Raw genomic sequence first — 224,544 nt, 5'->3', positions numbered from 1 at the left:
GACGGCACGCCGCTGCGCATCGCCAGCGAACGCAGAGTACAGCCCGGCCAGAGCGTGAAGATCGGTCTGCGGCCGGAGCATCTCAGCCTGACCGGCAACGGTTCGCCGCTGACCGGCCAGACGCTGCTGGTCGAGCCGACCGGCGCGCAGACACATGTGCTGTTCGATCTTGCCGGCGAGCAGGTAACCGCCGTTGTCGACGGCGAAGCACCGGTTCGCTATGGCGAGCAATTGAAGGTCACCGTCAATCCCGATCAGGTCTACGTCTTCGACGCGACGAGTGGGCTGACGCTTTAAGCCTCCACCCTGATCGCATCGACGCGATCAGAGTAGAAAGCCATGTAATCCTTGATTCGGGCTACGGACGGATAGGGGGTCTCATAGGTCCAGACTGCATTCACCGAACGCTCGCCGCCGGCCGGGATGCTGTAATAGGAGCAGTCGCCCTTGTAGGGGCAGTAGGTCGTATGATCGGTCCTCTTGAGGGCCGACATGTCGATATCCTTGCGGGGGATGTAAAGGACCGCCGGGTAGGAGGCTTCCTTCAGCGACAGCGCTTCCCGCGTATCGGCGACGATCTTGCCGACAACCGAAACGGTGACATGGGCATGCGCGTCCTCGATCGTGATGGGATGATCTGGGCCGGGGATTTTGACCGGTTTTTCGGGCATGATGGGTTCCTTGGTTGGGTGATAGTCAGGCAGTTCTGCTGATGCCGCATCCTTGTGTCTGGCCCTCACCTCAGCCCTCTCCTGGCAGCGGGAGGGGATGACGGAGCAAAACAATCCCGAATTGTGTGGCAAATACCACCAGCCTGTTTCGCGAATGCGAGATCCGCCATAAGCAGTCATTGTGGCAGCGACAAAATACATTAGTATACGGAGCTACACCTCCTATTTAAGACGCACATGACAATAGATAAAGCTCACGCTAAGCGCATCATTGATCTGGTGACCTCCATGGATCCCACAATTAACAAGCTTATCGATGAGATAGAGCTGATCGAAGATGCCAAACTTTCCTCGGAATTGAAGCGGTCTGTCGGCGAGATCATGGGACATGCTATGCTAGGCATTCTAGTTCCGCTTGAGCAGATTTTTCCCGATCTGAATCCTGATAAGTAGCGCAGGCGGCTGCCCGCTTCGGGCCGACTGCGGAACACAGGCTTGGCCTGAACGCACCAGCGTTGTAGTTAGGTTGTTAGCTCAGCCTTTACTGTTCTTTTGCGGAAACGGTGTTGGGAATTGTAGAGTTCCCTCTCCCTCTCCCTCGCATGAGGCGGGGTGAGGAGTCGGGTAACAAATTTCGGCCGCCTCGGGGATGCCTGACCATCGGCATTCATAAAAGATAGAAGAACAATTCCGTGGATTATCGGGCCCTCGGCCCGCGCCAGCGCAGGCCGTCCATCAAAAGGCCGACGAGGCGGCGGGAGCGGTGGTGCCATTCGGGGGAATTGGGCATGGAATAGGTGCCCGAGAGCGCATGCAGCACATCCGTGCTGTCGACGTCGGCGCGGATCGAGCCGTCGGCCACTGCCCGCGCGATCAAGCCAGCAAGCACGATCGGCACCTTGCCGTAGCTGTCGGCGAAGAGTTCGGAATTGCTGTTGAGCAGGATGCGCAGACTGTCGCCCATGCCGCGCTTGGTGGCGATGTAGCCGACGAAGCGGTGCATCCATTCCTCCAAAGTCCGATCGGGTGTAAGTTCGCGCGAAAGCTCTTCGGCCGCATCGCAGAGCGCTTCGACCTCATGGCGGTAGACTGCCTCGACCAGATGCTCGCGGGTCGGGAAATGGCGATAGAGCGTGCCGACGCCGACGCCGGCGCGCCGGGCGATGTCTTCGAGCGAGGCGGCGGTGCCGTGATCGGCGAAGGCTTGCGCCGCGGTTTCGATGAGCTTGTCACGATTGCGCCGTGCATCCGCGCGCAGGCTTCTGCCGGCTGGCGGCACTTGATCCTTGGGCTCTGTCGATGGCTTGGGCGCCAATTCTCGCTCCATGCGGATTGCGACTTGACGATATTGGACAAGTCTCTAGGATAATAAACGGAGGCGCCTCCGTTTAATCTGGAGTAGCTGAGGATTGTTATCGCATAAAGGGCCAAGACGCCATTGCCGTCCGATGAGAGGATCTGGGACGGTGAAAGTGCGGCTTGCCCCGACGCGTTTCACCGCAAGCCGCAGGCGCCGGCCAAAGCGCGTAGTCTGATGATCTGGGGCCGGCCCGGCTGACGTCAAGAGCGGATGCCATGACCGGTCAATGCCAACGACTGCCAATTGCAAGATGAAGACCCGAACAGGGAGTGACCTGATGACCACCGTCCATCTCGATATCAATGGGCGCGAGCACGAGCTTTCGCTCGATCCGCGCGTGACGCTTCTCGATGCTCTTCGCGAGCATCTCTGTCTGACCGGCACGAAGAAAGGCTGCGACCAGGGCCAGTGCGGCGCCTGTACCGTCCATGTCGACGGCGAGCGTGTGCTTTCCTGCCTGACGCTGGCCGCCCAGGCCGAAGGCCGCAAGGTGACGACGATCGAAGGATTGGCGGCCGAAAACGGCGATCTGCATCCGGTCCAGGCCGCCTTCCTCGAACATGACGCCTTCCAGTGCGGTTACTGCACGCCGGGGCAGATCATGTCGGCGGTAGCCTGCATCCGCGAGGGTCATGCCGGCTCCGATAATGAAATCCGCGAATATATGGCCGGTAATCTCTGTCGGTGCGGCGCCTATCCGCATATCGTCGCCGCCGTGCGCGAAGCCGCGGAGGCCGCCCGATGAAAGCGTTTTCCTATCTCCGCGCCGGCTCCATCGATGAAGCCCGGCAGGCTAGCACTTCTCCTGCCGCTGCATTGCTCGCCGGCGGCACCACGCTGCTCGACCTTGCCAAATGCGGCATCGCCGAGCCCGGGACGGTGGTGGATATCACCCATCTCTCCGGCCTCGATGCTATCGCCTTTACCGAACAGGGGGTCACGATCGGCGCGCTGGCGAAGATGAGCCGCGTTGCCGACGATGCCAATATCAAGGCGCAGTTCCCGGCTGTATCAGAGGCACTGTCGCTCGCCGCTTCGGCGCAGATCCGCAACATGGCGACGATCGGCGGCAATCTGATGCAGCGCACGCGCTGTCCCTATTTCCGCGATCCCGCGACCTTTGCTGCCTGCAACAAACGTGCGCCTGGCTCCGGCTGTTCCGCCATCGGGGGTGTCACCCGTAACCATGCGGTTCTCGGCACCAGCGAGGCCTGCATCGCCACCAATCCCGGCGATCTCGCAGTCGCCTTGGTGGCTTTCGACGCCGTCGTGCATCTGGGCAGCCGTCAGGTGGCGATCGATGACTTCTTCCTTCTGCCGGGTGCTATGCCCGAGCGGGAGCATGCGATTTCGCCCGGTGAGATGATCACCGCAGTGACGCTTCCGGCATCTGCCGCCGCGCGTCGCTCGACCTATCTCAAGGTCCGCGATCGCCAGTCCTATGAGTTCGCGGCGGCGAGCGCCGCTGTTGGCCTCGAGTTGGAGGCGGATGGCAGAACCATCCGCGATATCAGGGTGGCGCTTGGCGGCGTGGCGACCAAGCCGTGGCGCGCCCGCGCCGTCGAGGCTGCTTTGAGGGGCAAGGTGCTGGAGGCCGATGCGGTCAGGCGCGCGAGCCTGCTTGCCGTCGAAGGCGCCGTCGATCACGGCGCCAATCACTACAAGATCGAACTCGCGCCGCGTGTCGTCGAGCGCGCCATCCTGACGATGGGAGAGATAGTATGACCATCATGGAAACCAGAAAACACGGTGCGGCCGACGGTGCCCTCGGCGGACGTCTGTCGCGCCTTGACGGCACCGCAAAGATCAAGGGTGAAGCCGATTATGCCGTCGAGCGCGATCTCGAGGGGCTCGCGCATGCGGTGATGGTGCAGAGCACGATCGCCGCCGGCCGTATCATCGACATCGATATTTCAGCGGCGGAAAAGGCGTTGGGCGTGCTGCTCATTTTGACGCCGGACACCATGCCGGATCTGAACTCGCCAACCACCTGGCTCGATACGCCCGGTCCGGAAGGCCCGTACCGGGCGCTGACCAATGACATCACCTATAATGGCCAGCACGTTGCCATCGTCGTTGCCGAAACCTTCGAGCAGGCGACGGCGGCAGCGGCGCTGGTGAAGGTGACCTATGAGGAAGCACCGGCCGTCTTCAGCCTTGAGGATCCGAAGGGCGGCGAGGGCTTCCCGCTCGACCCGATGACCAAGGAATGGGGCGATGCCGCAGCCGCACTTGCCGCCGCGCCCGTCAGGATCGAGGCGGAATACAAGACGCCGCGTGAATACAACGTGCCGATCGAGCCGCACGGGCTGATTGCCAAGTGGGACGGCGACAGGTTGACCCTTTGGGAGGCCAGCCAATGGATCGACGGCATGGCGCGCACCTATGCCGAATGGTTCGGCGTGCCCTTCGAGAATGTGCGGATGATCTCGCCCTATATTGGCGGCGGCTTCGGCTCCAAGGCGCTGGCCTTGCCGCATGGCGCGGTCGGTGTCATGGCGGCGAAGCTGCTTGGCCGTCCGGTAAAGCTGGTCATCACTCGGCCGCAGACTTTCACCTCTTTCGGTGGACGCCCAGGCACGCGCCAGACGATTGCGCTTGGCGCCACGAAGGACGGCAAGCTCACCTCCATTGTCCAGAGCGGCGCCAACGAGACCTCGATGGGTGACGTGGCGGTCGAGCCGCTGGGTGTGGTCACAGCGATCATGTATGCGACGCCCAATCTTTCGTCGCGGCAGAACATCGTAAGGGTGAATACGGTCAAGCCCGGCGCCCTGCGTGCTCCCGGCGAAAATCCGAGCGCCTTTGGCATCGAAAGCGCCATGGATGAGCTTGCCCATGAACTCGGCATGGACCCGCTGGAAATCCGGTTGCTGAACTATGCCGAACGGGATCAGGAGGCGGACAAGCCCTGGTCGACGCGGCAATTACGCGAGGCTTTCGATGCCGGCGCAAAGGCGTTCGGCTGGGCAAAGCGCTCGCATGCGCCGCGCTCGATGCGCGACGGCAAGCAGTTGATCGGCTGGGGTGTCGGCGCCGGCACCTATCCGGTGCGCCGCACGCCGGGTGAAGCGCTGGTGCGGATCCTGGCCGACGGATCGGCGGAGGTGGCGAGCAGCGGCATCGACATGGGGCAGGGGACCTACACGATCCTGGCACAGACGGCGGCGGAAACGCTCGGCATTCCGATCGACCAGATCCGCGTCAAGCTCGGCGATTCCGCGCTGCCGCGTGCGCCCGTCGCCGGCGGCTCGCAGCTCGCCAACTTGATGACCGGTGCCGTCTATAAGGCGGCGATGGCCGCCCGCGACGAGCTGGTGGGCTTGGCAATCAACGATCCCAACTCGCCGCTGCGCGACCTTCAGGCCAATACGCTGACCGTTTCGGAAGGCCGCATCCTGCCGCCGCGGGATGGCGGCGACGGCATCGCCATTGTCGACCTGTTGCGGCAGATCGGTCGCGACAAGATCGAGGTGCTGCGCAACACCTTGCCGGACGACAAGCAAAGCAAGGCGGATATCTACCGCAATTTCTCGACCATCGCGACCATGCGGTCACCGACGGAGGGTGAGTATTCGCTGCATAGCTGGTGCGCGCATTTCATCGAAGTGCGTGTCGACGAGGATTTCGGCACGGTCCGCGTCTCGCGCGTCGTCTCGGCGCTCGATTCAGGCCGGCTTTACAATCCTAAGCTTGCCGAAAGCCAATGGAAGGGCGGCATCATCATGGGCATCGGCCAGGCGCTGCTCGAAGAAGGTATTGTTGACGAGCGTTACGCGCGCGTCATCAACAACAATCTCGGCGATTATCTCGTGCCGACCAATGCCGATATCCCGGATATCGAGGTGATCAATGTCGGCATTCCCGACCCCCATGCCTCCGTGCTCGGCGGCAAGGCGGTCGGCGAACTCGCGATCGTCGGCGTCGCGCCGGCCATTGCCAATGCGGTCTTCCATGCGACCGGCAAGCGCATCCGTGAATTGCCGATCACTTTGGAGAAGCTTCTGTAGCTTGGAGGAGCCAGGGGGGTGGTCGGGCGCGGGCGATATTCTGCGCCTGATCATCCCTTCGGGGGTGGATTACCACCGCCAAGGACATTCTCATCGCTATGGCGATAGGGTTGCCGGAAAAATCAGCTCAAGGGCTGCCGAAGTTGCCGCCGGGACCTGGTCCCGGGCCGCGCCCAAAGCCGAAGAAGGGTGGGGGTGGCGGCGGATCGCGTTCGGCGGGAACGTCGAGATAGCTCATGATGTTGTCGACGTGGCTGACCTGCGAACGCAGGTTGTCGAGCGATTTGCCGGTGAGATTGGTGCCTGCCGGGAGCTGGGCGGTCAGCGGGTTCTCATAGCGACCGTTGACGCGCAGTTCGTAGTAGAGATGCGGGCCTGTGGAATAACCGGTCGAGCCGACATAGGCGATGACCTGGCCCTGGGTGACGCGCTCACCGACGCGCAGGTCGGATGGCGTCGCGGAAATATGGGCATAGGTGGTCTCGTAGCCGCCGTCGTGGCGGATGCGGACATATTTGCCGTAGCCCGTTTCCCAGGAAATCTTTTCGACGACGCCGTCGCCGCCCGCCATGATCGGGCTGCCCATCGGCGCACGGAAGTCGACGCCGTTGTGGAATTTCTTGACGCCCAGAATGGGATGGATGCGCCAGGCGAAACCGTCGCCGAGCTTGCCATTGGGTACGGGGCGATGGTTCAGGACCTTGGCGACGGAATGGCCGCCCTCGTCGTAGAATTCCGAGGGGCCTTCGCCGCTTCCCTTGTGCAGATAGTAGCGGTGCGTGTCGCCATCGGTGTGGAACTCGATGAACATCAGCTCGCTTTTGCCGTTGTCCGCCTTGCGGGACAAAAGGTCGACGCTGTCGGGTGCGTTGTCGCCGCCGGTCAGCGAAATGCCGTTGGCCTTGGCGAGTTTCATCAACTGCGCGGCGCTTGTCTCGGAAAGGCCGGCCTTCTCCAGCTTGGCGTCGATTGTCGACTCATTGTCATCGTCGACACCCTTGAGATCGACGGCGGCAACTTCCGAAGAGGACGGCGCGTCGGCCTGGCTCTCGCTATAGAGCGTGGAAAACAGCCGGTCGTCGGTCATCGGCACGAAGCCGTCGGCATCGTCGCGGGCGACGATGCGCTCCGGCGTCTTGCCGCCGCTGAGACGGGCCATGATCAGCTTCGGCCGCGCATCGGCGGTCTTTTTCTCCAGAAGCAGTTCCACCCTGTCGCCGGGCGAAACCGCATCGGTCTCCAGGGCGCGCTGCAGCTCGTCACCGGCATCCGCGTCGAGGCCGGCGGAGGCGAGGATATCCTGCAGGTCCTGGCGGTCCTTGGGCATGGAAACCAGCCTCTTGAACTCGCGGCCGGATTCGCCGGCAGTCGCTCTCGAGACGCTGACATTCAGCGGCACGCCCCGGATCGGGAAGCGCGAGCGCCGGACTGAATCATAGTGGTTGGTCTGCGGATAGATGCCGTGGCGGATCTCGGTGAGCGCCGGCGGCGAGAACAAGGCGGTCTCGGCGCGCATATCGCCGCCATAGGTCACATTGATCGCCCGGACATCGCCGGCAGAGGGCTCGGTATTCTCGGCTTTAAAGACCAGCGTGGTGCGATGATAGGTGAAGATGCGGGTTTCGCCGCTTGAAAGCTTTTCCGCGACCTGCGCGAAGCGGGCGCCGTCGAAACGCTGTTTCGTGGCAAGCCGGTTGCTCTTGGGCGTCGCCGGCTGCGACTGGACGAGCTGGGCTGTCCGCATCGGCACGGCCTGCTCGATCGTATGGCGGGCCAGCAGCGGATAGAGGACGGTGGCGAGGAGGCCGAAGGACGCCGTGCCGGCAATGCCGATGGCGATCAGATGGCGAAGATGGGCAGAGCGCGGCAGAAAGGGAACGTGAAATTCATGATGAGGCCGCGCCTGAATCGCAGCCTCTGCAGGAAATTGGACGCGCAATGGACTTTCGGCCATGAAGTGAGGAACCCTGCAGACTGCGGTGGGCCCAAACTAGGGCAAATCATGGCGAAATCTAGGCAAATATTACGAGTCTGTTAATTGCCGTGATCGTCCACAGGGTTAGATTCGCGCTTTAACTGCGATTCGTCAACCGAAGATGGTGTCGTAAAGCAGCTTGAAGTTCAGTGCCAGGATGATGGCGGCGACCAGCCAGGAGAGGATGGCAACGCTCCTGGGCACGACAAATTTGCCCATTTTCTTGGGATCCGTGACGAATTGGACCAGCGGGATGACCGCGAAGGGCAGCTGCATGGAGAGCACGACCTGGCTCAGCACCAGCAAATCCGCAGTACCTTTTTCACCATAAAACGCGGTAACAAAAATAACTGGAATAATTGCGAGGCCGCGGGTCAAAAGCCGTCTTGCCCAGTGCGGAATACGCAGGCGCAGGAACCCCTCCATGACGATCTGGCCGGCAAGCGTCGCCGTCACGGTGGAATTGAGGCCGGAGGCAAGCAGCGCCACGGCAAACAGGGTCGAGGCAATGCCGAGGCCGAGGAGCGGCGACAGCAGTTCGTAAGCCTGGCCGATTTCGGCGACATCGGCATGTCCGCTGTCGTGGAAGGCGGCGGCGGCGACGATCAGGATCGCGGCATTGACGAAGAGCGCCAGCATCAGGGCAATGGTGCTGTCGGTGGTCGCCCACTTGATAGCGTCGCGGCGGCCTTCGTCATCGCGCTTGTAGGCGCGGGTCTGTACGATCGAGGAGTGCAGATAGAGATTATGCGGCATGACGGTGGCGCCGATGATGCCCATCGCGATGTAGAGCATCTCGTGATTGGTGACGATCTCAGTCGATGGGATGAAGCCGTGCAGGATGGCGGCGACCGGCGGTGCCGCCGCGGCGATCTGGACGGCGAAACAGACGGAGATGACGATCAGCAGCGCGATGACGAAGGCTTCGAGGAAGCGAAAGCCCTTGTTCATCAGGAGCAGCAGTAGGAAGGCGTCGAGCGCGGTGATCAGCGCGCCGCCGATCAGCGGAATGCCGAAGAGCAATTGCAGCGCGATCGCCGTACCGATGACCTCGGCGAGATCGCAGGCGATGATGGCGAGTTCGCAGGCGAACCACAGGGCCAGATTGACCGGCCTTGGGTAATGATCGCGACAGGCTTGCGCCAGATCACGGCCGGTCGCGATGCCGAGCCGGGCGGAGAGCGCCTGCAGCAGGATCGCCATCAGGTTCGACAGCATGATGACGGAGAGCAGGGTGTAGCCGAATTGCGCGCCGCCGGCGAGATCGGTCGCCCAGTTGCCCGGATCCATATAGCCGACAGAGACCATGTAGCCCGGCCCCATGAAGGCGAGCAGCCGCCGGATCCAGGTGCCCGTATGCGGAACATGAACGGTGGCGTTGACTTCGGGAAGGCTTGGACGGGCGTCTTCGTCCGGGCTGGCGAATTTCCATGCGCGCGGCGCGGCAGTGTCTTGAATCTGCGTCATACGGGAGTGCTCCGGGGGATTGAGCTATGATCTGTCTAAAGAAATATGCTGGATATCAACATTATGCAATAGGCTATATTTCATAGATTTGGCATTATATTGGGCGGTGTTGCCTTGCGGTTTGGGGCCGATACCGCCTGTGTTCGCGCCGCGGCGATTGTCATCTCGGCATGAGGAAGAGCGAGTTCTCCACCGCCGCATTCGGCAAAATCGGCTCGGCGGTTGCGGCGAACGCGGCGAGCGGGTAACTGGGCGCACGAAATTCTGGCGACGCGGATAAAGGCGTGGAGCCGCGAAGGCGGCAACGTTTATGCCGCCACTTTCAAGATTGAAGCCGGTGCTATAAAGATGAAAGCGAGTTTACCGGGACTCGCGAGGAGCTGACCTATTGCCGACGAGACGACCGCCAATCCAACGAGATGAGCCATTGCTGGATGCGGAGACGCATTCGGAGGGTTTCCGGCATACGAGGGAGGCCACGCGCGGCGCTCTCGTGGAGGATTATGTCGAGTTGATCGCCGATCTCATCGATGACGGCAACGAGGCGCGGCAGGTGGATATTGCGGCAAGGCTCGGCGTGTCGCAGCCGACCGTCGCCAAGATGCTGGCGCGCCTCTGCGAGGACGGGCTCGTGTCGCGGCGACCCTATCGCGGCGTTTTCCTGACCGATGCGGGCAACAGGATCGCCCAGGACATCCGCGCCCGCCACCAGACGGTCGAAGCCTTCCTGCGCTGGCTTGGCGTCAGCGCCGAAACGGCGCGGATCGACGCCGAAGGCATCGAGCATCATGTCAGCGCCGAGACGCTGGAAGCCTTCCGTCGCGCGATGCAGCACGGCGGCTGATCGCGGGTGACTGACCCCTATTCGGTGGCATAGGCAGCAGGAACTTGAAGCCCGGTGATTCCTGGCCGCGGCCATTACAGAGTTGCAGGCGGATTTGCTGATATTCCCTAGGTGACATGGTTTCGAGCAGGTCGAGTTGCGCCGTCATCATCCGCATCAGGCGATGGATATGGCGGCTCTGGTCCATCTGCTGCTTCAGGAGCTGAACCGGCTGCCCGGCGTGCGCCATACCGTGACGTCGATGTCGACGAGGGAGATCAAGTCGGACATTTCGCTGGTGGAGGCGGCGCGGCATGTGGGCGAGTGAGGGCCTTTCTTCAGCCCTCTCCCAATCGTTCGATAAAGCCTGGCCGGCAGACCTCGTTCGCCGTCATGCGGGCGGCAGGCCGGGATCGATCCCCGTCATGGCGATAGACGCATCCCAGAGCCGCCGCGCGATCTCCGGATTCCGCGCATCGGCGGTGCGGGAGGCTTCGCCGGAAACGCCTCTTATCTCGCGAAATCCCGTTGGCCCATAATAGTTACCGGGCGTCACCGGTGCGGTGGACGCCTGCAGCGTAGGCCAGGCTCCCATCGCAGCCGTATTGAGGAGCAACCTTGTCAGCGGCAGCAGGAGTTGAAGTGGCCCCAAATAGCGTCCCAGCTCGGTCGCGGCTGCACCTGGATGGCAACCGACAGCCTTAACGGGTGAGTCGGAGGCGCGAAGGCGGCGGTCCAGCTCGAAAAAGAACAGGGCGTTGGCAAGCTTGCTCGCCGAATAGCGTCGCAATCTGGAGTAGCTTTTCTCCGCGTTTAGATCGTTCCAGTCTATCTTCCCGCCCCTGTGCGCGAGGCTGGAGGTCACGACAACTCTGGCCCCCTGTGTTTGCGCCAGTTTGGGCAAGAGCAAAGAGGTCAGCGCGAAGGTGCCGAGGTGATTGACGCCGAACTGGAGCTCGAAGCCTTGTTTGGTTCGGGTGAGCGGCGGGGTCATTACCCCGGCATTGTTGATGAGTGCGTCAATGCGCGGCTCCCTGGCCGCCAGTTCGGCGGCGGTCCTGACGCTTGCAAGATCAGCCTGATCGAGCGGCAGGAAGGACAGGTCGGCGCCGGGTGCCTTCTGTCGGATCGCGGCCATCGCGGCTTCGGCCTTTGCCTGGTCACGGCAGGCGAGCAATATCCGCGCACCCCGCGCGGCCAGCACGCGTGAAACCTCGAAGCCGATGCCGGTATTGGCGCCTGTAACGATGAAGCATTTGCCTGACTGGTCGGGAACGTCGGTTTCGGTAAATCCGCTCGGTCTTGACATGATGATACCTTTCTATTGAGTGAGTACATGCTCATTTTTAAATGAAAAATTTAGGCGGCGGTGCCTTTCCAGAACAAATCGAAACCGGTCTGGCTGAAATGCTCGTGATTCCCGGGGTCTGCCTCGATGGCCTCGATTGCGATCTCGGCCAGCCCGAACAGGACCGTGTCGATGTAGAAAGCGATACGCTCGGGATCTGAATGCCCGGCAAGGCTCTGCTCGACCATCGCGCGCGCATCATGGAACATGGCATTGCAGCGATGCTGGCTTTCGATGGCGACGCGATCCGACACTTTGAGCTGGCGTATTGCCTTGCGCCATACCGGGTTTGCCAATCCCCAGCCGATCAGCCGGTTCCAGACATGCCGGATACGTTCGCGCGGCCCGGCATCCTCGGGATAGGGAGCCGTCATGACTCCGGCGAGATCGGTCTCGATCTCGACGTACAGCTGGTTCAGAAGCTCGTCTTTCGTCGCGAAATAGGTGAACAGCGTTCCTTCCGCGACATTCGCCGCCTGTGCAATCTTCGCGGTGGACGCGCCAGTGCCCAGCGTTGCGATCAAGTCGGCGGCTGATGCCAAAAGGGCTTGTCGTTTCTCTTCGCTGAGCGGGCGTGCCATGTTTTGCCATCATAAATGAGCGTGTAGTTACTCATTTATATGGATTGCAAACCGTTGCGCGTCAAGAGGTGTCTGTCGATCGCCGTGATTTTACGCTGCCTTTCGCCGTATCGACCCGATCACGCTGCGCACCAGCCTCTCGCCGACGTCGATCACCGGAAATGATTTTCCCGAGCGGAGCCATTCGGCAAAGAGGCCGTTCATGCAGCATTGGAAGGCGCGGGCGGCGGTGTCGACGGTCCAGCCGGGCGCGAGCTTGCCCTGCCGGTCGGCCATGTCGATCAGCTTTTGCAGTTTCTCGTACATTTCGGCATTGGCGGTGATGATGCGTTGGGCAGTCTCGGAAGGGTCTTCGGTGAATTCGCAGCCGAGAATCATGATGGCGAAGATGCGCTGCTGCTGCTCGTCATTCGCCAGGATATGCACCACCTCGATGGAGGCCTGTTCGATCAGGCTCAAGGGATCATCATGGCCATGCTCGATGGCGTGGTCGACGAGCTCCTCCTGCGGCAGGCGGATTTCGCTGTGCAGCGCCGTCAGCACCTCGGCTTTGTCCTTGAAATGCCAGTAGATCGCACCGCGCGTCACGCCGGCGCGTCTGGCGATCTTGTCGAGGCTGGAGCCGCTGACGCCGTTTTCGAAGAAAACCTCGGCGGCGGCCGCCAAAACCTCCTCCCTGGTCTTGGCTGCATCTTCCTTGGTCCTGCGCATTCGATCTTTCCACTTTTGCATGAGGCGAGAATTTATTTCATCTCGCCTCATGCGGTTGATTTCACATGATATTGTTCGGGAACTTGAGCGCCGTCCCGAACCTCATGCCATTGGTCACGTCGATTTGATATTTACAATCATTCATGTATGTTTGTATGTTGCGGCGCAATAAAAATGTCAAAACTCGTGGTGATTTTTTATGACGGCGCATTCCCGCTCCTTTTTGCGCGGCAGCTTTCTCGCAGCCGGTGTCCTCTTCCTCGGTGCGTACTCCTCCCTTGCCCAGCAGGCGGGCCAGATGCCGCCGCCGCAGGTGACCGTGGTCGACGTCAAGCCCGAGACCGTGCAGCTCACCTATGAATATGCTGCGCGCATCTCCGCCTATAGGCAAGTCGATGTGCGCGCCCGGGTCGGCGGTATCCTGTTGAAAAGGAACTTTGTCGAAGGCGCCGAGGTCAAGGCTGGCGACGTGCTGTTCCTGATCGATCCCGCCTCCTATGAGGCGACGCTCGCCCAGGCCCAGGCGCAGTTGCAGCAGGCCGACGCGCAGCTGACCCAGGCGCAGCGCGAGGAAAAACGCAACATCAACCTCTTCGACCAGAACGCCGTCACGCAGAAGGCGCGGGACGACGCGATTTCCACGCGCCAGTTGGCGGATGCCGCGGTCGCCTCAGCCCGGGCGCAGGTGCAGACCGCGCAGCTCAATCTGGACTATACCAAGGTCACGGCGCCGGTCGGCGGCATTACCACGCTGGAACAGGTCTCCGAAGGCAGCCTGATCGGCACGACCGGCGACACCGGCCTGCTCACCAGCATCACCCAGCTCGACCCGGTCTATGTCAATTTCTCCTTCTCGGATACGCAGGCCGCCGAAGTGCGCCGGCTGATCGACATGAAGAAGGCCAAGGGCGAAGCGCCGAACCTCGGCGTGAAGATCTCCTTCGGCGACGGCACGACCTATGACCATGACGGGGTCGTCGACTTCACCTCCTCCACCATCGACGCCTCGACCGGCACGCTGCAGGCCCGTGCCGTGGTGGATAACCCCGCTCGCCGGCTGCTGCCCGGCCAGTTCGTGCGCGCCACCGTCACCGGCGTCTCGCTCGACAACGCCATCACCATTCCGGAAGTGGCGCTGATGCAGAGCCCGCAGGGGCAGTTCGTCTACACGATCGACAAGGACGGCAAGGCGCATGTCAATCCGGTGACGCTCGGCCAGAAGATCGGCGGCAACTGGCTCGTCCTGTCGGGCCTTCACGCCGGCGATAGGCTGATCGTCGAAGGCATCATCAAGGTGCGCCCCGGCGCGCCCGTGCAGGCGGCGGCAGCCGCCGCGCCCAGCGACGCGAACAAGGTAGTGCAGAACTGATGTTGGGAAACAGATTCTTCATTGATCGCCCCGTTTTCGCGGCGGTGATCTCGATCGTCATCCTGCTTGCGGGCGCCGTCTGCATTCGCATCCTGCCGATCGCGCAATATCCGGAGCTGACGCCGCCGCAGGTGGTCGTCACCGCCACCTATCCCGGCGCCAGCGCCGAGACCGTCGCCCAGACCGTTGCCGCTCCGTTGGAGCAGCAGATCAACGGCGTCGAAAACATGCTCTACATGCAGTCGTCGAACTCCAATAGCGGCGCGATGCAGATCACGGTCACCTTCGCGCTCGGCACCGATCCGGACCAGGCGGCGATCAACGTCAACAACCGCGTGCAGCGCGCCGTCACCACCCTGCCGCAGGACGTGACCCGTCTCGGCGTCGTCGTCACCAAGCGTTCGACCTCGATCCTCGGCTTCGTGGCGATGTATTCGACCGACAGCCGCTACGACCGCGCCTTTGTCGGCAACTACGCGCTGCTCAACGTCATCGACGATCTCAAGCGCATTCCCGGCATCGGCGATGTCAACCTTCTCGGCGACATCGATTATTCCATGCGTATCTGGCTGCGGCCGGACAAGCTGGCGCAGTACAATCTGACGCCGAGCGATGTCTCGGCCGCCATCCAGGAGCAGAATTCGCAGTTTGCCGCCGGCCGGTTCGGCGACCAGCCGAGCAACACCGCCCAGCCCTTCACCTACACGGTGACGACGCAGGGACGCCTGGCCGATATCGACGCCTTCGGCGACATCATCCTGCGTTCGGATGCCAATGCCGCGACGCTGAGGCTGAAGGACGTGGCGCGCATCGAGCTCGGCACCAAGAGCTATTCGGTCCAGAGCAGCCTGAACGGTACGCCGGCGATCCCGATCGCCGTCTATCTCCAACCGGGCGCCAACGCGCTGAACACGATGGCGGCGCTCAAGGGGCGTCTGGACGAGCTGCAGAAATCCTTCCCGCAGGGCGTCGCATACCAGATCCCCTACGATACGACCAAGTTCATCCAGGTGTCGATCGAGGAGGTGGTCAAGACCTTCATCGAGGCGATCCTTCTCGTCATCATCGTCGTCTTTCTCTTCCTGCAGAACTGGCGCGCGACACTGATCCCGGTCATCGCCGTGCCGATCTCGATCATCGGCACCTTCGCCGGAATGTATGTGCTCGGCTTCTCGATCAACCTTCTGACGCTGTTCGGCCTGGTGCTGGCGATCGGTATTGTGGTGGACGACGCCATCGTCGTACTCGAAAACGTCGAGCGCCTGATGACGACGGAGAAACTGTCGCCGAAGCAGGCGGCGATCAAGGCGATGGGCGAGGTGACCGGCCCGGTCATCGCCATCGTGCTGGTGCTCTGCGCCGTGTTCATCCCGGTCTCGTTCATGGGCGGGCTCGCCGGCCAGATGTACAAGCAGTTCGCCGTCACCATTGCGATCTCCGTCACCATCTCGGGTATAGTGGCGCTGACGTTGACACCTGCGCTCTGCGCGCTGATCCTGAAGCCTGGCCATCACGAGCCGGTGCTGCCCTTCCGCATTTTCAACCGCGCCTTCGACCGGTTGACGCGGGGCTATACGGCCGGCGTCGCCTTCTTCCTGAAGCGCATGGTGCTCGGCTGCGTGCTGGTTGCCGGTATGCTCGGCGCGACCGGTTATCTCTTCTATACGTTGCCGGGATCGCTGGTGCCGGACGAAGACCAGGGCTCGCTGTTCCAGATCGCCATCCTGCCGCCGGCGGCCTCGCTGACACGCACGCAGGCTGTCATGGATCAGGCGCTGGTCAATACCGAGAAGCTCCCCGGCGTTGAGAACGTCTTCGCCGTTGCCGGCTTCGACCTGCTCTCGGGTGGTCTGAAGAGCAGCGCCGGCGTCGCCTTCGTGACGCTGAAGGACTGGAGCGAACGCAAGACGCCCGAACTCGACGCCCGCAACATGGCCGGTCCCCTGATCGGCGCCAACATGGGCATCAAGGACGCCATGGTGCTCGCCTTCAACCCGCCGCCGATCCAGGGCCTTTCGACGACGGGCGGCTTCGAGGTCTATGTGCAGGACCGCTCCGGCAAGGGTGTTGCCGGACTTTCGGAGGAAGCACAGAAGCTCGTGGCGGCTGCCTCCAAGCGGCCGGAGCTGGCGGGCGTGCGTACCACGCTCGATACCAACGTGCCGCAGTTTCGCGCCGATCTCGACCGCGAGAAGGCCAAGGCGCTCGGCGTGCCGATCAACTCGGTTTTCGATGCCATGCAGGCGACCTTCGGCAGCCTCTATGTCAACGACTTCACGCTCTACGGCCGCAACTATCAGGTCAACCTGCAATCGGAAGCGCCGTTCCGCGAATCGCCCGACGATCTGCGCCAGGTCTTCGTCCGCTCCGACAGCGGCAAGATGATTCCGATCGACACGCTGATCAAGGTGACGCGCACCATCGGGCCGGACCAGCTTGAACGCTACAACGCCTTCAACGCCGCCAAGGTCACCGGCAATCCGGCGCCCGGCTATACCTCGGGCGACGCGATCAAGGCCATGCAGCAGGTGGCGACTGAGACCCTGCCGGAAGGCTTCCAGATCGCCTGGACGGGCTCGGCCTATCAGGAGCTGGAAACCGGTGGTGCGGGCACGCAGGCGATGATCTTCGGCATCATCATGGTGTTCCTGATCCTTGCCGCGCAGTATGAGAAGTGGAGCCTGCCGCTCGCCGTCCTCACCGCGATCCCCTTCGCGCTGTTCGGCGCGCTGCTCGCCACCTATCTGCGCGGGCTCACCAACGACGTCTATTTCCAGATCGGTATGGTGACACTCATCGGCCTGGCGGCGAAGAACGCCATCCTGATCGTCGAGTTCGCGGTGATGAAACGCAAGGACGGCATGAGTGCGGCGGAAGCCGCGCTCGAGGCGGCGCGCCTGCGCTTCCGCCCGATCGTCATGACCTCGCTTGCCTTCATCCTCGGCGTCGTGCCGCTGGCGATCAGCACCGGCGCCGGTTCCGCCAGCCGCCATGCTATCGGCACCGGCGTCATCGGCGGCATGCTGGCTGCGACCTTCCTCGCCACCTTCTTCATTCCGATGTTCTATCGCCTGATCGCCTGGAAACAGCCGAAGCCGGACGAGGACGAGGACGAGGAGGATGGAGAGATCGGCCACCGGCCGCACGCGCAGGCGGCAGAGTAGGCGCGAAGTATCCCCATCGAGTACTGACTTTGAAAATGGCGCCTTCGGGCGCCATTTTGCTATGTAGATTCAGGGATCGACGGGCAGAGCTGCCCCTTGCTCAACGGAATTTTCCCGCCATGATGACGGAAACGCGGGGATCCTGTTTCATGGCTTTTTTCGAGAGCATGCTGACGCTGATGTTGGTGGCGCTGATCGCGTTACAGCCGTCGCGAAAGCTCGGTATTCCCTATCCAACCATGCTGGCGATCGCCGGCGTCTTGGTCGCCATGCTGCCCTGGGCGCCTGGCATCTCCATCGATCCGGCATTGGCGCTGGCGCTGTTCATCGCGCCTGCCCTGTTCGATGCCGCCTATGACCTGCCGCCCCGGACGCTGAAGCAGAACTGGATACCGCTGATCTCGCTTGCGGGCATCGCGGTCGTTCTGACGGCGGCTGCGGTCGCCTGGGTCGGTGTCGCCTATGCCGGCCTGCCGGTCGCAGCCGCCATCGCGCTCGGCGCCATCGTCGCGCCGCCGGATGCGGCCGCCGCCACCGCCATGCTTGGCCGCTTCAACCTGCCGCGTCGTGCGTTCACCGTGCTGAAGGGCGAAAGCCTGCTCAACGATGCCGTGGCGCTGTTGATCTTCGGCGCTGCCGTCGCTGCCGCCTCCGGCACGGTTTCGGCCATAGAACTTGTGCCTCAGCTGGCTCTCGCCGCGCCCGGCGGCATCGTTCTCGGTATCCTGCTGGGTTATGTCTACATGCGGATCGGGCCGCGCCTTGCAGGCACGCTCGGTGGCTCGCTGTTCGAATTCGTCGCCACCTTTGGGGTCTGGGTGATTGCCGAGCGGCTGCATCTCTCCGCGGTGCTGACCATGGTCGCCTTTGCCATGGTGATCGCGCGCGACATGCCGGACAGGATATCGGCGCGCAACCGGATACGATCCTATTCCATCTGGGAGGCGGCCATTTTCATGCTCAACGTGCTCGCCTTCCTGCTGATGGGCATGCAGGCGCGCACCACCGTCCTGCAACTCTATCAGCAGGATGTCGGCTTCGCGATCAGCTTCGCCGTTCTTGTCTTCCTCACGGTTGTCCTTGTCCGCGTCGTCTGGCTGCTGTTTTCCAACCGCGCGATCTACTATCTCCACGCCGCCGGCATTTACAAAACCCCCGCGCCGACGCTCTCGATGAGCCTGGTCGGCTCCTGGTGCGGCATGCGTGGTCTGGTGACGCTGGCAACCGCACTGGCCTTGCCTGAGGGCTTCCCCTCGCGCGATCTCATCGTGTTCAGCGCGCTGACCGTGGTGCTCGGCACGCTGATCGTGCAGGGCCTGACGCTCGGGCCATTGATCCGTCTCTTGAAGCTCGAGCGTGACGATTCGATGAAAGATGATATCGACAATGCCCGCCTGGCGCTGATCGATGCCGCGCTGGAGGAGCTGGAGCCGATGCAGGACAGCAAGGCTGCCACGACGCTGGGCGGCCTTTATCGCGGCGACCGGGAGTTGGCCACCCAGGGGTTGAACCCGCGCGAGGCCGGCGAGATCGACGCTCTTAAACGGCAGGTGATCCAGGCCAAACGCACCAAACTCGCCGCCATGCGCCGCCTCGGCGTCATCGACGACGACGTGTTTCATGTGCTTGAGGAAGAACTGGACTGGGCGGAACTCGGGGCTTCGCATCCAGGCCGGTTCGAGGTGGTCGAGGGGTGAGGGACACCCTGAGTCCCGCGAAGGGATTGCTGGCGGGGCATTCGCGCTCAAGCTGTCGTCGGACTGATGAGTTTTATCGACTTGAAGTAGCTGTGGAAGCGCTTGGTGTCGCGTGTTAGCACGGAAAGATCACTGACCGCCGCGTGAGCGCCAATGAAGAAATCTGGCAAGACACCCGTGCGTGTTCCGCCTGCCTTTCGATATTGTGCGAAAACTTTGCCGGCTAGGAAAAGTGCGGGACGCGGGATCGAAAGGATGCTGATACTTGTCTCAGCGAGCATGTCGTCGAGATGTTCGATCTTATTGTAACGAACTGATATTTCAGCATAAACGACGTCATTAATGTAAAGTGGGCCAAGGAGCGTTGCGCTGTCAAGCTGGCCCAACGACCAATCGTACCAAACGGGATCATCGGTGATGATATCCAGAAGTATGTTGGAATCGACCAGGATCACCTCAGTCGTCGCCACGCGTCAGCGCCATGATTTCGTCTGTACTCATGCCCTTTCCGGCATGTCCCCGAAACTTGGCGAACCGGCTATTGCGCTTACCCGCTTCAACCGGCACCACGACAACGTTGCCATCGGCGGCCTGACGAAAATCGATCTGGCTTCCCGGACCAATCCCGAGCATGTCGCGAACAGCCTTCGGGATCGTCACCTGTCCTTTTGCGGTTACGGTCGTGCTCATAATGGCCTCGGTAATGATCGGTGAAATGAAAGTATTACTTTCAATCCCGATTTTCAAGTCACATCGGCGGAACGGTGCCGTTGAGGCCGACGGCGATGCGGTCGGCGGTGACTTTGCCGTCGTCGGCTGCTTCGGCGGTGATGAAGACGGCGGCGCCGGCTTTCAGGTCGTCCTTGGTGGCTGACGTCAGCGTTACGACCGGCGTGCCGTCCGGAATGTTGATCTTCTTCTCGCCGCCCTTGTAGGTGAGGGTCAGCGTCGGGCCGTTGGCCGATGTGACGGCATTGGCGACCGTGGCGTTGGTCATGGAACTGTTCGGCTTCGAATCCCATGGGCGGTCGCCCTCGCCGGTGCCTTTCATCGCGGCTGGAAAGATGACGACTTCAATGGCGCCGTTGACGCCGCTGGCGGTCGGCTCATTGGCGATGCCGACGAAATCGCCGGGCTTGATGTCGGTGGCCGAAGCCTTGACGACGCCGGCGACGTTCCAGCCGGATTTCAGCGTGACGGCGATATCCTTGCCCTCGCGGGACTTGATCTTGAGGGTGTCTCCCTTAAGGCTTTCGATCGTGCCGCGCACGCGGACGCGCTCAGTGGCGTTGGCGTCCTGCAATGTTACGAGCGTCGCGACGACACCGGCGGCGAGCGTCAATACGCCCTTCGTCAGAAGCTTGCGGTCCATGGACAGTCTCCTTGAGACATTCGCTAATCGGTGAGTTTTCGATATGGCGGCAGAAATCGGCCGGCAAAGTTGCTGGCATGTGGCCATGCTCGACTGCAACGGGGCGATCCTATCGACCGCGCCGTAGCCCCGCCAATCAAACAAGTGTGAGAGAAGCGTGTGCTGCCGCCAGGTTATCCATAGAGCCTTATGCGGATGGCGGATCGCGCTCGCAGATAAGCCGCCGTATCGCCTCGATATCGCGGTTCAGCGGCCGATCATCGTGATAGTGAGCGACATGCGAGCGCACCAGCCCATGGATCGCCTCGGTGCCGGAGGCGCGGCTAGCGGTCGCTTCAAGGAAGTCATGGGCTTGCGTTGCCGCCATCAGCTCGATGGCGAGGATATGATCGGCATTGTCGAGAATGGCGAGCAGCTTGTTGGCGGCGGCCGTCGGATGCGCGAGGAAATCCTCCTGCAGGCCCGAAGTCATGCCGCCGTCGAGGCTGGCGGGCACCGCGAGCCGGCGGTTGTCGTTGGCGAGCGCCGCTGCGGTATATTGCGCGATCATGAAACCGGAATGACTGCCGGCGTCGCTGGCGAGAAATGGCGGCAGGCCGCTGACGAGCGGGTTGACCAGCCGGTCCATGCGGCGCTCGCTCATCGTGGCGATCTGCGCCAGGGCGATTGCGAGGCTGTCGGCCGCCTGACCGAGCGCGGGCGCAACGGCGTGTGCTTCCGAGGAGACGAGTGGCTCTTCCGGCGTGCCCGAGACGGCGGGATTATCGGTGACGGAGGCAAGCTCCCGGTCGGCGACGCCAGCCACGAAATCGAAGACGTCGCGCGCCGCGCCATGGGCATGCGGGATGGCGCGCAGGCTGAGAGCATCCTGGGTGCGCCGGCCGATGGCGGCGGCAATCAGCCCGCTGCCCTGAAGCCGCGCCCGCAGGGCTGCGCCGACGGTTGCGATGCCGGGTGACTGGCGCAGATCCAGCACGGTTTCGTCAAAGGCCGCCATCTGTCCGCCGGCTGCCTCCAGTGTCAGCGCCGCCGTGGCGTCGGCCCAGGCGAGCAGGCGCTGGGCGCGGACGAGCGCCACGCTGAAGAGGCCGGTGGCGCAGGCCGTGCCGTTGACGAGGCTCAGGCCCTCCTTAGCGCCGAGCACCAGCGGCTCAAGGCCGATCGCCGCCAGCGCCTCGCGGCCGGACATGGATTTCCCGCCGACCCGGGCCGATCCCTCGCCGATCAGCACCAGCGCCGTATGGGCATTGTGCGTCAGATAGCCGGCCGAGCCTTTCGATGGAACATCCGGCACGCAATCCCGTTCCAGAAAGGCAAGCAGATGCGCGACGATCTCCCGCCTTACGCCGGAATAGCCATGGGCGAAATTGGCGATCTGGGCGGCAATGACGGCGCGCACCTCGCGCGGCTCCAGCAGGCTGCCGACGCCGCAGGCATGGCTGAGGATGATGTTGCGCGACAGCCGGCTCTGGGATGGGCGATCGACCACCGTATCGGAGAGGGCGCCGACGCCGGTATTGATGCCGTAGGCGCGCACGCCGCGTTCGACGATGGCTTCGACGATGCGGCTGGCATGCTCGACCCGAGCCCAGGCGATATCGTCCAAAACGAGCATTTCGCCGGCTGCGACATCGGCGATATCTCGCCAGGTGAGGGTGGTTTTGATTGTCACGGTCATTGCCGCATTGCCCTTGAGAAATCCCGCAAATCCGGGGTTATGGTTTGAACTTTAAGGTTTCGTAGAGAGTTTAGGTCGCAAAACAGGCCAAATGCCTCAAAATGCCCTTCCTGCCGCGGTACTATTTCGGGCGTGGGAAATTGGAGGACCAAAATGACAGCGATTCGCCCATTTTTGATCGGCCTTACCCTCATTCTGGCGCTGGTGCTGATCGCGCTCAGCATCCTGCTGGTCAATCCTGCGCAGCCGGTTCGTCAATCAGACAGCCTCATTCCGATGCAGACCGAGCCCGGTGGTAACCGTGGTGCCGGAGGCAACGTTCAGCTCGATGGCGCAAAACGCGCCACCAGCGAGTGACGGTCGCCGGGATAGGTAAGGCGAACATGGGTGATCGGGCCGAGACCGCTCCAGGTACGTCGTTCGACGACGAGGCATGCGGTGCCCCTGACGATATCAAGGCTCGCGGCCGCCTCGCCGTCGGCAGCGATGGCGCGGATCTGATGTTCGGCCGTGCTCCACGGTACCTGATTGAGCAGCCATGGCCCCGGCGGCAACGCGTCGAAATCGACCTGTCCGGCTTCGGGAACCGCATCGAGATTGATGACGCGATCCTCCAGGCAGAAGGGCCGGCGGCCGGCATAGTGAATGCAGATAACCTCCAGCGCCGATACTGAGCCGGCAAACTCCAGCCGCCGCGCATCCTCGATGCGACCCTTGCGCTTGGCGTGCCTGACAATCTTATGGGAATAGGGCAGGTTCAGCGACTGGACTTCCGACTTGATGTCGTGGATTTCCAGCACCGCCGACTGTGCTTGCGGTTGGGTGACGAAACTTCCCGATCGCTTGCGCCGCTCGATCAGCCCGGCCCGGGCGAGCTGCGTCAGCGCCTTGTTCACGGTCATGCGCGAGCAGTCATACTGTTCCGCCAGTGCCAGCTCGAAGGGAATGCGATAGCCGGGCGGCCAGTCGCCGGAGACGATTCGACCCTCGATATCGCTCAGGATACGCTGATGCAGGGTCGCCTCTTTGCCTGTCGTCATGCCGCCGATCATTCCCTCGTGAGACCTGGGTATTCGCCGCCTGATCTATTTAGGCGTCAATCGCCGTCAGGAAAAGTTCTTTTCAACCGATTAGTTCGGACATGACGGCGCGGAACCGGTCCGAGATTGCCTTACGCTTGCCGTGACGGCCGCCTTCGACCTGCTTGCGGCCCTGCGTCCAGACGCAGTCGACGGTGACGCCGCCAGCAAACATCCATTGGTCGAGGATCTGGTCGCCCGAGAGATAGGGCACGGCGTTGACGTCGAGCGAAACCAGATCGGCATAATGGCCGAGAGCTAGCCCGGCCGGCGCTTTCAGTGCCACGCCGCCGCCGGCAAGCGCATGGTCGAACAGCGTGCGCGCCGTCGAGCCGCCCGATGTGGCGACGACGTTGCGGGCTCGGAGCGCCAGGCGCTGCGAATATTCGAGCTGGCGCAGTTCTTCCGGAACCGAGATCAGGATATTGGAATCCGAGCCGACGCCGTAGCGGCCGCCCTTTTCCAGGAACAACGGCGCGGGAAAGGCGCCGTCGCCGAGATTGGCTTCGGTGATCGGGCAGAGGCCGGCGATCGCGCCGCTTTTCGCCATCCGCCGTGTTTCGTCGTTGGTCATGTGGGTTGCATGGATCAGGCACCAGCGTTCGTCGACCGGGGCGTGATCGAGCAGCCATTGCACCGGCCGCGCGCCGGACCAGGCGATGCAATCCTCGACTTCCTTCACCTGTTCGGCGACATGGATATGGATCGGTCCGCCGCCCGCCAGTGGTACGAGCTTTTCCAGCTCTTCTGGCGTTGCTGCCCGCAGGCTATGCGGCGCAAGGCCGAGTTCGGCGCCGGGCAACTGGCCGACGATCGTCCGGCAGCCGGCCATCAATGCCTCGAACTGGTCGAGCGAATTGATGAAGCGGCGCTGGCCGTCGATGGGGGCGGCACCGCCGAAGCCGGAATGGGCGTAGAAGACGGGGAGCAGCGTCAGCCCGATGCCGGTCTCGGCGCTGGCAGCACCGATGCGTTCCGCCATCTCGGCGATATTGGCATAGGGGCTGCCGTCCTTGTCGTGATGTAGATAATGGAATTCGCCAACGCGGGAGAAGCCGGCTTCCAGCATTTCCATGTAGAGCTGGGCCGCCACTGCCTCGACATGATCGGGGGTCATCGACAGCGCGAATTTGTACATGACGGTGCGCCAGCTCCAGAAGCTGTCATTCGCCGGGCCACGGACCTCGGCAAGGCCAGCCATGGCGCGCTGGAAGGCGTGGCTGTGCAGGTTCGGCATGGCGGGCACCAGAACCTCATGCCGCTCGTCGCCGGCCTCTGCCGCAACGCCCACTTCGATGCCGCTAACGCGGCCGGCGTCCAGGGTTATCCGGACATTTTCTTGCCAGCCATCGCGAAGCAGTGCCGAGCGTGCATGGAGTTTCGTCATGGTCTAACCCTTTCCTTTTGGATGCCGAGTCCAAAATCCCTCTTGTCAGGCTTTTTATTATGTATATACATTATGAACCCATGAGGAAAGGCGTAAAGCTGATGCGTGGGAACAATTTTTCCGAAGATAGCGTGAAGTCCGGTGGCAAGAGCTGCCTTTGGCGCAATGCTCGTCTGGCGACTTTGAAGGAGGATGCGCCGGGGCTCGGCATTGTCGAGAAGGGTGCGATCTTGACCAAAGATGGCCGCATCGTTTTCGTTGGTCACGAAAGCGATCTGCCTGACACTGGCGATGCCGAAAGCGTCGATCTTGAGGGACGCTGGGTCACGCCCGGTCTGGTCGATTGCCACACGCATATCATCCACGGCGGCAACCGTGCCCGCGAGTTTGAAATGCGGCTACAAGGCGCAAGCTACGAAGAAATCGCGCGGGCCGGCGGCGGCATCGTCTCCTCCGTCAATGCGACCCGGGCTCTTTCCGTCGATGGGCTGATCGAAGCCGCCCTGCCGCGCCTCGATACGCTGCTGGCCGAAGGCGTCACCACGATTGAGGTGAAGTCCGGCTATGGCCTCAGCATCGAGTCCGAATTGAAGATGTTGCAGGCTGCCCGCGGACTGGAAAAGGTCCGCCCGGTGCGTGTCGTCACCTCCTATCTTGCCGCGCATGCGACGCCCGCCGACTATAAGGGCCGCAACGGCGACTATATTACCGATGTCGTGCTGCCGGGCCTGGAACAGGCGCATGCCGAGGGTCTGGCCGACGCTGTCGACGGTTTCTGCGAGGGCATCGCCTTTTCGCCCGCCGAGATTGCCCGCGTCTTCGATCTGGCCAAGTCGCTCGGCATTCCGGTGAAGCTGCATGCGGAGCAGCTCTCCAATCTCGGCGGCGCCAAGCTTGCCGCCTCCTATGGCGCACTGTCTGCCGATCATGTCGAATATCTCGACGAGGACGGCGTAAAGGCCATGGCGGCGGCCGGCACGGTGGCTGTCCTTCTGCCCGGCGCTTTCTATGCCATCCATGAAAAGCAGAAGCCGCCGGTCCAGGCGCTTCGCGAGGCCGGCGTTTCGATCGCCATCGCCACCGACTGCAATCCCGGCACCTCGCCTTTGACCTCGATGCTCCTGACCATGAACATGGCCGCGACCCTTTTCAGCCTGACGGTTGAGGAATGCATCGCGGGCGCCACCCGCGAAGGTGCTCGTGCGCTTGGCCTGCTGGCCGAAACCGGCACGCTGGAAGCCGGCAAGTCGGCCGATTTTGCCATCTGGGATATCGAAAGCCCCGCCGAGCTTGTCTATCGCATCGGCTTCAATCCGCTTCATGCCCATGTTTTCAAGGGCGACGTTTTCAAGGGCGAAAGGTTCGACCGATGACCATTACTCTTCATCCGGGCTCTGTTTCGCTGAAGCAGCTGGCCGCCATCTACTGGACCGGCGAGCCGGCCAAGCTCGATGCCTCCTTTGATGCGGGTATACTCAAGGCCGCCGCCCGCATTGCCGAAATCGCCGCCGGCAATGCGCCGGTCTATGGCATCAACACCGGCTTCGGCAAACTGGCCTCGATCAAGATCGACAGCGCCGATGTCGCCACGCTTCAGCGCAATCTGATCCTGTCGCATTGCTGCGGCGTCGGCCAACCGCTGCCGGAGAATGTCGTCCGCCTGATCATGTCGCTGAAGCTGGTCTCGCTCGGCCGTGGTGCCTCCGGCGTGCGCCTGGAGCTGGTGCGGCTGATCGAGGCGATGCTCGCCAAGGGCGTCGTGCCGGTTATCCCCGAGAAAGGATCGGTCGGCGCTTCCGGCGATCTCGCGCCGCTCGCCCATATGACGGCCGTGATGATGGGCCATGGCGAGGCCTTTTATGCCGGCGAACGGCTTGATGGTGCTGCTGCGCTCGAAAAGGCCGGGCTGACGCCGGTCGTGCTCGCCGCCAAGGAAGGCTTGGCGCTGATCAACGGCACGCAGGTCTCGACCGCGCTCGCGCTCGCCGGCCTCTTCCGCGCCCATCGCGCCGCGCAGGCGGCATTGATCACCGGCGCCATGTCGACGGATGCCGCCATGGGCTCCTCCGCGCCGTTCCATCCCGATATTCATACGCTGCGTGGCCATCAGGGCCAGATCGACACTGCCGCCGCCCTTCGAGGCCTGCTGGCCGGCTCGGTCATTCGTGAAAGCCATATCGAGGGCGACGAACGGGTGCAGGATCCCTATTGCATCCGCTGCCAGCCGCAAGTCGACGGCGCCTGCCTCGATCTCTTGCGCTCGGTCAGCCGTACGCTTGAAATCGAGGCCAATGCGGTCACTGACAATCCGCTCGTGCTTTCCGATAATTCCGTCGTCTCCGGCGGCAATTTCCACGCCGAGCCGGTGGCTTTCGCCGCCGATCAGATCGCCATTGCCGTCTGCGAAATCGGCGCGATCTCGCAGCGCCGCATCGCGCTTCTGGTCGATCCAGCGCTGAGCTACGGCCTGCCGGCCTTCCTTGCCAAGAAACCCGGTCTGAATTCCGGCCTGATGATCGCCGAAGTCACCTCGGCGGCGCTGATGTCGGAAAACAAGCAGATGTCGCATCCGGCCTCCGTCGATTCGACACCGACCTCCGCCAATCAGGAAGACCATGTGTCCATGGCCTGCCACGGCGCGCGTCGTCTCCTGCAGATGACCGACAATCTTTTCGGAATCATCGGCATCGAGGCGCTGACGGCGGCGCAGGGCGTCGAGTTTCGCGCGCCGTTGATCACCAGCCCCGAACTGACCCTTGCCATCGCCACCATCCGCAGTGTCGTGCCGACGCTCGATGTAGACCGCTACATGGCAAACGACCTCAAGGCCGCCAGCGACCTCGTCGCCTCCGGCGCGCTCAACGCATCCGTATCCGCCGATATTCTGCCTTCCCTGGAGATATGACATGACCAACCCACGCCATAACATCCGCGAAATCCGCTCCCCTCGCGGTCCGGAGCTCAACGCCAAGAGCTGGATGACCGAAGCGCCGCTGCGGATGCTGATGAACAATCTCGATCCCGACGTTGCGGAAAATCCGAACGAACTGGTCGTCTATGGCGGCATCGGCCGCGCCGCCCGCACCTGGGAGGATTTCGACCGTATCGCCGCGACGCTGAAGACCTTGACCGAGGAAGAGACGCTGCTGGTGCAGTCCGGCAAGCCGGTCGGCGTGTTCCGCACGCACAAGGACGCGCCGCGCGTGCTGATCGCCAACTCCAACCTCGTACCGCACTGGGCGACCTGGGATCACTTCAACGAGCTGGATAAGAAGGGTCTTGCCATGTACGGCCAGATGACCGCCGGCTCGTGGATCTATATCGGCACGCAGGGCATCGTGCAGGGCACCTATGAAACTTTCGTCGAAGCTGGCCGTCAGCATTATAACGGCAGTCTCAAGGGCAAGTGGATCCTGACCGGCGGCCTCGGCGGCATGGGCGGCGCGCAGCCGCTGGCGGCCGTCATGGCCGGCGCCTGCTGCCTTGCCGTCGAAAGCGACGAGACCCGCATCGATTTTCGCCTGCGCACCCGCTATGTCGACGAGAAGGCAACGAGCCTCGACGAAGCGCTTGCGCTGATCGACAAATGGACGAAGGCCGGCGAAGCCAAATCGGTGGGCTTGCTCGGAAATGCCGCCGAAATCTTCCCGGAACTGGTCAAGCGCATGAAGGCTGGTGGTCCGCGCCCTGATATCGTCACCGACCAGACCTCGGCGCATGATCCGCTGAACGGCTACCTGCCGCTCGGCTGGACAGTGGCCGAACACAAAGCCAAGCGCGAGAGCGATCCGAAGGCTGTGGAAGCCGCCGCCCGCGCCTCGATGAAGGTGCATGTCGAGGCCATGGTCGCCTTCTGGGACGCCGGTGTGCCGACGCTCGACTACGGCAACAATATCCGCCAGGTCGCCAAGGAGGAAGGCTTTGAAAACGCCTTCGCCTTCCCCGGCTTCGTGCCGGCCTATATCCGCCCGCTGTTCTGCCGCGGCATTGGCCCCTTCCGTTGGGCGGCGCTGTCCGGCGATCCGGAGGATATCTACAAGACCGACGCCAAGGTGAAGGAACTCACCCCCGGCAACACTCATCTGCACAACTGGCTGGACATGGCACGCGAGCGCATCGCCTTCCAGGGTCTGCCGGCGCGCATTTGCTGGGTCGGTCTCGGTGATCGTGAACGTCTCGGCCTTGCCTTCAACGAAATGGTCAAGAACGGCGAGCTGAAGGCTCCTGTCGTCATCGGCCGCGACCATCTCGATTCCGGCTCCGTCGCCTCGCCGAACCGCGAGACGGAAGCGATGAAGGACGGCTCGGATGCCGTCTCCGACTGGCCGCTCTTGAATGCCCTGCTCAACACCGCGTCCGGCGCCACCTGGGTGTCGCTGCATCACGGCGGCGGCGTCGGCATGGGCTTCTCCCAGCATTCCGGCATGGTCATCTGCGCCGATGGCACCGACGACGCGGCCCGCCGTATCGAACGCGTTCTCTGGAACGATCCAGCGACCGGCGTCATGCGCCACGCCGATGCGGGCTACGACATCGCGATCGATTGCGCCAAGGACAAGGGCCTGCGGCTGCCGGGCATCCTGGGGAACTGATCTCCATGCGGATATTGTGCGCCAGCGACTACAAGCGCATGCCTTGGAAAAACGGCGGCGGCGAGACGGTGGAAATCGCCGTCTCGCCCGACGGCGCGGGGCTTGCCGATTTCGACTGGCGCGTCAGCATGGCGACGGTTGCCACGGATGGGCCGTTCTCGGTCTTTCCCGGCATTGATCGTACACTATCTATCCTCGAAGGTGAGGGTATGACGCTCTTCATCGAGGGGCGCAAGCCTGTGCTTCTGACACAGGAGAGCGATCCGCTGCCATTTGCGGCGGACGCGCCGACATCGGCGACGCTGGTGGATGGTGCGATCACCGACCTCAATGTGATGACGCGGCGGGGGCGATTATCGCATTCGGTGCGGCGCGTCCGTGTTGATGGGAGTGCTGAACTCGCGCTCGGCAGCGAGACGGCGCTGGTTCTCTGCCATCGCGGGCATCTCGATATTGGTGATGGGACGCTTTCGGCGGGCGATTGTTTGCTTGTCGAGGCAGCCGCGGGAACGCAGCATTCGATTTCAGGAATGGCGCAGTTATTTGTGATCGAGCTTCACGGGGTCTAGTCCGCATCCAAGCTCTGCATCCCGCTTGACACCTGCCGGCCCCGGATATCCTATTGCTTCTCAGCAACAGGGATGCCTCGATGAGCGACGATCAGATCCCCACCGACAGCAAGCTCACCACTTCCAAGCGCCGCTGGGCGGCCGAGGGCAAGTTCTTGACCGGGCGGATCAGCCGGCCGGAAACGGAGCGTTTGCCGCCGGGGCAGCATCTGGTCAAGAACTGGCCGGTGCTCGATCTCGGAGAGCAGCCGCAAGTGTCGCTGTCGAGCTGGCGGCTCGATGTGTTCGGATTCGTGGAAAAGCGGCTCAGCCTCGATTGGACTGCTTTCCAGGCGATAGAGCAAAGCAGCAAGGTCAGCGACATCCACTGCGTCACCACATGGTCGCGCTACGACAATCGCTGGGAAGGGGTTTCGACGCGCGATCTGCTCGATCTCGCCATGCCGACGGCCGAGGCGCATCATGTGCTGCTGACCAGCTATGACGGCTACACCACCAACCTGCCGCTTGCCGATTTTGCCGCCGAGGACGCGATCCTCGCCACCGCCTGGGAGGGGCAGCCACTGACGCGCGAGCATGGCGGGCCAATGCGGCTCGTCGTACCACATCTCTATTTCTGGAAGAGTGCCAAGTGGCTGATGCGCATCGAGCTCATCGGTGCCGACAGGGCCGGCTTCTGGGAGAAGAACGGCTATCATATGTACGGCGATCCCTGGCGCGAGCAGCGTTATTCCGACGACTGAGGTCGCCGTCCCCGGCCGTCTTTCTTATGGGATCGGGCATATTTTTAATGGCTCCGGGGTTCGATTGCGGCTTTGCAACCAGCGGCGATGGGCGTATGCATTGATCATATGATTGCTGTCGGGCACGCCCGGCTATCCATAACACCATCTCCGAAATCCCATGCCATGACCGTCGTTCAGACCACAGAGCAGCCTTCCGAGGAAAGTTTCGGCCGGCAATCCCGCATCATCGCCTTCGTCGTCGCCGTCGCCTTCTTCATGCAGATATTGGACGGCACGATCGTCACGACGTCGCTGCCGCAGATGGCCAGGACATTCGGCATCGAGCCGGTGTCGATGAGCATCGGCATCACGGTCTACCTGCTCACCATGGCCGCCTTCGTGCCGCTGGCCGGCTGGGCGGGGGATCGTTATGGCGCCCGGCGGGTGTTCCTGGCGTCGATCACCCTCTTCACCGTCGCCTCGTTGTTCTGCGGTCTCTCCGGCAATCTTACGGAATTTGTCATCGCCCGCGCCGTGCAGGGCATCGGCAGCGCGCTGATGACGCCGGTCGGCCGCATCATCGTGCTGAAAAACGCCCGCAAATCCGATCTGGTGCATGCCATGTCGATGATCACCTGGCCGGCGCTGACGGCGCCTGTCATCGGTCCCATTCTTGGCAGCTTCATCACCACCTATCTGAGCTGGCACTGGAACTTCCTGATCAACATTCCGATCGGCATTATCGGGCTCGTCCTTGTCCTGCGCTTCGTGCCGGACCAGCGCGAGGAGAAGGTGGCAAGGCTCGATCTCGTCGGCTTCTTCCAGTCGGCAGCGGGGCTGACCTTCATGCTCGCCGGCCTCGAATTCGTCGTACAGGGGACGACGGGCCTGGCGGTCAGCGTCGGGCTGATTGCCGCCGGCGCGGTGTTTTCCGTCATTGCCACCCGGCATTTCATGCGGGTTGAGGCGCCGTTGCTCGATCTCTCCGCCTTCAAGGTGCAGACCTTCGCCATGTCGACGCTTTCGGCCGGCACGGCAAGCCGCTTGGCGATCAACGCCACGCCCTTTCTGTTGCCGCTGCTCTTTCAGGTGGGTTTCGGCCTGACCGCGATCGACGCCGGCACCTATCTGCTCTTCTATTTCGCCGGCAATCTCGGCATGAAGGCGATCACGACGCAGACGCTGAAAACCTTCGGCTTCCGCAACGTGCTTGTCATCAATGGTCTGATCTCGTCGGTCAGCATTGGCTGCTTCGCGTTGCTGTCGCCATCGACCTCCAACTGGTTGATCTATTGTCTGCTGCTCGCCGCCGGCCTGTCACGCTCGATGAATTTTACCGCGCTGAACACGCTGGGCTTCGCCGATATCCACGCGTCGCAGCGCAGTTCCGCCTCGACCCTGTCGAGCATGCTGCAGCAGGTTTCGTTGCTGCTCGGCGTTGCCGTTGCCGCCGCCGTGCTCAATCTCTCGCGCACCATTCATGGCGGCGAGACGCTTTCCCTCATCGATTTCCGCTGGGCTTTCCTGGTGATCGCCCTGATCGGCGCGGTCTCGTCGCTGCGCTTCCTCAGCCTGCGACACGATGCCGGCGCGGAGGTATCGCGGCACAAGATCAAGGCGTGATCTGGCCCCTCAAACTCTTGCGATATTTGCTCTGCCCACCGCTGTAAATCGGCGCGTCTGGCCCCATATAGATAGGGCTTCAACTCCCATAGGAGGCAGTCTCATGCTGCTCAAAACTCTCGCTATTTCGGCTCTCGTCATCGGCATGTCCAGCACGGCTTGGGCGGAGCCGGTGCACAAGCATCACCCCAAGCGGCTCAAGGTCGACGCCGCACAAGCCGATGTCGGCAATATCGACCACTCGAAGGACGCGATCCTGCCCGATGGCACGATCAACACCGACCCTTCGGTGACAGGCCCGATCCGCGCCGGCGATTCCATCTCCCGGCTGCAATGCGCTGCCGCCCCGAACTCCGTGGGTGCTCGCTCGAACTCGTATACCGCAGGTTCAGCCTCGCTTTGCCCCTGACGGGCACTAATGCGTCGGGTGGCCTAGGCCACCTCGATATCGGTCCGGCTGAATTGGTCGCCTTTCGACAATAGCGGCTGGCGATAATAGCGCGCGCAGGCATAGGTCGTGCAATCACCAAGGCTGAGCGCCGCTGGATGGCGGCCCTCGCCGAAGCGATCATATGCTTCGACCGCGAGAAAGGCGGCGCGCGGCGGAATGGCCAGGAGCTGGATGTTCATCAGTTGCAGAAAAGTCCGTACCGCGTCGCCGGCCTCGGTAGCCGTCAGGCCGAGGCGCGCGGCGATATCGATCGCTGCCTGAGCCGCTGCCATCGGCGTGGTCATGCGGGCGGTCGCGGGTTGCATGCGGACGGCGAAGCGGCGAGCTTCCCCTTCATCTGTCATCATTGCCGTTAATACCGAGGTGTCGATGAGCATCAGGCGTCTCCCGCCGTGCTGCCACCGGCGGCTTTGTCCGCGGCCTTCTGCTTGAGATTGCGGCAGAAGGCGACGGCGACATCGGCAAGCGCCGGCTTGGTCAGTTCCTCGTCCAGCGCCTTCTGCAATGCCAGCCGCACGGCTTCGGTTTTGGTCGAGCTTTTCGTCAACGCCTGATAACGCCGCGCCAGCCGGTCGATGGCATCGTCCTTGATATAGAGGGGCATGAGATATCCATTTTTTGAGATTGGGATATCCATAGGGCATGTCCGCGAGGAGAACAATCGGCATTGCTGTAGCGATGCCACCATCTTTCCGAAAGGATGTTTCCGAGATATTTATATGACGAACATCATCTAACGTGCTAGCTATAACGTCGATTCTGAAATTGCAGGCTGGGAGGAGCCATCATGTCCGCAATCGATCCCGTCGTCATCGTTTCCGCCACGCGCACGCCGCTTGGCCGCTTCCAGGGGGAGCTGTCATCCTTGCAGGCGCCGGAGCTTGGCGCCCATGTCATTCGCGCGGCCCTGGAACGGGCCGGATTGTCGGCGGAGAAGGTGGACGAGGTGCTGTTCGGCTGTGTGTTGCCGGCGGGACAGGGGCAGGCCCCGGCACGCCAGGCGGCGCGGGGCGCGGGATTGCCGGATGCGGTGGGCGCCACGACCATCAACAAAGTCTGCGGTTCCGGCATGAAGGCGACCATGCTGGCGCATGATCTGATCCTGGCCGGCTCCGCTTCCATCGCGGTCTCCGGCGGCATGGAATCGATGTCGAACGCCCCCTATCTGCTCGCCAAGGCGCGCGGCGGCTATCGCATGGGCCATGACCGCATCTTCGACCATATGATGCTCGATGGGCTGGAGGATGCCTATGAGAAGGGCCGCTCGATGGGCGATTTCGGCGAGCTGGCGGTCGAAGCCTATCAGTTCAGCCGCGACGATCAGGATGCCTATGCCGTGGAGACGCTGACGCGTGCCCGCAACGCGGTCGAGACCGGCGCTTTCGAGGCCGAGATCACCCCGATTTCCGTTGCCGCCAAGGGTGGCCCGGTGACGATCGGCAAGGATGAGCATCCGCAGAAGGTTTCGCCGGAAAAGATCCCGACGCTGAAGCCGGCCTTCCGCAAGGACGGCACGATTACGGCCGCCAGCGCATCGGCCAATGCCGATGGTGCGGCAGCCTTGATCCTCACCCGGCGCTCGACTGCCGAGCGCGAGGGACTGCCGATCCTCGCCGAGATCAAGGCGCATGCCACCCATTCCCAGGAGCCTGCCTGGTACACGACGGCGCCGATCCCGGCGATCCGCAAGGTGCTGGAAAAGACCGGCTGGAAGGTCGGCGATGTCGATCTCTTCGAGATCAACGAGGCCTTCGCCGTCGTCGCCATGGCCGCCGCCAAGGACCTCGGCATCGCCCGCGACCGCCTCAACATCAACGGCGGCGCCTGCGCGCTCGGTCACCCGATCGGCGCTACGGGCGCACGGCTGATCGTGACGCTGCTGCATGCCTTGGAGCGCCAGGGCGCAAAACGCGGCGTCGCGGCGCTGTGCATCGGTGGGGGAGAGGCGACGGCGATTGCGGTGGAGCGGGTGAACTGAAGGGTATGGGGCCGCCTCGTCCTTCGAGGCTCAGTCGTTTCCGCTATCGCTTCACCGTCTGAACACCTCAGGATGAGGTGGAGAGAACGCGTCACTTGCCAAAGGCTCAGTCTTCACTCTGAGGCGGGGCTGGCCCGACGTTCGTCGAAAAGATTAGCCCTCACCCTGAGGTGCGTAGGCCGAAGGCCGGAGCCTCGAAGGGCGAGGGCGGGTGGCTCGGCACTATTGCGTTCGCTCCGACAGCTCCTCCAAAATCGGACAATCCGGCCGCGCATTGCCATGACAGGCATGCACCAGATGCTCGAGGGTGCGGCGCAGTTCGGTCAACTCGCGGATCTTGCGGTCGATTTCGGTGAGCTTTGACGAGGCGATATCCTTGACGTCGGCGCTGGCGCGGCTCTTGTCTTCGTAGAGCGCCAGCAGTTGCCGGCACTCATCGACGGAGAAGCCGAGGCTGCGGGAGCGGTGGAGGAAGCGCAGCTTGTGCACGTCGTCGGCGCCGTAGTCGCGGTAGCCGTTGCCGCCGCGATCGGGGCGGATGAGGCCGATATCCTCGTAGTAGCGGATGGTCTTGGCCGGCAGGCCGGAGCGGCCGGATGCTTCGCCGATATTCATCTGAACTCTCCCTATTTTGCCAGCCGCAGTCTCAACGCATTGGCGATGACCGAGACCGAGGACAGGCTCATGGCCGCCGCCGCGATCATCGGCGACAAGAGCAGGCCGAAGACCGGGTAGAGCACGCCGGCGGCGAGCGGCACGCCGAGCGCATTGTAGCCGAAGGCGAAGGCGAGGTTCTGCTTGATGTTGCGGATCGTCGCTTCGGAGAGATGCCGCGCCCGGACGATGCCGTTGAGATCGCCCTTCACCAGCGTGATCCCGGCGCTTTCCATGGCAACATCGGCGCCGGTGCCCATGGCGATGCCGACATCGGCGGCGGCGAGAGCCGGCGCGTCGTTGATGCCGTCGCCGGCCATGGCGACGATGCGGCCCTTGGTCCGCAATTCGTCGATCAGTGCCTTCTTGCCTTCGGGCAACAGGTCGGCCCTGATATCGTCGATGCCGAGACTTGTGGCGACGGCCTTGGCGGTCTGGGCGTTGTCGCCCGTTGCCATGATGATCTTCAACCCGCTGTCGTGCAGCGCCTTGATTGCAGCTGATGTCGTCGGCTTGATGCGGTCGGCGACGGCGACGAGGCCGGCCAATTGACCATCGACGGCGACGAACATCACCGTCTTGCCTTCGCCGCGCAGGCGTACCGTTTCAGCCTGTAGCATATCGGTCGCAACGCCGAGATCGGCCATCATCGCGGCATTGCCGAGTGCGATCGCGGTATCGCCGGCGCGGCCTTCCGCGCCCTTGCCGGTTTTCGCGGTAAAGCCCGTTATGTCGACAAAGGTCGTGCCACGCTCTTCGGCCCCGGCAACGATGGCCTCGGCCAGCGGATGTTCGGAGCCGCGCTCGAGGCTGGCGGCGAGCGACAGCAGGCGGGCTTCGTCGATGTTGGAGGCGGTGATGACATCGGTGAGGTTGGGCCTGCCTTCCGTCAGCGTGCCGGTCTTGTCGACGATCAGCGTGTCGACTTTGGCGAAGCGCTCCAGCGCCACGGCGTCGCGCACCAGCACGCCCTCCTGTGCGCCACGGCCGGTGGCGATCATGATCGACATCGGCGTTGCGAGCCCGAGCGCGCAGGGGCAGGCGATGATCAGCACGGCGACGGCGGCGAGCAATGCATGCGCCAGCTGCGGCTCCGGTCCGATCATTGCCCATAGGATGAAGGTGACGATGGCGGTGGCGACGACAGCGGGCACGAAGATGGCCGAGACGCCGTCGACCATCGTCTGGATCGGCGCGCGTGAGCGCTGCGCCTTGGCGACGAGCTCGACGATACGCGACAGCGTCGTGTCCGCGCCGACCTTTTCGGCCAACATGATCAGCGTGCCGTTCCTGTTGATCGTGCCGCCCGTCAGCGCATCGCCCTTGGCCTTTTCGACCGGCAGTGGCTCGCCGGTGATCATCGATTCGTCAATGGTCGATTGTCCGTCGACGACGGAGCCGTCCACCGGCACGCGCTCGCCGGGGCGCACGCGCAGCCGGTCGCCGGCCTGGAGTTGATCGACTGGCACATCGGTCTCGCTGCCGTCGGCGCTGATGCGCCGCGCGGTCTTGGGGGCGAGATCGAGCAGTGCGCGGATCGCGGAGCCGGTGCGCTCGCGCGCCTTCAGCTCCAGCACCTGGCCGACAAAGACCAGCGCGACGATGACCGAGGCCGCCTCGAAATAGACGGGTATGGCCTGGCCGTGGCCGTGAAAGCCCGTCGGGAACAGGCCGGGCGCCAATGTGGCGACCAGGCTGTAGAGATAGGCCGTGCCGACGCCGAGGCCGATCAGCGTCCACATGTTGGGGCTGCGGTTGACCAGCGAATTCCAGGCGCGGCGGAAGAAGGGCAGGGCAGCCCAGAGCACGACCGGCGTCGCCAGGGCAAGCTCGATCCATGTGGCGGTGGGCTCGCCGATCCGGCCGCGCAGCGGCAGGCCGAGCATCGGACCCATGCTGAGGATCAGAAGCGGCAGCGATAGCGCGGCGCTGATCCAGAGCCGGCGGGTGAAGTCGACCAGCTCCGGGTTCGGGCCTTCATCGGCTGCGGGGACACCCATCGGCTCCAGCGCCATGCCGCATTTCGGGCAATCGCTCGGATGATCGCTGATGACCTCGGGATGCATCGGGCAGGTATAGAGCGTGCCCTTCGGCACCGGTATCTGTGCCGGCCTGTTGCCGTCGAGATAGGCGGTGGGATCGGCCTCGAACTTCGCCTTGCAGCCGGCGGAGCAGAAGTAGAATTTCTCGCCCTCATGTTTCAGGAAATGCCGCGCACTGGCGCGATCCACATCCATGCCGCAGATCGGATCCTTGGCGGTCAGATAGTTTTCCGGTGCCGCCTCGAATTTCTTCCGGCAGCCGTCGCAGCAGAAATGGAACATGCGGCCGTGATAGTCGAGCGACGGCTTGCCGGCCTTGGGATCGACGGTCATGCCGCAGACGGGATCGCGGATCACCGCGTCCTGCTGTTCGCCGTGATGGTGATCGTGGCCGTGATGGCTGTGATCATGTTCGTCATGCAATGCCATGGAAAACTCCAATGCCCGAAAGTGAGCGTCGGACAGGTTTATGAACCTTCCTGTCACTGGAAGGTCAAGCGGAAAAATAGGAAATCCTGTCCACAGTTGAAAGAGGGTGTTTTCTGGCCCGATGCCTCGCACAGTGATAAGTTCCGCAAGATCGAAGCAATCATGTGATTCCAATGCGATATGATCTTTCCTCCCTACCGTTGACGACGCTCCTGCCCGCGATGACCAAAGCGGAGGATATGCTGGCGCGGCTGGATGAGCGGGTCTTGCGGCATGTGGTCGCCGATGGTTTCCGCGAGCGCGGGCATTTTTTCGATGCGGTCGGCGCGCTCTGGGTCGGCGGCGAACTGGTGCATGTCGAGGATCTGGTGTTGCATGACGCGCGCATGGATGCCCGCACGCCGACGCATGAGCTGACCATTGCCCATGCCGTGCTGCGCACCCGGCGACGGCTATGGAACGCCGAGCCTTCCTGGGGGCTGGAGGCCGCAGGCCTTGCGACGCTGCGTGGCGATATCGGTGAGATCGAGGAAACCGCGACACCGCGTCCTGCGCCCGTCCCAGGCATGGAAGCGGACTTGGAAGAAAATAACGAGGACGAAGATGATTTCGGTGTGGACTTTGCCGAGATCGATGCGGTGATCGCCCGTTCCGATCAGGTGTTGAATGGAGAGCTTCCAGATGCCCGGCCTCAGAGCGTTGACGATCCGCTGGGGCTGGTTCATGACGAGGACTGGGACGAAGGCGAGCGGCTGGAGAGCTGGCGTGCCGTCATCCGCCAGGCCGATCTTCTGCCGCCTGCTCTCGGTGCTGCTGTGCTTTTCGATGCCTGGGAGCGGATCGAGCCGCTGCGGCGGCAGCATTGGCTAGGCAGCCTGCTGGTCAGCGCCTATCTGCGCAGCCGCGGCAAGGTCGCCTCGCATCTTCTCTGCCTGAATGTCGGCCTGAAATCCGTTCGCCACGAACGCCGTCGCGCGCCCGATCGCACCACGCGTCTACTGGCCTTTCTCGAGGCCATGGCGCTTTCGGCCGATGCGGGGCTGAAGGAGCTCGATCGCCTGTCGCTTGCCAAGTTGCAGATGGAGCGACGGCTGAAGGATCGAAGGTCGAACAGCAGCCTGCCCGGCGTCATCGAGATTGTGCTGTCGCGGCCGATCGTTTCCGCCAAGATGATCGCCCGCCATGCCGGCGTCACCTCTCGCGGCGCGCTTAACCTTGTGGCCGAACTCGGCGTGCGGGAAATGACCGGGCGCGGGCGTTATCGCGGCTGGGGTGTGCTTTAGGCCGGCAAGGACCGGATTTCCGAGAGAACAGCGGGGACGTGCGCTGTCGTCTGTCCTTTTGCAACCACAACCCTAGTTTTTGCTCAATGTGACAGTTTGTTAAGCTAAGCCACGCGAAAATGGACAAAATTTAATGGCCTAACCAAATTCCTATGTGGGGCGATGCAAGCTAAAGTCGCGCTCAATTGCGTCGGCGGAATGTTTGAAAGCCGGGCGCCCTGAAGGAAGGTGTATTGATGGCTCGGACATTTCGGGTCCTGATATCGGTAGTCGTGATTGGCGCCGTGGCTTATGGCGCCTACGCGACGCGGGATCGCTGGCTTGGCGGTGCGGAGCGCCTGCTTGGCATTCAAGGCACGGCGGCACCCGGCGAGCAGGCCCAGGGCGAACGCCGGAGTGGTCAACGCCAGGGCGGCGGCGGACGGCGCGGCGGCCTCTCGCAGTTCAGCGGGCCTGTTCCGGTGCTGGCGGCGGATGCGACAAGCACCGACGTACCGGTCTATATCGACGGCGTCGGCTCGGTGAAGGCGCTGAACACGGTCACGGTGCGCGCGCAGGTCAACGGCAAGATTGTCGAAATCGATTTCGACGAAGGCCAGGACATCAAGAAGGGTGACGTAATCGCCCGCATCGACGATGCGGTCTACAAGGCCCAGCTTGATCAGGCGATTGCCAAGAAGGCACAGGACGAAGCCTTGCTCGCCGGCGCACAGCGCGATCTTGCCCGCTATCAGCTCATGGTCAAGAGCGCCTCGGGCACGCAGCAGCAGGTGGATACGCAGCTGTCGCTGGTCGCTCAATATACGGCGCAGGTCCAGGTCGATCAGGCCACCATCGAAAGTGCGCAGGCGACGCTCGACTATACGACGATCAAGGCGCCGATCGACGGGCGCACCGGCATCCGCAATGTCGACATCGGCAATCTCGTCAGCTCCTCCGACACGACGGGCATCGTCACGCTATCGCAGATCCGGCCGATCTCCGTGCTCTTTTCCGTCCCGCAGCAGCAGCTTGCCCGCGTCAACGCCGCAAGTGCCGCCGGCGCGCTTTCCGTTCAGGCGATGGCGAGCGATGGTCAGACGGTGGTCGATAACGGCACGCTGGCGGTGGTCGACAATCAGGTGGATCCGACGACCGGTACGGTCAAGCTGAAGGCCAATTTCCCCAACGACAAGCTGGCGCTCTGGCCGGGCGCCTTCGTCAATGCCCGCCTGCTGGTCGAGACACTGAAGGGCGTCACGGTCATTCCGACCGCCGCCGTACAGCGCGGACCGAACGGCACCTTCGTCTATATCATCCGCGAGGATCAGTCGGTCGCCATGAAGCCGGTGACGGTGCGCCAGCAGGATGATGTGCAGGCCGTCATCACCAATGGTGTGGCCGCGGGCGACAAGGTGGTGACGACCGGTTTTGCCCGTCTGCAGGATGGGTCGAAAGTGCAGATTTCCGCCGGTACCGGAGCGGCAGCACCGGCTGTGGCCGCGCCGAACGCTGATGGGCAACCGGTTGCCGGCACTGCGGCCCAGACCGATGGAAATGCGGCCAATGACGGGCAGCGGCCGTATCGCCAGCACAATGGCCAGGGCAGCGGCAATGGCGGTCATCGCAAACAGAACGCCGATGGCGGCAATGCTGCCAATCCCGCTCCCAATGCGGATGGCGGTGCGGCGGCTTCCACCAATTCAACCGCCATGCCAGCGCCGCAGCAATGAACGTCTCGTCGCTCTTCATCTCCCGGCCGGTCGCCACCTCGCTTCTTGGGGTGGCCGTCCTGCTGGGCGGCATTCTCGGCTTTCTGTTCCTGCCGATCGCGCCGCTGCCGCAGGTGGATTTTCCGACGATCCAGGTGACGACGCAGCTTCCCGGAGCTGATCCCGATACCATGGCGGCTCTGGTGACCGCGCCGCTGGAGCGGCCGCTCGGCCAGATCCCATCGCTGGCGTCGATGACGTCGTCGAGCGCCTTCGGCATCAGCCAGATCACCCTGCAATTCGATCTCGGCCGCGATATCGATGGGGCGGCGCAGGACGTGCAGGCGGCGATCAATGCCGCCGGTTCGACGCTGCCGCGCACGCTGCCCTATCCACCGACCTATTCGAAAGTAAACCCGGCCGATACGCCGATCCTGACGCTCGCGCTGCGCTCCGACAGCTATTCGATCCGCGAGCTTAGCGATTTCGCCGATACGATGATGGCGCAGCGGCTGAGCGAAGTCACCGGCGTCGGCGACGTCAACATCCAGGGCGGCGTCAAGCCCGCCATCCGCATCCAGGCCGACCTGCCGCGCCTTGCCTCCTATGGGCTGGCGCTGGAGGACCTGCGCACGGCGATCACCAATGCCAGCGTTGCCGGCGCCAAGGGTGCTCTCGACGGCACGAACCAGAGCTTCACACTGGCTGCCAACGACCAGATCGTCGATCCCGCCATCTACCGATCCATCATCGTCGCCTATCGCAACAATGCGCCCGTGCAGCTGAAGGATGTCGCCACCGTCGTCGAGGGGCTGGAGAATACCCGCGTCGGCGCCTGGTATCAGGGCAAACCCGCCGTCATCCTCGACATCATGCGCCAGCCGGGTGCCAACGTCATCCAGACGGTCGAGGGCGTGCTGAAGCAGATTCCGCGACTGAAGCAGGCGCTGCCGGCCGGCATCTCGATCGACATCGTCAACGATCGCACCGAGACCATCCGCGCCTCGATCCATGACGTGCAATGGACGCTTGTCGTCAGCATCGGTCTCGTCATCCTCGTCGTGCTCCTGTTCCTGCGCACGGTAACGGCGACCTTCATCGCCGGCGTCGCCCTGCCGCTGTCGCTGATCGCGACCTTCGGTGTCATGTGGTTTGCCGGCTTCAGCCTCGACAATCTCTCGCTGATGGCGCTCACAATCGGCACCGGCTTCGTCGTCGACGACGCCATCGTGATGATCGAGAATATCGCCCGCCACATTGAGGAGGGCGAGAACCCGATGCAGGCGGCGCTGAAGGGCGCCGGCGAAATCGGCTTCACCATCATCTCGCTGACCGTCTCGCTGGTTGCCGTCTTCATCCCGCTGCTGTTCATGACCGGCATCGTCGGGCGCATGTTCCGCGAATTCGCCCTGACGCTGACCATCGCCGTCGTCGTCTCGGCGGTGATTTCGCTGACGTTGACGCCGATGATGTGCGCCCGCATCCTGCGCAAGCCCAAGGAGCATCGCAGCGGTTTCCTGGCGGGTGCCGATCGCTTCATGGAGTGGATGATCGAAGGCTATCGCCGTAGCCTCGTCTGGGCGGTCGATCGCAGTGCGCTGATGCTGATCGTCACGGCGGTAACGCTTGTCGCCACCATCGCGCTTTATGTCGTCATCCCCAAGGGCTTCTTGCCGCCGCAGGATACCGGCCTGATCACCGCCGTCATCGAGACGGAGCCGACCACCTCCTTCGAAGCCATGAAGCAGACGCAGGCAACGGTCGCCGATCGGCTGCGCAAGGACCCTGATGTCTCGGGCGTCGTCTCGGTCATCGGCACCAGCGCCAGCAATCTGACGCTCAACACCGGCAATCTCAGCCTCGTGCTGAAGCCGAGGAGCGAGCGCAGCGATTCAGCCGCTGAGATCATCGACCGGATGCGCGACGAAGTGGCGGATCTGCCGGGCATCCACGTCACCTTCCAGAGCGTGCGCGACATTTCGATCAGCACGCGCGCCAGCCGCGCGCCCTATCAATACACGCTGACCGCCACGGATACCGCGACCGTGGTCGACTGGGCCGGGAAACTGGCGAAGCGGCTGCAGGAGAGCCCGAAGCTGATCGACGTTTCCTCGGAAGTCGAGATGGGCGGCGGCCGTATCTTCGTCGATGTCGATCGCGAGACCGCCTCGCGCCTCGGCGTCTCGATGCAGGCGGTCAGCGATACGCTGAACGACGCCTTCGGCCAGCGGCAGATCGCCACGATCTATGGTCAGGCCAATCAGTATCGCGTCATCCTGGAGGCGGCGCCGCAATATCAGGCGGACCCGAAATCGCTCGACAAGCTCTATGTCGCCGGCGCCAGCGACACGCAGGTGCCGCTCAATGCCTTCACCACGGCGACGTTTGCGACGGCGCCACTGGTCATCAGTCACGATGAGCAGTTTCCGGCCGTGACCATCAGCTTCGATCTCGCCAAAGGCGCCTCGCTCAGCGATGCCGTGGCCGAGGTCCAGACCGCCGAGCAGGATATCGGCATGCCTGATACCATCCAGCGCAGCTATTCCGGCGATGCCGAGGAGTTCGCCTCGTCGTTGGCCGGCGAACCCTGGCTGATCCTCGCGGCTGTCGTGACCATCTACATCGTTCTCGGCCTGCTCTATGAAAGCGCCGTGCATCCGATAACGATCCTCTCGACCCTGCCGTCGGCGGGCGTCGGGGCGCTGCTGGCGCTGATGCTGTTCGGTCAGGACCTGTCGATCATCGCGCTGATCGGCATCGTGCTCCTGATGGGCATCGTCAAGAAGAACGCGATCATGATGATCGACTTTGCGCTGGAGGCCGAGCGCAAGGAGGGGCTGCCGCCGCGCGAGGCGATCCTGAAAGCCTCGATCCTCCGCTTCCGCCCGATCATGATGACGACGCTGGCGGCACTTTTCGGTGCGTTGCCCCTGGCGCTGGCGCAAGGCACGGGAGCGGAGCTGCGCATTCCCCTCGGCATCACCATCATCGGTGGCCTGGTGCTGTCGCAGCTTCTGACGCTCTATACGACGCCGGTGATCTATCTCGCCTTCGAGAACCTGCGTGCCCGCATCGTCGGTCGGCCGACCGGCACGCCCGCTCCGGAGCTGGACGATATTGTGGGTGGCGAGACATGAACCTCTCCGAGCCGTTCATCAAACGTCCTGTCGGCACGACGCTTCTGGCGATCGGGCTGGTGATCCTCGGCATCGTCGCCTATCGCTTCCTGCCGGTGGCAAGCCTGCCAACCGTCGACTTGCCGACCATCGTCGTTTCTGCCAGCCGCCCCGGCGCCGACCCCGCCAGCATGGCGGCGAGCGTTGCGGCACCGCTTGAACGGCATCTCGGCACCATTGCCGGCATCACGCAGCTGACCTCCGTCAGCTCACTCGGCTCCAGCAGCATCGTCGCCCAGTTCGATCTGTCGCGCAGCGTCGACGGCGCGGCGCAGGACGTGCAGGCGGCGCTGAATGCGGCGGCGACCGACCTGCCCGGCGATCTGCCGACCTTGCCCTCCTTCCGCAAGATCAATCCGGCCGCAGCTCCCGTCCTGATCCTGGCGCTGACCTCGGACACCGTGCCGGCAAGCGCTATCTATGACGCGGCGGATACCATCGCCGTGCAGCGCATATCGCAAGTCGATGGCGTCGGGCAGGTGTCGGTCAGCGGTGCCGATCAACCGGCCGTTCGCGTCAGGCTCGATCCTGATCGTCTCTCAGCCATGGGTCTGGCGCTGGACGATGTACGAACGGCGATCGTCAATGCCAGTACGCTCGGCCCGGCCGGTTCGATCGACGGCAGCAGCGCCGCTTTCTCGATTTCCCTGAACAGCCAGTTGCGGACGCCCGAGGCCTATGGCCGTCTCGTCGTGCGCAGCGGCGACGGCACGGCCGTGCGCCTCTCCGATATTGCCACGGTCGAGCCGGGTGTACGCAACAGCCGCTCCGACGCCTGGTTCGATGGCAAGCCTGCCGTGCTGCTCAACATCACCAAGGAAGCGGACGCCAACGTCATCGCCACGGTCGACGGCGTCAAGACGCTGATCCCGGAGCTGCAACGGCTGATCCCGGCCGGTATCCACATTGCCGTTCTCTCCGACCGCACAACGACGATCCATGCCAGCGTCACCGACATGCAGTGGACGCTGGTGGCGACCATCTGCCTGGTCATGGCCGTGGTCTTCACATTTCTTCGTCGTGCCACGCCGACGTTTGCAGCCGGCGTTACCGTGCCGTTGTCGCTGTGCGGCACCTTTGCCGCCATGTGGCTCTTCGGGCTGTCGATCGACAATCTGTCGCTGATGGCGCTCGCGGTCTCCGTTGGCTTTGTCGTCGACGATGCCATCGTGATGATCGAGAACATCTACGCCAATCTCGAAAGCGGCATGAAACCGATGCGGGCGGCGCTCGAGGGGGCAAAGCAGATCGGCTTCACCGTGGTTTCGATCAGCCTGTCGCTGCTGGCGGCCTTCATTCCGCTGTTCTTCATGGGCGGCATCGTCGGCCGGTTCTTCCAGACCTTTTCGCTGACGCTCGGTTTCACCATCGTCGTCTCCACCCTGGTGTCGCTGACGCTGACGCCGATGATCTGCGGCCATCGCCTGCGGGCGCACGACATGGAAGCCCAGCCGGGCCTGTTTGCCCGGATCGTCGAGGGAACGCTCGGCGCGGTTACGAATTTCTATGGCCGGACGCTGAAGGCGGTGTTGCATCATCGCGTGCTGTCCGTCCTCGTCATTTTCGCCTGCGTCGTCATGTCCGCCTATCTCTACGTCAAGGTGCCGAAGGGTTTCATCCCGCAGGACGATACCGGCTTCATTCAGGGCGGCACGCAGGCGGCGACGGATATTTCGTACCCGGCCATGGTCAAATTGCAGCTGCAGGCCGCCGAGCTCGTCGGCAAGGACCCGGCCGTCTCCGGGGTTGGTTCGTCCGTGGGTGGCGGCGGTTTTTCCAGCTCGGTCAATCGCGGGCAGCTGTTTATTTCGCTGAAGCCGGAATCGGAGCGCGCATCGACCGCGGAGGTGATCGACCGGCTGCGCAAGCAGCTAATGGCCATTCCGGGCCTTAGCACATTCCTGTTTTCGCCGGGCGACATCCGCGCCGGGGCGCGTCAGTCGCAGTCGCAATATCAGTTCACGATCTGGGGCGCGAATTACGACGAGCTGGTGGAATGGGCGCCGAAGGTGCTGGAGCGCCTGCAGGCGCTGCCGGAATTGACCGATGTGGCCACCGACCGGCAGCCGAACGGTCTGCAGGCGACGGTCAACATCGATCGCAGCGAGGCCTCGCGGCTGGGCGTTAGCATCCAGTCGATCGACGCGGCGCTTAACAATGCCTTCGCGCAGCGGCAGGTTTCGACGATCTACACCCAGCGCAACCAGTATCGCGTCGTGCTGGAGGCCAATCCCGACTACGCCCGCGATCCTCACGATATCTCCAAGCTCTATGTTCCGGCGTCCGGCGGCATCCAGGTTCCGCTCAGCGCCGTCGCCTCGATCCAGCGAACGCTGGCGCCGCTGGTGGTCAATCACCAGGGGCAATATCCCTCCGTGACGATCTCCTACAATCTGGCGCTCAACAGCGTGCTGCAAGTAGCGAATGATGCCATTCAGAAGGCGGTGCTGGAGATGCATCTGCCCGACGAGCTGCACGCGGATTTCGCCGGCGATGCCGCCAGCGTCACGCAATCCTCGGGCAGCCAGCCGCTGCTGCTGCTGGCGGCACTGCTGACGGTCTATATCGTCCTTGGCATTCTCTATGAGAGCCTGGCGCATCCGCTGACGATCATTTCGACACTGCCGTCTGCCGGTCTCGGCGCGCTGCTGGCACTGGTCATCAGCGGCACGGAGCTGACGATCATCGCCTTCATCGGCATCATCCTGTTGATCGGCCTCGTCAAGAAGAACGGCATCATGATGGTGGATTTCGCACTTCAGGGCGAGCGCAAGCTCGGCCTGTCGTCGGAAGAGGCGATCTACCAGGCCTGCCTGAAACGCTTCCGCCCGATCCTGATGACGACGCTCGCGGCACTCATGGGCGCCATCCCGCTGATCATCGCCACGGGTCCCGGGGCGGAACTGCGCCGTCCGCTCGGGATCACCATCGTAGGTGGCCTGGTCGTCTCGCAGATCCTGACACTTTATACGACGCCGATCATCTATCTGATGCTCGCCAAGCTCCACAGCCGGTGGTCGGCGAAGCAGGAGCCAGCCCCGCCGGTCATTTCCTCATCGATCTGAACCCGGCTATGGGCGGCAGCTTGATCTGCCAGCTTTGGTAATCCCCTGAGCGCATATGCTGCTGTCTGGCGATCGTCCTATCCCGACCAAAACACCACAGGCTACGGTGATATCGCCGTAGCCTGTGGTGTTTTTGCGATGGCTGGAACCGGGCGGGCATATCGTCCGTCGGCGCAGCGCGTCAGGCTTGCGTGGCCTCCGGTGTTGTCGTGCCTGTCGCTCCCACCTTGCCCTTGAAGACGCGTCGGACGGAGACGAAGAGTAGCGGGATGAAGAAGACGCCGAGGACGGTCGCCGAGATCATGCCGCCCATGACGCCGATGCCGATCGAGTTCTGGCTACCGGAGCCCGCACCATTGGCGATCGCCAGCGGCATGACGCCGAGAATGAAGGCAAGCGACGTCATCAGGATCGGTCGCAGGCGCTGCCTCGATGCCTCCAGCGTCGCGTCGATCAGGTTCTTGCCGTTGTTCTGCTGCTCGATGGCGAATTCGACGATCAGGATGGCGTTCTTGGCGGCCAATCCTATCGTCGTCAGCAGGCCGACCTTGAAATAGACGTCGTTCGACTGGCCGAAGAGGGTGGCGGCCAGCAGCGCGCCGAAGATGCCGATCGGCACCGACAGCATGACGGCAAGCGGGATCGACCAGCTTTCGTAGAGGGCAGCCAGCGCCAGGAAGACGACGAGGATGGAGATGGCATAGAGTTGGCTCGCCTGATTGCCGGAGAGCTTTTCCTGGGCCGACAGGCTGGTCCACTCATGGCTGAAGCCGGGCGGCAGGGTCGCCATGATCTGGTCGATCTCGTTCATGGCATCGCCGGAGGAGACGCCGGGAGCGGCAGCACCCTGGATTTCGACGGCCGACGAACCGTTATAGCGTTCCAGGCGCGGTGAACCATAGGTCCATTCGCCGCTGGAGAAGGCCGAGAACGGCACCATGTCGCCGCCGGAGTTGCGGATATACCAGCGACCGAAATCCTCCGGCTGCATGCGGAAATCCTGGTAGGCCTGGACGTAGACAGGCTTGACGCGACCGCGATCGATGAAGTCGTTGACGTAGGTGCCGCCCCATGCGGTCGACAGCGTCGAGTCGATATCCGCCAGGCTGATATTCAGCGCGCTCGCCTTTTCCTGATCGATATTGACCGAATATTGCGGCGTATCTTCCTGGCCGTTCGGGCGGGTGCCGAACAGTTTCTGGCTCTTTGCGGCGGCACCCAGCAACTGGTTGCGGGCGGCGATCAGGCTGGCATGCCCCGCGCCATTGATGTCCTTGATGAAGAAGTCGAAACCGCTCGAACTACCGAAACCGGGAATGGCCGGCGGCGCGAGCGCAAAGACGCTGCCGTCCTTGATCTTCGAGAAGGCGCCCATGGCGCGGCCGGCGATTGCCTGCGCCTTCGATTGCGGGGTCGAACGCTCGGCGAAGTCCTTCAGCCGGACGAAAACGATACCGACATTCTGACCCTGGCCGCTGAAACCGAAGCCGGCGACGGCGAATGCGCCTTCGACATAGTCCTTCTCGTTGTTGAGGTAATAGTCCTTCACCTGATTGAGCACAGCCCAGGTCCTGGAATCCGCGGCGCCTGGAGGGAGCTGGATCGCAGTCAACAGGATGCCCTGGTCCTCATCCGGCAGGAACGAGCTCGGCAGACGATTGAACAGGTAAGCGACGGCGCCGCCGATCAACACGAAGATCAGCAGGAAGACGGCACTCCAGCGTATCATGCCGTGAATGCTTCTCTGATAACGAAGCGTCGCGCGCTCGAAATTGCGGTTGAACCAGCCGAAGGCGCCGCGCTGCTTCGATCCATGCTCCGGCGCCTTCAAAATGGTGGCGCAGAGTGCCGGCGTCAGGATCAATGCGACGATGACCGACAGGATCATCGCCGAGACGATCGTCACCGAGAACTGCCGATAGATGACGCCGACCGAGCCCGAGAAAAAGGCCATCGGGATGAACACGGCGGAAAGAACCGTGGCGATGCCGATCAGCGCACCGGTGATTTCCTGCATCGACTTGATCGTCGCTTCGCGTGGCGACAGACCCTCTTCCTCCATGACGCGCTCGACGTTTTCGACGACGACGATGGCGTCGTCCACCAGCAGGCCGATCGCCAGCACCATGCCGAACATGGTGAGGGTATTGATCGAATAGCCGAATAGAGACAGCACGCCGAAGGTGCCGAGCAGCACGACAGGGACGGCAAGCGTCGGGATCAAGGTGGCGCGGATGTTCTGCAGGAAGACGAACATGACGATGAAGACGAGTACGATGGCCTCGAACAGCGTCTTGACCACGTCTTCGATCGACAACTTGACGAAAGGCGTCGTGTCATAGGGATAGACGATTTCGACGTTCGGCGGCAGCGTCTGCCTCACGCTGTCGATGGTCGACCGCACGGCCTCCGCGGTATTGATGGCGTTGGCACCGGAGGCGAGCATGACGGCGAGACCGGCCGAGGGGTGGCCGTTATAGGTGCTCGACGTGGTGTAGGACGAGGCGCCAAGCTCGACGGTCGCGACATCATTGAGGCGCACCAGCGAACCATCGGGCAGGCTCTTGAGAATAATATTGTTGAACTGCTCCGGCGTCTGCAGACGGCTCTTGGCCGTCACCGTCGCGTTCAGCTGCTGGCCCTTGCGCTGCGGCAGCGCACCTAGCTGGCCGGCCGAGACCTGCGAGTTCTGCGCCTGGATCGCGGTGGTGACGTCGCTGACCATCAGCTGGTATTTGGCGAGCTTGTCTGGATCGACCCAGACGCGCATGGCATAGCCGGCGCCGAAGATCTGGGTGTTGCCCACGCCTTCGATACGCTTCAGCGTGTCGTTCAGCGTACTGGCGACATAATCGGCAAGGTCGTTCGAATTGAGCTTGCCGTCGGTCGAGACGAAGCCGACGACCATCAGGAAGTTCGATGTCGACTTGGAAACGACGATACCCGTCGTCTGCACCGTTTGCGGCAATTGCGCGGTGACGAGCTGCAGCTTGTTCTGCACCTGCATCTGCGCGACGTCGGGATCGGCCTTGTTGGTGAAGGTCAGCGAGATCGATGCAGATCCCGTCGAGGTCGAGGTCGACGTCATATAGTCGAGGTTGTCGATGCCGGTCATGCCCTGCTCGATGACCTTGGTCACCGAGTTCTCGACGGTTGCGGCGTCAGCGCCGGAATAGGTGGCGTTGATGCTTACCGTCGTCGGGGCGATCTGCGGATATTGCGAGATCGACAGCGTCAGGATGGACAGCGCGCCCGCAAGCATGATGACAATGGCAATGACCCAGGCAAAGATCGGCCGGTCGATGAAAAAACGCGACATCGCTTACCTCACTTCTGGGCGCCGGATCCGGCTTTGGTATCGGTCTTTTCCAGCTCGGCCTGTTCGGCCGGCTTGCTATCGGCGGCAGCCTGCTTCACCTCGCCGGTGGCATCATCGATGGTCACGGCGGTGGCGTTGACGTCCTGGCCGTCGCGCACGCGCTGGCCGCCTTCGACGATGACACGATCGCCGTCGGTCATGCCCTCGTTCACCAGCCAGCTATTGCCGATGCTCCGCTGCACCTTCAGCACTCGTTGCTGCACCTTGTTCTCGGCGGTCACGAACATCGCTATCGGTTCGCCCTTGGTGTTGCGGGTGACGGCACGCTGCGGCACGAGGAAGCTGTTCTCGGCGACGCCCTCCTGGATGGTGGCGCGAACATACATGCCGGGCAGCAATATGCGGTCCGGATTGGGGAAGACGGCGCGCACGGTGATGGTGCCGACGGTTTCAGCGACCGCGGCCTCCGCAAATTCAAGCTTGCCGGTTTCCTTGTATTGGGAACCGTCTTCCAGTGTCAGATGGACGGAAACATTGTCGCCGCTGGTCTTCAACCGGCCGTCGGCAATGGCGCGCCGGAATTCGAGCAGGTTGGTGCTCGACTGCGTGACGTCGACGTTGATCGGATCGAGCTGGCGGATGGTGGTGAGTGCCGTCGTCTGGTCGGCGGTGACCAGCGCGCCGACGGTCACGGCCGAGGCATCGACACGGCCGCCGATCGGGGCGCGCATCTTGGTGTAATCGAGATTGATGCGCGCTGTTTCCAAAGCGGCCTTTGCCGATGCGACATCGGCGTTCGCTTGCGCCAGGGTGGACAGCGCATCGTCGAGATTCTGCTTGCTGACTGCGTCCTGTGCCGTCAGGCTCTTGTAGCGGTCGACCTTCGACTGCGCGCTCGGCACGGCGCCCTGCGCCTTCTGCAAGGCGGCAACGGCGCTGTCGTAGGAGGCCTGATAGGAGGCTGGGTCGATTTCGTAAAGCACGTCGCCGGCGGTAACCTCGCTGCCTTCCTTGAAGTTGCGGCTGCGAATGATGCCGCCGACCTGCGGCCTGACTTCGGCGATCAGATAGGCGCTGGTGCGGCCGGGCAGTTCGGCGGTGATCGCCACGGATTGAGGGTGCAGCGTCATGGCGCTGACCTCGGTCTTGACGGCGGGCGCGCTACCCTGCGCAGCCTTCTGCTCGTTGCAGCCGGCCAGCAGCATCGTGGCGGCGACCCCTGCGACGAGGAGCGAGATCCGGGCGGCCGGAAAAAGTCTGATTCGCGCCGGACGTGCGGATACAGGGGTAGAAGAGACGAGCTTTCCCACGTTGCTATTTCCCATTGCCTTATTTACAGTACCAAGTAGTACAGAAAATATTTGTACCACCGTAAATGTCAATCTCATTTAGCTTTTTTAGGTTAAGATGGAAGTGCGGATGAAAGCAAGAGCGAGCGATGCGGAGCAGTCCGCTGTTCCCCGCAAGCGCGGCCGTCCGAAAACGGTGAGCGATGAGGCAAGGCGGGCGGAGATCATCGCGGAGGCCCGCGCGACATTTCATGAGCTCGGTTACGGCGGCACGACCACGGATCTCGTGGCCGCACGATGCAAGATTTCGAAACAGACCCTCTATCGATTGTTTTCAAGCAAGATAGAGCTTTTCATGGCGCTCATGGCCGAGCACCGCGCCTCGATGCTGGCCCTGCCGCGCGACCCCAAGGAAAATCTGCCGCTGACCGAGGCGCTCGAGCAGATTTTCATGATCGATATCGATGAAGCGGCCGAGCGTGACCGCGAGGCCTTCATTCATTTCGTCATGAGCGAGGCGCAGCGATTTCCCGAGATCGCGGCGCTGCTGCGCACGCAGGGAGGCGAGCAGACCCGACAAATGCTGGCCGACTGGCTCGATCTGCAGCAGCAGCGCGGCCTGATTGAAATTGCCGATGCCGGAAGTGGTGCGCGCATGCTGATGAACATGATCTTCGGCGCGATGATCACGCTTCCCGGCAAGACGAACGATTGGCCGGACCGCGAAACCCGGTTGCGGCATCTGCGGCAATGTATTGCGATCTTTGTTGCGGGCGTCCAGCCGCGTCGGTGCGACTGACGGGTAAAACAGCAATGCCGGCAGGGTTCAGGACCATGCCGGCATTGTCTCCGTCTCCGCCCCCAGAGACAGAATATTCGAGCGATAGCGCTTAATGCGCAATGGCCATGTTCGCCTTGTCCGCGCCCTCTTCAAAAAGCGGAATTGGCAGGCCGTTTGCGTACATTTCCTGCAACACGGCTCCGAGCGCGAGATCGAGGCACCAGACCGGAAACTCGGCCTCCAGACTCTTGGCGCTTTGACGCGCATAGGTGATCAGCCGTGCGATGGATGCCAACTCTTTCAGCGAGTCGGAATCGTAAGCTGCCATTTCGATAGGAAGTATTGCTGTCATTTTACGCCCCTTTTGCCCCCTGTTTCCGGCGGACGCGATACCCGTCGCCAGAAACATGAGGAAACCCTAGCGTATGTCCGGAGGCTTGGCGCGTGACATACAGCGTGACACGAGGCGAGATTGCGAAGGGAATTTACAATGCAATTTCAAGGTGGTGAAAGGCGGAATGCCATAAACTGTTGGCCTGAAAGGCCCAGTCGCGCGGTGGTTGCCGGCGCTCGTCGGGGCAGTCGGCTAGCGCACTCAGCAATTGCAGTGCGTCGATGCGCTTCTGGTTGATCGCATTGGCGCGCAGGAGATCGGCAATTGCCGGCCGTCGTGCCGGGTCCGGCAGGTCTGCCGCCACGGTCATCGAATGGTAGGTGAGCGACTTGAAGAACATGGTCTCGGCGCAAGCCTGGAGTGCTGCCCGCTCCGGCTCGCTGATCGCGCCGACCTCGGCGAGCGCTTGCAGTGTCGCCTGCATATTGACCAGCGGCTCGCTGAGCGCGCGGTATCCGAGCTCGGCGGGCGCGTGGATCTGTGCCACGGCGGAATCATCGGCAAGCGCCCCGCAGGCATAGGCCTCGAAGATGCGGCCGATGCCGACCATGCCGAAGGCGGCGCATTCGGCGGCGCGCAGCGCTCCCATGCTGGCGGCGCCATAGACGCGGATACCTTTCGACAGGGCAAAAAGGATTTCCTTATGCCAGACGGGCGCGACATTTTCGAAAAACCCGTCGATCAGACCGATGGCGTTGGCGCCGTCTTCGACGGCTTTGGCGATATCGCCTTTTTGCGCCGGTGGGCGCAGCGTAATGCCGAGATCGATGATCTCGGCGGCATCGGGAAGTGTCGGGCCGACAAACAGGATTTTCATAGCAGTTGCAACGTCTTCGAGATGGCGCGGTAGCCGAAGCGGCGCTTGCGGTCCCCGGCCGGATTTTCCAGTTGCGGCACCACGAGCTTGGCGACGGCAAAGGGAAGCGAGGGGTCGCCAAGCGAAACCGCGATGGTGGAGTTTATGCCTGCTTGGCGCAAACGGTCGATCGTCAGCTGCAACAGCCCCTCGGCTCCTTCCGGCGAGGCTGCATTCGATGATGTTGCCGTCCTCGGGATGGCATCGAAGCAACGGCGAATGCTCTCCGGCAATTCGCGGGTAAAATTTTCGGGCCGGATATCGTCGCGGGCGCCGCTGATGAAGGTGAGCCGCGATTGCGCGGCTTCCGTCACGGCGCGGATCGCCGCCCGCACCGGCGACGGATGGGCGCCGCTGCCGATCGTGACATCGAGATAGCGGACGTGTCTTGCCTGGGTGATTTCCGAGGGGCCGAGAAGGGCGACGACGACGGGTATGCCGATATCGCTGGTGATATCGAAGAGCCGGAGAGTGAGGTCCGCGGAGGTGATCTGGGCGATCAGCCCGTTCAGCACCGGATCGGCGAACGAGGCCGGATCGATGCAGGCAGCCATCCGCAGCTTCGGCTCGGAAATCTCCCAGAGCACCTCGGCATCGCGCTCGATGCGTTCGAGCAGGCCGTGCAGGATGGCCTCGGTGAGATTGTTGCCGGAGGCGAGGCCGTCGGAGGATTGCCAGAAGCGCGGATCGCGGATGGTGCGATCGAGTGTTACGGCGTTGAAGGGGATCCAGGCGGGCCTGCCGGCAATGAGATCATAGCCCTCGGCCCAGGCAATCTCCTCATCATCATCGATATCGGCCTGCGCCCTGGCAACGAGCGGGAGCAGCGGATCGGCGTGGTGTCCTTCGGCCAGAAGTTGGCGGCGGCTGGTCGTGACGGTCGAAAGGGCAGGTGCGCCGGCGACGGTTCGCTCCAGCGCTTCCATGGCGGCCGAGACTTTGGCGTCGAGATCGGTGATGCCCTTGCCATTGTTGATGACGATCGAACGGGCGTTCGGGCTGACCGCCTGCCAGACGGGAATGCCGATCTTGTCAAGCCCCGTCAGGCGGCCGAGGCGGGTGACGCCATGGGCTGCAAGGCAGGGCTCGATCCGTCGAAAAGTCTCCTCGGCGGAACAGCTGCGGTCTGAGTAAAGAGATGAGGCGGCGACATGCTTCCTCTTGACCGAATTCCGGGCAAGGAATTCGGTCAGGGATGGATCCGTGATTAGCGCCACTGCCAATGCGGGCCGGTTTTAGTTGTCGAACCTGCCGCCTGCCGGGCCTTCATCGAACCGTCCGCTGGCGGCATCATCGAACCTGCCGCTGGCTGCATCATCGGCGCTGCCGACGGTGATGGCCAGATTAACGCCTCTGATGATAGTCGCGCCGGCATTGCGCAGCTTGTCAATGGTAGCAAGATCGCTACCTGCCGGTGGAGCGAGCGGAGTTATTGTGCCTGCGCGAAGGTCTGCGAGATAGAGTTGCGGATCGCCAGGAATGCCGATTACTACGAAATTCGCCATGTCCAATTCCTTCTTAGTTAAATATCTCAGTCAAAAACCTGCACGTCGTAGTCCTTCTCTATAATGATCCTTTTGCCATTGTTCGCGGACAGGAACAATGGAGAGCCAAGTATCAATATCAAAATCCGGATAGATTTCTTTAACTTTGCGCACTAGAGTCTTGGCCTTGCGCATGTCGCCCGACATGGCGGCACTTGCGGCGGCAAGTCGGGCAGCCTGGGAAGGGTCGGCCATGCGCGCAATATAGGCGTTGGCTTCCTCGTAGCGTTCCAGGGAATAGTTTGCCCCCGCAGCGGTCCACAAATAGAGATCCGGGCTTAGCGGGTTGAGCTTGATGGCGCGTTCGACCTTTTCCAGGGCCTCGCGGGGTTGCGAGGCATGCTGCAACGTATCGGCATAGTCGGCGATGACGTCGGCATAATGAGGACTGATGACCTCGGCGAGTTTGAAGGCCTCGATGCTTTCATCAAAGGCTCCCTGATAGAGCTTGGCGACGCCGAATTGATGGTAGCCGCCAACGATGTCCTGGCCGGTCGCGATCGCCTTTCCGGCCTCTTCCTCGGCACGCTTCAACAATCGTGCGTCGCCTTGCGCGGTCACCAGCCATTCGAGGTGATAGGTACGTGCGATGCCGCTCAGCGCTGGCGAGAAATAAGGGTTTTCCTTCAGGGCCGTCTGAAACTCTTTGCGGGCGCGCCGGATGTCCGGAAGGTCTAGGCCTTTCAGATGGCGCTGGCCGAGCAGATAGTGATGGTAGGCCTCGGGATTGCGCTCGAAATAGTCGCGAGTAAATTCGTTGCGGTCGATGGAGTTTGCCACGGCCGACACGATGCGTTGAGTGATTTCGCGATGTTGACGCGGCAGATCCCGCGCTTCCATGCTGAAGCGTTCCGCCCAGATGACTTCGTCGTTGCCGGCATAGATCAGTTGCGTGAAAAGCCAGTAGGCGTTGCCGTCGAAGCTGAGCCTGGTATCCAGCACGTAGTTGATGCCGTGCCTTTCCAATGTTGCGCTCCGGTCCAGATCGAGCGCGATCTTTTCCGCCGTGTAATGCGCCACCATCGTTACGGTCTTCAGCACGCAGAGGCTGACGGTAATGTCTTCCAGCAGCGCCGCGGAAAGAAAGATGGCCGTTTGGTGGTTCCTTGCAAGGTTCACCGGCGGCAGCAAGGTGAGCCTTGGCGGTCCGCGGAGTGCCGGCTGGGCGGCTTCCACCCGAGGTCTTGCCTCCTGTCGGGCTTGTGGCGCGACGCCGCGCTGGCGTTCGAACAGTCGCCGCGCGACGCCGAGCGTCTGCGGGTCGGGATCGACCAGCAGTTCGCCCCACCGATACTTCCGGCGGTTCTCGAAAACATTGCGGGCGTTTTCGAGCTGGGGCTCTCCGGCATAGGTCTGCCCGAGGATCTGATAGACCGCTTCATCATCGGGATAGGTTTCGAACAGCCGCAACGCCGCTTCCTTGACGATGGTGGCTTCGGTATCCTCGCTCATGGCCGCGATGGCGCCGCGAAGCGTCGTCAAGATCTGTGTCCTGACCTGGTCGCGTTGCGTGTGCAGCCACATGCGTGCCTGGCCGCCGATGACCTCGGTGCGGGCGAGAAAATCCCAGCGGCCCAGTTGCAGCAATTCGCTCAGTGCCGCGTGAGGAGTGGTTTGCGAGGCGGCCTCGAGCAGCGCCAGATCGCTGGTGAACGCGCCGATATTCACACTCACCGTCGCCTGCTCGATCAGCAGCAGCTCGATCCCGAGTTCGTCTTGACGGCTTTTGACGCGCGACAGCGTCTGCCGCAGATTGGCAAGCGCCTTGTCCAGGGGAATATCGCCCCAGAGGAATTCAGCAAGTTCCGTGCGGGATTTGTGCGGCGAGGAGCCCGTCAGCAGGAAGCAGGCCGACAGCAGGCCTTTTTCTGGAAAAGGTACTGTTGAACCTGTTCCGTCGACCAGACGCAGGTCTCCGAATGTCAGTAGCCTGAAGTTCATGCATCCCCAACTGCGTCCGGCAAATTTCCGGCATCGCAAGCGCCATGCCGGCATCGCCTGCAATCATCTTCATGGTCGGCGATCATGAGGTTTCACTCACGATCGAGAATCCTACATTACGATGAGTGCAACTCTATCGCAATCACCTGCGTATCCTGCTTTCAGGTTGAAAAACCCGCAAGCAGACAAGGTGATCTGGATAGAAAACTGGAGCTATCCTTCAGCGATCAAGCGGATATGGATGCTCCAGTGTCGTTTCGATTGCGTGTTTCGCAATCGCGATCCGTGCCTCACCGTTGGGGCAGGTGAGGCGCAGCGCTCAGTTGCGCAGGCCGAACTGAACCTCAGCTGCCGGCGGCGCACGCACAATTGCCGGCTCGGCGGTGTTGGCCAGCGACTTGATGAGCATCAGCACGGATTGGCGGACGCTCGGATCGTTGATTTTCATGAAGGCCTTGTTGAGGCTCAGGCCCTCCTTGGATGTCAGGAAGTCGGAGAGATCTTCCAGGCCGCTGATGGCGCCGAGGCCGTCCGTCGCCAGTGGTTGCGTGTTGTCTTGCTGGAAGAAGAAGGCGACTGGCACGGCCAGCACGCTCGCAATCGCCTGCAGCCGGCTGGCGCCGATGCGATTGGTGCCTTTCTCGTATTTTTGTACCTGCTGAAACGTGACGCCGATCTGATCGGCAAGCCGTTCCTGGCTCATGCCGAGCATAAGTCGGCGCATTCGCACGCGTGAACCGACATAGGCGTCAATCGGATTTGGTACTTTTGCACTCACTGTATAATCTCCTCATTTGAACGGGGACCCAGCGGACGCACCTTGCAGATGCCCGGGGAAGGCAAGGAACATGCCCCAGTCTGCCCGCTCAGTGTGTATTAAATGGTAGCGAAATTCAACTAAAAGTCCTTAGTGGCGAAGGATTGTCCGTTATCGACCGTTTGAGTAGCGGTAGGAAAGAAGCGTGGCATCAATGTGGATTGAAGACGGAAGACGATCTGCAATTGTAGACGGGGCATAGCGGGTTATCCTTGGTCGGCACGCTCGTGCGCGCCGCATAGTTGCCGGTACCGCACTGGCCGTTGTCCGCCACGTAGCGGTCGTAAAGGATGACATTGCCGCTTCTCGAGGGATAGCGCAGCAATACCGCCCGCTCTCTCGAAACGATCTGCTGCACGGATGAACAGCTCTGGCGAAGTGAATCATAGCGGGAAATAGCCTGAGCAGAGCCGACGGAGGCGACCGTCGACAGAATGAGCGCTGCGGCTATTGCTTTCATAGTTCGTCCTTTTCGTGGCGATGGCTATTTTACATAGGCGCCAAGAGCGTTTTGCCAAGGGTATGACGTATGACGAGTTTTCGTTGGAATTCTGGCAGGGCGGCGGCAAAATAAAATCGGGAGTATCGTCTTGCGGGATTTCTCACTGAAAGCTGACTGAAAGGTTGCCCGCGCTAGGCTTGCCCAGCTTCGTGGAGGAAGCGCATGCCGTGCGATTACACTATGACGCAGGCATCTAACAGGAGGAGATACCCATGCGTTCATCGCGCACGCTTTTTCATACCGTAGCCCTTTCCCTCGTCATATCAGCCGCCTCGCTCAGTGCGACAGTGGCGCATGCCGCCGACAAGATTTCCATCATGGTGGGTGGCTACGAAAAGCAGATCTATCTGCCGGCCAAGCTCGCCGAATCCCTCGGCTACTTCAAGGATGAAGGCCTCGAGGTCGAGCTTCTGAACGAATCCGCCGGCGTCGATGCTGAAAACCAGCTGCTGGCCGGTGCGGTCCAGGGCGTCGTCGGCTTCTACGATCACTGTGTCGACCTGCAGGCCAAGGGCAAGTTCATCAAGTCCGTCGTGCAGTTCAGCCAGGCGCCCGGTGAAGTCGAGCTGGTCTCGACCAAGCATCCGGAACTCAAGTCCTTCGCCGACCTGAAGGGCAAGAGCCTCGGCGTGACCGGCCTCGGCTCGTCCACCAACTTCTTGACGCTCTACATGGCGTCCAAGGCAGGCCTTTCGGCCTCTGACGTCTCCACGGTTCCGGTCGGTGCCGGCCAGACCTTCATCGCCGCCATGCAGCAGGACGCCATTCAGGCCGGGATGACCACCGAGCCGACGATCTCGCGCATGCTGAAGACGGGCGAAGCCAAGATCCTCGTCGACCTGCGTACGCTCAAGGGCACGGAAGAGGCTCTCGGCGGCACCTATCCGGCAGCCTCGCTCTACATGGACGCGGCCTGGGTCGATGCCCATAAGGAAGAGGTGCAGAAGCTCGCCAACGCCTTCGTCAAGACGCTGCGCTTCATCAACACCCATTCCGCCGCCGAGATTGCCGACAAGATGCCGAAGGATTTCTACGTCGGCGACAAGGACGGCTACATCAAGGCTCTCGACGCCGGCAAGGAAATGTTCACGCCGGATGGCGTGATGCCGGAAGACGGTCCGAAGACGGTTCTCGCCGTGCTCTCGCAGTTCTCCAAGAACGTCAAGGGCAAGGCGATCGACCTGTCGAAGACCTACACGACCGAGTTCGTCAAGAACGTCAAGTAAGCAGTCATCGCGTCGCCTCCGGCCGGAACCGGAGGCGGTATCTCACGGGCTTTGCGTGCATGCCCGAAGGCACGCGTGAGGATCAGCACCATGCAACAGGATGGACGCCGGGCACCGGCGATCGAGCTCATCAATGTCAGCCGCCGTTTCGTCTCACCGACCGGCAAGTCGCTGACGGCACTGCGCGATTTCAACATGACCGTCGAGCGCGGCGAATTCGTCGCCGTTGTCGGGCCTACCGGCTGCGGCAAGTCGACGACGCTCAACCTCGTTACCGGCCTTGCCAAGCCCAGCGCCGGCGAAGTTCGCCTGATGGGCGGCCCGGTCGAAGGCATCGATCCGCGCGTCGGCTTCGTCTTTCAGACGGATGCGCTCTTCCCCTGGAAGAACGTCATCGATAACGTCATGTCCGGCCCGCTGTTTCGCGGCAAGTCGAAGGCGGAAGCGGAAAAGACCGCCAAGGACTGGCTTGCCCGTGTCGGCCTGACGAAGTTCCTGCATCACTATCCGCACCAGCTCTCCGGCGGCATGCGCAAGCGCGTCTCGCTGGCGCAGACCTTCATCAACGAGCCGGAAATCCTGCTGATGGACGAGCCGTTCTCGGCGCTCGACGTGCAGACCCGCACGGTGATGCACGAAGAGCTCCTCAAGCTCTGGGCCGAGCGGCAGGCTTCGGTGGTGTTCGTGACGCACGACCTCGAAGAGGCGGTGGCGCTGGCCGACAAGGTCTATGTGCTGACGGCGGGTCCCGCGACAGTGAAGTCGGTCTATAAGATCGACCTGCCGCGTCCGCGTGTCGTTTCGGAGATCCGCTACGAGCAGACCTTCATCGATTATTGCAAGACGATCTGGGACGACCTTCGCGAAGAGGTCGAGACCAGCTATCGCCGCGCGGCTCAAGCGGCATAAGGGGAGGATTGATCATGGCAAATACAGCCCTTGAGACAGGCAATGCGCCGATCTTCCGCGCCGGCACCTCGGACGTGGAAATCGAAGCTGCGGCACTGAAGGCGATCACGCGGCGCAAATACGTCGTTCTCTTCTGGCAGGTGGCGATCCTGGTTGCGATCCTCGGCGTCTGGCAGCTTGCCTCGGACCTGCACTGGATCGACCCGTTCTTCTATTCCAGCCCGACCGCCATCGGCTACAGGCTCTATGAATGGGTCACGGAAGGCACCGAAAACGGTTCGCTCTGGTATCATCTCGGCGTCACCATGGAAGAAGCATTGATCGGCTTCGTCATCGGTTCGGTGACCGGCGTTCTCGTCGGTGTCGCGCTTGGCCGCAACAAGCTGGCCTCCGATATCCTGTCGATTTACATCAAGGCAATCAACTCGATCCCGCGTGTCGTGCTGGCGCCGATCTTCGTGATGATCATGGGCCTCGGTCTGCCCTCCAAGGTGGCTCTGGCCTTCATCATGGTGTTCTTCGTCGTGTTCGCCAACGCCTTCCAGGGCGTGCGCGAGGCCGATCGCAACATGATCGCCAATGCCCGCATCCTCGGCGCTTCGAACTGGCAGGTGACGCGCAACGTCATCCTGCCATCGGCGATGAGCTGGATCTTTGCGAGCCTGCACGTCTCCTTCTCGTTCGCCATCATCGGCGCGATCGTCGGCGAGTTCGTCGGTTCGCTGGCCGGTATCGGCTACCTGATCTCGATCGCCAAGGGTACCTACGATGCCGCCGGCCTCTATGCCGCGATCATCCTGGTGATGGTGGTGACGCTCGGGGCGGAATATGTGATGACGCTGGTCGAAAATCGCATCACCCGCTGGCGTCCGCAGCAGAGCATGGACATGCATTAAGCCAGCTGGACAATCCAGCACCTCCCAAGGCAAAGGCCGGGCGTTTCGCCCGGCCTTTTGTGTTTCAGGGAACCGTGGCGGCCCTCGGTAAGGGTGATTTTCTTTGGGAGAGAATCAGCTTACCTTTCGTTTCAGGCAAGGCCCATGCCTCCCCCCTCCGATCGGGAAAGTATCATTCATGCGGGGCTGACCAACCATCGAACCGACTGTTCGAGCGCCAAGCATAAGGAGGGATTGCGATCGCAGCTCGCAATAGGAGGTTTTTCATATGAGGCTTTCCGCCCCACTGTATCGACTGAAACGCAAGGCGCGGCTGTTGTCACGCCAGGAGAATATCCCGTTGCATGAGGCCCTCGACCGGATTGCCGTCGAGGAGGGATTTAATAGTTGGAGCCTGCTCGCAGCCCGTGCGGATGAAACCACACCCGCCGGCGAGATATTTTCCCGACTGAAGCTCGGCGACCTGGTGCTTCTCGGCGCACGTCCGCGCCACGGCAAGACCTTGATGAGCCTCAGGCTCGCCATCGAAGCGATGAGATCCGGCAATCGCGGTATCTTCTTCACGCTGGAATATACCGAAAGGGATATTCAGGACCGTTTTGAGGCGATCGGCGAGACGTTCGAGCATTTCAGGAATTTGTTCGAATTCGACACCTCCGACGCGATCAGTGCCGATTATATCATGGAGCGGCTGGCGTCAGCGCCCAGGGGAACTCTGGTGGTCGTCGACTATCTGCAGATACTCGATCAGAACCGGCAGAAACCGGAGTTGATGGTTCAGGTCCAGGCGTTGAAGGCCTTTGCGCGTGAGAAGGGGCTGGTTATCGTCTTCATCTCGCAGATCGACCGGTCCTATGAAGCATCAGTGAAAGCCTATCCCGATCTGGGGGATGTCCGCTTGCCGAATCCGCTGGATCTGGCTCTCTTCGACAAGACGTTCTTCCTGAACAAGGGCGAAGTCCAGCTTCAAGCGGCTGGATAGCGATCTCTCCGGTTGCCGGTGGTTTGGAACCAATCAGACCGCCGGCAGCCTTACGGTCACCAGAAAGCCGCCCTCGGCCGCGTCGCCAAGCGTGACTGTGCCGCCGGCGCCGTCCACCACCTCGCGGACGATCGCAAGTCCGAGGCCGCTGCCCTCCGGTTCCGTGCCGATGATGCGATAGAAGCGCTCGAACACCTGGGCGCGCTCGGCCTCCGGAATGCCGGGGCCATTGTCTTCCACCGTCAACACGGCGTCGTCGCCATCGCGGGCGACGCCGACCGTGACCCGGCCGTTCGCCGGGGTGTAGCGCAGCGCATTGTCGACGAGATTGACCAGCATTTCGCGCAGCATCATGCCATCACCTTCGACATGGATCGGTGCGCTGTCGGCTTCCAGTCCGAGATCGATATTGTGCCGCAGCGCTTCCTCGGCGAGGTTTTCCAACACGCGCCGGGCAGTGGCGGTCAGCTCGATCGTATCGCTGCGCGGCCTGCGGCTGCCCGGTTCGGCCCGCGACAAAGTGAGAAGCTGACTTGCCAGCCGGGTCACCTGCTTGGTGCTGGAGCGCAGCGCCTGCAAGGCCTCGTCGCGCTTGGCATTGTCGCTCTCGCGCGCCGCAACGCTTGCCTGCGTCGAGATCAGCGCCAGCGGTGTGCGCAGCTGATGGGCGGCGTTCGAGACGAAGCGGCGTTGCGCCGCCATCTGGTTCTGGACCCGCTCCATATGATCGTTGAGGGCGTGGACCAGCGGCCGTAGCTCGCTCTGCACCATGTCTGGTTCCAGCGGGTCCAGCCGCTCGCGACCGCGTTCGCGCACGGCGTCGCGCAGCCGCAGCACCGGCGCCAGACCCCGTTGCAGGCCGATGATCGTCACCAGACCGGCGATCAGCACCAGCACGAGCTGCTTGGTGAAATCCGATAGCCACAGCTTGCGGCGCATGGCGTACTGGCTGTGATGGGTGACGGCGACGGTGACCGAGATTGTGCTGTCCTCACCGAGCCCGACGATCGGGTGATTCAAAAGCATCAGCCGTACATCGTCGGTGCGAAACACCGTGTCTTCGCCGGTCTGCTGCCTTTTCGGTTGCGGCAGGTCGGGATAGCCGGCGATGAGGTTCCCCCAGGCGGTGATCACCTGGTAAAAGACGCGATCGCCGTTGCCTGTATCGAACATTTCGAGGGCCGCGGGCGGAATGTCGAGCTGGACGGTACCGCTGGGGTCGACATGCACGGCCTCGGCGATGACGCGGGCCGAGGCGAGCAGGGTGTGGTCGATCACGAGATCGGCGGTGGCATTGGCCGACCGGTAGCTGAGATAGAGATTGACGCAGATCGCTCCGATCAGTGTCAGCACCACCCAGGCGAACAGTTGCGCCCGCAGGCTGGCGGTCAGCCCCGCTATGGCGCGGCCGAGGCGTCTTTCCTGCGGGAGGCTTTCGTCACTGCGCATGGCGAAGGAGATAACCGAGGCCGCGCAGCGTGGCGATCTGCACGGCGCTGCCTTCAAGCTTCTTGCGAACCCGGTGCACGTAGATTTCGATGGCGCTGGTATCGGCGAGATCGTCGAAGCCGAAGACACTTTCCGATAGCGCGGTCTTGGTCACCGTCGTGCCGACCTTCATGACCAGATGTTCGAGCACGGCATGTTCGCGCGGCGTCAGCGCCAGGGTTTCGCCGCCGAGAGAGAATTGCCTTGTGCCGCAGTCGAACACCAGGTCGCCGACGGCGATTTCAGGTGCGGCGCGATCATGACCGCGGCGGACGGCGGCGCGGATGCGGGCTTCCAGTTCGGCGATTTCGAAGGGTTTGGCGAGGTAATCGTCGGCGCCGCTGTCGAGCCCGGTGATGCGCCCGTCCAGGCTGGCATTGGCCGTGAGGATGATGACCGGCACCTTGTTGCCGGCCTGGCGCAACCGTTTCAAGAGCGTCAGTCCGTCGATTTTCGGCAGGGACAGATCAAGGATGACGACCGCGTAGGCCGCGACTTTCAGCATATGCTCGGCGTCCTCGCCGTCATGGGCGATATCGACGGCATATTGCGCCTGACGCAGCGCCTTGCCGAGCCAGGACGCCAGTTCGCGGTTGTCTTCGACGATCAGGAGCCTCATCCAGCGAGTATACAGCAAGTGTCGGATTCTGCGAGTGTTTTCAGTTGTTTTAAGTCTATTCTGCCCCGTGCAATTGAGTAGAACAAAACTCAACGGTGATATTATGTTTGACAAATTAGCCCGACTCGCGGCTTTTTTTACAAGTTTACTGGGGGAGATCGCTATATTGAATTTTCAGCAAGGATCTGCTCTGGAAATATTCCAGATGCTTTTTGAATCGCTTCGCTCCATGGACATCTCAAGTTCGGAGATCGGTTGCGAAATTTGTACACCAAATTTCTCTCTTTATTATGTCATTCGAAGCCGTTCATGAAAAAGCGTTATCTATATTCTGATGAAGCAGGATGCATGACATTCAATCGGAATCCGAATGTCAGCAAATATTTTATTATATGTACTGTTAGCACTTCAAATCTTGATGCAGGGCATGCGCTACATGATTTGAGACACGACCTTGTAAATGAGAAGATAGAACTTGGTGATTATTTCCACGCCACTACTGACAAACAGGTAGTGCGAGATCGCGTTTACGCTTCAATATTGAAGCATGAATGGGAGATTCAAGCGACAGTTTGCGAGAAGGCAAAGGCGCAGCCCCAAGTCACAGTGTCGAAGGCCAGATTTTACAAAGTCCCTTGGTTCTTCCATCTAAAGCATGGTCTTGCGCCACATGTCCCTGCCAACTCGCATTTAATTGTTACAGCGGCATCAATTGGCACCAGAAAAGAACGTAATATGTATCTGACTGGGCTAAATGATGTGGCGAAGCAGAATATCACGGGTTCCACTTGGTGTGTTGATTTCAGGCCAGCTATGGCGGATTGCTGGCTGCAAATTGCTGATTATTGCGCTTGGGCGATTCAGCGAAAATGGGAAATCGGCGATACCAGATCATACGATTTGATAAAGTCGCGTATAACCTATGAATATGATATTTGGCAGCGCGGAACAACGCTCCACTACTGAAAAAAGGTAGCCCGCCTAACCGGCTCGTCTTGGCTATCTCAGAGGAGGCCCAGGGGCCGCTTCACCAAGCAAAGGCTACTGGGAAACTGTACGTCACCCAATGAAAAGAGTCAATAGAATCATGTTGTTGTATGCGAATCGACGACTCAACATATTGGTTTCTATGGCTTCTTTTTAGTCGCTTCCTCACCCGCCAATGGCGAGATGGGCTTCACCGCCTGCCCAGCCTCAATCCCATCTCTCTCACCTCCCGCAGATATACCTTGCGCGCATAGGGCGGCGTCAGATTGTGGTCGGCGCCGGGGATGATGGTGAGGCGGATGTCGGGGAAATTCCTGAGTGCTGAGGCGTCCTCGCCGAAGTGCTCGTGGAAATGATCGAGGCCGATATCATGGGCGCTGTAGATCAGCGATATGTCGACCCGACGCTTGGCGAGCGTGCGGAAACCACCCATGACGATTTCGTGCTCGCCGGCGAAGAAGGGAAGGACGCCGAGCAGGGGGCGGCCGAGCCGGACGGCGCGCCGTGCCAAGGCCGTGACGATGTTGCGCGCGGCACTTTTGGCGTCGATCTGGCCGCCATAGAGCCGCTTCAGTGTCTCCAGCTGCAGGAATTTCTGGCCGTAGGTCTCAAGCGAGCGCGGCACGAAGCGCAGGGCTTCGTCGACCGATTGGGTTTCATCCCAGAAGAAGGCGTAGGGGTTGACGGTGATCAGGCCGTGGCATCTGTCGTCGCTGATTGCGGTCTGGAAGGCGAGATAGCCGCCGCTGCAACGGCCGACGGTAAAGGCCGGCAGCAGCTTTCTGGCTTCCAGCAGGTCGAGCGCGGAGCGGACATCCCGATGCTGGTCGCGGGAATAGAGCACCTGTTCCGGAGCATCGGGCAAAGGCGGGCTGTCGGCGACATTGGCGGTGTCGAAGCGCAGCGAGGCGATGCCGTCGCGGGCAAGCGCCCGCGCCATGGCGACCGATGTCCGGCCCCAGCCGGCATGCCGATCATAGGCCGTGGTTAGGAGCAGTGCGGTTGCGCCCGTCCGCTCGCCCATGGGTTCGCAGAGAATGCCGAAGAGGCGGTCACCCTCGCCGAAGCGGAGCGGCGTCTCGCGGAAACCGTCGCTTTCAAGCCCATCGGCGCGCGGCGCGTGGAGAATCTTGCGTGATGTCGCGACCGGCTTCGTCGCGATCGACTGCACCCAATCCAGAATTCTGCGGCCGGCGTCGAGTGGCATGGCGGCGATGGTCGGGTTCGACACCAGCTCGTCATAGCCGTCATAGGCGGCTTGTTCGACGCGCGGACCGAGAGTTTCGAGATGGGCGGCGAAGTCGGCATCGCCCGGCCGGCCGGGTCGGGTCAGGACAAGACAGTCCGGCGTGCTGACATGGTCGAGCGCCATCAGGTTGAGTGTTTTGACCCTGGCGGCAATGGCGTCCGGCATGCGCAGGCTGGCGACGGTGACGCCCTCGGTCTGGCGCTGTGTCTCGTCGAGCCCCATGCTTTCGTCGATCATCTTCGACCAGATGGTCAATTCGCGCAGATAGGCGCGTCCGGAAATCGTCGGCGCGAGCAGGGCGATGCCGTCGACAGTGGCAAGCCGTTCTGCAATATCAAGGGCGATGGTGCTTCCGAGCCCCTGGCTCACTAGGATAAGCCGCTCGCAACCCGACAGCGACCGCAGCGTAGCGGCGGCGGCGATTGCGGTATCCTCCCAGAGTGCCAATCCTTGCCCCTGATCGGCAACGTCGAGCGCGTCACCCGTTCCGGCATAGTCGAAGCGCAGGCTGGCGATACCGGCTTTGGCAAAATCCTCGGCGAGAATGCGCCAGAATTTGCGGGTGCACATTTCCTCGAAGCCCCAGGGGCTGAGGAACAGGACGGCGGTGCGGCTTGGCGGCGCGGCCGCGGGCACGAACAGGCCGACGGTGCCGGCGAAGGTTACCGGTACGGCGGCGGCCGTGATCTCTTTGACTGTATCCACGTATTCGGCGGCTCCCCAACCAGCCATGATCGTCTCCTCACATTCGGCGCGGCGCGAGCAGCGCCAGTGCGTGAACGGCAATCGGATGGGCGCGCCGTGGCAGGCGCGCGGCGATCTGCTGCATAACGGCGATATCTTCCGGTGGCACGGCATTCAGAAGCCGCAGTGCCAACCCGTAGACCAGCGCGCCGGCGATGATAGCGCCGGCAAGGCCCGGAATGCCCGGCAGGACATGCAGGAAGCCATAGGCGGCAGCGGCGCAAAGCATGGCGGCGGCGGTGACCTTGGCGAGGCTGACGAACATGCCGCGCATCGAGCCCTCGAATTCCATGAGACGCACCATCAGCAGGCACATGGCGGTGAAGGCCAAAAGCCGCACCAGGGCGGCACCCTCGCCGCCATAGAGCGGCACGGCGATCAGGCAGCCGACGACCATGATGACACTGGCGACGCCGCCGATGATCGTGCGTTCGCGCGTGCGGTCGATGGAATAGAGATATTGCGTGCAGATCTGCATGAAGACGTAAGGTGCTGCGGTCAGCGACAAGAGCGCCACCATGCCGCCGCTCGGGCCGAATGGCTTGCCGAAGATGGTCACCACCAGCTCGGGCGCGATCGCCGCGAGGCCGAAGCTCATCGGCAAGGTGATATAGGCAATACTGCGGGCTACGCCCTCGAAGACGCGGACCGGCAGCTTTCCGGATGGCTGCGCGTGCATCTGTTCGGAATAATAGGGCAACAGGCTGCCGCTCAGCTGCACCGGGAGCTGGAGCGCGAGATTGGCGAGCGACAGGCCGACGGCATAAAAGCCGACCGCTTCGATACCCCAGTAATGCTGCAGGAAAAGCAGCTCGATGCGGTTGAGGAAGATCGAGCTGTTGATGAGTTCGATCGAGAGAATGAGCGAGGAGCTGACGAGAGCACTAAGGCCGACGCCACAGCTGTTGCGGCGCGCGATGGCGATCTTGAGGGTCGCGAAGAACATCGGCAGCTGGCCGATGGCATAGCCGGCAAGTGCGCCGCTGATACCGAAGAAGATGGCGCCTAGGAGCACGGTGACAAGCTGTAGCGCCGAGCTTGTCAGGGTGATGCGCAGGAACGTACCGAGCTGCTGTTCGCCGATCAGGTAGTTCTTGCTATAGGCGCCGAGCGATTGCAGGACGAAAAACGCGCCGGTGATGGCGATCACGGCGGATGCGTCGCCGGCCCAATGCAACCGCTCCGTATCCCAGTAATAGGCCGTGTAACCGACGAGCAGAATTACGGTTGCGAGGATCGTCGGCTGCAGGAGATAGGCGGCAAAGCCCAGTCGTTCCTCTGTCGAATAACCCCGTCCCTTCAACTGCGGCAGGACACGCAACAGCGTAACGCCGGCGCCGAGTTCGGCGATGAGCGCGCCCGTCGTCGTCAGCCACAGCGAAAAAGCGATGATGCCGTTGGCCTCGGGGCCGAGCAGGCGGGCGGCGACGATCGAACAGGCAAAGCCGGTCGCGAGCAGGGTCAGTCCCGCCGCCGCGTTCAACGCCGAATTCGCCATGATGCTCTTCGTCATGAAGATTACCGTTCTCATAGTCGCAGAAAGTGGCCGAGACTATCCGGCTCTTCATGGAAATAGCCTCTGCTCTATTTCATATGCCTTAATATTTACCGTCTATTCCTAATGTAAATTTTGTTTTTACTTCAGCTAATATTCAATTTTCCTGATATTGGCTGCTTTGCCGCTTGTCTAGAGGAACTTCGTTGTTCAGCCTCATCGTCTGTACGATCGATCGCTTCGACCAGCTGGAACGGTTGTTCCTGTCGCTGAGCAGTCAGCGATATCGGGATTTCGAGGTCGTTGTCGTCGACCAGAATCCGGACGACAGACTATCCCAGCTGGTCGGGCGGTTTTCGCCCCTTTTCACCATCCGGCATATCCGCTCCCTCAAGGGGCTTTCGCGGGCGCGCAACAATGGCATGGCGGCCGCAGGCGGCGACTATGTCTGCTTTCCCGATGATGACTGCTGGTACGAGCCGGATACGCTGGAGATGGCCGAACGGCTATTCGTTGCGCATCCGGAGCTTACCATCGTCACCGGTCGCACGCTTGACGCTGGCGGCCTGGCCTCCGTCAGCCCGACGGGCGAGGTCCCGCTCGCGGTGACGCGCTGGAATTATCTGAAGTGCGGCAATTCCAACGGTATCTTCGTCCGCCGTGCGGCGTTGGCCGATATCGGCGGCTTCGACGAAAACCTCGGTGTCGGCTCGGATACGCCGTTCCAGAGCGGCGAGGAGGCGGATTTTCTGCTGCGTGCGCTGGCGGCGGGCAAGCGGCTGAGGTTCTTTCCGGAGTTGATCGTCCACCACGATCAGGTCACCGACGAATATGGTCCGCGCCAGGTCGAGCGGGCGCGCAAATATGGGCGCGGTTTCGGGGCGCTGATGCGCAAGCAGCGTTTTCCGCTCGTCTATGTCGGCTATCGCCTCTTGCGGCCCGTCGGCGGCTGGCTGGCCGCGCTCGTCCGGTTCAACGCGGATGCTGCGCGTTACAAGCGCGCCTGGCTCATGGGCATTCTCGAGGGCTATGCCACCTGGCCGCGCTGGCGCAACGGCTGATGTCGTTCGCCCTTCGGGGTCATCGCCTCGGCATAGGCATCGATATAACGTTCGGCCACCTCGTCCCACGCATAGGCGCGGGCGTCGCGGATCAGCTCCTCGCGTAAGTCGAGGCCATCCGTCTCAAGGCGCTCGAAAGCGGTGGTCAGTGTATCGGCAGCCGCTTGCGGATCCGAGAAGTCGGAGAGCATCAGCGTCGGATGGGTCTTGGCCAGCGCGACATAGGCGTCGTTGGTGTGTAGCACCGGCAGCAGGCCGGCGCTCATCGCCTCGATCGCCACCAGGCCGAAGCCTTCATATTCCGAGGCGGATGCGAAAAGCGAGGCGCGGGCGATGATGTTGCGGATGGCGCCGTTGTCGATCGATACATGCAGTGAGACATGGTGGCCGAGATCACGGTCGGCGATTTCCTTTTCCAGCGTCGGCTGGTCGAGATCGGAGACTGCGCCGATGATGTCGAGGTGCCAGTCCGGATCGCGGTCGGCCAGCACCCTCATGACGTCGAGCATGCGGTCGAGCCGCTTGTTGACCGAGAAGCGGCCGATGGTGACGATGCGGCGGCGGGCTTCAAGTGCCGCGCAATTGGCGAATTTGGCGACATCGGCGCCGTTCTCGATCAGGCGGACACGACGTCCCGCAATGCTGGAAAACAGCCGTTCGTCCGACTGGCTGCAACAGATCAGCTCGGCATAGGCAAGCGCCGAGAGCCGTGTCGCGGTGTTGAACCAGAGCTTCTTGATGGCTGCGAATTTCGTCGTGTGGAAGAAGCCGCCATGGGTGGTGGCGACCATCGGGCGGCCATGCAACAGCTTGCCCCAGGCGAGCGCGTCAAAGAAGAAATCGACGGCATGGACATGGACGAGATCGGCGTCGGCGATATGCTTGAACACCTTTGGTGCCACCGGGTAGCGGCTGGAGCCGGACCAGGGGATGCGGACGATCTCGATACCGTCGATGATTTCGCTCGGTGCCAGCTCACGGGCCGGATCGGAAAACAGGCTGTTGCAGGTCACGACGCGAACGCGGTAGCCGCGGCTGATCAACTGCCGGCAGAGATTGGCAACCACATCTTCCAATCCGCCCTTGTTGGGCAGGAACTGGCGCACGACATGCACGATCAGCGGCCCGCCCGGCTTCTGTGCCTGAATATCCGAAATTGCCGATGTCATCGATCCCGCCCTCGATCCTTGGGCCGCGCACCACCGCGGCGATCAGGCGCACGAAAGCGCCATCCGTTGATCAGCGGACAAGGCTGCTCAGCGGACGGTTAAAAAGAGCTTAACTACAGGCGAAAAGCCAAGCGGTTTCGGGCAAGAGGGTTAATATCGGGGGGGGCTGCGGGTGTTGATCCAGCCGTCTTCTCAAAACGCCCTGAATGTCAGCGTCGTCAGCGAGCGGACGATGCCGGGGATATTGGCGATGTTGTCGTTGATGAACTTGCCGATCTCCTGCTCGTCCTTGATGTAGACCTTCAGCAGCAGGTCGTAGTCGCCGCTGGTGGAATAGAGCTCCGAGACCAGCTCCGTCTGGTAGATGGCGTCGGCGACCTCGTAGGTCTTGCCGGGGGCGCATTGGAGCTGAACGAAAATGGGCTTCATGAGGCTTATCCTGCTTCTGTTCGCGGCCGCGATTATAGCCGACGCTTTGCTCTATAATGGTCGAAAGCGTCATGGCCATGCAAGTTTTTCTCTGTCCACCGGATGTCGTTCTTATGATTTCCCTAGTCGGGCGGGAGCGTCAGCCGGCAGGTTCGTCGTCGCGTGCGGCGAAGCAAGTCATTGTTGCATTGCGATAGGAAAGATCAGGGCGTAGGAATATCTTGCTCTCCTCATTCATTCCAAGGTCTCTCATCATGCATCTGTCGCTCGCCGAAGCCGAAACGCTGGTTGTGGAGGCGTTGATGCGAAATCGGGTCAGCCCGGAGAATGCCCGCACGGTCGCCATCGCGATTGTTGCGGCGGAAGCCGCCGGGCAGGGTGGTCATGGCCTGCGCCGCGTGCCGGCCTATGCTTCACAGGCGAAGGCCGGCAAGACTGATGGTTTCGCCAAGCCGCAACTGACGCGGCCTTATCCTGCTGTACTGCGCATCGATGCCGGCAACGGCTATGCCTATCCAGCGCTCGATCTCGCGGTTGCCGAGCTTTCTGCCGTTGCCCGCGAACAGGGGATCGCGCTTGCCGCCATCAGCCGCTCGCATCATGCCGGCGTGATGGGGCTGACGGTGGAGCGCTTTGCCGATCAGGGGCTGGTGGCGCTGATGGTTGCCAATGCACCGGCCTCGATGGCGCCCTGGGGCGGCAAGACGCCGGTCTTCGGTACCAACCCCATCGCCTTTGCCGCGCCTTTGCCGGATGCCGATCCCATCGTCATCGATCTCGCGCTATCGAGGGTGGCGCGCGGCAAGGTGATGGCCGCGCGGCAGAAGGGTGCGCCGATCCCGGACGACTGGGCCTTCGACCGCAACGGCAAGCCGACCACCGATGCGGAGGAGGCGCTGGCCGGCACGATGATCCCCGCCGGTGAGGCGAAGGGCGCGGCGCTGGCGTTGATGGTGGAGATCCTGTCGGCCGGCCTGACCGGCGCCAATTACGCATTCGAAGCGTCGTCGCTGTTCGACGACCAAGGCCCGCCGCCGGCGCTTGGCCACACGATCATCGCCATCAATCCGGCCGCGATGAGCGCCGCCGGCACCGCGAACCGGCTGGCATTGCTGGCAGGCGAGATTACCAGCGATCCCAATGTTCGCCTGCCCGGCCGACGTGGCCAGACGGCGCGACGCGAAGCGATGCTGAACGGGATTTCCGTCGAGGACGATGTGATAGCGATGATTAAGGGGCTTTGAAGCGCTCGACGGCGGTCGTCAGGACAAGACAATACCGGAACGCTTGAGACGCTCCGGTATCGGAAAGAATTGGATACTCACCTGGCATTTACTTGGCGGTTGCTGCCTGCTCGATGAGGGCGGCAACGACGTCCGGCTTGGAAACGTAGACGGCGTGGCTGCCAGCCGTTTCCACGACAGTCGATCCGGCGCGCTTGGCCATCATGCGTTGTGCCGGCGGCGGGATCATGTGGTCGTCGGTTGCGACCAGATAGTAGCTCGGCTTGCTCTTCCAGGCGGGATCAGTCACTGCGCCGGCCAAGGCCTCCACACCCCACGGAACCTGCGAGTCGGCCATGAATGAGGCGGTTGCGGCATCGACATCGGCGGCGAAAGCGGCTGCAAATTTGGCCTTGTCGAGGAACAGGTAGCCGTCAACCGGCGGCAGGATCGGCGGTACGGGTGCGCCGGCGGGTGGGTTGGCGATCAGCGACGATACGGACTCACCTTTGTCGGCTGCGAATGCGGCGATGTAGACGACGGCCTTCACCTTCTCGTCGGTGCCGGCTTCGCTGACGACGACGCCGCCGTAGGAATGACCGACCAGGACCACGGGGCCATCCTGCTGGGCAATGGTCCGCTTGGTGACGGCCACGTCATCGGCAAGCGAGGTGGTGGGGTTCTGGACGATGCTGACATTGTAACCGTCCTTCTTCAAAATATCGTAGACGCCTTTCCAGCCGGAGCCATCGGCAAAGGCGCCATGGACAAGGACGACGTTCTTGGCACCAGCCGGTGCAGCGTGGACGGGATTGAGGGCGGTTGCGGCCATGGCGAGCGTGGCGGCGACGATCAGGGTGTTGGTCATGTGCTTGTCTCCTTGGTTGTTAATAGCGATAATTATTATCGCGATAATCATTTTAGTACGCCGCGTTTCGGGCCTTGTAAAGCGATTTGTTTATCGCGATATCATTTTTTGTGGCAATGATTATGAACTAAGCCGAATCTAGGAGATGACGATGACCGATGCCCCGACACTACCGCTCGACAGCCAACTCTGTTTCTCTATCTACGCAACGTCGATCGCCATCCATCGCGTCTACAAGCCGATGCTCGATGAGCTCGGGGTTACCTATACGCAATATCTGGTGCTGAGCACGCTTTGGGAGACCGACGGCCTGACCATCTCGGCCATTGCCGATCGGCTGGCCCTGGAGCCAAGCACGATCACGCCTGCGGTCAAGCGGCTGGAAAGCGCCGGGTTTGTAACACGCCAGCGCAGTGCTACGGATGAAAGACAGGTTCAGGTGTATTTGACCCCGAAAGGAGCCGAGCTTCACGCAAAGACAGGTTGCCTCACGGAAACGCTGCTCCGCCGCTCCGGTTTCACAGTGCCGGAGATGATCGATCTCAATCACAAGGTCCAGATGCTACGGGACGGGATGACCAAGGCGGAGCTTTAACTGCGCCGTCAAGCGATCGCGGGCTTTGCCTGTTTTTCGTCCAGCCAGCCGCCGGTGAAGCCGGCGCGGTCGAGGCCGCGGCGCAGGATCGGCGATTGGCGCATCAGGTTCCAGATCATGCCCGTACGTTCGTTCTCGATCATCATCACGAGCAGGCCCTGGTCGATGGCGACCGAGCGGTCGTCGACCCAGCCTTCCGGGCCAGATCCCTTGACGCTCGGATTGAAGCCGCCGGGGAAGCGGCCGTCCAGGAGCAGGTTCGGATAGGTTGATAGGAGCGCCTTGGTGCCGTCGAGCGCCGCCTGGCGGTCGAAGGGCAGGCAGGAGAGCGGTCCCCAGGGCGCGATCGTGCCGTCATCGGGACCGAGCGGCGCACCGCGCGCGGCATAGCCCAGAACTTTCGGGCTGTAGCGCCGGCTATGCTTGGTGCCGGTCGGGTTCGGTCCGTCGCAGGCCGACAGGCCCCAAATGTCCTTGGCATAGCCGACGAAGTGACCGGGATTGCGGTCGGTGTAATCGCGCTGGACGGCGATCGCCGTCTGCGTGTTGCGGAAATAGTCGATTTCCTTCTCGGCAACATGCCGGTCGCTGATCCCGCGAAAATCGATCCAAGCATGCGAGAACAGATGGATGAACAGCGGCCCGGCATAGAGAAACGGCGTGTCCTTGAACATCATCCACGTATAGGTCGAGGCGAAGGCGTCGTAGCTGGACGAGGGGATGGGATGCGTGGGTGACGCCAGCGCCAGCACATAAAGGAAGATCGCCTCGTCATAACCCTGGTAGCGCCAGCGCAGGAAACCGCTGCTCGGCTTCCAGCCCATGCTGATTGTCTGGCCCTTGTTCAGCGCCCAGTGCCAGTCGCAACGTTCATAGAGGAATGTCGCCTGGGCGCGAATATCCTTCTCGGCCTGGCTGGAACCGTTGAAATAGGCGGCGGCTGTCAGGACGCCGAGCAGCAACAGGCCGGTGTCGATGGTCGACAGCTCGCTGTTCCAGGCGCGGTTGCCGGTCTCCATGTAGAGGAAGTGATAGTAGAAGCCGCGATGGCCGGTGGCCCCGCGCTCGTCACCCTGCTGGCTATCGGCAAAGAAATTGAGCGCGGTCAGCACCCGCTTTGCCGCATCCGCGCGGCTGATCCAGCCACGCTCGACGGCAACCGGATAGCTCGACAGCGCAAAGCCGACGGCGGCAATGCTGCAGTGGCTGGTCTTGATCGAAGTATCCGCCACCAGCCCGTTTTCCGGGTTGGTGTGCAGCATGAAATAGTCGAAGGCCGACCGTTGCAGTCGGTCGATCAGCGCATCGTCGGTGTCGTTTGTCTGTTGCAGCATCTCTATCCATCTCCTCGGCGCTCCCGTTTTCTGCTGAGCACAGGAGCTTGGACAGTTGCAAATCAAAGATGATTAATGCTGCCACGCTTTTGTGGAAGATTGTTTAAGATTGTGGCTTCTTTGCCGATTTACGAGCCTCCCCTTCCGAGAGGCTCCATCAGTCGTTCCCTCAATCTTCCCAGTGCTCGTCCGAAAATCGTATCATCCCCCAGGGCTCTTGCCAGCATCAGCGCGCCCTGAATGCCGACAACGGCCTCCTCGGCAAGCTCCTGTGCTTCCGCCGCCCCGACGCCGGCCCTCATCAAGGCGCCGGCGAGCGCCTCGATCCAGCGTTTGAAATAGCTCTGGATGGCGCCCGCGAAACGGTCGCGTGTTTCGTCGAGCGCGAAAGCGCCGATGAGGCAGATGCGGCGGCCGGAGCGGAAATAGGTGTTGGTGGTCTCCCACATCAGGGCAATGGCGGCGTGAGGTTCATCCTCCTCGAGCGGCCTGAACATTTGCATAACGAACCAGGCATCGATATTGGCCATGATTTCTGCCGCCATCTCTTCCTTGCCGCCCGGAAAAAAGTGGTAGAGGCTGCCTTTCGACAGTCCGGTGCGGGCGGTGATGCTGCTCATCGACGCGCCCTCATAGCCGAACTCTCGAAAGACCTCGGCGACCAGGGCTATGGCGTCCGATTTTTCAAAGACAGTGCGTGCCATGATCCGTCTCAGAGGCCGAGATCGGACAGGCCGGGATGATCGTCGGGACGGCGGCCGAGCGGCCAGTGGAATTTCCGGTCCTCTTCCTTGATCGGCATGTCGTTGATCGAAGCGAAGCGGCGCTGCATCAGGCCGTCGGCGTCGAACTCCCAATTCTCATTGCCATAGGAGCGAAACCAGTGGCCGCTGTCGTCGTGCCATTCATAAGCAAAACGCACGGCGATCCGGTTGCCGTCGAAGGCCCATAATTCCTTGATCAGCCGATAGTCGATTTCTCGCGCCCATTTGCGGGTGAGGAATTCGACGATCTCCTTGCGGCCGCGCGGAAACTCGGCGCGGTTCCGCCATTGGCTGTCTTCGGTATAGACCTTCGAGACGCGCTCCGGATCGCGGCTGTTCCAGCCATCCTCGGCCATGCGGACCTTGGCGATGGCGGTTTCGCGGGTAAATGGCGGTATGAGTGGAGTGGCCATGGTCTGCTCCTTTTTACTGATCAGTTTATAATAAACCGATCAGTCTATTTCGAGCAAGGCCGTCTTTACGCTTTTCGGCGTGGGCTATCGCGCGAACTTCTTCGCGCCCACCACACAGGCGACGACGCCAAGGGTTACCGCAAACATGGTCCAGCTGACGCTTTCCTTCAGCAGCGTGGCGGCGAGTGCCAGGCCGAAGAACGGCTGGAGGAGCTGCAATTGTCCGACGGCGGCGATGCCGCCCTGTGCCAGCCCGCGATACCAGAAGATGAAACCGATCAGCATGCTGAAGAGCGAGACGTAGATCAGGCCGATCCAGGCCGGCTCGCCGATATTGTCGATGGTCTGCGGCATGGTGAAGAGAGAAAGCGCGATCATGGCCGGCAGCGAAAGCACCAGCGCCCAGCAAATCACCTGCCAGCCGCCCAGCCGGCGCGACAGCACCGCGCCTTCGGCATAGCCGAGACCGCAGACCAGGATTGCCGCAAGCATCAGCAGGTCGCCGACCGGTGAGGCGGAGATGCCCTGCGCGAGTGCATAGCCGCAGACGATGGCGCTGCCAATCACCGAAAATATCCAGAAGGCCAGCCGTGGCCGCTCGCCGCCGCGCAAGACGCCGAAGATGGCGGTTGCCAGCGGCAGCAATCCGATGAAGACGATCGAGTGGGCCGAGGTGACATGCTTGAGCGCCAAGGCTGTCAGCAACGGAAAGCCGACGACGCAGCCGATTGCGACGATGATCAGGGGAACGATGTCGCTCCGAACGGGCCGCTTTTCCCGAAAGGCGAACAGCAGGAAGAGCGCCAGTATCCCGGCGATTGCGGCGCGGGCGACCGTCAGGAAGACGGGATCGAAATCCATCACCGCCACCCGGGTTGCCGGCAGCGAGGCGCTGAAGATCAGTACGCCCGTCAGTCCATAGATCCAGCCACTCGTCGTCTTGTCCATGTTCATGCTCCTGGTTTGTCGTCCGCGATATCGGCGAAGTTGGCTGGCTATTCCAGAGACGGTGCAGTACAATTCATATGAACTGTTATGGTATGAGGTGTGGTACGGATGAACGGCTTAATTGCGGCAAACGGGAGCGGCGTCACGCGCATCGAGGGCGTGATGGCGGCGATTTCGGAGCGGATCGCCGCGCGCAGCCTCCCGCCCGGTGCCCGGCTGCCTTCTGTGCGCAGCTTCGCCAAGACCATGCAGGTGTCGGTTTCCACCGTAGTCGAGGCCTATGAGCGGCTGGCGGCCGAGGGCGTGATCCGCTCGCGGCCCGGTTCCGGCTTCTATGTCTGCGGGCCGCTTGCGCCGCTTTCCCTGTCCGAGATCGGCCCCCGGCTTGACCGGGATGTCGATCCGCTCTGGATTTCGCGACAATCGCTGGAGGTGGGCGAGGATGTGCTGAAGCCCGGCTGCGGCTGGCTTCCGCCTTCCTGGATGCCGCAGACAGCGCTGCGCCGCGCGATGCGCGGCCTGGCGCGCACGGAAGGCGGAGTTCTCACCGACTACGGAACGCAGCTCGGTTTGCCACCCTTGCGGCAGCTTCTGGCACGGCGCATGGCCGAACACGGCATTGCCGCGTCGCCCGATCAGATCATGCTGACGGAGTCCGGCACGCAGGCGATCGATCTCATCTGCCGCTTCCTGCTCGAGCCCGGCGATACCGTGCTGGTCGATGATCCCTGCTATTTCAATTTCCATGCCCTGCTGCGCGCCCACCGGGCCAATGTCGTCGGCGTGCCCTTCACGCCGACAGGGCCGGATATCGCGCTGTTCGGCGAGGTGCTCGAAAAGCACAGGCCACGCCTCTACATCACCAATTCCGCCGTTCACAATCCGACGGGCGCGATCTTGTCGCCGGTGACGGCGCATCGCCTGCTGAAGCTGGCGGATGCTTCCGACCTGATCATCGTCGAGGACGATATCTTCGCCGATTTCGAGCAAACGCCGGGGCCGCGGCTTGCCGCCTATGACGGGCTCGACCGGGTGATCCACATCGGCAGCTTCTCCAAGACCCTGTCGGCCTCGGTGCGCTGCGGCTTCATCGCCGCGCGGCCGGACTGGATCGATGGCCTGGTCGACCTGAAGGTGGCCACCAGTTTCAGCAGCGGCCAGCTTTCGGCGGAACTTTTGTTTTCGGCATTGAAGGATGGCAGTTACCGCAAGCATATGGAGGCGCTCCGGACCCGGCTTGCCAAGACGATGGGTGAGACTGCCGCGCGCCTGGAGGCGATCGGCATTACCCCCTGGCTGAAGCCGCAGGCGGGCATGTTCCTCTGGTGCCGGCTGCCGGAGGGGATCGAAGCGGCCGATATCGCCCGCGCCTGCCTTGCCGAGGGCGTCATCCTCGCCCCCGGCAATGCCTTCAGCCTGATGGACACGGCCGGCAGCTTCCTGCGTTTCAACGTCGCGCAATCCACCGACCCAAGGATTTTCGATGTGCTGGCGGCGGCGATGCGGACGTTGCGTCGGCGCGCTTAGCTTATTTGGCAAACAGGCTGTTGATGTCGGCAAAGGCCTTCAATTCGACGGCGTTGCCACTTGGATCCTTGAAGAACATGGTCGCCTGTTCGCCGGGTTCACCCCGGAAACGGATATAGGGCTTGATGACGAATTCGATATTCGCCTTGGTCAGCCTCTCCGCCGCTGCTTCCCACTCTTCCATCGACAGAACCACGCCGAAATGGCGGACCGGAACGCCATGACCGTCGACGGCGTTTGCAGCGACTTCGCCGGTCTCCTGAGGGGCCAGGTGGGCGACGACCTGATGACCATAAAAGTTGAAATCGATCCAGTCGGGAGAGCTTCGGCCCTCCGAGCAGCCGAGAAGGCCGCCATAGAAGGTACGCGCGGCCGCGAGGTCGTTGACGGGGAAGGCAAGATGGAAGGGGTGAAGGGGCGTTGCGGTCATCGTTCATCTCCATAGCGGTGAAATTCAATGCCGCGATCTATAAGAGATGCTATTTCTTATGAAAAACGATATATAATGAGCCTGAGAAACAGGAAAAATTATCAATCGTGATTCCGGAACTCAAAACGCTGGTGGCGGTTGCCCGCTTCGGAACCTTTGCCGCCGCCGGCGATCGGATCGGGCTGACGCAGGCGGCGGTCAGCGGCCAGATGAAGCGGCTGGAAGAAAATCTCGGCGTCCAGCTGTTCGAGAGAACAGGCCGCTCGGCAACGTTGAATGCTGCCGGGCTGAGAACGCTTGAGCGGGCGAAGGACATCATCGCGAAATTCGAGGCGATCGCCGATCCTGCGGATGAGGATAGCGGCGGGCGCCTCAACATTGGCGCCATCGCCTCCGTCCAGTCCACGGTTCTTGCCCGCGCACTTGTGCCGTTTCGCAATCGATTTCCGAAACATCATATCCATATCGTGCCGGGGATTTCCCTTCACTTGCTCGATCTGCTCGATGCGGGCGAATTGGACCTTGCCGTCATCATCAAACCCTCTTTCGGCATACCGAAGGATTTTGCGTGGCAGCCTTTGATGCGCGAGCCCTATGTGCTGGCGGTCCCCAGCCATGTTGAGGGTAACGACTGGCTGGCCCTGCTGCAGGAGCAATCGTTCATTCGCTATGAGCGCAGCTCGTTCGGCGGCAGGCAGGTCGATCGGTTCCTGCGGTCCTTGTCGGTCACTGCCAGGGAATCGGTGGAGATCGATGACATATCCGCGATGGTGGCCTTGGTTGGACAGGGACTTGGTGTGGCACTGTTGCCGATGACCGAGGGGAATTTGCCTCTTCCGCCGTCGGTCCGCGTGGTGTCGCTGGCCGACAGGACCTTTTACCGGGAGATCGGCATATTGAAGCCGCAGGCGGATCGGCCGGTGAGCGCGCATCTCGGCGATTGTTTGACCGCAGCCGTGTCCTGACGCTTTTCACATAGAGCTATTTTCAAGCTGCTCCCTGCGTTTCGGCATCGGGGAGACGACCGATTGCGGGTTTCGTTCGATTCGTCATATCCAGCGCTCACGCCACCGAATTGACAATATATCATTTAGTCATCTATATGACTGTATGACCTCTTTAGATGACAGACTTCCCCGCTATCAACGCCTGCGCGACGACCTCGCCGCGAGGATCAATCGTCAGGAATGGCGACCTGGCGAATCGATTCCGTCCGAGGCGGAGCTCTCGGCGACCTACGGCGTTGCCGTCGGCACCGTCCGCAAGGCGATCGACCAACTCGTGGCCGATGGCGTCGTCGAGCGCCACCAGGGACGCGGCACCTATGTGCGGCGTGCCCGCTTCAATTCCTCGCTCTTCCGCTTTTTCCGTTTCCAGACGGAGAGTGGAGAGCGTCGCGTGCCCGAGAGCCGCATTCTTCGGCGCGAAAGCATCGCAGCGCCCTCGGCCGTCGCCTCGGCGCTGCGCCTGCGCGAGGGAGATCCGGTCATTTCCCTCTCGCGTCTTCGCCTCATCGGCGGCGTTCCGCTGCTGGCCGAGGAAATCTGGCTGGAGAGGTCGCGCTTCGAAGCGCTGCTGACGATCGATACGTCCGAATTCGGCGATCTTCTCTATCCGCTTTATGAGGAACGTTGCGAGCAGGTGGTCGTATCGGCGGAGGAAACGCTGACCGTCGAGATCGCACCGCCGCTTCAGGCGCGCCTGCTGGGGCTGGAGCCGGGATCGCCTCTGGTCGTCATCGAGCGCGTTGCCTTCGATCTGGAGCGGCGACCCATTGAATGGCGGCGTTCACGCGGTCCAGCCGACCGCTTCCGCTATCACGTCGACATACGCTGATCCGTAACTTTTAGGAAATGAACTGGCGCGCTGGGATAAGGCGCGGGGAGGAGAATGATGTCTAATTGGTACAAGGAGTGCTCGCCGGTGGAACGCAAGACGTTCTGGGCGAGTTTCGGGGGATGGGGGCTCGACGCGCTCGATGTTCAGATGTTCAGTCTGGCGATCCCGGCGTTGATCATCGCTTTCGACATCACGAAGGCCGATGCCGGTCTCCTCAGTTCGATTACACTGTTTTTCGGTGCCATCGGCGGCTGGTTCGGTGGCGCGCTCGGCGACCGTTTCGGCCGGGTCAAGGCATTGCAGATTACGGTCGCGACCTTCGCGCTTGCCACTTTCGCCTGCGCCTTCGTCACCACCTATAACCAGCTTCTGGTGCTGAAGGCGATCCAGGGTCTCGGATTCGGTGCGGAGTGGGCCTGCGGTGCCGTGCTGATGGCCGAAATCATCCGGCCGGAAAATCGCGGCAGGGCGCTTGCCGCGGTCCAGAGCGCGTGGGCGGTTGGTTGGGGTGTGGCTGTTCTGCTGTCCGCCATCGTCTTCACCTTTGTCGAGCATGACATCGCATGGCGCCTGCTCTTCGCGCTGGGGCTGCTCCCGGCGCTTTTGATCATCTTCATTCGCCGTGGCATCCCGGAGCCGCGGCGAGCAACGGCGAAAGCCGACCAGCCGCCGTTCTGGCAGACGGTTGCGGGTATCTTCCGTCCGGAAGTGCTGCGTTTCACCCTGATTGGCGCACTTTTCGGTACAGGAGCACATGGGGGCTATGCGGCGTTGACGACGTTCCTGCCGACCTATCTCCGCGAGGTTCGCCAGCTCTCGGTGCTTGGCTCCAGCGCCTATCTCGCCGTGATCATCGTTGCCTTCTTCTGCGGCTGCATTGTCAGCGGAATGCTCAGCGACCGGCTTGGCCGGCGCATGAATGTGACCATTTTCGCGGGTGCCTGCGTGGCGACGGTTCTGATCTACATCTTCGCGCCGCTGTCGAACTGGCAGATGTTGTTTCTGGGTTTTCCGCTCGGTTTCTTCTCGGCCGGTATTCCAGCGAGCATGGCCGCACTTTTCAGTGAGCTTTACCCCGCCGGTGTTCGCGGAACCGGGGTGGGCTTCTGCTATAATTTCGGCCGGATTGTCTCCGCCGGCTTCCCACTGCTCGTCGGGTACCTGAGCGACAGGATCGGGCTCGGTCCTGCCATCGGCATCGATGCGGCCTTCGCCTATTCCCTGGTGCTGGTCGCCGTGTTCATGCTGCCGGAAACGCGCGGCAAGGTATTCGAACAGCCCTCTTCTTCGGCGCAATCATAGGCTTGCAACCGAATGTCGCGAGATGCCATCATGATTGAAAGCTCAGTCATCGCCGCCGTGGCTTGCTTCTCGATGGCCCCGGATCCATGGTCTCCATGGGTCCGGGCTGCATAGCGATCAACATCATGACTATATCCCCCTTTCGTATCGATACTCACGCGCATGTCTTTGACCGCAGGCTGAAGCTGGCGCCGGGCAGGCGCTACGCACCGGACTACGACGCCCGCCTTAATGCCTATCTGCGTCAGCTCGACGAGAATGGGCTGACCCATGGCGTGCTTGTGCAGCCGAGTTTCCTCGGAGCCGACAATTCCTATCTTCTCGATTGCCTGAAAGCGGCGGACGGCCGACTGCGCGGCATTGTGGTGATCGACCCCGGCACCTCGCTGGAGCAACTCGCTCCCTATGACGAAGCCGGGGTGGTCGGTATCCGTCTCAACCTCGTTGGGCAGGCCTTGCCGGATTTTTCGACGCGGGAATGGCGAGACCTGCTGGCGAGACTGAAATCACTCGACTGGCAGATCGAGATCCAGCGCAACGCCGCCGACCTCGTGCCGATCGCGCAAATGTTGGCGGACAACGGGATGAACGTGGTCGTCGACCATTTTGGCCTGCCCGATCCTAAGCTCGGCATTGCCGATCCGGGCTTCCGCGCCTTGTTGGAGCTCGGGTCGTCGGGGCGGGTCTACGTCAAGCTCTCCGCTCCCTATCGCAATGGACCGGAAGGCAGAGATTTCGCCCGGCAGGCCTATCCCCTGCTGCGTCATGCCTTTGGTCTGGACCATCTCATGTGGGGCAGTGACTGGCCGCATACCCAGCATGAGGCGGCGCAGACCTATGCCGGTAACCTGGCTTTTTTGGATGAGCTGGCGACGGACGAGGGCGAAAAAAGCCAGATTCTTGCTATGCCGCGAAATCTGTTCAAGTATTGAGCCCGTGAGCAGGCTCGATGGCTTTGCCACAAGGCCGCTCCAATTGCGGTTCACATCGGGTGCATAATTCCCATCGGCGAAGCGAGATCGACCGTGCGTGTTCTGTTAGTTGAAGACGATAATATCCTCGGATCATCCCTGAAGAAGGCCCTGGAGAAGCATGCCTACGGCGTCGATTGGATGCGCGATGGCGAGTCCGGTCTCGAAGCGGCCCAGCATTCGGATTTCGCGGCAATCGTGCTTGATATCAACCTGCCGCGGCTCAGCGGCATGGAGGTCTTGAGGGGCATTCGGCAGAGGGGAAATTCGGTGCCGGTCCTGCTGCTGACGGCGCTCGATGCCGTACGCCAGAAGGTTGAGGGGCTGGACGAGGGCGCCGACGATTATCTGGTCAAGCCGTTCGATCTCGATGAGCTACTTGCCCGCATGCGCGCGCTGATCCGCCGTCGCGACGGACGAACGGAAAGCGTTATCCGCTGTGGCGATATCGAGGTCGACCCCTCGGCGATGGTTGCCCGCAAGGGTGATGTCCAGGTTCACACCACGGCCAAGGAATTCCATCTGCTGAAGCTTCTGATGGAGCGCAGCGGCCGATACGTGACCAAGAACGATATCGAATATGCGCTTTACGATGCCGAAAGCACGGTCGAGAGCAACACGATCGAGGTGACTATCTACAATCTGCGCAAGAAGCTCGGCAGCGATTTCATCAAGTCGATCCGCGGCGTTGGTTACATGATCGAGCGATGAGCAATTCCACACTTACCCGCAAGCTTTTCCTTAGGATAGCGCCGGTCGTGGTGGTCACGATCGTTGTCGTCGGCGCTTTTGCGTTCAACAGCGCGACACGCGAAATCGACAATATCTACGATGCCCAGCTCATAAACGACGCGAATATCATTTGGGGCCTGCTGCGCCGTCCGCTGGAGAGGGAGCCCGACCGCGCCCCGAGACAGATCGACGATATCGATTTCAACATGGACAATCAGCTCGCCTTCAACGAGGACGCGGATGATTATGCCGATGCCCATATGTTCCGCGCCTGGGACGACGGCCATATCCGCTTCTACAGCAGCACGGCGTTCCTGTCGGATGTGCCGCAGCAGAAGGTCGGCTTCACCACCATCACCTATCGCGACGAGGAGTGGCGTGTCTATTCGCTGCCGATACCCAATTCGACGATCGTGATGGAGGTCGGCGAAAAGATCGCCCTTCGCGAAACGCTGGTCTCCAACATCCTGCTCAATCTCTTCTTTCCGCTGCTGGTGCTGGTGCCGGTCATCGGCTTTCTCATCTGGCTCGGCATCAATAGCGGCCTTCGAACGATCCACGGGCTGGTGCGCCAGATCCGCACCCGGTCGCCCGACGATCTCTCGGCGATCCCGGTCGAAGGCCTGCCACGGGACCTGTTGCCGCTCGGCCGGTCGATCAATCAGCTTCTCGAGAAGCTTGGCCATTCCCTGACGCTCGAGCGGCGCTTTTCCGATCTTGCGGCACATCAGCTGCGTACCCCGCAGGCCAGCGTGAAGCTGTTGCTGCAGATGCTGGGCAACAGCGACAGCGAGCAGGAGCGGCAGGCGATCGTCGCCGATCTCGTCGCCAGCAACAATCGCGCCATCCATCTGATCGAGCAATTGCTGCGACTGGCAAGGGTCAGCCATCATCCTCTCAATCCGACGCCGGTGCCGCTCTATCATATGGTGGCGTCGGTGCTGGCGGAGTTCGGCAACATCATCAACAGCCGGCAGCTCGATGTCGTGCTGGAGGGTGATGAGGCGGCGCAGGTGAAGACGGATGAATCGCTGCTGCGCATGATGGTCAGCAACCTCCTGGACAACGCCATCAAGTACACACCGGTTGCCGGCAGGATCGAGGTCATGATCACCGCTGGAGGCGGGCTCTGGCTGATATCGATCAGCGATAGCGGGCCGGGTATTCCGCCCGACGAACGGGAAGCCGTCTTCCAGCGCTTCTATCGGATCGACACGCTGCACACCGAGGGCGCCGGCCTTGGCCTGGCAATCGTAGCCGATACGGCGGACCGGCTCGCCGCCACGATAGAGCTATCCACCCCGCGTTGGGGCTCGGGCCTGCGGGTCGACCTGCGATTGCCCAGGACGGAATAGAGTCAACTTTACCACGATTTCATTTTCGCATCATTTTCCCCTCATGCCTGGCTCATCCACGGTTGTTAAACGCAACCCTAGGACAAGGCGAAAGGGCGTTTCATGCAGGTGTTTTGCGATTTTGATGGAACCATCTCCATCGAAGACGCGACGGATATGGTGTTATCCCGTTTCGCCGATCCAGAGTGGGAAGATATAGAACGCCAGTGGAAGCAAGGGCTGATGGGGTCGGGCGAGTGCATGCGCCGCCAGATCGCCCTCGTCGAGGCGAGCCGGCAGGACATCGACGCCCTGTTGGATACGGCGAGCATCGACCCCGGCTTTGACGAGTTCCTGGCGTGCTGCCGCGGCAGCGACCTGCCCGTTACCATCGTCAGCGACGGTGTCGATTACTTCATTCGCCGTATCCTGACGCGCCATGGCATTGGCGACATACCGATCGTTGCCAACGTGCTCAGCTATTGCCTTGCCGATGGCCGGGAATCCTATTCCCTCTTCCCGTCGCCGACGGCAAGCGGCTGCCTGTCCGGCTCCGGTGTCTGCAAATGCCGGGTCGTCAAGAGCCCCGATCTGCAGATCTATATCGGCGATGGCCGTAGCGATTTCTGCGTGTCCGACAAGGTCGATCTCGTCTTCGCGAAGGCCAAGCTGATCGACTACTGCGAAGACCGCGGCATCCCCTATGTCGCCTTCGAAACCTTCACCGACCTGCTTCCAAAAATGAAAGCCGTTCTTCCCAGCGTTACGCGCGGACAGCGCGCGCTGCTGCATTCCAAGACTGCATGAACAAGACCAAGAGGCATCTAATGAAAACCAATGTAGCCGAAGCCTTCAATGGCGAGACGCAATTGCCCATCAAGTCCGAGGACGAGCTGCGCATCCTCGAGGAGGCCTATTGCTCCCACGGCGATACCGTCCACTACTCGCCCAAGCCGAAATTCTTCGAAGAGTGCGAGGGTTCTTTCGTTTATGACCGGGCCGGGACGCCGTTCCTCGACCTGCAGATGTGGTATTCCGCCGTCAATTTCGGCTATCGCAACGAACGCCTGAACAACGCCGCGCATCGCCAGCTCGACCGGCTGCCGCAGGTCGCCTCGCAATATCTGCATCGCGAAAAGGTGGAGCTGGCGGCGATGATCGCCCAGGACGCCGAGAGCAAGTTCGGGCACAAGGGCCGCGTTCACTTCAACGTCGGCGGTTCGCAGGCGGTTGAGGATTCGCTGAAGCTGGTGCGCAATTACACCGGCGGCAAGAGCCTGATGTTCGCCTTCGAGGGCGGCTATCACGGCCGCACCCTCGGCGCGTCCGCGATCACCTCGAGCTACCGCTATCGCCGTCGCTACGGCCATTTCGGCGACCGGGCGCAATTCGTCGAGTTCCCCTATCACTTTCGCGGCCCGAAGGGCATGTCGAAGGAAGAGTATGGGCATTACTGCGTCCAGAAATTCGCCCGTCTGTTCGAGAGCGAATATAACGGCGTCTGGGATCCGAAGGCCGGCAAGTCGGAATATGCCGCCTTCTATATCGAGCCGATCCAGGGCACGGGCGGCTATGTCATTCCGCCGATGAACTTCTTCGTCGAGCTGAAGAAGGTGCTGGACGAACACGGCATTCTGCTCGTCGTCGACGAAATCCAGATGGGCGTCTACCGCACCGGCAAGCTGTGGTCGATCGAGCATTTCGGTGTCTCGCCCGACATTCTCGTCTTCGGCAAGGCGATCACCAACGGGCTCAACCCGCTTTCAGGCGTCTGGGCACGGGAAGAGATGATCAACCCGACCATCTTCCCGCCCGGCTCCACGCATTCGACTTTCGCCAGCAATCCGATGGGGACCGCCGTGGCTCTCGAAACGATGAAAATGTTGGAAGAGGAAGATTTCGGCACGGCCATCATGGCCAAGGGCGCCTATTTCCTCGACGGGCTGAAACAGTTGCAGAAGCGTCATGCCATCGTCGGCGAAGTCGACGGTCTCGGCCTCGCGCTCAGGATGGAGATCTGCAAGGACGACAGCTACACGCCGGACAAGGCGACGATGGACTGGCTTTGCGATGAAGGCATGAAGGGTGACCTGCAGGTCGGCGCCAAGATGTACGGCCTTGTGCTCGACGTCGGCGGCTACCACAAGAACGTCATCACCTTCGCGCCGAACCTGCTCATCACCCGTGAGGAAATCGATCTGGCACTTGCCCTGCTCGACCAGCTCCTAACGCGCGCGGCCCGGAGATAAGACGGTGCAGCTCCTTCTTCTTCATCTCGATGATGCGTTGGAGCTGCAGCCCGATTTCGTGCGCGCCTGCAAGCTTGCCGGCGCGCACCAGTATTTCGACAAGGGAGCCGGCAAGGCGATCCGGCTCTGGGGCAAGCAGAATGCGCTTGCCGAACTCGGCCGTGAAATTGCCAAGAGCACCCCCTCGCTCGGCAAGGATCCACAGCTCTGCTTCATGGGCTCGGGCGACTTTCATCATGTGACGGCCCTGCTTCTCGACGGGGCTCTGGAGCGCCAGCCTGTTGCGACGACCCTCATTCACTTCGACAATCATCCCGACTGGGTCACCTTCGAAGGCGGCATGCATTGCGGTTCCTGGGTCAACAGCGCCCTTGCGAACCGCAATATCCAGAAGGTCATCACCATCGGCGTTTGCAGCCGGGATCTGCGCAGTCCCGAGCGCAAGGGTGCCAATCTGCACTGGCTCGGCGAAGGCAAGCTGGAACTCTACCCCTATGAGCATCCGCCGAGCCGGGTGCTGGCCGACTACGGCAGCGGCGCCAGCTACCGGCAGGACAAGGGCGCTCTGCACTGGAAATCCATCGCCGAGATCGGCGAGGACAATTTCATCGACCGGATGCTGAGCCGGATTCGCACCGAGGCGGTTTACCTGACGATCGACAAGGATGTGCTTGCCGCCGACGATGCGGTCACCAACTGGGATCAGGGCCGCATGCGGTTGCCCTATCTCCTGGCGCTGATCAGCGAAATCGGTAGCCGGCATCGGATCATCGGCGCGGATGTTATCGGCGATTATTCCACGCCAACCTATGCCGGCGATCTTCGGACCAAACTCATGAAGCGGGCCGAAATCTTCATCGATCAGCCGCGCATCCGGCCGAAGGTCGAGGCGACCCGAAACATCAATAGCGCTGCAAATCACGCGCTGCTCGAAGTGCTGGCGGAGTATATGGGATGAGCGGCAGCCTGACCCTTCCGATGCTCGGCCTCATCCTTTTTTGCGTGCTGGCGGAAACGGCGCGCGAGGTCTGCTTCAAACAATCGGCGAGCGAAAGCGCATTGCGTGTCGCGCTGGCCAAGCCGATCACATGGCTCGGCATTCTCTTCTGGGCGGTCGAGCTGTTCGCCTGGACCGCCGTGCTCGAACGCGTTCCCCTCACCATGGCCTTTCCGCTGATGGCGCTGAGCTATGTGGTCATCGTGCTCGCCGGGGGCGTGATCTTCAAGGAAAACATCAATCTCCGCCACGCTATGGGCGTGTTCCTGGTGACCGCCGGCGTGGCCTGTGTGGGAGTAACCGGACTATGAAAATCTTTGCTCATACCAGATGGGATGCGGCGCCGGTTCTGGCCGCCGTGGCGCATCTTGCCTTCGACGTCTACCTGATCGTCGGCTTCGAAAGCCGGCCCTTGTGGCTCTCGGCTATTCTCGGCTGCCTCTATGCCGTGTCGATCTCGTGGAACATCAACAGCATATCCCATAATTTCATCCACACGCCTTACTTCAAGCCGCGCTGGATGAACTACGCCTTCAGCCTGCTGGAATCGGTCGCGATCGGTTTTTCGCAGACCTATTATCATTGGGTGCATATGCGCCATCACTCCGGCAATAGCGACCGGCCGGATGACAAGGGCGAGACGATCGACATGCTATCGATCTACCGCCACGGTCGTAACGGCGAGCCGGAGAATGTGTGGTCCTACACCTTCCTGAGCTTCTTCCGCGACAGTCTCGGCGACATCCACAAGGCCATCGCCCGCCGCCGCCCCTTCGATGCGAAATGGGGTCGGTTCGAGCTGTTCTTCTTTCTCGGTCTCGCAGCGATTGCATTGATCTATGACTGGAAGGCGGTGCTGTTCTTCGTGCCCTTCTATTATCTCGGCAATTGCCTGTCGTCGTTGAACGGCTATTACGAGCATCTGCACGGCGACCCGGACGAGCCGATCGCTTGGGGTGTCAGCAGCCACAAGCCGTTCTACAACTGGCTTTGGTTCGGCAATGGTTACCATGCTGAACATCACTACCGCCCGAAGACCCACTGGACGAAACTGCCGACCCTGCACGAGCAAATCAAGGAAGAGCAGGAAAAGGCCGGCACGCATGTGATCAGCACCTGCCACGCCTTTGGTTTCATGGCCAAGGAGAACCGGCAGGCGGAGCTTTCTCATGAAAGCCGATGAACTGAGCTTCTATCTCGAGGGCACCAATGGAAAAGGTGTCCTCCTGATCCATGGGCTGACCGGGGCGCCGGCTGAAATGAAGCTGGTCGCGCGCCACCTCAATCGCAAGGGCTACAGCGTCTATGCGCCGCTGCTGGCTGGCCATGGGGTGGATGCGGGCACGCTGCGGCGCTCGCGATGGGAGGACTGGCTGGAGAGCGTCGTGCAGGCATCATCAGTGCTCGCCGAAAGAGCGCAAGAGGTCTTCGCCGCCGGTATCTGCGTTGGCGGCAAGCTTTCGATGCTGGCGGCCGAATGCCAGCCGGAGACGATCCGTGCCGTGGCGATCTATTCCCCCTGCTTTCACTATGACGGCTGGGATGTGCCCTTCTACTATCCGCTTTTGTCCTCGCAGATCAGCTGGTTGTCGCGCATTCCCTTTCTCGACCGTCTCAATTTCCGTGAGACAGCATCCCTCGGGATCAAGGACGAGCGCATGCGCCGGCTGATCGGGAATATGGCGGGCGAGGGCGTTCTCGAAACATTCCCCGGCAAGGGGCTGGTCGAAATGCATCGGCTGGGCAAGACCCTGAGGGGCCGGCTGCCGCAGATGAAGACGCCGACGCTGATCCTGCACGCCGAGGACGATGATCTGAGTAGCCCCAAACATGCGCGCTACATTTCCGACCACATCGGCGGTCCGCACGAGCTCAGATGGATCAAGGACAGTTACCACATGATCCATGTCGACCGTCAGCATCGCCAGGTGGCGGATTTCACCGCCGACTTTTTCGAGGCAAGCCATGCTCAAGCCCTTGCCTAAATCTTTCCCGACGACGGACCGGGATCCGGTTGCCGAGGTGCATTTCAGCATCCGCGCCATCGGCCGCGATGCCTGGAACGCCTGCTTTCGCGGTCAGGTCGAGGATTATGATTGCCTGCTGGCTATAGAGGAAGCTGATATTAGCGGCTTCGAATGGCGCTATATCACCATCGTCGAGGACGGACGGGTGAGTGCCGCCATGCCGGTTTTCCTCTGTGCCTATGCCCTGGACACCACGCTGGAGGAAGGCCGGCTCCGCAAGGCGGTGCGCCGCATACGACAACGCTTCCCGGGCTTCCTGACGCTGCGTCTTGCTTGCCTCGGCTCTCCCTGCACCGAAACAGGCGCGGTCGGTTTTCACCCCGACGTGCCGCCGGAACGCCGCGCGGTGCTGTTTGCCGAGCTGCTGTCGTTCTTCGAGGAGCTTGCGGCCACGGAAGAGTGCTCGCTGATGGGGATCAAGGATATTCCCGCGCCGGTAGCCGCCGAATTCGGCGACCTGCTCTTAGGCCGCGGCTATGCCTCGATCGGCGGCCTGCCGACCGCCTGGCTCGACGTGGATTTCAAGACGATCGACGAATATCTCGCCAGGCTTTCTTCCGGCACCCGCAAGGATATGCGCCGCAAGCTGAAATCCTTCGAGCAGGTCAGGGTCGAAATGCGGACGGATTTCGGCGATTTCCTGCCTGAGGTCATGGCGCTTTACCATGACACGCGCAACCGCAGCGAATGGCAGTTCGAGGAGCTGACCCCGGACTATTTCGAGGGTATCCTCGCGCATATGCGCGGCCGTTCCTTCTGCGTCTTCTATTTCGTCGAAGACAGGCTCTTGGCCGCCAATCTGATCGTGCATGACGAACATGTCGCCATCGACAAGTTCTTCTGCATGGATGGCGAGGAGGGGCGGCCCTACAATCTCTATTTTCTCAGCTGGTTCACCAATCTGCGTTATTGCCTCGAGCATGGGGTCGGCCGCTATCAGAGCGGTCAGGCCTATTATGAAAACAAGGTGCGGCTCGGGAGCCAGTTGACCGCTAATACGATGTTCTTCCGGCATCGCAATCCCTTTCTCCAGAAGATATTGCGGCTGGTTTCGCCACTGCTTTCAACAGACGAGGCGGGCCAGTGATGTCGTCCATGCGCCTATCCTGGCTTGCCGTGCCGGTGTTGAACACGCTGTTCCAGTTTTTCGTCAAGCATGGGGCCGAGCAATTGGGTGGCGCGACCGGGGCCGGCTGGCTGTGGCAGGCGCTCGGTTCGCATTGGATCCTGGCGGCGATCGCCGTCGAGATCGCCTGCTTCTTTATCTGGATGAACGTGCTTTCCGAGCTCGATCTCAGCCGGGCCTTCCCGCTTTCCGGCATCAGCTACGTGCTGATCATCGCCACCGGCTGGCTCGTCTTCGGCGAACCGGTCGTCGGCCTTCAGGTGGTTGGCAGCGGGCTGATCCTGACGGGCGTTTGGCTGATCGCAGGCGCGGCCAGCGAGGCGACGAGCGGCGACGACTGGCATGCGAAGCGCGGCTCGCTACGCCCCCACAGCGGTGAGGATCGATAATGTCCGGATTGCCAGCGGAAGACCACCGTCAAAACATAATAGCATTCAGCCTTGCGGATTGGAGCCTGAAGAGAGCGCTGTCGAGCATCGTGTCGCGGGGATCGCTGGTCGTGATGACGGCGGGCGGCCGGGCGCTGACATTCGGCGATGGCAGCGGGGAGCTCGTCTGTGTCCGCTTTACCGACAATCGCGCGCAATGGGCCTTTCTGATCGATGCCGATGCAAGGCTCGGCGAGCTTTACATGGATGGCCGCTTTCTCGTCGAACATGGCTCGCTCTATGATTTCGTGGCGATGATGCTGCGGGAGGCGCAGAACAGCACGCATCCGCTCATCGCCCGCATCATCGACCATTTCCGCACGAAGCTGCGGATCTTCCGTCATCGCAACCTGCCGAGACGCTCGAAGACCAATGTCGCGCATCATTACGATCTCGATGGCCGGCTCTATGAGCTGTTCCTCGACCCGGACCGGCAATATTCCTGCGCCTATTTCGAGCATCCCGACCAATCGCTGGAAGAGGCGCAGCTGGCCAAGAAGCGGCACCTCGCCGCCAAGCTCTTGATCGGGCCGGACAACAGCATTCTCGATATCGGCTGCGGCTGGGGTGGTCTCGCGCTGCATCTGGCCGAGCAGGCGCCGGGCGGCTATGTCCTCGGCGTGACGCTCTCCGAGGAGCAGCATGATTATGCCTCGAAACGGGTGCCGGCCAGCCTCAATGGAGCGCCGGCGGAAGTGCAATTCGCGCTCAGGGACTACCGTAGCCTGACCGGCCGCTTCGACAGGATCGTCTCCGTCGGCATGTTCGAGCATGTCGGTCTGTCGTCCTACCGGACCTTCTTCCGCAAATGCGCGGAGCTGCTGGAGGATGACGGCGTCATGGTTCTTCACACCATCGGCTGTTCGGCGACACCGGGCTTCACCACGCCCTGGCTCGACAAGTATATTTTCCCCGGCGGCTATATTCCGGCACTTTCGGAGATTGTGCCCGAGATCGAGGCGGCAGGACTGACGATCACCGATGTCGAGGTGTTGCGCCTCCATTATGCCTACACGCTCGAAAGCTGGCGCGAGCGTTTCATGGCGCGCTGGGACGAGGTGGCGAAGCTCTATGACGAGCGCTTCTGCCGCATGTGGGAATATTATCTTTCGACCGCGGAAGCGGCCTTCCGCTACGAGGATCTCGTCGTCTTCCAGATCCAGATCACCAAGCGCAACGACGTGCTGCCGCTAACGCGGAATTATATCGCCGATCATGAAGCACGCAGCGCCTCAAAAGTTGATGTTGAAGGTTCTGTTGAGGGTAAAGCCGATAATATTCTGGTTGGGTGAGCCGAACTGCGAGGTGATCGGGCTGTCTGCGGCGTCGCCCACCAGACGGTTATATTTACCATAGACCTGCACGCTCCACTCGGGCGTGATCGTATAGGTCGCAGCCACCGTGAAGCCGACCGATTTCAGGCCGCCGCCGGCGTCGAAGGCCCTGACATGGCCGTTTCTTGCGGCTTGACCCGCAGAGATGCCGAAGTTGCTGCGCATGTAGGTCGAGTTTGCCAGCGACATGCGTGGCCCCGCCGACAGGACCAGTTTGTCGCCAACCGGCTGAAACCAATCGAGCGCAAGGTCAGCGACCAGGCCGTCGCCGCCCCAAAGGGACTGGCGCACTTCCGTGCGGAACCGAAGCTGATTGTCCATCAGCCAATATTGTGCAAAGCCGCCGGCATCGAAATTCCAGCGCACCCTACGCTCACTCTGCAGATGCAGATTGTTGAGATCCAGGCGATCATCCCTCAAGCCGACGACGGGGCCGATTTCGAGATTGCCGAGATCGAAGAGCGTATAGTCGAAATTGTCGTCCGGGGCGCTGTATTCAGGGGTCTCACCGAAGCGGTAAAAGTCGAAGGACGGCAAGGCGCTGAAGGAATAATGCTTCGAGCCTTCATAATTGGGACCGTATTCCACCGTGGCGCCGAGCGTCACGACCCAGGTGTCGGAGGTGGACTTCGTGGCGTCCTGCGCCATGGATGATGCCGGAAACGCGACGATTGTGCATATGGTCACCAGACCAATCCCGGTTAGCGCCAGCAACCGGGCAGAGAAAGATGTCTCGACTACTAACACTCTGACAATACCCGATCCCTGGACGCCCCTGCGACATTGTTAGCGCAGTTTACGGTTCCCAAAACAGCAAAAAGTTCAAAAGCAACCGGTCATGGACGAATGATCTTTTCCAGCGTCGCGATTGCGAAAGTACGGGCGAGAATAGCGGCGCAACATTTCATGAACCTGAAAAAATCGGCGCCAAACGGGGCGCTATCGTTTTTTCGTCGTGACGGCATTTCCCGGTCCCTCGTATGGGATCAACACTGGACTTCCAGCCGTGTCGCGACGAGCAACGAATAGTCCGTGCCCTTGGGATCGCTGAAGAACATGCTGGTCAGCGCCGCCTGGTTCTCCGCCATGACTTCCTTGGGGTTGGGCCTCACAACCTTGCGTTTGCAGCGACCGGAGGCTGCGCCGGAGATGGTCATATCGTCGTCGGTGGCGAAATCGACCGCTGTGTAGAGCGTCTTGTCATAGATCCCGAAGATCGTGGTTCCCTTGAGGAAGGTCTTCTGTTCGGGCTTTAGCGAAAAAGTCAGGGTCAGCGAACCGTCCTTGTAATCGGCCTGGATCGCATCGGGCTTGGCCATCGGCACCGCTTTGCCGTTGCTGGTGACGTTTGTGTAGTAATTATACTGCGCAAGCGAATCCCTGACCGTCTTGCCGATCGCTTTCAGTTCGCTCGCGCTCAGCGTCTGATTGTCGCCCTTGTCGAAATCCATGAGGACCGAGGAGGAAAAGACTTCGTCGAAGTGCCAGATGTTGCGCAGCTCGCTGATCGAGCCGTCGGGTGCGGCGACAAGCTCGAATTTCGCGTCGATGAAGATATGCGGATGGGCGAGAGCCGGGACGGGCAGGAGCGACAGCATCGCGAGCAGCAGGATTGTTTGTCGTTTCATGCAGGCTCTACCGTGATCTGTCCGCAGCTTGGTCGCCCAGACCTGAACGTCAATTGAGACTGATTTGAGACCCCAGGAGGTGGAGTGGTATCCGGGCTTGCACCGGTTCTCGGAATTCGATGGGATCTGCCGAAGAATAATGAGCCGCGTTGTCCGGGAACAGTGGAATCTTCTGCCGGCAGCGGACAATATGCGGCAGCGCCCTCGGGATTAGCAGGTTATTCTGCTAGTCGATCTGGGAAATACGAGACGGTCAAGCGATGGAGACGGACATGGAACACGCCCACAAATTCTATATCGACGGCAAGTGGGTCGATCCCGAGGTATTGAAGACGCTTGAGGTCATCGATCCGGCGACAGAGCAGTCCATGGGGACGATCGCATTGGGCTCGGCCGCGGATGCCGAGAAGGCGATCAAGGCCGCGCGCGCCGCCTTCGACAGCTTTTCGCGGACAACGCGGGATGCGCGGCTATCACTGCTGAAGCGCATTCTTGAGATCCTGAGACGCCGCAACGACGAGATGGGCGACATCATTTCCCGGGAGATGGGCGCGCCGCTCGCCATGGCGCGGTCGGACCAGGCCGGTATCGGCGTTGCCCATTTCGAGAAGACGATCGAAGCCTTCGAGGCTTTCCAGTTCGACTATATGCAAGGCTCCACCCGGATCGTGCACGAGCCGGTCGGCGTCGTCGGCATGATCACGCCCTGGAATTGGCCGATGAACCAGATCGCCTGCAAGGTCGCGCCGGCGCTGGCGGCAGGCTGCACCATGGTGCTGAAACCCTCCGAGATTGCGCCGTTCAATGCCATCATCTTTGCCGAGATCCTCGAAGAGGCAGGCGTTCCCAAGGGCGTCTTCAATCTCGTGCAGGGCGATGGCCCGACCGTCGGCGCCGTGCTGTCGAGCCATCCGGATATCGACATGGTCTCCTTCACCGGCTCGACCCGCGCCGGCATCGCCGTTGCGCAGGCCGCCGCCCCGACCGTCAAGCGCGTCCATCAGGAGCTCGGCGGCAAGTCCCCGAATATCGTGTTGCGCAGCGCTAATTTCGAGGCTGCCGTCGCTGGTGGCGTGCGCCGCTGCTTCAACAATTCCGGTCAGTCCTGCAATGCGCCGACGCGCATGCTGGTGCCGGCCGAGCGTATCGACGAGGCGGGTGCGATCGCGGCGCGGGAAGCGGCGACGCTGGTCGTCGGCGCTCCCTCGGATCCGCGCACGGCACTCGGCCCAGTCGTCAGCGCTCTCCAGTTCGAAAAAATCCAGGCGCTGATCGCCAAAGGGATCGAGGAGGGCGCCAAACTGGTGACAGGCGGCCTTGGGCGGCCGTCGCATCTCAATGCGGGTTATTATGTGCGCCCGACGGTGTTCACGCGCGTGACCAATTCCATGACCATCGCCCGCGAGGAGATCTTCGGGCCGGTGCTGTCGATCATCGGCTACGAGACCGAGGACGAGGCCGTGGCGATCGCCAACGACACGCCCTATGGCCTTGCTGCCTATATCCAGGGCGATCCGCAGGAGGCGCGGCTGCTTGCCGGACGGCTGCGCGCGGGCACGGTCCGTCTCAACACCTCCGCTTGGGATGGGATGGCCCCCTTCGGCGGCTACAAGCAGTCGGGCAACGGCCGCGAATACGGCAAGTTCGGCCTGCATGAATTCACGGAGATCAAGGGCGTCGTCGGTTACGATGAAGCCTGAGCGGGTCGGCTGATCCACAATCCCGGCTCCGCATGGCTCGCGCCCCGCTAAGCCGCTCTGGCTCGCCGCTGCCGCCAAACAACAAGTAGCAGCAAGATCGCCAAGCCGACAATGACGGCCACGGCGATGCCAATGCGTGCGAGCAGCAGGAGTGAAGACGAAGGGCCGCCGGCCCGTACCTGGGCGACATCGGCGGGTGTGACCGGGGTGCCGGCGCGGCCGTAGTTCTCAATCACGTAATTCGCCAGCGTCGCGACTTGGGCGTCGTTCAGAGCATTGATGTCGTTTGCCTTGCCGCCGAAGCCGGGCATGAAGGCCTGGCCCTTGGGCGTCGTGCGGTTGACGCCGTTCAGGATTGTGGCGATCAGATTGCTATGATTGGCCGCACCTGTCACCGAATTGTGGAACAGGCTCGGATAATAGGTATCTTTGCTGCCTTGGCCGGAAGCCTGGTGGCAGGAGGCGCAATTGCCGTAAAACAGCACCGCGCCGCTGGCTTGCTCGTCCGTATCGGAGCGGATCGGGTTCGCCCCGCGCAAGCTTGCAAGCTGCGAGACGGGCTTGCCGTAGCCAAACCGGGACTGCTCATCCGACGCATCGCGCAGCGGCGGCACGGTCTTGATATAGGTTGATATCGCCGAGATATCGTCCGGCGTGAGCTGGGAGAAGCTGTGCTCGACGGCCTCCCCCATGCTGCCCGCCGCTTGCGCCTTGCCGGGCAGCGAGCCGGTCGCCAGATAGCGAGCCAGTTCGTCTTTGCTCCAGCTCCCAATGCCACTGACGGCATCCGAGGTGATATTTGGCGCATACCATTGGCCAACCTGCGCACCACCCAGATACTGCGCAGACACTTCCTGCATCAGGAAGCCGCGCGGCGTATGGCAGGTGCTGCAATGCGCCGCCCCATCGACAAGATATTTGCCGCGATTCCACTCGGCCGATTGCGTGGCATCGGCCTCGCTATGGCCGCTGCCGAGAAACAGGAGGTTCCACGCCATCATCGACAGGCGAATATTCATCGGAAACGGCAGTGCGGTTCGCGCCGGCGCCGTATCGACGGGTGCGACGCCGTGCTGAAAGTAAGCGTAGAGGTCGTGGATATCTGCGTCCGTCAGCACGTTGTATGACGTGTACGGCATCGCCGGATAGAGGTTGGCACCATCGGCCCGAACGCCCGCCCGCACGGCACGGGCAAATTGTTCTTCCGTGTATTGCCCAATGCCCGCAGTCGCAGAGGGTGTGATATTGGTGGTAAAGATCGTGCCCACCGGGGAGACGATGCCAAGTCCGCCCGCAAATGGCTTGCCACCTGGCGCCGTGTGGCAGGCGGAACAGTCCGAGGCGGTGGCGAGATAGGCGCCGCGCTTAATGGAGGCCGCTTGCGCATCATCGTCGGCGGCGAAGGCCGTCGAACTCACGGACATCAGACAGATTGCAGCGCCGAAGAGACGGAAGAGAGTGTCCACGCTCAGCCCCGCTTTAATTGGTCAACGATGGCATCGGCGGCCTTCACGGCCAAAGCCGCCATGGTGATGGTGCTGTTGCCGCATCCGCCCGTCGTCATCGCCGCGCCGCCCGGCAGAAAAAGATTCGGATGATCATGCGCGCGACAGTCGACATCGACGACAGAGTCGGTGGGATCGGTGCCCATGATGCAGCTCCCCATCATGTGGTCGCTATTGGTGAAGGTCGTGGCGATGCTGCTTTCGACGGCGCCAAGCTCCGCGATCAGTTTCTTCAGCAGCGGCAGGGTATATTCCTGATGGCTGCGGCGGACATAGTCGCCGACATCATAGTAGATATTCGGCTTGCTGAGCCCCAGCCAGTCCTTCTTATCCGACAATGTCAGCCGGTTATTGGGATCCGCCAGGATCTCGTGCTCGATCGTCAGTCGCGCGGTGCAGGCCGAGAGCCTGCGAATCTCCGCGTCCAGCGCCTTGCCGACCAGCCCCTTCGAGAGTGCTGCTAGACCGCCCACGGCGCTCAGAGCCGCATTTTCGCAGCGAAGCATGGCACCGGCATGTTCGCTTCGGAAAGCGCCTTGCCCCGTCATCATGATGCTGCTGCCCTGCACAGGGCCAACGCCCGTCCACATCGGCTCGGAGAGCACCATCTGTGCGCTGATTTTGGGCTGGTCCATCAGATTGCGCCCGACCTGATCCGAATGATTGGCAACGCCGTTCGGGTTGCGCTCGTCCTTGGACATCAAGAGCAGTTTCGGCGTCTCTATGGCATTGCAGGCAATGGCGAAAAGTCTGCCGACGACCTTTTGCGTTTCCTTGTTGGGATTGAAGAAATGGACAGCCTGGATGTTTTGCTTCGCATCCGTCTCCACCCGGTAGACGACCGCATTGGCAAGAATCCTGCCGCCCTTTGATTCGATCCTCGGCAGCGCCGATGCTGCATCATATTTCGCGGAGATCGGACAGACCGGGAAACAGTTGTTGTTGCCGCAACAAGGCGGTCGTCCGTCGTAGGAAACGCCGCTGTTGCGCGCCTGGGGGGCGGGAAGATTGGTGACGCCAACGCGTGCGGCGGCATCCGTAAAACGTTGCTCGCCCGGGCCTAAGGGAATACGTCCCATCGGGTAGGGCTTGGAGCGCGGCAATGGTGGCCATTGCAGCTCGACCTCGGACGGGCCGCACACACCCAGCGCATATTCGGCGCGCGTGTAGTATGGCTCAAGTGTGTTGTAATCAAACGCCCAGTCCCGGCCGACGCCGTAAAGGCTTTTCATCCGCATATCATCGGGATGCAGCCGCCAACAGATACCCGCCCAATGCCACGTAGCCCCGCCGGCATAGCGCACATAACCCTGACGATATGCACGGCCGTTCGGCCCCTCCAGCTGCAGGTAGTCGGTCGTGGCGTCTACCAGTTCTGATTCGATATGCGGTGCCCAGGGCTTTGCCGGATAGGGCGCGTTCCAATTTTGCTTGAAGCGCGGCGGTACGTTGCGATAATTTTCAACAATCTGCCAGCGCTCCACGCGAGGGCCGGCTTCCAGCATCAGAACGGATAGGCCTGCGTCCAGCGCCTGCTCGGCGACAAGGCAACCGATAACGCCCGTTCCAACGACAATGACGTCCGCACTATAATCGTTTGCCATCTTATCGATTCCAACTAACCAAAGGCTCGAATAGGCACGTCAAACCTCGCCGCAAGCCGATCCCATGACAAAGTCTTTCACGGGGGCGTCTCGCTCGATTGCTTGAAGCCGCCCGCAACGCGCCTTCGCGCACCGGGCGGCTCTTGTCAGAATGTCGGCATGTTGCTGAGAGGCGGGGCCTCGGCATTCCATCCGTTCGGACCGGATATCGCGTAGGTCGGGATTGTCATGACGTCATGGGTCGGCTGGTACATCAGCGCCATCTCGAAGGCGAAGACCTCCGCGGTGGCGGAATTTTCCACCACGCCCGTATACCAGGCCGAAATGATGGCCAAGGCCGTGTCCTTCAGGCGCCCCTCCGGAATGTCGGCGAAGAAATCCTCGACGATCCTGGCGTTTTTTTTCTTCGCAATGTCAATAATTGCGCCGATATCCTGCGCAATTTCCGGATTTATCCGCAGCATGGCGGCAGCCATGCGTGCCCCGACCTCAGGATCCAAATGATGGTCGATGAGGAGAGACGACACGTCCATGAAGTTTGACGAAACCTCCGGCGCGACCGCACCTAGAGTTTGGGCCGAAATCTCCGGAGACAGCAGCATGCCGCCAGCGAACAGGGCGCCGCCCAGCATCAATTTCCGACGTGTGAGATTGAATTCCTCGGGACAGTCATCGCGAGACGGGTCGGTTATGTCCATCAAGATGCCTCGTCAGCCAGTTTTCGTCATATTTAACGCAGGCGCACGGCAGGAATATTACGAAAATCTATGCATTGCATACGATAGAGTCAATCCGACTTTCAGCAAAGCCGAATTATCGGAATTACAAAAATCAACGGTAGCACTGAGGTTGAGCGGCTGAGTCTCGCGACCGCGCCGCATCGAGTGGCTGGAGGGTGTGATGCCAAATTCGCATCGCCCAATGCCCCAAGCGATTGCATTCAGCTTAACGCTACCGGTGGTATCCTAGTGGGAGCCGTAAAGCATGCCTCGCTCATCGAGCGAGCTTGGCAATTGCTTTTGTTAGGAAAAATGGAGCGGGCGAAGGGATTCGAACCCTCGACCCCAACCTTGGCAAGGTTGTGCTCTACCCCTGAGCTACACCCGCTCATATCCACAACAGTCCGGGGTAGTGTGTTGGACCGTTCGGCGTCGTCTTGCGGCGACGGGCGCTATATGGCCCAATCGTTTTTCAAATGCAACAGGGAAATGACGAGGTCACGAAGAAAAATTCGCGGTTTTTTTCAATGCCTACCGGAAAGCCCGGAAACGCCGGGCTTTGTCGTCTCAAAGATTGCAAAGGAATTGTGGGCGACGTATCAGGGTCGCGTCAAATTTTCTTTGCGAGACGCCATGACCGAGAATAGCCCGAAAACCCGCGACGATCTTTTCCGCTTTCTGGATGGACTCGGCATTTCCCACAGCACCAAGGATCATGCGCCGGTGTTTACTGTTGCCGAATCGGTGTCGCTGCGCGACGAGATTCCCGGCGGACATACGAAGAACCTCTTCGTGAAGGACAAGAAGGATAACTTCTTCCTGTTGACGGTCGAGGAAAACGCCAGCGTCGATCTGAAGACGGTGCACACGCTGATCGGTGCCGCCAGCAAGGTCTCCTTCGGCAAGCCGGAAAAGCTCATGGAATATCTGGGCGTCATTCCGGGTTCGGTGACGGCATTCGGCGCGATCAACGATACGGGCGGCAATGTCACCTTCGTGCTGGATGCCGAATTGATGGCGCACGATATCGTCAATTGCCATCCCTTGTCGAACGACGCGACGACGTCGATTGCCAGCGGCGACCTGCTGCGCTTCATGGAAGCGACGGGTCATGCGCCGCTAGTCTTGAAAGTGACGGGCTAACGTACGATTTTAGCGCTACAATGCGGCAGATATGACATATCTTCGAAGTGTGCTGTCGCTATGGCTATTTCATCGAGCATGATCTTATGCAAAGCGATGCCCCGTTTTTGGGGCTCATGTTTTAAAAGTCCGGAATGCCGGCAGGCGGGAGACATCTATGAGCGGTTCGAACAATCCCTATAACGCTTCCTTCGGTGGCCAGATGTCGGCCTCTGCCTCCTTTGGCGCTGCGCCCGCGGCCTCGGGCGGCGCTTCGCCGATCAAGGACACCACGACGGCGAATTTCGCCAAGGACGTTATCGAGGAATCGCGCAACCAGCCGGTGCTGGTGGATTTCTGGGCACCCTGGTGCGGTCCGTGCAAGCAGCTGACGCCGGTCTTGGAAAAGGTCATCAATGAGGCCGGCGGACGCGTCAAGCTGGTCAAGATGAATATCGACGATCATCCCTCCGTGGCTGGCCAGCTCGGCATCCAGTCGATCCCGGCGGTCATCGCCTTCGTCGACGGCCGTCCGGCCGATGGCTTCATGGGTGCTGTTCCCGAGAGCCAGGTTCGTGAGTTCATCGATCGCCTTGGCGGTCCGGCGGGTGGCGCGGGCGATCCGGCGGCGGAGATTGCAGCGGTTCTGGAAGAGGCAACCGGCCTTCTCGCCGGGGGCGATATCAATGGTGCGGCCGAGCTGTTCGGCGCGGTGCTGCAGGCCGATCCGGAAAATGCCAAGGCGCTGGCCGGCATGGCCGAATGCATGATCGCCGCCGGCCAGAGCCAGCGTGCACGCGAGGCGCTGACGGACCTGCCGGAAACGCTTGCCAACGACGCCGGCATCCAGGCCGTGGTGAAAAAGCTCGATCAGATCGAGGAAGCCCGCAAGCTCGGCGATCCCGTGGCGCTCGAGCAGGAGCTGGCGGCCAATCCCGACAATCACGAGCAGCGCGTCAAGCTCGCCAAGATCCGCAATGTCGAGGGCAAGCGCGACGAGGCGGCCGAGCATCTTTTGACGGTCATGCGCCGCGACCGCGCCTTTGACGATGACGGCGCGCGCCGGCAGCTGCTGGAATTCTTCGAGGTCTGGGGTCCGAAGGATCCGGCGACGATCGCCGCGCGGCGCAAGCTGTCGTCGATCCTGTTTTCCTAAGGTGTCGTTTAAGCGAGGGCGTCCTACCGGGAGCCCTCGTTTGTCTCGATTGGACGGGAAAGCGAAAGGCTGTGACCTTTTCCCGGAAATACTCTTGTGTTTTCGCAGGACGAGGCCACATTGTTCTGTGGCGCGGCGTGGGATGGAGCAATCGCCGCCGGGCGTCGTTCCTGTGTATCCCAAGGGATGCGCGGCGCAGTGATGTAGCGGGACGGAAATCATGCAAGTCGGTAATGCCAGATATCTGAAGCCGAGCGACCTGCCGGAATCGGTGGTCATCTTTCCTCTATCCGGTGCCCTGCTTCTGCCCACAGGGCAATTGCCGCTCAATATTTTCGAGCCGCGTTATCTCGCCATGTTCGATGCCGCCATTGCCGGCAACCGGCTGGTCGGCATCGTGCAGCCGGCGCTCGGCGAGCCGTCGGAAACTCCCAATCTTTCGCATGTCGGCTGCCTCGGGCGCATCACCTCCTTCGCCGAGACCGGCGATGGCCGCTACATCACGTCGCTGACCGGCATCTGCCGCTTCCGGCTGATGAACGAGGTCACCGGCCACCAGCCCTACCGCAGCTTCCGTATTGCCCCTTTCATGGCCGATTTGAAGTCGGCTGACGAGGAGCATACCGTTGATCGTGCCGCGCTGCTGTCGGCCTTCCACGCCTATCTCGACGCCAACAAGCTGGAGGCGGATTGGCAGAGCGTCGAGCGCGCCAGCAATATGACATTGGTGAATTCGCTGGCGATGATGGCGCCCTTCGAGCCCGCCGAGAAGCAGGCGCTCCTGGAGGCGCCCGACCTGAAGACCAGGGCGGAAACCTTCATCGCCATTATCGAAATCGTGCTCGCCCGCTTTGGCGACACCGATTCTGTGCTGCAATAGGATCTGCGATGGATATCACCGTCAGCAAGGTCGACCCGAAACTGCTCGACCTTCTCGTCTGCCCGCTCACCAAGGGGTCGCTGAGCTATGACCGCGAGAAGAACGAGCTGGTCTCGGAAAAGGCCCGGCTCGCCTATCCGATCCGCGACGGCATTCCGATCATGCTGATCTCGGAAGCGCGGCGTATCGAGGATTGAGGTCGTCTTTCCTTGGGGGTTGGCATGTGACCGGAATGGATGAAGAGGCGCAGCCATACGCTACGCCTCGTCAATCGTTGAGGATCACCGAGCGCTGTCGATGATTGCGCCGCCATCGGGCGTAAGGCTGTATCCCGTGATAAACTGTGAGTCCTTGCTGGCGAGGAACAGGACGACCGGTGCGATGTCATCTTCCGGAGAGCCGAAACGGGCGAGCGCGCTGGCTGGCGGAGGAACATCCTTTGCCGCGGCTCCCCATGTATCCGCTATCGGCAGAACATTGTTCACCGTGATGTTGTCCGCGCCCCACTCGCGGGCCGCAGTACGGGTAAGAGCACGCACGGCCTCCTTTGCCATGTTGTACGGGCCGTAGCCGACCAGCCCGAGCGTCCCAGCCATGGAGCCGAAGTTGATGATCCGGCCCTCTCCACTTTCCTTGAGGTGAGGATAGCAGGCCTGCATGAAGCGTAGATACGCGATCGGACCGGTATCGAAGTTCCGCTGTAGTTGCTCCGCCGACAGGTCGATGACCGAGGACAGGACAGCAGAGCCATCGAATGCATTGTTCACGAGAATGTCGATGTGGCCATAGGCTGCCACGATCTTGTCGACCGCAGCCTTGATCTGATCGGCCTCGCTAACGTCGCAGACAACACCGAGCGCGGTGCCCCCCACTTCAACGATATCCGCAACGACGCGTTCGACGCTTTCGGACGTTCGTGAAAGAACGGCGACCTTGGCACCTTCGGCGGCAAGCAGCTTTGCAGTGGCGCGGCCTATGCCACGGCTTGCGCCCGTGACGATCGCGACTTTTCCATCGAGTCGACCCATATTCATCTCCATTTGGTTGAGGTTTGTGATTGTCGCTGTGTCAGCGCATGGCAACGTGGGCGTAAGGGGACGGCACATCTCGGGCATCGTTCTGCGTCGCGAACGAGATTACCAGGAGAGCCAGGCCAATCGCTGCGGGCAGGGCGCCGGCGGGCTTGCGAACACCGAGATGTGCCATGCCGGAGAGCAGCAGGTGAAAGAGGATGCCGGCGTAAGCGAGATCGCTGAGCGGCACGCTGACGCGTGAAAGGATTGCGACGGGGCCAAGGACCTTTACAACAATCATGAACGGCACGAGGTAGGCGGCGTTGTACCCGAGCTCCGCTTGAACCTGGCGAACCCAGTCCGCCTTAGTGGCGTACATAAGAGCTGAAGCCAGATAAAGCAGGGACAAAAGTGCCGTGCTGATCCAGTATGCGTAGTATTCTGTCATGATTTCATCCTTGTGGCTGGTTACGCAGCAACATTCTCATTTGTTGAGCATATCGTTGGTGTTGAAGGCGCTTTTACTGCGCTCCGTGGTGCATGAATGGAAAATGTCGTCTAAGATCGATCTTTGCAAGTAGGATGAATTACTTGCTGTTAGTATGGAAAAGCAGACTATGGCCGATCAAGAAGTCAATATGCACGAGGAAATGCGGCGCGCCTTCGCATTGCTTTCCGGCAAGTGGAAGCTCGAAATCATGTGGCTTCTCAATCAGCGGATGTACAGGTTTGGTGAGTTGCGAAAGGCTATTCCCGGCATCACCCAACACATGCTGACGGCACAACTTCGCGAGCTCGAAGCGGACGGACTTGTGTCACGCACGGTCTTTGCCGAGGTTCCCCCACGCGTCGAATATGAGATCACGCAGAAGGCGCGCGGACTCGGCCCCACGATGGAAGCGCTGACTGCTTGGTGGAGCGAATATGGAAAGAGCGTTCCGGCGAAACCGAGCGCGCGTGGCCGGAAAGCCAGAAATGTTTGAGCGACCGTCGAGGCGATCGGCAAAGCAATTCCTTCAGCACCGTAAGGTCGGACAGGGACTGCCTTGATGGCCACTATGAGCCAAAGCTGACATTTCGGTTATCAGTTCAGGGCACGTTGCTATCGAATCGTGCTCTCTTTCGGCTCCAACCGCTCAGATCGCCTCGCCCGCCAGCAGTCGCGGATTATCCTTGGCTTCCGTGCCGGCGGCCTGGCCGATGAAGAAGGATTTCAGCTTTGGCAGGCGATCGACGAGACCGAGGCCGAAATCGCGGGCGACGCGTACGGGCGTGATGTCGTTGGAAAACAACCGGTTCAGCACGTCGGTGGTCACCCCCATGCGGAAGGTGTCGAAGCGCCGCCAGGTCTGGTAGCGCTCGAGAGTGTTGATCGAGCCGATATCGAGGCCGAGGCGGTCGGCCTCGACCACGGTTTCTGCGAGGGCCGCCACATCCTTGAAGCCGAGATTGAGGCCCTGGCCGGAGATCGGGTGGATGCCGTGGGCCGCGTCGCCAGCGAGCGCGAAGCGCGGCGCGACGAAGGCGCGGGCAAGCGTCAGGCCAAGCGGGAAGGCGCGGCGGTCGCCGACCGTGCGCAGCGCGCCGAGCTTGTGGCCGAAACGGCGCTCCAGTTCTTCCTCGAATAGCAGATCGTCGGAGGCGACCAGCCGGTCGGCATCGGCGGTGCGTTCGGTCCAGACCAGCGAAGAGCGGTTGTTCTTCAGGGGCAGGATGGCGAAGGGGCCGGAGGGCAGGAAATGCTCCTCGGCGCAGCCATTGTGCGGCCGCTCATGCTCGACAGTGACGACGATGCCGGACTGGCCGTAGTTCCAGTTTACCGTCTTGATGCCGGCCATGTCGCGCAGCTTGGAGCGGACGCCGTCACAGGCGACCAGCAGCCGTGTTTCCAGCGTGCTGCCATCCGAGAGCGTCAATGTGACGCCGGCATCTTCCGTCTTGAAGTCCGTCGCGCTGACGCCGTGGCGGATGGTGATGCCGAGGCGTTCGCAGGCGCCGCGCAGTGCGCCGACCATGGCGACGTTCGGGATCATATGGGCAAAGGGCTGGCCCTCGGTCACTTCGCCGTCGAAGGTGAGGAATACCGGGCGCACGGGATCGCTGGTGCGCGAATCGGTGACGATCATGCGGGTGATCGGCTCGGCTTCCGGCTTGATCTCGTCCCAGACGCCGAAGACCTCCAGCATCTTCGAGGCGGCGGCGATGATCGCCGAGGCGCGCATGTCTTTTTTCCAGGCGGTTTCCGGGGCGGCCTCTACGACCATGACGTCGAGATGGGGGGCTGCCTGCTTGACGGCGACCGCGGCGGCCAGACCTACATAACCGCCACCCACTACCAGCATGTCCAACATCGCGCTTCCCTGTGTCCTACTGTCACTTCCTGTTCTATATAGAACATCCCGTTCGTGGTTCCTACCGTTGGAGTTCATTCAAAATGTCGCGTGAGAATGAGAAACTGACCGCCATGCAAGTCACGCTCGCGACGCTGGATCTGGAAACGATCGAGATGAACCTGTTTCGCGGCAACAGCCCGCAGGTTGGCTGGCAGCGCGTCTTCGGCGGCCAGGTCATCGGCCAGGCGCTGATGGCGGCGCAGAGGACAGTGGCGGGTGATCGTTTTGCGCATTCCCTGCATGCCTATTTCATGCTTCCCGGCGATCCGAGCGTCCCGATCGTCTATCAGGTCGACCGGCTGCGCGACGGCGCAAGCTTCAACACGCGCCGCGTTCTGGCAATCCAGCATGGCAAGGCGATCTTCGCGCTGACGGCCTCCTTCCAGATCGATGAGCCTGGCTTCGAACACCAGAGCGAGATGCCGAAGGTGCCGGCTCCCGAAGATCTGATGGACGAGGAAGAGGTCAAGGCACGCTTTATTGCCAACGCGCCGGAGGCTGTGCGCCGCTACTGGGAACGCAAGCGCGCGATCGAGATCCGGCCCGTTTCCATCGAGGATTATTTCTCGCGTTCGCGGCCCAGCCAGCGGCAGGATATCTGGGTTCGCCTGACCGGGCCGGTGCCGGATGACCGGCTCTACCAGAATGCGGTGCTCGCCTATCTCTCGGACATGACGCTGCTCGATGCGGCGTTGCATGTGCATGGAACCTCGGTCTTCGATCCGCGCCTGCAGGTCGCAAGCCTCGACCATGCAATGTGGTTTCACCATCCGTGCAAGCTCGACGACTGGCTGCTCTATAGTCAGGACAGTCCCAGTGCCTCAGGCGCGCGCGGTTTCACTCGCGGCAGTCTTTTTACGCGGGATGGTGTCCTGATTGCGTCGGTGGCGCAGGAGGGGCTGATTCGTAAAAAGGCAAATGATTAAATAGTATGCAATTTTATAAATTTGCACCTTATTTGTGCATCAGCTGCGCCGCGAATTGCCGCTTTATTGGGTTCTCAAAGTAATTCCCTTATATTTCAATCGGTTATAATTGTGTCACGAATCTGGCACGTCCTTTGAATGTGTATCTCCGGTCGCTGCTGAAACGCTCGTCAGCGGCAAGGAGAGTCGGCTTCGCGCCGAGGGTAAACAAAGGATGGGAAACCAGATGAAAATTGTGATGGCCATTATCAAGCCGTTCAAGCTCGATGAGGTCCGTGAGGCCCTCACGGCTGTCGGCATCCAGGGCCTGACTGTGACCGAAGTAAAGGGTTACGGGCGCCAGAAGGGGCATACCGAAATCTATCGCGGCACGGAATATGCCGTCAGCTTCCTGCCGAAGCTGAAGATCGAAGTCGCGGTCGCAACCGAAATCGTCGACAAGGCGGTCGAGGCCATCGCATCCTCCGCCAAGACCGGCCAGATCGGCGACGGCAAGATTTTTGTCTTTTCGATTGACCATGCCGTGCGCATCCGTACGGGCGAAACCGATTCAGAAGCGCTGTAAGACACGGCCGATCAGGGAGTTATTTGCAATGACGTTTTCCAAGCTTTCCTCCACTCTGGCACGGGTGGGTACGCTTTCTGCGGCCATGCTCGCGCCGGCGATCGCCTTTGCGCAGGATGCTACAGCCACTGCCGCCGCTGCTGCCGCGCCGGTTCCGGACAAGGGCGACACCGCCTTCATGTTCATCTCCACCATTCTCGTCCTCTTCATGCTCGTGCCTGGCCTGGCCCTCTTCTATGGCGGCCTCGTGCGTTCGAAGAACATGCTGTCCGTTTTGATGCAGTGCACGGTGATCGGTGCGGTCGTCATGCTCCTTTGGGTCTTCTACGGCTATTCCTTCGCCTTCGGCGGCGGCACGAGCCCGTATTGGGGCGGCACCGCGAAGATGTTCCTGTCCGGCGTCTCGGTATCGACGACGGCTGCAACCTTCTCCAAGGGCGTCGTCATTCCGGAATTCATCTTCATGCTGTTCCAGATGACCTTCGCAGCCATTACGCCTGCCCTGATCATCGGTGCCTTTGCTGAGCGCATCAAGTTCGGCGCAGCCGTCCTCTTCTGCGCGCTTTGGGCAACCTTCGTCTACTTCCCGATCGCCCACATGGTCTGGGACTCCAACGGCATGCTCTTCAAGATGGGCGCTCTCGACTTCGCCGGTGGCACGGTCGTTCACATCAATGCCGGTGTTGCCGGTATCGTCGGTGCCCTTATGGTCGGCAAGCGTGTCGGCTTCGGCAAGGACATGATGGCTCCGCATTCCATGACGCTGACCATGGTTGGTGCTTCCATGCTCTGGGTTGGTTGGTTCGGCTTCAACGCCGGTTCGAACCTCGAAGCTTCCGGCGGCGCGATGCTGGCTACCGTCAACACCTTCGTTGCAACGGCAGCGGCCATCATCTCCTGGTCGATTGTTGAAACCTTCACGCGCGGCAAGGCCTCCATGCTCGGTGGCGCTTCCGGTATGGTCGCCGGCCTCGTTGCTGTTACGCCGGCTGCCGGCATCGTCGGCCCGATGGGTGCGATCGCCCTCGGTCTCATCGTTTCGCCGCTGTGCTACTTCTTCGTTTCCGTCGTGAAGAACAAGTTCGGCTACGACGATACGGCTGACGTCTTCGGCGTACACTGCGTCGGTGGTATCTTCGGCGCTCTCGCGACCGGCGTATTTGCCAGTGCATCGCTCGGCGGCGTCGGCTATGCCGAAGGCGTCACCATGAGCAGCCAGGTTGCGGTTCAAGCCACTGCCGTCATCACCACGATCCTGTGGTGCGGCATCGGCTCGGCCATCCTCTACAAGGTCGTCGACGTTATCATCGGCCTGCGTGTAGCACCGGAAGCCGAACGCGAAGGTCTCGACCTCGCATCCCACGGCGAAGCTGCCTACCACAACTCCTAATCACAAGCTTGTGGCGCCGGGGCAAAGTTCCCCCGGCGCCGCTGAATATCCCGTCGCGGCCTATTTCATCAAAAGTAAGCCGCTCTTGGCCCGGACCTTGGTTCGGGCCTTTTTTGTGCCGGCAAGCCCGTTGACTAAACAGCCATAAATTCGTTGATAGGCCCGCCACCGCCTGCATGGTTAACATGCCATTAACCCTCCTCTGATTAGGTAGAGGTGACGTACTGGGTGAGTGGGCATGACGCCGATTCGCGTGTGCCTTCGACAACGAACGGGCTGGATATCATGGGCAGAAGCAATTCGGCAGCGCTGGGCGGTCCCCCCGACCGTTTCTCGCTTTCGGGCGTGGTTTGGCGGCAGGTGAGGGGCCTCATCGGCTTCGCGCTGCTGTTCCTGCTGGCGCTCGCGGTCGCCGCCCTGGCGACCTGGAATGTCATGGATCCCAGCTATTCCTACGCAACGAGCAATGCGCCGACGAACATATTGGGCTTTCCGGGCGCTGTCTTCGCCGACGTCCTGATGCAGGCGCTCGGTCTTGCCTGTATCGTCGTGCTGCTGCCCATCGTCGCCTGGGCTTTCGCGCTTATTTCCAACCGCAAGATCCATCGCCTGCCGGCCCGTCTCGGCGCCTGGGTCGGCGGATCCATTGTTGCTGCTGGTTCCATCGCCTGTTTCCCCGCTCCGCCGACCTGGCCGATCCCGAACGGTATCGGCGGCGTCATTGGCGATATCCTCCTGCGTTTTCCCGCTCTTTTCATCGGCACTTATCCGAGCGGCGTCTTTGCCACGGTGTTCGGTACGGTCCTCGCAATCCCCGCTGCCTGGCTCATGCTGTTTGCCGCCGGCCTGGTCGGCCGCAGTCTTCCGGAAGACGAGGAGAGTGAAGAGGATTACGAGGAAACGCAGAGCCGCGCCCGCAGCGTTGGCGATGACGACGAGGATGACGATGACGACCGCGGCGGCTTCATGGCCTTCGGTGCGCTCATGCATTCCTGGTACAATGCGCAAGCCCGCCTTCGGCGCCTGTTCGGCATGGGTCCGCGCAAGCGCCGTGACCATGCCTTCGACGCGCCCTATGACTTCAACGATGACGAATTCGGCACGCTGAACGAGCCGGCGCGCGCCAAGGCTCCGGTTGTCCGGGGCGAGCGTGTCGAACCGTCGCTGGACGGCGGCTCGGCTCAGCGCCGCGTGGTGTCTCCTCCGTCGATCAGCATGGGTGACGACGACGACGAGGATGCCTCCTACGAGCGCGATCCGCCACGTCCGGCCGGTATCCTGCCGGATGACGAGGAAGACGAGTGGGCGCTGCGCGCCGCTTCGTCGAAAGCTTCCGGTGCTCCGGCCGGCCCTCGCGTCATTCCCGCCGCCCCGCGACCGAAGCCCGGCGCCCGCGCCGAGCGCGAAGCCCAGACCTCCTTCATCCGCTCCTATGGCTTCCAGCTTCCGGCCGTGCACCTGCTTGCCGAGCCGAAGACCATCGTGCGGGACGCGACCTTGTCCTCCGACGCGCTGGAGCAGAATGCCCGCATGCTGGAAGGCGTGCTCGAGGACTTTGGTGTCAAGGGCGAGATCATTCATGTCCGGCCCGGCCCAGTGGTCACCCTTTACGAACTGGAACCCGCTCCGGGCATTAAATCCTCTCGCGTCATTGGCCTTGCCGACGATATCGCCCGCTCGATGAGCGCGATCGCCGCCCGCGTCGCCGTCGTTCCCGGCCGTAACGCCATCGGCATCGAACTGCCGAATTCCACGCGCGAAACCGTCTATTTGCGCGAGCTTGTCGCCAGCCGCGATTTCGCGACGTCCAAGGCCAAGCTTGCCATGGCGCTCGGCAAGACCATCGGCGGCGAGCCCGTCATTGCCGATCTCGCCAAGATGCCGCATCTGCTCGTTGCCGGCACCACCGGCTCGGGCAAGTCCGTCGCTATCAACACCATGATCCTGTCGCTGCTCTACCGCCTGACGCCGGAACAGTGCCGCCTGATCATGATCGATCCGAAGATGCTGGAACTGTCTGTCTATGACGGCATTCCGCATCTGCTTTCGCCAGTCGTCACCGATCCGAAGAAGGCAGTCGTCGCGCTGAAATGGACCGTGCGCGAGATGGAAGAGCGCTACAAGAAAATGTCGAAGATCGGCGTGCGCAACATCGACGGCTTCAACACCCGCGTCGAGCAGGCCGTTGCCAAGGGCGAAGCGATCAGCCGCACCGTCCAGACTGGCTTCGACCGGCAGACCGGCGAGGCGATTTACGAGACCGAAGAATTCGACCTGAAGCCGATGCCCTATATCGTCGTCATCATCGACGAAATGGCCGACCTGATGATGGTCGCCGGCAAGGATATCGAAGGCGCCGTGCAGCGTCTGGCGCAGATGGCGCGTGCCGCCGGCATCCATGTGATCATGGCGACCCAGCGTCCGTCCGTCGATGTCATTACCGGCACGATCAAGGCGAACTTCCCGACGCGCATCTCCTTCCAGGTGACGTCAAAGATCGACAGCCGCACGATCCTTGGCGAGCAGGGTGCCGAACAACTCCTCGGCATGGGTGACATGCTCTATATGGCAGGTGGCGGACGCATCCAGCGCGTCCACGGCCCGTTCGTCGCCGATGGCGAGGTCGAGGACATCGTTTCCTACCTGAAGACGCAAGGATCGCCGCAATATCTTGATGCGATCACCGCTGACGATGAGGATGACGAGGATGGCCACGGCCCGGCGGGCACGGCCAATCTTGCCGATTCGGACGACCCTTACGATCAGGCGGTTGCGATCGTTCTGAGCGACGGCAAGGCCTCGACCTCCTACATCCAGCGCCGGCTCGGCATCGGCTATAACCGTGCCGCCTCGTTGATCGAGCGCATGGAGGAAGAAGGCGTGATCGGCCCGGCCAACCATGCCGGCAAGCGCGAGATTCTCGTTCCTACCAAGGCGGATATTCTGGATCGCTGAGGCCATAGGCCCTTTCGCGTTGTATATCCCGGCTATGCTCAGGGAAATTTGATCGCGGCCCACAACCGAGTATGGGCCGCTGCGCCATGAAGACGCCGATTTTGCGCGCCATGGACAAAGCATGAAGGAGAATTCGATGACAAAGTTTGATGCGCAGCCGTCCAACCGACTTTCCCTGACCCGCCGGCATTTCCTCGGGGCCGTGGTCGCGGTCGGTGCGGCAAGCGCTCTGCCCGTTTCGGCCTTGGCGCAGGCGCAGGCAGCGGCCCTCAATCCCGGCGTGGCGCAGCAGATCGCCGATCACTTCTCGTCGATCAAGACCATGAAGGGTGGCTTCCTGCAGATCGGGCCGCGCGGCGACCAGGTGAGCGGCAGCTTCTTCATCCAGCGTCCCGGCAAAATGCGTTTCAACTACGATCCGCCATCGCGCATGCGCGTCATCTGTGACGGCAACAACGTCCAGGTCATCAACGACCAGACGCGGACGAAGAACATGTACCAGCTGTCGAAGACGCCGCTGAGCCTGCTGCTTGCCAACAAGATCGATCTTTCCGCCGACATGGTGCGCGGCGTCGATGCACAGCCGGACCTCACCAAAATCACGCTCGGCAACCGCACGGTCTTCGGTGACTCGACCATCGCCATGATCTTCGATTCCAAGACCTACGACCTGCGCCAGTGGACGGTGATCGACCCGCAGGGCAAGACCACCGATGTCATCATCAACAATGTGAAGACCAATGTCTCGTTCGACGACAGCGTCTTCCGTATCGACTATACGCGCTGATCGCCATCTCCGCCCTTGGCAATAGGGGAAGCGCCGAATGGCGCTTTCCTTTCGCTCGAAGCCGGTCTAAAGCCTTATCCTGACTAGAGCGTTTCAAGGAATCGCTGAACCGTTCTAGCTGTCTGTTTTGACGCAATCCCGGACGGAAAACCGCTGCGCACTTTTCCTGGAATTGCTCTAAGGAAAGGGCTTGGCATGGGATTTTCGATAGCGACCTGGAACATCAACTCGGTGCGGTTGCGCATGCCGATCGTCGAGCAATTCCTGATGCAGTCCCGGCCCGATATTCTCTGCCTGCAGGAAACCAAGGTTCCGAATGAGCTCTTCCCCTATGCGCCGCTGCGGGCGCTCGGCTACGAGCACATCATCATTCACGGCCAGAAGGGCTATCATGGCGTCGCCATCGCCTCGCGTTTTCCGCTGACCGAGGATCATCGGCAGGATTATTGCAATGTCGGCGACAGCCGGCATATCTCGGCGATCTTCGAGCGCGGCGGCCGGCGCATCCGGGTGCATAATTTTTACGTTCCGGCCGGCGGCGACGAGCCCGACCGGACGATCAATCCGAAGTTCGGTCACAAGCTCGACTTCATCGAGGAGATGAAGCACCTGCATGCCAATGCCGAGCAGAATACCTCCGCCATCCTCGTCGGCGACCTCAACATCGCCCCCTTCGAGCATGACGTCTGGTCGCATAAGCAGCTTTTGAAGATCGTCAGCCACACGCCGATCGAAACCGACGGGCTGATCGAGGTGATGAAGCGCGGCGCCTGGCTCGATCTGATGCGCCAGAATGTGCCGGAGAACGAGAAGCTCTATACGTGGTGGAGTTATCGCGCCAAGGATTGGGAGGCCGCCGACCGCGGCCGACGTCTCGACCACATCTGGTCGTCATCCGATCTCGGACCGCTCTTGCAGCGCATCGATATCCTGAAGGCCGCTCGCGGCTGGGATCGCCCGTCCGACCATGTACCGGTGACCGCGCATTTCAATCTTTGAGACATTGGGGCCACCTCGATCCTTCGAGGCTCCAGCCTTCGGCCTCCGCTCCTCAGGATGAGGTGGTGAGAATCTTGCGGCTGGGCGAGACGATCAGCCCTGATGATGAGGAAGTAGCTCGCCCCGCCCTCATGGTGAGGTGCGCAGGCTCCTGAGCCTTGTCGAAGGGGCCGGAGCCTCAAACCACGAGGGTCGGCCTCTGCAGCCGCCAAGGCCGGCGTCTCAGGAAAAGCGCCCAAGCAGCGCTGCCGTTTGCCTGGCGAGTGCTGCAAAGTTTTCGCGGATACGATTCTGGATCAGCAGGCCGGCATCGGGATATTCCTCGATCAGTCGGTGAAACAGCGCCCGCGTGATCCGCATGACATCGGATTCCTCCAGCGCCACGGCTGTGTATTTGCGTTCCACCAAGGTGACCAGCGCCAGCTCGGAGAGCATGGTGCCGGCCTGCACCGTGGCTTCGACGTTCGACTGTCCGGTAGCATCGACGGTGGTGAGCTCGAAGCTGCCGTTGGCGACGACGTAGGCGCATTCGGCCGGCGATTTTTCCCGGAACAGGGTTTGGCCCGGCGAGACATGGCGGCGGTCGGCGCCGAAGGCGATCAGCCGCAACGGCTCTTCGCCCATGCCGTGGAACAGCGGCAGTTGCGACAGCAGGCGGATATCGTCGGTCAGCGCCATGTTGAATGCCTATGGAATGATCTTGTAGCCGCCGTTTTCCGTCACCAGAATTTCAGCGTTGGAAGGATCGCGCTCGATCTTCTGGCGCAGGCGATAGACGTGGGTTTCGAGCGTGTGGGTGGTGACGCCGGAATTGTAGCCCCAGACCTCTTCGAGAAGGATATCGCGGGTGACGACCTTCTGGTCGGCGCGGTAGAGATAGCGGATGATCGCCGCTTCCTTTTCCGTCAGGCGGATCTTCTGGCCGTCTTCCGTGGTCAGGAGCTTCTGGCTCGGCTTGAAGAGATAACGGCCGACGGTGAAGGTCGCGTCCTCGCTCTGTTCATGCTGGCGCAGCTGCGCGCGGATGCGGGCGAGCAGCACGGCGAAGCGGAAGGGCTTGGTGACGTAATCATTGGCGCCGGCTTCGAGGCCGAGGATGGTGTCGGAATCGGTGTCGTGGCCGGTCAGCATGATGATCGGCGACTTGAAGCCGTTCTTGCGCAGCAGCTTCACGGCTTCGCGGCCATCCATGTCGGGCAAGCCGACATCCATGATCAGGAGATCGACGGGTGCGGCGCGTGCGGTCTGCACGCCCTTGCCGGCGTTCACTTCCTGCAGAACCGTGAATTCTTCGTAAAGCGACAATTGCTCGACCAACATTTCGCGCAGGTCGTTATCATCATCCACCAGTAGAATGGTGCGTGCGGTCATGCCGTTCCGGTCCTCGTTCGTTTGCCTCCCAAGTCCTACGCCAAATTGCGTTTTTAGCAAGTCGGGAGGCGGCTCAGGCTTGGTCGTCCAGTTGAAACTGCTATGATTTCAAATCAAATCACGTGCAAAGCAAAAACATGTGAGAAAAATGGAAAAAACAAGGGTAGGCGGTAATCGAGCCGCTTCCACAATCGTCGTGCGCCCCGCGCCGGGAAAGCCGACGCGGGCGCTGGTGCAGATCGGGCCGCTGACGGTGCCGGCGGCGATCGGCAGATCCGGGCGCAGTGTACTGAAGCGCGAGGGGGATGGGGCGACGCCGATTGCCGCCATGAAAATCCTTCATGGCTTCACGCGCGGCGATCATGTCCGCTTCCTGCGCACGCCCCTGCCTATGCGGCGCATCCGCAAGGACATGCTCTGGTGCGACCAACCGGAGGATGCCAACTATAACAGGCTCGTCAAGGCGCCTTTCAAGCCGAGCCATGAGGAGATGCGGCGGCATGACGGGCTCTATGACATCTGCCTGGTGCTCGACTGGAACATAGGCTCGCGCCGGCGCCACCGGGGCTCCGCCATTTTCTTCCATCTGATCAAGCCCGGCTACGAGCCGACCGCCGGCTGTATCGCCGTCAGTCTCAGGGACATGCAGCGCGTCATCGGCTTTTTGCGCAGGGGCACGACAGTTCGCGTCCTTTGATGGTCGTGCCGGGGTGATAATCGGGCGGTCCCGCCTTATATAGGTTTCCGGAGGGCGCATCGGTTGCGATGCGCGGGGAAATCCCAGGCTTGTCGTTCGGGTTCGTTCGCGCCTTCACTCCATCCACGCCCAAGTCATTTGGAGAGATATTGTGACCAATCAATCGACAATCACTTTCAACGACGGCAATTCCATTCCGCAGGTCGGCCTCGGCGTCTGGCAGACGCCGGAAAACGTCGCACCCTCGGCGGTCAGCACCGCATTGAAGGCCGGCTATCGTCATGTCGACACTGCTGCCATCTATGAGAACGAAGACGGCGTCGGCGAGGGCATGCGCCAATCCGGCGTTGCGCGCAAGGACATCTTCCTCACCACCAAGCTCTGGAACGACGAGCAGGGCTTCGATTCGACCCTGAAGGCTTTCGATGCAAGCCTGAAGCGGCTCGGCACCGATTACGTCGATCTCTATCTCATCCACTGGCCGGCGCCGCGCCGCGACTGTTACGCCGATACCTGGAAGGCGTTCCTGCGTCTCAAGGAAGAGGGCCGCGCCCGCTCGATCGGCGTTTCCAACTTCGCCAAGGAGCATCTCGACCGCATCATCGGCGAAACCGGCGTGACGCCGGTGCTGAACCAGATCGAGTTGCATCCGACCTTCCAGCAGAAGGCGCTGCGCGAGGTGCACGACAAGCTCGGCATCAAGACCGAGTCCTGGAGCCCACTCGGCCAGGGCAAGCTTCTGACCAATGCCGTGATCGGCAAGGTCGCCGCCAAGCACGGCCGCACGCCGGCCCAGGTGATCATCCGCTGGCACATCGACAACGGCCTGATCGTCATCCCGAAATCGGTAACCCCGAGCCGTATCGAGGAAAACCTCAAGGTGTTCGATTTCAAGCTCGATGCCGAGGATCTGGCGGAGATTGCGAAGCTGGATTCGGCTGGTGGACGTATCGGGCCGGACCCGGTGACGGCGACGTTCTGATTGGATGGATTGGCGGAAATTCCGCCTGTGTCAAAGAGGCCCGGAGCTTACGTTCCGGGCCTCTTTGAGTTTGGAGGCTATTACTTCGGAAGAGCTCCGATTTGTTGCATCAGTCCAAGAAGGTCGGGTTGGCCATACTCCTCCACGATCTGGCCGTCGCTCAGATGGTAGATGTTGAGAGCCTGAACCGATATTTGCTTTCCGGTGGCGGGAACCCCGAAGAAGGTTCCTTTGTGCGTCCCGTGCATCATGAAGCGCACGGCGATCTTGTCCTGTTCGGTCACAGTTTCCTGAAGCGTCCACTGTATGTCCGGGAAACCGCCTCGCATCATATTGATGATTGCCATGTAACCGGATGGTCCTTTCATCGGTTCGGGACGACCCGGCACGAAAAAGATCGCATTCGGAGAGACAAGCTCTTCGGCCATTGTGGCATCGGCAGTATTTATGAAGTCGACGAAGCGCTTCATGAACTGGTTGTTCGTGTCAGTCATCTGGCACTCCCTTGCACGCTGATTGTTAAATTTGCCCCAATGCTCTCAGACCTGAACCCAGGCGGGCGCCACGGAGGGACCTTTGCCGAGGAAGAAGCCGAAGTGGATGTTCATCTCGCCAATGGGTTCGATGAAGCGGGCATTGGTTAGCTCCCCGGCATTGACGGGCTCGAAGCCGATGGCTTTGGCGATGTTCGATACGGTTTCCTTTGCCGGCTCGTCATTGCCGGCGACGAACACCTGCAGCGTCTTTCCGTTGCGTGCCTCGATCGGCAAAAGAGTCGCGAATATCGTGTTGAAAGCCTTCACCACGATCGCCGCGGGCGCCAGCGCCTGAATTTCCTCGGCCGCCGACGTCGAATGACCGATGAGCAGTCCCCGGTAGTCGGCCGTGATGGGGTTCGAGATGTCGACGAGCACCTTGCCCTTGAGGTCTCCCGCTGCCTTCAATGTCTCTGCTATGGCGCCATAGGGCAGAGCCAGAATGGCGACATCCGCCAGCTTGACGGCCGCTCCAATCCCGCCTCCTTCGACATTCGCGCCCAGTTCGGCCGCCAATTCGGCGGCCTTTGCTGGATCGCGGTGGCCGATGACCAGTTCATAACCCGCTTCGGAGAGCACGCGGGCAAGACCTGCTCCCATGTTGCCAGTGCCGATAATTGCGATTTTCATGTCCGTCGTTCCTTTGTGATTGCTGACGGCATGAATAGGATTATTCTCATATCGGGATAAATAGGCGCTTTTACTCTATACTTGAAATGGATTGTTTCTAATGGATCGGTTCTCCAGCATGAGCATCTTCGTCAAAGCCGTCGAGCTGGGGTCGTTCAGTGCTGCTGCCGATGCCTTGAACATGTCGCCGCAGCTTGTGGGCAAACATGTGCAATTCCTGGAGCATCATCTGGGTGTCCGGCTTCTGAACCGGACCACCCGCCGGCAGCACCCGACCGAAGTCGGCAGCCTGTTCTACGAGCGTTCGCGCAACATACTGGCCGAAGTCGAATCCGCAGAAGCCTTGGCGGCGGAAACGCGAGCGATCCCCCGGGGAAAGCTGAGGGTCAGCGCCCCTGTGACCTTCGGAATCAATGCCCTTGCCCCCAAATTGCCCGAATATTTGAAGGCATATCCGGAGGTTTCGATCGACCTGTCACTGTCGAACCGATTGGTTGACTTGATAGACGAGGGATATGATGCAATCTTTCGCGTCGGGGAATTGTCGGACAGCGGATTGATCGCCCGGCGCCTGGATCCCTACCGACTCATCATCTGTGCGGCCCCGACTTATCTTGCCTCTTGTGGAACGCCACGCACACCAGGCGATCTCGCAGATCACGAGTGCCTGATCTTCTCGCATACGCGATTGAGAACGCATTGGGCTTTCGAAGGACCGGACGGATATGTCGACGTTCCCATATCGGGGCGGTTGACGGTCGACAGCGGCGAAGCCTTGCTTCAGGCGGCGGTGGCGGGGCTTGGGATCATTTTCCAACCCCTCGAACTGATCCGTGCGAGCCTCGAATCGGGGCAACTGGTGCCCATTCTGCCGGAGTACAGGATACCGACGCGCCCATTGCATGTTCTCTATGCCCCTGATCGTCGCATCACTCCGAAATTGCGTAGCTTCCTCGACTTCGTGTCTTCGGAGTTTGGCAGGGAGGCCGCCTCGTAGGGGAGATATTCTAAAAGCCGGCTAAATACTTTCTAAGCAAGGCATCGAGCGCCGCCTTCTCCTCTTCCGTGAGGCTCGACACGAGCCGGGCCTGCGTCGCGACATGGGCAGTCACCGCGGCGTCGATCAGCGCAAAGCCCTTTTCGGTCAACGACACCAGAAAGCTCCGGCCGTCATCCGGATTGGCGCTGCGGGTGACGAGGCCTGCTTTTTCCAGTTGATCGATACGGTTGGTCATCGTGCCGGAGGTCACCATCATGGTGGCGATCAGGTCGTTGGGGGAGAGGGTGTAAGGCGCGCCCGAGCGGCGCAGGGTCGCCAGCACGTCGAAAGCGGCACGGTTCAGATCGAACTGTGCAAAGGTCTTGCCCATCTCCTGGCCAAGGTGGTGAGCGAGGTTTCCGATGCGGCCGATCAGCCCCATCGGGGAGACGTCGAGGTCGGGCCGTTCGCGGTGCCATTGGGCGAGAATTTTGTCGATGCGATCCATGGGGAGACATCGCCATGGAATTATCTTGACGTCAAGGTATTTTGGATTATCTTGAGGTCAAGATAAATTCCGAAGGCTCTGAGATGACCCGCAATTCCGACCTGCTGCTGACCGCGATCGCGCCGGCGATCTGGGGCAGCACCTATCTGGTGACGACCGAACTCCTGCCGGCCGGCTATCCGCTGACGGTCGCCATGCTGCGCGCCTTGCCGGCGGGGTTGTTGCTGCTCGTTATCGTGCGGCGATTGCCGCATGGCATCTGGTGGGCGAGGTCTCTGGTTCTTGGCGCGCTGAATTTCTCGGTTTTCTGGTGGATGCTGTTCATCTCGGCCTACCGCTTGCCGGGCGGGGTGGCGGCCACCGTCGGTGCGGTCCAGCCGCTGATCGTCATCGTGCTGGCGCGCTTGTTGCTCGGCTCGCCGATCCGTGGCCTTTCGGTTATGGCGGCGATTGCGGGTATCGGCGGCGTGGCGCTCCTCATTCTGACGCCGCAGGCAACCCTCGATCCCATCGGCATTGCGGCGGGCATTGGTGGCGCTGTCTCCATGGCGGCGGGCACAGTGCTCAGCCGCCGCTGGCGGCCGCCTGTCTCGCCGTTGACCTTCACCGCATGGCAACTGACGGCCGGAGGCCTGCTGTTGCTGCCATTCGCCCTGATGCTCGAGCCGCCGCTTCCGCATCTGACGGGCGCCAATGTTCTGGGTTTTGCCTATCTCGGCCTGATCGGCGCCGCGCTCACCTATATTCTCTGGTTTCGCGGCCTGTCGCGGCTGGAGCCGTCGGCGGTCTCGCCGCTCGGCTTCCTCAGCCCGACGACCGCCGTGATCCTCGGCTGGTGGGTGCTGGGTCAGCAGCTCAGCCCGATACAGATATTCGGCATTGTCATCGTGCTTGGCAGCGTCTGGCTCAGTCAGCGGGCGCAACTGGCTCCGTCTATTGAGAAATCAGCGCTCACCGAGCCTTCCACGCTTGCGACGAAGCGATAGAGCCTGCTCAAGTCCAACAAAAAAGGCGGCCCGGAGGCCGCCTTTTGCAGTCGATCAGTTGAAACCGATCAGTTCCACTCGCGGATATCGACGAAGTGGCCGGCGATTGCCGCTGCCGCTGCCATGGCCGGTGACACCAGATGGGTGCGGCCCTTGAAGCCCTGGCGGCCTTCGAAGTTGCGGTTCGAGGTCGAGGCGCAGCGTTCGCCCGGCTTCAGGCGGTCGTCGTTCATGGCAAGGCACATGGAACAGCCCGGCTCGCGCCAGTCGAAACCGGCGGCCTTGAAGATCTTGTCGAGGCCTTCGGCTTCCGCCTGTTCCTTGACCAGACCGGAGCCCGGTACGATCATCGCGTCGACGGTGGATGCCACCGTCTTGCCTTCGACGACCTTGGCAACAGCGCGCAGGTCTTCGATGCGGCCGTTGGTGCAGGAGCCGATGAAGACGCGATCGATGTTGATCTCGGTCATCGGCGTGCCCGGCTTCAGGCCCATATAGTCGAGCGCGCGCCACTTGGAGGTGCGCTTGTTCTCGTCCTGGATCTCGTCCGGGTTCGGAACGATGCCCTGGATGGAGACGACGTCTTCCGGTGAGGAGCCCCAGGAAACGATCGGCGGCAGGGAAGCGGCGTCGAGCACGACGACGCGGTCGTAGTGCGCGCCTTCGTCGGACCCCAGGGTCTTCCAGTAGGCGATCGCCTGTTCCAGGGCTTCGCCCGTCGGCGAGCGCGGCTTGCCCTTGATGTATTCGAAGGTGATGTCATCAGGGGCGATGAGGCCGGCGCGGGCGCCGCCTTCGATCGACATGTTGCAGATCGTCATGCGGCCTTCCATCGACAGCGCGCGAATGGCTTCGCCCGCATATTCGATGACGTAGCCGGTGCCGCCGGCAGTGCCGATTTCGCCGATGATGGCCAGGATGATGTCCTTGGCGGTGACGCCCGGCGGCAGCTGGCCGTCGACGCGCACCAGCATGTTCTTCGCCTTCTTCTGGATCAGCGTCTGGGTCGCCAGAACGTGTTCCACTTCAGACGTGCCGATGCCGTGCGCCAGCGAGCCGAAGGCGCCGTGGGTCGAGGTGTGGCTGTCGCCGCAGACGATGGTCATGCCGGGCAGGGTAAAGCCCTGTTCCGGGCCGATGATGTGGACAATGCCCTGGCGCTTGTCGCTTGCCGAATAATATTCGACGCCGAATTCGGCGGCGTTGGTGGCGAGCGCTTCGACCTGAATGCGGCTTTCCTCGTTCTTGATGCCGAGGTGGCGATCGGGCGAGGTCGGAACGTTATGGTCGACGACAGCAAGCGTCTTTTCCGGGGCGCGGACCTTGCGGCCGGTCATGCGCAGGCCTTCGAATGCCTGCGGCGACGTCACTTCATGAACGAGGTGACGGTCGATGTAGAGAAGACAGGTGCCGTCGTCCTGGCTGTCGACGAGATGGTCATCCCAGATTTTATCGTAAAGGGTACGTGGAGCGCTCATGGCTACAGATCCATATTGGCATTGTCGAAATGGGGGTTGACGGATCAGGACCGCCGGCCTCGGGAGTGATCAGCGAAGTCGGCTGTTGAGCGCGCCCGAAATCATCGCAAAGAATCGTGCCGGCAGGCGCTTGTGGTCCTGCAGCACAAAAATCGTGACGAATTGTCCGTCTTTGCTCATGATCCTAGTCATGGCGTTGCTCATATCAATTTTCCGAAGTCTCGGCAATGCTGACGTTTGGCCGCAGTGGAACGTGATGACGCCCCACGTCAGCGCATATGCCGCTCCCGCATCCGCTTCTCGAACTTACGCAGCACCAGCGACAGGCCGATCGTCAGGATCAGGTAGATATAGGCGAGGATCGAGTAGCTTTCAAAGTAGCGGAAGGAGCCGGACGAATAGATCTTGGCAAACTGGGTGATGTCGGCGACGCCGAGCACCGAGACCAGCGAGCTGTCCTTGACCATTGCGATGAAATCGTTGGAGAGCGGCGGGAAGATGACGCGAAACGCCTGCGGCGCGATGACATGGCGGAAGCGCCGGTAGCGCGACAGGCCGAGCGCCTTTGCCGCCTCGATCTGGCCGGGATCGACAGACTGGATGCCGGCGCGGAAAACCTCGGCGATGAAGGAGGCATAGGCGATCATCAGCGCCGCGATCGCCCGCCACATCAACGGCACATCGCGCACCACGAGAGGTTCGATCCAGCCGGCGGAGATGAGGGGAGCGGTGACGGCGTTATAGAGGGCGACAAAGGCGGGCGCGCCGACAAAGGCGATGTAGGACAACAACACCAGGATCGGGATGCCGCGAATGACCTCGACATAGAAGCGGGCGATCTGGCGCAGGATCAGGCTGTCGGAGATGCCCAGCAGCGCAATGCCGAGGCCAAGTGCCATCGCCAGCGAGAAGGCGACAAGCGTGACGAAGATGGTGGTGCCGATGCCCTGGACAATCGTCGTGAAGACTTGGGCGTAAAGATCGCTGGTGACGATGGCGACTGCAGTGGCAATGCCGATGAGAATAAGGACGACCAACCACCAGGGAAAGTCGTCCTTGCTATGGTGCCCGCTCGGGCCTGCTTGCAGCGCCATCAGAGCGGGCTTCCGGTTTCAGACTGCATCCGGCTTACTGGCCCATCTTGTAGTCGAGGAACCATTTCTTGTTCAGCGCCTCGAAGGTGCCGTCAGCCTTCAGGCTGGCGATGGCGGCATTGACCGGGGCGACGAGATCGGAGCCCTTCGGGAAGATGAAGCCGAAATCCTCGGTGCCGAGCGGGCCGCCGATCAGCTTCAGACCGCCATTCGAGGTGTCGACATAGCCCTTGCCGGCGGTGCCGTCGGTCAGAACGGTGTCGACGTCGCCGGTCTTCAGCGCCTGCACGGTGGCGCCGAAGGTTTCGAACAGCTTGATGCGCGGGTTCTGCTCATTGCCGTCGAGCACTTCGTAGACGGCGGTGTAGAAAGGGGTCGTGCCCGGCTGCGCGCCGACCAGGCCATCCTTGAAGGCGGAGAAGCTCTTGGCGTCGGTGAAGCGCTTCTCGTCGCCGCGCACCAGCATGAACTGCTGCGAGCGCATGTAAGGATCGGAGAAGTCGACCTTCTGCTTGCGGTCTTCCTTGATGGTGATGCCGGTCATGCCGATATTGTACTGGCCCTGGGAGACCGCCTGGATCATCGCGTCCCAGCTGGTGTTCTGGTACTCGACCTTGAAGTTCAGCCGCTTGGCGATCTCGTTCATCGCGTCATATTCCCAGCCGATAGCCTTGCTGGTCTTGGGGTCGACGAATTGCAGCGGCGGATAGGCATTCTCGGTGACGACGACGACGGTCTTGCCGTTGAGGTTCGGCAGGTCGGCGGCGAAGGAGGCGAAAGGTGCAAGCACGAGGGCGGTGAGGCCCAGAAGAAACGAACGACGGAATGCCATGGAAATTCCCCTTATAGTGTGTTGGAAAATTGTCATATTTTTAAAGCCGATGGCAAGGCTATTGCCATGGTCGTCACGATAAAAACAGAAAAGCCGCTCCAAAGCCGATGGCTTGTGGAGAATTTTTCTTCGCGCCCAGCCGCCCTTGGTCGCCCCCAACGAAAAAAGGCGACCCGAAGGCCGCCTTGATGTCCGCAATCCGAAAGGATCGAGATTTATTCTGCTGCCGGCTCAGCGGCGGCGGCTGCTTCCGCAGCAGCTGCTGCTTCGGCTGCGGCCTTTGCTTCGGCGGCTTCAGCTGCTGCCTTTTCGGCTGCGAGAGCCTGGGCTGCGGCAACCTTTTCAGCTTCGATGCGAGCCTTTTCAGCGAGAAGGGCCTGACGCTCGGCGTCGTTGAGCTTGCGGGCGCGGGTACCGGTGTTTTCAACGATACGGGCAGCCTTGCCGCGCAGATCGCGCAGGTAGTAGAGCTTGGCGCGACGGACCTTACCGCGGCGAACGATTTCGACGCTTTCGATCATCGGCGAGTAAACCGGGAATACGCGCTCGACGCCTTCGCCGTAGGAGATCTTGCGGACCGTGAAGTTTTCCTGCAGACCGCCGCCGGAGCGGGCGATGCAGACGCCTTCATAGGCCTGAACGCGGGTACGGGTGCCTTCCGTGACCTTCACGTTGACGCGAACGGTGTCGCCTGCGGAAAAGTCGGGGAGCGTGCGCTTGGCTTCGATCTTGGCAGCCTGTTCGGCTTCCAACTGCTGAATGATGTTCATGTTATCAACCTCGTTGTTGCTTCAACAGCCAGAGCGCCCTAAGTGCTCTATCCTTGGTCGGACCCTTAAGATCTCGCCTTGGATATATGCCTATAAAGGCAGGGGCGAATGCGTCTGCTTTTCTTTGGTGGTTGATGGGAAATTTCCCATGCCGGGCGCGCACATACCCTATTGCTGCGGGTTTGTCACCCCTTGGCGGGGAATTTCATGCGCGAAAGGCTGCTTTTCCGGGTTTTCGCTGTGTGAGCGGCGCCCGGGCGACTTAAATGCCAAGAGATGGCTGTCTACGTCGAATTTGGTGTCCGTGTCAAAAGACCTAAGCAACGATCCATTCCAGCAGCGCGTTCTGCGCATGCAGGAGAAAAGCCTTGGCCGCTCTGCTCTGGCAAGTCGAGTGGTTCATCGCTTCCGTCGTGACTTCCTGCCCCCTGGCAACTGGCGGGCAAGGGAGGAAGATCGTGTCGGGGCGGCATTGGTCGAGGATGGCAGCCGATATCCGGTAGTCTCTTAGCTCGGCTTGCGCCGTATCGTCCGGCCAACAGTCCGTGATGATCACGTCGGCGTCCAGCAGTTCTTTCATATCGGTGCCGGTGCTGAAGTTCGCGTTCGAAAGATCCCGGTCGCGGACGTGCCATTTCTCCGGATAGACCTGCGTGACCTTGATCGGCAGGGCGAGCGACGCCTCGACCCATGATCGCAGGATGTTGGCATCGGGCGCGACGCCGACGACCTTGAGGCCACCGACGTGGCCTCTTCGGCTTTTGATATAGGCGAGGTCGCCCAGCGTTTCGCAAGGGTGGTTCGATTTGGTCCGGGCATTGATGACGGGCGCGTCTGCGGTCGCCGCCAGTTCGCGCAGGGCGGTCAGCAGCTTTGTGCGGACGATCAGGACATCGAACCAGTTGTCGAGATAGCCGGCGAGGTCGGCGGTCTCCTCACGCGCATTAAAGCTGATCGGCGCCGGCACGCAGATGCCGCCCATTGCCTGTACGCCAAGGCTGAAGGCCGTGGTGTTCCGCCAGCCGCTGTCGTCGGCGATCAGCGCGACATGCTTGCCCTCCAGGCTTTGCGGCATACGGCGATCGGCCCAGGCGCCGGCCAGGACGTTGGCGCGGTCGAGAAGCGAAAGAATGATGTCGGATGGCAGATCATGGAATTCGAGAAAGCTTTTTCCGGTTCTGCCTGGCATCTTCGCTCCGATACGTGAGACATGTCCATGGTGCCATTAGCACCTGAAAAACGTCGGCTCGCAAGAGCACTCAGCGGTCATTCGATAGTCTACGAAACAAACCCCGCATCGGCTTTTGGCAGCCACCGGGCAATTTGCTCTGGCGTAAGATTTCCTCCGCACAATATCGTTGCAACCCTGGCCCCTTGCATGGTCGCGGCCGTCGCCAATACACCGGCCAGCCCCGCAGCGCCTGCCGGTTCAACAAGCCGGTTCCACCTGGAATGCGCGAAGCGCATGGCATCGACTATGCAAGCATCGTCGACAAGCACGATGTCATCGATCGTCGTGGCCAGCCAATCGACGGCAACCGGAACCGGATCGCGCACGGCGATCCCATCCGCAATCGTCGTTGCCTTATCTGTCGGCACGGGTTTGCCTGCCTGCCATGAAAGCTGCATGCAGGGAGCACCTTTCGCGGCGACGGCGATGACTTTGGTGGCGGGCGATGCCGTCTTGAACCAGCAGCCGATCCCCGCTGCCAGCGCACCATTTCCGAGGGGCACAAAAACGGCATCGATATTGGCGAATGCCTCGGTGAGTTCGGCCGCGATCGTTCCGGCGCCTTCCGCGATGCTGGCGCTTGCACCATCCTCCACGAACGTCGCCCCGCTTTCTAAGGCGTATTCCCGGGCTCTTGCTTTCGCCGCGTCGAAGTCATCCCCAAACAGAATGACCTCCGCTCCGAGCCTGCGCATAGCCTCGATCTTCAGCGGGTTAGCCGAAAGGCTGGCGAATACCGTCAGCTCCCGGCCCGATTTTGCGGCGCCATAGGCAAGCCCTTGGCCAAAATTGCCTGCCGACGCTGTGACGAGCGGTCCTTTCTCCGCGCTTGTGCACGCCAGATAATAACCGGTGCCCCTGCCTTTGAAGCAACGGATCGGATTATCGGTTTCATCCTTGGCTGCGAGCGTCAGGCTGAGTGTGGCGTCGGTGAGCAATGCCGAGTTCAGGAAGATCGGATCGATCCGACGCCTGGCATCTGCGATATTCGAAAAAGATAGCTGAGATTGTTTTGTCATGAGGGCAATGATAGATCTCATTGGCGCGGAAAATCATCGATATATGCGGTAATTGCGCTGTTCTTCTGCATGAAATGTCATATATTCGGAGGGAATGCGCGTGGACGAGAAAGATCGCGAAATATTGTCGATCCTGCAGGACAACGCCGACCAGCCCGCGAAAGCCATCGCGCAAGCCGTCAATCTGTCACCCTCCGCGGTTGAGCGGCGTGTCAGCAAGCTTAAACGCGAGGGCGTGATCGACCGGATCGTCGCTGTCGTCAGCCCTGCCGCCGTCGGTCGGAGCCTCAGAATTTTGGTCGAGATCGAAATACAAAACGAGTATCGCCACAATCTCGAAGCTTTCCAGCGTTGGCTCGTCCAGGCGCTGGAAGTTCAATCCTGTTGGTACGTCACCGGCGACACTGACTTCGTTTTGTCGGTAACGGTGCGGGATATCGATGAATATAACGCCTTCATCGAGCGGATGATGACAGATCAGCGAGAGCTTGTGCGCAAGTACAAAAGCCTGATCGCGCTCAAAACGATCAAGCATGGGATGGCTCTTTCGTTAGATGAATAGGGCGCACCGGTGCCAACTAACTTGAAAGCCCGAGCTTTTTGATGTGCTGAACGGCTGCAATCTGCGCAAAGCAGGCGAACGCTGTCGTCGCCTTTTGGGCCGAAGCTGCCACTGACTGGAGTTAGCTTTTGCACGCTTCAAGCGGTTTGAAGGCAGCCGCGAGTGTTACACATTTCCTGATTTATGCAGCACTATCTGGCGATTGCACTGGAAGGTAGCTCATTGGAACGAGGCGAGTGTGCAGATCGGGGCCATCTGATTGACTAGGATCATAGAAGATGCCGTTATCGGCATCGTAGAGGATGAAGTGGTCTCCTTCGACATGGACTACCGCTACTCCCCGAACATCGGCCCAGTTCTTTACCTCTCGTAACCCGCCAGTATGCCAGCCCAACTCGGTTAGGACGCCGCGCAGTTCGTTCCACGTTGTGTAATGATTGGTCTGAACGCCCCAATTGATCATTCTGGCAATTTGGTCGTAGGGTTTGCCCGTCAGCATCTGCAAGACGAAAACGCCGCAGCCATCATCCTTTGGACATTGCGTGACAAATTTAAAGCGGACCTTATCGGCTGCGGGTTGTGTCAATGCTCAGTCGCCTTTTGGCCCTTGGGGAATTTTTGCACAAGGCCCGTGATGTTACCACGCTTCCTTCATGGTAGGCATGCCTCGTTTCAGTATGGCGAACCAATAGGAGCTAGCTGCAATGAAGTGTTTGCGCATCTATGCCACCCCCGATGGCGAGTCGCATTTCGACGAAGTCGAATTGCCGACGACGAAGACGTCGGTGCATCCCGATGCTGTGCCGTTCGATGTTACGGCCAGTTATCCGGCGTCCCGCGTCCGCCTCACCCACATCCCGGCCGGGATGCGCGAGGTTGCCTGGCATAAAGTCCCGGAGCCGGTGCTGACGGTCAGGCTGGATGGTTCGGTTGACTACGAGACGAGCGACGGAGAGGTGCGTCACGTTCCGGCAGGTAGCTTCGTGTTGGTGGAGGACACGCACGGCAAGGGCCATCTGTCACGGCATTCCCCAGAGGCGCAAACTGTCATCTGGATTTCATTGCCGAACGGCTTCGAATTGCCACCCGCATAATCCGTCTAGGCATGCTGTCAGCTCCGCGATTGAGAACGATCGCGATTGACGCAATGTGGTCACCGGAGGTTCCGGCATGGAATGGCCCGTCTATCCGCCAAAACCGCTTAGACCGCTCGAACTTCGGCAAGCCGCTTGACTGCGTACTCGTCCTGCCAGCAAACGGCGGCTTCCCACGCGGCTGACGCTTGCGCGGCAATGTCATGCGCGTCATCGTCGAGATCGGCAGCGTTGCCAGGCAGCACGAGGTCAAGGTCGGGGACGTCGACATGTGACTCATCCCAGTCGATCAATGCGACCCGATCTGCGGTCATGCGGACGTTGCGAGGGTTATTGGGGTTTCCGTGGACAACGCATGTCTGAAGCCCGATTAGCCGCGCCCACGCTGCTCGACATCGAATGACGCCCTCGGGCGGCATCGCGGCAAGGTTGATCTTCGTTCCGGTCTCGGCATGGAGGAGGTCGGTCGACGATCGCCAGCCGGGGCGCTGTGGCCAGCCCTGTGTCAACCGATGCAGCTCGCGGAGCGTATCGGCCACGCGACGCCAGTCGGTTGTCGTCTCGGGCGGTCCGCCCTCCATGTACCTCATCACCACCAGACCGTCCACGAACAGCCGCCCGTCAGCTGTCGGGATCGGCGCTGGAACGGTCATACCTTTACGGTCGAGGTGTTGGAGCAGCTCGGTTTCCCATGCGAGATCAGCGTCGGTCCTGGAGCCGAGGCGACCGACCGCGATCTGCCCGTTGACGCGAACGCTCCATACGTCGTTGGCAATCCCACCAGTAAGTGGTTCGATGCGAGCGGCGTCTTCACCCCATTGCCCGAGTGCTTCCCATCCCATTGGCGATGTCCTTGGGTTTTGATGACAGCTGTTGGCCCATTGCGGACTAAATGGGCGGCGCTTCTCTAATCGGCGGGCGCTTAAGGTTCGCTGGTTTCGTTATTTCTTCTTCTCTTGATCGCGATGCCACTTGATGGCGAAGAACATGCCCGTACCTAACACGAGAAGCTTGAGCGGAAAGAAGACTATAGGGAACCAATCCCACATTTCGGATATTTCCAGGCTATTACTTGACACTATCTATCGTGAGGGAGCACTAGCTCAAAACTGCTGCATACAACATCAGCCATGTTGACGCAGATGAGATCATAACATTCCCATCACACGGCATGAGTGGGCTTGCCCCATGTTTCCGGACAGGTTGTTTCACCTAACAAGCTGGTGACCGCTTCTGGCGCAAAGCGGCCTCATGCCGCCGCCTAGCACAGCAGCATCGAATGCCATCGCACCCGCAGCCCAGCCTATCGCTGCTAAGTCTTCGGTTGCTTCTCCAGTAGATCCGGCCGGCGTTCTTTCGTCAGCTTTTCGGCTTCCTGCTTTTGCCATTTGGCGATGGCGCCGTGGTTGCCTGAGGTCAGGACGGCGGGGATTTCGCGGTCTTCCCAGACCTGGGGGCGGGTATAGTGCGGATGCTCCAGCAGGCCGCCCTCGAAGCTTTCGTGCAGGCCTGAGAGATCGTTGCCCATGACGCCGGGCAGGATGCGGACGATGGCGTCGAGCAGGATCAGCGCCGCCGGCTCGCCGCCGGAGAGGATGTAGTCGCCGATCGAGACCTCTTCGAGATCACGTCCGTCAATCACCCGCTGGTCGACGCCTTCGAAGCGGCCGCAGACGATGATGACGCCGTCGCCGGCGGCGAGTTCGCGCACGCGCTTCTGCGTCAAGGGTTTGCCGCGCGGGCTCATCAGCAGGCGCGGGCGATTGTCGTTTTCGGAGGCATGGTCGATGGCGCGGGCGAGCACATCGGGCTTCAGCACCATGCCGGCGCCGCCGCCGGCGGGAGTATCATCGACGGTGCGGTGCTTGTCGGTGGCGAAATCGCGGATCTGCACGGTGTCCAGCGCCCACTGCCCTCGCTCCATCGCCTTGCCGGCGAGCGACGCGCCGAGATGGCCGGGAAACATCTCGGGATAGAGCGTCAGGATGGTCGCCCGAAAACTCATGAGCAGATCACTTCTTCGTCTTGCCGGGCGGCTTCGGCGGCTTGCCGGTGAGATCGTCGGGGGTGTCGATCAGGCCGGCGGCCATCGGATCAATCAGGATCTTGCCGCCTTCGAGGTCGATTTCTAGTACGGCGGCCTCGGAGAAGGGGATCAGCACCGGGCGCTTGCCCGGCCCTTTCAGCTCCAGCAGATCGCCGGCGCCGAAATCATAGACGCCACTGACTGTGCCGTAGCCGGTACCCTTGTCATCGACCGCTTCCAGGCCCTCGAGGTCGGTATAGAAGAACTCGTCCTCCTCCAGCTCGTCGTCGGGCAGGTTGTCGCGTTCGATATAGAGTTCCAGCCCGTTCAGCGCCTCGGCGGCATCGCGGTCGTTGACGCCGCGAAAGCGCACGATCACCACGTTCTTGGCTTCACGGACTTCCAGCACTTCGAAGATGCGGCCGTCCATGCTGTGCAGGTGGCCATAATCGCCGAGCGCGGTCGGGTCGGAGGTAAAGGCACGGGCGCGCACTTCGCCCCGCAGGCCCTGCGCAGCGCCGATGGTTGCCATCAATACCGGGTTTTCAAGTTTCGTCATGGTCTCGTTGCCGACTGCCGGAGGATCGATTGCGTTCTCTCATAAGATGAAGCGCACGAATAGGAAACAAAAAACGGGCGGCATGTCGCCATGCCACCCGTTTCAGATCGTCGTTACGGCTGATTATTCAGCAGTAGCAGCGGCGGCGTCAGCAGCCTTCTGTGCCTTTTCAGCGGCGCGTTCCTGGGCGCGCTTGCCCGGCTTTGCCTTTTCCGGGTTGCTCTTGACTTCGCGCTTGGCAACGCCGGCTTCGTCGAGGAAGCGCAGAACGCGGTCGGTCGGCTGAGCGCCGTTGTCGAGCCAATGCTTGATGCGGTCGGCGTCGAGTTCAACGCGCTTGGCGTCGTCCTTGGCGAGCATCGGGTTCCAGGAACCGACCTTCTCGAGGAAGCGGCCATCGCGCGGCGAACGGGCGTCGGCGATAACAACGTGGTAGTACGGGCGCTTCTTGGAACCACCGCGGGCGAGACGAATTTTCAGTGCCATGTTTCTTACTCCTTAGGCTTTTTGTGACCGCTTTTCTGGGGCGGTATGGTTACTTCGCGCTGCTCAGGTCGGCAGCGATCTGTTCGTGATGCCGGATGACTTCCTTGATGACGAAGTTCAGGAACTTCTCCGCGAAATCCGGGTCCAGATTGGCGTCCCTTGCCAGAAGGCGCAGGCGTTCGATCTGGAATTCCTCGCGCGCCGGGTCGGCCGGCGGCAGATTGTATTTGGCTTTCAGCACGCCGACCTCTTTGGTGCAGCGGAAGCGTTCGGCCAGCATGTGCACCAGTGCGGCATCGATATTATCGATCGACTGGCGGTAGTTGCCCAATTGGGCCTTGACGTCTGGATCAATCATGGGGGTCAACGATCCTTCTCACTTCTTCTTCGGCAAACCGGGCAATCCCGGGAAACCACCACCGAGGCCGGGCAGCTTGGCGCCGCCCAGACCCGGCAATCCACCGCCGCCGAGGCCCGGCATGCCGCCGGGACGGCCGAGACCGGCGGCTTCGGCCTGCTTCTGCAGGGCTTCGAGCTGCTTGGGATCCATGCTCGACAGGTCGGGCATGCCGCCCATGCCGCCGCCAAGACCCATCTTGCCGGCAAGGCCGCCCATCATCTGCTTCATCATGCCGCCTTTGCCCTTGCCGCCCATCATCTTCATCATGTCCGCCATCTGGCGGTGCATCTTCAGAAGCTTGTTGATGTCGGAGGCGTCGGTGCCGGAGCCGCTAGCGATGCGCTTCTTGCGGGAGTGTTTCAAAAGATCCGGATTGGCGCGCTCTGCCTTGGTCATCGAGGAGATGATGGCGATCTGGCGCTTGAACAGGCGATCGTCGAGGCCGGCGGCGGCCATCTTGTCCTTCATGCCGGACATGCCGGGCATCATCCCCATGATGCCGCCCATGCCGCCCATTTTCTGCATCTGGCCGAGCTGGTCGGCCAGATCGTTCAGGTCGAACTTGCCCTTGGCCATCTTGGCGGCCATGGCGGCCGCCTTTTCGGCGTCGATGTTCTCGGCGGCCTTTTCGACCAGCGAAACGATATCGCCCATGCCGAGGATGCGGTCGGCGATGCGGCGGGGATGGAATTCTTCCAGCTCGCCCATCTTTTCGCCGACGCCGATCAGCTTGATCGGCTTGCCGGTGACGGCGCGCATCGAAAGGGCGGCACCGCCACGTCCGTCGCCGTCCATGCGGGTCAGCACGAGGCCGGTAATGCCGACGCGATCGTCGAAATTGCGGGCGAGGTTGACGGCGTCCTGACCGGTCAAGCTATCGGCGACCAGCAGGATTTCGTGCGGATTGGACTTCTTCTTGATATCCGCCATCTCGACCATGAGCGGCTCGTCGATATGCGTGCGGCCGGCGGTGTCGAGGATGACGACGTCATGGCCGCCGAGCTTGGCGGCCTGCACGGCGCGGGCAGCGATATCGGTCGGCGACTGGCCGGCGATTACAGGCAGCGTGTCGATGCCCGCCTGGACGCCGAGCTGGCGCAACTGCTCTTGCGCTGCCGGGCGGCGCGTGTCGAGCGAGGCCATCAGGACCTTCTTGCGGTCGCGGCTGGTCAGGCGGTGGGCGATCTTGGCCGAAGTGGTGGTCTTGCCCGAGCCCTGCAGACCGACCATCATGACGACGACCGGGGCCGGCGCGTTGAGGTCGATGCCGACACCTTCGCCGCCGAGCATTTCGATCAGCTCGTCATGGACGATCTTGACGACCATCTGGCCGGGCTTGATCGACTTCAGGATCTCGGCGCCAACGGCCTTTTCGCGGACGCGGTCGGTAAAGGAGCGTACGACATCCAGCGCCACGTCGGCTTCCAACAGCGCGCGGCGAACCTCGCGCAGCGCTGCGGAAACATCGGCTTCCGAGAGCGCACCGCGGCCTGTCAGTCCATTTAGAATGGAACCAAGACGGTCCTGGAGGTTTTCAAACATCGTTTCTTCCTTATCGATCGCTCGGGGCTTTTGATTTGCGCCTATGCCTTATCTTTCTCGGCTTCGCCTCGAAAGGGATATGCGCGGGTCACCGCCCGAAAACGTCGTGCTTTTCCATGACGAAAACAAGACGCAAAGCCAAAAAGCACCCGAGGGCGCAACGCGCTGTCGGGTGTTGACCTCCGGGATCTCTTTATACCTTGTAGGGTCCCGGTCGGTGGCTCGGAGGCTTGTGCTCGTCGCAGATGAGCGCGGATAAACAGGAAACGGCCGGCAAAGTCAAGCCAAAGGGCAAAAATGCCACAGCGGGGCCAGTGTGATCGGCTGGGGCTGTGAATGGGATTTCGTTGATGGCACAGTCCGCTATTGTTGTGCCCACCCGCCGTGACGATGTGATTCCCCGAGACAGACGCGAATGAACGATGCAGCCCTGACCAATCTCCTGACCGCCTGTCGCGTCTATGGCGGCGGTCGTGTCGACGCATGTTTCAACGAGGCGGCGCAGGCCTTTTATGCGGGGGCCAAGGCACAGCCGAAGATCGTGTCGCGGGCGGCGCGCGAACTGCGCAGCCTGCCGCCTCCCGGTGCTGCGATCCTTGCGAATATGCTGGGCACCATTGCCGAGACGGTCGGCTCGCCAGAGCGCAGCGGTCCGGCGGTGTGGGAGCTTTATCTTGCCTGGCTGCCGCAGATCCATCGCGGTTTTTCGAGCCGCAAGCCGCTCAGCCCCCGGCAGCAGCAATTGCTGGAGGCCTTTCAGCTTGTCGGCCAATCGGTCGTCTCGCATCTCGCCATGATGCCTGGGGAGCGTAAGCTTGCTGCAGAAAATGCGGGTCTCATGCAGCAGCTTCAGGATTTACAGGATCATACGCCGGGTGCGGCCTGGGTGCGCCAGATGTTCCTTTGTCGCAGCGATGAACTGATCGTCCTGCACCAGCCGAGTGGCCGGGGTTTCCGGCTACGCTATGAGAATATCGCCAATTGCTGCCATCTCTTCACGCTGATCCAGGCGGCCCTCGGCGAAACCCTGCCGGGCGGACGCGAGCCGAACAGGTTCATCGTCGATATGGCGCGGTGCGTGACGCTGGTGGAGGACGGGACCGACGAGGCCTGGTGGCATTATGGTGCTCCGGCAAGTCAGGCTGCCATTGCCGGCGAGGCCTCCGTCGACAGCATTCCGAGCATCGACGGCACGCAGATCATCCTTCTCTCGCCTGCTGCTGCCGGCGCCCCGCTCTGGGATACGAGCTTCTTTACGCCGCAGCTCTTCGCGATGCCGGCGAATGTCGTGATCGAGAGCGAACTGACCGCAGTGGAGAGCGGCGAATGGTTGGCAAAGACCGGTGTGCCGGCGGGACAAGGGGCTGGCATGCAATGACTGAAACGTCCGGCTCCGGCAAAAAGCAGAATCCCTATTATCAAGGCCCTGTTTCCGACCATTTCGACGGCCTGCGATTTTTCAATCCCGGAGGCGTCGAGCCGGGGAGCCTTCTCGACGTCCTGAAATGGAAGCTTGGCGGCGGACGGGCGCGTTGGCCCAATCCGGTGGTCAGCGTCTTTCCGCCGGCAAAGCCCGACAGGCATGTTTTCGGCGAGGCATTGCGGGTGACCATGGTTGGCCATGCCTCGATGCTGATCCAGGTGGAGGGGCTGAATATCTTGACAGATCCGGTCTGGTCGAAGCGGGCTAGCCCTTTCACCTTCATCGGGCCGAAACGGGTCGTTCCGCCCGGCATCCGTTTCGAAGACCTGCCGCCGATCGATCTCGTGCTGGTCTCGCACAATCACTACGATCATCTCGATCTCGCAACGCTGAAGCGGCTGCACGAGGCGCATGCGCCTGATATCGTCACGCCGCTCGGCAACGACACGATCATCAAACGCGGCATTCCCGGCGCGAAGATTTCCACGATGGACTGGGGCGATCATCTCGCCATCAACGCCAAGGTGGCCATCGATGCCGAACCCTGCCATCACTGGTCGGCGCGCGGTGCCGGCGACCGCCGCATGGCGCTCTGGGCCGCCTTCGTCATCACCACGCCGGCCGGCAAGATCTACCATGTCGGCGATACCGGCTTTCATGGCGGCATCAATTATGAGGCGGTTCGGCAAAAACACGGCGGCTTCCGCCTCGCCATCCTGCCCTTCGGCGCCTATGAGCCGCGCTGGTTTATGCGCGGCCAGCACCAGAACCCGGCCGAGGCGGTTCGCGGTATGACGCTCTGCAACGCGGCTTATGTCGCCGGCCATCATTTCGCGACCTTCCAGCTGACGGACGAAGCGATGGATGCGCCGGTGCGGGCACTGGATGTGGCGCTTCGTGAGCAAGGCGTGGAGCCGGATCGGTTTCGGCCGTTGAGGGCTGGGGAAGTGTACGACGTCCCGGTTGTCTGAGGGACAACGCACGGACAAATCGGATCGCGACGATCACCGACGCGATCCGATTGCAAGAGCCCTTGCTTGCTCCTCATGCATTATTCGTTGATATCGGGCTCGACTAGCTTTGCGAGGTTGCGCAGCGACTCCTGCCAGCCGAGATAGCAGGCCTCGGGCGGGATGACATCCGGTATCCCCGCCTGAGTGATGTTCACCTCGGTCCCGACCAGGACCTTTTTCAACGTCACGGTCACTTCCATTTCGCCCGGCAGGTTGGGGTCGTCGAATTTGTCCGTGTAGCGCACCCGCTCGCCGGGAACGAGCTCGCGAAATTCACCGCCGAAAGCATGGCTTTTGCCCGTGGTGAAGTTGCGGAAGGACATTTTGAACGTACCGCCGACTGTCGGCTCCATGTGATGCACGGTGCAGGCAAAGCCGTTCGGCGGAAGCCACTTGGCGAGCGCATCCGCCTCGATGAATGCGCGATAGACCTTCTCCGGGCTGGTCGCCAGGACGCGATGCAGGCGTATGGTATTCGGCATGGTCATGATCCTTCTGGTTGATGGAATGAACGACCCTAGGACGAATGTAATGTCTGCGATCCGACATTGGATCGAATTTTTATTGAACAGGAACTATGTCTAGGCTACCTAAAGCTACCGAAAATTGGGCCGGTTGGTAATCCGGTCACTGCGTCACGCAGCTCAAGCTCCTTGAGCCTCCACGGTACCAGTTGGTTCAGAAATGGCCGGCGAGGTATGTGGTTCCGTGCCCCGTTCCCTCGTCGATAGAGAAGGAACATTGAAATGGCGCCTCTAGGTTCACCGCAGACATCACAGATTCCATCGACCAATATTGTCGAGAACAGCCAGCTCGGTCGCCGGGATCTCGAAAATCTATCGAAAAGCGGATCGGCGCACAGACTCGTGGGCTGCATTCTCGAGGAAGTCGATCTTTCGCGGTTGTCGCTGGATGGCTGGGTCTTGGAGGGGTGCAATGTCAAGAAAGCCGATTTCACAGGTGCAAAACTAGGTTCTACCCTGTGGTCGGGCTGTAAGGGTGGATTTGCGGATTTCACAGGCTGCGACCTTTCCGAGAGCGCGTTCGAGGGATGCGACTTCAACAACAGCAACTTCAGGGGGGCGACGCTCACCGGTTCGCAATTCCAGCGGTGCAAACTGACGGGCGCCAATCTTTCGGAGGCGAAAACACTCAACCTGTCCTTCAACGAGACGTTGCTGGCAGACGCTAGATTGCCCGGCCTCTCGTTTAGAAAGTCGCGTCTGGACGGGCTCGATTTTCAGATGGCAGACCTGCGGAAGTGCGATTTCCGCGACGCGGTGTTTCAGAACTGTAGTTTGCGTGATGCAAATTTGGTTGATTGCCGGTTTGAAGGCGCCGATCTGCGCGGCGCGGACCTTGGGGGCATCCGCTTGTTGAACGCCAAGCAATTCAAGGGCGCGACCATCTCACGCGACCAGGCTGGACAGCTGCTTGCCGAGTTGGGGTTGAAGGTTCGTTAGGGTACCGGGCAGGTCATCGTCGTGCCGTGGGAAATACCAGGAGAATGTCTCGATACGATTTTCGCTGCGTTGTGTTCAGCCCATGGGTGTGAATGGCGGATTTGCGTGACAAGTGGTCTACACGGGTTCAATTCTCCTGGTTTGACGGAGTGGACGTGTGAAGCAATAAGCTAGCGGCGCCTTTTGGGCCGGAAGCGGCGGCTGCACTTGACAACGACTCCAACCAGCCGCGCCACACGGCATAATAATCGATCTCAGCTGCTGCGAGCATCTTGAAACAGCAACCGATAGTATACGATATGAATCGCAACATCAGTTGTACCTGCGGTTGTTCAATGGGCGGATCAATGGACTGGAAAAACAAGCACCTCCTAGTAAGGGCGGCAAGGCTTACCGCTCTCGGCTGGCTCCTTTTTTGCCTACTAGTTGTGGTTCTTTTTTTGATCTGCACCGGGGTCGCAGGATATCGCTTCCTTCCGTCGACCGAATGGATAGCATCGACCGGGCGATTGGGTGTCGCAGTGGGCGGGGGTACGGCGCTGCTTTTGTTTTCGCTTGTGCTGTTTGGCGCCATACGAAAACTGCAAAACGGAACATTGGAAGACGGGTGGAAGCCGGCGTTGCTTATCTTGTTTTCCCCAGTTCTTGGTTATTTTTGGGGCTACATGGTGGGGGTTATGGCTGGGCCAATGATCCTGGCCTTGGTCGCAGGACATCACGAGGAGCTTCCCTACACCGTGGGTCGCGCCGACAAACACTATGAAAAGCATTGTTATTCACCACTGGAACTTCAGGATCTTATGGTCGGATTCGACAGGGTGTGCGGTGTTTCTGACGAGTTCAGGAAAGGCCTTACGACCGGCACCCATATTATTGTTGCCGGCCACGGCACTCGTTACGGCCTTTTTGCGACAGAGCTACGTCGGGACAATTGACGTTCAGCCTTTGCGTGATCCGATGCTCTCGGCTATGAGCCTTATTGACCCTACTGGTAATTCCCCCACATTTCCGCCATATACAGCTCGAAAACACTGACGGGCATACCAGCATGAGCAACACGGTCGAATTCGCGCGGATGAACGGGCTTGGCAACAAGATCCTGGTTGTCGACATGCGCGGCCGGAAAGATGTGGTGACGGCGGCTGCCGCGATCGCGCTCAATGCCGATCCGGCGACCGAGTTCGATCAGATCATGGCGATCCATGATCCGAAGGCTGAGGGCACCGACGCCTGGATCGATATCCTCAATTCCGACGGTACCAAGGCGCAGGCCTGCGGCAACGGCACGCGCTGTGTCGTGCAGGCGCTTGCTGCCGAAACCGGCAGGAAGGTGTTCACTTTCCAGACCGTCGCCGGCATTCTGAATGCCGTCGAGCATGAGGACGGCACGATCTCGGTCGACATGGGTAAGCCGGTGTTTGCGTGGGACAAGATCCCGCTTGCCGAGGAATTCGCCGATACCCGTCGTATCGAGTTGCAGATCGGGCCGATCGACAATCCTGTCCTGCATTCGCCTTCGGTGATGTCGATGGGCAATCCGCATGCGATCTTCTGGGTCGACAAGGACCCGATGTCCTTCGATCTCGCCCGCTTCGGACCGCTGCTGGAAAACCATCCGATGTTTCCCGAGCGCGCCAATATCACGCTGGCGCAGGTGCTTTCGCCGGCCTCGCTGCGCACCCGCACCTGGGAGCGCGGCGCCGGCCTGACGCTTGCCTGCGGTTCTGCCGCCTGTTCTGCCGCCGTCAGCGCCGCCCGCACGGGCCGCACCGGCCGCAAGGTGACGATCGACGTTGCCTCAGCTCCCGCATCGGGCCAACTCACCATCGAATGGCGAGAGAGCGACGACCATGTCGTCATGACCGGTCCGGCGGAATGGGAATGGTCTGGCACGGTCGATCCCGTGACGGGCAGCTTTTCGCGCGATCTGGAGCAGGGGGCTCAGGCGCGGTGAGCGGGGTCGAGGTCATTACCTTCGGCTGTCGTCTCAACACCTATGAATCCGAAGTGATGAGGGCCGAGGCAGAGAAAGCCGGGCTTAACAACGCCATCCTGGTTAACACCTGTGCCGTCACCGGCGAGGCCGTGCGCCAGGCGCGTCAGGCGATCCGCCGCGCGCGGCGCGACAATCCGCATGCCCGTATCATCGTCACCGGCTGCGCCGCGCAGACGGAGAAGCAGACCTTTGCCGAGATGGCCGAAGTCGATGCCGTGCTCGGCAATGAAGAGAAGCTGATCAGCGCGTCTTATCGTTCGCTGCCGGATTTCGGCGTTTCGGCGGAAGAGAAGCTGCGGGTCAACGATATCATGAGCGTGCGCCACACCGCGCCGCAGATGGTCAAGCATATCGACGGGCATGTGCGCGCCTTCATTCAGGTACAGAATGGCTGCGACCATCGCTGTACCTTCTGCATCATCCCCTATGGCCGCGGCAATTCTCGCTCCGTGCCGATGGGCGCGGTGGTGAGCCAGGCGCGCAACCTGGTCGAAAGCGGTTATCGCGAGATTGTGCTGACCGGTGTCGATGCCACCAGCTATGGCGGTGATCTGCCCGGCGAGCCGACGCTCGGCCTTCTGGCGAAGACGCTGCTGAAACAGATCCCCGAGATCCGCCGCCTGCGGCTATCCTCGATCGACAGCATCGAGGCGGACGCGCATCTGATGGACTTGATCGCCGACGAGCCGCGTTTCATGCCGCATCTGCATCTGTCGCTACAGCATGGCGACGATATGATTCTGAAGCGGATGAAGCGGCGGCATTCGCGCGCTGATGCCATCCGGTTCATCGAGGACGTGCGGCGTCTGCGGCCGGAAATGAGCTTTGGCGCCGATATGATTGCCGGTTTTCCGACCGAAACCGACGAAATGTTCGAAAACGCCGTCAGCCTGGCGGAAGAGGCCGGCATCGCGCATCTGCACGTCTTTCCCTATAGCCCGCGCCCCGGCACGCCGGCGGCCCGCATGCCGCAGCTCGACCGCGCGCTGATCAAGGAGCGCGCCGCTCGTCTACGCGCGGCTGGACAAAGGCTGCATCAGGCCCATCTCGATACTATGGTCGGCACGCAGCAATGGTTGCTTGTCGAAAACAACGGCTTGGCGCATACGGAAAACTTCACGCTTGTCGCGGCACCTGGCCTTCGGCCGCGCGACCTTGTGCAGGTGGCGATCACCAGCCACAATGGCAAGCACCTCGACATGCAACTTGCGGCCGCCGACGCGGCCTGACCCCACGGAATTTTCATGGCGCTCAGTTTCATCAAAAAAGTCTTCACCTTCGGCCGCGAAAAGCCGGTGGAAGAGAAAGCGCCGGAAGAAGTTTCTTCGGTTGAGGTTGCTGTTCCCGCGCCGGAAGAGCCTGTTGTGGATTTGCCAGCGGCGTCCGAGGTTGCCGAACCTGTGGAGCCCCCCTCTGTCCCTTCGGGACATTTCCCCCACGAGGGGGGAGATCAGTTGGAGGATGCCGCGCCGATTGAGCAAGAGCAGCGGGTTGAACAGCCTGTAGAGGCCGTAGTTTCGCCCGAGCCTGAGGTACAAGAGCAATCCGACGAGAGCGAAACAGTTGAGGCAGAGCAATTTGCCGACACGGTAACCGACATTGTGGCAGAGGATGCTGCCCCAGAACCGATCTCCCCCCTTGTGGGGGAGATGTCCGACAGGACAGAGGGGGGTGACGAAGCCTCGACAGACACGGACCTAACCTCGAAAGACACCTCCGCCGCCCCCATCCTCCCCAAAGGCTTCGCCACCGCCTCCAGCATCCCCGAGCCGGAACTCGAAGCCCCCAAGCAGAAGCTCTCCTGGTTCCAGCGCCTGCGCGCCGGCCTTGCGCGCACCTCCTCGCAGCTCACCGGCCAGATCGCCGCACTGTTCACCAAGCGCAAGCTCGACGACCAGACGCTGCAGGATCTGGAGGATCTGTTGATCCAGGCGGATCTCGGTGTCGAAACGGCAATGCGGGTGACCGACACGCTGGCCTCGGAGCGCTACGGCAAGGACGTGACCGGCGAGGACGTCAGCCGGATCATGGCGCAGGAAATCGCCAAAGTGCTGAAGCCGGTCGCCAAGCCGTTGCAGCTCGATCTCAGCCACAAGCCGCATGTCATCCTCATCGTTGGCGTCAATGGCACCGGCAAGACGACGACGATCGGCAAGCTGGCGGCGAAATTGTCGGGCGCGGGTCTGAAGGTCATGGTTGCCGCCGGCGATACGTTCCGTGCCGCCGCCATCGAGCAGCTGAAGATCTGGGCCGACCGCACCAAGTCGGAGTTCATCGGTACCAAGCTCGGGGCGGACGCCGCCGGCCTTGCCTTCGATGCCTTTCAGCAGGCCAAGGCCAACAAGAGCGACGTGCTGATCATCGACACCGCCGGCCGGTTGCAGAACAAGGTGGAGCTGATGGCGGAGCTGGAAAAGATCGTCCGCGTGCTCGGCAAGCTCGATCCGGATGCGCCGCATACCGTGTTGCAGACGCTGGATGCGACCACCGGCCAGAATGCGCTGAACCAGGTGGAAATCTTCCGCAATGTCGCCGGCGTCAACGGCTTGATCATGACCAAGCTTGACGGCACTGCGCGCGGCGGCATTCTGGTGGCCATCTCGGCCAAGCATAAGCTGCCCGTCTATTTCATCGGCGTCGGCGAAGGTGTAGACGATCTCGAGCCCTTCGAGGCCGAAGAATTCGCCCAGGCTATTGCCGGGATCAACCCCGGAAACGGCCAATGAACGACAAGACCAAACTCGACGATAGTGAAAGCGCCGCAATGACGACCAGTGACCGTGACCTCGCCCCAAGTGCTGCCGACAAGCATCATCCGTTGTTGAAGCTGGTGCTGGAACTTGGACCATTGTTGGTGTTCTTCTTCGCCAATCTGCGCGGCGAATGGCTGGTGCAGCAGTTCCCGGCGCTGTCCGCCCTCGGCGGGCCGCTCTTCGTTGCCACGGGGCTGTTCATGGTGGCGACGGCGCTGTCTCTTATCGTCTCGAAAATCATGCTCGGCCATCTGCCGCTAATGCCCTTCGTTTCGGGCATCGTTGTCCTCATCTTCGGGGCGCTCGGCATCTATCTGCAGAGCGAAATCTTCATCAAGATGAAGCCGACCATCGTCAACGCCCTGTTTGGCGTGGTGCTGCTCGGCGGGCTCGTCTTCGGCAAGTCGCTGCTCGGCTACGTCTTCAACGCCGCCTTTCAGCTCGACGCGGAAGGCTGGCGTAAACTCACCTTCCGCTGGGGTATTTTCTTCCTGGTTCTCGCTGTGCTTAACGAAGTCGTCTGGCGCGGGTCGAACTGGCTTTACCTGCCCGACGTCAAGGCGGCGGACAATCTCTGGGTGAACTTCAAGGTCTGGGGCACGATGCCGATCACCATCCTCTTCACGCTGTCGCAGATGCCGCTGATCATGAAGCACACGATCGAGCCGCCGGCGGAAACCGAATGATGGTCACGCTCCCCGACGCTGAAAACCGTTACCAGCGGCAGAGCTTCTGGCTCATCGCCTGCGCCCTGGTCCTGCTCGTGCAGATCGTCGCTGAATATATGATGGGGCGGACCCCGATCTGCACCTGCGGCTATGTCAAGCTCTTCGAACCCGTGGTCAATTCCAGCGGCAATTCGCAGCATATCGCCGACTGGTACACGCCGTCGCATATCATCCACGGCTTCCTGTTCTTCGGGCTGACGCATCTGATCATGCGCCGCAAGCCGCTCTCCATGCGCCTGTTCGTCGCCATGCTGATCGAATCCGGCTGGGAGCTGCTGGAGAACTCGCCCATCATCATCAACCGCTACCGTGCGGCGACGATCTCGCTCGACTATGTCGGCGACAGCATTTTGAATTCGGCGATGGACGCGGTTTTCATGGTCGTCGGCTTCCTGTTTGCCTGGCGGGCACCGGTGGCGCTGACCATCGTGATCGCCATCTTCTTCGAGCTGCTGACCGGCTGGCTCATCCGCGACAATCTCACCCTGAACGTCATCATGCTGGTCTGGCCGATCGAGGCGATCAAGACCTGGCAGGGTGGGCTTTAAGTCTTTACCCTCGCCCCTGCGGGGGTCCGAAGGACGGGTTGAGACCCGTGGCTCAACCCAGGCATGGGTGGCGCGTAGCGCCGGGTGAGGGGGCGTTACTGGGAAAATTGCCTTTCGCTTGCCGCTTAAGGCCTTCGTCGCTTTGCTCCTCAGCCCCCTCATCCGCCCTGTCGGGCACCTTCTCCCCGCGGGGAGAAGGAATTCAGGCCCCCGGCTTCCCCAGCGCCTTTTCCATGGCTGGATACAGCCCTTCCTTGAGACTGGTGGCGGTGAAGGGGCCGACCTGTTTGTAGAGGATCGTGCCGTCGGGGGCGACGAGGTAGGATTCGGGGATGCCGTAGACGCCCCAGTCGATCGCGGCGGAGCCATTTGGATCGATGCCGATGGCGCTATAGGGATTGCCGAGCTCGCCGAGGAAACGCAGGGCGTTTTCGCTGGTGTCCTTGTAGTTGATGGCGACGATGTTGAGGTGGCCGTCCTGGGCGAGCTGCTTCAGGACCGGATGTTCCTCGCGGCAGGGGATGCACCAGGAGGCGAAGACGTTGACGAGCGTCAGCTTGCCCTTGATGGCGGCGTCGGTCAGTGGCGGCAGGTTGGAGCCGTCAAGCGGCGCCATCGCCAGTGCCGGCGCTTTCGTGCCGATCAGGGCGGAGGGGATGGCTGAGATATCGGTGCCGTGGACTTCCTGATCATACATCACCTTGCCGACGGCAAGCGCAATGCAGGCAAAGACGATCAGCGGAATGAGTGCCATCAGATAGCGTGCGGTGCCGCCCGATTTCGGCTCGCTGCTTTTTTCGATTTCGATGCTCATTGCGCCTTGTCCTTTGGCGCGCTCTGCGACCGGCGGCGGATGCCGGAGGCTTCGAGCATGGCCATTTCCTTGCGACGCAGACGGCCGTCGATCCATGTCCAGGCGATGACGGCGATGATCATGGCGGCGGCGAAGCCATAGGAGCCGAAGACGTAGAAGGGATGGGTCATGCTAATCCTCGCGGGCGGCCATGCGCGCGGCGAGACGGCGCTGTGCGGCGATGCGGCGGCGCCAGATCTCGTTGCGGATCGCCATCAGGTGCAGGGTGAAGAACAGCAGCGTGAAGGCAAGCGCCATGGTGAAGAGCGGCCACAGGAATTCCGCATCGATGGCCGGGCCATCCATGCGCATGAGGCTTTCCGACTGATGCAGCGTGTTCCACCAGTCCACCGAGAACTTGATGATCGGAATATTGATGAAGCCGACGAGGATCAGCACGGCGGTGACGCGCGCAGCCTTCGACGGGTCATCCATGGCGCGGTTGAGCGCGATCAGGCCGAGATACATCAAAAAGAGAATGAAGACCGAGGTCAGCCGGGCATCCCAGACCCAATAGGTGCCCCACATCGGCTTGCCCCAGAGCGAGCCGGTAACCAGCGCAATCAGCGTGAAGGCGGCGCCGAGGGGGGCTGCGGCCTTGGCCGAGACATCGGCGAGCGGATGGCGCCAGACCAGCGTACCGATCGCCGATAGGCTCATGATCGTGTAGCACATCATCGACAGCCAGGCGGCCGGCACATGGATATACATGATGCGGACCGTATCGCCCTGCTGGTAGTCGCCTTCAGTCGAGAAGGAGAGGCAGAGGCCGATTGCGAAGAGTATGGCCGTGATCGCCGCCAGCCAAGGGATCAGACGCGCCGACAGCGCCAGGAACCGGGTCGGGTTGGCGAGGTCGGAAAATCGGCTGATCGCAGGGCTGATATCGCTCATGCGGTTTGTTTAACCCGATATGCTTTTGACGGCAATCGACCGTATTGCCTGAGATCGATCAATCCGTCGTGTTGCGCAAGGCGAGTGCCGCCGCCGCCGGACCGAGCACGGCGAAGAACAGGGTGAGCGCCATCAGGATGAGGAAAGGCGGCAGGAAGGGCTGCGGACCTTCGACGGCGGCATAGGTGGCGCTGACGCCGAAGATCAACACGGGAATGGCGAGCGGCAGCACAAGGATCGACACCAGCAAGCCGCCGCGCGGCAGGGCGACGGCAACGGCGGCACCGACCGCGCCGATGAAGGTGATCGCCGGCGTGCCGACGAGGAGAGTCAGGGCCGTCGCGCCGATCGCCATCTCGTTCATGTTCATGAAGAGCCCGAGCAGCGGCGAGGCGATCACCAGCGGCAGGCCGGTCGCCACCCAATGCGCGGCGCATTTGGTCAGTACCGTCAGCACCAGCGGCGTTTCCTGCATCACCAGCAGATCGAGCGACCCGTCATCACGTTCGGCCTGGAACAGGCGGTCGAGGCCGAGCAGGGCGGAGAGCAGCGCGCCGATCCAGACGATGGCCGGGCCGATGCGCGACAGCAGCTTGAGGTCGGGGCCGACGCCGAAGGGAATGACGGCGACGACGGTCAGGAAGAAGAGAATGCCGATGAGGGCGCCGCCGCCGGCGCGGACCGAGAGTTTGAGATCGCGGAGGAAGAGGGCGGTCATGCGGCGAACTCCTTGATTTCATTATCGACGGAGATCGCGGTTTTGCCCCTCACCCTAGCCCTCTCCCCGCAGGCGGGGAGAGGGGACGATGGAGCCAACCAAGCCCCTTCGCCCCGTGAAACGGGGAGAAGGTGGACTTGAGCGGTTACGCTTTGCGAAACCGTGAAAGGACGGATGAGGGGCCATGTGGGACGTATGGTCATCCCCAAACCCCCTCACTCACTCCGGCAAACCCCGTCATCCGCATCTCCCGCGCATTCTCCAGTCTCAGCGGCTGATGCGTTGCCGCGAGCACGATCCCTCCCGCAGTCTGATGCGAGGCGATCAGCTCCGAAAGCAGCCGGTCCGCCGCCGTATCCAATGCCGCCGTGGGTTCGTCGAGGATCCAGATCGGGCGATAGGCGACCAGCAGTTTGGCGAAGGCAATCCGGCGTTGCTGGCCGGCGGAGAGGTAGCCGAAGGGGAGGTGGGTGATGTTGGCAAGACCGACGGCTTCGGCTGCGTCCTCGATCGCAAGACCGGCGCCGCCCTTGATGTCGCCAAGAAACTCTTTCCAGAATGTCAGGTTCTCCGCAACCGTAAGTTCGGATTTCATCGCATTGCGGTGTCCGAGATAGTGGCTGGCTTCCCCTGGCTGACGGTCCGATTCTCCTTGGGAATCCGTGAGAATCACCCGGCCCTTTTCCGGTCGCAGCAGGCCGGCGACGACACGCAAAAGTGTTGATTTCCCCGAGCCGTTTCGGCCCGTGAGGATCAATGCCTCGCCACCGCCCAAGTCAAAGGAAACGTTCGCGAAAATCAGGTCCTCGCCCCGCCTTGCGGCCAGGTTTTCAGCGCTTAGATACATCAGCTTAGGCTTTCCCCGTTTTCGTTGTCGCAGTGCGAAAAAAATCTCGAATTTTGCGCTCGGCCACTCTGGCAAGTCTTTACGAAATTATCTATAAGACCGGCAACCACGCCAGCGGTCGGCGTGAATTTCATCCTAGCGCCGAACATAAGGTGTTTTGCCTTACGTGCGGACAGCGGAAATGGCCGTACCCGCATCCTGATGTGCATAAAGTGCATAGGCGTTCGCACGACTGTGTTGGCTATCAGAAACGGGGTATCTCGTGTCTAAATCTCTTGACAGTTTCAATTGTCGGTCCACGCTTAACGTGGGCGGAAAAGACTATGTCTATTTCAGCCTGCCCAAGGCCGAGGCCAATGGTCTGCCTGGTGTCGCCAAGCTTCCCTATTCGATGAAGGTGCTGCTGGAAAACCTGCTGCGCTTCGAAGACGGGCAGACGGTCACCAAGGAACACATCCTTGCCGTTGCCGAATGGCTGGTCAACAAGGGCACCGTCGAGAATGAAATCGCCTATCGCCCGGCGCGCGTGCTGATGCAGGACTTCACCGGCGTTCCCGCCGTGGTCGATCTCGCGGCCATGCGTGACGCGATGGTGTCGCTCGGCGGCGATCCTGAAAAGATCAACCCGCTCGTTCCCGTCGATCTCGTCATCGACCACTCGGTCATCGTCGACGAATTCGGCACGCCGCAGGCTTTTGCCCGCAACGTCGAGCTGGAATATGAGCGCAACGGCGAGCGTTACCGCTTCCTGAAGTGGGGCCAGCAGGCGTTCAAGAACTTCCGCGTCGTTCCTCCGGGCACCGGCATCTGTCACCAGGTGAACCTCGAATATCTCGGCCAGACCGTCTGGACGAAGGAAGAGGACGGCGAGACGATCGCCTATCCCGACACCTGCGTCGGCACCGATTCGCACACGACCATGATCAACGGTCTCGGCGTTCTCGGCTGGGGCGTCGGCGGTATCGAAGCTGAAGCCGCCATGCTCGGCCAGCCGGTCTCCATGCTGCTGCCGGAAGTCATCGGCTTCAAGCTCACCGGCAAGCTCAAGGAAGGCGTCACGGCGACCGACCTGGTGCTGACCGTCGTGCAGATGCTGCGCAAGAAGGGCGTCGTTTCCAAGTTCGTCGAATTCTTCGGCCCCGGCCTCGATGCGCTGCCGCTCGCCGACCGCGCCACCATCGGCAACATGGGTCCGGAATATGGCGCGACCTGTGGCTTCTTCCCGGTCGACAAGGAAACGTTGAACTATCTCAACATGTCCGGCCGTACGAAGGATCGTATCGCGCTGGTCGAAGCCTATTCGAAGGCGCAGGGCATGTGGCGCGACAATGACGGTGCCGATCTCGTCTTCACCGACACGCTCGAACTCGAGCTTAGCGACGTTGTGCCGGCCATGGCCGGCCCGAAGCGCCCGGAAGGCCGCATTCCTCTGGAAAACATCGCCTCCGGTTTCGCCGGCTCGCTGGAAACCGAATACAAGAAGCCCGGCCAGCTTTCGAACCGCTATGCGGTCGAAGGCACGGATTTCGATCTCGGCCATGGTGACGTGGCGATCGCCGCCATCACCTCCTGCACAAACACCTCGAACCCGTCGGTGCTGATCGCTGCCGGCCTTCTCGCCCGCAACGCCGTTGCCAAGGGCCTGAAGAGCAAGCCGTGGGTCAAGACGTCGCTCGCGCCCGGATCGCAGGTCGTCGGCGAATATCTCGCCAAGTCCGGCCTGCAGGCCGATCTCGACAAGCTCGGCTTCAACCTGGTCGGCTTCGGCTGCACCACCTGCATCGGCAATTCCGGCCCGCTGCCGGCACCGGTCTCGAAGACGATCAACGACAAGGGCCTGATTGTATCAGGCGTTCTCTCCGGCAACCGCAACTTCGAAGGCCGCATCTCGCCTGACGTCCAGGCCAACTACCTGGCGTCCCCGCCGCTCGTCGTCGCCTATGCACTCGCCGGCACGGTGCAGCTGGATCTGACCAGCGAACCGATCGGCGAAGACCAGGACGGCAAGCCGGTTTTCCTCAAGGACATCTGGCCGACCTCGCATGAAATCCAGGAATTCATCCTGAAGTATGTCACCCGCGAACTCTACGAATCCAAGTACGCCGACGTCTTCAAGGGCGATGCCAACTGGCAGGCCGTGCAGATTCCTCCGGGCCAGACCTACGCCTGGGACGACAATTCGACCTATGTGCAGAACCCGCCTTACTTCGTGGGCATGGGCAAGACCGGTGCCGGCATCTCCGACATCAAGGGTGCCCGCGTTCTCGGCCTCTTCGGCGACAAGATCACCACCGACCACATTTCTCCGGCCGGTTCGATCAAGGCTGCTTCGCCGGCCGGTTCCTACCTGCTCGGTCATGGCGTCGGCGTTGCCGACTTCAACCAGTACGGCACGCGTCGCGGCAATCATGAAGTGATGATGCGCGGCACGTTTGCCAACATCCGTATCCGCAACCACATGCTCGGCCCGAACGGCAAGGAAGGTGGCTACACCATCCACTATCCGTCCAAGGAAGAGATGTCGATCTATGACGCGGCCATGCAGTACAAGGCCGAGGGCGTTCCGCTCGTCATCTTCGCCGGTGTCGAATACGGCAACGGCTCGTCGCGCGACTGGGCTGCCAAGGGTACCAACCTGCTTGGCGTGCGCGCCGTCGTCGCCCAGTCCTTCGAGCGTATCCACCGCTCGAACCTGGTCGGCATGGGTGTCATCCCCTTCGTCTTCGAGGACGGTACCACCTGGGCCACCCTTGACCTCAAGGGCGATGAAGTCGTCTCGATCGAGGGCCTGGAAGATATCAAGCCGCGCGAGCGCAAGATCGCCAAGGTCACCTACGGCGACGGCACGGTCCGCGATATCCCGATCATCTGCCGTATCGATACGCTGGATGAGGTCGTCTACGTCAACAATGGCGGCATCCTGCAGACGGTTCTGCGCGATCTCGCTGCCTGATCGGCATTAAAGCCATCTTTGGACGCCGCCGGGGGATTTTCTCCGGCGGCGTCATGTTTTTCACGGTGATGTGTTCGGTGTGGCAGCCTCAGGGCTTGCTCTCACCCCATCGTGACTTTGCGTCATCGCGCTTAGCTATTATCTCTTGTTTCAGATTTATCAGGCTTGATGAGAGCTTTACGGATACCCTGGAAAGCGGCAAGCGATTTCAGGGTGCTGTATCGGCTTTGGCCTTCAGCGTCTGAGAAAGAGGTATAACGGCATGCGCCTTCGATTTTCGGTTCCACTTCTGGCAGGCATCGCGCTCGCGAGTTCGCTGCATGCGCAGGAGCTTGCCAAGATCAAGGGGGTTGTCGAGCTCTTCACGTCTCAGGGCTGTTCGTCCTGCCCGCCGGCGGATGCCGCGTTTCGCAAGCTGATCCGGCAGGGCGACGTCGTAGCGCTCGCCTATCACGTCGACTACTGGAACTATCTCGGCTGGAACGACACGATGGCGTCCAAGGACAATACGGCACGCCAGTATGCCTATGCGCGGACGATGGGCCGCAGCGGGGTCTATACGCCGCAGGCGATCATCAACGGCCGCGATCATATGAGCGGCGCGGACTTCGATGGCATCAATGTCAAGCTTAATGACTTTCAGCATCAGGGCAAAGGCCTAACGGTTTCGGTGAATGCCGCGATGAAGGGCGATGAGCTGGAGATCAAGATCGGTGCCGGTCAGGGCAAGGCCAATGTGGTCGTCGCCTATTTCGACAAAGAACAGCTCGTCTCCCCGAAGGGCGGCGAAAACAACGGTCAGCAGATCGCCTATCTGCATGCGGTTTCGGATGTCGAGACCGTCGGCATGTGGGATGGCAAGGGAATGAGTGTGGTCCTGCCCGCCAATGTCCTGGACAAGGACGGCCGGCGCGGTATGGCGGTTCTGCTGCAATCCTCCACGTCGTCGGGAGATCCGGCGGCGATCATCGGCGCGACCGTGCTGACGATTGGGTCTGACGGCTGATTGGCCCTTCCCGTAGTAGCTGGAAGTTCTTTGTTACTGAAAATCACTCGATTTCGGCTTGGGGCGAAAAGCGTCCCTATTTTGGCTGACGCCAAAAAGGGGAGGTGCCCGGCGAGGACGCATTCGGGGCTGGGGTTCGGTCGACGCGCCCCCGGCCGGGCCGTTTGGCGCGGCGGCGCCAAACAACACCCAATAGGTCCGGAAAATGGGGCGTCGTTTTGACTGAAATGCGGCGGCGCGGAGATGCTTTCCTCCGGCGTAAAAATTCGTGAGCAGCCGCCGGTCTTGCAATTTGGTGCGGCTGAGGCAAACTGTCATCCTCTTGTCATGACCAGCCCCTGGGGGATTGATGACTGATCAGCCGGATTTGCGACACGGTGAAAGCCGTTCCGCCGACACCAATTCTTCCGTCGTCGTTGATCTCAGAGAATACAAGCAAAGCCGGGATCCGCTGCCCGTAACCTTCCATCGCCGGGAGCTGGATGCGATCCTGTGGATCTACGGCCGCATGGTCGGCGAGGGTGAATGGCGCGACTATGCCATCGACCATCTCGGAGACAAGGCGGTCTTTTCCGTCTTCAAGCGCTCCGGCGAACTACCGCTCTTCCGTATCGAGAAAAACCCGAAGCTCGCCGCCAAGCAGGGCGCCTTCAGCGTGGTCAACACCAACGGCATGATCCTGAAGCGCGGCCATGAGCTGAGCCAGGTGCTGAAGGTTTTCGACAAGCAGCTGAAGCTGGTGGAGAAGTGACCGCGATTATCTCCGGCAATCGACCCCGGCTGTGATCAGCAGCTCGGGGACAAACGAAAAGCCCCGCCGATGAGCGGGGCTTTGTGTAGCGACAGATAGCGCCGAAATCAGAACTTCAAGCCCACACCCAGGTTTATCGACTGCTCGGTGAGGTCGCTCTTCACGCCCTGCAATTCCTTGCTGCCGAAATCGCTGTAGCGGTATTCCGCGCGGGCGAAGATGTTGTTGGTGAAGGCATAGTCGACGCCGGTGCCGGCCGTCCAGCCGCTGAAGATGACCTTGCCGTCGCCGGAACCGGGAACATCGGCGAAGCCGCGCGCGGCGGTCCATCCGGCCGCGCCGTAGATCAGCAGGTTGTCGAAAGCGTAACCGACCCGTCCGCGAACTGCGCCCGACCAATCGGTGCCAACGCTGGATGCATTGGCGACGGCCTTGTTGTTCCAGTTGTAGTCGATATTGCCGTCGATGCCGACGACGACCTTGTCGAACTGATAGTTGTATCCGAAGAAATTGCCAAAAAGGCCGCCCTTGAAGTCTTCGGACTGGTCGCCACTGCCGAACTTGAAGCTGCCCTTGGTGATTGCGCCGCCGCCGTGGACACCGAGATAGGGACCGGACCAGGTGAAGACTGAAGCCGGAGCGGAAGCGGCAACGGGCTCCTCAGTCAGATCAGCGGCAACCGCGGAGGTCGAGGCCAGCGCGAGCAGGGCGGGAATGAGCAGATATTTCATATATATTTCCTTCTATAAATCATATGTGCCAATGCGATGCCCGCAGGTTGCGGCGTGCGATCCTGCCTCAACGCGAGGGAAAACGAATCTCTGAACAGGTCGGGGAATCGGCGGTTGCGGAGCGTTATCGCCGTCAAAATAGCGAATCGAATGTTGCCGTGGCTGCTTTAATGTTGAGAAATGTTGCGGGATCGTATCCGACTCGTCTCCGGACACCGGGATCGTCTGGAGCTTTCGCACCAGCCCATTGTTATCCGGCCGGCCCGGCGCCTTTTCTCCAGGGGAAAAGGAGAGGCAGCCTTACTCGCTGAACAGCGTCCCGGGATAGGTCGAGGGATCGGGGTCGGTTTCCGTGCCTTCGCCGAGCGCTTTCTGCATCAGCATCGTGTCCAGCCAGCGGCCGTGCTTGTAGCCCGTGCCTTTGAGCAGGCCCGTCTCCGTGAAACCGGCGGCGCGGTGAAGGGCGATGGAGGCGGGTGCGGCACCGCCGATGACGGCGATCATCTGCCGGAAGCCGAGAGCTTCGCACTCCTCCACCAGCTTCGCCAGCAGCAGCTTTCCGAGGCCGCGACCGCGTGCTTCCGGAGCCAGATAGATCGAATCCTCCACCATCCAGCGATAGGCCGGTCGTGTGCGGAAGGCGGACGCATAGGCGTAGCCGAGAACTTTTCCGCTCTCATCCTCGGCGACGATGTAGGGGTAGCTCTTGCCCCTGATCGCCTGAAAACGGCTCGTCATCTCCGCCTCGTTCGGCGGGACGAGCTCATAGCTTGCCGTGCCGTTGAGAACGGCGTCGCGATAGATGGCGGTAATCTCGGGGAGGTCGTTTGGGGCGGCCTGGCGAAGGCGGGAGAACATCTGGGTTTATTGCCTGATCTGCGGTTTGAAGACCCGATATAAAATCGCGCGCGCAGGTTAGGCAAACAGAAAAGGCGGCCGAGGCCGCCTTTTCGAACTTTCATTCAGCTCGCTGCAATTATTTGCGGTTGCCCATGAACTGCAGCAGGAACATGAAGAGGTTGATGAAGTCGAGGTAGAGCGACAGGGCGCCCATGATGGCCTTGCGGCCAGCGACCGTTACGTCGTCGGCTTCGTAGTACATTTCCTTGATCCGCTGCGTATCGTAGGCGGTCAGGCCTGCGAAGATCAGCACGCCGATCACCGAGATGGCGAACTGCATGGCGGACGAAGCCAGGAAGATGTTGACCAGCGACGCGATGATCAGGCCGAAGAGGCCCATCATCAGGAACGAACCCATCGCCGACAGGTCACGCTTGGTCGTGTAGCCGTAGAGCGACAGCGCGCCGAAGGAGGCGGCGGTCACGAAGAAGGTCTGCACGACGCTCTGGCCGGTGTAGATGATGAAGATCGACGACAGCGACAGGCCCACCAGCGCGGCGTAGACCCAGAAGGTCGTCGTCGCGGCGGCCACGCTCATGCGGTTAACCCGAGCCATCAGGAAGAACACCATCGCCAGTGGAGCGAAGATCACCACCCACTTCAGCGGGCTCTGGTAGATCGCCTGGCCGAAGGCCGTGATCTGGCCGTCGGAGAAGGAGAGCGAGAATGCGAAATAGGCGGCCAGACCCGTGATCGCCAGACCCAGCGCCATCAGGTTGTAGACCTTGAGCATGTAGGCTCGAAGGCCCTCATCTATCATCGCACCGGTCTGCGCGCCTGCTTGCGGCGTCCGGTTTTGGTAATTGCGAAAGTCAGCCATGTTTTCCTCTTTTAAGCTCCGATATGATTACGGTGTCGGGCGATTTCGTCCCAGGCGCCGCTGCGGAGCTCCAGCATGCCTACGCAGAATATGAGGCTTTCAAGGCCTTTACACAAGGCCCATGCGGCTGGGGCGAAGTTAAATCGATGTAATATCGGGCCGTTTCGCGGTGAAGAGCCACGGCCCGATCGGGGTTCATAATTCGCGCAGAACGGGCGCCGCCTTCTGGCCGAGCACGCGCCAGGTGCCAATAAGACCGATGCCGACCGTCAGCAGCAGCGCGATGACAAGCGTCGAAAAGGCGACGTCGGGAAGGAAGGTCGACGGTAGCTTCATGATGCGGCTGACGACATACCAGGCCGCCGTCGAGCCGGCGAGGAGTGCGAAGACGGCGGTGGCGGCCCCGAGGATCAGATATTCGTAGCTGAAGGCGCGGATTAGCATGGCCCGCGTGGCGCCAAGCGTCTTCAGCACCACCGCATCATGCGTGCGGGCGCGGTTGCCCGCCGCCAGAGCGCCGGCAAGCACCAGCACGGAGGCGATGAGCGCGACGGAGGCCGCGGCGCGGATCGCGGTGGCAAGCTGACCGACCAGCGTGTTGACGATATCGAGCGCGTCCTTGACGCGGATGCTGGTGATCGTCGGGTAGGTGTTGGTAACGTTCTTCAGGATCGCGGCTTCCTGCGCCGAGGTGGCGGAAGGGTCGGTCAGGGTCGCCAGCCAGGCATGCGGCGCGCCCTTGAAGGTGTTGGGCGAGAAGATCATCACGAAATTGATCGACAGCGACTGCCATTGGACCTTGCGGAAGCTGGCAACCTTGGCCGTCACATTGCGGCCGAGTACGTTGACGGTGAGTTTGTCGCCGAGCTTCAGGCCAAGCGCCTTGCTTTCCTCGTCCGAGAAGGAGACCAGCGGTTCGCCGCTATAGTCCTTGCCCCACCATTCCCCTTCCGTGAGGGCGGCGTTCTCCGGCATGGTTTCGGCATAGGTGATGCCGCGATCGCCGCGCAGCACCCATTGGCCGGCCGGCGGCACCTTTATCTTGCTGACGTCTTCGCCGTTGAAGGCGACGATGCGGCCGCGCAGCATCGGCGCTTCGACGAGCTTGCCCTCCGGCGCCTGGGCCTGCACGACCTTGCGGAAGCCGTCGAGTTCCGAGCTTTGGATATCGACGAAGAAGAAATTCGGCGCCTGTTCGCTCATGCGTCCGGTCAGCTGCTGGCGCATGTTGCCGTCGATCAGCGTCAGCGTCACCAGAAGCGCCAGGCCAAGGCCGAGCGACAGCACGACGGAGGCGGTCAGCGCGCCCGGCCGATGGATGTTGCCGATCGCCAGCCGCAGGGCCGGTGAGTGTACGCGCGGGCTGCGGCGGGCAAGCCAGGAAAGTAGCGCGGCGACGGCACGAAGCACGACGAAGGCACCCGCGATCGAGACGATGAAGACGACGGCGATGCGGCGGTCATAGGCGGTGTAGATCGCAAGGGCTGCAAGGATCGCCATCAGCAGGCCGGCGGTCAGCAGATAGGGCCAGCCGGGCAGACGGCGCGCTTCGAAGCCCTGTTCTCGGAAGAGCGCGGTTGCCGGCACTTCGCGGGCATGACCGAGCGGCGGAATGGCGAAGGCGAGCGTCGTCAGCAGGCCGAAAAGGGCAGCCAGCGCCAGCGGGCCGGGATAAAGTTGCGGCGCGGTGGAGATCGGCAGGAATTCGGCCATGAATTGCGAGGCCAGCATCGGTGCGATGGCGCCGAATACGAGGCCGATGACGACGCCGGCAAGCGCGATCAGGGCGATCTGGATTAGGTAGATCATCACCACGACGAAGGCCGGCGCACCGAGGCATTTGAAGGTGGCGATGGTGGTGCGCTTGGCGTCGAGGAAGGCGCGCACGGCATTGGCAACGCCGACACCGCCGACGATCAGGGCGGTGAGGCCGACCAGGGTCAGGAATTGCGAGAAACGGGTGATGTTGTCGGCAAGCGCCGGGGCTGCCCGATTGCTGGTCTGGACCGACCAGCCGGCCTGCGGAAAGGCGGCATTGGCGCGGGTGGTGATATCGCGCAGGCCACTGGCGGGATCGCCCATACGGATCTTGTAGACCTGTTCGACCAGGCTGCCGGTGGTGATCAGCCCGGACGCTTGCAAGGCGTCGCGGCTGGTGAGCAGTCGCGGGGCGAAACCAAAACCTTCGGAGACCGAATCCGGCTCGGTCTTCACCGTGCCGGTGACCCGAAGCTTCGTATTGCCGAGCAGCAATTCGCTGCCGATTTTCAGGTTCAGTCGTTCCAGAAGCAGGGGCGCGAGGACGGCGCCATAGGTCCCATCCCTGGCGGCAAGCAGCGTCGATAGCGGCTGGTCCGGATCGGCTTCGAAGGTGCCGTAGAGCGGGTAGGCGCCATCGACCGCCTTGACCTGAACCAATGCCTGGTCGGAGCCGTCGGGCAGGCGGGCCATGGAGCGCAGGCCAGTGGATCGCGAGATCTGGCCGAGGCTTTCGAGATAGGCCAGTTCGTCTGGCTTTGCCTCGCGATTGTTGAGCTCGAAGCGGACGTCGGCGGCCAGCAGCGACTGGCCCTGGGTCGAAATCGCGTCGGTGATCGACTGCGAGACCGAGTTGACGGCGGCAATCGCGCCCGTGCCGAGCGCGATGCAGGCCAGGAAGATGTAGAAACCGCCGAGACCGCCGCGCAATTCGCGCAGCGCCAGGCGGAAGGCAAGCGTGAAGCGTGCGCCTGCCACCGTCATGCTATCGCTGCCTGGCTGGTCCGCGCATGGGCGCTGTCGCCCTCGATCTCGCCCGAGCGGACACGGATCTGGCGGGAGCAGCGAGCGGCGAGCGCCGGGTCATGGGTGACGAGCAGCATGGTCGTGCCGCGCTCAGCCTGCTGTGCGAACAGCAAGTCTGCAATCTGCCGGCCGGTGTCGGTGTCGAGGTTGCCGGTCGGCTCGTCGGCGATCAGAAGGGCCGGTGAGGGGGCGAGCGCGCGGGCGATCGCCACGCGCTGCTGTTCGCCGCCCGAAAGCTGGCCGGGATAATGGCTCAGCCGCTCGCCGAGGCCGACGGCCTCCAGCTCTTTCCGGGCGATGTCGAAGGCGTCGCGGACATTGGCGAGTTCCAGCGGCACGGCGACGTTTTCCAGCGCCGTCATGTTGGCAATAAGATGGAAGGACTGGAAGACGATGCCAATATTGCGGCCGCGGAAATCGGCGACGCGATCCTCGCTCAAGGCATGCAGGGGCGTGTCGCGGATCAGCAGTTCGCCGCTATCGAGCTTTTCAAGGCCGGCCAGCACCATCAGCAGCGTCGACTTGCCGGAGCCGGAGGGGCCGACGATGCCGACCGCTTCGCCTTCCGCAACGGTAAGGTCGATGCCTTTCAGCACATGGACGGAGGCGGCGGCATTGCCGAGCGTCAAATCCGCCTTCTTCAGCTCGATGATGGTTTTTGCCAATGCGGGACGCCCTATATACATCTGAGATCATGGCGGGCACGATTTGGCCCGCGCAGCGAATTTAGGGAATGGATCATGAGTTTTAAAGCTGCCGCGTTTCACTTCGCTGTCATTGCTTGCGGTCTTCTGTTTGGCGCAGCGGGTGCGGCCGAGGCGCGGACCATCCAATTGGTCGGTTTCGGCGATAGCCTGATGGCCGGCTACCAGTTGCCGCCGGGCGACGGATTTCCGGCCAAGCTGGAGGCGGCGCTGAAGGCAAAGGGGCTGGATGTGGCAATCGCCGATGCCGGCGTGTCCGGCGACACGACGTCGGGCGGGTTGTCGCGCATCGACTGGTCGGTGCCGGACGGGACCGACGGGGTGATCCTCGAACTCGGCGCCAATGACGCCTTGCGTGGCATTCCGCCGGAAGAGACGGAGAAGAACCTGGATACGATCATTGCCAGGCTGAAGCAGCGCAACATTCCCGTGCTGCTTGCCGGCATGCTGGCGCCGCCGAATATGGGGCCGGATTATGCGGCCAAATTCAATCCGATCTATCAGCGGCTCGCCGACAAATATCAGCTGACGCTCTATCCGTTCTTTCTCGATGGGGTTGCGACGCATGCAGATCTGCAACTGAGTGACGGCATGCATCCGAACCCGCAGGGGGTCGATGTGATGGTGCAGGGCTTCCAGCCGGTAGTTAGTAGTTTCATAGGGACGATTGCCGCAGCTGCGAAATAGATGCTTGCACCGGCTGCAATTGCGTGATTCCCTGCTTATACCTGCAAGAGATTCGGGGAGTGCTCGTAATGCCGAGACTTTTTACCGCCCTCGAAATTCCGCGCAACGCGGCCATGAGCCTTTCGTTGTTGCGCGGCGGTCTTCCCGGTGCCAGGTGGATCGACGTTGAAAATTATCACATCACCCTTCGTTTCATCGGCGATGTCGATGGACGCACGGCGGATGAGATCGTCGACCGTCTGGACCGGATCGACCGGCCGGAATTCCAGCTGCGGCTGGAAGGTATCGGCTCCTTCGGTTCCAAGAAACCACATTCGGTCTGGGCTGGCGTCACGCAGACGCCTGACATGTACGCCCTCCAAGGCGAGATCGAGCGCATCTGCCAGCGCATCGGCCTGCCGCCGGATCCGCGTAAATTCACGCCGCATGTGACGCTCGCCCGGCTCAAGTCCTCGCGCGTCGACGATGTGGTGCACTATCTCTCCGGACGCGGTGACTTCCACACCTCGCCGTTTACGGTGGGCCGCTTCGTGCTGTTGTCATCGCGCGAATCGGTCGGCGGCGGTCCTTACCTCACCGAAGAGGTCTTCCCGCTTCATGAGGCCCGCAGCGCCTTCCCCAGTGTGGGAAGCAGCGCGCTGCAGCCCGCCAAGAGCATGGTGTAGACCGCCTCGAAACCTTCGTGGCCGCCATAGTAAGGGTCGGGAATATCCTTATTGCTGCCCAGCGTGAGGGCGTTGAAGAGATGTAGCCTGCCGAGCGCATCGGCAGGCGCGATTTTCCGCAAATTCTTCAAATTGTCTTGATCCATTGCCAGGATCAGGTCGAACCGGTCGAAGTCCTTGGCTTCGATGCGGCGTGCGCGCTGGCCGGAAATGTCGACGCCGTGACCGGCGGCCGCGGCCACCGAGCGGCGGTCCGGCCTTTCTCCCTGATGCCAGCCGCCGGTGCCGGCCGAATCGACCTCGAATGCGGAGCCGCGACCGGCCTCAGTCGCCAGATGCCGGAAAATACCTTCGGCAAGCGGTGAGCGGCAGATGTTGCCGGCGCAAACGAACAGAATCCTGAAGCGGTCCATGATATCCTTCAACCGATCGAGAGGAGTGACCTTGTCATGAAATACGAAAAGCTGGAACCGGCCGCAATCGATGAAACCGTGACTGGCCTTGTTGGCTGGACATTGGCGGCGGACCGTCTGTCGATTTCGAAGAGCTATAAATTCCGCAATTTCGTCGAGGCTTTCGGTTTCATGACCGAGGCGGCCCTGACGGCGGAAAAACTCAACCATCATCCGGAATGGTTCAATGTCTATTCGCGTGTCGACGTGAAACTGACGACCCATGACGCCAATGGCCTGACCGACTACGACGTCAAGCTCGCAAAAGCGATGGAAAAGGCGGCGGCGCGGCGGACCGATTGAATCGCGGGGAGTGATCACCATATGTTTATGCGCCCTGGAACAAGGGCTTCGATGGAGTGCGTGGAATGGATGACATCAAGTATGGGGAGATCCTGATGCCTGGTGACGAAGAGACCCAAAAACGTCAGGAGAAGTCGGTGCGTAGCAAGTTCTGGCCGACCTTGCGCAAGGCGGCGCGGTATATTCCGTTTTCCCGCGATGTCGTTGCGGCTTTCTACTGCGCCCTCGATTCGCAGACGCCGACACGCGTTCGCGGCATATTGCTCGCCGCGCTCGGCTATTTCGTCATGCCGATCGATATCATCCCGGATTTCTTCGCGGTTATCGGCTTTTCGGACGATGCCGCGGTTCTGGCGCTCGCCTTCAGCATGATCAAGGGCCATATCCGCCAGGAACATTATGACGCCGCTGACCGGGCCTTGGCCAATGAGCCAGAGGCCGCAAAGACGGCATGAGTGCGGCCGCGCGGCTAGCGGCGGAAATCCTGCCGGGTTTCCAGACCTTTATCAGGTGCTCCTGATTTTAGAGAGGTCAAATTCTTGCCTGAATCTTTCTGTCATAACTCGATCCCGTAGGGTGGTGTTCCGCCATCCGGGTTTTCCAATTCTTCCTGATGCGTTTCAGGCCTGGCGCGGCGCTTGAATTGAAATGGCACAGACGGGAGCACTTAATGCTCCGTTGACGGTTTGGTAACCTGAATAAAGTCAAAATAGGGCAGCTCATGAGCATAGGCAGGCGTGCGTACTCAAATCGCCTCGAGCTCTGGACCGCAAGAAATCGGCAGGAAACCATGTTTGTAAAAAGCTTCGCAATCGCCCTCTCGCTCGTTCTGGCCGGCACTGGCATTGCCGCCGCGCAGACCAAGAAGCAGGCGCCCGCACAGGCGCAGGCAGCAGCACCGGCGGCTCCGACGCGCATCCAGCAATTCGATGCCTGGGGCGCTTATTCCTACCAGTCCGGCGCCGGCAAGGTCTGCTATGTTCTCTCCGTGCCGACGACCAAGATGCCGGCTAGCGGCATCGATCATGGTGACAACTTCTTCATCGTTTCCCAGCGCCCGGGCCAGAACATCTCCTATGAGCCGCAGGCGATGATGGGCTATCCGCTCAAGGACAATTCCAAGGTCGACGTCATCATCGACAATAAGACCTTCGTGATGTTTACCAAGGACAAGGCTGCCTGGGTCGAGAATGCCGCGCAGGAACCGGCTCTGGTCGCAGCACTCAAGTCCGGCCATTCGCTGAAGGTCACCGCGACCTCGAAGAGGGGCACCGGCACCACCTATACCTACTCGCTGAAGGGCGTCACCGCGGCGCTGAAGCAGATCGAAAACTGCAAATAAGATCAATAATGCCACGATCACGCCAAAGTGATTGCGGGTTCTATCGAAACCGAAATGTTAAGGCCGGCCCGGGTGGCTGGCCTTTTGCTTTTTCAAGAGGGATGACGCGGACTGAAATTAATGCTAAAGGCCGCCCCAACAAGCGGTGTGTTTTGCAAGTTTCTTGCCCGCACCTAGATGAACCTTCTGATTTCAGTGCCTTGCCCGCGCCCGCAGCTTTCCAGCTTTTGGGGGCATCGCCGATATGAACCATTGGAATATCCTATGTCCGCCATCGATGTCATGACCCCATCCAAGCTCAAGCCGATGCCCGTGTCGCAGCCGGTCGAGCTTTCGCCGAAACCGTCGCTGATCGGCCTGACGCGCGAGGAAATGGGGGCGGCTCTCAAGGAGAAGGGTGTCGCCGACAAGCAGGTCAAGATGCGTGTCAGCCAGCTCTGGAACTGGATCTATGTGCGCGGCGTCTCCGACTTCGACGCCATGGCGAATGTCTCCAAGGACATGCGCGAAATGCTGAAGACGCATTTCACCATCGCCCGGCCGGAGATCGTCGAGGAGCAGGTCTCCAACGACGGCACCCGCAAGTGGCTGCTGCGCTTTCCGCCGCGCGGCGCCGGTCGTCCGGTCGAGGTCGAAACCGTCTATATTCCGGAAGAGGGACGTGGGACGCTCTGCGTTTCCAGCCAGGTTGGCTGTACGCTCACCTGTTCCTTCTGTCACACCGGCACGCAGCGCCTGGTGCGCAACCTGACGGCGGAAGAGATCCTGTCGCAGCTGCTTCTCGCGCGCGACCGGCTCGGCGATTTTCCGGACCGTGAAGCGCCGCAGGGCACGATCATGCCGGCTGAGGGACGCAAGGTCAGCAACATGGTCATGATGGGCATGGGCGAACCGCTCTACAATTTCGAGAGCGTCAAGACGGCGCTGCTGATCGCCTCCGATGGCGACGGCCTGTCGCTGTCGAAGCGACGCATCACGCTGTCCACCTCTGGCGTCGTGCCGGAAATCTACCGCACCGGCGACGAGATCGGCGTCATGCTGGCAATCTCGCTGCATGCGGTGCGCGACGATCTGCGCGACATGCTGGTGCCGATCAACAAGAAATATCCGCTGAAGGAATTGATGGATGCTTGCCGCGCCTATCCCGGCCTTTCGAACGCACGGCGGATCACCTTCGAATATGTGATGCTGAAGGGCGTCAACGACAGTCTCGAAGATGCCAAAGGGCTGATCCAGCTTTTGAAGGGCATCCCGTCGAAGATCAACCTGATCCCCTTCAATCCCTGGCCGGGCACGAACTACCAGTGTTCGGATTGGGAGCAGATCGAGAAATTCGCCGATTTCATCAATGCGGCCGGCTACGCCTCGCCAATCCGCACGCCGCGCGGCCGCGATATTCTCGCCGCCTGCGGCCAGTTGAAGTCGGATTCGGAACGCATGCGCAAGACCGAGCGGCTGGCTTTCGAGGCTATGATGATCGCCAATCACGGCGAGGATTGAGATTGATGCTTCTGGGTCTGCGCAGGCCGATACGGCTCCTCTGGGGCTATCTCGGTGCCTGCGTCATGATGGGCTTCGTGCTCGCTTGCGTCGCCACCTGGACGATGCCGGGGACGGGCGCCCCGGAGTTGATCGCGCTCACCGTCGCCTTGACCAAGCTTGCGATGATCGTCAGCATCCTGCCGTCGATGGCCGTCATTCCGCTTTTCGAATGGCGTAGTATGCGCCGCTGGTGCGGCTATGCGATCTATGGTGCCTTGCTGTCGGCGATGGCATCCGTCCTGATTTCGGGCAGCGTGGAGCGGTCGCAGCCCGTCAACCTCGTCACCATCACCATTGTTGTCTGCTTTGGCTTTCTCGGCGCTGCCAGCGCCACCGTCTATTGGTGGATCGCCGGCCGCTTTGCCGGGCGGGCGCTCAACGCGCCTGCGTGAGGAAAATCTTCGCCGCGAAGATCGAAAAGACGCCGGCGAAAGTATAGTCGAGGCCGCGCAGGACGCCGCGGTTGTTCTGCAGCCAGGACGACAGCTTGTCGGCGGCGAGAACGACGATGATGTTCACCGGTACGCCGACGATGATGAAGAAGAATCCCAGGAACAGCAGCTTGTGCGTGACGGCCGGGTCGCCCGCCGTGACGAATTGCGGCAGGAAGGTCATGAAGAAGATGATGACCTTGGGGTTGAGCAGATTGACCCAGAAGCCGTTGGCGATGTTGGAGAGCGGCGTTTTTCTGGCTGCATCGACCTGCATGACCGACAGGCTGGAACCGAAGCGGATCGCCTGGATCGCCAGCCACAGCAGATAGGCGGCACCGCCGGTTTTGAGCATGGTGAAGGCAATCGGCGAGGCTGTAATCAGCGCGGAGATGCCAAAGGCCACCAGGCATGTGTGGACGACGACGCCGAGGGTGGTGCCGAGGACGACGAAGAGCGCTGCTCTTTTGCCCTGTGCCAAGGCGCGGCTGATCGAGAGCGTCATGTCAGGCCCTGGAGTCATCGCGAGAAGCAGGGTTGCCGCGGTAAAGGCGAGAAGGGTCGACAGGCTGGGTAGGAAATCCATTGGGGCAGCTCCGAAAGCCGGATAGGGGATCAGCGTTTTCTATCCGGCTTTCGGCGATTTGCAAATCAATCCTTCTTTTCCAGGAATGACTTGAACTTATCGGCATAATCCGGATGCCAGCGCGACAGCGGAGGGCGGTTTTCGACGATATCGCCGGCAGCCCAAAGCATGCGGCGCTCGTCGATCGGCCGCGCCACGTCGTTATCCGGGCAAAGGATGTAGAAGTCGCCGCGCTTGAGGCTCTCCACCATGAAATCGACCGTCTGTTCCGCCGTCCAGGCGGCAGCTGGCTTTTCACGGCGATCGCCCTGGGTGAGGCCGGTGAAGACGAAGCCGGGGATCAACAGATGCGCGGAGATCTTCGCGCCTTCGGTGTTGCGCAGCTCATGCTGCAGCGCCTCGGTGAAGACCTTCACGCCGGCCTTGGAAATGTTGTAGGCGGGGTTTCCGGGTGGCGTGGTGATGCCCTGCTTCGAGCCGGTGTTGATGATCAGGCCCGGCTCGCCATGGGCCAGCATGGCCGGTCCGAAGGCGCGTGTGCCGTTGATGACGGCGAGGAGATTGACACCGAAGATCGCATCCCAGCCGGCCTGCGGGCTGAAGATCGAGGTTTCCGGCCCGATGCCGGCATTGTTCATCAGCACATGCACCCGGCCGAAGCGTTGCAGGACAGCGCGTTCGAGGGCTTCGAGTGCCTCTTTCTGGGCAACGTCCGTTTCGACCGCCATCACATGTTCTTCGCCGGCGATCGCTTCGAGTTCGGCGCGCGCATCGGCCAGCCGTTCGCCGCCAAGATCGGCAATGGCGACGCTCATGCCGAGCCCGGCGAAATATTTCGCCGCGGCAAGGCCGATACCGGAGGCACCGCCGGTGATGACGGCAACATTGGGTTTCTTGAAAATGGCTTGAATATCGGTCACGAGCAGGGTCCTCCCTGGGCATTGTTCGGTCGCCGCCGAATATGGTACTTTCGGCAACCAAGTCAAACGGCCGGAGGTCGCGCCCGTGACAAAGCATGTGTCCGTAGAGATCGACGAGCAGATGGATGCGTTCATCGGCGAGCAGATCAGCCTCGGTCACTTTACCTCAGTGGATGCGCTCGTTAATGCGGCGCTCACGCATTTGCGTCATTGGATTGAGATCGAAGCAATCGAGGCGGCCATTGAAGAGGGTGAAGCGTCCGGGGAGCCCGAGGAATTCGACGTCGATGCGTTCCTTGCTGAGAGGCATGAGAAGTATCTCAAGCAATAGGTTTCTTTGCCTTCCCGCTATCGCACTTCCCCTTGCGCCTCGCGATAATCTCGCTAAAAGTGCCGCGACACAGGGTTTGCGGGCCTCTCCGCAGGCTCGCATTGAAACGGATCTCATGACCATGGCATCACATAAAGACGTGAAGAAAGTCGTTCTCGCCTATTCGGGCGGTCTCGACACCTCGATTATCCTGAAGTGGCTGCAGACGGAGCTTGGCGCCGAAGTCGTCACCTTCACCGCCGATCTCGGCCAGGGCGAAGAGCTGGAGCCGGCGCGCAAGAAGGCCGAGCTGCTTGGCATCAAGGAAATTTATATTGAGGATGTGCGCGAAGAATTCGTGCGCGATTTCGTCTTCCCTATGTTCCGTGCCAATGCCGTTTATGAAGGCGTCTACCTGCTCGGCACGTCGATCGCCCGCCCGCTGATCTCCAAGCATCTGATCGAGATCGCCAAAAAGACCGGCGCCGACGCGATTGCTCACGGCGCCACCGGCAAGGGCAACGACCAGGTTCGTTTCGAACTGTCGGCCTATGCGCTGAACCCGGACATCAAGATCATCGCGCCGTGGCGCGACTGGACGTTCAAGAGCCGCACCGACCTGCTCGAATTCGCCGAGAAGCATCAGATCCCGGTTGCCAAGGACAAGAAGGGCGAAGCGCCGTTCTCCGTCGACGCCAATCTTCTGCACTCCTCCTCCGAGGGCAAGGTTCTGGAAGATCCGTCGCAGGAAGCACCGGAATATGTGCATATGCGGACGATTTCGCCCGAAGCCGCTCCCGACAAGGCGACCGTCATCAAGGTCGGCTTCGAGAAGGGTGATGCCGTCTCGATCAATGGCGAGCGCCTGAGCCCGGCGACGCTGCTGGCAAAGCTCAATGATTATGGCCGCGACAACGGCATCGGCCGCCTCGATCTCGTCGAGAACCGTTTCGTCGGCATGAAGTCGCGTGGCGTCTACGAGACCCCGGGCGGCACGATCCTGCTCGCCGCCCACCGCGCCATCGAGTCGATCACACTCGATCGCGGCGCTGCTCATCTCAAGGATGAGCTGATGCCGCGTTACGCTGAGCTGATCTATTACGGCTTCTGGTTCTCGCCGGAACGCGAAATGCTGCAGGCGCTGATCGACAAGAGCCAGGAGCATGTCGAAGGCGAAGTGACGCTGAAGCTCTACAAGGGCAATGTCATGACCATCGGCCGCGAAAGCCCGAAGTCGCTCTATTCCGACAAGCTGGTCACCTTCGAAGACGACCAGGGTGCCTACGACCAGAAGGATGCGGCCGGCTTCATCAAGCTCAACGCGCTGCGCCTGCGCACGCTCGCCAAGCGCAACCTGACCAAGTAAGCAGAATTGAAAGCAAATATAGCCCGCTTCCGATCGTCGGAGGCGGGCTTTTCTTTTCCGGCTTTGCGACGGGCCGGATTTACTCCGCCGGCCTCAATTCGCGTTCCATCTCGACCGGCACATCCGCATTCTGCAGATTGCTGCGGAAGGCGCGGAGCGCATGATGCAACTCGTCCTGCAGGCCGTTATTGAAACCTTGCACCGCGTCGCGCTCCACTGCACAGATCTCCTTGCCGATCTGCTTCAGCTTCGCGTCGGCGGCTTCCGACAACACGATGCGCTTGGCGCGGCGGTCGAGAGGATCAGGCTGCCGCTCGATCAGGCCGCGTGCCTGCAACTTGTCGAGGAAGGCGCTGACCGTCATCGGCTCCAGCCCCATGCGACAGGCAATGTCAAGCTGTCGGCTGCCATTGACGGCGGCAACCTGCATGAGTGTGCGTGCCTCGCCCGCGGTCAGACCCAATCCCGCGACCAGAATGCGCCGCTCGAAGGCCGCTCGCATCAATCGGGCGCAATCCGCTACCAGAAAGGCAAGCGAATCCGTATCTATCCTGCTGCTCATAAGCGCTTCCCTACCTACGCTTGTTTTTAGGCCCCGGTAAATTCTTAGTGATATCGCCCCCTAAATTCAATGGATTCTTTATTTTAAACACGACTCGGTTGGCTTGACCCGATTCGCCGTGTCGTTAGTCTGTCACAGTTGCCATCGGGAACTTTCAATATGACGCAATCACTTATCGTCGGCGCCTTTCTGGCGGCGTTGTTCTATGTGTTGATCCCCGGTCCGGCCTTTCTGGCACTGCTCGGCATCGGTGCCGGACAGGGGCGCAAGGCCGGTGCCTTCTTCATGAGCGGCCACCTCGTCGGAGACATCATATGGTCTTCGCTCGCCTTGGTTGCAATCGTCGGTGCAAAAACTCTCGGCACCTTCGTCTTCGATCTGCTCGGATTGCTCTGTGGCTTTTACCTCGCCTGGATCGGCTGGAGTGCGGTGACCGCCAAGCCGAGGGCGGATGGCAAGACGCTGCTCAATGTCGACCGCCCGTTCCGTCGCGGCCTGATCTTCGGCGTTACCAATCCGAAGGGATATCCGGTGGCGCTGGCGACCTTCACCGCGCTGGTGGCGGGGTCTGCCGGGGCATTGACGTTCAATGCGCTCCCCTTGCTGATTACCGTTTCTCTCGCCGGCTTCATCACCGCCGACATCATCCTGATCGGCATTATCGGCGCGGGTGTCGTTCGACGTTTCTATCGCGCTCATGAGCGAATGATCGTGCGTTGTTCCGGCGTGCTCTTCATGGGCTTTGCAGCGCAGGCGCTATGGCATGCGACGCCCGGCCTGCTTGGATGGCGCAAGGCCTGACTATTTCTCATCTTTGTTCCGCCCCGCCATACCAATCCGACGGGGCGGGTCCTATATCGTGCTTCGATCAGATGTCTGCCGAAAGGATGCTTCGTATGTCTTCCCACGCCGTCAACCCCGCGCTCGTCGAATGGACCGGGCATCAGGGCCTGCCACGTTTCGACGCGGTGAAAGACACCGATTTCGCGCCTGCCTTCGATGCGGCCCTTGCTTCCCACGAGACCGAGATCGATGCGATCGCCAACAATGGCGAAGCGCCGACCTTCGCCAACACCGTCACTGCGCTCGAGATTGCCGGCGACCCGCTGTCGCGGGTGTCCGCGCTATTCTGGAACAAGGCCGGCGCCCATACGAATGAGGTGATCCAGGCGCTGGAGCGCCAGATAGCGCCGAAAATATCGCGGCATTATTCGAAGATCGGCATGAATGCCGCGCTTTTCGCCCGCATCGACGCGCTCTGGGAAGGGCGCGACGCTCTCGGCCTGACGCTGGAAGAGACCCGCGTTCTGGAACGGCACTGGAAGGGTTTTGTGAAGTCGGGCGCCAAGCTGCCGAAGCTGGAGCAGGAGCGGCTTGCGACGATCAATGAGACGCTGGCGGGCCTCGGCGCGCAGTTCGGGCAGAATGTCCTTGGCGACGAGAAGAGCTGGGCGCTGATCCTTTCCGAGGAAGCCGATCTTGCCGGTCTTCCCGATTATCTCAAGGACGCGATGGCGGCGGCAGCCCGGGAACGCGGCGAAGAGGGCAAATATGCCGTCACTCTGTCGCGCTCGATCATCGAGCCGTTCCTGACGGCCTCCGAGCGCCGCGATCTGCGCGAACAGGCTTTCAAGGCCTGGGTGGCACGCGGCGAGAATGGCGGCGAGACCGACAACCGCAAGATCATCCGCGAGACGCTGGCGCTCCGGGCCGAGAAGGCCAAGCTGCTCGGCTACGCCAATTTTGCCGAACTCAAGCTCGACAACACCATGGCGAAGACGCCGGATGCGGTGAACGATCTCCTGAAGGCTGTTTGGGCGAAGGCTGCCGCGCGTGCCGGCGAGGAAGAGGCCGATATCGCCGCGCTGATTTCGCAGGAGGGCCGCAATCACGAGGTCATGCCCTGGGACTGGCGGCATTATGCCGAAAAGATCCGGACGCAGAAGTTCGATTTTTCCGAGGCGGAGCTGAAGCCCTATCTGCAGCTCGAAAAGATCATTGCCGCCTGCTTCGATGTCGCCGGACGCCTGTTCGGCATCCATGCTGTCGAGCAGAAGGGCGTTCCAGCCTATCACGCTGATGTCCGCGTCTTCGAGATCCGCGATGGTTCCGACAAGCTCGTCGCCCTGTTTCTTGGCGATTATTTCGCCCGCAGCTCGAAGCGCTCCGGCGCCTGGATGAGTTCGTTCCAGTCGCAGCATAAATTGCGGCTGCCGAACGGCGATGTCGGCGAGCTGCCGATCATCTATAACGTCTGCAATTTCGCAAAGCCCGCCGAAGGCAAGCCGGCGCTCCTGTCGCTGGACGACGCCCGCACGCTCTTCCACGAATTCGGCCATGCGCTGCACGGCATGCTCTCCAACGTCACCTATCCATCGGTTGCCGGCACCGGCGTATCACGCGATTTCGTCGAGCTGCCGTCGCAGCTTTACGAACATTGGCTGACCGTGCCGGCGATCCTGAAGGAATATGCCGTACACTACGAAACGGGCGAGCCGATCCCGCAGGCGCTGCTCGACAAGGTTCTCGCCGCCCGCACCTTCAATGCCGGTTTCAACACGGTGGAATTCACCTCGTCGGCGCTGGTTGACATGGCTTTCCACACCCGTGGCGCCGTCGAGGACCCGATGGCGGTGCAGGCCGAGGTGCTCTCGGAAATCGGCATGCCGAAATCGATCGTCATGCGCCACGCCACGCCGCACTTCCAGCATGTGTTTTCCGGCGACGGCTATTCGGCCGGCTATTATTCCTACATGTGGTCGGAAGTGCTCGACGCCGACGCGTTCTCCGCCTTCGAGGAAACCGGTGACGCCTTCAATGCCGGAATGGCCGAAAAACTCAAGGCCAACATCTACTCCGTCGGCGGCTCGATCGACCCGGAAGATGCCTACAAGGCATTTCGTGGCAAGCTGCCGAGCCCGGATGCGATGCTGAAGAAGAAGGGGTTGGCGGCTTGATTTAGCCGACGGGCGTGGGCTCCATTCCGTGCAAGATGATAGGCGATTGAAGCGCCTATCATCTCAGTGCCATTCGCGACGACTATTCTCCCTTTTCGCTCGCCGGATTAGCCCCGGCGAGCGTTCTGCGCAGGCGCAGCAGATATTCGGCGCGATTGAACGGATCGGCACCGGAACGCCGGCGCGAACGTTGTGGGCCTGTCACTGGAGCGTAGTGATCAAAGGAAGATTCCATGGTCCCCATGCCACTCGTCAGCCCTGGCACCTGTTGCTGGACGCTTTGGATCATCGCAGACGCAATAGTGCCTTCCAGTCGGACCACATCGCTGGCTATCACGGAATCCTTCGTGGTCGCGCCGGACTTCGCAAGCAGGGTGAGCAAGCCGTTCAAGCTTGCCGCGGGAGCTTCGAGGTAAAAGCGGTCGACCGGCTCGCATATGACGGTTTGCGCGGCCGATAGGGCGGTTGCCAGCACCAAAGGCGTCAACTGCCGAAAATCGGCGGCAGTGCTGGTCGGCGAACTATGCCGGGCTGCGGTCATGGCCACATGGCAATCGATGACCTGCCAGCCGAAGATACCCTGCTTCAGTGTTTCGAACACGGTTTCCTCGACTGCCCGATAAAAGCTTGCAGGCATCTGACCTACATCCACTTCCAGTGCGAAACTGTTGCCTGCCCCTTCCGATCGCGGTTCGACGCGCAGTCCGATGGTCGCGATAAATGGATTCGGTTCCTTGAATATGATTTCGAGACCGGCCCCGCTTCCAACGAGCCGCTCTACGCAGATGACCGTGCTCTTCTCAAAGCTTGCCTCAAGACCGAAGTCCGTCAGTAGCGTTGATTGGATGACCTCCTTTTGCACCTCGCCATACAGCGATACGAAGACTTCGTTTGCGTCCTCGTTCCTGCGCAGATTGATCAATGGGTCCTGTTCGGCCAACTGGTTCAGCGTCAGCCAGAGCGCCGCATTGTCGGAGGGACGCCGGGCGAGGACGCGGGTTTCAAGGGTGGGCGGGGCGAAGTTAGCGTGACTGCCTGAAAGTGGATCGGCTCCCACCGCATCGCCGATCCGAGCGCCGCTCAGGCCGCTGACGCGGGCGATCTGCCCGGCTCGGGCGCTGGCAACATTATGAACCCGTCCGGCCTCGAAAACGTGGATCCCGGTCACCCTTGCCGGGCCTTTGGGCAAATCCAGATATTGCCGGAGCCGGATGGTGCCGGATGTCAGGTGGATATAACATAGCTTTTCGCCACCCCATCCGCGCTCGATCTTGAAGATTTTTCCGATGATCGGGCCGTCCGGGTCGAGGCGGCGGTGGGGGAGCATCGTCGCAATGGCTGATGCCAGCGCGGGCACGCCAACGCCGGTCGTCGCGGCTCCCGCAAAGGTCGGATGCACCAGGCCTTTGGCGATCTGATCCGTCAAAGAGCGTCCAAGTCTTTCGACGGTCAGGCGATCCGGGGCCTGGACGTAATCGTCCAGCAGCGCGTCGTCATTTTCCGCCAGTGCTTCACATAGGGTCGTGAAAACCGGCGCACTTCCCAAGTCGAGCGCCTCCACCCGGGCAAGCTTGCTGCCGGCCCCGATGACGGCTGACATGGCGATGGGGCGAACCGGCAGTTGGGTGGCAATGACCTCCAGCAGGTCATCATAGCGCGCGCCGAGACGATCAACCTTGTTGATGAAGAACAGGAATGGAACGGCAAGACGTTGCAATGCCCGCACCAGCACACGCGTCTGCGCTTGCACACCTTCGACCGCCGAAACAACGACCACTGCCGCGTCCAGCAATCCAAGTATCCGCTCGACCTCGGCGATGAAATCAGGATGGCCGGGCGTATCGATGAGATTGACGACCGTATCGCCGATGGTGAAAGACACGACGGCAGCCCTGATCGTAATGCCACGTTGCCGTTCGAGTTCGAGACTATCCGTTTGTGTGCTGCCGGTATCGACGCTGCCGAGCTTGTCGATGACGCCGGCGTCAAAAAGCAGTCGTTCGGTAAGGCTAGTCTTGCCTGCGTCCACATGGGCCAGAATGCCCAGATTCAAAGTGTGCATGAACCCTCAACTTCTCAGAATTTCGAATGTGATTTTCGTGAGAAGTGAATCGGCGCATTGGAACCTCTACATGCTGGTAACTATGGCTTGATGCGAAACCCTCTGAGGTTTTACAGAGACGCGGGCCAAACTCTAAAGACGTATTCGAAAATATGTCAAGTAAGGCCATATCGTTGCTTTCTTGCCTCCCCCCTTTCGCAAACGCGAAAAAAAGGGTATGAGCGCGCCAAACGTAATTGGCGTGTTTACTTTATATCGCGCCTCAGCCCCAGAGATATAAGATTATGGCACTTCGCAACATCGCGATCATCGCGCACGTTGACCATGGGAAAACCACCCTCGTTGACGAGCTTCTGAAGCAGTCCGGTTCCTTCCGCGAGAACCAGCGCACCGTTGAGCGCATGATGGATTCCAACGATCTGGAAAAAGAGCGCGGCATCACCATTCTCGCCAAGGCGACCTCCGTCATCTGGAAGGGCGTTCGCATCAACATCGTCGATACGCCCGGCCACGCCGATTTCGGTGGTGAAGTCGAGCGCATCCTGTCGATGGTCGATGGCGCTATCGTGCTGGTCGATTCCTCGGAAGGCCCGATGCCGCAGACCAAGTTCGTGGTCGGCAAGGCGCTGAAGGTCGGCCTTCGCCCGATCGTTGCGATCAACAAGATCGATCGTCCGGACGCTCGCCACGAAGAAGTCATCAACGAAGTCTTCGATCTTTTCGCAGCGCTCGACGCCACCGACGAGCAGCTCGATTTCCCGATCCTTTACGGTTCGGGCCGCGCCGGCTGGATGAACTATTCGCCGGATGGCCCGGTTGAAGAAGGCCTTGGCCCGCTTCTCGATCTCGTGCTGAAGCATGTGCCGGAGCCGAGTGTCGGCGAAGAAGACGGCGCATTCCGCATGATCGGCACGCTTCTCGAAGCCAACCCCTTCCTCGGTCGCCTCATCACTGGCCGCATTCATTCCGGCTCGATCAAGCCGAACCAGGCCGTCAAGGTTCTGGGCCAGGATGGCAAGCTGATCGAAACCGGCCGCATTTCCAAGATCCTCGCTTTCCGCGGCATCGAGCGTACGCCTATCGATGAAGCCCATGCAGGCGATATCGTCGCCATCGCCGGTCTGTCCAAGGGCACTGTCGCCGACACGTTCTGCGATCCGTCCGTGACCGAGGCGCTGCACGCCCAGCCGATCGATCCGCCGACCGTCACCATGTCCTTTATCGTTAACGACAGCCCGCTCGCTGGCACCGAAGGCGACAAGGTTACCTCGCGCGTCATCCGCGATCGCCTCTTCAAGGAAGCCGAAGGCAATGTCGCGCTGAAGATCGAAGAAGCCGAAGGCAAGGACTCGTTCTACGTTTCCGGCCGCGGCGAATTGCAGCTCGCCGTGCTGATCGAAACCATGCGCCGTGAAGGCTTCGAGCTTGCCGTGTCGCGTCCGCGCGTCGTCATGCACAAGGACGAAGCCACCGGTCAGATGCTGGAGCCGATCGAAGAAGTCGTCATCGACGTCGATGAAGAGCATTCCGGTGTCGTCGTGCAAAAAATGTCGGAGCGCAAGGCCGAAATGGTCGAGCTTCGTCCGTCTGGCGGCAATCGCCTGCGCCTGAAGTTCTTTGCACCGACCCGCGGCCTCATCGGCTATCAGTCGGAACTGCTGACGGATACGCGCGGCACGGCGATCATGAACCGCTTGTTCCATGACTATCAGCCCTTCAAGGGCGCGATCGGCGGCCGCTCGAACGGCGTCCTGCTCTCCAACGCTTCCGGCGAAGCCGTCGCCTACGCGATGTTCAACCTGGAAGACCGTGGTCCGATGATCATCGATCCGGGTGAAAAGGTTTATGCCGGCATGATTATCGGCATCCACACGCGCGACAACGACCTTGAAGTCAACGTCCTCAAGGGCAAGCAATTGACCAACATCCGCTCGGTCAACAAGGACGAGGCCGTGAAGCTGACGCCGCCGATCCGCATGACGCTCGACCGCGCCCTCTCCTGGATCCAGGACGACGAGCTGATGGAAGTCACGCCGAAGTCGATTCGTCTGCGCAAGATGTATCTCGACCCGAACGAGCGCAAGCGCATGGAAAAGGCGCGTTCCGCGTAAGGGAACGGCCTGTATCGCTTCTAACCACTCAACCCCGGCCATTGTGCCGGGGTTTTATTTTGTGTGTTCGATTTTTGGACCCTTGTGGCAAAGGTTAAAAAGGCGTTAATTTTCAGCAGTCGTCCACGGATAAAGGCTGTGGGCAAGTCGGCCGTCTTCGTAAATGAGGATGGTTAATTTGGGCTGGCGAGACCAGAGTAAACGTTATGAAGACGTTGTCGATTGATGTTCGGCGGGCAGAACCGCATGATGCCCGAGCCATTTCGGAGGTGCACCGCCAGTCGTGGCAGTACACCTATTCCGGCATCATTCCGCATCGTGCGCTGAGCCAGATGATCGAACGCCGCGGCGAAAGCTGGTGGCGCAAGGCGACCAGCGGCCCTGCCACGCTTCTGGTTCTCGATGTCGCCGGCGAGATTGCCGGCTATGCCACGCTCGGTCTCAACCGCGCCCGCGCGCTGCCGCAGGAAGGCGAGATCTACGAGCTTTATCTTCGTCCGGAATATCAGGGCATCGGCCTCGGCCGGCTGCTGTTCGGTGAAGCGCGCCGGCTGTTGAAGTCGCTCGGCTGCAAGGGTCTCGTCGTCTGGTGCCTCGAAGAGAACGAGAATGCCGATCGTTTCTATCGCGGCCAGGGTGGCGCCGATTTCTGCGAAGGTGTCGAGACTTTCGACCGCAAGCAGATCAAGAAGATCGGCTTTGTCTGGCCTTGAGGCGTCGCGCGGTGCCGGCTGCGATCCCCGATAAAATCCCTCACTCTACCAATGCATTGTTGCGTTGCGGAATGATTCCGATTATCTGGCTTGCGGTAACCATCCTTAATATTTAGGGGACACGCATGCGCATCGACGCGATTTCCATTGGCAAGAACCCGCCCGAAGACGTCAACGTCATCGTTGAAGTTCCGGTCGGCGGTCACCCGATCAAGTATGAAATGGACAAGGAGGCCGGCACGCTGGTCGTCGACCGTTTCCTCTACACGCCGATGACCTATCCAGGCAATTACGGCTTCGTTCCCCATACGCTTTCCGAAGACGGCGACCCAATCGACGTGCTGATCGCCAGCACCCGTCCGCTGGTGCCGGGCTGCGTCATCAATGTCCGCCCGATCGGCGTGCTGAAGATGGAAGACAATTCCGGCAAGGACGAAAAGATCATTGCCGTTCCCTCGCCGAAGCTGACGCTGCGCTACGAGAAGGTCAAGGAACATACCGACCTGCCGGAGATCACGCTGAAGCAGATCGAGCATTTCTTTGCGCACTACAAGGATCTGGAACCCGGCAAGTGGGTGAAGATCTATGGTTGGGGCGGCTCCAAGGAAGCTGGTGAGCTTATTGTTGAAGCCATCGAGCGCGCCAAGAAGGCGAAGGCCTGATCAGCCCTTCACTATAGATTTTAGCCTGCCTATCAAATCCTCCGGGTCGCCATCGATCCGGAGGATTTTTTTGCGTGCGGTGTCGCCGGAGATCAGGCTGAGCGAGGATTTGGGAATGCTGAGGCTCTTGGCCAGCAGCGCGATCAGCGCCTTGTTGGCTTTGCCCTTTTCCGGCGCGGCGGAAACGCGGGCTTTGAGATAGGCCTCGCCGTCGGCACCGGTCTCGATGCCATCGACGGCGTCACGCCCGCCATTGGGCGTGAGCCGGACCGATAGTCTCACATGATCGGCAAAAGCCTGCCAGGCGCCGTTCACCGAACGAAGAGCGGATACAGCGAGTTCCACATTAGCGAACGGACGAAGAAGATGAGCAGAAGCAGGATAATCGGCGAAATGTCGATGCCGCCGAGATTGGGCAGCACGCGACGGATCGGGCGCAACGCTGGCTCGGTGACCGCATAGAGAAAGCTTCCGACCGAATTGACGAACTGATTGCTCGAATTGATGACGTTGAAAGCATAGAGCCAAGAGAAGATGGCGCTGGCGATCAGCACCCAGGTATAAAGATTCAAAGCCAGATCAATGGTTTGAAATAAGGCGAGCATGTCCGTCTCCATTTCGTGGTTGACAGACATGTAGACATTGGCGACTTAACGGGCAAGCCCCATGCTTTGACACAGGCTGAATCATGCCTAACAGGCCGAGCGGGTGCGTTGCACGCCATTGCTCCGGTCGGAAAGTCTCACATATGTCGTTGGTTGCCAGCGGAGACAGATTTGCCGCGTTCCGGCATATCGCCTACACCTATTTCTTCTTTGCCCGTTTTCTGACCGGTTTCGCCACGCAGGTCGTCAGCGTTTCCGTCGGCTGGCAGATGTACGAGCATACCGGCAAGCCAATCTATCTCGGGCTGATCGGCCTGGTGCAGTTCCTGCCGTCGCTGCTGCTCATCCTGGTGACCGGCACTGTGGCCGATCGTTACAACAGGCGGATGATTGCCGCCATCTGCATTCTCGTCGGGACGATCTGCACGGGTGCGCTGCTGTTTCTGACCGTTACCGACGCCTTTGAGCCATGGCTGGTCTTCCTGATCCTCACGATCTTCGGCATCGAGCGCGCGTTCATGACGCCGGCGACGCAGTCGCTCGCTCCCAATCTCATTCCGCCTGCGGATCTGTCGAATGCGATCACCTGGAACTCCATGTCCTGGGACGCCGCCGCCATCCTTGGCCCGGTCGCCGGTGGCCTGCTTTATGGTATCGGCCCGAGTGTTTCCTATGGCGTCGCCGTCCTGTTCTTTGCGGCTGGTTCCGTGCTCACCTTTCTCATTCCGAAGCCACAGCAGCGCGTTGCCCATCAATCGAAGAGCCTGAGTGAGATCCTTGCCGGCTTCCGGTTCATCTGGTCGGAGAAGGTCGTGCTCGGCGCGGTGTCGCTCGACCTGTTCGCGGTGCTGCTCGGCGGCGCCGTGGCGCTAATGCCGATCTTTGCCCGCGATATTCTGACGCTAGGTCCCTGGGGTCTCGGCCTCCTGCGCGCGGCACCGAGCTTCGGTGCCATTGCCATGGGCCTGTTCCTGGCGACCTATCCCATCCGGCACCGGGCCGGGATGTGCATGTTCGTCGGCGTCGGCATGTTCGGCGTGGGAACGCTGATCTTCGGCATCTCGCATACGCCGTGGCTGTCGATCACGGCCCTTGCGATCATGGGTGCGTCGGACCTGATCTCGGTCTATGTCCGTGAAACCCTGATCACGCTCTGGACGCCGGACCATGTGCGCGGCCGCGTCAACGCCGTCAATATGGTCTTCGTCGGTGCGTCGAACGAACTCGGCGAATTCCGCGCTGGCACCATGGCCAGCTATTTCGGCGCCATCCCGGCCGTCGTCATCGGCGGCATCGGCACGCTGGCGGTGGCGATTATCTGGGCGACGGGCTTCCCGCAACTGCGCAAGATCGACAGTTTGAATGCACCGGACCGCGAGGGCGAGCCGCAGGCGGTTTGAGGAGTTGCGGCATGGCTAGGCCGCGGCTTGGGTCTGATGTAATAAGCGTCATTGTTCATGAGGGGAGGACATGATGCGATTGACCGCGGCTACGTTTCCAATTCTGTCCACCGAGCGTTTGCTGTTGCGCGCGCCCATGCCCGAGGATGCCGCCGCCTTTCGGGACGTGCTATCCGTTCCCGACGTGACCCGCTTTTCGAACTGGCCGGATGCGCCGAGCATGGCGCAAGGCAAACGATACATGAACTGGATGTGCAAGGTGTATCTCTCGGGGAAGGGCTGTGCCTGGATCATCGAGGACCGTGCTTCAAAGACCCTTGCCGGCGCGATCCGCTACAACCGTTTCGACAAAACATGGAGGTGCGGTGAAATCGGCTACGAGCTGCATCCGGATTTCTGGGGAAAAGGCCTGATGACGGAGGCCGTCTCGGCGGTCGTGGCATGCGGCCATCAGTTTTTCCGGCTCAACCGCATCGAAGCCTGGACCCTTCCGGGCAATGCCGCATCGGACCATGTCCTGCAGAAATCCGGATTTCGGTATGAGGGGACGCTGCGGCAGAAGGCGCGGTTCAAGGGTGCCTACCACGATTTCCGGATGTTCGGACGGATTGCGGAGGATCCGTTGGCCTGAATGGAACGGCCGCCGGGCGGAAGCGGTGGCCTCTGCTCTATCGAACCAAGCGATAACTGAAGACTTCTGGCATTGGGGGCGGACAGACAAAATGGCAAAGCAGCCGGATCGATACGCGTCATTCTCGATGCTGCGCGACCACGAAATCGAGGGCGTCGACTATCGCATCTGGATCGAGGACAGATCGTCGCCGGTCGCAATCATTGCTCCTCACGGTGGTTTCATCGAACCCACGACGTCGGACGTTACGCTGGAAATAGCCTCCGATATCTTTTCCGCCTACTGCTTTGAGGGGCTTGGAGCGGATATGGCCCATCACGAGCTGCACATCACCTCGGAAAATTTCGATGAGCCGAAGGCGCGTTCGCTGGTAGCCGCATCCTCCATTGTCGTCGCCGTTCACGGCCGGACGAACAGGGACGATCCGGAGACCTCCTGGATCGGTGGTCTTGATGCGGCGCTTCGCGACCTGATCGTGCAGGCATTGTCCGAGGGTGGATTCACAGCCGTTGCGAGAGTGAAGGGCGAACCTCTGGCGGGCACGGCGGTTGGCAACATATGCAATCGCAGCAAGCGGAATGCGGGCGTTCAGCTGGAGATCCCGAGGGCGGTGCGAGATGATCTTGTCGCTGATCGCGATCAGCTAAAACGCTATGCTGCGTCCGTCCGTCAAGCGATAAGCCGATACCTGTCGATGTTGGAAGCAGGCTGAACTATCGGATAGCTCAAGCCGCCATCGCCTGCTTGCCCTCGAACACCATGTCGAGGAATTCGGAGAGCCAGGTTTTCAGCGCCGCATCGAAGATCATCCGGCCTTCCAGATGCTCGCGGCCCTGTTGGGCGTTCGGAGCACAGAAGCGGTGTTCGCCATGCACGACCCAGCGCTGCATCATCGCGCGGGTGAGTTCGGCGTGGAACTGTAGACCCCAGGCATTGGCGCCATAGCGATACGCCTGGTTGGGATAGGTCTCGCCGGTCGCCAGCAGCTCGGCGCCGTGCGGCAGGTCGAAACCCTCGCGGTGGAAGTGATAGACCATTTGCGGCCAGCGGCGCATCAGCAGCCGGCCCCTTTCCGTTGGCTGCAGCGGATACCAGCCGATTTCGGTCTTGCCGTCGTCGCGTGCCTTCACCTTGGCGCCGAGGTGACGGGCGAGCATCTGCGCGCCGAGACAGATGCCGAGATAGGGGCGGTTTTCTTTCAGCGGCACCTCGAGCCAGTCGATCTCCGCCTTGACGAAAGTGTCGGGATCGTTGGCGCTCATCGGGCCGCCGAAGACCACGGCGCCGGCATGGCCTTCCAGCGTCGTCGGCAGTCCGTCGCCGAGCACCGGGCGGCGGACATCGAGATCGCAACCCTTGTCCAGAAGCATCTGACCGACGCGGCCTGGGCTGGAGCGCTCCTGGTGCAGTACGATCAGGACGGGGCGGCGATGCTTGCCGCGCCGAGGCGCTTCAATCATCATCGCCGGTCTCCATCGCGTGGCCCGGCGCGCGGGCGGCGGCCTCCTGGCGCTTCACGATGCGCTCGCGATCGGAGATGCCCATGAGATCGGCGATCCGCCAGATGGCGTGATCCTCCATCTCGCTACGCTCGCCATCGGCATAGACGATGTCCCAAAGGATGCCGAGGAGCTCAAGGCGCTGTTCGCTGTTCAGATGGCGCTTCAAGTCGGAGGTGAAGCGGTAGTAATCGACCGCCTCGCTCTCGGCCTCCTGGCCGGCGGCGATCAGCGCGTCGAGCTGGCGACCGTCGAGGCCATACTGGCTTTTCAACAGCTTGCGCAGCCGCTTCTTTTCGCTGTCCTCGATCTTGCCATCCGCTTCCATCACCTGGAAGCACAGAGCCGCCACCGCGATGCGCGGGTCGTCTGGGGCAAAACCGGATCTGGAGTGGTCTTTCGTCAGGCTATGGAAAAATTCCTGAAAGCGTTCAAACATTCGGTTCCATTCTTAGAGCAACTTGAGCATGACCTTGCCAAGAAGCGCGGCGCGCTCCCTGAGATCATGCCCTAGAACAACTTGAGCCGTGTCTTGGGGTCCGGTTCAAGTTCTCGATTTTTCACACCCGGATCATCCGGCGCACCGCCGAAGAAGGGCCTTGGTTCCGGCTCCTTCGCCGGCTCGGTTGCGGCTGTTGCCGGCTTCGCCGTAATTGGTTCCAGTTCTATAACAGAGGTGCGGGTAGCCGGCGATGCAACTATTGGTGAAGTCGCCTTTGCCGTAGTGGTTGCGGGAGCCGCCTCGCGCATCGGCGGCAGCGACTTCAGTGCGGCGTCGACCGACACGGTGGTGCCTTCTTCCAGCGGTCCCTCGATCTGGCCGAAGGGTGCTTTCCATTCGAAGGCATCGAGCCGGCCAGTGATGGGTGACAGCGGCAGCCATTTGTCGGAGACAAAGCCGTCGGCCACCCAGGCCGGATCGCGCGGCGCGCGCAGCGCCTGCGCCATCCAGTGGCGGACGCGGCCCTGGTCATTGGTCTCGGCTTCTTCGATGTCGGCCAACAGCAGAAAGGCGCCCTCGCGGGCGTCGATGCGGGCGGCGGCCTCGGCCTTGGCGCGGGCCTTGGCGAAGTCGTGGGCATCGAGCGCCGCCTTCGCGGTGACGAGCAGTGCCTCGACATTGTTCGGGCGGATCGCTTCCAGCCGCTCGGCGCGCTTCAGGCGATCAGTGACGCTGTCGCCGCTGCGGGCGCGGACATAGGCTTTGCCGATCTCCGGATGCGGCTTTGCCTTCCAGACCTGTTCGAGAACGGATGCGGCCTTGCGCACCTTATCCTCGCGGAACAGCGCCTTGGCGGCGGTCAGCGCGGCGGGGACGAAATCGGCGGACAGTTTTAGCGCCGCGAGCGCATCGTCGCGGGCGCCGGCCGGATCGCTTTCCAGCTTGTCGTTGGCGCGCGCGGTCAGGAGCACGGCGCGCTGGCGGTTGGCGGTTTCCTTGTCGACGACATGGGCGACCTTCTGCTGATCGAGAAGCTTGATGGCATCATCCCAGTTGCCGGCCTGGCTGCGATATTCCAGCGTCGCCTGCGCTGCCCAGGGCAGATAGGGGGCGTGATCGGCGGCCTTTTCGGCGTATTGCCGCGCCGCCTCATTGGCGCCAAGGCGCTTGGCCTCGAGGTAGAGACCGCGCAAGCCGAGTTCCCGGGTTTCCGGGTCGTTGGCCATCAGCTCGAATTTCTGGCGCGCCTCGTCATGCTTGCCTTCGATCAGGGCTGCCTGCGCTTCAAGCAGGTTGATCAGCGGTTCCTGGTCGGCGCGGATCAGGCCGCGCGTGCGTGCCGCCATCTTGCGGGCGAGCAGTGCATTGCCGGCGCCGGCGGCGATCAGCCCGGTCGACAGCGCCTGATAGCCACGATCCCGCTTGCGGGCGCGGAAATAGCGGGTGACGGAATGCGGCGAGCTCCAGATCAGCCGGATGAACCACCAGACGATCATGGCGGCAGCCACCAGCGCGATCAGGATGCCGGCGGCGACGATCAGCTTGGTCTGGTAGAGCTGACCTTCCCAGACCAGCGAGAGATCGCCGGGGCGATCCGCGAGCCACGAAAAGCCATAGCCGAGCGCCAGGACGAGGAGGGCGAAGATAAGCAGTCTGATCATTCTCGCGCTCCGTCCTCAGCTCTGTTTTCCGGTGTTGGCGATCGCCTTCGACAGCGCGTCGCTGACCAGATCCTCGACGCGGATGCGGGCTTCCAGCGACTGCTTGAAGGCGGCGGACGCCGATTTGGCGGCATCCGGCAGGCTGCTCCACTCGGTGATGGCGCCAGGCAGGTCGCCATTCTTCACCTTGTCCTCGAAGCGGGCGGCAACGGCATCGACGCTGTCACCGGAGACATTGCCGACCGGGCGCACCTGCACCAGCGATTTCGCGCCCGACAGCATCCGGTCGCTCCAGCTCTGGTTCGGGTCGTCCTGTTGCGTCGAGCCGACGATTGCGGTCGTGACGTCGGAAACCTGACGAATAAGATCGGCGCGGGACGGAATGCCGGTCTGGGCGAAATTCTTGAGATCGGCGACGGCGGGATCATCCGGCGCGACATTGGCGAAGGTGTCGAGCTCGGGCTGGAAGGGGCCGCCGCGATCGATCGCCGCCTTCAATGCCGCAGCGGCAATCGCACGGGCGACGGCGCTTTCCTGGCTCGGCTCGCTCAGCTTCTTCTCGGCGACATCGAGGCGCTTGCTGACATCGGCATCGGCCGAGGCCCGGCTTTGCGTCGCCTGGTCGAGGCTTGCCTTCAGCTGACCGACTTCGGTGCTGAGCGCCGCGATCTTCTGATCGGCGTCACCGCTGGTCGTTCCGGATGATCCGCCGGTTGCCGTGTTGTTGGCAGCGGCTGTCTCAAGAGCGGCAATACGGGCGGTTACTGTCGTGTCAGGCGCTGCCGCGGGGGCGGCGGCGAGATTGGAAACGGTCTGCTTCAGCCCATCGATTTCGGCGGTGAGCGCGGCGATGTCGGCGGACGTGTCTTTCGCCGCCCTGTCGCCGGGCAGGAGGCCGGCATATTGGATGGCGCCGACGCAGATGAGGGAAATCAAGCCGCCGACAATGCCGGCGGCAATCAGGCCAGAGGTCGATCCTTGTTGCCGCTGCTGGGGTGCGGCGGGGTGCTCGCTACGGAAGGAGTAGGATTCGGCTTCCTGGTCGAGCTCGGCCTTGAGCTTCTCTTCGGCTGTTTCCGTGACAGGCTCGCCGGCCTCCTCGGCGCGCAACGTTTCCTTCTCCGCTTCCAGCGGCATTTCCACCTCGTTGGCGGACGAGCTCCCGGGTTCGCTGGGGTTGCGCTCCGCGACGTCCTCCGAAGATGCGGCTTGCGCAGCTTCCTCGGCTTTCAGGTCGATCGTGACCGGCTCGTCGTTGGGCTTCGAATGGTTTGGCGTTTTTCGCGATACCATGAGGTCCTCTTTTCATGCGCTGCAGCGAGGTTAGACAGACAAGTCGAATATGGAAAGAGCTTAGATCAAAATTGAGGCCTTACTCCGTCGTCAGAAGCGCCAGAAGACTGTCTTCATCCGGCATGGCGGCAATATCCGCATGGGCGCGCAGCAAGGCTGGGACAGCATCCGCAATCGCTTCGCTGAGGCAGACGAATCGTGTCGGGGCAAGGGCATGCGGGTGTTGCCGCAGAAAGGGCAGGCTGAAAAAGCGCAGCGTCGTCTGGCGAGAATAGAGCAGTACGGCGTCGGCGCGGATGTCGACAAAAAACTTGCGAAGGGTCGCATCGTCGGGGGTGATATCTAGCATGCGGTAGCATTCCACCGTCCGCAGCGGGATATTCAATTCCGTCAATCTGGTTTCAAAACCGGCGGCGCGCGGCGAGCCGGCGAGATAGAGCAGGGGCCAGTGTGTGTCGGTCCTGTTGCGGGCAATCAGCTCTGCCAGCTCGACGCCGCTGCCTTCGGAAGTCAGAACTTTCGTAAAGCCAAGGATACTTGCTTCCTTCGCCGTCGCCTTGCCGACAGCGAAGAGCGGGCGGCTGAGGTGCGGCCGTAAGGCCTCTCCGAGTGCGGCGAGGGCGCGGATTGCTTCGGCGCTGGTGACGGTAATCGCACCTTGCGTCTCCGAGAGCGCCTGTCGGGCCGCTTCGACGTCGTGCACCGGCGCGGATAGCGGCAGCGATAACGCCTCGTGTCCCATCTTCGTCAGCCGCTGGACGGTGCGTTCACCCGAATGCTGGGGGCGGGTGACGACGACGCGCATGGGCGATCAGGTCCAGTCTTCGAAGAAGGTGCTGCCGGCCTCGGCGCGGATAGCCTGCCCGGCATTGGTACCGAGTGCCTCGGCGTCCCGGCGGTGGCCCTCGATGATAGTGGTGTGCACCTGCTGGCCGTCCGGCGTCAGGATCATACCGAAGAAGCGGATATGATCGCCCTCGCAGACGGCATAGCCGGCAATCGGCGTGCGGCAGGAGCCGTCGAGTGCGGCGAGGAAGCCGCGCTCGCAGGAAACGATATCGAAGGTCGAGCTGTCATTGATGGCGGCGAGGAGATCGTTCATCCTTTTGTCGCCGATGCGGCTTTCGATGCCGATCGCACCCTGCGCCGGTGCCGGTGGGAATGTGTCGGGATCGAGGATATCGGTGATCACATCCACCTTGCCGAGCCGTTTCAGGCCGGCAACAGCCAGGAGCGTAGCGTCCGCCTGACCTTCTTCCAGCTTGCGCAGCCGGGTCTGGACCGAGCCGCGAAAGGTGATGACGTTGATATCGGGACGCAGGCGGCGGATCAGCGCCTGGCGGCGCAGTGATGCCGAGCCAACGGTTGCGCCATGCGGCAGCTCGATCAGCCTGGGCGCCGTGCGGCCGATGACGGAATCGCGAATATCCTCGCGCGGCAGGTAGGCGGTCAGCGCCAGCCCGTCCGGCAGTTTCGTTGCCATATCCTTGGCCGAATGCACGGCGAAGTCGAGTTCGCCCGAGGTCAGTTTCTCTTCCAGCTCTTGCGTGAACAGGCCCTTGCCGCCGATTTCCGCCAGTGCCCGATCGGCAATGCGATCGCCCTTGGTGGTCAGAGCGACGATCTCGAACATTTCTTCCGGCAGGCCGTGCGCCGCCATCAGGCGGTCACGGGCCTCATGCGCCTGCGCCAATGCTAGCGGGCTGCCGCGTGTGCCGATCCGGAAAGGTTTTGTTTGCATCCGCTTTGATCCGTTGTTACCGACAGTCCCCGTAACCATATTTCCGCTTTATCGCAATCGACCAACAGGCATTGAACGACTTCCATGGCGTCCTTTCTTCGTATTCTCGGCATCGAAACAAGCTGCGACGAAACCGCCGCGGCCATTGTCGAGCGTCAGAATGACGGCACCGCCATCGTACGCTCAGACGTTGTTTTGAGCCAGTTGGACGAGCATAGCGCCTATGGAGGGGTCGTGCCTGAGATTGCTGCGCGCGCCCATGTCGAGGCATTGGATACGCTGATCGACGAGGCCCTGAAGCGCGCCAATGTGTCGCTGGCCGATGTCGATGCCATCGCCGCCACCTCCGGCCCCGGCCTGATCGGCGGTCTGCTCGTCGGGCTGATGACCGGCAAGGCGATATCCAGGGCAACCGGCAAGCCGCTCTATGCCATCAATCATCTGGAAGGCCATGCCTTGACCGCACGGCTGACGGATGGCCTTGCCTTCCCCTATTTGATGCTGCTGGTCTCCGGCGGCCATACGCAATTGATCCTGGTGCGCGGTGTCGGTCAGTACGAGCGCTGGGGCACGACCATCGACGATGCATTGGGCGAAGCCTTCGACAAGACGGCAAAGCTGCTCGGCCTGCCCTATCCCGGCGGTCCGGCCGTCGAGGCGGCGGCGAAGAACGGCAACCCGGATCGCTTCGATCTTCCGCGGCCGCTGGTCGGCGAGGCACGGTTGGATTTTTCCTTCTCCGGCCTCAAGACAGCGGTGCGGCTGGCGGCGACGACGATCGCGCCGGTGAGCGAGCAGGACATTGCTGATATCTGTGCCTCCTTCCAGAAGGCGGTCGCGCGTACGTTGAAGGACCGGATCGGGCGCGGGCTACAGCGTTTCAAGAACGAGTTTTCGAAGACGGCGGAAAAGCCGGCGCTGGTGGTTGCCGGCGGTGTTGCCGCCAATCTCGAGCTGCGGCGCACGCTGCAGGAACTTTGTGATCTCAACGGCTTCCGCTTCATCGCGCCGCCGCTCAGCCTCTGCACCGACAATGCGGTTATGATCGCCTGGGCCGGGCTGGAGCGCATGGCGACGGGTGCCGCGCCTGACGGTCTCGATGTGCAGCCGCGCTCGCGCTGGCCGCTCGATCAGAAGGCGGAAAGGCTTCTGGGGCATGGCAAACGAGGAGCGAAGGCATGAGCGGCAACGAACGGATCGCGGTCATCGGCGCCGGCGCTTTCGGCACGGCGCTTGCCGCCGTCATCGCCTTGACGGGCAAGAGCCAGGTGACCCTGGTCGGGCGCAAGGCCGCGCTGATGGCCGACCTTAATACCGACCGGGTGAATGACGCGGCATTGCCCGGCATCGAGCTGCCGGATTCGCTGCAATTCTCCGCCGAGCCGGATTCGATTTCGGATGCCGGCATCGTGCTGTTCGCCATGCCGTCGCAGGCACAGGCCGACGCGGCGCGTCATTACGGCCCCTATCTCGCGCCTGACGCCATTGTCGTTACGTGCGCCAAGGGCATCGACAAGGTTTCCGGCGATCTCTTGACTGAGATGCTGGAACGCGAATTGCCGCATCACGCCATCGCCGTTCTCTCCGGGCCGGGCTTCGCCGCCGATATCGCCAAGGGCCTGCCGACGGCAATGGCGATCGCGGCGGCCGACATGGCGGTGGCGGAACGGCTGGCGCAAGCGATTTCCGGCCGCACCTTCCGTCTCTATGCCTCTTCCGATCGTGTCGGCGTGCAACTCGGCGGCGCTTTGAAGAATGTGCTGGCGATTGCCTGCGGGATCGTCGAAGGGCGAGGGATCGGCGATTCGGCGCGTGCGGCGCTGATCAGCCGCGGCCTCGCCGAGATGTCTCGCTTCGTCTTTGCCAAGGGCGGCAAGGCTGAGACCGTACGCGGGCTTTCCGGCCTCGGCGACCTCGTGCTGACTGCCACCAGTCACCAGTCCCGCAACCTGCGCTTTGGCATTGCGCTTGGTCAGGGCCAGACGGTCGATCCCGCACATGGAGAGCTGGTCGAAGGCGCCTATGCCGCCTCGATTGCGGCGAAACTGGCGCAGGGGCTTGGCGTCGATATGCCGATCACCGAAGCGGTCTCGGCCATCATCGACGGCAAGCTGGATGTCCCCACCGCCATCGAGCAATTGATGACGCGGCCGATCACGACGGAATAATTTTCTGGATCTCAAAAGGAGCACAAATCATGCTGTTTGCCTTTGTCTGCAAGGACAAGCCCGGTCACCTGAATGTCCGCATGGACACGCGTCCCGCCCATGTCGAGCATTTGAACAAGCTCAATGCCGAGGGCACACTGAAGATAGCGGGGCCGTTCCTCGATGCTGACGGCAAGCCGAATGGCAGCCTGGTTGTCGTCAATGCGGACACGATCGAGGCGGCGCAGGCGATTGCCGATTCCGATCCCTATGCCAAGGCCGGCCTGTTCGAGAGCGTCGAGGTCAAGCCGTTCAACTGGGTCTTCAACAATCCGGAGGCATGAGGCATGGCGCATTGGCTGTATAAATCCGAGCCGTCCTCCTGGTCCTGGCAGCAGCAGAAGGATGCCGGGAGCGAGGGTACGGCCTGGACCGGCGTTCGCAACTATCTCGCCCGCAACAACATGCGGGCGATGCAGATCGGCGACAAGGGTTTCTTCTATCACTCCAATGACGGGCTGGAGATTGTGGGTATCGTCGAGGTCTGCGCGCTATCGCATCCCGATGCGACCGCCAAGGACGATCCGCGCTGGGACTGCGTCGATATCCGCGCCGTGCGCGATATGCCGAAGCCGGTGTCGCTGAAGGATATCAAGGCCAATCCGAAGCTGTCGCAGATGTCGCTGGTGACTTCAATGCGGCTTTCCGTGCAGCCGGTGACATCAGAGGAATATCTCGAAGTCTGCCGCATGGGCGAGCTCGACAATCCGCCCGTTTGACACTTCCGACCCGAGGGCCGCTTGAAGACCGATCCGGAGACATTCATCCGCGCGAACACCAGCGTCATGGCGCCGCCGCATACACCGGAGATCCGGCTGCATCTGGCCAGCGAAGCCCATGATCTCTGGCTGAAGACGGAGGAGGAGTTGGAGGAGATCGGCCTGCCGCCGCCCTTCTGGGCTTTCGCCTGGGCCGGCGGGCAGGGGCTGGCGCGCTATATCCTCGATCATCCCGACGAGGTCGCCGGCAAACGGGTTGTCGATTTCGCTAGCGGTTCGGGGCTGGTGGCGATCGCGGCGAGGCTTGCGGGCGCAAGCCGGGTGCTCGCCGCCGATATCGACCCCTGGGCGGAAACGGCGGTGCGATTGAACGCCATGGAAAACGAGGTCGCGCTGGATTTTACCGGCGACAATCTCGTGGATCAGGCAATCGATGCCGACGTCGTTCTCGCCGGGGATGTCTTTTACGATCGCGATTTTGCCGATCGCCTCATTCCGTGGTTCCGGCGGCTGGCGGGGGAGGGCCTTCTGGTTCTGGTCGGCGATCCAGGCCGCGCCTACTTGCCCAGGGATCGGCTGGAGGAGCAGGCCAGCTATCAGGTACCGGTGACGCGGGCGCTGGAGGACAGCGAAGTCAAGAAGACGACGGTCTGGCGGTTTCTCGCCGACTAACGATCCCTATGGGCGAATCACGCAGACACCGGCTTCATAGGCGCAGGCATTGCGGGCAAGCTTGATATCGATCACCTGGGCGCGGGGTCTCAGCCGCGTCGCGGGTTTGTCGGGGTATCGACCATAGCCGCCATAACCGAGGACGTAGGTTCCGTCATTGGCCTGGTAGACATCCGCGGTTCCGGCATAGGTGCCGATATCCGCCGCATATTGCCGGTCCATCAGGACGATTCTGTCCGGCTGCGGCTGTGCCGAGCGCTGCGACCAGGAGATTTCCTGCAACCGGTGGGGGCCGGAATGATGGAACGGCCGATGTTCCCGGTGATAATCGCCCGCCAAGGCCGATACGGTTGATAGAACGGCAACTGCCGTCAAAACGAGCGCCGTTGCCTTGAAAAGATGCTCCCGCATGCGTTTTCCTCGCCCGCTCAATCCCTAATAAAGTATGAAGAACAGAATGCCGCAAGCGCGTGGTTAAGTCCACTTGGCAGATGGGAAAATCATATCGAGGCTCCAATCGGAGGACACGGCCTCGGCTCACGCGCCAAAGATGTCGAGCGATCCGAATCGATTAAATTCGAGGCAGACAGCAATTGTGCTTGTCGCCGTGCCTTTCCGTGATTAATGGTCGCAATTGATGCAACGCATCACAGGATTTTCCTGCGCGTGTGCGTTGCCCCGGAGACATCCGGGGATAGAAGCGTATCGTAACGCCGCGAGGTTCTGATGGCGAACGTCACACAAAACCGGCCCTTGTCGCCGCATCTGCAAATCTACAAGCCTATTCCCACCATGATCATGTCGATCGTGCACCGCATCACCGGTGGCGCGCTCTATTTCGGCACGGTGCTGGTTGCCTGGTGGCTGATCGCCGCGGCGACGGGCCAGGGCTATTTCGACCTGGTCAACTGGATCATGGGAACGATCATCGGTCGGCTCGTGCTGTTCGGTTACACATGGGCGTTGCTCCACCATATGCTCGGCGGTCTGCGCCATTTCATGTGGGACCTTGGCTATGGCTTCGGTAAGGAATTCTCGACCAAGCTGGCCAAGGCGACGCTCGTCGGTTCGCTCTGTCTGACCGCGCTGGTCTGGATCATCGGCATCGCCATCCGGCTGGTTTGATTGGCATGATCCTGTCCGAAGCCGCCTTGCGGTCCTTCGGTTCGGGATCATGCTTTAAAGGATATTTCTCATGGATATGCGTACCCCTTTGGGCAAAGTCCGCGGCCTCGGCTCCGCCAAGGAAGGCACCGACCATTTCTGGCGTCAGCGCCTGACCGCCGTCGCCAACGTCCCGCTCTTCATTTTCTTCGTCATTTTCCTGATCATCCATGCCGGTGCTCCCTATGCGGAGGTCGTGCACGCGCTGTCGAATCCCTTCGTCGCCGTCATCATGGGCCTGATGGTGATCTCCGGCATCATTCACATGAAGCTCGGCATGCAGGTCATCATCGAGGACTATGTCCACGGCGAATTCGGCAAGATCGTTCTTCTCATGCTCAACACATTCTTCTCGATCGTCATGGCGGGGCTCTGTCTCTTCGCCATTCTGAAGATCGCGTTCGTAGGATAATTGCATCATGGCACCGACCTCACCCGCTCAGAATGGCAAGGCCTACAAGTATGTCGATCACTCCTATGACGTGATAGTCGTCGGCGCCGGCGGCGCCGGCCTGCGCGCCACGCTCGGCATGGCCGAACAGGGCTTCCGCACCGCCTGCATCACCAAGGTCTTTCCGACCCGTTCGCATACCGTTGCAGCCCAGGGCGGCATTGCCGCCTCGCTTCAGAACATGACGCCGGACAGCTGGCAATGGCATCTCTACGACACCGTCAAGGGCTCCGACTGGCTCGGCGACGTCGACGCCATGCAATATATGGTCATGGAAGCGCCGAAGGCGGTCTATGAGCTTGAGCATTACGGCGTGCCCTTCTCGCGCAACGAGGAAGGCAAGATCTATCAGCGCCCATTTGGCGGCCACATGCAGAATTTCGGCGACGGACCGCCCGTGCAGCGAACCTGCGCGGCAGCCGACCGTACCGGCCACGCCATCCTGCACACGCTCTACGGCCAGTCGCTGCGCAACAATGCGGAATTCTTCATCGAGTATTTCGCGCTCGACCTGATCATGTCGGATGACGGCAGTCGCTGCACCGGCGTCGTCGCCTGGTGCCTGGATGACGGCACGATCCATCGCTTCGCAGCCAAGATGGTGGTGTTGGCGACCGGCGGCTATGGCCGCGCCTATTTCTCGGCGACTTCGGCCCATACCTGCACCGGTGACGGTGGCGGCATGGTGGCCCGCGCTGGACTGCCGCTGGAGGACATGGAATTCGTGCAGTTCCATCCGACCGGCATTTACGGTTCTGGATGTCTGATAACCGAAGGCGCGCGCGGCGAAGGCGGCTATCTCGTCAATTCCGAAGGCGAGCGCTTCATGGAGCGTTACGCACCGTCGGCCAAGGACCTTGCCTCGCGCGACGTGGTTTCTCGCTGCATGACGCTGGAGATCCGCGAGGGTCGTGGGGTAGGCAAGAACAAGGACCACATCTTCCTGCATCTCGACCATCTCGATCCGGCCGTGCTGCACGAGCGCCTGCCGGGCATTTCCGAGAGCGCGCGCATTTTCGCCGGTGTCGACGTGACCCGCGAGCCGATCCCGGTTCTGCCGACCGTCCATTACAATATGGGCGGCATTCCGACGAACTATTGGGGCGAAGTGCTGAATGCCGACAGCAACAATCCCGAGCGCGTGCTGCCGGGCCTGATGGCCGTCGGCGAAGCCGGCTGCGCCTCGGTGCACGGCGCCAATCGTCTTGGCTCCAATTCGCTGATCGATCTCGTGGTCTTCGGCCGTGCCGCCGCCATTCGCGCTGGTGAGGTCATCGACCGCGCTAGCCCGGTGCCGCCGGTCAATGTTGCTGCCTGCGACAAGATCATGGATCGCTTCGACCGCCTGCGTCATGCCAGCGGCAGTACGCCGACGGCGGTACTGCGCGAGAAGATGCAGCGCGCCATGCAGGAAGACGCCGCCGTGTTCCGCACGCAGGAATCGCTGGAATCCGGTTGCCGCCGCATTTCGGAGATCTGGAAGGAGCTGCCGGACATCAAGGTCACCGATCGTTCGATGATCTGGAATTCCGATCTCGTCGAGACGCTGGAACTGCACAATCTGATGACCAACGCCATCGCGACGATCTACGGTGCCGAGGCCCGCAAGGAGAGCCGCGGCTCGCATGCCCGCGAGGACTTTACCGAAGGCAAGTTCGGTGGCCGCGACGACGAGAATTGGCGCAAGCACACGCTTGCCTGGGTCAACGAAGCCGGCGACGTCAAGCTCGACTATCGTCCCGTCCATACCGAACTGATCGCCGAAGGTATCGATCCGCACAAGATCGAGCCCAAGGCACGCGTCTATTGATCTGAGAGGAACTGACCATGGTTGAACTCGCTCTCCCCAAGAACTCTCAGATGCGCGAAGGCAAGGTCTGGCCGAAGCCGGCGGGTGCCAAGAACACCCGCGAATTCCGCGTCTATCGCTGGAGCCCGGATGACGGCCTGAACCCGAGCATCGACACCTATTACATCGATGTCGACGATTGCGGCCCGATGGTGCTCGACGGTCTGCTCTACATCAAGAACAACATCGATCCGACGCTGACGTTGCGCCGTTCCTGTCGCGAGGGTATCTGCGGCTCCTGCGCGATGAACATCGACGGCACCAACACGCTCGCCTGCACCAAGGGTCTGGACGAGATCAAGGGCACGGTGAAGATCTATCCGCTGCCGCATTTGCCCGTCGTCAAGGACCTGGTACCGGATCTGACGAATTTCTACGCCCAGCATCGTTCGATCGAGCCCTGGCTCAAGACCGTATCGCCGCCGCCGGCCAAGGAATGGAAGCAGAGCCATGAGGACCGCCTCAAGCTCGACGGCCTGTACGAATGCATCCTCTGCGCCTGCTGCTCGACCTCCTGTCCGAGCTATTGGTGGAACGGCGACCGTTATCTCGGTCCGGCCGTTCTGCTGCAGGCCTATCGCTGGCTGATCGACAGCCGCGATGAGGCAAAGGGCGAACGTCTCGACAATCTCGAGGATCCCTTCCGCCTTTATCGCTGCCACACGATCATGAACTGCGCACAGACCTGCCCCAAGGGCCTGAACCCGGCCAAGGCGATCGCTGAAATCAAGAAGATGATGGTCGAACGGCGGGTCTGACCGCCGGCGATCGTTCGCCGGCGTCAGTAGCGATGAGGATGATGTTCGCATGACGATGGAAGGCTTTGCGCCAGAGGCCGTTGCCGAAATCCGGTTGCGGCTTGCTTCGGTCAAGGCCGAAGGCATTCGCATAGGCCTTGCCATTGAAAGTGGTAGTCGTGCCTGGGGGTTCCCCTCGCCCGACAGCGATTATGATTGCCGCTTCGTCTATATCAGGCCGGAGCGGGATCATCTGACTTTGTTTCCGCATCGAGATGTCATCGAATTTCCGATTGTGGGCGACATCGATACTGGCGGCTGGGATCTACGCAAGGCATTGCTTCTTGCGCTGAAAGGCAATGCTGTTCTTGTCGAATGGTTGAAGTCGCCAATTGTCTATGAGGAAGAGTCTGGCTTTCGCGATCGCCTCGGTAGGCTGTTGACTGAAATCATGGTGCCAGAGAAGGTTGCTCAGCACTATATCGGCTTGATGAAGCAGCATCAGCCAGGCGATGGAGCCGAGCCCGTTCGCTTGAAGAAGCTGCTTTATTCCATCCGTCCGGCGATTGCGCTCGAATGGATGCGTCAAACGAATTTCGAAAAACTACCACCAATGAACATGCTCGAATGCCTTGAAGCTATCGATATCGCCGAGGACATGCGGGCTACAATTTTACAATTGGTGGCGGTCAAAAAAGAAACGCGCGAGATGGGAGAGGGCGTGCCACCACTGCCGCTCGCCGAATTTCTATCGACCTCACTTGCGCGTTATTCCGACTTTTCAGGCAGGTTCCGCCAAGACCAGGCGCGTGACAAAAGGGTGCAGGAATTGGCCGATGACTTCTATCTGGCGGAGGTTCGGCGCCTTAAGCCTTGAAATCACCGGATTCCTGAACAGCTATGGCGTCCGGCGATTTATGCCTGTATCGACTTGATTAACCAAAATGAAATACGTTAGTTCCAATTTTATGGGTGCTCGGTATCCCAATGTCAGCGGTGGACGATTAGGAGTATGATGATGCAATTGAGATATGCAGTGACGGCTGCGGCGATAGGTCTGTCGCTTGCCGGTTGCCAGCGTACAGCATACAACAACGACGATACGTCCTATTCGCGCCCACCACCCCTGCAGGCTCAGCCCGTTCCTTCCGTCCAGTCCAGCCAGCTTCCGCCGACGAACAGCGGCACCGGTTCGCAGTTTCCCGCGGCGCCGTCGAACGCGCCGAACGCGGCCAATCCGCAGCAACAGCAGGCGATGGCCGCATCCGCGCAGGACGTGACCAAGGAATCCATGGTCGGCAGCTGGAAGGTCAGCAATGGCGGGTCGAGCTGCGATATGTTCCTGACGCTCACCAATCTCGGCAGCGGGTCGCGCGGCGGTACGCGCGGTTGCGCCGGTGAGCTGACGGCGATGGGTTCCTGGGCGGTGTCCGGCAAGCAGGTTCTCCTCAAGGATCGTGACGGCAACCAGATCGGCTCTCTCTACAAGACGGCCGATTCGCGCTACGATGGCTCGACCGCGTCCGGCCAGTCGATCAGCCTCAGCCGATAAAGCTCTTTTGAAGGGGGCGGCCGTCCGGGTCGCTTCCCCTTTGCACAGGTGGATATTTCCCCATGCAACCCATGCCCGATTATTCCATCAGCGTCGGCGAACAGCTGAAGGCGCTGACGGCCTCCGGATCGCTTCAGGTGGATTCGGCGCAGATGGATGTGGCGAAATCCCTCGATCGCGTACTTGCCAACCTCAAGCAGAAGCGTCCGGCGACCAAGTCGAGCGCGCTCGGCTGGATGTTCGCGCGCAAGAAGCCGGCAGAGATCATTCGCGGCCTCTATATCCACGGCAGCGTCGGGCGCGGCAAGACCATGCTGATGGACATGTTCTTCGCCATGGCGCCTGCCAAGAAGAAGCGCCGGGCGCATTTCCACGAATTCATGGCCGATGTGCACAATCGCATCGCCGCCCATCGTCTGAAATTCAAGAATGGCGAGACCAAGCAGGCCGATCCGGTGCTGCCGGTTGCGGCCGACCTCTATAGCGAGGCCGAGCTGCTGTGCTTCGACGAATTCACCGTGACCGACATTGCCGACGCGATGATCCTGTCGCGGTTGTTCTCCGAGCTGTTCTCGCTCGGTTGCGTGCTGATCGCCACATCGAATGTCGAGCCTGACAATCTCTATCGCGACGGCCTCAATCGCGGCCTGTTCCTGCCATTCATCGATCTGCTGAAACGTCATGTCGAGGTCGTCACGCTGGATTCGCCGACCGATTACCGCATGGAGAAGCTGAACAGCCAGCCGGTCTATCTGATCCCGATCGACGAGCGCACCGACATGGCGATGGAGGCATCGTGGGTGCAGGCGCTGCATGGCCGCAAGCCGCAGCCCCTGGACATCCCGATGAAGGGGCGGTCCATCCATGTACCGCTCGCCGCCGATCGCATGGCGCGCTTTTCCTTCGCCGATCTCTGCGATGCGCCGCTGGGTGCGGCCGATTTCCTGGCCATCGCCAAGCGGTTCGATACGATCTTCCTCGACCGCGTGCCGAAGCTCGGTCCGGAAAAACGCAACCAGACCAAGCGTTTCATCATCCTCATCGACACGCTTTACGATCACGCCATCCGGCTTTATGTTTCAGCGGCGGCGATGCCGGAGGATCTGCTGGTCGAAAGGCGCGGCACGGAAGGCTTCGAATTCGACCGCACCGCATCGCGGCTTTTCGAGATGCGCAGCGCTGAATATCTCGCCCAGACTCCCGCAAAACGGGCTGCCGAGTAACAGATTGGTGACAGAATGTCTTACGTTTACGTAAGACATTATCGATCTAACCGATTGAAATCCCTGCTCTCAAAATAATCAATTGCCAATTTCTGCCGTTGGGTCTATGCGATTGGCGGCAATGGTGGATGCCTTGTGGGCGTCCCGCCACGGATTTTGATCGCAAAGGATACCCCGAAATGGCGCGCAACAAGATCGCACTTATTGGTTCTGGCATGATTGGTGGCACGCTGGCGCATCTCGCCGGCCTGAAAGAACTGGGCGACATCGTCCTGTTCGACATCGCGGACGGCATTCCCCAGGGCAAGGGTCTCGACATCGCCCAGTCTTCGCCGGTCGAAGGCTTCGACGTCAACCTGACCGGCGCCAGCGACTATTCGGCGATCGAAGGTGCTGACGTCTGCATCGTCACCGCCGGCGTCGCCCGCAAGCCGGGCATGAGCCGCGACGATCTTCTCGGCATCAACCTCAAGGTCATGGAGCAGGTCGGCGCCGGCATCAAGAAGTATGCCCCGAACGCTTTCGTGATCTGCATCACCAACCCGCTCGACGCCATGGTCTGGGCGCTGCAGAAGTTCTCGGGCCTCCCGGCCAACAAGGTCGTCGGCATGGCCGGCGTGCTGGACAGCTCGCGCTTCCGCCTCTTCCTTGCCAAGGAATTCAACGTTTCCGTCGAAGACGTCACCGCTTTCGTTCTCGGCGGCCATGGCGACTCGATGGTCCCGCTCGCCCGCTACTCCACCGTTGCCGGCATTCCGCTGACCGACCTCGTCACCATGGGCTGGCTCACCGCCGAGCGCCTCGAAGAGATCATTCAGCGCACCCGTGATGGCGGTGCTGAAATCGTCGGCCTCTTGAAGACCGGCTCGGCCTATTACGCCCCGGCCGCATCCGCCATCGCAATGGCCGAATCCTACCTCAAGGACAAGAAGCGTGTTCTGCCATGCGCTGCCCATCTCGATGGCCAGTACGGCGTCAAGGACATGTATGTCGGCGTTCCCACGGTCATCGGCGCCGGTGGCATCGAGCGCATCATCGAGATCGACCTGAACAAGGCCGAGAAGGAAGCCTTCGACAAGTCGGTCGCATCCGTCGCCGGCCTTTGCGAAGCCTGCATCACCATCGCGCCGTCGCTGAAGTAATTTCCGCGTTATAACAGGGATAAACCCATGAACATTCATGAATATCAGGCCAAGGCTCTGCTGAAGTCCTATGGCGCACCCGTCGCGGACGGCGTTGCCATCTTCTCCGCAGACGAAGCCGCTGCTGCCGCAAAGCAGCTTCCAGGCCCGCTTTACGTCGTCAAGAGCCAGATCCATGCCGGCGGTCGCGGCAAGGGCAAGTTCAAGGAACTTAGCCCCGACGCCAAGGGCGGCGTTCGCCTCGCCAAGTCGATCGAGGACGTCGTTGCCAATTCCAAGGACATGCTCGGCAATACGCTGGTGACCAAGCAGACTGGCCCGGCCGGCAAGCAGGTCAACCGCCTCTACATCGAAGACGGCGCCGACATCGACCGCGAACTCTACCTCTCGATCCTGGTTGACCGCTCGGTCGGCCAGGTTGCCTTCGTCGTATCGACTGAAGGTGGCATGGACATCGAGACCGTCGCGCACGACACGCCGGAAAAGATCATCACCGTCGCCATCGAACCGTCGACGGGCGTCACGGCTGCCAATTCGGCTGCTCTTTCCGACGCGCTGAAGCTCGAAGGTGTTGCCCGCGAAGATGCCGACAAGCTGTTCCCGATCCTCTACAAGGCCTTCGTCGAGAAGGACATGGCCCTGCTTGAGGTCAACCCGCTGATCGTCATGACCAACGGCCGCCTGCGCGTTCTCGACGCCAAGGTTTCCTTCGACGGCAATGCGCTGTTCCGCCACGAAGACATCGTTGCGCTGCGCGACACGTCCGAGGAAGACGCCAAGGAAATCGAAGCGCACAAGTATGACCTCGCCTATGTCGCCCTCGACGGCAACATCGGCTGCATGGTCAACGGCGCCGGCCTTGCCATGGCAACCATGGACATCATCAAGCTCTACGGCGCTGAGCCCGCGAACTTCCTCGATGTCGGCGGCGGCGCCACCAAGGAAAAGGTCACCGCAGCCTTCAAGATCATCACCGCAGACCCGGCTGTCGAAGGCATCCTGGTCAACATCTTCGGCGGCATCATGAAGTGCGATGTCATTGCCGAAGGCGTGCTCGCAGCCGTCAAGGAAGTCGGTCTGCAGGTTCCGCTCGTCGTTCGCCTCGAAGGCACCAATGTCGAGCTCGGCAAGAAGATCATCAATGAATCCGGTCTCAATGTCATCTCTGCCGATGACCTGGACGATGCCGCCCAGAAGATCGTCAAGGCAGTCAAGGGAGCCTGAGGCAAGATGTCCATTCTCATCAACAAAGACACCAAGGTCCTGGTTCAGGGCCTGACCGGCAAGACCGGCACCTTCCACACCGAGCAGGCGCTGGCCTATCACGGCACGAAGATGGTTGGCGGTATCCACCCTTCCAAGGGCGGCGAAACCTGGACCGGCAAGGAAGGCGAAAAGCTGCCGATCTTCAAGTCGGTCGCTGAAGGCAAGGACGCCACCGGCGCCAATGCCTCGGTCATCTACGTGCCGCCGGCAGGTGCCGCGGCTGCCATCCTCGAAGCGATCGACGCTGAGATCCCGCTGATCGTCTGCATCACGGAAGGCATTCCGGTTGCCGACATGGTCAAGGTCAAGGCTCGCCTCGACAAGTCGAAGTCGCGCCTGATCGGACCGAACTGCCCCGGCGTGATGACGCCGAACGAATGCAAGATCGGCATCATGCCGGGCTCCATCTTCAAGAAGGGTTCAGTCGGCGTTCTCTCGCGTTCGGGCACGCTCACCTATGAAGCCGTGTTCCAGACCACCAACGAAGGCCTCGGCCAGACGACGGCTGTCGGCATCGGCGGTGACCCGGTCAAGGGCACGGAATTCATCGACATCCTCGAAATGTTCCTCGCCGACGACGAAACCAAGTCGATCATCATGATCGGCGAAATCGGCGGCTCGGCTGAAGAAGAAGCCGCGCAGTTCCTCAAGGACGAAGCCAAGAAGGGCCGCAAGAAGCCGATGGTCGGCTTCATCGCCGGCCGCACGGCACCTCCCGGCCGCACCATGGGCCATGCTGGCGCCGTGATCTCCGGCGGCAAGGGCGGCGCGGAAGACAAGATTGCGGCGATGGAAGCGGCAGGCATTCGCGTGTCGCCGTCGCCGGCGCGTCTCGGCAAGACGCTGGTGGAAGTCCTGAAGGGCTGATCCTACCTATAGCAAGACCCGGACGGGGAGCGGCAGCCGCCTATCCCGTCCGGCCTTCCAATTCGTAAGTGCAGATGTGCGGTCCAAGTGGCCGCGGACGAAATACGGTCGCCGGATGTCCATAAGCCGGCAATGCAAACAAGTCGGGAGGCGGACGAAGGCGTCCGCATATCACCATGGCAAGGCAAGAAGCCAACGAGCAATTTCAGATCACTTCGTTCCTGGACGGTGCGAACGCTGCTTATATAGAGCAGCTTTACGCGCGCTACGAGGAAGACGCATCGTCGGTGTCCGACGAGTGGCGGTCCTTCTTCAAGGCGCTGGAAGACAGTCCCGACGACGTGAAGCGGGCGGCCAAGGGCGCCTCCTGGCAGCGCAAGAATTGGCCGATCCCGGCCAATGGTGAGCTCGTTTCCGCGCTCGACGGCAATTGGGGCATCGTCGAAAAGGTCATCGAGACCAAGGTGAAGGCCAAGGCCGAAGCTCAGGGCAAGCCGGCCGACACCGCCGACGTCCTGCAGGCGACGCGCGATTCCGTCCGCGCCATCATGATGATCCGCGCCTATCGCATGCGCGGCCACCTGCACGCCAAGCTCGACCCGCTCGGCATTGCCGCCGCGGTCGAAGATTACAAGGAGCTGTCGCCGGAAGCTTACGGTTTCACCGAGGCTGACCTTGATCGCAAGATCTTCATCGATAACGTGCTCGGCCTCGAATATGCGAGCGTGCGCGAGATGATCGAGATCCTCGAGCGCACTTACTGTTCGACGCTCGGCGTCGAATTCATGCATATCTCCAATCCGGAAGAGAAGGCCTGGATCCAGGAGCGCATCGAAGGCGTCGATAAGGGTATTGCTTTCAATCCCGAGCGCAAGAAGGCGATCCTGCAGAAGGTCATCGAAGCCGAAGGCTACGAGCAGTTCCTCGACGTCAAGTTCAAGGGCACCAAGCGTTTCGGCCTCGACGGCGGTGAATCGCTGATCCCGGCGCTGGAGCAGATCCTGAAGAGCGGCAGCCAGCTCGGCCTCAGGGAAGCTCTGTTCGGCATGGCCCATCGCGGCCGCCTGAACGTGCTTTCGCAGGTCATGGGCAAGCCGCACCGCGCGATCTTCCACGAGTTCAAGGGCGGTTCCTACGCGCCGGACGAAGTCGAAGGCTCTGGTGACGTCAAGTACCATCTCGGCGCCTCCTCGGACCGCGATTTTGACGGCAACAAGGTGCACGTTTCGCTGACCGCCAATCCGTCGCATCTGGAAATCGTCAATCCGGTGGTCATGGGCAAGGCCCGCGCCAAGCAGGATATGGGCGCTACCCAGTGGGATGGCGACATCATTCCGCTGTCCGAGCGCGCCAAGGTCGTGCCGCTCCTGATCCATGGTGACGCTGCTTTCGCCGGCCAGGGCGTGGTTGCCGAAATCCTCGGCCTGTCGGGCCTGCGCGGCCATCGCGTTGCCGGCACGATGCATGTCATCATCAACAACCAGATTGGCTTTACCACCAATCCGGCCTTCTCGCGCTCGTCGCCCTATCCGTCCGACGTCGCCAAGATGATCGAAGCGCCGATCTTCCATGTGAACGGCGACGATCCGGAAGCTGTTGTTTATGCGGCCAAGATCGCCACCGAATTCCGCATGAAGTTCCACAAGCCTGTGGTCCTCGACCTGTTCTGCTACCGCCGCTACGGCCACAATGAAGGCGATGAACCGTCCTTCACGCAGCCGAACATGTATAAGGTCATCCGCGCCCACAAGACGGTCCTGCAGCTCTATTCGCAGCGGCTGGTCGCAGAAGGCGTCCTGACCGATGGCGAAGTCGAAAAGATGAAGGCCGACTGGCGCGCCCATCTCGAGCAGGAGTTCGAGGCCGGCCAGCATTACAAGCCGAACAAGGCCGACTGGCTTGATGGCGAGTGGTCGGGCCTGCATGCGGCTGACAACGCCGACGAGCAGCGCCGCGGCAAGACCGCCGTGCCGATGAAGACGCTGAAAGAGATCGGTCGCAAGCTGTCGGAAATCCCGGCTGGCTTCCACGCGCACCGCACCATCCAGCGTTTCATGGAAAACCGCGCCAACATGGTGCAGAGCGGTGAAGGCATCGACTGGGCGATGGCGGAAGCGCTGGCTTTCGGCGCGCTTGTCATCGAAGGCCACAAGATCCGCCTGTCCGGCCAGGATTGCGAACGCGGCACGTTCTCGCAGCGTCATTCGGTTCTCTACGATCAGGAAACTGAAGAGCGCTACATTCCGCTCGCCAACCTGTCGCCGACCCAGGCCCGCTACGAAGTCATCAACTCGATGCTGTCCGAAGAAGCGGTTCTCGGTTTCGAATACGGTTATTCGCTGGCGCGCCCGAACGCGTTGACGCTCTGGGAAGCCCAGTTCGGCGACTTCGCCAACGGTGCGCAGGTTGTCTTCGACCAGTTCATCTCGTCGGGCGAACGCAAGTGGCTGCGCATGTCCGGTCTCGTCTGCCTGCTGCCGCATGGCTATGAAGGCCAAGGTCCGGAACACTCCTCGGCCCGCCTCGAGCGCTTCTTGCAGCTTTGCGCTGAAGACAACATGCAAGTCGCCAACGTTACGACGCCGGCTAACTACTTCCACATCCTGCGCCGTCAGCTGAAGCGCGATTTCCGCAAGCCGCTGATCCTGATGACGCCAAAGTCGCTGCTGCGCCACAAGCGCGCGGTGTCGAGCCTGGCGGAGATGGCGGGGGAATCTTCCTTCCATCGCCTGCTCTGGGACGATGCGGAAGTGATCAAGGACGGCCCGATCAAGCTGCAGAAGGACAACAAGATCCGTCGCGTCGTCATCTGCTCGGGCAAGGTCTATTACGACCTGCTGGAAGAGCGCGAAAAGCGCGGCATCGACGATATCTACCTGCTGCGCATCGAACAGCTCTACCCGTTCCCGGCCAAGGCGCTGATCAATGAGCTCAGCCGCTTCCGCAATGCGGAGATGGTCTGGTGCCAGGAAGAGCCGAAGAACATGGGCGCATGGTCCTTCATCGATCCTTATCTGGAGTGGGTGCTTGCCCATATCGATGCCAAGTACCAGCGCGTTCGCTACACCGGCCGTCCGGCCGCCGCCTCTCCGGCGACGGGCCTGATGTCCAAGCACCTGTCGCAGCTGGCGGCATTCCTCGAGGATGCGCTCGGCGGTTAAGCAAGGGGTTGCGCGATGGCCTATTTTCATCTGAAACTTGTGCCATCGCGCTCCGGCTTTCCGCATGACGCCACAGGGGAGGAGATGGCCGCCATGCCTTCAAAGCCTATGGTGCCTTCGGTATGAGCGTTATCGACCCCGAAAATGCCGATACTCTCGATCATTCCCCGGCCATCTGTCGCCGGAAATTCTATCTAACTCATAAGACGAAAAATCAGGATCTGAACAATGGCCACTGAAATCCGCGTTCCTACCCTCGGCGAGTCCGTCAGCGAAGCGACCGTCGGCACCTGGTTCAAGAAGGTCGGCGACGCCATCAAGGTCGACGAGCCGATTGTCGAGCTGGAAACCGACAAGGTGACGATCGAAGTTCCCTCGCCGATTGCCGGCACGCTGTCCGAAATCGTCGCCCAGGCCGGTGAGACCGTCGGTCTCGGCGCGCTGCTCGGCCAGATCTCGGCGGGCAACGGCGCTGCCGCTGCTCCGGCCGCTGCCGCGCCTGCCGCAGCACCCGCTCCGGCTGCTGCTGCCCCGGTCGCCGCACCTGCTGTTTCCGCTCCGGCTTCCTCCATGCCGCCGGCACCCGCCGCCGCCAAGCTGCTTGCTGAAAGCAATGTCTCCGCCGATCAGGTCGATGGCAGCGGCAAGCGCGGTCAGGTCCTGAAGGGCGATGTCATCGCTGCTGTCGCCAAGGCCGCTTCGGCGCCTGCCGCCGTACCGGCCGCTCCGGTTGCCGCCCGCGCGCCGACGACGGTCGAAGACGCCGGTCGCGAAGAGCGCGTCAAGATGACCCGCCTGCGCCAGACGATTGCTCGTCGCCTCAAGGATGCGCAGAACACGGCCGCCATGCTCACCACCTACAACGAGGTGGACATGAAGGCCGTCATGGACCTGCGCAACAAGTACAAGGACGTCTTCGAAAAGAAGCATGGCGTGAAGCTCGGCTTCATGGGCTTCTTCACCAAGGCCGTGACCCATGCGCTGAAGGAACTCCCGGCCGTCAACGCCGAGATCGACGGCACCGACATCGTCTACAAGAACTACTGCCACATCGGCATGGCCGTCGGCACCGACAAGGGACTCGTGGTTCCGGTCATTCGCGATGCCGACCAGATGTCGATCGCCGAAGTCGAGAAGGAGCTTGGCCGTCTGGCGAAGGCTGCTCGCGATGGCACGCTGTCGATGGCCGATATGCAAGGCGGCACCTTCACCATCACCAATGGCGGTGTCTACGGTTCGCTGATGTCCTCGCCGATCCTGAATGCGCCGCAGTCGGGCATTCTCGGCATGCACAAGATCCAGGAACGTCCGGTCGCCATCGGCGGTCAGGTCGTCATCCGTCCGATGATGTATCTGGCGCTCTCCTATGACCACCGCATGGTCGACGGCAAGGAAGCCGTGACCTTCCTCGTGCGCGTCAAGGAAAGCCTGGAAGATCCGGAACGTCTCGTTCTCGATCTCTAAGGGAGCGCTGGCTCATGTGGACATGGCCCATGCGGACGATGCGCGGACTTTTGTGTGCCGTCGCCGCATGGTTGCCATCGCCGGCCGTCGCGGATGATCTCGACGCGGCAAAGCTCAGTAGCAATCTCGATCTGGCGTCGCTCAGCGACGCCGATCTTGCCTCAAGGTCGATCACGCCCTTCCATATGGGCGATGTCGAACTGACTTCAGGCCGCATCGTCGCCAGTGATCCACTGGTCGGGCCGGATCGCCCGGCTTTCGTCAGGACCGTTTCCCCCGGCAACTATCCCGTGACACTCTATCAAGCCTTCGGCCGCATTGCCGCCGCCAGCCTGCGCTTTGCCGATGGCAAGCCGGTGCGCTGGGAGTTGGCGGTGATTGCCGGTCAGGATATCAAGTCGCTGAAGGGCGACGAGTTCTTCGGCTATCCGGTCGATGCCGGTCTTGGCTGCTATATGGACGCCGATACCTATGCCTTGATCCAGGAGCGGGAGCAGCAAGTCCGCACGGAAAAATCCTCTTCCGACATCAATTATTACGACGATGTCCTGGCGCCTGAGATCAAGGTGCATGACGACAAATACGTCATGCACCGGCCGGTAGCCGGCAAGCGCGGCAATGTCGCGGTCTTCTGGAGCGGCTGGGGCGACGGTTTCTATCCCGTCTTCTGGGGTCTCGATGCCAATGGCCGTCCACTCGTGCTGTTTACGGATTTCGGGGTGACCGAAAATGCGGACGGCCGGCGCGAGCCGGGGAGCGAGTGATGGCAAGATTGGCCCCCCTGCACTGGGCGATGATGGTGTTAATGACGATCCCTACGCTGGCGCACGCGGATGAATGCGCGCAGGAAAAGGCTGTCTATGGCGACATGGACGATGCCTATGAGCTGCGTTTCGAGCCGGCAGGTTCGGCGGCGGCCGTCAGCAACAAATTCAAATTCGCGGTCCGCAACACGTCGATCGTCGCGGAAGGCGTGATCATGCGCTCGGACGATGGACCGCACGCCAATGGCACGATCATGTTCAATTGCCCTGATGGCGACGTGACGGGTGCCGATCTGCGCGCCTGCACCGTCTGGCAGGGCATGATCTATGCCTCGGATATGAAGGGTGATATCAGCGCGCTGCCGACAGAGGGCGCAGGTGCCGCGGCACGGCTGTTCCTGCCGGCGCTCGGGCCTTCGATCCGGCAATCCATTATCTGGGGCGCAGGCAAGGCGACCGTTGCTCCCTGGGATGTCCTGACCTTGAAAGGATGCGACGGATGACCGACAAATCTCCTGTTCTTCTCGTCACCGGCGGCAGCCGCGGTATCGGTGCCGCAGTCTCGATAGCCGCTGCCCGGCAGGGTTGGACCGTGGCCGTCAACTACGCCTCCAACAAGGTGGCTGCTGAGACGGTGGTCGCTACGATCCGGGATGGCGGCGGCGAGGCGATCGCGATTGCCGGTGATGTCGGCGTGGCCAACGATATCCAGGCGATCTTTTCCGCCGTTGACGAGCATTTCGGCCGGCTGGACGGTCTCGTCAACAATGCCGGAATTGTCGATGTGCCGCAGCGTATCGACGAAATGACGCCCGAGCGGCTTGAGCGCATGTTCCGCATCAACATCACCGGCTCGATCCTCTGCGCCGGGCAGGCCGTGCGCCGCATGTCGACCCGTCATGGCGGCAAGGGCGGAGCGATCGTCAATATCTCGTCGATGGCGGCGACCCTGGGCTCGGCCGGCCAATATGTCGACTACGCCGCCTCCAAGGGCGCGATCGACACTTTTACCATCGGGCTGGCGCGCGAAGTCGTGACGGAAGGCATTCGCGTTAATGCGGTGCGTCCGGGGATCATCGATACTGATATCCATGCCTCCGGCGGGTTGCCGGACCGCGTGCGTGACTTGAGCCCGATCATTCCGATGCAGCGGGCCGGCACCGCGGATGAAGTTGCCGATGCGGTCCTCTACCTATTGAGCCATCAGGCATCCTATATAACCGGCTCAATCCTCAATGTGAGCGGCGGTCGTTAAGCGAAGAAGGCGAACACTATGCAATATGTTTGGGAATTCCTCGGCCTGATGGCCGTATTTTCGATCTTCATCGTCGTTCCGGGCGCCGACTTTGCGGTGATCCTGCGCCAGAGCATCGTGCATGGCCGCCGCGCGGCGATGATGACCGGCCTCGGCATGGGCTTCTCGCTGCTCTTCCACATCAGCTACACCATCCTCGGCCTCGGCCTGATCGTCTCGCAATCGCTGATGCTGTTCAGTGCGATCAAATGGGCCGGCGTTCTCTATCTCGTCTATCTCGGCATCAAGTCCTTCCGCGAGCCGGGCTTCAAGGTCAAGGAAATCGAGATCACTGACGAGGACCGCAAGCCGGTTTCCGTCTGGCGCTGCCTGGCGACGGGCTTCATCACCAATGCGCTCAATCCGAAGCCGGTGCTGTTCTTCCTGTCGCTGTTTTCGACGCTCGTGCATCACGACACGCCGGCGCTGATCCAGTTCAGCTATGGCATCGGCATGGCGACGGCGCTGGTCGCCTGGTTTGCCGGCGTTTCCATTTTCTTCACCGTCAAGCCGATCCGCGATCGCTTCATCGCCAGCGGCAAATGGTTCAACCGCATCACCGGGGCCGCACTTGTCGGCTTCGGCATCCGCCTCGCCATGGCGCGGGCGGCCGACTAACTCGAGCATGATCCCGAAAAGTGTGCAGCGGTTTTCGGATAAGATCATGCTTAATCAAATAATTTGAGCGTCATGACGCTCTAGAGATACAAAACAAGGAAATTAAGCCATGTCCTACGATGTGATCATTATCGGAACCGGCCCCGGCGGCTATGTCTGCGCCGTCAAGGCCGCACAGCTCGGCCTCAAGGTCGCGGTCATTGAAAAGCGCGCCACCTATGGCGGCACCTGCCTCAACGTCGGCTGCATCCCGTCCAAGGCGCTGCTGCACGCGTCCGAAGTGTTCCATCATGCCGGCCATGGCATGGATGCGCTCGGCGTCGAAGTCTCCACGCCGACGCTCAACCTTCCGAAGATGCTGGCGCACAAGGATGCGACCGTGAAGTCGAACGTCGATGGCGTCGCCTTCCTCTTCAAGAAGAACAAGATCGATACCTTCCAGGGCACCGGCAAGATCGTTTCCGCCGGCAAGGTTTCCGTGACGGCGGAAGACGGCAAGGTGACCGAGGTCGAGGGCAAGAACATCGTCATCGCCACCGGCTCCGACGTTGCCGGCATTCCGGGCGTGCCGCTCGAAATCGATGAGAAGGTGATCATCTCGTCCACGGGCGGCATCGCGCTCGACAAGGTGCCGGAAAATCTGGTCGTTGTCGGCGGCGGTGTTATCGGCCTCGAGCTCGGCTCGGTCTGGTCGCGCCTCGGCTCCAAGGTCACCGTCGTCGAATATCTCGACAACATCCTCGGCGGCATGGACGGCGAAGTCTCCAAGCAGTTCCAGCGCCTGCTCGCCAAGCAGGGCATCACCTTCCATCTCGGCGCCAAGGTTGTCGGCGTCGAAAAGGTCGGCAAGGGCGCAAAGGTCACCTTCGAGCCCGTCAAGGGCGGCGATAAGGTGGTGCTCGATGCCGATGTCGTGCTGGTCTCCACCGGTCGCAAGCCCTACACGGCCGGCCTTGGCCTCGAAGAAGCCGGCGTTGCGCTCGACAATCGCGGCCGCGTCGAAATCGATGGTCACTTCAAGACCAATGTCCCCGGCATCTACGCCATCGGCGACGTGGTGAAGGGTCCGATGCTGGCGCACAAGGCGGAAGACGAGGGTGTGGCGCTTGCCGAAATCCTCGCCGGCCAGGCGGGCCATGTGAACTACGACGTCATTCCGAGCGTCGTCTACACGCAGCCGGAAGTCGCCTCCGTCGGCAAGACCGAGGAAGAGCTGAAGGCAGCGGGCATCGCCTACAAGGTCGGCAAGTTCCCGTTCTCCGCCAACGGCCGCGCTCGCGCCATGCTGGCGACGGACGGCTTCGTCAAGATCCTGGCGGACAAGGAAACCGACCGCGTTCTCGGCGGCCATATCGTCGGCTTCGGCGCCGGTGAGATGATCCACGAGATCACCGTGCTGATGGAATTCGGCGGTTCGTCGGAAGATCTCGGCCGCACCTGCCATGCGCATCCGACCATGTCGGAAGCCGTGAAGGAAGCCGCACTCGCGACCTTCTTCAAGCCGATCCATATGTAAAAATCGGCGCTCCGACTGGGCTTGAGGGCTGGGATTGCAATGCACCTGCGATGATGCGATGAACGGGGAACTCTCGTGCACCGCATCATCGAAGCTCTCCTTACAATCGAAGCAAGCATGTCACGCCAAGCCCCAGTCGCTGCCGCATTTCTGCAATTTTTCATGGTCATGGCGCTCACGGTCCTTGTGACCGGAGCGCTGCCGGCTCGCGCCGAAGTGCCGGCCGCTGGCTGGCCGCAAGCCACCAGCGACCTGCCGGCCGAATCCGGTGTTCGCTTTGGCACACTGCCCAACGGCATGCGCTTCGCCGTCATGCACAACGCGACGCCCTCGGGGCAGGTGGCGATCCGGTTTCGTATGGCGACCGGCTCGCTCCAGGAGAATGACGACCAGCAGGGGCTGGCGCATTTTCTTGAGCATATGGCCTTCAAGGGCTCGACCCATGTGCCCGAAGGCGAGATGATTCCGACTCTTCAGCGCCTCGGCCTGGCCTTCGGTCCGGATACCAATGCCTCCACCGGCTATAACGAGACTGTCTACGCACTCGATCTCCCGGAGGCCAAGGCCGATACGGTTTCGACTGGCCTGAAGCTGATGCGCGAGACGGCAAGCGAACTCACGCTCGATGCCGGAGCCTTTGATCGCGAGCGCGGTGTCATCCTCTCCGAAGAGAAGCTGCGTGATACGCCACAATATCGCGGCGGCATCGGCTTCATGAATCTGCTGCTGCCGGGTCAGCGCGTGCCCTTGCGGCCGCCGATCGGCAAGACAGACATCATCCGCAATGCGCCCGTCGACCTGGTGCGGGATTATTACCGTGCCAATTACCGCCCGGATCGCGCCACCCTGATCGTCGTCGGCGATATCGATGCGGCGGCGATCGAAGCCGATATTCGCAATCGTTTCGGCAATTGGACGGCGGCGACGCCGGCGCCGGCCGAGCCCGATCTCGGTGTCCTTGAAAAGCAGGGACAGCGGGTAGGAACCGTCGTCGTGCCGGGCGGTGCGACCCGCGTGCAGATCGCCTGGACCCATCCCTATGATGCGTCCCCGGACAGCATCGCCAAGCGTCGGGCGGATTTGGTCGAGAATATCGGTCTTGCCGTGCTCAACCGGCGTTTGTCCTTTTTGGCGCAGCAGCCCAACCCGCCCTTTGTCAGCGCACAGGCGGGATCGCAGGATCTCTACAAGTCCGCTCACGTCGCGATGATTGCCGCCGATTCCGATCCCGACAAATGGCAGGCGGCGCTTGTGGCCATCGATCAGGAGCAGCGCCGTATTGCCCAGTTCGGCGCCGAGCAGAGCGAGATCGATCGCGAAATCACTGAATATCGTTCGATGCTACAGGCAGCGGCGGGCGGTGCGGCGACGCGCGCAAGCCCGGACATCGCCACAACGCTGGCCTGGAGCACGGGCGAGAACCTGGTTTTCACCTCGCCGGCGGACGACCTCTCGCTCTTCGACGCCGCAATGAAGGGCCTGACCGCGGATGAGGTCAACCGAACGCTCCAGAGCGTCTTTGCCGGCAATGGTCCGCTGCTGGTGCTGCAAGTCCCGCAAATGCCCGATGGCGGTATCGCGACCGTCGAAAAGGCCTATGCCGGTTCGCGTGCCGTGGCTGTTGCTGCGCCGGAACAGGCGGCGTCCGCCGTCTGGCCCTACAGCGATTTCGGACCGCCGGGGGCTGTTGTCGAGCAGCACGCGGTCGATGATCTCGGCGTCACGATGGTCCGCTTTGCCAATGGAGTCAGGCTGACCGTCAAGCCGACGACATTTCGCGCGAATGAAGTGCTGGTCCGTGCCAATATCGGTCGCGGCCGGCTTGATCTGCCGCATGATCGCCCGCTGCCGATCTGGGCGGCACCGGCCATGTCGCTTTCCGGTTTGAAGGCGATCAGCTACGACGACATGCAGAAAGCTCTGGCCGGCAATGTCGTCGGCAACGATTTTTCCATTCAGGACGGTGCCTTCCGATTCGAAGGGGCCACGCGGCCGGACGACCTGGCGATGCAATTGCAACTCCTGACGGCCTATGCCTCGGATCCCGCCTATCGTCCCGACGTCTTCAAACGGGTCCAGCAGGCCTATCTGAACAGCCTCCCCCAACTTCAGGCGACCCCCGGTGGGGTCGTCAGCCGCGATCTCGCCGGCCTTTTGCATTCTAACGATCCACGCTGGACCTTCCCCGATCAGGCGCAATTGCGCGACGCCAAGCCGGAAGATTTCGAGGGGCTGTTGCGGCCACTCCTGTCCAATGGGCAGATCGAAATCATCGTCGTCGGCGATATCAAGGTGGACGACGCAATCCGCATGACCGCGCAGACCTTCGGCGCCTTGCCAAGCCGTCCCAATGCGCAGGAAGAGGCTCGCGGCCTGGATGTGCGTTTTCCGGCACCGACGCCTCAGCCGGTCGAGCGCTTTCAGGACGGGCGAAGCGACAACGCCGCCGCAGTGGTCGCCGCGCCCATCGGTGATTTCCTGTCGGATTTGCCGCGTGCCGCCGCCGCCAATGTTACGGGTGCGATCTTCCAGAATCGTCTGGTCGATCAGTTCCGCGTCGCAGAGGGCGCGACCTACAGCCCGCAGGGCGATGTCGATCTGTCCAGATCAATTCCGGGCTACGGCTTTACCTATGTCTATGTCGAGACAACGCCTGCCAAAGTGGACCACTTCTTCGATCTCGTGGACAAGATCGCCGCCGATCTGCGGGATAGCGACGTCTCGCCGGACGAGCTGACGCGGGCAAAGGCTCCGATGATCGAGGAGATAAAGCGCTCGCAACAGACCAACGGTTACTGGCTGGAGGGCCTGCACGGCGCCCAGACAGACCCTCGGCGCCTCGAGCGGATTCGCAGCAGCATCAATGGCTATCAGTCGATATCAGCGCAGGATATCCGCGCCATCGCGACCACATATTTGAAGCCGGAGATGTTCTGGCGGATGAAAATATTGCCGAGCACCGGATCGGCGGTGCGGTAGTCCCTTTCCGGTTGGCCTGGCGAATTGCCGCAGTCCCTGTTTGTATGCTTCGTCTTCTGTCGATTGTGCTAGGTTGTGGCAATCGAGATAGCGGGTGAAAAAAATGCCGGCAAAGCCGATCATGGTTAAACCACGTATGCCACACCCGGCATTGCCGGGGGCTGATTGGGCGGATTGCTTCGAGCTGCAAGTTCCGACATCGGATTTTACGGCGATCGTTGCTGCGGGCATGATACTCGATCATTTTCCGCTCTGGGTGCGGTCGTTGCTAAGGCTGCGCGACGCGGTGACCGGCATTTTCGGTCTGAAATCCAGCGAATATCGTGCACCGGACGGGCCGGAGATGGTCGGCTTCTTCCCGGTTGTCAGCAAATCGGACAGCCAGGTCGTTCTCGGATTCGATGACAAGCACCTCGATTTCCGCGTCGTGATCGATGTACGGGATGATGGTGAGGGACGCCGGCTCGTCGATACGACGACGCTGGTGAAGCGGAACATCTTGCTTGGCAAGATCTATCTCGCCGTGATCGCCCCGTTCCACCGGCTGATTGTCGAGACGATGATGGCCGACTTCGGGAAACGAATGGGCGCGGTCAGTCGACCTTAGTCACCGTGAAGCCCTGCTTGCGCAGCAGCGCTACCAGTCCCTCGTCTCCGGCCAGATGCAGCGCGCCGACAGCCATGAAGACGTTGCCCTTGGCGAGGATCGGGGCTGCGCGTTCGCCCATCACCTTGTTGCGGTCAAGCACGATGCGCTGCTCGAAGGTGCCGGCGTCGTCGTCGGACAGGTTCTGGTCCGGGTCGATATTCTTCAGCATCGGCATGATCGCGCCGACATTGCCGGCGAGGTAGAGGTCGGTCATGGTTTCGTTGATGTCGTTGATCCTGTCGCCGAGTTCCAGCGTCTGCATCAGCGATTTCAGGTGCAGTTCGATCGGAAGGTCGCTCATTGCCTTGGCCTGTTCGGCGAGCGTCTCCAGGCCCTTGACCTGTTTGCCGCTAGCAGCGGCATCGGCGGCGAGCTTCTGATCGAGGAATTTGACACCAGACGTCTTGCGGCGGATTTCGCAGCCAGTCATCTGGAAGGAGCTTGAAATCAGCCAGGGCTGCATGTGGGAGACGGCGGCAAGCGGCACGCCGCGTTGTTTCAGGGCCGCTTCCAGCCGGGCATTGTCTTCGGGCGATAAATGCTGACCGATGGTCCCGCCGTTCGGCAGCATGGTCAGCGACGGATTGATGAAAAGGGCCGCCGCCGCCTTCTTGTCGTCGAGGATCTCATCGGATTCGACGATAATCGTATCGGCCGCGGCGCTGGCCTCGGCCGCACCCTTCGGCATGGTCGTGACGCGCGTGTCGCTGACATGCATGGTGCCCAGCAGCCAGGAGGGCTTCAGGCCGGGCTTTTCTATCTTCCAGAAGATGCCCTTGCCGTTCGGGACCTTGTCGCCATCGGCAAGGATCGAGGCATATTTTGCGGGGTCGGTCTTTTGCAGCTCCGTCATGAGGTTCTTGCCGCCGCAGCTGTCCGACGCGGTCTCGTCGGCATGCGCCGGTGCCGACAACAACACCGCAATGATCAGCGCGATCACCAGCATCACCGGAAAGGCTGTCGCCAACCACAGGAGAATATCACCGGGCTTCGGTGCCGTCAGCCGCGCCGTCTTGATCCCGAGAGCAGATATCATCCCAACCTTCCGAAAGCCGAATATACGATCCCCGAACGCTGCGAAGCAGCATCCCGACGAGATCATGCCGAAACCGGTCTCTGCTCTACCCGCCCGAAGCGCATATTCCCTTAACGCGAGGGGTTAATGCTTTCTTACGCGCGCGGATGAGCCCGATCGTAGACCTCCAGCAGACGCGACTGATCGACGCCGGTGTAGACCTGGGTCGTCGAGAGGCTGGCATGGCCGAGCAATTCCTGGATCGTGCGCAGGTCACCGCCGCCTGCGAGCAGATGCGTGGCGAAAGAATGACGCAGGGCATGCGGCGTCGCCGTGTCCGGCAGGCCGAACGCGCTGCGCAGCTTCTGCATGCCGCGTTGGATGATGCCCGCATGCAGCTTGCCGCCGCGCGCGCCACGAAAAAGGGGAGAGCCGGCGTCGAGATGATAGGGGCAGATCGCGCGGTATCTTTCGACGGCTTCCACGACGATGGGCAAGAGCGGCACTAGCCGCGTCTTGTTGCCCTTGCCGGTGATGCGCAGCGCGGTCGCGCCGGGGCGGATATCGTCCGGCGTCAGGTCCAGCGCCTCGGAGATGCGCAGGCCGCAGCCATAGAGCAGGGTCAGCACGGCCGCGTCCCGCGCGGCGATCCAGGGTTCGTCATGCAGCTGCGCCTCGTCGCTGACGACGGTGATGGCCTGGGTGTCCGATAGCGGTTTCGGCAGGGACTTCGGCTGCTTCGGCGAGCGCACCGCGCCGGCACCGGCGGCATTCACCAGACCCTTCTTTTCGAGATAGCGCAGGAGTGAACGAAGGCCGGCAAGATTGCGCCCGAGCGAACGCGCGCCGGCGCCATCCTTGCGGCGCGCGGCGAGAAAGCCACGGAAATCGGCGGGCCGCAGCGCCTGGATATCCTTGATGCTTGCCGGGCCGCCAAGATGGCCGGTCAGGAATGTCAGGAACTGCCGGGTGTCGCGCTCATAGGCATCCAGCGTATGGGCGGACAGCCGGCGCTCCTGGCCCAGCACCTCCAACCAGCGGCTGCGCTCGTCCATCAACTTGGGGTCGGCAATGATCAACAACTCGTTCAGTGGAAAACCCCTTGAATTCCAAATTCATTCTGCCACTTTGAAGTGGGGAAGGTTATGGAATCGCTAACAATCCTACTGCGCCGCGCTTCCTTTGCGTGCGGAAAGAACACAGTAGTCCTTTTCAACTGCGTATAAGCTGTTCCTTAAATCAAATCGGATTTAAGTGGTTATACGCGAGGCGCTTGTCATGCTTCGATCATATTCGATTGCGATAGAGTCTAACCCAACCATCCAGGGCATTTCATGGCACGTCGCGGTTCGATAACTGCATTGGGACAACTTGCAGAAGCGATTGCTTTGGTGTCCCAGGGCCAGCCCGGACATATCGTCGATACGCTGATCGCCGAGCGCGGCCAGAAGATCGTTCGCAACCCGCTCTGGCCGGTGATGCGCCCCTTTCTCTATACGCTGCTGCGCTACAACAAGGCGATCGAATTCGCCGATGACGTCGCCAAGCTGCCGGGTTTCCAGTGCTTCGAATATATGAGCGATCTGCTGAAGCTCGATATTGGCGTGACCCATGCCGAGCGTATTCCTGCTTCCGGCGGCTTCATTCTCGTCAGCAACCATCCGACCGGCATTGCCGACGGCGTCGCCGTCTTCGATCTCCTGAAGTCGCGCCGGCCCGACATGATGGTCTTTGCCAATCGTGATGCGGTGCGGGTCAATCCGCGCTTTTCCGAGATGATCATCCCGGTCGAATGGCGCGACGAATACAAGAGCAAGCTGAAGACGCGCGAGACGCTGCAAATCACCAATCGCGCCGTTGCCGAGGGCAAGGTCACTGTGCTCTTCCCGTCCGGCCGCATCGCCTATTGGGCAAACGGCAAGCTTAACGAACGGCCATGGAAGACCTCGGCCGTCGGGCTTGCGCGCAAATATAATCTGCCGATCCTGCCGGTGCATCTGACGGCGCGCAATTCCGGACTGTTCTACTGGTTCGCCAAATGGTCGACGGAGCTGCGCGACATGACGGTGTTCCACGAGCTCCTCAACAAGCGCGGCGACCGCTTCGATTTCCTGATCGGCAATCTGATCCCGGCCGAGCATCTCGACGGCGACGTCAATGAGGTGACCAAGGCGCTGGAGAAGCACACGGTCTTCGATCTGGCTCGTGATGGCGATGCGAGGTTTGTGCCGATCGGCGCGGAGGCTGAGCCTGCGAATATGGTCGCCGAGGTCAGGGAACATTCTGCATGAGCGCTGTTGTCAGCGATGAGGCGTCCTCACTGAGGGCAATCGTGTTGAATGACCTCGCCGTCATGATTGCAAACGTCGAATCGGCGAGGCCCGTTCGCGTTGCGATCGACGGGAGGACGGCATCCGGCAAGACAACGCTGGCGAACGAACTGGCGGATTGCCTCAGGGCCAAAGGCCGGGACGTCATTCGAACGTCGATCGATGGCTTCCACAGGCCAAGAGTGGAACGCTATGCGCGTGGGCGGCATTCCGCCGAGGGCTATTATTACGATGCACGCGACCTTCCGGCCATCAACGCGCTGCTTCTCTCTCCTTTAGGGCCTGGTGGCGATCGCTGGTACCGCACGGCATCATTCGATCTACACAATGATCTGCCGATCGAACAAGATCCGCAATTCGCGCCGGCTGACGCCATCCTCATTGTCGATGGTACGTTTCTCCAACGACCTGAACTGCGTGACGGATGGGACCTGGCGATCTTCGTCGAAACTTCGGAACGTGTCTCCGAACAACGGGGCATGGATCGTGACACCGCGCATCTGGGAGGAGCCGAGGCCACACGTCAGCTGTATGCCGATCGCTATCGGCCGGCCTTTAATCTCTATGAGCGCTCGTGCACGCCTGCTTCTGCTGCCGATGCAATTTTTAACAACGATAATTTTGACCAGCCTGCCCTCCGGGTTCGTGGAAATGGCAGGCTTTCAGCGGTATCGCGAAATCTCTGATATTCACGGAACTCGGTAGCAGATGCCATTAACCGCGACGGGGCATTTATGGCAACTTTGCGCCAACACCGGACATTGCGGCCTGCGCAAAACATCCTATTCTGCGATGTCGCAAAGCCCGGAAAACAAGTGACACTTTAATTCGAAATTTCGCGACTGACCAATGGCCAGATTAGGTACACCAAGAAGCGGCCCATTGCGTGCCAGACCGGAGATGAAGCATGTTCACCCACGTCATGATCGGCAGCAACGACTTGGAGCGGGCCAGAGCCTTCTACGACGCCACGTTCGCTGCACTGGGAGGCAAGCCCGGCGAGATGGATGCAAGGGGCAGGCTAATCTATGCCCACGAGGGCGGTCGGCTGATGATCACGAAACCGATCGACGGCAAGCCGGCGACCGCGGCCAACGGTGGGACTATCGGTATTGCCGCCGCAAGCCAAGACCATGTTCTAGCTTGGCATGAGGCCGGTACCAAGCATGGTGGCACAGCGATCGAGAGCCCGCCCGCAGAGCGTCCGAACGGGTCCTTCGTCGCCTATCTTCGCGATCCGGACGGAAATAAACTGACCGCGCGGTCTCAGCCGACGAAGTGAGACATGCGTCAGCAGCGCGTAGTGGACAGCGTGATCGATGCTCAGAGGCGAGTAGGCGCGGGAATGGCGGCTTCGGGCCAATGACGGTCATTGGTGGCATTGCTACACAAGGCCCTGATATTCAGGGCAGCTTGCAGACGATCCGTATTTTGCAAGCGGCAGAGAGCTACTCCCGGGTTCCCTTTTGCCGCCGCTCGGGGCATGGTCTGGCGCAATGAGTAAAGATTCTTCCGATCTGTTCGGTGCGCTGTTCGAGGCCGCGCCCGCTAAAGCTGTGATGACCCGCACGGTCCCGGTTCTGGTGCCTATGCCGGCGCCAAAGCCCTATTCCTATGCGGTGCCGGAAGGCATGGCGGTCGAGCCGGGCTCGGTTGTGCAGGTGCCGCTGGGGCCGAGGCAGGTGATCGGCGTCGTCTGGGATGGCGGCGACGAAGGTGGGGTCGATCCGAAAAAGCTGCGGCCGATCAGCCGCGTTTTCGATTGCCCACCTTTGACCAAGGAGATGCGCGATTTCATCGATTGGGTCGCGGCTTATACGCTGTCGCCGCCCGGCCTCGTTGCCCGCATGGCGCTGAGGGTGCCGGCCGCCTTCGATCCGGAGCCGATGGTCGAGGGCCTCCGCTTTGCCGGTGGCGCGCCGGAGCGGCTGACGCCGGCCCGCGTGCGGGTGATGGAGATGGCGAATGACGGCCTCTCCTGGACGCGCTCTGGCTTGGCGCATGCCGCTGGCGTCTCGACAAGCGTTATCGACGGGCTGATCGCGCAGGGCGTGTTCGAAACCGTGTTCCTGCCGCCGCCGCCGCTGGTTGCCAAGCCCGATCCGGATTACGCCGCCTCGCGGCTCGAAGGCCCGCAGCGCGAAGCGGCCAACGAGATATTGGCGGAGGTGCGCAAGCAGGAATTCTCCGTCTCCCTGATCGATGGCGTTACCGGCTCGGGCAAGACCGAGGTCTATTTCGAGGCGATTGCCGAGACACTGAAGCGTGGCAAGCAGGTGTTGATCCTTCTGCCGGAAATCGCGCTGACGGCGAGCTTTCTCGAGCGATTCCAGGATCGCTTCGGCGCCAAGCCGGCCGAATGGCATTCGGATCTGGCGCCGCGCACGCGCGAAAAGGTCTGGCGGCAGGCGGTGACCGGCGAGGTCCGGGTCGTTGCCGGCGCGCGCTCGGCGCTGTTCCTGCCCTTCGAGGATCTCGGTCTGATCATCGTCGATGAAGAGCACGATCCCGCCTACAAGCAGGAAGATCGCGTCTATTATAATGCCCGCGACATGGCGGTCGTGCGTGGCCGCATCGCTGATTTTCCGGTCGTGCTGGTCTCGGCCACGCCCTCGGTCGAAAGCCAGGTCAATGGCCAGAGTGGGCGCTACAGCACCATCCATCTGCCGACCCGCTTCGGCGATGCGGCAATGCCGGACCTGCATCTGGTCGACATGCGGCGACATGCGCCGGAGCGCGGCGGCTTCCTGTCGCCATTGCTGATCCGGGCCATCGGTAAGACGGTGGAGAAGGGCCAGCAGTCGCTGCTGTTCCTCAACAGGCGCGGCTATGCGCCGCTGACGCTTTGCCGGGTCTGCGGCCATCGCTTCCAATGCCCGCAATGTTCGAGCTGGCTGGTGGAGCACCGGTTTCGCGGCCAGCTTCAGTGCCATCAATGCGGTTATGCCGAGCGGACGCCGGAAGCCTGCCCCGAATGCGGCACGCTCGACCATCTCGTCGCCTGCGGCCCCGGCGTCGAGCGCATCGCCGAGGAGGTGGAGCGGCATTTTCCCGATGCACGGACGATCGTGCTCTCCTCCGACATCATGGGTGGTGTCAAGCGGCTGCGCCTGGAGCTCGAAGCGATCGCCAAGGGCGAGGCGGATATCGTCATCGGCACGCAGCTCGTCGCCAAGGGGCATAATTTCCCGCTGATGACGCTGGTCGGCATCATCGATGCTGATCTCGGCCTCGCCAATGGCGATCCGCGTGCCGCCGAGCGGACCTTCCAGTTGTTGTCGCAGGTGACGGGCCGCGCAGGGCGAACAGGCCTCAAGAGCCACGGCCTGCTGCAAACCTACCAGCCGCAGCACCCGGTCATGCAGGCGATCGTCTCCGGCGATGCCAGCGCCTTCTACGAGCGCGAGATTACCGAGCGGGAGAGGGCGGTGCTGCCACCCTTCGGGCGGCTTGCCTCGATCATTGTTTCCGCCGAAACGCGCCAGGATGCCGAGACCCATGCGCGCGGCATGCGCAGTGCCGCTCCGCAGGTTCAAGGCATCTCCGTCCTTGGGCCGGCGGAAGCGCCGCTTGCCCTGGTGCGCGGCCGCCATCGCTTCCGCCTGCTGGTGCACGGCAAGCGCAATTCCGACATGCAGGGGTTCCTCCGGGCGATGCTGGCACAGGCGCCGAAGGAGCGCGGCTCGGTGCATGTTCAGCTCGATATCGATCCGCAGAGCTTTCTGTGATTCCTGTCCACGGCATCACCGTCATGTCTTCCCCTGTTCCGTCGGATCATGCCATATGTCGATCTGTTCATATGGTTGATTTGATTTGGGCTGATTTGGGGACGATCGATGGAGTTCTATTTTCCGACTGACTTGGGCGAGCGGCTTGCCTATTGCTCGGCAGCGTTTACGGCGTTGATCGGTCTTATCGTGATGTTCGCGCCGGGCTACACCTATCGCTTTCTTCGACTGCAGGTGCGTGAAGGGCGAACGGAGGCCTATGCCGAGGCGCGCTCGGCCGGCGGTTTCTATCTCGGCTTCGGGGCGGTCGCTATATTGCTTGCCCAGCCGATGATTTATCTGGCGCTCGGAGCCTCTTTTGCGGTCGCCGCCTTCGGTCGGATTCTTTCGATCATGTCCGACCGGGGGAGCGTGTGGCTCAACCTGCTGCTTCTGGTTGTTCAGGTTGCATTGGCCGCTCTACCCCTTCTTTACGGATTTGGTTACATTTGAGCCAAAATCGGGCATGCGCCGGCTGTCATTGCCCGCTCTATCCCCATGGTTCTCAACTTTTGCCATCATAAATTCACTCGAATGGCGTATTCGGCCAATACGCGTGTTGCGAGTCTCAATATCCTATGTTAGACGAACCCCGAATTTCGGATGCGGCAGGAGGAAGCTCCTGTTGATTTCTGGGGGAAATCAAAACGAATTCAAGAGCATGTGGCTTCCGTGCCCCGGAAGCTGAACTCTTGGGTTGAAATCAGGGAATTTTGTGCCCGTGGCAGACACATCCCAGCATATTTCTGGTGTTGCAGAGCGATATGCCTCGTCATTGTTCGAGCTGGCCCTTGAGGAGGGTGCTGTTCCAGCCGTGACTGCCGATCTCGATCGGTTTCAAGCCATGCTGGATGACAGCGGTGATCTGAAGCGTTTCATTTCCAGCCCGGTCTTTTCGGCCGAAGAGCAGGTTGGCGCAGTTCAGGCTCTGGCGACCAAGGCAGGCTTCGGCGCCTATTTTACCAATTTCCTCAAAGTCGTGGCAAAGAACCGGCGCCTTTTTGCGCTGCCGGGCATGATCAAGGCTTTCCGTATTATTGCCGCGCAGCATCGCGGTGAAGTTTCCGCCGAGATCACCTCGGCTCATGCGCTGACGAAGGCGCAGGAAAATGAATTGAAGGCGGCGCTGAAGGGCGTAACCGGTAAGGACGTGGCGATTGCCGTCACGGTCGATCCGTCGATCCTGGGTGGCCTGATCGTCAAGGTCGGTTCGCGTCAGATCGATACGTCCCTTCGCACCAAACTCTCTACCCTTAAGCTTGCATTGAAAGAGGTCGGCTGATGGATATCCGCGCCGCGGAAATTTCCGCAATTCTGAAAGATCAGATTAAAAATTTCGGCCAAGAAGCCGAAGTCTCCGAAGTCGGCCAGGTTCTTTCCGTCGGTGACGGTATCGCCCGTGTCTACGGTCTGGACAATGTCCAGGCCGGCGAAATGGTCGAGTTCCCTGGCGGCATCCGTGGGATGGCCCTGAACCTCGAATCCGACAATGTCGGCGTGGTTATCTTCGGCTCCGACCGCGACATCAAGGAAGGCGACACCGTCAAGCGTACTGGCGCGATCGTCGACGTCCCGGTTGGTCCGGAACTGCTTGGCCGCGTCGTTGACGCGCTCGGCAATCCGATCGACGGCAAAGGCCCGATCAACGCGACCCGTCGTTCGCGCGTCGACGTCAAGGCTCCGGGCATTATCCCGCGTAAGTCGGTTCATGAGCCGATGTCGACCGGCCTCAAGGCTATCGATGCGCTGATCCCGGTCGGCCGCGGCCAGCGCGAGCTGGTCATCGGTGACCGCCAGACCGGCAAGACTGCCATCATTCTCGACACGATCCTGAACCAGAAGGCCATCCACGATGCCGGCCCGGACAGCGAAAAGCTGTACTGCGTCTACGTCGCTGTCGGCCAGAAGCGTTCGACCGTTGCTCAGTTCGTCAAGGTGCTCGAAGAGCGCGGCGCCCTGAAGTACTCGATCATCGTTGCGGCAACGGCGTCCGATCCGGCTCCGATGCAGTTCCTGGCACCGTTCGCCGGTTGCGCCATGGGCGAATATTTCCGCGACAACGGCATGCACGCCCTGATCGGCTATGACGATCTGTCGAAGCAGGCCGTTTCCTACCGTCAGATGTCGCTGCTGCTGCGCCGCCCGCCGGGCCGCGAAGCCTATCCGGGCGACGTTTTCTACCTGCATTCGCGTCTCCTCGAGCGCGCTGCCAAGATGAACGACGAATTGGGCGCCGGTTCGCTGACCGCTCTGCCGGTCATCGAAACGCAGGGTAACGACGTTTCGGCCTTCATTCCGACCAACGTGATCTCGATCACCGACGGCCAGATCTTCCTCGAAACCGACCTGTTCTATCAGGGTATCCGCCCGGCCGTTAACGTCGGTCTGTCGGTTTCGCGCGTCGGCTCGTCCGCGCAGATCAAGGCGATGAAGCAGGTTGCCGGCTCGATCAAGGGCGAACTCGCCCAGTATCGCGAAATGGCAGCCTTCGCTCAGTTCGGCTCGGATCTCGATGCCGCAACGCAGCGCCTGCTGAACCGTGGCGCACGCCTGACCGAACTCCTGAAGCAGCCGCAGTTCTCGCCGCTGAAGGTGGAAGAGCAGGTTGCGGTGATCTTCGCCGGCGTCAACGGCTACCTCGACAAGATCGCGGTTCCGCAGATCGGCAAGTTCGAGCAGGGCCTGCTTTCGTACCTCCGCTCGGAAGGCAAGGAACTCCTCGATACGATCCGCACCGAAAAGGCTATCAGCGACGCGACCAAGGGCAAGCTCACCGCTGCTCTCGATAGCTACGCCAAGTCTTTCGCCTGATCGGACCTCACTTCTAGGACGGATACCGGATGCCTTCACTTAAGGATCTGAAAAACCGGATCGCCTCCGTCAAGGCGACGCAGAAGATCACCAAGGCGATGAAAATGGTCGCCGCGGCGAAGCTTCGGCGTGCCCAGGAGGCGGCTGAGGCCGCGCGGCCCTATTCGCAGCGCATGGGCGCCGTTCTTGCCAACATCACGGCTGCCGTCAGCGATGCTGACGGTGCGCCGCTTCTGATGACCGGAACCGGCAAGAGCGATGTGCATCTGCTCGTGGTCTGCACGGCTGAACGCGGCCTTTGCGGCGGCTTCAACTCGCAGATTGCGCGCTTTGCCCGCGATCACGTCCGCAAGCTGCTCGCCGAAGGCAAGACCGTGAAGATCTTCACCGTCGGCAAGAAGGGCTACGATATTCTGCGTCGCGAATACGCTTCGCTGATCATCGAGCGCAAGGAACTGCGCGACGTCAAGCGCGTGGGCTTCGAAAATGCCGATGCTCTCGGCAAGCGCATCATCGAGATGTTCGATGCCGGCGAATTCGATGTCTGCACGCTGTTCTATTCCGAGTTCAAGTCGGTGATCAGCCAGGTTCCGACGGGACTGCAGCTTATCCCGGCTTCGGCTCCGGCCGTTGTCGAGGAAGATGCCGCCCATAAGGGCGCTGTTTACGAATACGAGCCGGATGCGGCTTCGATCCTCGCGGACCTGATTCCGCGCAACATTTCGGTTCAGATTTTCCGCGCGCTCCTCGAGAACGTTGCCGGCGAAATGGGCTCCAAGATGAGCGCGATGGACAATGCGACGCGCAATGCCGGTGAAATGATCAACAAACTGACGCTGAGCTACAACCGCCAGCGTCAGGCGCAGATCACCAAGGAATTGATTGAAATCATTTCGGGCGCGGAAGCGCTCTGAGGTTAGGAAAAGAGGGTAAGATTATGGCTGACGCAGCTAAGGCCGCAGTTTCGGTCGGCAAGGTTACGCAGGTTATCGGCGCCGTCGTTGACGTTCATTTCGATGGCGATTTGCCGAAGATCCTGAATGCTCTCGAAACCAGCAACAATGGCAACCGCCTTGTTCTGGAAGTCGCGCAGCACCTCGGCGAAAACTCGGTCCGCACGATCGCCATGGACTCCACCGAAGGTCTGGTCCGCGGCCAGCCCGTTTCCGACACCGGCGCGCCGATCTCGGTTCCGGTTGGTTACGAAACGCTCGGCCGTATCATGAACGTCATCGGCGAGCCCGTTGACGAAGCCGGTCCGCTGGTTACCGCCACCAAGCGCTCGATCCACCAGGAAGCTCCGTCTTACGTCGAGCAGTCCACCGAAGGCCAGATCCTGGTCACCGGCATCAAGGTCGTCGACCTGCTCGCGCCTTACGCAAAGGGCGGCAAGATCGGCCTGTTCGGCGGCGCCGGCGTCGGCAAGACCGTTCTGATCATGGAACTGATCAACAACGTCGCCAAGGCGCATGGTGGTTACTCGGTGTTTGCAGGCGTGGGTGAACGTACCCGCGAAGGCAACGACCTTTACCACGAAATGATCGAATCCGGCGTCAACAAGCACGGCGGCGGCGAAGGCTCCAAGGCTGCGCTGGTTTACGGCCAGATGAACGAACCGCCGGGCGCCCGCGCTCGCGTCGCTCTGACCGGTCTGACGGTTGCCGAAAACTTCCGCGATGAAGGCCAGGACGTTCTGTTCTTCGTCGACAACATCTTCCGCTTCACCCAGGCAGGTTCGGAAGTGTCGGCTCTGCTCGGCCGTATTCCTTCGGCCGTTGGTTATCAGCCGACGCTCGCGACCGACATGGGCCAGATGCAGGAACGCATCACCACGACGACCAAGGGCTCGATCACCTCGGTTCAGGCCATTTACGTTCCGGCCGACGACTTGACCGACCCGGCGCCGGCGACCTCGTTCGCCCACTTGGACGCAACGACGGTTCTGTCGCGCTCGATCGCTGAAAAGGGTATCTACCCGGCCGTCGACCCGCTCGACTCCACCTCGCGCATGCTCGACCCGCTGGTCGTCGGCGAAGAGCACTATGAAATCGCTCGTAAGGTTCAGTCGACCCTGCAGCGTTACAAGGCTCTCCAGGACATCATCGCGATCCTGGGCATGGACGAACTGTCGGAAGAAGACAAGCTGGCCGTTGCCCGCGCCCGCAAGATCGAACGCTTCCTGTCGCAGCCGTTCTTCGTCGCCGAAATCTTCACCGGTTCGCCGGGCAAGCTCGTCGCTCTCGAAGACACGATCAAGGGCTTCAAGG

General features: G+C 61.3%; 220 protein-coding genes and 1 tRNA gene (2 of these 221 cut by a window edge). 128 read left to right on the top strand and 93 right to left on the bottom strand.

The genetic code is table 11. From position 1 onward, the window contains the following. On the top strand, positions 1–297 hold the 3' end of the coding sequence (locus AC1RO0_RS20975) for an ABC transporter ATP-binding protein (RefSeq protein ID WP_498594718.1). The gene continues 774 nt to the left of window position 1, outside the view; only the last 297 of its 1,071 coding nucleotides appear in the window; its start codon lies beyond the left edge, outside the window; its stop codon occupies positions 295–297. Here AC1RO0_RS20975 and AC1RO0_RS20970 read toward each other — a convergent pair. Further along, a complete protein-coding gene (locus tag AC1RO0_RS20970; RefSeq protein ID WP_498594717.1) occupies positions 294–671 on the bottom strand; it encodes a DUF427 domain-containing protein in 378 nt (125 codons plus the stop codon). The two genes, AC1RO0_RS20975 and AC1RO0_RS20970, sit on opposite strands and share 4 nt — an antisense overlap. Before the next feature lie 237 nt (positions 672–908). Between AC1RO0_RS20970 and AC1RO0_RS20965 the strand changes: the two genes are divergently transcribed. Then, positions 909–1,124, top strand: a complete 216-nt coding sequence (locus tag AC1RO0_RS20965; protein WP_498594716.1) for a hypothetical protein — start codon at positions 909–911, stop codon at positions 1,122–1,124. Between the two features lie 244 nt (positions 1,125–1,368). Here AC1RO0_RS20965 and AC1RO0_RS20960 read toward each other — a convergent pair whose 3' ends face one another. Further along, positions 1,369–1,986 (bottom strand): TetR/AcrR family transcriptional regulator, encoded by a 618-nt coding sequence (locus AC1RO0_RS20960; RefSeq protein ID WP_498594715.1) that lies wholly within the window; start codon positions 1,984–1,986, stop codon positions 1,369–1,371. Between the two features lie 322 nt (positions 1,987–2,308). Here AC1RO0_RS20960 and AC1RO0_RS20955 point away from each other — a divergent pair, with 322 nt between their 5' ends. The 3 genes from AC1RO0_RS20955 to AC1RO0_RS20945 are packed head-to-tail and all read left to right on the top strand — an operon-like array spanning position 2,309 to position 6,041. Continuing rightward, entirely contained in the window at positions 2,309–2,776 is a 468-nt protein-coding gene (locus AC1RO0_RS20955; RefSeq protein WP_153369513.1) for a (2Fe-2S)-binding protein, read from the top strand. Further along, positions 2,773–3,756: an FAD binding domain-containing protein gene (locus AC1RO0_RS20950; protein ID WP_498594714.1), complete on the top strand. Its 984-nt coding sequence runs from the start codon at positions 2,773–2,775 to the stop codon at positions 3,754–3,756. Before AC1RO0_RS20955 ends, AC1RO0_RS20950 begins: the two co-directional genes overlap by 4 nt. Beyond that, a complete protein-coding gene (locus AC1RO0_RS20945) occupies positions 3,753–6,041 on the top strand; it encodes a xanthine dehydrogenase family protein molybdopterin-binding subunit (RefSeq protein WP_498594713.1) in 2,289 nt (762 codons plus the stop codon). The genes AC1RO0_RS20950 and AC1RO0_RS20945 overlap by 4 nt, the downstream gene beginning before the upstream one ends. Before the next feature lie 127 nt (positions 6,042–6,168). Here AC1RO0_RS20945 and AC1RO0_RS20940 read toward each other — a convergent pair whose 3' ends face one another. Then, positions 6,169–7,995 (bottom strand): M23 family metallopeptidase, encoded by a 1,827-nt coding sequence (locus AC1RO0_RS20940; RefSeq protein ID WP_498594712.1) that lies wholly within the window; start codon positions 7,993–7,995, stop codon positions 6,169–6,171. A gap of 132 nt (positions 7,996–8,127) precedes the next feature. Further along, a complete protein-coding gene (locus AC1RO0_RS20935; protein WP_153369507.1) occupies positions 8,128–9,483 on the bottom strand; it encodes an Nramp family divalent metal transporter in 1,356 nt (451 codons plus the stop codon). Between the two features lie 388 nt (positions 9,484–9,871). On the opposite strand from AC1RO0_RS20935, the gene mntR reads away from it, so the two are divergent. Together mntR and AC1RO0_RS20925 are read left to right on the top strand one after the other, a co-directional pair. Then, entirely contained in the window at positions 9,872–10,327 is a 456-nt protein-coding gene (gene mntR, locus AC1RO0_RS20930; protein ID WP_012652813.1) for a manganese-binding transcriptional regulator MntR, read from the top strand. 169 nt (positions 10,328–10,496) lie between these two features. Beyond that, positions 10,497–10,634, top strand: coding sequence for a hypothetical protein (locus AC1RO0_RS20925; RefSeq protein ID WP_498594711.1), 138 nt, complete (start codon positions 10,497–10,499; stop codon positions 10,632–10,634). Positions 10,635–10,697: 63 nt separating this feature from the next. On the opposite strand, the gene AC1RO0_RS20920 is transcribed toward AC1RO0_RS20925, so the two are convergent. From AC1RO0_RS20920 to AC1RO0_RS20910, 3 genes are all read right to left on the bottom strand, one after another. Continuing rightward, positions 10,698–11,615, bottom strand: coding sequence for an oxidoreductase (locus AC1RO0_RS20920; protein ID WP_498594710.1), 918 nt, complete (start codon positions 11,613–11,615; stop codon positions 10,698–10,700). A gap of 50 nt (positions 11,616–11,665) precedes the next feature. Continuing rightward, a complete protein-coding gene (locus tag AC1RO0_RS20915) occupies positions 11,666–12,235 on the bottom strand; it encodes a TetR/AcrR family transcriptional regulator (protein ID WP_498594709.1) in 570 nt (189 codons plus the stop codon). A gap of 90 nt (positions 12,236–12,325) precedes the next feature. Continuing rightward, positions 12,326–12,946, bottom strand: coding sequence for a TetR family transcriptional regulator (locus AC1RO0_RS20910; RefSeq protein ID WP_498594708.1), 621 nt, complete (start codon positions 12,944–12,946; stop codon positions 12,326–12,328). A gap of 199 nt (positions 12,947–13,145) precedes the next feature. Here AC1RO0_RS20910 and AC1RO0_RS20905 point away from each other — a divergent pair, with 199 nt between their 5' ends. The 3 genes from AC1RO0_RS20905 to AC1RO0_RS20895 all read left to right on the top strand — a co-directional run bounded on the left by AC1RO0_RS20905 (position 13,146) and on the right by AC1RO0_RS20895 (position 19,176). Next, on the top strand, positions 13,146–14,315 hold the full coding sequence (locus AC1RO0_RS20905; protein WP_498594707.1) for an efflux RND transporter periplasmic adaptor subunit: 1,170 nt from the start codon (positions 13,146–13,148) through the stop codon (positions 14,313–14,315). Continuing rightward, the gene (locus tag AC1RO0_RS20900; RefSeq protein WP_498594706.1) at positions 14,315–17,479 is read left to right on the top strand and encodes an efflux RND transporter permease subunit; all 3,165 of its coding nucleotides are present in this window, start codon (positions 14,315–14,317) and stop codon (positions 17,477–17,479) included. The genes AC1RO0_RS20905 and AC1RO0_RS20900 overlap by 1 nt, the downstream gene beginning before the upstream one ends. A 149-nt stretch (positions 17,480–17,628) precedes the next feature. Further along, positions 17,629–19,176, top strand: a complete 1,548-nt coding sequence (locus AC1RO0_RS20895) for a cation:proton antiporter (RefSeq protein WP_498594705.1) — start codon at positions 17,629–17,631, stop codon at positions 19,174–19,176. Between the two features lie 47 nt (positions 19,177–19,223). Here AC1RO0_RS20895 and AC1RO0_RS20890 read toward each other — a convergent pair whose 3' ends face one another. From AC1RO0_RS20890 to AC1RO0_RS20875, 4 genes are all read right to left on the bottom strand, one after another. Beyond that, positions 19,224–19,631: a type II toxin-antitoxin system VapC family toxin gene (locus AC1RO0_RS20890; protein WP_498594732.1), complete on the bottom strand. Its 408-nt coding sequence runs from the start codon at positions 19,629–19,631 to the stop codon at positions 19,224–19,226. A gap of 1 nt (position 19,632) precedes the next feature. Further along, on the bottom strand, positions 19,633–19,866 hold the full coding sequence (locus AC1RO0_RS20885) for an AbrB/MazE/SpoVT family DNA-binding domain-containing protein (RefSeq protein WP_498594704.1): 234 nt from the start codon (positions 19,864–19,866) through the stop codon (positions 19,633–19,635). A 58-nt stretch (positions 19,867–19,924) separates the two neighbouring features. Further along, a complete protein-coding gene (locus AC1RO0_RS20880) occupies positions 19,925–20,548 on the bottom strand; it encodes a hypothetical protein (RefSeq protein WP_498594703.1) in 624 nt (207 codons plus the stop codon). Positions 20,549–20,735: 187 nt separating this feature from the next. Further along, on the bottom strand, positions 20,736–22,226 hold the full coding sequence (locus tag AC1RO0_RS20875) for an HAL/PAL/TAL family ammonia-lyase (protein WP_498594702.1): 1,491 nt from the start codon (positions 22,224–22,226) through the stop codon (positions 20,736–20,738). Positions 22,227–22,379: 153 nt separating this feature from the next. Between AC1RO0_RS20875 and AC1RO0_RS20870 the strand changes: the two genes are divergently transcribed. After that, positions 22,380–22,583, top strand: coding sequence for a hypothetical protein (locus tag AC1RO0_RS20870; protein ID WP_371110495.1), 204 nt, complete (start codon positions 22,380–22,382; stop codon positions 22,581–22,583). Here the strand turns inward: AC1RO0_RS20870 and hutC are convergent. Both hutC and AC1RO0_RS20860 read right to left on the bottom strand, forming a co-directional pair. Continuing rightward, a complete protein-coding gene (gene hutC / locus AC1RO0_RS20865; protein WP_498594701.1) occupies positions 22,547–23,266 on the bottom strand; it encodes a histidine utilization transcriptional repressor HutC in 720 nt (239 codons plus the stop codon). The genes AC1RO0_RS20870 and hutC overlap by 37 nt on opposite strands. Positions 23,267–23,348: 82 nt before the next feature. Next, entirely contained in the window at positions 23,349–24,692 is a 1,344-nt protein-coding gene (locus AC1RO0_RS20860; protein ID WP_498594700.1) for a formimidoylglutamate deiminase, read from the bottom strand. A gap of 101 nt (positions 24,693–24,793) precedes the next feature. Here AC1RO0_RS20860 and hutI point away from each other — a divergent pair, with 101 nt between their 5' ends. The 7 genes from hutI to AC1RO0_RS20825 all read left to right on the top strand — a co-directional run bounded on the left by hutI (position 24,794) and on the right by AC1RO0_RS20825 (position 32,610). Beyond that, positions 24,794–26,065 (top strand): imidazolonepropionase, encoded by a 1,272-nt coding sequence (gene hutI, locus AC1RO0_RS20855; RefSeq protein WP_498594699.1) that lies wholly within the window; start codon positions 24,794–24,796, stop codon positions 26,063–26,065. Then, a complete protein-coding gene (hutH, locus tag AC1RO0_RS20850; RefSeq protein WP_498594698.1) occupies positions 26,062–27,597 on the top strand; it encodes a histidine ammonia-lyase in 1,536 nt (511 codons plus the stop codon). Before hutI ends, hutH begins: the two co-directional genes overlap by 4 nt. 1 nt (position 27,598) lies before the next feature. After that, entirely contained in the window at positions 27,599–29,284 is a 1,686-nt protein-coding gene (gene hutU / locus AC1RO0_RS20845) for a urocanate hydratase (protein ID WP_498594697.1), read from the top strand. A 5-nt stretch (positions 29,285–29,289) separates the two neighbouring features. Continuing rightward, positions 29,290–29,853, top strand: coding sequence for a HutD/Ves family protein (locus AC1RO0_RS20840; protein WP_498594696.1), 564 nt, complete (start codon positions 29,290–29,292; stop codon positions 29,851–29,853). Positions 29,854–29,933: 80 nt separating this feature from the next. Next, positions 29,934–30,596, top strand: a complete 663-nt coding sequence (locus tag AC1RO0_RS20835; RefSeq protein WP_498594695.1) for a sulfite oxidase-like oxidoreductase — start codon at positions 29,934–29,936, stop codon at positions 30,594–30,596. Between the two features lie 165 nt (positions 30,597–30,761). Beyond that, positions 30,762–32,201, top strand: coding sequence for an MFS transporter (locus AC1RO0_RS20830; protein WP_498594694.1), 1,440 nt, complete (start codon positions 30,762–30,764; stop codon positions 32,199–32,201). Between the two features lie 103 nt (positions 32,202–32,304). Next, on the top strand, positions 32,305–32,610 hold the full coding sequence (locus tag AC1RO0_RS20825) for a hypothetical protein (RefSeq protein ID WP_498594693.1): 306 nt from the start codon (positions 32,305–32,307) through the stop codon (positions 32,608–32,610). A gap of 23 nt (positions 32,611–32,633) precedes the next feature. Here AC1RO0_RS20825 and AC1RO0_RS20820 read toward each other — a convergent pair whose 3' ends face one another. Continuing rightward, positions 32,634–33,029, bottom strand: a complete 396-nt coding sequence (locus tag AC1RO0_RS20820; protein ID WP_498594692.1) for a type II toxin-antitoxin system VapC family toxin — start codon at positions 33,027–33,029, stop codon at positions 32,634–32,636. Beyond that, positions 33,029–33,256 (bottom strand): type II toxin-antitoxin system VapB family antitoxin, encoded by a 228-nt coding sequence (locus AC1RO0_RS20815; RefSeq protein ID WP_498594691.1) that lies wholly within the window; start codon positions 33,254–33,256, stop codon positions 33,029–33,031. Before AC1RO0_RS20815 ends, AC1RO0_RS20820 begins: the two co-directional genes overlap by 1 nt. Positions 33,257–33,439: 183 nt before the next feature. On the opposite strand from AC1RO0_RS20815, the gene AC1RO0_RS20810 reads away from it, so the two are divergent. Then, entirely contained in the window at positions 33,440–34,630 is a 1,191-nt protein-coding gene (locus AC1RO0_RS20810) for an acetyl-CoA C-acyltransferase (protein ID WP_498594690.1), read from the top strand. Between the two features lie 222 nt (positions 34,631–34,852). On the opposite strand, the gene cueR is transcribed toward AC1RO0_RS20810, so the two are convergent. Further along, positions 34,853–35,245 carry a Cu(I)-responsive transcriptional regulator gene (gene cueR, locus AC1RO0_RS20805; protein ID WP_498594689.1) on the bottom strand — a complete coding sequence of 131 codons (393 nt, stop codon included), beginning with the start codon at positions 35,243–35,245 and terminating at the stop codon, positions 34,853–34,855. Between the two features lie 11 nt (positions 35,246–35,256). Continuing rightward, positions 35,257–37,755, bottom strand: a complete 2,499-nt coding sequence (locus AC1RO0_RS20800; RefSeq protein ID WP_498594688.1) for a heavy metal translocating P-type ATPase — start codon at positions 37,753–37,755, stop codon at positions 35,257–35,259. Between the two features lie 173 nt (positions 37,756–37,928). Here AC1RO0_RS20800 and AC1RO0_RS20795 point away from each other — a divergent pair, with 173 nt between their 5' ends. The 4 genes from AC1RO0_RS20795 (at position 37,929) to AC1RO0_RS20780 (ending at position 46,970) form a co-directional block, all read left to right on the top strand. Next, positions 37,929–39,038 carry an RHE_PE00001 family protein gene (locus AC1RO0_RS20795; RefSeq protein WP_498594687.1) on the top strand — a complete coding sequence of 370 codons (1,110 nt, stop codon included), beginning with the start codon at positions 37,929–37,931 and terminating at the stop codon, positions 39,036–39,038. 236 nt (positions 39,039–39,274) lie between these two features. Then, on the top strand, positions 39,275–40,750 hold the full coding sequence (locus tag AC1RO0_RS20790; RefSeq protein ID WP_498594686.1) for an efflux RND transporter periplasmic adaptor subunit: 1,476 nt from the start codon (positions 39,275–39,277) through the stop codon (positions 40,748–40,750). Next, positions 40,747–43,866 (top strand): multidrug efflux RND transporter permease subunit, encoded by a 3,120-nt coding sequence (locus tag AC1RO0_RS20785; RefSeq protein WP_498594685.1) that lies wholly within the window; start codon positions 40,747–40,749, stop codon positions 43,864–43,866. The genes AC1RO0_RS20790 and AC1RO0_RS20785 overlap by 4 nt, the downstream gene beginning before the upstream one ends. After that, entirely contained in the window at positions 43,863–46,970 is a 3,108-nt protein-coding gene (locus AC1RO0_RS20780; RefSeq protein WP_498594684.1) for an efflux RND transporter permease subunit, read from the top strand. Before AC1RO0_RS20785 ends, AC1RO0_RS20780 begins: the two co-directional genes overlap by 4 nt. A gap of 181 nt (positions 46,971–47,151) precedes the next feature. Here the strand turns inward: AC1RO0_RS20780 and AC1RO0_RS20775 are convergent, their stop codons facing one another. Continuing rightward, a complete protein-coding gene (locus AC1RO0_RS20775; RefSeq protein ID WP_498594683.1) occupies positions 47,152–50,289 on the bottom strand; it encodes an efflux RND transporter permease subunit in 3,138 nt (1,045 codons plus the stop codon). 8 nt (positions 50,290–50,297) lie between these two features. Beyond that, positions 50,298–51,599 carry an efflux RND transporter periplasmic adaptor subunit gene (locus AC1RO0_RS20770; RefSeq protein ID WP_498594682.1) on the bottom strand — a complete coding sequence of 434 codons (1,302 nt, stop codon included), beginning with the start codon at positions 51,597–51,599 and terminating at the stop codon, positions 50,298–50,300. A gap of 97 nt (positions 51,600–51,696) precedes the next feature. On the opposite strand from AC1RO0_RS20770, the gene AC1RO0_RS20765 reads away from it, so the two are divergent. Further along, positions 51,697–52,377 carry a TetR/AcrR family transcriptional regulator gene (locus tag AC1RO0_RS20765; RefSeq protein ID WP_498594681.1) on the top strand — a complete coding sequence of 227 codons (681 nt, stop codon included), beginning with the start codon at positions 51,697–51,699 and terminating at the stop codon, positions 52,375–52,377. Between the two features lie 91 nt (positions 52,378–52,468). Here AC1RO0_RS20765 and AC1RO0_RS20760 read toward each other — a convergent pair whose 3' ends face one another. The 7 genes from AC1RO0_RS20760 to AC1RO0_RS20730 form a co-directional block, all read right to left on the bottom strand. Then, on the bottom strand, positions 52,469–52,768 hold the full coding sequence (locus AC1RO0_RS20760) for a hypothetical protein (RefSeq protein WP_498594680.1): 300 nt from the start codon (positions 52,766–52,768) through the stop codon (positions 52,469–52,471). A gap of 76 nt (positions 52,769–52,844) precedes the next feature. After that, positions 52,845–53,570, bottom strand: a complete 726-nt coding sequence (locus AC1RO0_RS20755) for a TfuA-like protein (RefSeq protein ID WP_498594679.1) — start codon at positions 53,568–53,570, stop codon at positions 52,845–52,847. Next, positions 53,567–54,802, bottom strand: a complete 1,236-nt coding sequence (locus AC1RO0_RS20750) for a YcaO-like family protein (RefSeq protein WP_498594731.1) — start codon at positions 54,800–54,802, stop codon at positions 53,567–53,569. Before AC1RO0_RS20750 ends, AC1RO0_RS20755 begins: the two co-directional genes overlap by 4 nt. A 42-nt stretch (positions 54,803–54,844) precedes the next feature. Then, the gene (locus AC1RO0_RS20745; protein WP_498594678.1) at positions 54,845–55,114 is read right to left on the bottom strand and encodes a hypothetical protein; all 270 of its coding nucleotides are present in this window, start codon (positions 55,112–55,114) and stop codon (positions 54,845–54,847) included. Between the two features lie 30 nt (positions 55,115–55,144). After that, positions 55,145–57,094, bottom strand: coding sequence for an AfsR/SARP family transcriptional regulator (locus AC1RO0_RS20740; RefSeq protein WP_498594677.1), 1,950 nt, complete (start codon positions 57,092–57,094; stop codon positions 55,145–55,147). Between the two features lie 319 nt (positions 57,095–57,413). Further along, positions 57,414–57,872 (bottom strand): helix-turn-helix domain-containing protein, encoded by a 459-nt coding sequence (locus AC1RO0_RS20735; protein ID WP_498594676.1) that lies wholly within the window; start codon positions 57,870–57,872, stop codon positions 57,414–57,416. Positions 57,873–58,062: 190 nt separating this feature from the next. Beyond that, positions 58,063–58,371 carry a hypothetical protein gene (locus AC1RO0_RS20730; protein ID WP_498594675.1) on the bottom strand — a complete coding sequence of 103 codons (309 nt, stop codon included), beginning with the start codon at positions 58,369–58,371 and terminating at the stop codon, positions 58,063–58,065. Positions 58,372–58,625: 254 nt separating this feature from the next. Between AC1RO0_RS20730 and AC1RO0_RS20725 the strand changes: the two genes are divergently transcribed. The 4 genes from AC1RO0_RS20725 to AC1RO0_RS20710 all read left to right on the top strand — a co-directional run bounded on the left by AC1RO0_RS20725 (position 58,626) and on the right by AC1RO0_RS20710 (position 62,426). After that, positions 58,626–59,639: an ABC transporter substrate-binding protein gene (locus tag AC1RO0_RS20725; protein ID WP_498594674.1), complete on the top strand. Its 1,014-nt coding sequence runs from the start codon at positions 58,626–58,628 to the stop codon at positions 59,637–59,639. 90 nt (positions 59,640–59,729) lie between these two features. Beyond that, positions 59,730–60,548, top strand: coding sequence for an ABC transporter ATP-binding protein (locus tag AC1RO0_RS20720; RefSeq protein ID WP_498594673.1), 819 nt, complete (start codon positions 59,730–59,732; stop codon positions 60,546–60,548). A 14-nt stretch (positions 60,549–60,562) separates the two neighbouring features. Continuing rightward, positions 60,563–61,444, top strand: coding sequence for an ABC transporter permease (locus AC1RO0_RS20715; protein ID WP_498594672.1), 882 nt, complete (start codon positions 60,563–60,565; stop codon positions 61,442–61,444). Positions 61,445–61,712: 268 nt separating this feature from the next. After that, positions 61,713–62,426, top strand: a complete 714-nt coding sequence (locus AC1RO0_RS20710; protein WP_498594671.1) for a DNA helicase — start codon at positions 61,713–61,715, stop codon at positions 62,424–62,426. A gap of 33 nt (positions 62,427–62,459) precedes the next feature. Here the strand turns inward: AC1RO0_RS20710 and AC1RO0_RS20705 are convergent, their stop codons facing one another. Further along, positions 62,460–63,875 (bottom strand): sensor histidine kinase, encoded by a 1,416-nt coding sequence (locus AC1RO0_RS20705; protein WP_498594670.1) that lies wholly within the window; start codon positions 63,873–63,875, stop codon positions 62,460–62,462. Then, a complete protein-coding gene (locus tag AC1RO0_RS20700) occupies positions 63,865–64,533 on the bottom strand; it encodes a response regulator (RefSeq protein ID WP_498594730.1) in 669 nt (222 codons plus the stop codon). The genes AC1RO0_RS20705 and AC1RO0_RS20700 overlap by 11 nt, the downstream gene beginning before the upstream one ends. Before the next feature lie 309 nt (positions 64,534–64,842). Here AC1RO0_RS20700 and AC1RO0_RS20695 point away from each other — a divergent pair, with 309 nt between their 5' ends. Then, complete coding sequence (locus tag AC1RO0_RS20695; RefSeq protein WP_498594669.1) at positions 64,843–65,499, top strand: DUF3800 domain-containing protein; 657 nt, start codon at positions 64,843–64,845, stop codon at positions 65,497–65,499. A gap of 211 nt (positions 65,500–65,710) precedes the next feature. Here the strand turns inward: AC1RO0_RS20695 and AC1RO0_RS20690 are convergent, their stop codons facing one another. Beyond that, on the bottom strand, positions 65,711–67,501 hold the full coding sequence (locus tag AC1RO0_RS20690; RefSeq protein WP_498594668.1) for an alpha/beta hydrolase: 1,791 nt from the start codon (positions 67,499–67,501) through the stop codon (positions 65,711–65,713). A 10-nt stretch (positions 67,502–67,511) separates the two neighbouring features. After that, positions 67,512–69,026 (bottom strand): lipopolysaccharide biosynthesis protein, encoded by a 1,515-nt coding sequence (locus AC1RO0_RS20685; RefSeq protein WP_498594667.1) that lies wholly within the window; start codon positions 69,024–69,026, stop codon positions 67,512–67,514. A 188-nt stretch (positions 69,027–69,214) separates the two neighbouring features. Between AC1RO0_RS20685 and AC1RO0_RS20680 the strand changes: the two genes are divergently transcribed. After that, positions 69,215–70,069 (top strand): glycosyltransferase family 2 protein, encoded by an 855-nt coding sequence (locus tag AC1RO0_RS20680; protein ID WP_498594666.1) that lies wholly within the window; start codon positions 69,215–69,217, stop codon positions 70,067–70,069. On the opposite strand, the gene AC1RO0_RS20675 is transcribed toward AC1RO0_RS20680, so the two are convergent. Both AC1RO0_RS20675 and AC1RO0_RS20670 read right to left on the bottom strand, forming a co-directional pair. Continuing rightward, positions 70,036–71,238, bottom strand: a complete 1,203-nt coding sequence (locus AC1RO0_RS20675) for a glycosyltransferase family 4 protein (protein WP_498594665.1) — start codon at positions 71,236–71,238, stop codon at positions 70,036–70,038. The two genes, AC1RO0_RS20680 and AC1RO0_RS20675, sit on opposite strands and share 34 nt — an antisense overlap. A gap of 192 nt (positions 71,239–71,430) precedes the next feature. Continuing rightward, positions 71,431–71,667 (bottom strand): Lrp/AsnC ligand binding domain-containing protein, encoded by a 237-nt coding sequence (locus AC1RO0_RS20670; protein ID WP_039974084.1) that lies wholly within the window; start codon positions 71,665–71,667, stop codon positions 71,431–71,433. Between the two features lie 254 nt (positions 71,668–71,921). Here AC1RO0_RS20670 and AC1RO0_RS20665 point away from each other — a divergent pair, with 254 nt between their 5' ends. Beyond that, positions 71,922–72,911: an Ldh family oxidoreductase gene (locus AC1RO0_RS20665; protein ID WP_498594664.1), complete on the top strand. Its 990-nt coding sequence runs from the start codon at positions 71,922–71,924 to the stop codon at positions 72,909–72,911. 88 nt (positions 72,912–72,999) lie between these two features. On the opposite strand, the gene AC1RO0_RS20660 is transcribed toward AC1RO0_RS20665, so the two are convergent. After that, entirely contained in the window at positions 73,000–73,758 is a 759-nt protein-coding gene (locus tag AC1RO0_RS20660) for an alpha/beta fold hydrolase (protein ID WP_498594663.1), read from the bottom strand. Between the two features lie 151 nt (positions 73,759–73,909). Between AC1RO0_RS20660 and AC1RO0_RS20655 the strand changes: the two genes are divergently transcribed. Then, positions 73,910–74,353: a MarR family winged helix-turn-helix transcriptional regulator gene (locus tag AC1RO0_RS20655; protein WP_498594662.1), complete on the top strand. Its 444-nt coding sequence runs from the start codon at positions 73,910–73,912 to the stop codon at positions 74,351–74,353. 8 nt (positions 74,354–74,361) lie between these two features. Here the strand turns inward: AC1RO0_RS20655 and AC1RO0_RS20650 are convergent, their stop codons facing one another. The 4 genes from AC1RO0_RS20650 to AC1RO0_RS20635 all read right to left on the bottom strand — a co-directional run bounded on the left by AC1RO0_RS20650 (position 74,362) and on the right by AC1RO0_RS20635 (position 77,812). Beyond that, the gene (locus AC1RO0_RS20650; protein WP_498594661.1) at positions 74,362–75,687 is read right to left on the bottom strand and encodes a glucoamylase family protein; all 1,326 of its coding nucleotides are present in this window, start codon (positions 75,685–75,687) and stop codon (positions 74,362–74,364) included. Between the two features lie 128 nt (positions 75,688–75,815). Then, positions 75,816–76,391, bottom strand: coding sequence for a TetR/AcrR family transcriptional regulator (locus AC1RO0_RS20645; RefSeq protein ID WP_498594660.1), 576 nt, complete (start codon positions 76,389–76,391; stop codon positions 75,816–75,818). A gap of 8 nt (positions 76,392–76,399) precedes the next feature. Further along, a complete protein-coding gene (locus AC1RO0_RS20640; protein ID WP_498594659.1) occupies positions 76,400–76,864 on the bottom strand; it encodes a nuclear transport factor 2 family protein in 465 nt (154 codons plus the stop codon). A gap of 84 nt (positions 76,865–76,948) precedes the next feature. Next, positions 76,949–77,812, bottom strand: a complete 864-nt coding sequence (locus AC1RO0_RS20635; protein ID WP_498594658.1) for a DMT family transporter — start codon at positions 77,810–77,812, stop codon at positions 76,949–76,951. A gap of 108 nt (positions 77,813–77,920) precedes the next feature. Between AC1RO0_RS20635 and AC1RO0_RS20630 the strand changes: the two genes are divergently transcribed. Next, positions 77,921–79,339, top strand: a complete 1,419-nt coding sequence (locus AC1RO0_RS20630; RefSeq protein WP_498594657.1) for an aminotransferase-like domain-containing protein — start codon at positions 77,921–77,923, stop codon at positions 79,337–79,339. Between the two features lies 1 nt (position 79,340). On the opposite strand, the gene AC1RO0_RS20625 is transcribed toward AC1RO0_RS20630, so the two are convergent. After that, positions 79,341–79,769 (bottom strand): VOC family protein, encoded by a 429-nt coding sequence (locus tag AC1RO0_RS20625; RefSeq protein WP_498594656.1) that lies wholly within the window; start codon positions 79,767–79,769, stop codon positions 79,341–79,343. 107 nt (positions 79,770–79,876) lie between these two features. On the opposite strand from AC1RO0_RS20625, the gene AC1RO0_RS20620 reads away from it, so the two are divergent. The 15 genes from AC1RO0_RS20620 (at position 79,877) to AC1RO0_RS20550 (ending at position 94,066) form a co-directional block, all read left to right on the top strand. Further along, on the top strand, positions 79,877–80,734 hold the full coding sequence (locus AC1RO0_RS20620) for a LysR family transcriptional regulator (protein ID WP_498594655.1): 858 nt from the start codon (positions 79,877–79,879) through the stop codon (positions 80,732–80,734). Positions 80,735–80,879: 145 nt separating this feature from the next. Then, entirely contained in the window at positions 80,880–81,605 is a 726-nt protein-coding gene (locus AC1RO0_RS20615) for a GntR family transcriptional regulator (protein ID WP_498594654.1), read from the top strand. A 57-nt stretch (positions 81,606–81,662) separates the two neighbouring features. Continuing rightward, complete coding sequence (locus tag AC1RO0_RS20610) at positions 81,663–82,910, top strand: MFS transporter (RefSeq protein ID WP_498594653.1); 1,248 nt, start codon at positions 81,663–81,665, stop codon at positions 82,908–82,910. A 125-nt stretch (positions 82,911–83,035) separates the two neighbouring features. Further along, positions 83,036–83,842, top strand: a complete 807-nt coding sequence (locus AC1RO0_RS20605; RefSeq protein ID WP_498594652.1) for an amidohydrolase family protein — start codon at positions 83,036–83,038, stop codon at positions 83,840–83,842. Positions 83,843–83,935: 93 nt separating this feature from the next. Further along, positions 83,936–84,592, top strand: coding sequence for a response regulator transcription factor (locus AC1RO0_RS20600; protein WP_007694608.1), 657 nt, complete (start codon positions 83,936–83,938; stop codon positions 84,590–84,592). Next, the gene (locus tag AC1RO0_RS20595) at positions 84,589–85,968 is read left to right on the top strand and encodes a sensor histidine kinase (protein WP_498594651.1); all 1,380 of its coding nucleotides are present in this window, start codon (positions 84,589–84,591) and stop codon (positions 85,966–85,968) included. Before AC1RO0_RS20600 ends, AC1RO0_RS20595 begins: the two co-directional genes overlap by 4 nt. Before the next feature lie 102 nt (positions 85,969–86,070). Further along, a complete protein-coding gene (locus AC1RO0_RS20590; protein WP_498594650.1) occupies positions 86,071–86,754 on the top strand; it encodes an MtnX-like HAD-IB family phosphatase in 684 nt (227 codons plus the stop codon). A gap of 20 nt (positions 86,755–86,774) precedes the next feature. Continuing rightward, the gene (locus AC1RO0_RS20585; protein WP_498594649.1) at positions 86,775–88,196 is read left to right on the top strand and encodes an aspartate aminotransferase family protein; all 1,422 of its coding nucleotides are present in this window, start codon (positions 86,775–86,777) and stop codon (positions 88,194–88,196) included. Positions 88,197–88,200: 4 nt separating this feature from the next. Beyond that, entirely contained in the window at positions 88,201–89,154 is a 954-nt protein-coding gene (locus tag AC1RO0_RS20580) for an arginase (protein WP_498594648.1), read from the top strand. Then, entirely contained in the window at positions 89,151–89,504 is a 354-nt protein-coding gene (locus AC1RO0_RS20575) for a DMT family transporter (protein ID WP_498594647.1), read from the top strand. Before AC1RO0_RS20580 ends, AC1RO0_RS20575 begins: the two co-directional genes overlap by 4 nt. Further along, a complete protein-coding gene (locus AC1RO0_RS20570) occupies positions 89,501–90,376 on the top strand; it encodes a fatty acid desaturase family protein (protein ID WP_498594646.1) in 876 nt (291 codons plus the stop codon). The genes AC1RO0_RS20575 and AC1RO0_RS20570 overlap by 4 nt, the downstream gene beginning before the upstream one ends. Continuing rightward, on the top strand, positions 90,363–91,178 hold the full coding sequence (locus AC1RO0_RS20565) for an alpha/beta hydrolase (RefSeq protein ID WP_498594645.1): 816 nt from the start codon (positions 90,363–90,365) through the stop codon (positions 91,176–91,178). The genes AC1RO0_RS20570 and AC1RO0_RS20565 overlap by 14 nt, the downstream gene beginning before the upstream one ends. Further along, positions 91,159–92,307, top strand: coding sequence for a GNAT family N-acetyltransferase (locus AC1RO0_RS20560; protein ID WP_498594644.1), 1,149 nt, complete (start codon positions 91,159–91,161; stop codon positions 92,305–92,307). The genes AC1RO0_RS20565 and AC1RO0_RS20560 overlap by 20 nt, the downstream gene beginning before the upstream one ends. Continuing rightward, entirely contained in the window at positions 92,307–92,735 is a 429-nt protein-coding gene (locus tag AC1RO0_RS20555) for an EamA family transporter (protein WP_498594642.1), read from the top strand. The genes AC1RO0_RS20560 and AC1RO0_RS20555 overlap by 1 nt, the downstream gene beginning before the upstream one ends. After that, a complete protein-coding gene (locus AC1RO0_RS20550) occupies positions 92,735–94,066 on the top strand; it encodes a class I SAM-dependent methyltransferase (RefSeq protein WP_498594641.1) in 1,332 nt (443 codons plus the stop codon). Before AC1RO0_RS20555 ends, AC1RO0_RS20550 begins: the two co-directional genes overlap by 1 nt. Here the strand turns inward: AC1RO0_RS20550 and AC1RO0_RS20545 are convergent. Both AC1RO0_RS20545 and AC1RO0_RS20540 read right to left on the bottom strand, forming a co-directional pair. Further along, entirely contained in the window at positions 94,007–94,756 is a 750-nt protein-coding gene (locus AC1RO0_RS20545) for a MipA/OmpV family protein (RefSeq protein WP_498594729.1), read from the bottom strand. The genes AC1RO0_RS20550 and AC1RO0_RS20545 overlap by 60 nt on opposite strands. Positions 94,757–95,094: 338 nt before the next feature. Beyond that, the gene (locus AC1RO0_RS20540; RefSeq protein WP_498594640.1) at positions 95,095–95,736 is read right to left on the bottom strand and encodes a DUF1007 family protein; all 642 of its coding nucleotides are present in this window, start codon (positions 95,734–95,736) and stop codon (positions 95,095–95,097) included. Between the two features lie 272 nt (positions 95,737–96,008). On the opposite strand from AC1RO0_RS20540, the gene AC1RO0_RS20535 reads away from it, so the two are divergent. Continuing rightward, positions 96,009–97,436, top strand: a complete 1,428-nt coding sequence (locus tag AC1RO0_RS20535; RefSeq protein WP_498594639.1) for an aldehyde dehydrogenase family protein — start codon at positions 96,009–96,011, stop codon at positions 97,434–97,436. A gap of 47 nt (positions 97,437–97,483) precedes the next feature. Here AC1RO0_RS20535 and AC1RO0_RS20530 read toward each other — a convergent pair whose 3' ends face one another. The 4 genes from AC1RO0_RS20530 to AC1RO0_RS20515 form a co-directional block, all read right to left on the bottom strand. Then, positions 97,484–98,902, bottom strand: coding sequence for a c-type cytochrome (locus AC1RO0_RS20530; RefSeq protein WP_498594638.1), 1,419 nt, complete (start codon positions 98,900–98,902; stop codon positions 97,484–97,486). Positions 98,903–98,904: 2 nt separating this feature from the next. Then, a complete protein-coding gene (locus tag AC1RO0_RS20525; protein ID WP_498594637.1) occupies positions 98,905–100,545 on the bottom strand; it encodes a GMC family oxidoreductase in 1,641 nt (546 codons plus the stop codon). Positions 100,546–100,691: 146 nt separating this feature from the next. Then, positions 100,692–101,243, bottom strand: a complete 552-nt coding sequence (locus tag AC1RO0_RS20520) for a sorbitol dehydrogenase family protein (protein ID WP_498594636.1) — start codon at positions 101,241–101,243, stop codon at positions 100,692–100,694. A gap of 334 nt (positions 101,244–101,577) precedes the next feature. Next, positions 101,578–101,652, bottom strand: a tRNA-Gly gene (locus tag AC1RO0_RS20515). Between the two features lie 245 nt (positions 101,653–101,897). Between AC1RO0_RS20515 and AC1RO0_RS20510 the strand changes: the two genes are divergently transcribed. The 4 genes from AC1RO0_RS20510 to AC1RO0_RS20495 all read left to right on the top strand — a co-directional run bounded on the left by AC1RO0_RS20510 (position 101,898) and on the right by AC1RO0_RS20495 (position 104,619). After that, positions 101,898–102,407 carry a prolyl-tRNA synthetase associated domain-containing protein gene (locus AC1RO0_RS20510; protein WP_498594635.1) on the top strand — a complete coding sequence of 170 codons (510 nt, stop codon included), beginning with the start codon at positions 101,898–101,900 and terminating at the stop codon, positions 102,405–102,407. 157 nt (positions 102,408–102,564) lie between these two features. Continuing rightward, on the top strand, positions 102,565–103,542 hold the full coding sequence (gene trxA / locus AC1RO0_RS20505; protein ID WP_498594634.1) for a thioredoxin: 978 nt from the start codon (positions 102,565–102,567) through the stop codon (positions 103,540–103,542). Positions 103,543–103,762: 220 nt separating this feature from the next. Beyond that, positions 103,763–104,422, top strand: a complete 660-nt coding sequence (locus AC1RO0_RS20500) for an LON peptidase substrate-binding domain-containing protein (protein WP_153369038.1) — start codon at positions 103,763–103,765, stop codon at positions 104,420–104,422. Positions 104,423–104,430: 8 nt separating this feature from the next. Further along, on the top strand, positions 104,431–104,619 hold the full coding sequence (locus AC1RO0_RS20495; RefSeq protein ID WP_047466290.1) for a Trm112 family protein: 189 nt from the start codon (positions 104,431–104,433) through the stop codon (positions 104,617–104,619). 84 nt (positions 104,620–104,703) lie between these two features. Here AC1RO0_RS20495 and AC1RO0_RS20490 read toward each other — a convergent pair whose 3' ends face one another. Together AC1RO0_RS20490 and AC1RO0_RS20485 are read right to left on the bottom strand one after the other, a co-directional pair. Next, positions 104,704–105,450, bottom strand: a complete 747-nt coding sequence (locus AC1RO0_RS20490) for an SDR family NAD(P)-dependent oxidoreductase (protein WP_498594633.1) — start codon at positions 105,448–105,450, stop codon at positions 104,704–104,706. Positions 105,451–105,490: 40 nt separating this feature from the next. Next, positions 105,491–105,883: a DoxX family protein gene (locus AC1RO0_RS20485; protein ID WP_498594632.1), complete on the bottom strand. Its 393-nt coding sequence runs from the start codon at positions 105,881–105,883 to the stop codon at positions 105,491–105,493. A gap of 154 nt (positions 105,884–106,037) precedes the next feature. Here AC1RO0_RS20485 and AC1RO0_RS20480 point away from each other — a divergent pair, with 154 nt between their 5' ends. After that, positions 106,038–106,418, top strand: a complete 381-nt coding sequence (locus AC1RO0_RS20480) for a winged helix-turn-helix transcriptional regulator (RefSeq protein ID WP_498594631.1) — start codon at positions 106,038–106,040, stop codon at positions 106,416–106,418. Positions 106,419–106,571: 153 nt separating this feature from the next. Here the strand turns inward: AC1RO0_RS20480 and AC1RO0_RS20475 are convergent, their stop codons facing one another. Next, entirely contained in the window at positions 106,572–107,786 is a 1,215-nt protein-coding gene (locus AC1RO0_RS20475) for a ubiquinone biosynthesis hydroxylase (protein WP_498594630.1), read from the bottom strand. An 83-nt stretch (positions 107,787–107,869) separates the two neighbouring features. On the opposite strand from AC1RO0_RS20475, the gene tesB reads away from it, so the two are divergent. The 6 genes from tesB (at position 107,870) to AC1RO0_RS20445 (ending at position 115,450) form a co-directional block, all read left to right on the top strand. Beyond that, the gene (gene tesB, locus AC1RO0_RS20470) at positions 107,870–108,754 is read left to right on the top strand and encodes an acyl-CoA thioesterase II (RefSeq protein ID WP_498594629.1); all 885 of its coding nucleotides are present in this window, start codon (positions 107,870–107,872) and stop codon (positions 108,752–108,754) included. A 214-nt stretch (positions 108,755–108,968) separates the two neighbouring features. Further along, positions 108,969–109,319, top strand: a complete 351-nt coding sequence (locus AC1RO0_RS20465) for a P-II family nitrogen regulator (protein WP_012652738.1) — start codon at positions 108,969–108,971, stop codon at positions 109,317–109,319. 28 nt (positions 109,320–109,347) lie between these two features. Then, positions 109,348–110,709, top strand: coding sequence for an ammonium transporter (locus AC1RO0_RS20460; protein WP_498594628.1), 1,362 nt, complete (start codon positions 109,348–109,350; stop codon positions 110,707–110,709). A gap of 285 nt (positions 110,710–110,994) precedes the next feature. Then, positions 110,995–113,664: an FtsK/SpoIIIE family DNA translocase gene (locus tag AC1RO0_RS20455; RefSeq protein ID WP_498594627.1), complete on the top strand. Its 2,670-nt coding sequence runs from the start codon at positions 110,995–110,997 to the stop codon at positions 113,662–113,664. A gap of 136 nt (positions 113,665–113,800) precedes the next feature. Then, complete coding sequence (locus AC1RO0_RS20450; RefSeq protein WP_498594626.1) at positions 113,801–114,451, top strand: outer-membrane lipoprotein carrier protein LolA; 651 nt, start codon at positions 113,801–113,803, stop codon at positions 114,449–114,451. Positions 114,452–114,646: 195 nt separating this feature from the next. Next, complete coding sequence (locus tag AC1RO0_RS20445) at positions 114,647–115,450, top strand: exodeoxyribonuclease III (RefSeq protein ID WP_498594625.1); 804 nt, start codon at positions 114,647–114,649, stop codon at positions 115,448–115,450. 222 nt (positions 115,451–115,672) lie between these two features. Here AC1RO0_RS20445 and AC1RO0_RS20440 read toward each other — a convergent pair whose 3' ends face one another. Next, on the bottom strand, positions 115,673–116,128 hold the full coding sequence (locus AC1RO0_RS20440) for a cyclic nucleotide-binding domain-containing protein (RefSeq protein WP_498594624.1): 456 nt from the start codon (positions 116,126–116,128) through the stop codon (positions 115,673–115,675). A 9-nt stretch (positions 116,129–116,137) separates the two neighbouring features. Then, a complete protein-coding gene (locus tag AC1RO0_RS20435) occupies positions 116,138–116,821 on the bottom strand; it encodes a response regulator transcription factor (RefSeq protein ID WP_007694554.1) in 684 nt (227 codons plus the stop codon). Positions 116,822–116,969: 148 nt separating this feature from the next. On the opposite strand from AC1RO0_RS20435, the gene AC1RO0_RS20430 reads away from it, so the two are divergent. After that, on the top strand, positions 116,970–117,518 hold the full coding sequence (locus AC1RO0_RS20430; RefSeq protein WP_498594623.1) for a L,D-transpeptidase family protein: 549 nt from the start codon (positions 116,970–116,972) through the stop codon (positions 117,516–117,518). A 151-nt stretch (positions 117,519–117,669) separates the two neighbouring features. Further along, on the top strand, positions 117,670–118,500 hold the full coding sequence (locus tag AC1RO0_RS20425; RefSeq protein WP_498594622.1) for an aldo/keto reductase: 831 nt from the start codon (positions 117,670–117,672) through the stop codon (positions 118,498–118,500). A gap of 80 nt (positions 118,501–118,580) precedes the next feature. Here the strand turns inward: AC1RO0_RS20425 and AC1RO0_RS20420 are convergent, their stop codons facing one another. Next, entirely contained in the window at positions 118,581–118,994 is a 414-nt protein-coding gene (locus tag AC1RO0_RS20420; protein WP_498594621.1) for an ester cyclase, read from the bottom strand. 45 nt (positions 118,995–119,039) lie between these two features. Continuing rightward, a complete protein-coding gene (locus AC1RO0_RS20415) occupies positions 119,040–119,702 on the bottom strand; it encodes an NADPH-dependent F420 reductase (protein WP_498594728.1) in 663 nt (220 codons plus the stop codon). Positions 119,703–119,766: 64 nt separating this feature from the next. Here AC1RO0_RS20415 and AC1RO0_RS20410 point away from each other — a divergent pair, with 64 nt between their 5' ends. Beyond that, complete coding sequence (locus AC1RO0_RS20410; RefSeq protein WP_498594620.1) at positions 119,767–120,663, top strand: LysR family transcriptional regulator; 897 nt, start codon at positions 119,767–119,769, stop codon at positions 120,661–120,663. 10 nt (positions 120,664–120,673) lie between these two features. Here AC1RO0_RS20410 and AC1RO0_RS20405 read toward each other — a convergent pair whose 3' ends face one another. After that, positions 120,674–121,153 (bottom strand): MarR family winged helix-turn-helix transcriptional regulator, encoded by a 480-nt coding sequence (locus AC1RO0_RS20405; protein ID WP_498594619.1) that lies wholly within the window; start codon positions 121,151–121,153, stop codon positions 120,674–120,676. A gap of 83 nt (positions 121,154–121,236) precedes the next feature. Between AC1RO0_RS20405 and AC1RO0_RS20400 the strand changes: the two genes are divergently transcribed. Further along, on the top strand, positions 121,237–122,139 hold the full coding sequence (locus tag AC1RO0_RS20400; protein WP_498594617.1) for an EamA family transporter: 903 nt from the start codon (positions 121,237–121,239) through the stop codon (positions 122,137–122,139). A 68-nt stretch (positions 122,140–122,207) separates the two neighbouring features. On the opposite strand, the gene leuC is transcribed toward AC1RO0_RS20400, so the two are convergent. From leuC to AC1RO0_RS20365, 7 genes are all read right to left on the bottom strand, one after another. Continuing rightward, entirely contained in the window at positions 122,208–123,617 is a 1,410-nt protein-coding gene (leuC, locus tag AC1RO0_RS20395; RefSeq protein ID WP_498594616.1) for a 3-isopropylmalate dehydratase large subunit, read from the bottom strand. Between the two features lie 69 nt (positions 123,618–123,686). Continuing rightward, positions 123,687–123,821, bottom strand: coding sequence for a hypothetical protein (locus tag AC1RO0_RS20390; protein ID WP_007693803.1), 135 nt, complete (start codon positions 123,819–123,821; stop codon positions 123,687–123,689). A gap of 65 nt (positions 123,822–123,886) precedes the next feature. Further along, on the bottom strand, positions 123,887–124,711 hold the full coding sequence (locus AC1RO0_RS20385) for an amino acid ABC transporter permease (RefSeq protein WP_498594615.1): 825 nt from the start codon (positions 124,709–124,711) through the stop codon (positions 123,887–123,889). 34 nt (positions 124,712–124,745) lie between these two features. After that, the gene (locus AC1RO0_RS20380; RefSeq protein ID WP_498594614.1) at positions 124,746–125,543 is read right to left on the bottom strand and encodes a basic amino acid ABC transporter substrate-binding protein; all 798 of its coding nucleotides are present in this window, start codon (positions 125,541–125,543) and stop codon (positions 124,746–124,748) included. A gap of 215 nt (positions 125,544–125,758) precedes the next feature. Continuing rightward, positions 125,759–126,313 carry a 50S ribosomal protein L19 gene (rplS, locus tag AC1RO0_RS20375; protein ID WP_498594613.1) on the bottom strand — a complete coding sequence of 185 codons (555 nt, stop codon included), beginning with the start codon at positions 126,311–126,313 and terminating at the stop codon, positions 125,759–125,761. A 316-nt stretch (positions 126,314–126,629) separates the two neighbouring features. Beyond that, the gene (locus AC1RO0_RS20370; RefSeq protein WP_498594612.1) at positions 126,630–127,502 is read right to left on the bottom strand and encodes an ornithine carbamoyltransferase; all 873 of its coding nucleotides are present in this window, start codon (positions 127,500–127,502) and stop codon (positions 126,630–126,632) included. Positions 127,503–127,591: 89 nt separating this feature from the next. After that, the gene (locus tag AC1RO0_RS20365; protein ID WP_498594611.1) at positions 127,592–128,563 is read right to left on the bottom strand and encodes a threonine ammonia-lyase; all 972 of its coding nucleotides are present in this window, start codon (positions 128,561–128,563) and stop codon (positions 127,592–127,594) included. A gap of 94 nt (positions 128,564–128,657) precedes the next feature. Between AC1RO0_RS20365 and AC1RO0_RS20360 the strand changes: the two genes are divergently transcribed. After that, a complete protein-coding gene (locus AC1RO0_RS20360) occupies positions 128,658–129,125 on the top strand; it encodes an Lrp/AsnC family transcriptional regulator (protein ID WP_498594610.1) in 468 nt (155 codons plus the stop codon). Positions 129,126–129,306: 181 nt separating this feature from the next. On the opposite strand, the gene AC1RO0_RS20355 is transcribed toward AC1RO0_RS20360, so the two are convergent. Further along, the gene (locus AC1RO0_RS20355; RefSeq protein ID WP_498594609.1) at positions 129,307–129,711 is read right to left on the bottom strand and encodes a hypothetical protein; all 405 of its coding nucleotides are present in this window, start codon (positions 129,709–129,711) and stop codon (positions 129,307–129,309) included. Between the two features lie 118 nt (positions 129,712–129,829). Here AC1RO0_RS20355 and AC1RO0_RS20350 point away from each other — a divergent pair, with 118 nt between their 5' ends. Beyond that, entirely contained in the window at positions 129,830–130,219 is a 390-nt protein-coding gene (locus AC1RO0_RS20350) for a cupin domain-containing protein (protein ID WP_498594608.1), read from the top strand. A gap of 107 nt (positions 130,220–130,326) precedes the next feature. Here the strand turns inward: AC1RO0_RS20350 and AC1RO0_RS20345 are convergent, their stop codons facing one another. From AC1RO0_RS20345 to ffh, 6 genes are all read right to left on the bottom strand, one after another. Continuing rightward, a complete protein-coding gene (locus AC1RO0_RS20345) occupies positions 130,327–131,061 on the bottom strand; it encodes a phosphotransferase (RefSeq protein WP_498594607.1) in 735 nt (244 codons plus the stop codon). 470 nt (positions 131,062–131,531) lie between these two features. Then, complete coding sequence (trmD, locus tag AC1RO0_RS20340) at positions 131,532–132,224, bottom strand: tRNA (guanosine(37)-N1)-methyltransferase TrmD (protein WP_498594606.1); 693 nt, start codon at positions 132,222–132,224, stop codon at positions 131,532–131,534. A gap of 7 nt (positions 132,225–132,231) precedes the next feature. After that, on the bottom strand, positions 132,232–132,804 hold the full coding sequence (gene rimM, locus AC1RO0_RS20335) for a ribosome maturation factor RimM (protein WP_498594605.1): 573 nt from the start codon (positions 132,802–132,804) through the stop codon (positions 132,232–132,234). A gap of 123 nt (positions 132,805–132,927) precedes the next feature. Continuing rightward, on the bottom strand, positions 132,928–133,290 hold the full coding sequence (rpsP, locus tag AC1RO0_RS20330; RefSeq protein ID WP_007693780.1) for a 30S ribosomal protein S16: 363 nt from the start codon (positions 133,288–133,290) through the stop codon (positions 132,928–132,930). Positions 133,291–133,339: 49 nt separating this feature from the next. Beyond that, positions 133,340–133,648, bottom strand: a complete 309-nt coding sequence (locus AC1RO0_RS20325; RefSeq protein ID WP_498594604.1) for a chorismate mutase — start codon at positions 133,646–133,648, stop codon at positions 133,340–133,342. A gap of 18 nt (positions 133,649–133,666) precedes the next feature. Then, complete coding sequence (gene ffh / locus AC1RO0_RS20320; RefSeq protein WP_007693777.1) at positions 133,667–135,232, bottom strand: signal recognition particle protein; 1,566 nt, start codon at positions 135,230–135,232, stop codon at positions 133,667–133,669. Positions 135,233–135,647: 415 nt separating this feature from the next. On the opposite strand from ffh, the gene AC1RO0_RS20315 reads away from it, so the two are divergent. Together AC1RO0_RS20315 and AC1RO0_RS20310 are read left to right on the top strand one after the other, a co-directional pair. After that, entirely contained in the window at positions 135,648–136,610 is a 963-nt protein-coding gene (locus AC1RO0_RS20315; protein WP_498594603.1) for a hypothetical protein, read from the top strand. Next, complete coding sequence (locus tag AC1RO0_RS20310; RefSeq protein WP_498594602.1) at positions 136,607–137,626, top strand: MBL fold metallo-hydrolase; 1,020 nt, start codon at positions 136,607–136,609, stop codon at positions 137,624–137,626. The genes AC1RO0_RS20315 and AC1RO0_RS20310 overlap by 4 nt, the downstream gene beginning before the upstream one ends. A gap of 80 nt (positions 137,627–137,706) precedes the next feature. On the opposite strand, the gene AC1RO0_RS20305 is transcribed toward AC1RO0_RS20310, so the two are convergent. Beyond that, positions 137,707–138,150 (bottom strand): SRPBCC family protein, encoded by a 444-nt coding sequence (locus AC1RO0_RS20305; protein WP_498594601.1) that lies wholly within the window; start codon positions 138,148–138,150, stop codon positions 137,707–137,709. Positions 138,151–138,414: 264 nt separating this feature from the next. On the opposite strand from AC1RO0_RS20305, the gene AC1RO0_RS20300 reads away from it, so the two are divergent. The 7 genes from AC1RO0_RS20300 to AC1RO0_RS20270 all read left to right on the top strand — a co-directional run bounded on the left by AC1RO0_RS20300 (position 138,415) and on the right by AC1RO0_RS20270 (position 145,156). After that, the gene (locus AC1RO0_RS20300) at positions 138,415–139,131 is read left to right on the top strand and encodes a pentapeptide repeat-containing protein (RefSeq protein WP_498594600.1); all 717 of its coding nucleotides are present in this window, start codon (positions 138,415–138,417) and stop codon (positions 139,129–139,131) included. 347 nt (positions 139,132–139,478) lie between these two features. Next, the gene (locus AC1RO0_RS20295; protein ID WP_498594599.1) at positions 139,479–140,066 is read left to right on the top strand and encodes a hypothetical protein; all 588 of its coding nucleotides are present in this window, start codon (positions 139,479–139,481) and stop codon (positions 140,064–140,066) included. Between the two features lie 113 nt (positions 140,067–140,179). Further along, the gene (gene dapF / locus AC1RO0_RS20290) at positions 140,180–141,085 is read left to right on the top strand and encodes a diaminopimelate epimerase (RefSeq protein WP_498594598.1); all 906 of its coding nucleotides are present in this window, start codon (positions 140,180–140,182) and stop codon (positions 141,083–141,085) included. Next, positions 141,082–142,356 carry a tRNA (N(6)-L-threonylcarbamoyladenosine(37)-C(2))-methylthiotransferase MtaB gene (gene mtaB / locus AC1RO0_RS20285; RefSeq protein ID WP_498594597.1) on the top strand — a complete coding sequence of 425 codons (1,275 nt, stop codon included), beginning with the start codon at positions 141,082–141,084 and terminating at the stop codon, positions 142,354–142,356. Before dapF ends, mtaB begins: the two co-directional genes overlap by 4 nt. A gap of 15 nt (positions 142,357–142,371) precedes the next feature. After that, a complete protein-coding gene (ftsY, locus tag AC1RO0_RS20280; protein ID WP_498594596.1) occupies positions 142,372–143,853 on the top strand; it encodes a signal recognition particle-docking protein FtsY in 1,482 nt (493 codons plus the stop codon). Then, entirely contained in the window at positions 143,850–144,566 is a 717-nt protein-coding gene (locus tag AC1RO0_RS20275; RefSeq protein ID WP_498594595.1) for a septation protein A, read from the top strand. The genes ftsY and AC1RO0_RS20275 overlap by 4 nt, the downstream gene beginning before the upstream one ends. Next, positions 144,563–145,156, top strand: coding sequence for a DUF2585 domain-containing protein (locus tag AC1RO0_RS20270; protein ID WP_498594594.1), 594 nt, complete (start codon positions 144,563–144,565; stop codon positions 145,154–145,156). The genes AC1RO0_RS20275 and AC1RO0_RS20270 overlap by 4 nt, the downstream gene beginning before the upstream one ends. A 202-nt stretch (positions 145,157–145,358) precedes the next feature. Here AC1RO0_RS20270 and AC1RO0_RS20265 read toward each other — a convergent pair whose 3' ends face one another. From AC1RO0_RS20265 to ccmA, 5 genes are all read right to left on the bottom strand, one after another. Continuing rightward, positions 145,359–145,970 (bottom strand): DsbE family thiol:disulfide interchange protein, encoded by a 612-nt coding sequence (locus tag AC1RO0_RS20265; RefSeq protein ID WP_498594593.1) that lies wholly within the window; start codon positions 145,968–145,970, stop codon positions 145,359–145,361. Next, on the bottom strand, positions 145,967–146,140 hold the full coding sequence (ccmD, locus tag AC1RO0_RS20260) for a heme exporter protein CcmD (protein ID WP_498594592.1): 174 nt from the start codon (positions 146,138–146,140) through the stop codon (positions 145,967–145,969). Before ccmD ends, AC1RO0_RS20265 begins: the two co-directional genes overlap by 4 nt. A gap of 1 nt (position 146,141) precedes the next feature. After that, positions 146,142–146,903, bottom strand: coding sequence for a heme ABC transporter permease (locus AC1RO0_RS20255; RefSeq protein WP_498594591.1), 762 nt, complete (start codon positions 146,901–146,903; stop codon positions 146,142–146,144). Positions 146,904–146,961: 58 nt separating this feature from the next. Then, the gene (ccmB, locus tag AC1RO0_RS20250) at positions 146,962–147,621 is read right to left on the bottom strand and encodes a heme exporter protein CcmB (protein ID WP_498594590.1); all 660 of its coding nucleotides are present in this window, start codon (positions 147,619–147,621) and stop codon (positions 146,962–146,964) included. A 199-nt stretch (positions 147,622–147,820) separates the two neighbouring features. Next, positions 147,821–148,468 carry a heme ABC exporter ATP-binding protein CcmA gene (gene ccmA / locus AC1RO0_RS20245; protein WP_498594589.1) on the bottom strand — a complete coding sequence of 216 codons (648 nt, stop codon included), beginning with the start codon at positions 148,466–148,468 and terminating at the stop codon, positions 147,821–147,823. Between the two features lie 262 nt (positions 148,469–148,730). On the opposite strand from ccmA, the gene acnA reads away from it, so the two are divergent. The 3 genes from acnA (at position 148,731) to AC1RO0_RS20230 (ending at position 153,178) form a co-directional block, all read left to right on the top strand. Then, on the top strand, positions 148,731–151,421 hold the full coding sequence (gene acnA, locus AC1RO0_RS20240; RefSeq protein ID WP_498594588.1) for an aconitate hydratase AcnA: 2,691 nt from the start codon (positions 148,731–148,733) through the stop codon (positions 151,419–151,421). A gap of 262 nt (positions 151,422–151,683) precedes the next feature. Further along, the gene (locus AC1RO0_RS20235; RefSeq protein ID WP_498594587.1) at positions 151,684–152,427 is read left to right on the top strand and encodes a DUF1223 domain-containing protein; all 744 of its coding nucleotides are present in this window, start codon (positions 151,684–151,686) and stop codon (positions 152,425–152,427) included. Positions 152,428–152,776: 349 nt separating this feature from the next. Continuing rightward, positions 152,777–153,178 (top strand): DUF2794 domain-containing protein, encoded by a 402-nt coding sequence (locus AC1RO0_RS20230; RefSeq protein ID WP_498594586.1) that lies wholly within the window; start codon positions 152,777–152,779, stop codon positions 153,176–153,178. Between the two features lie 107 nt (positions 153,179–153,285). Here AC1RO0_RS20230 and AC1RO0_RS20225 read toward each other — a convergent pair whose 3' ends face one another. The 5 genes from AC1RO0_RS20225 to AC1RO0_RS20205 form a co-directional block, all read right to left on the bottom strand. Continuing rightward, positions 153,286–153,909: an outer membrane protein gene (locus AC1RO0_RS20225; RefSeq protein WP_498594585.1), complete on the bottom strand. Its 624-nt coding sequence runs from the start codon at positions 153,907–153,909 to the stop codon at positions 153,286–153,288. A gap of 300 nt (positions 153,910–154,209) precedes the next feature. After that, a complete protein-coding gene (locus tag AC1RO0_RS20220) occupies positions 154,210–154,767 on the bottom strand; it encodes a GNAT family N-acetyltransferase (RefSeq protein ID WP_498594584.1) in 558 nt (185 codons plus the stop codon). 118 nt (positions 154,768–154,885) lie between these two features. Then, complete coding sequence (locus AC1RO0_RS20215) at positions 154,886–155,629, bottom strand: Bax inhibitor-1/YccA family protein (RefSeq protein WP_174161905.1); 744 nt, start codon at positions 155,627–155,629, stop codon at positions 154,886–154,888. A gap of 195 nt (positions 155,630–155,824) precedes the next feature. Next, a complete protein-coding gene (locus AC1RO0_RS20210; protein WP_498594583.1) occupies positions 155,825–158,371 on the bottom strand; it encodes an ABC transporter permease in 2,547 nt (848 codons plus the stop codon). Further along, the gene (locus tag AC1RO0_RS20205; RefSeq protein WP_498594582.1) at positions 158,368–159,078 is read right to left on the bottom strand and encodes an ABC transporter ATP-binding protein; all 711 of its coding nucleotides are present in this window, start codon (positions 159,076–159,078) and stop codon (positions 158,368–158,370) included. Before AC1RO0_RS20205 ends, AC1RO0_RS20210 begins: the two co-directional genes overlap by 4 nt. A 75-nt stretch (positions 159,079–159,153) precedes the next feature. On the opposite strand from AC1RO0_RS20205, the gene AC1RO0_RS20200 reads away from it, so the two are divergent. After that, positions 159,154–159,804: an arylesterase gene (locus AC1RO0_RS20200; protein ID WP_498594581.1), complete on the top strand. Its 651-nt coding sequence runs from the start codon at positions 159,154–159,156 to the stop codon at positions 159,802–159,804. A 68-nt stretch (positions 159,805–159,872) separates the two neighbouring features. Further along, positions 159,873–160,469, top strand: coding sequence for an RNA 2',3'-cyclic phosphodiesterase (gene thpR, locus AC1RO0_RS20195; protein WP_007693727.1), 597 nt, complete (start codon positions 159,873–159,875; stop codon positions 160,467–160,469). On the opposite strand, the gene AC1RO0_RS20190 is transcribed toward thpR, so the two are convergent. Next, positions 160,400–160,882 (bottom strand): low molecular weight protein-tyrosine-phosphatase, encoded by a 483-nt coding sequence (locus tag AC1RO0_RS20190; RefSeq protein ID WP_498594580.1) that lies wholly within the window; start codon positions 160,880–160,882, stop codon positions 160,400–160,402. The genes thpR and AC1RO0_RS20190 overlap by 70 nt on opposite strands. A 36-nt stretch (positions 160,883–160,918) precedes the next feature. Here AC1RO0_RS20190 and AC1RO0_RS20185 point away from each other — a divergent pair, with 36 nt between their 5' ends. The 5 genes from AC1RO0_RS20185 to AC1RO0_RS20165 all read left to right on the top strand — a co-directional run bounded on the left by AC1RO0_RS20185 (position 160,919) and on the right by AC1RO0_RS20165 (position 164,500). Next, the gene (locus AC1RO0_RS20185) at positions 160,919–161,224 is read left to right on the top strand and encodes a 4a-hydroxytetrahydrobiopterin dehydratase (protein ID WP_498594579.1); all 306 of its coding nucleotides are present in this window, start codon (positions 160,919–160,921) and stop codon (positions 161,222–161,224) included. 65 nt (positions 161,225–161,289) lie between these two features. Then, positions 161,290–161,679 (top strand): YkvA family protein, encoded by a 390-nt coding sequence (locus AC1RO0_RS20180; protein ID WP_498594578.1) that lies wholly within the window; start codon positions 161,290–161,292, stop codon positions 161,677–161,679. A gap of 335 nt (positions 161,680–162,014) precedes the next feature. Next, positions 162,015–162,566, top strand: coding sequence for an invasion associated locus B family protein (locus tag AC1RO0_RS20175; protein ID WP_498594577.1), 552 nt, complete (start codon positions 162,015–162,017; stop codon positions 162,564–162,566). A 264-nt stretch (positions 162,567–162,830) separates the two neighbouring features. Then, the gene (gene rlmN / locus AC1RO0_RS20170; RefSeq protein WP_498594576.1) at positions 162,831–164,066 is read left to right on the top strand and encodes a dual-specificity RNA methyltransferase RlmN; all 1,236 of its coding nucleotides are present in this window, start codon (positions 162,831–162,833) and stop codon (positions 164,064–164,066) included. A 5-nt stretch (positions 164,067–164,071) separates the two neighbouring features. Then, the gene (locus AC1RO0_RS20165; RefSeq protein WP_498594575.1) at positions 164,072–164,500 is read left to right on the top strand and encodes a hypothetical protein; all 429 of its coding nucleotides are present in this window, start codon (positions 164,072–164,074) and stop codon (positions 164,498–164,500) included. Here AC1RO0_RS20165 and AC1RO0_RS20160 read toward each other — a convergent pair. Together AC1RO0_RS20160 and AC1RO0_RS20155 are read right to left on the bottom strand one after the other, a co-directional pair. Then, on the bottom strand, positions 164,484–165,125 hold the full coding sequence (locus tag AC1RO0_RS20160) for a LysE family translocator (protein WP_174015765.1): 642 nt from the start codon (positions 165,123–165,125) through the stop codon (positions 164,484–164,486). The two genes, AC1RO0_RS20165 and AC1RO0_RS20160, sit on opposite strands and share 17 nt — an antisense overlap. Before the next feature lie 65 nt (positions 165,126–165,190). Further along, positions 165,191–166,045 (bottom strand): SDR family NAD(P)-dependent oxidoreductase, encoded by an 855-nt coding sequence (locus tag AC1RO0_RS20155; RefSeq protein WP_498594574.1) that lies wholly within the window; start codon positions 166,043–166,045, stop codon positions 165,191–165,193. An 85-nt stretch (positions 166,046–166,130) separates the two neighbouring features. On the opposite strand from AC1RO0_RS20155, the gene AC1RO0_RS20150 reads away from it, so the two are divergent. Beyond that, the gene (locus AC1RO0_RS20150) at positions 166,131–166,376 is read left to right on the top strand and encodes a type II toxin-antitoxin system ParD family antitoxin (protein WP_498594573.1); all 246 of its coding nucleotides are present in this window, start codon (positions 166,131–166,133) and stop codon (positions 166,374–166,376) included. A gap of 121 nt (positions 166,377–166,497) precedes the next feature. Beyond that, positions 166,498–167,721: an argininosuccinate synthase gene (locus tag AC1RO0_RS20145; RefSeq protein WP_007693714.1), complete on the top strand. Its 1,224-nt coding sequence runs from the start codon at positions 166,498–166,500 to the stop codon at positions 167,719–167,721. A gap of 79 nt (positions 167,722–167,800) precedes the next feature. On the opposite strand, the gene AC1RO0_RS20140 is transcribed toward AC1RO0_RS20145, so the two are convergent. Next, positions 167,801–168,283 (bottom strand): MarR family winged helix-turn-helix transcriptional regulator, encoded by a 483-nt coding sequence (locus AC1RO0_RS20140; RefSeq protein WP_034521694.1) that lies wholly within the window; start codon positions 168,281–168,283, stop codon positions 167,801–167,803. A gap of 159 nt (positions 168,284–168,442) precedes the next feature. Between AC1RO0_RS20140 and AC1RO0_RS20135 the strand changes: the two genes are divergently transcribed. Further along, positions 168,443–169,084 (top strand): LysE family translocator, encoded by a 642-nt coding sequence (locus AC1RO0_RS20135; RefSeq protein WP_498594572.1) that lies wholly within the window; start codon positions 168,443–168,445, stop codon positions 169,082–169,084. A gap of 95 nt (positions 169,085–169,179) precedes the next feature. Continuing rightward, positions 169,180–171,240 carry a M3 family metallopeptidase gene (locus AC1RO0_RS20130; protein WP_498594571.1) on the top strand — a complete coding sequence of 687 codons (2,061 nt, stop codon included), beginning with the start codon at positions 169,180–169,182 and terminating at the stop codon, positions 171,238–171,240. An 82-nt stretch (positions 171,241–171,322) separates the two neighbouring features. Here the strand turns inward: AC1RO0_RS20130 and AC1RO0_RS20125 are convergent, their stop codons facing one another. Continuing rightward, positions 171,323–173,302 (bottom strand): GTP-binding protein, encoded by a 1,980-nt coding sequence (locus AC1RO0_RS20125; RefSeq protein ID WP_498594570.1) that lies wholly within the window; start codon positions 173,300–173,302, stop codon positions 171,323–171,325. A 284-nt stretch (positions 173,303–173,586) separates the two neighbouring features. On the opposite strand from AC1RO0_RS20125, the gene typA reads away from it, so the two are divergent. From typA to ppa, 3 genes are all read left to right on the top strand, one after another. Next, the gene (gene typA, locus AC1RO0_RS20120; RefSeq protein WP_368512180.1) at positions 173,587–175,413 is read left to right on the top strand and encodes a translational GTPase TypA; all 1,827 of its coding nucleotides are present in this window, start codon (positions 173,587–173,589) and stop codon (positions 175,411–175,413) included. 206 nt (positions 175,414–175,619) lie between these two features. Next, entirely contained in the window at positions 175,620–176,126 is a 507-nt protein-coding gene (locus tag AC1RO0_RS20115; RefSeq protein ID WP_007693708.1) for a GNAT family N-acetyltransferase, read from the top strand. Between the two features lie 125 nt (positions 176,127–176,251). Next, a complete protein-coding gene (gene ppa, locus AC1RO0_RS20110) occupies positions 176,252–176,788 on the top strand; it encodes an inorganic diphosphatase (protein ID WP_368512179.1) in 537 nt (178 codons plus the stop codon). On the opposite strand, the gene AC1RO0_RS20105 is transcribed toward ppa, so the two are convergent. Next, positions 176,789–177,103, bottom strand: a complete 315-nt coding sequence (locus AC1RO0_RS20105; RefSeq protein ID WP_368512183.1) for a DUF167 domain-containing protein — start codon at positions 177,101–177,103, stop codon at positions 176,789–176,791. Further along, positions 177,100–177,423, bottom strand: coding sequence for a YggT family protein (locus AC1RO0_RS20100; RefSeq protein ID WP_042471625.1), 324 nt, complete (start codon positions 177,421–177,423; stop codon positions 177,100–177,102). Before AC1RO0_RS20100 ends, AC1RO0_RS20105 begins: the two co-directional genes overlap by 4 nt. 113 nt (positions 177,424–177,536) lie before the next feature. Here AC1RO0_RS20100 and AC1RO0_RS20095 point away from each other — a divergent pair, with 113 nt between their 5' ends. The 3 genes from AC1RO0_RS20095 to AC1RO0_RS20085 all read left to right on the top strand — a co-directional run bounded on the left by AC1RO0_RS20095 (position 177,537) and on the right by AC1RO0_RS20085 (position 180,136). Next, positions 177,537–178,793, top strand: coding sequence for an MFS transporter (locus AC1RO0_RS20095; protein WP_498594569.1), 1,257 nt, complete (start codon positions 177,537–177,539; stop codon positions 178,791–178,793). A gap of 70 nt (positions 178,794–178,863) precedes the next feature. Beyond that, positions 178,864–179,424, top strand: coding sequence for a GNAT family N-acetyltransferase (locus tag AC1RO0_RS20090; RefSeq protein ID WP_498594568.1), 561 nt, complete (start codon positions 178,864–178,866; stop codon positions 179,422–179,424). 91 nt (positions 179,425–179,515) lie between these two features. Then, a complete protein-coding gene (locus AC1RO0_RS20085) occupies positions 179,516–180,136 on the top strand; it encodes a poly-gamma-glutamate hydrolase family protein (RefSeq protein WP_498594567.1) in 621 nt (206 codons plus the stop codon). Between the two features lie 13 nt (positions 180,137–180,149). Here the strand turns inward: AC1RO0_RS20085 and AC1RO0_RS20080 are convergent, their stop codons facing one another. The 6 genes from AC1RO0_RS20080 to hemC form a co-directional block, all read right to left on the bottom strand. Continuing rightward, a complete protein-coding gene (locus AC1RO0_RS20080) occupies positions 180,150–180,884 on the bottom strand; it encodes a glutamine amidotransferase (RefSeq protein WP_498594727.1) in 735 nt (244 codons plus the stop codon). Continuing rightward, the gene (locus AC1RO0_RS20075) at positions 180,877–181,362 is read right to left on the bottom strand and encodes a tellurite resistance TerB family protein (protein ID WP_498594566.1); all 486 of its coding nucleotides are present in this window, start codon (positions 181,360–181,362) and stop codon (positions 180,877–180,879) included. Before AC1RO0_RS20075 ends, AC1RO0_RS20080 begins: the two co-directional genes overlap by 8 nt. 71 nt (positions 181,363–181,433) lie before the next feature. Further along, positions 181,434–183,026, bottom strand: a complete 1,593-nt coding sequence (locus tag AC1RO0_RS20070; protein WP_498594565.1) for a heme biosynthesis protein HemY — start codon at positions 183,024–183,026, stop codon at positions 181,434–181,436. A gap of 15 nt (positions 183,027–183,041) precedes the next feature. After that, on the bottom strand, positions 183,042–184,319 hold the full coding sequence (locus AC1RO0_RS20065) for a COG4223 family protein (protein ID WP_498594564.1): 1,278 nt from the start codon (positions 184,317–184,319) through the stop codon (positions 183,042–183,044). 79 nt (positions 184,320–184,398) lie between these two features. After that, a complete protein-coding gene (locus AC1RO0_RS20060; protein WP_498594563.1) occupies positions 184,399–185,124 on the bottom strand; it encodes a uroporphyrinogen-III synthase in 726 nt (241 codons plus the stop codon). A 6-nt stretch (positions 185,125–185,130) separates the two neighbouring features. Continuing rightward, on the bottom strand, positions 185,131–186,060 hold the full coding sequence (hemC, locus tag AC1RO0_RS20055) for a hydroxymethylbilane synthase (RefSeq protein WP_498594562.1): 930 nt from the start codon (positions 186,058–186,060) through the stop codon (positions 185,131–185,133). Positions 186,061–186,144: 84 nt separating this feature from the next. On the opposite strand from hemC, the gene tsaD reads away from it, so the two are divergent. The 5 genes from tsaD to AC1RO0_RS20030 are packed head-to-tail and all read left to right on the top strand — an operon-like array spanning position 186,145 to position 189,658. Beyond that, positions 186,145–187,242, top strand: coding sequence for a tRNA (adenosine(37)-N6)-threonylcarbamoyltransferase complex transferase subunit TsaD (gene tsaD / locus AC1RO0_RS20050; protein ID WP_498594561.1), 1,098 nt, complete (start codon positions 186,145–186,147; stop codon positions 187,240–187,242). Beyond that, a complete protein-coding gene (locus tag AC1RO0_RS20045) occupies positions 187,239–188,228 on the top strand; it encodes an NAD(P)H-dependent glycerol-3-phosphate dehydrogenase (protein ID WP_498594560.1) in 990 nt (329 codons plus the stop codon). The genes tsaD and AC1RO0_RS20045 overlap by 4 nt, the downstream gene beginning before the upstream one ends. 29 nt (positions 188,229–188,257) lie before the next feature. Further along, positions 188,258–188,551 (top strand): YciI-like protein, encoded by a 294-nt coding sequence (locus tag AC1RO0_RS20040; RefSeq protein WP_498594559.1) that lies wholly within the window; start codon positions 188,258–188,260, stop codon positions 188,549–188,551. 3 nt (positions 188,552–188,554) lie between these two features. Beyond that, a complete protein-coding gene (locus AC1RO0_RS20035) occupies positions 188,555–188,986 on the top strand; it encodes an EVE domain-containing protein (protein ID WP_498594558.1) in 432 nt (143 codons plus the stop codon). A 21-nt stretch (positions 188,987–189,007) separates the two neighbouring features. Then, complete coding sequence (locus AC1RO0_RS20030) at positions 189,008–189,658, top strand: class I SAM-dependent methyltransferase (RefSeq protein ID WP_498594557.1); 651 nt, start codon at positions 189,008–189,010, stop codon at positions 189,656–189,658. A gap of 6 nt (positions 189,659–189,664) precedes the next feature. Here the strand turns inward: AC1RO0_RS20030 and AC1RO0_RS20025 are convergent, their stop codons facing one another. After that, complete coding sequence (locus tag AC1RO0_RS20025; RefSeq protein WP_498594556.1) at positions 189,665–190,069, bottom strand: hypothetical protein; 405 nt, start codon at positions 190,067–190,069, stop codon at positions 189,665–189,667. A 315-nt stretch (positions 190,070–190,384) separates the two neighbouring features. Between AC1RO0_RS20025 and sdhC the strand changes: the two genes are divergently transcribed. The 19 genes from sdhC to AC1RO0_RS19930 all read left to right on the top strand — a co-directional run bounded on the left by sdhC (position 190,385) and on the right by AC1RO0_RS19930 (position 212,312). Further along, positions 190,385–190,783 (top strand): succinate dehydrogenase, cytochrome b556 subunit, encoded by a 399-nt coding sequence (sdhC, locus tag AC1RO0_RS20020; RefSeq protein ID WP_174075640.1) that lies wholly within the window; start codon positions 190,385–190,387, stop codon positions 190,781–190,783. Positions 190,784–190,853: 70 nt separating this feature from the next. After that, positions 190,854–191,234 (top strand): succinate dehydrogenase, hydrophobic membrane anchor protein, encoded by a 381-nt coding sequence (sdhD, locus tag AC1RO0_RS20015; RefSeq protein ID WP_042471639.1) that lies wholly within the window; start codon positions 190,854–190,856, stop codon positions 191,232–191,234. Positions 191,235–191,241: 7 nt separating this feature from the next. Beyond that, the gene (gene sdhA / locus AC1RO0_RS20010) at positions 191,242–193,083 is read left to right on the top strand and encodes a succinate dehydrogenase flavoprotein subunit (protein ID WP_498594555.1); all 1,842 of its coding nucleotides are present in this window, start codon (positions 191,242–191,244) and stop codon (positions 193,081–193,083) included. A gap of 17 nt (positions 193,084–193,100) precedes the next feature. Further along, positions 193,101–193,880, top strand: a complete 780-nt coding sequence (locus tag AC1RO0_RS20005) for a succinate dehydrogenase iron-sulfur subunit (RefSeq protein WP_007690177.1) — start codon at positions 193,101–193,103, stop codon at positions 193,878–193,880. A 49-nt stretch (positions 193,881–193,929) separates the two neighbouring features. Then, positions 193,930–194,736, top strand: coding sequence for a nucleotidyltransferase domain-containing protein (locus AC1RO0_RS20000; protein WP_498594554.1), 807 nt, complete (start codon positions 193,930–193,932; stop codon positions 194,734–194,736). Between the two features lie 141 nt (positions 194,737–194,877). Next, complete coding sequence (locus AC1RO0_RS19995; RefSeq protein WP_498594553.1) at positions 194,878–195,411, top strand: protease inhibitor Inh/omp19 family protein; 534 nt, start codon at positions 194,878–194,880, stop codon at positions 195,409–195,411. 62 nt (positions 195,412–195,473) lie between these two features. Beyond that, the gene (zapE, locus tag AC1RO0_RS19990; protein WP_498594552.1) at positions 195,474–196,634 is read left to right on the top strand and encodes a cell division protein ZapE; all 1,161 of its coding nucleotides are present in this window, start codon (positions 195,474–195,476) and stop codon (positions 196,632–196,634) included. Between the two features lie 179 nt (positions 196,635–196,813). Continuing rightward, positions 196,814–197,776: a malate dehydrogenase gene (gene mdh / locus AC1RO0_RS19985; protein WP_498594551.1), complete on the top strand. Its 963-nt coding sequence runs from the start codon at positions 196,814–196,816 to the stop codon at positions 197,774–197,776. A gap of 27 nt (positions 197,777–197,803) precedes the next feature. Beyond that, positions 197,804–199,000, top strand: coding sequence for an ADP-forming succinate--CoA ligase subunit beta (gene sucC, locus AC1RO0_RS19980; protein WP_498594550.1), 1,197 nt, complete (start codon positions 197,804–197,806; stop codon positions 198,998–199,000). Positions 199,001–199,006: 6 nt separating this feature from the next. Continuing rightward, positions 199,007–199,909: a succinate--CoA ligase subunit alpha gene (gene sucD / locus AC1RO0_RS19975; protein ID WP_498594549.1), complete on the top strand. Its 903-nt coding sequence runs from the start codon at positions 199,007–199,009 to the stop codon at positions 199,907–199,909. Positions 199,910–200,085: 176 nt separating this feature from the next. After that, positions 200,086–203,070, top strand: coding sequence for a 2-oxoglutarate dehydrogenase E1 component (locus tag AC1RO0_RS19970; protein ID WP_498594548.1), 2,985 nt, complete (start codon positions 200,086–200,088; stop codon positions 203,068–203,070). A gap of 228 nt (positions 203,071–203,298) precedes the next feature. Further along, on the top strand, positions 203,299–204,534 hold the full coding sequence (gene odhB, locus AC1RO0_RS19965; RefSeq protein WP_498594547.1) for a 2-oxoglutarate dehydrogenase complex dihydrolipoyllysine-residue succinyltransferase: 1,236 nt from the start codon (positions 203,299–203,301) through the stop codon (positions 204,532–204,534). A 14-nt stretch (positions 204,535–204,548) separates the two neighbouring features. Next, positions 204,549–205,298: a DUF4241 domain-containing protein gene (locus AC1RO0_RS19960; protein WP_498594546.1), complete on the top strand. Its 750-nt coding sequence runs from the start codon at positions 204,549–204,551 to the stop codon at positions 205,296–205,298. Next, positions 205,298–205,801, top strand: coding sequence for a hypothetical protein (locus AC1RO0_RS19955; RefSeq protein WP_498594545.1), 504 nt, complete (start codon positions 205,298–205,300; stop codon positions 205,799–205,801). Before AC1RO0_RS19960 ends, AC1RO0_RS19955 begins: the two co-directional genes overlap by 1 nt. After that, positions 205,798–206,553 carry an SDR family oxidoreductase gene (locus tag AC1RO0_RS19950; RefSeq protein ID WP_498594544.1) on the top strand — a complete coding sequence of 252 codons (756 nt, stop codon included), beginning with the start codon at positions 205,798–205,800 and terminating at the stop codon, positions 206,551–206,553. The genes AC1RO0_RS19955 and AC1RO0_RS19950 overlap by 4 nt, the downstream gene beginning before the upstream one ends. 18 nt (positions 206,554–206,571) lie before the next feature. Then, positions 206,572–207,210, top strand: a complete 639-nt coding sequence (locus tag AC1RO0_RS19945; RefSeq protein WP_037218930.1) for a LysE family translocator — start codon at positions 206,572–206,574, stop codon at positions 207,208–207,210. Between the two features lie 109 nt (positions 207,211–207,319). Further along, a complete protein-coding gene (gene lpdA / locus AC1RO0_RS19940) occupies positions 207,320–208,726 on the top strand; it encodes a dihydrolipoyl dehydrogenase (protein ID WP_498594543.1) in 1,407 nt (468 codons plus the stop codon). 117 nt (positions 208,727–208,843) lie between these two features. Continuing rightward, complete coding sequence (locus AC1RO0_RS19935; protein ID WP_498594542.1) at positions 208,844–211,705, top strand: M16 family metallopeptidase; 2,862 nt, start codon at positions 208,844–208,846, stop codon at positions 211,703–211,705. 103 nt (positions 211,706–211,808) lie between these two features. Then, the gene (locus AC1RO0_RS19930) at positions 211,809–212,312 is read left to right on the top strand and encodes a DUF2867 domain-containing protein (protein WP_498594541.1); all 504 of its coding nucleotides are present in this window, start codon (positions 211,809–211,811) and stop codon (positions 212,310–212,312) included. Here the strand turns inward: AC1RO0_RS19930 and AC1RO0_RS19925 are convergent. Both AC1RO0_RS19925 and AC1RO0_RS19920 read right to left on the bottom strand, forming a co-directional pair. After that, positions 212,299–213,390 (bottom strand): TraB/GumN family protein, encoded by a 1,092-nt coding sequence (locus AC1RO0_RS19925; protein WP_498594540.1) that lies wholly within the window; start codon positions 213,388–213,390, stop codon positions 212,299–212,301. The genes AC1RO0_RS19930 and AC1RO0_RS19925 overlap by 14 nt on opposite strands. A gap of 134 nt (positions 213,391–213,524) precedes the next feature. Then, positions 213,525–214,460: a tyrosine recombinase XerC gene (locus AC1RO0_RS19920; protein WP_498594726.1), complete on the bottom strand. Its 936-nt coding sequence runs from the start codon at positions 214,458–214,460 to the stop codon at positions 213,525–213,527. A gap of 243 nt (positions 214,461–214,703) precedes the next feature. Between AC1RO0_RS19920 and AC1RO0_RS19915 the strand changes: the two genes are divergently transcribed. From AC1RO0_RS19915 to atpD, 9 genes are all read left to right on the top strand, one after another. Then, entirely contained in the window at positions 214,704–215,660 is a 957-nt protein-coding gene (locus AC1RO0_RS19915; protein WP_498594539.1) for a GNAT family N-acetyltransferase, read from the top strand. Continuing rightward, complete coding sequence (locus AC1RO0_RS19910) at positions 215,657–216,385, top strand: nucleoside/nucleotide kinase family protein (RefSeq protein WP_498594538.1); 729 nt, start codon at positions 215,657–215,659, stop codon at positions 216,383–216,385. Before AC1RO0_RS19915 ends, AC1RO0_RS19910 begins: the two co-directional genes overlap by 4 nt. A 221-nt stretch (positions 216,386–216,606) precedes the next feature. Continuing rightward, positions 216,607–216,981 (top strand): VOC family protein, encoded by a 375-nt coding sequence (locus tag AC1RO0_RS19905; RefSeq protein ID WP_498594537.1) that lies wholly within the window; start codon positions 216,607–216,609, stop codon positions 216,979–216,981. Between the two features lie 214 nt (positions 216,982–217,195). Further along, on the top strand, positions 217,196–219,427 hold the full coding sequence (locus tag AC1RO0_RS19900; protein WP_498594536.1) for a primosomal protein N': 2,232 nt from the start codon (positions 217,196–217,198) through the stop codon (positions 219,425–219,427). 108 nt (positions 219,428–219,535) lie between these two features. Beyond that, positions 219,536–219,919 carry an AGROH133_08824 family phage infection protein gene (locus AC1RO0_RS19895; RefSeq protein ID WP_498594535.1) on the top strand — a complete coding sequence of 128 codons (384 nt, stop codon included), beginning with the start codon at positions 219,536–219,538 and terminating at the stop codon, positions 219,917–219,919. Between the two features lie 262 nt (positions 219,920–220,181). After that, on the top strand, positions 220,182–220,748 hold the full coding sequence (locus AC1RO0_RS19890; protein WP_498594534.1) for a F0F1 ATP synthase subunit delta: 567 nt from the start codon (positions 220,182–220,184) through the stop codon (positions 220,746–220,748). Further along, positions 220,748–222,277 (top strand): F0F1 ATP synthase subunit alpha, encoded by a 1,530-nt coding sequence (gene atpA / locus AC1RO0_RS19885; RefSeq protein ID WP_498594533.1) that lies wholly within the window; start codon positions 220,748–220,750, stop codon positions 222,275–222,277. The genes AC1RO0_RS19890 and atpA overlap by 1 nt, the downstream gene beginning before the upstream one ends. A gap of 29 nt (positions 222,278–222,306) precedes the next feature. Beyond that, the gene (locus AC1RO0_RS19880; protein WP_498594532.1) at positions 222,307–223,191 is read left to right on the top strand and encodes a F0F1 ATP synthase subunit gamma; all 885 of its coding nucleotides are present in this window, start codon (positions 222,307–222,309) and stop codon (positions 223,189–223,191) included. 23 nt (positions 223,192–223,214) lie between these two features. After that, positions 223,215–224,544, top strand: partial view of a F0F1 ATP synthase subunit beta gene (atpD, locus tag AC1RO0_RS19875; protein WP_153368834.1) — the 5' portion only. It continues 101 nt past the right edge of the window; the window shows 1,330 of its 1,431 coding nt (coding positions 1–1,330); its start codon is at positions 223,215–223,217; its stop codon lies off the right edge, out of view.

This window comes from Rhizobium sp. GW821-FHT14E12 (assembly GCF_058803745.1).
Note: the sequence above shows the minus strand (reverse complement) of the source record. Positions and strands in the feature narration are given on the sequence as shown.

Excerpts from the sequence above, each read along its gene's own strand:
- atpA (WP_498594533.1), top strand. The coding sequence starts at position 220,748 with ATGGATATCCGCGCCGCGGAAATTTCCGCAATTCTGAAAGATCAGATT.
- mdh (WP_498594551.1), top strand. The coding sequence starts at position 196,814 with ATGGCGCGCAACAAGATCGCACTTATTGGTTCTGGCATGATTGGTGGC.
- AC1RO0_RS20510 (WP_498594635.1), top strand. The coding sequence starts at position 101,898 with ATGACCGAGAATAGCCCGAAAACCCGCGACGATCTTTTCCGCTTTCTG.
- AC1RO0_RS20520 (WP_498594636.1), bottom strand. The coding sequence starts at position 101,243 with ATGGACATAACCGACCCGTCTCGCGATGACTGTCCCGAGGAATTCAAT.
- sdhD (WP_042471639.1), top strand. The coding sequence starts at position 190,854 with ATGGATATGCGTACCCCTTTGGGCAAAGTCCGCGGCCTCGGCTCCGCC.
- AC1RO0_RS19905 (WP_498594537.1), top strand. The coding sequence starts at position 216,607 with ATGTTCACCCACGTCATGATCGGCAGCAACGACTTGGAGCGGGCCAGA.
- AC1RO0_RS20070 (WP_498594565.1), bottom strand. The coding sequence starts at position 183,026 with ATGATCAGACTGCTTATCTTCGCCCTCCTCGTCCTGGCGCTCGGCTAT.
- thpR (WP_007693727.1), top strand. The coding sequence starts at position 159,873 with ATGCCGAGACTTTTTACCGCCCTCGAAATTCCGCGCAACGCGGCCATG.
- AC1RO0_RS20270 (WP_498594594.1), top strand. The coding sequence starts at position 144,563 with ATGATGGTCACGCTCCCCGACGCTGAAAACCGTTACCAGCGGCAGAGC.
- AC1RO0_RS20690 (WP_498594668.1), bottom strand. The coding sequence starts at position 67,501 with ATGGCTGGTTGGGGAGCCGCCGAATACGTGGATACAGTCAAAGAGATC.
- AC1RO0_RS19955 (WP_498594545.1), top strand. The coding sequence starts at position 205,298 with ATGGCAAGATTGGCCCCCCTGCACTGGGCGATGATGGTGTTAATGACG.
- AC1RO0_RS20080 (WP_498594727.1), bottom strand. The coding sequence starts at position 180,884 with ATGATTGAAGCGCCTCGGCGCGGCAAGCATCGCCGCCCCGTCCTGATC.
- AC1RO0_RS20130 (WP_498594571.1), top strand. The coding sequence starts at position 169,180 with ATGTCTTCCCACGCCGTCAACCCCGCGCTCGTCGAATGGACCGGGCAT.
- AC1RO0_RS20060 (WP_498594563.1), bottom strand. The coding sequence starts at position 185,124 with ATGCGCGTCGTCGTCACCCGCCCCCAGCATTCGGGTGAACGCACCGTC.
- AC1RO0_RS20830 (WP_498594694.1), top strand. The coding sequence starts at position 30,762 with ATGACCGTCGTTCAGACCACAGAGCAGCCTTCCGAGGAAAGTTTCGGC.
- AC1RO0_RS20915 (WP_498594709.1), bottom strand. The coding sequence starts at position 12,235 with ATGGCACGCCCGCTCAGCGAAGAGAAACGACAAGCCCTTTTGGCATCA.
- AC1RO0_RS20885 (WP_498594704.1), bottom strand. The coding sequence starts at position 19,866 with ATGAGCACGACCGTAACCGCAAAAGGACAGGTGACGATCCCGAAGGCT.
- AC1RO0_RS20190 (WP_498594580.1), bottom strand. The coding sequence starts at position 160,882 with ATGGACCGCTTCAGGATTCTGTTCGTTTGCGCCGGCAACATCTGCCGC.
- AC1RO0_RS20065 (WP_498594564.1), bottom strand. The coding sequence starts at position 184,319 with ATGGTATCGCGAAAAACGCCAAACCATTCGAAGCCCAACGACGAGCCG.
- AC1RO0_RS20005 (WP_007690177.1), top strand. The coding sequence starts at position 193,101 with ATGGTTGAACTCGCTCTCCCCAAGAACTCTCAGATGCGCGAAGGCAAG.
- AC1RO0_RS20045 (WP_498594560.1), top strand. The coding sequence starts at position 187,239 with ATGAGCGGCAACGAACGGATCGCGGTCATCGGCGCCGGCGCTTTCGGC.
- AC1RO0_RS20310 (WP_498594602.1), top strand. The coding sequence starts at position 136,607 with ATGACTGAAACGTCCGGCTCCGGCAAAAAGCAGAATCCCTATTATCAA.
- sucC (WP_498594550.1), top strand. The coding sequence starts at position 197,804 with ATGAACATTCATGAATATCAGGCCAAGGCTCTGCTGAAGTCCTATGGC.
- AC1RO0_RS20775 (WP_498594683.1), bottom strand. The coding sequence starts at position 50,289 with ATGTCGCGTTTTTTCATCGACCGGCCGATCTTTGCCTGGGTCATTGCC.
- AC1RO0_RS20360 (WP_498594610.1), top strand. The coding sequence starts at position 128,658 with ATGCGCGTGGACGAGAAAGATCGCGAAATATTGTCGATCCTGCAGGAC.
- AC1RO0_RS20910 (WP_498594708.1), bottom strand. The coding sequence starts at position 12,946 with ATGCGCAGGACCAAGGAAGATGCAGCCAAGACCAGGGAGGAGGTTTTG.
- AC1RO0_RS20800 (WP_498594688.1), bottom strand. The coding sequence starts at position 37,755 with ATGGCATTGCATGACGAACATGATCACAGCCATCACGGCCACGATCAC.
- ccmA (WP_498594589.1), bottom strand. The coding sequence starts at position 148,468 with ATGTATCTAAGCGCTGAAAACCTGGCCGCAAGGCGGGGCGAGGACCTG.
- AC1RO0_RS20385 (WP_498594615.1), bottom strand. The coding sequence starts at position 124,711 with ATGGCGCTGCAAGCAGGCCCGAGCGGGCACCATAGCAAGGACGACTTT.
- AC1RO0_RS20455 (WP_498594627.1), top strand. The coding sequence starts at position 110,995 with ATGGGCAGAAGCAATTCGGCAGCGCTGGGCGGTCCCCCCGACCGTTTC.
- AC1RO0_RS20025 (WP_498594556.1), bottom strand. The coding sequence starts at position 190,069 with ATGCGGGAGCATCTTTTCAAGGCAACGGCGCTCGTTTTGACGGCAGTT.
- AC1RO0_RS20875 (WP_498594702.1), bottom strand. The coding sequence starts at position 22,226 with ATGACCGTGACAATCAAAACCACCCTCACCTGGCGAGATATCGCCGAT.
- AC1RO0_RS20605 (WP_498594652.1), top strand. The coding sequence starts at position 83,036 with ATGACTATATCCCCCTTTCGTATCGATACTCACGCGCATGTCTTTGAC.
- AC1RO0_RS20535 (WP_498594639.1), top strand. The coding sequence starts at position 96,009 with ATGGAACACGCCCACAAATTCTATATCGACGGCAAGTGGGTCGATCCC.
- AC1RO0_RS20365 (WP_498594611.1), bottom strand. The coding sequence starts at position 128,563 with ATGACAAAACAATCTCAGCTATCTTTTTCGAATATCGCAGATGCCAGG.
- AC1RO0_RS20145 (WP_007693714.1), top strand. The coding sequence starts at position 166,498 with ATGGCATCACATAAAGACGTGAAGAAAGTCGTTCTCGCCTATTCGGGC.
- AC1RO0_RS20920 (WP_498594710.1), bottom strand. The coding sequence starts at position 11,615 with ATGTCAAGACCGAGCGGATTTACCGAAACCGACGTTCCCGACCAGTCA.
- AC1RO0_RS20295 (WP_498594599.1), top strand. The coding sequence starts at position 139,479 with ATGGACTGGAAAAACAAGCACCTCCTAGTAAGGGCGGCAAGGCTTACC.
- AC1RO0_RS20460 (WP_498594628.1), top strand. The coding sequence starts at position 109,348 with ATGACGTTTTCCAAGCTTTCCTCCACTCTGGCACGGGTGGGTACGCTT.
- AC1RO0_RS20665 (WP_498594664.1), top strand. The coding sequence starts at position 71,922 with ATGCATCTGTCGCTCGCCGAAGCCGAAACGCTGGTTGTGGAGGCGTTG.
- AC1RO0_RS19960 (WP_498594546.1), top strand. The coding sequence starts at position 204,549 with ATGTGGACATGGCCCATGCGGACGATGCGCGGACTTTTGTGTGCCGTC.
- AC1RO0_RS20710 (WP_498594671.1), top strand. The coding sequence starts at position 61,713 with ATGAGGCTTTCCGCCCCACTGTATCGACTGAAACGCAAGGCGCGGCTG.
- AC1RO0_RS20275 (WP_498594595.1), top strand. The coding sequence starts at position 143,850 with ATGAACGACAAGACCAAACTCGACGATAGTGAAAGCGCCGCAATGACG.
- AC1RO0_RS20300 (WP_498594600.1), top strand. The coding sequence starts at position 138,415 with ATGGCGCCTCTAGGTTCACCGCAGACATCACAGATTCCATCGACCAAT.
- AC1RO0_RS19995 (WP_498594553.1), top strand. The coding sequence starts at position 194,878 with ATGCAATTGAGATATGCAGTGACGGCTGCGGCGATAGGTCTGTCGCTT.
- AC1RO0_RS20815 (WP_498594691.1), bottom strand. The coding sequence starts at position 33,256 with ATGCCCCTCTATATCAAGGACGATGCCATCGACCGGCTGGCGCGGCGT.
- AC1RO0_RS20115 (WP_007693708.1), top strand. The coding sequence starts at position 175,620 with ATGAAGACGTTGTCGATTGATGTTCGGCGGGCAGAACCGCATGATGCC.
- AC1RO0_RS20405 (WP_498594619.1), bottom strand. The coding sequence starts at position 121,153 with ATGGATCGCATCGACAAAATTCTCGCCCAATGGCACCGCGAACGGCCC.
- AC1RO0_RS20210 (WP_498594583.1), bottom strand. The coding sequence starts at position 158,371 with ATGACGGTGGCAGGCGCACGCTTCACGCTTGCCTTCCGCCTGGCGCTG.
- hutH (WP_498594698.1), top strand. The coding sequence starts at position 26,062 with ATGACCATTACTCTTCATCCGGGCTCTGTTTCGCTGAAGCAGCTGGCC.
- AC1RO0_RS20490 (WP_498594633.1), bottom strand. The coding sequence starts at position 105,450 with ATGGGTCGACTCGATGGAAAAGTCGCGATCGTCACGGGCGCAAGCCGT.
- AC1RO0_RS20440 (WP_498594624.1), bottom strand. The coding sequence starts at position 116,128 with ATGGCGCTGACCGACGATATCCGCCTGCTGTCGCAACTGCCGCTGTTC.
- AC1RO0_RS19925 (WP_498594540.1), bottom strand. The coding sequence starts at position 213,390 with ATGATATCTGCTCTCGGGATCAAGACGGCGCGGCTGACGGCACCGAAG.
- AC1RO0_RS20760 (WP_498594680.1), bottom strand. The coding sequence starts at position 52,768 with ATGTTTCTGGCGACGGGTATCGCGTCCGCCGGAAACAGGGGGCAAAAG.
- rpsP (WP_007693780.1), bottom strand. The coding sequence starts at position 133,290 with ATGGCACTGAAAATTCGTCTCGCCCGCGGTGGTTCCAAGAAGCGCCCG.
- AC1RO0_RS20315 (WP_498594603.1), top strand. The coding sequence starts at position 135,648 with ATGAACGATGCAGCCCTGACCAATCTCCTGACCGCCTGTCGCGTCTAT.
- AC1RO0_RS20555 (WP_498594642.1), top strand. The coding sequence starts at position 92,307 with ATGTCGTCCATGCGCCTATCCTGGCTTGCCGTGCCGGTGTTGAACACG.
- AC1RO0_RS20635 (WP_498594658.1), bottom strand. The coding sequence starts at position 77,812 with ATGGACAAGACGACGAGTGGCTGGATCTATGGACTGACGGGCGTACTG.
- AC1RO0_RS20780 (WP_498594684.1), top strand. The coding sequence starts at position 43,863 with ATGAACCTCTCCGAGCCGTTCATCAAACGTCCTGTCGGCACGACGCTT.
- tsaD (WP_498594561.1), top strand. The coding sequence starts at position 186,145 with ATGGCGTCCTTTCTTCGTATTCTCGGCATCGAAACAAGCTGCGACGAA.
- AC1RO0_RS20955 (WP_153369513.1), top strand. The coding sequence starts at position 2,309 with ATGACCACCGTCCATCTCGATATCAATGGGCGCGAGCACGAGCTTTCG.
- AC1RO0_RS20465 (WP_012652738.1), top strand. The coding sequence starts at position 108,969 with ATGGGAAACCAGATGAAAATTGTGATGGCCATTATCAAGCCGTTCAAG.
- AC1RO0_RS20660 (WP_498594663.1), bottom strand. The coding sequence starts at position 73,758 with ATGACCAACACCCTGATCGTCGCCGCCACGCTCGCCATGGCCGCAACC.
- zapE (WP_498594552.1), top strand. The coding sequence starts at position 195,474 with ATGCAACCCATGCCCGATTATTCCATCAGCGTCGGCGAACAGCTGAAG.
- AC1RO0_RS20585 (WP_498594649.1), top strand. The coding sequence starts at position 86,775 with ATGAAAACCAATGTAGCCGAAGCCTTCAATGGCGAGACGCAATTGCCC.
- AC1RO0_RS20480 (WP_498594631.1), top strand. The coding sequence starts at position 106,038 with ATGGAAAAGCAGACTATGGCCGATCAAGAAGTCAATATGCACGAGGAA.
- AC1RO0_RS19910 (WP_498594538.1), top strand. The coding sequence starts at position 215,657 with ATGAGCGCTGTTGTCAGCGATGAGGCGTCCTCACTGAGGGCAATCGTG.
- AC1RO0_RS20695 (WP_498594669.1), top strand. The coding sequence starts at position 64,843 with ATGAAAAAGCGTTATCTATATTCTGATGAAGCAGGATGCATGACATTC.
- AC1RO0_RS20445 (WP_498594625.1), top strand. The coding sequence starts at position 114,647 with ATGGGATTTTCGATAGCGACCTGGAACATCAACTCGGTGCGGTTGCGC.
- AC1RO0_RS20545 (WP_498594729.1), bottom strand. The coding sequence starts at position 94,756 with ATGGCGCAGGACGCCACGAAGTCCACCTCCGACACCTGGGTCGTGACG.
- AC1RO0_RS20325 (WP_498594604.1), bottom strand. The coding sequence starts at position 133,648 with ATGATTGATCCAGACGTCAAGGCCCAATTGGGCAACTACCGCCAGTCG.
- AC1RO0_RS20345 (WP_498594607.1), bottom strand. The coding sequence starts at position 131,061 with ATGGGATGGGAAGCACTCGGGCAATGGGGTGAAGACGCCGCTCGCATC.
- AC1RO0_RS20935 (WP_153369507.1), bottom strand. The coding sequence starts at position 9,483 with ATGACGCAGATTCAAGACACTGCCGCGCCGCGCGCATGGAAATTCGCC.
- AC1RO0_RS20625 (WP_498594656.1), bottom strand. The coding sequence starts at position 79,769 with ATGACCGCAACGCCCCTTCACCCCTTCCATCTTGCCTTCCCCGTCAAC.
- AC1RO0_RS20675 (WP_498594665.1), bottom strand. The coding sequence starts at position 71,238 with ATGACATCGGCAATTTCGGATATTCAGGCACAGAAGCCGGGCGGGCCG.
- AC1RO0_RS20940 (WP_498594712.1), bottom strand. The coding sequence starts at position 7,995 with ATGGCCGAAAGTCCATTGCGCGTCCAATTTCCTGCAGAGGCTGCGATT.
- typA (WP_368512180.1), top strand. The coding sequence starts at position 173,587 with ATGGCACTTCGCAACATCGCGATCATCGCGCACGTTGACCATGGGAAA.
- AC1RO0_RS20085 (WP_498594567.1), top strand. The coding sequence starts at position 179,516 with ATGGCAAAGCAGCCGGATCGATACGCGTCATTCTCGATGCTGCGCGAC.
- AC1RO0_RS20400 (WP_498594617.1), top strand. The coding sequence starts at position 121,237 with ATGACCCGCAATTCCGACCTGCTGCTGACCGCGATCGCGCCGGCGATC.
- AC1RO0_RS20905 (WP_498594707.1), top strand. The coding sequence starts at position 13,146 with ATGACGGCGCATTCCCGCTCCTTTTTGCGCGGCAGCTTTCTCGCAGCC.
- AC1RO0_RS20950 (WP_498594714.1), top strand. The coding sequence starts at position 2,773 with ATGAAAGCGTTTTCCTATCTCCGCGCCGGCTCCATCGATGAAGCCCGG.
- AC1RO0_RS20095 (WP_498594569.1), top strand. The coding sequence starts at position 177,537 with ATGTCGTTGGTTGCCAGCGGAGACAGATTTGCCGCGTTCCGGCATATC.
- AC1RO0_RS19895 (WP_498594535.1), top strand. The coding sequence starts at position 219,536 with ATGGAGTTCTATTTTCCGACTGACTTGGGCGAGCGGCTTGCCTATTGC.
- AC1RO0_RS20370 (WP_498594612.1), bottom strand. The coding sequence starts at position 127,502 with ATGCCAGGCAGAACCGGAAAAAGCTTTCTCGAATTCCATGATCTGCCA.
- AC1RO0_RS20135 (WP_498594572.1), top strand. The coding sequence starts at position 168,443 with ATGACGCAATCACTTATCGTCGGCGCCTTTCTGGCGGCGTTGTTCTAT.
- AC1RO0_RS20040 (WP_498594559.1), top strand. The coding sequence starts at position 188,258 with ATGCTGTTTGCCTTTGTCTGCAAGGACAAGCCCGGTCACCTGAATGTC.
- AC1RO0_RS20265 (WP_498594593.1), bottom strand. The coding sequence starts at position 145,970 with ATGAGCATCGAAATCGAAAAAAGCAGCGAGCCGAAATCGGGCGGCACC.
- AC1RO0_RS20835 (WP_498594695.1), top strand. The coding sequence starts at position 29,934 with ATGAGCGACGATCAGATCCCCACCGACAGCAAGCTCACCACTTCCAAG.
- hutI (WP_498594699.1), top strand. The coding sequence starts at position 24,794 with ATGCGTGGGAACAATTTTTCCGAAGATAGCGTGAAGTCCGGTGGCAAG.
- trxA (WP_498594634.1), top strand. The coding sequence starts at position 102,565 with ATGAGCGGTTCGAACAATCCCTATAACGCTTCCTTCGGTGGCCAGATG.
- AC1RO0_RS20570 (WP_498594646.1), top strand. The coding sequence starts at position 89,501 with ATGAAAATCTTTGCTCATACCAGATGGGATGCGGCGCCGGTTCTGGCC.
- ccmB (WP_498594590.1), bottom strand. The coding sequence starts at position 147,621 with ATGACCGCCCTCTTCCTCCGCGATCTCAAACTCTCGGTCCGCGCCGGC.
- AC1RO0_RS19945 (WP_037218930.1), top strand. The coding sequence starts at position 206,572 with ATGCAATATGTTTGGGAATTCCTCGGCCTGATGGCCGTATTTTCGATC.
- AC1RO0_RS20420 (WP_498594621.1), bottom strand. The coding sequence starts at position 118,994 with ATGACTGACACGAACAACCAGTTCATGAAGCGCTTCGTCGACTTCATA.
- AC1RO0_RS20525 (WP_498594637.1), bottom strand. The coding sequence starts at position 100,545 with ATGGCAAACGATTATAGTGCGGACGTCATTGTCGTTGGAACGGGCGTT.
- rlmN (WP_498594576.1), top strand. The coding sequence starts at position 162,831 with ATGTCCGCCATCGATGTCATGACCCCATCCAAGCTCAAGCCGATGCCC.
- AC1RO0_RS20970 (WP_498594717.1), bottom strand. The coding sequence starts at position 671 with ATGCCCGAAAAACCGGTCAAAATCCCCGGCCCAGATCATCCCATCACG.
- AC1RO0_RS20255 (WP_498594591.1), bottom strand. The coding sequence starts at position 146,903 with ATGAGCGATATCAGCCCTGCGATCAGCCGATTTTCCGACCTCGCCAAC.
- AC1RO0_RS19930 (WP_498594541.1), top strand. The coding sequence starts at position 211,809 with ATGCCGGCAAAGCCGATCATGGTTAAACCACGTATGCCACACCCGGCA.
- tesB (WP_498594629.1), top strand. The coding sequence starts at position 107,870 with ATGTCGCGTGAGAATGAGAAACTGACCGCCATGCAAGTCACGCTCGCG.
- AC1RO0_RS20765 (WP_498594681.1), top strand. The coding sequence starts at position 51,697 with ATGGAAGTGCGGATGAAAGCAAGAGCGAGCGATGCGGAGCAGTCCGCT.
- AC1RO0_RS20435 (WP_007694554.1), bottom strand. The coding sequence starts at position 116,821 with ATGACCGCACGCACCATTCTACTGGTGGATGATGATAACGACCTGCGC.
- AC1RO0_RS19935 (WP_498594542.1), top strand. The coding sequence starts at position 208,844 with ATGTCACGCCAAGCCCCAGTCGCTGCCGCATTTCTGCAATTTTTCATG.
- AC1RO0_RS20700 (WP_498594730.1), bottom strand. The coding sequence starts at position 64,533 with ATGAGGCTCCTGATCGTCGAAGACAACCGCGAACTGGCGTCCTGGCTC.
- AC1RO0_RS20785 (WP_498594685.1), top strand. The coding sequence starts at position 40,747 with ATGAACGTCTCGTCGCTCTTCATCTCCCGGCCGGTCGCCACCTCGCTT.
- odhB (WP_498594547.1), top strand. The coding sequence starts at position 203,299 with ATGGCCACTGAAATCCGCGTTCCTACCCTCGGCGAGTCCGTCAGCGAA.
- AC1RO0_RS20790 (WP_498594686.1), top strand. The coding sequence starts at position 39,275 with ATGGCTCGGACATTTCGGGTCCTGATATCGGTAGTCGTGATTGGCGCC.
- AC1RO0_RS20100 (WP_042471625.1), bottom strand. The coding sequence starts at position 177,423 with ATGTCTGTCAACCACGAAATGGAGACGGACATGCTCGCCTTATTTCAA.
- AC1RO0_RS20645 (WP_498594660.1), bottom strand. The coding sequence starts at position 76,391 with ATGGCACGCACTGTCTTTGAAAAATCGGACGCCATAGCCCTGGTCGCC.
- AC1RO0_RS20225 (WP_498594585.1), bottom strand. The coding sequence starts at position 153,909 with ATGAAATATCTGCTCATTCCCGCCCTGCTCGCGCTGGCCTCGACCTCC.
- AC1RO0_RS20860 (WP_498594700.1), bottom strand. The coding sequence starts at position 24,692 with ATGACGAAACTCCATGCACGCTCGGCACTGCTTCGCGATGGCTGGCAA.
- AC1RO0_RS20595 (WP_498594651.1), top strand. The coding sequence starts at position 84,589 with ATGAGCAATTCCACACTTACCCGCAAGCTTTTCCTTAGGATAGCGCCG.
- AC1RO0_RS20140 (WP_034521694.1), bottom strand. The coding sequence starts at position 168,283 with ATGAGCAGCAGGATAGATACGGATTCGCTTGCCTTTCTGGTAGCGGAT.
- AC1RO0_RS20075 (WP_498594566.1), bottom strand. The coding sequence starts at position 181,362 with ATGTTTGAACGCTTTCAGGAATTTTTCCATAGCCTGACGAAAGACCAC.
- AC1RO0_RS20350 (WP_498594608.1), top strand. The coding sequence starts at position 129,830 with ATGAAGTGTTTGCGCATCTATGCCACCCCCGATGGCGAGTCGCATTTC.
- AC1RO0_RS19950 (WP_498594544.1), top strand. The coding sequence starts at position 205,798 with ATGACCGACAAATCTCCTGTTCTTCTCGTCACCGGCGGCAGCCGCGGT.
- AC1RO0_RS20900 (WP_498594706.1), top strand. The coding sequence starts at position 14,315 with ATGTTGGGAAACAGATTCTTCATTGATCGCCCCGTTTTCGCGGCGGTG.
- trmD (WP_498594606.1), bottom strand. The coding sequence starts at position 132,224 with ATGAGTTTTCGGGCGACCATCCTGACGCTCTATCCCGAGATGTTTCCC.
- hutC (WP_498594701.1), bottom strand. The coding sequence starts at position 23,266 with ATGACGACAGGCAAAGAGGCGACCCTGCATCAGCGTATCCTGAGCGAT.
- AC1RO0_RS20125 (WP_498594570.1), bottom strand. The coding sequence starts at position 173,302 with ATGCACACTTTGAATCTGGGCATTCTGGCCCATGTGGACGCAGGCAAG.
- AC1RO0_RS20640 (WP_498594659.1), bottom strand. The coding sequence starts at position 76,864 with ATGGCCACTCCACTCATACCGCCATTTACCCGCGAAACCGCCATCGCC.
- dapF (WP_498594598.1), top strand. The coding sequence starts at position 140,180 with ATGAGCAACACGGTCGAATTCGCGCGGATGAACGGGCTTGGCAACAAG.
- AC1RO0_RS20550 (WP_498594641.1), top strand. The coding sequence starts at position 92,735 with ATGTCCGGATTGCCAGCGGAAGACCACCGTCAAAACATAATAGCATTC.
- AC1RO0_RS20390 (WP_007693803.1), bottom strand. The coding sequence starts at position 123,821 with ATGAGCAACGCCATGACTAGGATCATGAGCAAAGACGGACAATTCGTC.
- ppa (WP_368512179.1), top strand. The coding sequence starts at position 176,252 with ATGCGCATCGACGCGATTTCCATTGGCAAGAACCCGCCCGAAGACGTC.
- AC1RO0_RS20380 (WP_498594614.1), bottom strand. The coding sequence starts at position 125,543 with ATGGCATTCCGTCGTTCGTTTCTTCTGGGCCTCACCGCCCTCGTGCTT.
- AC1RO0_RS20705 (WP_498594670.1), bottom strand. The coding sequence starts at position 63,875 with ATGCGCAGTGACGAAAGCCTCCCGCAGGAAAGACGCCTCGGCCGCGCC.
- ffh (WP_007693777.1), bottom strand. The coding sequence starts at position 135,232 with ATGTTTGAAAACCTCCAGGACCGTCTTGGTTCCATTCTAAATGGACTG.
- AC1RO0_RS20180 (WP_498594578.1), top strand. The coding sequence starts at position 161,290 with ATGGATGACATCAAGTATGGGGAGATCCTGATGCCTGGTGACGAAGAG.
- AC1RO0_RS20740 (WP_498594677.1), bottom strand. The coding sequence starts at position 57,094 with ATGAACTTCAGGCTACTGACATTCGGAGACCTGCGTCTGGTCGACGGA.
- AC1RO0_RS20825 (WP_498594693.1), top strand. The coding sequence starts at position 32,305 with ATGCTGCTCAAAACTCTCGCTATTTCGGCTCTCGTCATCGGCATGTCC.
- AC1RO0_RS20650 (WP_498594661.1), bottom strand. The coding sequence starts at position 75,687 with ATGCTGCAACAGACAAACGACACCGACGATGCGCTGATCGACCGACTG.
- AC1RO0_RS20870 (WP_371110495.1), top strand. The coding sequence starts at position 22,380 with ATGACAGCGATTCGCCCATTTTTGATCGGCCTTACCCTCATTCTGGCG.
- AC1RO0_RS20965 (WP_498594716.1), top strand. The coding sequence starts at position 909 with ATGACAATAGATAAAGCTCACGCTAAGCGCATCATTGATCTGGTGACC.
- AC1RO0_RS20475 (WP_498594630.1), bottom strand. The coding sequence starts at position 107,786 with ATGTTGGACATGCTGGTAGTGGGTGGCGGTTATGTAGGTCTGGCCGCC.
- sdhA (WP_498594555.1), top strand. The coding sequence starts at position 191,242 with ATGGCACCGACCTCACCCGCTCAGAATGGCAAGGCCTACAAGTATGTC.
- AC1RO0_RS20175 (WP_498594577.1), top strand. The coding sequence starts at position 162,015 with ATGTTTGTAAAAAGCTTCGCAATCGCCCTCTCGCTCGTTCTGGCCGGC.
- AC1RO0_RS20745 (WP_498594678.1), bottom strand. The coding sequence starts at position 55,114 with ATGGCGAATTTCGTAGTAATCGGCATTCCTGGCGATCCGCAACTCTAT.
- lpdA (WP_498594543.1), top strand. The coding sequence starts at position 207,320 with ATGTCCTACGATGTGATCATTATCGGAACCGGCCCCGGCGGCTATGTC.
- AC1RO0_RS20925 (WP_498594711.1), top strand. The coding sequence starts at position 10,497 with ATGGCGGCTCTGGTCCATCTGCTGCTTCAGGAGCTGAACCGGCTGCCC.
- sucD (WP_498594549.1), top strand. The coding sequence starts at position 199,007 with ATGTCCATTCTCATCAACAAAGACACCAAGGTCCTGGTTCAGGGCCTG.
- AC1RO0_RS20185 (WP_498594579.1), top strand. The coding sequence starts at position 160,919 with ATGAAATACGAAAAGCTGGAACCGGCCGCAATCGATGAAACCGTGACT.
- AC1RO0_RS20895 (WP_498594705.1), top strand. The coding sequence starts at position 17,629 with ATGGCTTTTTTCGAGAGCATGCTGACGCTGATGTTGGTGGCGCTGATC.
- AC1RO0_RS20500 (WP_153369038.1), top strand. The coding sequence starts at position 103,763 with ATGCAAGTCGGTAATGCCAGATATCTGAAGCCGAGCGACCTGCCGGAA.
- cueR (WP_498594689.1), bottom strand. The coding sequence starts at position 35,245 with ATGAATATCGGCGAAGCATCCGGCCGCTCCGGCCTGCCGGCCAAGACC.
- AC1RO0_RS20560 (WP_498594644.1), top strand. The coding sequence starts at position 91,159 with ATGCTCAAGCCCTTGCCTAAATCTTTCCCGACGACGGACCGGGATCCG.
- AC1RO0_RS20035 (WP_498594558.1), top strand. The coding sequence starts at position 188,555 with ATGGCGCATTGGCTGTATAAATCCGAGCCGTCCTCCTGGTCCTGGCAG.
- AC1RO0_RS20880 (WP_498594703.1), bottom strand. The coding sequence starts at position 20,548 with ATGGACCGCAAGCTTCTGACGAAGGGCGTATTGACGCTCGCCGCCGGT.
- sdhC (WP_174075640.1), top strand. The coding sequence starts at position 190,385 with ATGGCGAACGTCACACAAAACCGGCCCTTGTCGCCGCATCTGCAAATC.
- AC1RO0_RS20575 (WP_498594647.1), top strand. The coding sequence starts at position 89,151 with ATGAGCGGCAGCCTGACCCTTCCGATGCTCGGCCTCATCCTTTTTTGC.
- hemC (WP_498594562.1), bottom strand. The coding sequence starts at position 186,060 with ATGCAAACAAAACCTTTCCGGATCGGCACACGCGGCAGCCCGCTAGCA.
- leuC (WP_498594616.1), bottom strand. The coding sequence starts at position 123,617 with ATGAGCGCTCCACGTACCCTTTACGATAAAATCTGGGATGACCATCTC.
- ftsY (WP_498594596.1), top strand. The coding sequence starts at position 142,372 with ATGGCGCTCAGTTTCATCAAAAAAGTCTTCACCTTCGGCCGCGAAAAG.
- AC1RO0_RS20670 (WP_039974084.1), bottom strand. The coding sequence starts at position 71,667 with ATGAAGCCCATTTTCGTTCAGCTCCAATGCGCCCCCGGCAAGACCTAC.
- AC1RO0_RS20430 (WP_498594623.1), top strand. The coding sequence starts at position 116,970 with ATGGAAAAAACAAGGGTAGGCGGTAATCGAGCCGCTTCCACAATCGTC.
- AC1RO0_RS20495 (WP_047466290.1), top strand. The coding sequence starts at position 104,431 with ATGGATATCACCGTCAGCAAGGTCGACCCGAAACTGCTCGACCTTCTC.
- AC1RO0_RS20485 (WP_498594632.1), bottom strand. The coding sequence starts at position 105,883 with ATGACAGAATACTACGCATACTGGATCAGCACGGCACTTTTGTCCCTG.
- AC1RO0_RS20945 (WP_498594713.1), top strand. The coding sequence starts at position 3,753 with ATGACCATCATGGAAACCAGAAAACACGGTGCGGCCGACGGTGCCCTC.
- rimM (WP_498594605.1), bottom strand. The coding sequence starts at position 132,804 with ATGACGAAACTTGAAAACCCGGTATTGATGGCAACCATCGGCGCTGCG.
- AC1RO0_RS20840 (WP_498594696.1), top strand. The coding sequence starts at position 29,290 with ATGCGGATATTGTGCGCCAGCGACTACAAGCGCATGCCTTGGAAAAAC.
- AC1RO0_RS20165 (WP_498594575.1), top strand. The coding sequence starts at position 164,072 with ATGCTTCTGGGTCTGCGCAGGCCGATACGGCTCCTCTGGGGCTATCTC.
- AC1RO0_RS20810 (WP_498594690.1), top strand. The coding sequence starts at position 33,440 with ATGTCCGCAATCGATCCCGTCGTCATCGTTTCCGCCACGCGCACGCCG.
- AC1RO0_RS20305 (WP_498594601.1), bottom strand. The coding sequence starts at position 138,150 with ATGCCGAATACCATACGCCTGCATCGCGTCCTGGCGACCAGCCCGGAG.
- AC1RO0_RS19970 (WP_498594548.1), top strand. The coding sequence starts at position 200,086 with ATGGCAAGGCAAGAAGCCAACGAGCAATTTCAGATCACTTCGTTCCTG.
- AC1RO0_RS20540 (WP_498594640.1), bottom strand. The coding sequence starts at position 95,736 with ATGAAACGACAAACAATCCTGCTGCTCGCGATGCTGTCGCTCCTGCCC.
- AC1RO0_RS20820 (WP_498594692.1), bottom strand. The coding sequence starts at position 33,029 with ATGCTCATCGACACCTCGGTATTAACGGCAATGATGACAGATGAAGGG.
- AC1RO0_RS20610 (WP_498594653.1), top strand. The coding sequence starts at position 81,663 with ATGTCTAATTGGTACAAGGAGTGCTCGCCGGTGGAACGCAAGACGTTC.
- AC1RO0_RS20410 (WP_498594620.1), top strand. The coding sequence starts at position 119,767 with ATGGATCGGTTCTCCAGCATGAGCATCTTCGTCAAAGCCGTCGAGCTG.
- AC1RO0_RS20615 (WP_498594654.1), top strand. The coding sequence starts at position 80,880 with ATGACCTCTTTAGATGACAGACTTCCCCGCTATCAACGCCTGCGCGAC.
- AC1RO0_RS20685 (WP_498594667.1), bottom strand. The coding sequence starts at position 69,026 with ATGACGAAGAGCATCATGGCGAATTCGGCGTTGAACGCGGCGGCGGGA.
- AC1RO0_RS20755 (WP_498594679.1), bottom strand. The coding sequence starts at position 53,570 with ATGAAAATCCTGTTTGTCGGCCCGACACTTCCCGATGCCGCCGAGATC.
- AC1RO0_RS20450 (WP_498594626.1), top strand. The coding sequence starts at position 113,801 with ATGACAAAGTTTGATGCGCAGCCGTCCAACCGACTTTCCCTGACCCGC.
- AC1RO0_RS19880 (WP_498594532.1), top strand. The coding sequence starts at position 222,307 with ATGCCTTCACTTAAGGATCTGAAAAACCGGATCGCCTCCGTCAAGGCG.
- AC1RO0_RS20725 (WP_498594674.1), top strand. The coding sequence starts at position 58,626 with ATGCGTTCATCGCGCACGCTTTTTCATACCGTAGCCCTTTCCCTCGTC.
- AC1RO0_RS20715 (WP_498594672.1), top strand. The coding sequence starts at position 60,563 with ATGGCAAATACAGCCCTTGAGACAGGCAATGCGCCGATCTTCCGCGCC.
- AC1RO0_RS20200 (WP_498594581.1), top strand. The coding sequence starts at position 159,154 with ATGAGTTTTAAAGCTGCCGCGTTTCACTTCGCTGTCATTGCTTGCGGT.
- AC1RO0_RS20720 (WP_498594673.1), top strand. The coding sequence starts at position 59,730 with ATGCAACAGGATGGACGCCGGGCACCGGCGATCGAGCTCATCAATGTC.
- AC1RO0_RS20630 (WP_498594657.1), top strand. The coding sequence starts at position 77,921 with ATGAACGGCTTAATTGCGGCAAACGGGAGCGGCGTCACGCGCATCGAG.
- AC1RO0_RS20220 (WP_498594584.1), bottom strand. The coding sequence starts at position 154,767 with ATGTTCTCCCGCCTTCGCCAGGCCGCCCCAAACGACCTCCCCGAGATT.
- AC1RO0_RS19900 (WP_498594536.1), top strand. The coding sequence starts at position 217,196 with ATGAGTAAAGATTCTTCCGATCTGTTCGGTGCGCTGTTCGAGGCCGCG.
- AC1RO0_RS20215 (WP_174161905.1), bottom strand. The coding sequence starts at position 155,629 with ATGGCTGACTTTCGCAATTACCAAAACCGGACGCCGCAAGCAGGCGCG.
- AC1RO0_RS20795 (WP_498594687.1), top strand. The coding sequence starts at position 37,929 with ATGCGATATGATCTTTCCTCCCTACCGTTGACGACGCTCCTGCCCGCG.
- AC1RO0_RS20090 (WP_498594568.1), top strand. The coding sequence starts at position 178,864 with ATGATGCGATTGACCGCGGCTACGTTTCCAATTCTGTCCACCGAGCGT.
- AC1RO0_RS20730 (WP_498594675.1), bottom strand. The coding sequence starts at position 58,371 with ATGAAAGCAATAGCCGCAGCGCTCATTCTGTCGACGGTCGCCTCCGTC.
- rplS (WP_498594613.1), bottom strand. The coding sequence starts at position 126,313 with ATGAACATCATTCAGCAGTTGGAAGCCGAACAGGCTGCCAAGATCGAA.
- AC1RO0_RS20160 (WP_174015765.1), bottom strand. The coding sequence starts at position 165,125 with ATGGATTTCCTACCCAGCCTGTCGACCCTTCTCGCCTTTACCGCGGCA.
- AC1RO0_RS20590 (WP_498594650.1), top strand. The coding sequence starts at position 86,071 with ATGCAGGTGTTTTGCGATTTTGATGGAACCATCTCCATCGAAGACGCG.
- ccmD (WP_498594592.1), bottom strand. The coding sequence starts at position 146,140 with ATGACCCATCCCTTCTACGTCTTCGGCTCCTATGGCTTCGCCGCCGCC.
- AC1RO0_RS20000 (WP_498594554.1), top strand. The coding sequence starts at position 193,930 with ATGACGATGGAAGGCTTTGCGCCAGAGGCCGTTGCCGAAATCCGGTTG.
- AC1RO0_RS20565 (WP_498594645.1), top strand. The coding sequence starts at position 90,363 with ATGAAAGCCGATGAACTGAGCTTCTATCTCGAGGGCACCAATGGAAAA.
- hutU (WP_498594697.1), top strand. The coding sequence starts at position 27,599 with ATGACCAACCCACGCCATAACATCCGCGAAATCCGCTCCCCTCGCGGT.
- AC1RO0_RS20230 (WP_498594586.1), top strand. The coding sequence starts at position 152,777 with ATGACTGATCAGCCGGATTTGCGACACGGTGAAAGCCGTTCCGCCGAC.
- AC1RO0_RS20655 (WP_498594662.1), top strand. The coding sequence starts at position 73,910 with ATGACCGATGCCCCGACACTACCGCTCGACAGCCAACTCTGTTTCTCT.
- AC1RO0_RS19915 (WP_498594539.1), top strand. The coding sequence starts at position 214,704 with ATGGCACGTCGCGGTTCGATAACTGCATTGGGACAACTTGCAGAAGCG.
- AC1RO0_RS20235 (WP_498594587.1), top strand. The coding sequence starts at position 151,684 with ATGCGCCTTCGATTTTCGGTTCCACTTCTGGCAGGCATCGCGCTCGCG.